The 227,071-nt window shown below is 66.7% G+C and carries 198 protein-coding genes, 6 tRNA genes and 4 pseudogenes (1 of these 208 running past the window's edge); 135 read left to right on the forward strand and 73 right to left on the reverse strand.

The window, feature by feature from the left end:
* The first annotated feature begins 77 nt into the window (after positions 1-77).
* Positions 78-662: a flavin reductase family protein gene (locus BCEP18194_RS12635; RefSeq protein ID WP_011351674.1), complete on the forward strand. Its 585-nt coding sequence runs from the start codon at positions 78-80 to the stop codon at positions 660-662.
* A gap of 42 nt (positions 663-704) precedes the next feature.
* Here the strand turns inward: BCEP18194_RS12635 and BCEP18194_RS12640 are convergent, their stop codons facing one another.
* Positions 705-1,601, reverse strand: a complete 897-nt coding sequence (locus BCEP18194_RS12640) for a LysR family transcriptional regulator (protein ID WP_011351675.1) — start codon at positions 1,599-1,601, stop codon at positions 705-707.
* A gap of 97 nt (positions 1,602-1,698) precedes the next feature.
* Here BCEP18194_RS12640 and BCEP18194_RS12645 point away from each other — a divergent pair, with 97 nt between their 5' ends.
* From BCEP18194_RS12645 to BCEP18194_RS12655, 3 genes are read left to right on the forward strand one after another with little or no spacing between them, the layout of a single operon-like run.
* Positions 1,699-2,997, forward strand: coding sequence for a CitMHS family transporter (locus tag BCEP18194_RS12645; protein WP_011351676.1), 1,299 nt, complete (start codon positions 1,699-1,701; stop codon positions 2,995-2,997).
* A 39-nt stretch (positions 2,998-3,036) separates the two neighbouring features.
* Positions 3,037-4,395 (forward strand): acyclic terpene utilization AtuA family protein, encoded by a 1,359-nt coding sequence (locus tag BCEP18194_RS12650; RefSeq protein ID WP_011351677.1) that lies wholly within the window; start codon positions 3,037-3,039, stop codon positions 4,393-4,395.
* The gene (locus BCEP18194_RS12655; RefSeq protein WP_011351678.1) at positions 4,395-4,706 is read left to right on the forward strand and encodes an AtuA-related protein; all 312 of its coding nucleotides are present in this window, start codon (positions 4,395-4,397) and stop codon (positions 4,704-4,706) included. The genes BCEP18194_RS12650 and BCEP18194_RS12655 overlap by 1 nt, the downstream gene beginning before the upstream one ends.
* Positions 4,707-4,736: 30 nt before the next feature.
* Here the strand turns inward: BCEP18194_RS12655 and BCEP18194_RS12660 are convergent, their stop codons facing one another.
* Positions 4,737-5,558 (reverse strand): carbon-nitrogen hydrolase family protein, encoded by an 822-nt coding sequence (locus BCEP18194_RS12660; RefSeq protein ID WP_011351679.1) that lies wholly within the window; start codon positions 5,556-5,558, stop codon positions 4,737-4,739.
* A gap of 186 nt (positions 5,559-5,744) precedes the next feature.
* Positions 5,745-6,536: a response regulator transcription factor gene (locus BCEP18194_RS12665; RefSeq protein WP_011351680.1), complete on the reverse strand. Its 792-nt coding sequence runs from the start codon at positions 6,534-6,536 to the stop codon at positions 5,745-5,747.
* Between the two features lie 105 nt (positions 6,537-6,641).
* Between BCEP18194_RS12665 and BCEP18194_RS12670 the strand changes: the two genes are divergently transcribed.
* Positions 6,642-7,409: a hypothetical protein gene (locus tag BCEP18194_RS12670; RefSeq protein ID WP_244272947.1), complete on the forward strand. Its 768-nt coding sequence runs from the start codon at positions 6,642-6,644 to the stop codon at positions 7,407-7,409.
* A 56-nt stretch (positions 7,410-7,465) separates the two neighbouring features.
* Positions 7,466-8,290, forward strand: coding sequence for a hypothetical protein (locus tag BCEP18194_RS12675; protein ID WP_011351682.1), 825 nt, complete (start codon positions 7,466-7,468; stop codon positions 8,288-8,290).
* Between the two features lie 42 nt (positions 8,291-8,332).
* On the opposite strand, the gene BCEP18194_RS12680 is transcribed toward BCEP18194_RS12675, so the two are convergent.
* The 3 genes from BCEP18194_RS12680 to BCEP18194_RS41160 all read right to left on the reverse strand — a co-directional run bounded on the left by BCEP18194_RS12680 (position 8,333) and on the right by BCEP18194_RS41160 (position 10,265).
* A complete protein-coding gene (locus BCEP18194_RS12680; RefSeq protein ID WP_011351683.1) occupies positions 8,333-9,262 on the reverse strand; it encodes a phosphatidate cytidylyltransferase in 930 nt (309 codons plus the stop codon).
* Between the two features lie 37 nt (positions 9,263-9,299).
* Positions 9,300-9,932, reverse strand: a complete 633-nt coding sequence (locus BCEP18194_RS12685) for a lysophospholipid acyltransferase family protein (RefSeq protein WP_011351684.1) — start codon at positions 9,930-9,932, stop codon at positions 9,300-9,302.
* Between the two features lie 102 nt (positions 9,933-10,034).
* On the reverse strand, positions 10,035-10,265 hold the full coding sequence (locus BCEP18194_RS41160; RefSeq protein ID WP_157687166.1) for a hypothetical protein: 231 nt from the start codon (positions 10,263-10,265) through the stop codon (positions 10,035-10,037).
* A gap of 123 nt (positions 10,266-10,388) precedes the next feature.
* Here BCEP18194_RS41160 and BCEP18194_RS12690 point away from each other — a divergent pair, with 123 nt between their 5' ends.
* The 4 genes from BCEP18194_RS12690 to BCEP18194_RS12705 all read left to right on the forward strand — a co-directional run bounded on the left by BCEP18194_RS12690 (position 10,389) and on the right by BCEP18194_RS12705 (position 14,699).
* The gene (locus BCEP18194_RS12690) at positions 10,389-10,994 is read left to right on the forward strand and encodes a CDP-alcohol phosphatidyltransferase family protein (RefSeq protein WP_041492804.1); all 606 of its coding nucleotides are present in this window, start codon (positions 10,389-10,391) and stop codon (positions 10,992-10,994) included.
* A gap of 80 nt (positions 10,995-11,074) precedes the next feature.
* The gene (locus tag BCEP18194_RS12695) at positions 11,075-12,844 is read left to right on the forward strand and encodes a bifunctional alpha/beta hydrolase/class I SAM-dependent methyltransferase (RefSeq protein WP_011351686.1); all 1,770 of its coding nucleotides are present in this window, start codon (positions 11,075-11,077) and stop codon (positions 12,842-12,844) included.
* Complete coding sequence (locus BCEP18194_RS12700; protein WP_011351687.1) at positions 12,841-14,247, forward strand: phosphatase PAP2 family protein; 1,407 nt, start codon at positions 12,841-12,843, stop codon at positions 14,245-14,247. The genes BCEP18194_RS12695 and BCEP18194_RS12700 overlap by 4 nt, the downstream gene beginning before the upstream one ends.
* The gene (locus BCEP18194_RS12705) at positions 14,247-14,699 is read left to right on the forward strand and encodes a hypothetical protein (RefSeq protein ID WP_011351688.1); all 453 of its coding nucleotides are present in this window, start codon (positions 14,247-14,249) and stop codon (positions 14,697-14,699) included. The genes BCEP18194_RS12700 and BCEP18194_RS12705 overlap by 1 nt, the downstream gene beginning before the upstream one ends.
* Before the next feature lie 81 nt (positions 14,700-14,780).
* Here BCEP18194_RS12705 and BCEP18194_RS12710 read toward each other — a convergent pair whose 3' ends face one another.
* The gene (locus tag BCEP18194_RS12710) at positions 14,781-15,803 is read right to left on the reverse strand and encodes a sensor domain-containing diguanylate cyclase (protein WP_244272949.1); all 1,023 of its coding nucleotides are present in this window, start codon (positions 15,801-15,803) and stop codon (positions 14,781-14,783) included.
* 478 nt (positions 15,804-16,281) lie between these two features.
* Between BCEP18194_RS12710 and bcsB the strand changes: the two genes are divergently transcribed.
* Genes bcsB through BCEP18194_RS12755 form a run of 9 tightly spaced genes read left to right on the forward strand, consistent with a single transcriptional unit; the run spans position 16,282 to position 30,964 of the window.
* The gene (bcsB, locus tag BCEP18194_RS12715) at positions 16,282-18,597 is read left to right on the forward strand and encodes a cellulose biosynthesis cyclic di-GMP-binding regulatory protein BcsB (protein ID WP_011351691.1); all 2,316 of its coding nucleotides are present in this window, start codon (positions 16,282-16,284) and stop codon (positions 18,595-18,597) included.
* A 3-nt stretch (positions 18,598-18,600) separates the two neighbouring features.
* Entirely contained in the window at positions 18,601-19,830 is a 1,230-nt protein-coding gene (gene bcsZ / locus BCEP18194_RS12720; protein ID WP_011351692.1) for a cellulose synthase complex periplasmic endoglucanase BcsZ, read from the forward strand.
* Positions 19,815-23,696: a cellulose synthase subunit BcsC-related outer membrane protein gene (locus BCEP18194_RS12725; RefSeq protein WP_041492805.1), complete on the forward strand. Its 3,882-nt coding sequence runs from the start codon at positions 19,815-19,817 to the stop codon at positions 23,694-23,696. Before bcsZ ends, BCEP18194_RS12725 begins: the two co-directional genes overlap by 16 nt.
* A gap of 9 nt (positions 23,697-23,705) precedes the next feature.
* Complete coding sequence (bcsE, locus tag BCEP18194_RS12730; RefSeq protein ID WP_011351694.1) at positions 23,706-25,676, forward strand: cellulose biosynthesis protein BcsE; 1,971 nt, start codon at positions 23,706-23,708, stop codon at positions 25,674-25,676.
* Positions 25,673-25,891 carry a hypothetical protein gene (locus BCEP18194_RS12735; RefSeq protein ID WP_041492806.1) on the forward strand — a complete coding sequence of 73 codons (219 nt, stop codon included), beginning with the start codon at positions 25,673-25,675 and terminating at the stop codon, positions 25,889-25,891. The genes bcsE and BCEP18194_RS12735 overlap by 4 nt, the downstream gene beginning before the upstream one ends.
* Positions 25,888-26,667: a cellulose biosynthesis protein BcsQ gene (gene bcsQ, locus BCEP18194_RS12740; RefSeq protein WP_011351695.1), complete on the forward strand. Its 780-nt coding sequence runs from the start codon at positions 25,888-25,890 to the stop codon at positions 26,665-26,667. The genes BCEP18194_RS12735 and bcsQ overlap by 4 nt, the downstream gene beginning before the upstream one ends.
* The gene (gene bcsA, locus BCEP18194_RS12745) at positions 26,664-29,201 is read left to right on the forward strand and encodes a UDP-forming cellulose synthase catalytic subunit (protein ID WP_011351696.1); all 2,538 of its coding nucleotides are present in this window, start codon (positions 26,664-26,666) and stop codon (positions 29,199-29,201) included. Before bcsQ ends, bcsA begins: the two co-directional genes overlap by 4 nt.
* A gap of 27 nt (positions 29,202-29,228) precedes the next feature.
* Positions 29,229-30,785, forward strand: coding sequence for a cellulose biosynthesis protein BcsG (bcsG, locus tag BCEP18194_RS12750; protein WP_011351697.1), 1,557 nt, complete (start codon positions 29,229-29,231; stop codon positions 30,783-30,785).
* The gene (locus tag BCEP18194_RS12755) at positions 30,767-30,964 is read left to right on the forward strand and encodes a hypothetical protein (protein ID WP_041492807.1); all 198 of its coding nucleotides are present in this window, start codon (positions 30,767-30,769) and stop codon (positions 30,962-30,964) included. Before bcsG ends, BCEP18194_RS12755 begins: the two co-directional genes overlap by 19 nt.
* A gap of 68 nt (positions 30,965-31,032) precedes the next feature.
* On the opposite strand, the gene BCEP18194_RS12760 is transcribed toward BCEP18194_RS12755, so the two are convergent.
* Genes BCEP18194_RS12760 through BCEP18194_RS12775 form a run of 4 tightly spaced genes read right to left on the reverse strand, consistent with a single transcriptional unit; the run spans position 31,033 to position 34,251 of the window.
* The gene (locus BCEP18194_RS12760) at positions 31,033-31,917 is read right to left on the reverse strand and encodes a pirin family protein (protein ID WP_011351698.1); all 885 of its coding nucleotides are present in this window, start codon (positions 31,915-31,917) and stop codon (positions 31,033-31,035) included.
* A 31-nt stretch (positions 31,918-31,948) separates the two neighbouring features.
* Positions 31,949-32,341: an OsmC family protein gene (locus tag BCEP18194_RS12765; protein ID WP_011351699.1), complete on the reverse strand. Its 393-nt coding sequence runs from the start codon at positions 32,339-32,341 to the stop codon at positions 31,949-31,951.
* Positions 32,342-32,384: 43 nt separating this feature from the next.
* Entirely contained in the window at positions 32,385-33,965 is a 1,581-nt protein-coding gene (locus BCEP18194_RS12770; RefSeq protein ID WP_011351700.1) for a cation:proton antiporter, read from the reverse strand.
* A 25-nt stretch (positions 33,966-33,990) separates the two neighbouring features.
* The gene (locus BCEP18194_RS12775) at positions 33,991-34,251 is read right to left on the reverse strand and encodes a XapX domain-containing protein (RefSeq protein WP_041493055.1); all 261 of its coding nucleotides are present in this window, start codon (positions 34,249-34,251) and stop codon (positions 33,991-33,993) included.
* A 276-nt stretch (positions 34,252-34,527) separates the two neighbouring features.
* On the opposite strand from BCEP18194_RS12775, the gene BCEP18194_RS12780 reads away from it, so the two are divergent.
* Positions 34,528-35,214, forward strand: a complete 687-nt coding sequence (locus tag BCEP18194_RS12780) for a hydrolase (RefSeq protein WP_011351702.1) — start codon at positions 34,528-34,530, stop codon at positions 35,212-35,214.
* Between the two features lie 66 nt (positions 35,215-35,280).
* On the opposite strand, the gene BCEP18194_RS12785 is transcribed toward BCEP18194_RS12780, so the two are convergent.
* The gene (locus BCEP18194_RS12785) at positions 35,281-36,204 is read right to left on the reverse strand and encodes a LysR family transcriptional regulator (protein ID WP_011351703.1); all 924 of its coding nucleotides are present in this window, start codon (positions 36,202-36,204) and stop codon (positions 35,281-35,283) included.
* A gap of 98 nt (positions 36,205-36,302) precedes the next feature.
* Here BCEP18194_RS12785 and BCEP18194_RS12790 point away from each other — a divergent pair, with 98 nt between their 5' ends.
* The 8 genes and pseudogenes from BCEP18194_RS12790 to BCEP18194_RS42055 all read left to right on the forward strand — a co-directional run bounded on the left by BCEP18194_RS12790 (position 36,303) and on the right by BCEP18194_RS42055 (position 42,512).
* Positions 36,303-36,470 (forward strand): DUF1427 family protein, encoded by a 168-nt coding sequence (locus BCEP18194_RS12790; protein ID WP_011351704.1) that lies wholly within the window; start codon positions 36,303-36,305, stop codon positions 36,468-36,470.
* An 18-nt stretch (positions 36,471-36,488) separates the two neighbouring features.
* Complete coding sequence (locus BCEP18194_RS12795; protein WP_011351705.1) at positions 36,489-38,378, forward strand: amidohydrolase; 1,890 nt, start codon at positions 36,489-36,491, stop codon at positions 38,376-38,378.
* Position 38,379: 1 nt separating this feature from the next.
* Complete coding sequence (locus tag BCEP18194_RS12800) at positions 38,380-38,835, forward strand: DoxX family protein (protein ID WP_011351706.1); 456 nt, start codon at positions 38,380-38,382, stop codon at positions 38,833-38,835.
* A 40-nt stretch (positions 38,836-38,875) separates the two neighbouring features.
* Positions 38,876-39,790 (forward strand): VOC family protein, encoded by a 915-nt coding sequence (locus BCEP18194_RS12805; protein ID WP_011351707.1) that lies wholly within the window; start codon positions 38,876-38,878, stop codon positions 39,788-39,790.
* The gene (locus BCEP18194_RS12810; RefSeq protein ID WP_011351708.1) at positions 39,787-40,482 is read left to right on the forward strand and encodes a YoaK family protein; all 696 of its coding nucleotides are present in this window, start codon (positions 39,787-39,789) and stop codon (positions 40,480-40,482) included. The genes BCEP18194_RS12805 and BCEP18194_RS12810 overlap by 4 nt, the downstream gene beginning before the upstream one ends.
* On the forward strand, positions 40,479-41,957 hold the full coding sequence (locus tag BCEP18194_RS12815; RefSeq protein WP_011351709.1) for an alginate export family protein: 1,479 nt from the start codon (positions 40,479-40,481) through the stop codon (positions 41,955-41,957). Before BCEP18194_RS12810 ends, BCEP18194_RS12815 begins: the two co-directional genes overlap by 4 nt.
* A gap of 93 nt (positions 41,958-42,050) precedes the next feature.
* A pseudogene (locus BCEP18194_RS42050) lies at positions 42,051-42,170 on the forward strand (DUF3331 domain-containing protein); the annotation flags it as partial.
* A gap of 45 nt (positions 42,171-42,215) precedes the next feature.
* A complete protein-coding gene (locus BCEP18194_RS42055) occupies positions 42,216-42,512 on the forward strand; it encodes a DUF3331 domain-containing protein (RefSeq protein ID WP_425266336.1) in 297 nt (98 codons plus the stop codon).
* A gap of 118 nt (positions 42,513-42,630) precedes the next feature.
* Here BCEP18194_RS42055 and BCEP18194_RS12825 read toward each other — a convergent pair whose 3' ends face one another.
* Complete coding sequence (locus tag BCEP18194_RS12825; protein ID WP_011351711.1) at positions 42,631-44,217, reverse strand: acid phosphatase; 1,587 nt, start codon at positions 44,215-44,217, stop codon at positions 42,631-42,633.
* A 225-nt stretch (positions 44,218-44,442) separates the two neighbouring features.
* Between BCEP18194_RS12825 and BCEP18194_RS12830 the strand changes: the two genes are divergently transcribed.
* From BCEP18194_RS12830 to BCEP18194_RS12840, 3 genes are all read left to right on the forward strand, one after another.
* Positions 44,443-45,828 (forward strand): cytochrome-c peroxidase, encoded by a 1,386-nt coding sequence (locus tag BCEP18194_RS12830; RefSeq protein WP_011351712.1) that lies wholly within the window; start codon positions 44,443-44,445, stop codon positions 45,826-45,828.
* A 126-nt stretch (positions 45,829-45,954) separates the two neighbouring features.
* A complete protein-coding gene (locus BCEP18194_RS12835) occupies positions 45,955-46,341 on the forward strand; it encodes a hypothetical protein (RefSeq protein WP_011351713.1) in 387 nt (128 codons plus the stop codon).
* Positions 46,342-46,352: 11 nt separating this feature from the next.
* Positions 46,353-46,823 (forward strand): NUDIX hydrolase, encoded by a 471-nt coding sequence (locus BCEP18194_RS12840; protein ID WP_011351714.1) that lies wholly within the window; start codon positions 46,353-46,355, stop codon positions 46,821-46,823.
* A gap of 138 nt (positions 46,824-46,961) precedes the next feature.
* Here BCEP18194_RS12840 and BCEP18194_RS12845 read toward each other — a convergent pair whose 3' ends face one another.
* Positions 46,962-48,671 (reverse strand): glutamine--tRNA ligase/YqeY domain fusion protein, encoded by a 1,710-nt coding sequence (locus BCEP18194_RS12845; protein ID WP_011351715.1) that lies wholly within the window; start codon positions 48,669-48,671, stop codon positions 46,962-46,964.
* A 248-nt stretch (positions 48,672-48,919) separates the two neighbouring features.
* Between BCEP18194_RS12845 and BCEP18194_RS12850 the strand changes: the two genes are divergently transcribed.
* Positions 48,920-49,129, forward strand: coding sequence for an ornithine acetyltransferase (locus BCEP18194_RS12850; protein WP_011351716.1), 210 nt, complete (start codon positions 48,920-48,922; stop codon positions 49,127-49,129).
* Between the two features lie 178 nt (positions 49,130-49,307).
* A complete protein-coding gene (locus BCEP18194_RS12855) occupies positions 49,308-49,862 on the forward strand; it encodes an RBBP9/YdeN family alpha/beta hydrolase (RefSeq protein ID WP_011351717.1) in 555 nt (184 codons plus the stop codon).
* A 72-nt stretch (positions 49,863-49,934) separates the two neighbouring features.
* Here BCEP18194_RS12855 and BCEP18194_RS12860 read toward each other — a convergent pair whose 3' ends face one another.
* Positions 49,935-51,155: a CaiB/BaiF CoA transferase family protein gene (locus tag BCEP18194_RS12860; RefSeq protein ID WP_011351718.1), complete on the reverse strand. Its 1,221-nt coding sequence runs from the start codon at positions 51,153-51,155 to the stop codon at positions 49,935-49,937.
* Positions 51,156-51,404: 249 nt separating this feature from the next.
* On the opposite strand from BCEP18194_RS12860, the gene alaS reads away from it, so the two are divergent.
* Complete coding sequence (gene alaS, locus BCEP18194_RS12865) at positions 51,405-54,029, forward strand: alanine--tRNA ligase (protein WP_041492808.1); 2,625 nt, start codon at positions 51,405-51,407, stop codon at positions 54,027-54,029.
* A gap of 126 nt (positions 54,030-54,155) precedes the next feature.
* Here alaS and BCEP18194_RS12870 read toward each other — a convergent pair whose 3' ends face one another.
* Positions 54,156-55,073, reverse strand: coding sequence for a LysR family transcriptional regulator (locus BCEP18194_RS12870; RefSeq protein WP_011351720.1), 918 nt, complete (start codon positions 55,071-55,073; stop codon positions 54,156-54,158).
* 123 nt (positions 55,074-55,196) lie between these two features.
* Between BCEP18194_RS12870 and BCEP18194_RS12875 the strand changes: the two genes are divergently transcribed.
* The 8 genes from BCEP18194_RS12875 (at position 55,197) to BCEP18194_RS12910 (ending at position 62,214) form a co-directional block, all read left to right on the forward strand.
* On the forward strand, positions 55,197-56,450 hold the full coding sequence (locus BCEP18194_RS12875) for a YbfB/YjiJ family MFS transporter (protein WP_011351721.1): 1,254 nt from the start codon (positions 55,197-55,199) through the stop codon (positions 56,448-56,450).
* Positions 56,451-56,571: 121 nt separating this feature from the next.
* On the forward strand, positions 56,572-57,108 hold the full coding sequence (locus BCEP18194_RS12880) for an NUDIX domain-containing protein (RefSeq protein WP_011351722.1): 537 nt from the start codon (positions 56,572-56,574) through the stop codon (positions 57,106-57,108).
* Positions 57,109-57,247: 139 nt separating this feature from the next.
* Positions 57,248-57,685, forward strand: coding sequence for an acyl-CoA thioesterase (locus tag BCEP18194_RS12885; RefSeq protein ID WP_011351723.1), 438 nt, complete (start codon positions 57,248-57,250; stop codon positions 57,683-57,685).
* A 7-nt stretch (positions 57,686-57,692) separates the two neighbouring features.
* Complete coding sequence (locus tag BCEP18194_RS12890) at positions 57,693-58,628, forward strand: branched-chain amino acid ABC transporter permease (protein ID WP_011351724.1); 936 nt, start codon at positions 57,693-57,695, stop codon at positions 58,626-58,628.
* Positions 58,621-59,850 (forward strand): branched-chain amino acid ABC transporter permease, encoded by a 1,230-nt coding sequence (locus tag BCEP18194_RS12895; protein ID WP_011351725.1) that lies wholly within the window; start codon positions 58,621-58,623, stop codon positions 59,848-59,850. The genes BCEP18194_RS12890 and BCEP18194_RS12895 overlap by 8 nt, the downstream gene beginning before the upstream one ends.
* Complete coding sequence (locus BCEP18194_RS12900) at positions 59,847-60,599, forward strand: ABC transporter ATP-binding protein (RefSeq protein WP_011351726.1); 753 nt, start codon at positions 59,847-59,849, stop codon at positions 60,597-60,599. Before BCEP18194_RS12895 ends, BCEP18194_RS12900 begins: the two co-directional genes overlap by 4 nt.
* Positions 60,596-61,300 carry an ABC transporter ATP-binding protein gene (locus BCEP18194_RS12905; protein ID WP_011351727.1) on the forward strand — a complete coding sequence of 235 codons (705 nt, stop codon included), beginning with the start codon at positions 60,596-60,598 and terminating at the stop codon, positions 61,298-61,300. The genes BCEP18194_RS12900 and BCEP18194_RS12905 overlap by 4 nt, the downstream gene beginning before the upstream one ends.
* 167 nt (positions 61,301-61,467) lie before the next feature.
* Positions 61,468-62,214 carry an SDR family NAD(P)-dependent oxidoreductase gene (locus BCEP18194_RS12910; protein ID WP_011351728.1) on the forward strand — a complete coding sequence of 249 codons (747 nt, stop codon included), beginning with the start codon at positions 61,468-61,470 and terminating at the stop codon, positions 62,212-62,214.
* Between the two features lie 53 nt (positions 62,215-62,267).
* On the opposite strand, the gene BCEP18194_RS12915 is transcribed toward BCEP18194_RS12910, so the two are convergent.
* The 5 genes from BCEP18194_RS12915 to BCEP18194_RS12935 all read right to left on the reverse strand — a co-directional run bounded on the left by BCEP18194_RS12915 (position 62,268) and on the right by BCEP18194_RS12935 (position 68,595).
* Positions 62,268-62,762: a heme-degrading domain-containing protein gene (locus tag BCEP18194_RS12915; RefSeq protein WP_011351729.1), complete on the reverse strand. Its 495-nt coding sequence runs from the start codon at positions 62,760-62,762 to the stop codon at positions 62,268-62,270.
* 82 nt (positions 62,763-62,844) lie between these two features.
* A complete protein-coding gene (gene iolB, locus BCEP18194_RS12920; protein ID WP_011351730.1) occupies positions 62,845-63,660 on the reverse strand; it encodes a 5-deoxy-glucuronate isomerase in 816 nt (271 codons plus the stop codon).
* Positions 63,661-63,720: 60 nt separating this feature from the next.
* On the reverse strand, positions 63,721-64,650 hold the full coding sequence (gene iolE / locus BCEP18194_RS12925) for a myo-inosose-2 dehydratase (RefSeq protein ID WP_011351731.1): 930 nt from the start codon (positions 64,648-64,650) through the stop codon (positions 63,721-63,723).
* A gap of 62 nt (positions 64,651-64,712) precedes the next feature.
* Positions 64,713-66,596 (reverse strand): 3D-(3,5/4)-trihydroxycyclohexane-1,2-dione acylhydrolase (decyclizing), encoded by a 1,884-nt coding sequence (iolD, locus tag BCEP18194_RS12930; RefSeq protein WP_041492809.1) that lies wholly within the window; start codon positions 66,594-66,596, stop codon positions 64,713-64,715.
* Positions 66,597-66,636: 40 nt separating this feature from the next.
* Positions 66,637-68,595, reverse strand: coding sequence for a bifunctional 5-dehydro-2-deoxygluconokinase/5-dehydro-2-deoxyphosphogluconate aldolase (locus BCEP18194_RS12935; RefSeq protein WP_011351733.1), 1,959 nt, complete (start codon positions 68,593-68,595; stop codon positions 66,637-66,639).
* A gap of 317 nt (positions 68,596-68,912) precedes the next feature.
* On the opposite strand from BCEP18194_RS12935, the gene BCEP18194_RS12940 reads away from it, so the two are divergent.
* From BCEP18194_RS12940 to BCEP18194_RS12975, 8 genes are all read left to right on the forward strand, one after another.
* Positions 68,913-69,839 (forward strand): sugar ABC transporter substrate-binding protein, encoded by a 927-nt coding sequence (locus BCEP18194_RS12940; protein WP_011351734.1) that lies wholly within the window; start codon positions 68,913-68,915, stop codon positions 69,837-69,839.
* A gap of 68 nt (positions 69,840-69,907) precedes the next feature.
* Positions 69,908-71,491: a sugar ABC transporter ATP-binding protein gene (locus tag BCEP18194_RS12945; RefSeq protein ID WP_011351735.1), complete on the forward strand. Its 1,584-nt coding sequence runs from the start codon at positions 69,908-69,910 to the stop codon at positions 71,489-71,491.
* A 26-nt stretch (positions 71,492-71,517) separates the two neighbouring features.
* Positions 71,518-72,543 carry an ABC transporter permease gene (locus tag BCEP18194_RS12950; RefSeq protein WP_011351736.1) on the forward strand — a complete coding sequence of 342 codons (1,026 nt, stop codon included), beginning with the start codon at positions 71,518-71,520 and terminating at the stop codon, positions 72,541-72,543.
* 76 nt (positions 72,544-72,619) lie between these two features.
* A complete protein-coding gene (locus tag BCEP18194_RS12955; protein ID WP_011351737.1) occupies positions 72,620-73,531 on the forward strand; it encodes a sugar phosphate isomerase/epimerase family protein in 912 nt (303 codons plus the stop codon).
* 59 nt (positions 73,532-73,590) lie between these two features.
* The gene (locus BCEP18194_RS12960) at positions 73,591-74,604 is read left to right on the forward strand and encodes a Gfo/Idh/MocA family protein (protein WP_011351738.1); all 1,014 of its coding nucleotides are present in this window, start codon (positions 73,591-73,593) and stop codon (positions 74,602-74,604) included.
* A 32-nt stretch (positions 74,605-74,636) separates the two neighbouring features.
* Positions 74,637-75,563: a TIM barrel protein gene (locus BCEP18194_RS12965; RefSeq protein ID WP_011351739.1), complete on the forward strand. Its 927-nt coding sequence runs from the start codon at positions 74,637-74,639 to the stop codon at positions 75,561-75,563.
* Positions 75,564-75,616: 53 nt separating this feature from the next.
* On the forward strand, positions 75,617-76,789 hold the full coding sequence (locus BCEP18194_RS12970; protein ID WP_011351740.1) for a Gfo/Idh/MocA family protein: 1,173 nt from the start codon (positions 75,617-75,619) through the stop codon (positions 76,787-76,789).
* Positions 76,790-77,086: 297 nt separating this feature from the next.
* Positions 77,087-77,971, forward strand: a complete 885-nt coding sequence (locus tag BCEP18194_RS12975; RefSeq protein ID WP_041493057.1) for a MurR/RpiR family transcriptional regulator — start codon at positions 77,087-77,089, stop codon at positions 77,969-77,971.
* A gap of 59 nt (positions 77,972-78,030) precedes the next feature.
* Here BCEP18194_RS12975 and BCEP18194_RS12980 read toward each other — a convergent pair whose 3' ends face one another.
* On the reverse strand, positions 78,031-79,551 hold the full coding sequence (locus BCEP18194_RS12980) for a CoA-acylating methylmalonate-semialdehyde dehydrogenase (RefSeq protein WP_011351742.1): 1,521 nt from the start codon (positions 79,549-79,551) through the stop codon (positions 78,031-78,033).
* 114 nt (positions 79,552-79,665) lie between these two features.
* Between BCEP18194_RS12980 and BCEP18194_RS12985 the strand changes: the two genes are divergently transcribed.
* From BCEP18194_RS12985 to BCEP18194_RS13015, 7 genes are all read left to right on the forward strand, one after another.
* Complete coding sequence (locus BCEP18194_RS12985) at positions 79,666-80,601, forward strand: LysR family transcriptional regulator (RefSeq protein ID WP_011351743.1); 936 nt, start codon at positions 79,666-79,668, stop codon at positions 80,599-80,601.
* A gap of 116 nt (positions 80,602-80,717) precedes the next feature.
* Positions 80,718-80,945: a sulfurtransferase TusA family protein gene (locus BCEP18194_RS12990; protein ID WP_006402122.1), complete on the forward strand. Its 228-nt coding sequence runs from the start codon at positions 80,718-80,720 to the stop codon at positions 80,943-80,945.
* A gap of 195 nt (positions 80,946-81,140) precedes the next feature.
* The gene (locus BCEP18194_RS12995) at positions 81,141-81,563 is read left to right on the forward strand and encodes a hypothetical protein (RefSeq protein ID WP_011351744.1); all 423 of its coding nucleotides are present in this window, start codon (positions 81,141-81,143) and stop codon (positions 81,561-81,563) included.
* Positions 81,564-81,831: 268 nt separating this feature from the next.
* A complete protein-coding gene (locus tag BCEP18194_RS13000; protein WP_006490421.1) occupies positions 81,832-82,536 on the forward strand; it encodes a response regulator transcription factor in 705 nt (234 codons plus the stop codon).
* Positions 82,533-83,894, forward strand: coding sequence for a FecR family protein (locus BCEP18194_RS13005; RefSeq protein ID WP_011351745.1), 1,362 nt, complete (start codon positions 82,533-82,535; stop codon positions 83,892-83,894). Before BCEP18194_RS13000 ends, BCEP18194_RS13005 begins: the two co-directional genes overlap by 4 nt.
* A gap of 10 nt (positions 83,895-83,904) precedes the next feature.
* Entirely contained in the window at positions 83,905-86,292 is a 2,388-nt protein-coding gene (locus tag BCEP18194_RS13010; protein WP_011351746.1) for a CHASE2 domain-containing protein, read from the forward strand.
* Between the two features lie 37 nt (positions 86,293-86,329).
* Positions 86,330-86,944: a DUF4136 domain-containing protein gene (locus BCEP18194_RS13015; protein WP_011351747.1), complete on the forward strand. Its 615-nt coding sequence runs from the start codon at positions 86,330-86,332 to the stop codon at positions 86,942-86,944.
* Positions 86,945-87,004: 60 nt separating this feature from the next.
* Here BCEP18194_RS13015 and galU read toward each other — a convergent pair whose 3' ends face one another.
* Together galU and BCEP18194_RS13025 are read right to left on the reverse strand one after the other, a co-directional pair.
* The gene (galU, locus tag BCEP18194_RS13020) at positions 87,005-87,889 is read right to left on the reverse strand and encodes a UTP--glucose-1-phosphate uridylyltransferase GalU (RefSeq protein ID WP_011351748.1); all 885 of its coding nucleotides are present in this window, start codon (positions 87,887-87,889) and stop codon (positions 87,005-87,007) included.
* Positions 87,890-87,976: 87 nt separating this feature from the next.
* Positions 87,977-90,844 carry a valine--tRNA ligase gene (locus BCEP18194_RS13025; protein ID WP_011351749.1) on the reverse strand — a complete coding sequence of 956 codons (2,868 nt, stop codon included), beginning with the start codon at positions 90,842-90,844 and terminating at the stop codon, positions 87,977-87,979.
* 213 nt (positions 90,845-91,057) lie between these two features.
* Between BCEP18194_RS13025 and BCEP18194_RS13030 the strand changes: the two genes are divergently transcribed.
* The gene (locus tag BCEP18194_RS13030; protein WP_011351750.1) at positions 91,058-93,421 is read left to right on the forward strand and encodes a UvrD-helicase domain-containing protein; all 2,364 of its coding nucleotides are present in this window, start codon (positions 91,058-91,060) and stop codon (positions 93,419-93,421) included.
* Positions 93,418-94,215 carry a 5'-methylthioadenosine/adenosylhomocysteine nucleosidase gene (locus BCEP18194_RS13035; protein WP_041492810.1) on the forward strand — a complete coding sequence of 266 codons (798 nt, stop codon included), beginning with the start codon at positions 93,418-93,420 and terminating at the stop codon, positions 94,213-94,215. The genes BCEP18194_RS13030 and BCEP18194_RS13035 overlap by 4 nt, the downstream gene beginning before the upstream one ends.
* A 74-nt stretch (positions 94,216-94,289) precedes the next feature.
* Here the strand turns inward: BCEP18194_RS13035 and BCEP18194_RS13040 are convergent, their stop codons facing one another.
* Positions 94,290-95,528, reverse strand: coding sequence for an MFS transporter (locus tag BCEP18194_RS13040; protein WP_011351752.1), 1,239 nt, complete (start codon positions 95,526-95,528; stop codon positions 94,290-94,292).
* 407 nt (positions 95,529-95,935) lie between these two features.
* Here BCEP18194_RS13040 and BCEP18194_RS13045 point away from each other — a divergent pair, with 407 nt between their 5' ends.
* Positions 95,936-97,609 carry a methyl-accepting chemotaxis protein gene (locus tag BCEP18194_RS13045; RefSeq protein ID WP_011351753.1) on the forward strand — a complete coding sequence of 558 codons (1,674 nt, stop codon included), beginning with the start codon at positions 95,936-95,938 and terminating at the stop codon, positions 97,607-97,609.
* Between the two features lie 225 nt (positions 97,610-97,834).
* On the forward strand, positions 97,835-98,827 hold the full coding sequence (locus tag BCEP18194_RS13050; protein WP_157687167.1) for an EpsG family protein: 993 nt from the start codon (positions 97,835-97,837) through the stop codon (positions 98,825-98,827).
* Positions 98,828-98,864: 37 nt separating this feature from the next.
* Here the strand turns inward: BCEP18194_RS13050 and BCEP18194_RS13055 are convergent, their stop codons facing one another.
* The 4 genes from BCEP18194_RS13055 to BCEP18194_RS13070 are packed head-to-tail and all read right to left on the reverse strand — an operon-like array spanning position 98,865 to position 103,762.
* The gene (locus tag BCEP18194_RS13055) at positions 98,865-99,740 is read right to left on the reverse strand and encodes an efflux RND transporter periplasmic adaptor subunit (protein ID WP_011351755.1); all 876 of its coding nucleotides are present in this window, start codon (positions 99,738-99,740) and stop codon (positions 98,865-98,867) included.
* A gap of 12 nt (positions 99,741-99,752) precedes the next feature.
* Positions 99,753-99,956, reverse strand: coding sequence for a DUF1656 domain-containing protein (locus tag BCEP18194_RS13060; protein ID WP_011351756.1), 204 nt, complete (start codon positions 99,954-99,956; stop codon positions 99,753-99,755).
* Positions 99,953-102,157, reverse strand: a complete 2,205-nt coding sequence (locus BCEP18194_RS13065; protein ID WP_011351757.1) for an FUSC family protein — start codon at positions 102,155-102,157, stop codon at positions 99,953-99,955. The genes BCEP18194_RS13060 and BCEP18194_RS13065 overlap by 4 nt, the downstream gene beginning before the upstream one ends.
* Before the next feature lie 15 nt (positions 102,158-102,172).
* Entirely contained in the window at positions 102,173-103,762 is a 1,590-nt protein-coding gene (locus BCEP18194_RS13070; RefSeq protein ID WP_011351758.1) for an efflux transporter outer membrane subunit, read from the reverse strand.
* Positions 103,763-103,919: 157 nt separating this feature from the next.
* Between BCEP18194_RS13070 and BCEP18194_RS13075 the strand changes: the two genes are divergently transcribed.
* A complete protein-coding gene (locus BCEP18194_RS13075) occupies positions 103,920-104,861 on the forward strand; it encodes a LysR family transcriptional regulator (protein ID WP_011351759.1) in 942 nt (313 codons plus the stop codon).
* Between the two features lie 117 nt (positions 104,862-104,978).
* Positions 104,979-105,131, forward strand: a complete 153-nt coding sequence (locus BCEP18194_RS41650) for a hypothetical protein (RefSeq protein WP_167316017.1) — start codon at positions 104,979-104,981, stop codon at positions 105,129-105,131.
* A gap of 59 nt (positions 105,132-105,190) precedes the next feature.
* On the opposite strand, the gene BCEP18194_RS13080 is transcribed toward BCEP18194_RS41650, so the two are convergent.
* From BCEP18194_RS13080 to wrbA, 4 genes are read right to left on the reverse strand one after another with little or no spacing between them, the layout of a single operon-like run.
* Positions 105,191-106,021, reverse strand: coding sequence for a metallophosphoesterase (locus BCEP18194_RS13080; RefSeq protein ID WP_011351761.1), 831 nt, complete (start codon positions 106,019-106,021; stop codon positions 105,191-105,193).
* A gap of 25 nt (positions 106,022-106,046) precedes the next feature.
* Positions 106,047-107,468: an FAD-binding oxidoreductase gene (locus BCEP18194_RS13085; protein ID WP_011351762.1), complete on the reverse strand. Its 1,422-nt coding sequence runs from the start codon at positions 107,466-107,468 to the stop codon at positions 106,047-106,049.
* Between the two features lie 18 nt (positions 107,469-107,486).
* Positions 107,487-107,879, reverse strand: a complete 393-nt coding sequence (locus tag BCEP18194_RS13090; RefSeq protein ID WP_011351763.1) for a DUF2069 domain-containing protein — start codon at positions 107,877-107,879, stop codon at positions 107,487-107,489.
* Complete coding sequence (wrbA, locus tag BCEP18194_RS13095) at positions 107,876-108,496, reverse strand: NAD(P)H:quinone oxidoreductase (protein WP_011351764.1); 621 nt, start codon at positions 108,494-108,496, stop codon at positions 107,876-107,878. Before wrbA ends, BCEP18194_RS13090 begins: the two co-directional genes overlap by 4 nt.
* A gap of 145 nt (positions 108,497-108,641) precedes the next feature.
* Between wrbA and BCEP18194_RS13100 the strand changes: the two genes are divergently transcribed.
* Entirely contained in the window at positions 108,642-109,973 is a 1,332-nt protein-coding gene (locus BCEP18194_RS13100) for a YihY family inner membrane protein (protein WP_011351765.1), read from the forward strand.
* A gap of 16 nt (positions 109,974-109,989) precedes the next feature.
* Here BCEP18194_RS13100 and BCEP18194_RS13105 read toward each other — a convergent pair whose 3' ends face one another.
* A complete protein-coding gene (locus tag BCEP18194_RS13105; protein WP_011351766.1) occupies positions 109,990-110,307 on the reverse strand; it encodes an Mpo1-like protein in 318 nt (105 codons plus the stop codon).
* Between the two features lie 158 nt (positions 110,308-110,465).
* Here BCEP18194_RS13105 and BCEP18194_RS13110 point away from each other — a divergent pair, with 158 nt between their 5' ends.
* The 3 genes from BCEP18194_RS13110 to aroC all read left to right on the forward strand — a co-directional run bounded on the left by BCEP18194_RS13110 (position 110,466) and on the right by aroC (position 114,360).
* Positions 110,466-110,921 (forward strand): CBS domain-containing protein, encoded by a 456-nt coding sequence (locus BCEP18194_RS13110; RefSeq protein ID WP_006488504.1) that lies wholly within the window; start codon positions 110,466-110,468, stop codon positions 110,919-110,921.
* Between the two features lie 139 nt (positions 110,922-111,060).
* Positions 111,061-112,995 carry an MFS transporter gene (locus BCEP18194_RS13115; RefSeq protein WP_011351767.1) on the forward strand — a complete coding sequence of 645 codons (1,935 nt, stop codon included), beginning with the start codon at positions 111,061-111,063 and terminating at the stop codon, positions 112,993-112,995.
* A gap of 264 nt (positions 112,996-113,259) precedes the next feature.
* Positions 113,260-114,360 (forward strand): chorismate synthase, encoded by a 1,101-nt coding sequence (aroC, locus tag BCEP18194_RS13120; protein ID WP_011351768.1) that lies wholly within the window; start codon positions 113,260-113,262, stop codon positions 114,358-114,360.
* Between the two features lie 136 nt (positions 114,361-114,496).
* On the opposite strand, the gene BCEP18194_RS13125 is transcribed toward aroC, so the two are convergent.
* Complete coding sequence (locus tag BCEP18194_RS13125; protein WP_011351769.1) at positions 114,497-116,170, reverse strand: electron transfer flavoprotein-ubiquinone oxidoreductase; 1,674 nt, start codon at positions 116,168-116,170, stop codon at positions 114,497-114,499.
* A gap of 178 nt (positions 116,171-116,348) precedes the next feature.
* On the opposite strand from BCEP18194_RS13125, the gene BCEP18194_RS13130 reads away from it, so the two are divergent.
* Both BCEP18194_RS13130 and BCEP18194_RS13135 read left to right on the forward strand, forming a co-directional pair.
* A complete protein-coding gene (locus tag BCEP18194_RS13130) occupies positions 116,349-117,131 on the forward strand; it encodes an SDR family oxidoreductase (RefSeq protein ID WP_011351770.1) in 783 nt (260 codons plus the stop codon).
* A 32-nt stretch (positions 117,132-117,163) separates the two neighbouring features.
* A complete protein-coding gene (locus tag BCEP18194_RS13135) occupies positions 117,164-117,595 on the forward strand; it encodes an acyl-CoA thioesterase (RefSeq protein WP_011351771.1) in 432 nt (143 codons plus the stop codon).
* 110 nt (positions 117,596-117,705) lie between these two features.
* Here the strand turns inward: BCEP18194_RS13135 and BCEP18194_RS13140 are convergent, their stop codons facing one another.
* Complete coding sequence (locus BCEP18194_RS13140) at positions 117,706-118,251, reverse strand: LuxR C-terminal-related transcriptional regulator (protein WP_011351772.1); 546 nt, start codon at positions 118,249-118,251, stop codon at positions 117,706-117,708.
* A gap of 223 nt (positions 118,252-118,474) precedes the next feature.
* On the opposite strand from BCEP18194_RS13140, the gene BCEP18194_RS13145 reads away from it, so the two are divergent.
* The 14 genes from BCEP18194_RS13145 to BCEP18194_RS13210 all read left to right on the forward strand — a co-directional run bounded on the left by BCEP18194_RS13145 (position 118,475) and on the right by BCEP18194_RS13210 (position 131,937).
* The gene (locus BCEP18194_RS13145; RefSeq protein WP_011351773.1) at positions 118,475-119,179 is read left to right on the forward strand and encodes a CoA transferase subunit A; all 705 of its coding nucleotides are present in this window, start codon (positions 118,475-118,477) and stop codon (positions 119,177-119,179) included.
* A gap of 1 nt (position 119,180) precedes the next feature.
* Positions 119,181-119,822: a CoA transferase subunit B gene (locus BCEP18194_RS13150; RefSeq protein ID WP_011351774.1), complete on the forward strand. Its 642-nt coding sequence runs from the start codon at positions 119,181-119,183 to the stop codon at positions 119,820-119,822.
* A gap of 196 nt (positions 119,823-120,018) precedes the next feature.
* The gene (locus BCEP18194_RS13155; RefSeq protein ID WP_011351775.1) at positions 120,019-120,915 is read left to right on the forward strand and encodes an alpha/beta fold hydrolase; all 897 of its coding nucleotides are present in this window, start codon (positions 120,019-120,021) and stop codon (positions 120,913-120,915) included.
* An 80-nt stretch (positions 120,916-120,995) separates the two neighbouring features.
* Positions 120,996-121,349, forward strand: coding sequence for a RidA family protein (locus BCEP18194_RS13160; RefSeq protein ID WP_011351776.1), 354 nt, complete (start codon positions 120,996-120,998; stop codon positions 121,347-121,349).
* 39 nt (positions 121,350-121,388) lie between these two features.
* Positions 121,389-123,623, forward strand: a complete 2,235-nt coding sequence (locus tag BCEP18194_RS13165; RefSeq protein ID WP_011351777.1) for a RelA/SpoT family protein — start codon at positions 121,389-121,391, stop codon at positions 123,621-123,623.
* Between the two features lie 87 nt (positions 123,624-123,710).
* A tRNA-Val gene (locus BCEP18194_RS13170) sits at positions 123,711-123,787 on the forward strand.
* Positions 123,788-124,058: 271 nt separating this feature from the next.
* Positions 124,059-125,966 (forward strand): threonine--tRNA ligase, encoded by a 1,908-nt coding sequence (gene thrS, locus BCEP18194_RS13175; protein WP_011351778.1) that lies wholly within the window; start codon positions 124,059-124,061, stop codon positions 125,964-125,966.
* A gap of 49 nt (positions 125,967-126,015) precedes the next feature.
* Complete coding sequence (gene infC, locus BCEP18194_RS13180) at positions 126,016-126,540, forward strand: translation initiation factor IF-3 (RefSeq protein ID WP_071734130.1); 525 nt, start codon at positions 126,016-126,018, stop codon at positions 126,538-126,540.
* Between the two features lie 188 nt (positions 126,541-126,728).
* A complete protein-coding gene (gene rpmI / locus BCEP18194_RS13185; protein WP_004191477.1) occupies positions 126,729-126,926 on the forward strand; it encodes a 50S ribosomal protein L35 in 198 nt (65 codons plus the stop codon).
* 29 nt (positions 126,927-126,955) lie between these two features.
* Positions 126,956-127,315 carry a 50S ribosomal protein L20 gene (gene rplT / locus BCEP18194_RS13190; protein ID WP_004192938.1) on the forward strand — a complete coding sequence of 120 codons (360 nt, stop codon included), beginning with the start codon at positions 126,956-126,958 and terminating at the stop codon, positions 127,313-127,315.
* Between the two features lie 148 nt (positions 127,316-127,463).
* Positions 127,464-128,477 carry a phenylalanine--tRNA ligase subunit alpha gene (pheS, locus tag BCEP18194_RS13195; protein WP_041492813.1) on the forward strand — a complete coding sequence of 338 codons (1,014 nt, stop codon included), beginning with the start codon at positions 127,464-127,466 and terminating at the stop codon, positions 128,475-128,477.
* A 96-nt stretch (positions 128,478-128,573) separates the two neighbouring features.
* Positions 128,574-131,003, forward strand: coding sequence for a phenylalanine--tRNA ligase subunit beta (pheT, locus tag BCEP18194_RS13200; RefSeq protein WP_011351780.1), 2,430 nt, complete (start codon positions 128,574-128,576; stop codon positions 131,001-131,003).
* 72 nt (positions 131,004-131,075) lie between these two features.
* Positions 131,076-131,462 (forward strand): integration host factor subunit alpha, encoded by a 387-nt coding sequence (locus BCEP18194_RS13205; protein WP_006486093.1) that lies wholly within the window; start codon positions 131,076-131,078, stop codon positions 131,460-131,462.
* A gap of 61 nt (positions 131,463-131,523) precedes the next feature.
* Positions 131,524-131,937 (forward strand): MerR family transcriptional regulator, encoded by a 414-nt coding sequence (locus BCEP18194_RS13210; RefSeq protein WP_011351781.1) that lies wholly within the window; start codon positions 131,524-131,526, stop codon positions 131,935-131,937.
* Positions 131,938-132,016: 79 nt separating this feature from the next.
* Here BCEP18194_RS13210 and BCEP18194_RS13215 read toward each other — a convergent pair whose 3' ends face one another.
* Both BCEP18194_RS13215 and BCEP18194_RS13220 read right to left on the reverse strand, forming a co-directional pair.
* Entirely contained in the window at positions 132,017-134,227 is a 2,211-nt protein-coding gene (locus BCEP18194_RS13215; protein ID WP_011351782.1) for a hypothetical protein, read from the reverse strand.
* A gap of 345 nt (positions 134,228-134,572) precedes the next feature.
* Complete coding sequence (locus BCEP18194_RS13220) at positions 134,573-135,256, reverse strand: tyrosine-protein phosphatase (RefSeq protein WP_244272951.1); 684 nt, start codon at positions 135,254-135,256, stop codon at positions 134,573-134,575.
* Between the two features lie 530 nt (positions 135,257-135,786).
* Here BCEP18194_RS13220 and BCEP18194_RS13225 point away from each other — a divergent pair.
* The 5 genes from BCEP18194_RS13225 to BCEP18194_RS13240 all read left to right on the forward strand — a co-directional run bounded on the left by BCEP18194_RS13225 (position 135,787) and on the right by BCEP18194_RS13240 (position 138,907).
* On the forward strand, positions 135,787-136,500 hold the full coding sequence (locus BCEP18194_RS13225; protein WP_011351784.1) for a class I SAM-dependent methyltransferase: 714 nt from the start codon (positions 135,787-135,789) through the stop codon (positions 136,498-136,500).
* Between the two features lie 158 nt (positions 136,501-136,658).
* Positions 136,659-136,735, forward strand: a tRNA-Pro gene (locus BCEP18194_RS13230).
* 140 nt (positions 136,736-136,875) lie between these two features.
* Entirely contained in the window at positions 136,876-138,087 is a 1,212-nt protein-coding gene (gene bamC / locus BCEP18194_RS13235; RefSeq protein WP_011351785.1) for an outer membrane protein assembly factor BamC, read from the forward strand.
* Positions 138,088-138,431: 344 nt separating this feature from the next.
* Positions 138,432-138,644 (forward strand): hypothetical protein, encoded by a 213-nt coding sequence (locus BCEP18194_RS41655; protein ID WP_167316012.1) that lies wholly within the window; start codon positions 138,432-138,434, stop codon positions 138,642-138,644.
* On the forward strand, positions 138,617-138,907 hold the full coding sequence (locus tag BCEP18194_RS13240; RefSeq protein ID WP_011351787.1) for a putative quinol monooxygenase: 291 nt from the start codon (positions 138,617-138,619) through the stop codon (positions 138,905-138,907). Before BCEP18194_RS41655 ends, BCEP18194_RS13240 begins: the two co-directional genes overlap by 28 nt.
* 40 nt (positions 138,908-138,947) lie before the next feature.
* Here BCEP18194_RS13240 and BCEP18194_RS13245 read toward each other — a convergent pair whose 3' ends face one another.
* The 3 genes from BCEP18194_RS13245 to BCEP18194_RS13255 all read right to left on the reverse strand — a co-directional run bounded on the left by BCEP18194_RS13245 (position 138,948) and on the right by BCEP18194_RS13255 (position 140,558).
* Entirely contained in the window at positions 138,948-139,205 is a 258-nt protein-coding gene (locus BCEP18194_RS13245; RefSeq protein ID WP_011351788.1) for a hypothetical protein, read from the reverse strand.
* A 136-nt stretch (positions 139,206-139,341) separates the two neighbouring features.
* Complete coding sequence (locus BCEP18194_RS13250; RefSeq protein WP_011351789.1) at positions 139,342-139,620, reverse strand: hypothetical protein; 279 nt, start codon at positions 139,618-139,620, stop codon at positions 139,342-139,344.
* 221 nt (positions 139,621-139,841) lie between these two features.
* Positions 139,842-140,558, reverse strand: coding sequence for a YdcF family protein (locus BCEP18194_RS13255; RefSeq protein WP_041492814.1), 717 nt, complete (start codon positions 140,556-140,558; stop codon positions 139,842-139,844).
* A gap of 157 nt (positions 140,559-140,715) precedes the next feature.
* Between BCEP18194_RS13255 and BCEP18194_RS13260 the strand changes: the two genes are divergently transcribed.
* Positions 140,716-141,033 (forward strand): hypothetical protein, encoded by a 318-nt coding sequence (locus BCEP18194_RS13260; protein ID WP_011351791.1) that lies wholly within the window; start codon positions 140,716-140,718, stop codon positions 141,031-141,033.
* 194 nt (positions 141,034-141,227) lie between these two features.
* On the opposite strand, the gene BCEP18194_RS13265 is transcribed toward BCEP18194_RS13260, so the two are convergent.
* Together BCEP18194_RS13265 and BCEP18194_RS13270 are read right to left on the reverse strand one after the other, a co-directional pair.
* Entirely contained in the window at positions 141,228-141,479 is a 252-nt protein-coding gene (locus tag BCEP18194_RS13265) for a hypothetical protein (RefSeq protein ID WP_011351792.1), read from the reverse strand.
* Positions 141,480-141,680: 201 nt separating this feature from the next.
* A pseudogene (locus BCEP18194_RS13270) lies at positions 141,681-142,076 on the reverse strand (transposase); the annotation flags it as partial.
* 431 nt (positions 142,077-142,507) lie between these two features.
* On the opposite strand from BCEP18194_RS13270, the gene BCEP18194_RS13275 reads away from it, so the two are divergent.
* The 9 genes and pseudogenes from BCEP18194_RS13275 to truB all read left to right on the forward strand — a co-directional run bounded on the left by BCEP18194_RS13275 (position 142,508) and on the right by truB (position 154,692).
* Positions 142,508-143,410 (forward strand): LysR family transcriptional regulator, encoded by a 903-nt coding sequence (locus BCEP18194_RS13275; RefSeq protein WP_011351793.1) that lies wholly within the window; start codon positions 142,508-142,510, stop codon positions 143,408-143,410.
* Between the two features lie 75 nt (positions 143,411-143,485).
* Positions 143,486-144,705 (forward strand): annotated as a pseudogene (locus tag BCEP18194_RS13280) (pyridoxal phosphate-dependent aminotransferase).
* Between the two features lie 272 nt (positions 144,706-144,977).
* Complete coding sequence (gene scpB / locus BCEP18194_RS13285) at positions 144,978-146,009, forward strand: SMC-Scp complex subunit ScpB (RefSeq protein WP_011351794.1); 1,032 nt, start codon at positions 144,978-144,980, stop codon at positions 146,007-146,009.
* A 60-nt stretch (positions 146,010-146,069) separates the two neighbouring features.
* On the forward strand, positions 146,070-147,836 hold the full coding sequence (rluB, locus tag BCEP18194_RS13290) for a 23S rRNA pseudouridine(2605) synthase RluB (RefSeq protein WP_011351795.1): 1,767 nt from the start codon (positions 146,070-146,072) through the stop codon (positions 147,834-147,836).
* A 453-nt stretch (positions 147,837-148,289) separates the two neighbouring features.
* Complete coding sequence (gene rimP / locus BCEP18194_RS13295) at positions 148,290-148,748, forward strand: ribosome maturation factor RimP (protein WP_011351796.1); 459 nt, start codon at positions 148,290-148,292, stop codon at positions 148,746-148,748.
* Positions 148,748-150,223 (forward strand): transcription termination factor NusA, encoded by a 1,476-nt coding sequence (nusA, locus tag BCEP18194_RS13300; protein WP_011351797.1) that lies wholly within the window; start codon positions 148,748-148,750, stop codon positions 150,221-150,223. The genes rimP and nusA overlap by 1 nt, the downstream gene beginning before the upstream one ends.
* A gap of 91 nt (positions 150,224-150,314) precedes the next feature.
* Complete coding sequence (infB, locus tag BCEP18194_RS13305) at positions 150,315-153,233, forward strand: translation initiation factor IF-2 (RefSeq protein WP_011351798.1); 2,919 nt, start codon at positions 150,315-150,317, stop codon at positions 153,231-153,233.
* Between the two features lie 114 nt (positions 153,234-153,347).
* Entirely contained in the window at positions 153,348-153,746 is a 399-nt protein-coding gene (gene rbfA, locus BCEP18194_RS13310; protein ID WP_011351799.1) for a 30S ribosome-binding factor RbfA, read from the forward strand.
* Between the two features lie 13 nt (positions 153,747-153,759).
* A complete protein-coding gene (truB, locus tag BCEP18194_RS13315; RefSeq protein WP_041492815.1) occupies positions 153,760-154,692 on the forward strand; it encodes a tRNA pseudouridine(55) synthase TruB in 933 nt (310 codons plus the stop codon).
* Positions 154,693-154,779: 87 nt separating this feature from the next.
* Here truB and BCEP18194_RS13320 read toward each other — a convergent pair whose 3' ends face one another.
* The 4 genes from BCEP18194_RS13320 to BCEP18194_RS13335 all read right to left on the reverse strand — a co-directional run bounded on the left by BCEP18194_RS13320 (position 154,780) and on the right by BCEP18194_RS13335 (position 159,710).
* Positions 154,780-156,339: a DHA2 family efflux MFS transporter permease subunit gene (locus BCEP18194_RS13320; RefSeq protein ID WP_011351801.1), complete on the reverse strand. Its 1,560-nt coding sequence runs from the start codon at positions 156,337-156,339 to the stop codon at positions 154,780-154,782.
* Between the two features lie 28 nt (positions 156,340-156,367).
* A complete protein-coding gene (locus BCEP18194_RS13325; protein WP_011351802.1) occupies positions 156,368-157,582 on the reverse strand; it encodes an efflux RND transporter periplasmic adaptor subunit in 1,215 nt (404 codons plus the stop codon).
* A 52-nt stretch (positions 157,583-157,634) separates the two neighbouring features.
* Complete coding sequence (locus tag BCEP18194_RS13330) at positions 157,635-159,131, reverse strand: efflux transporter outer membrane subunit (RefSeq protein ID WP_011351803.1); 1,497 nt, start codon at positions 159,129-159,131, stop codon at positions 157,635-157,637.
* Between the two features lie 87 nt (positions 159,132-159,218).
* A complete protein-coding gene (locus tag BCEP18194_RS13335) occupies positions 159,219-159,710 on the reverse strand; it encodes a MarR family winged helix-turn-helix transcriptional regulator (protein ID WP_011351804.1) in 492 nt (163 codons plus the stop codon).
* Positions 159,711-160,038: 328 nt separating this feature from the next.
* Here BCEP18194_RS13335 and typA point away from each other — a divergent pair, with 328 nt between their 5' ends.
* The 6 genes from typA to BCEP18194_RS13365 all read left to right on the forward strand — a co-directional run bounded on the left by typA (position 160,039) and on the right by BCEP18194_RS13365 (position 169,722).
* On the forward strand, positions 160,039-161,865 hold the full coding sequence (typA, locus tag BCEP18194_RS13340) for a translational GTPase TypA (RefSeq protein WP_011351805.1): 1,827 nt from the start codon (positions 160,039-160,041) through the stop codon (positions 161,863-161,865).
* Positions 161,866-162,182: 317 nt separating this feature from the next.
* Positions 162,183-165,047, forward strand: a complete 2,865-nt coding sequence (locus BCEP18194_RS13345) for a 2-oxoglutarate dehydrogenase E1 component (RefSeq protein ID WP_011351806.1) — start codon at positions 162,183-162,185, stop codon at positions 165,045-165,047.
* Positions 165,048-165,182: 135 nt separating this feature from the next.
* The gene (odhB, locus tag BCEP18194_RS13350; RefSeq protein WP_011351807.1) at positions 165,183-166,457 is read left to right on the forward strand and encodes a 2-oxoglutarate dehydrogenase complex dihydrolipoyllysine-residue succinyltransferase; all 1,275 of its coding nucleotides are present in this window, start codon (positions 165,183-165,185) and stop codon (positions 166,455-166,457) included.
* 83 nt (positions 166,458-166,540) lie between these two features.
* Positions 166,541-167,971, forward strand: coding sequence for a dihydrolipoyl dehydrogenase (gene lpdA / locus BCEP18194_RS13355; protein WP_011351808.1), 1,431 nt, complete (start codon positions 166,541-166,543; stop codon positions 167,969-167,971).
* Positions 167,972-168,069: 98 nt separating this feature from the next.
* Positions 168,070-169,167 carry a cell division protein ZapE gene (zapE, locus tag BCEP18194_RS13360; RefSeq protein WP_041492816.1) on the forward strand — a complete coding sequence of 366 codons (1,098 nt, stop codon included), beginning with the start codon at positions 168,070-168,072 and terminating at the stop codon, positions 169,165-169,167.
* Between the two features lie 144 nt (positions 169,168-169,311).
* Positions 169,312-169,722 (forward strand): transposase, encoded by a 411-nt coding sequence (locus tag BCEP18194_RS13365; protein ID WP_011351810.1) that lies wholly within the window; start codon positions 169,312-169,314, stop codon positions 169,720-169,722.
* A gap of 103 nt (positions 169,723-169,825) precedes the next feature.
* Here the strand turns inward: BCEP18194_RS13365 and BCEP18194_RS13370 are convergent, their stop codons facing one another.
* From BCEP18194_RS13370 to BCEP18194_RS13385, 4 genes are all read right to left on the reverse strand, one after another.
* A complete protein-coding gene (locus BCEP18194_RS13370) occupies positions 169,826-170,287 on the reverse strand; it encodes a DUF2147 domain-containing protein (RefSeq protein ID WP_011351811.1) in 462 nt (153 codons plus the stop codon).
* A gap of 166 nt (positions 170,288-170,453) precedes the next feature.
* Positions 170,454-172,139, reverse strand: a complete 1,686-nt coding sequence (locus BCEP18194_RS13375; protein ID WP_011351812.1) for a ShlB/FhaC/HecB family hemolysin secretion/activation protein — start codon at positions 172,137-172,139, stop codon at positions 170,454-170,456.
* 144 nt (positions 172,140-172,283) lie between these two features.
* On the reverse strand, positions 172,284-173,705 hold the full coding sequence (locus BCEP18194_RS13380) for a collagen-like triple helix repeat-containing protein (RefSeq protein ID WP_011351813.1): 1,422 nt from the start codon (positions 173,703-173,705) through the stop codon (positions 172,284-172,286).
* Positions 173,706-173,745: 40 nt separating this feature from the next.
* Entirely contained in the window at positions 173,746-175,422 is a 1,677-nt protein-coding gene (locus BCEP18194_RS13385) for a collagen-like triple helix repeat-containing protein (RefSeq protein ID WP_011351814.1), read from the reverse strand.
* 676 nt (positions 175,423-176,098) lie between these two features.
* Here BCEP18194_RS13385 and BCEP18194_RS13390 point away from each other — a divergent pair.
* The 14 genes and pseudogenes from BCEP18194_RS13390 to BCEP18194_RS13455 all read left to right on the forward strand — a co-directional run bounded on the left by BCEP18194_RS13390 (position 176,099) and on the right by BCEP18194_RS13455 (position 189,459).
* Entirely contained in the window at positions 176,099-176,269 is a 171-nt protein-coding gene (locus BCEP18194_RS13390) for a Flp family type IVb pilin (RefSeq protein WP_041492817.1), read from the forward strand.
* A gap of 89 nt (positions 176,270-176,358) precedes the next feature.
* Positions 176,359-176,853 carry an A24 family peptidase gene (locus tag BCEP18194_RS13395; protein WP_011351815.1) on the forward strand — a complete coding sequence of 165 codons (495 nt, stop codon included), beginning with the start codon at positions 176,359-176,361 and terminating at the stop codon, positions 176,851-176,853.
* A complete protein-coding gene (locus BCEP18194_RS13400; RefSeq protein WP_011351816.1) occupies positions 176,850-177,344 on the forward strand; it encodes a TadE/TadG family type IV pilus assembly protein in 495 nt (164 codons plus the stop codon). Before BCEP18194_RS13395 ends, BCEP18194_RS13400 begins: the two co-directional genes overlap by 4 nt.
* A gap of 95 nt (positions 177,345-177,439) precedes the next feature.
* Positions 177,440-178,342, forward strand: a complete 903-nt coding sequence (gene cpaB / locus BCEP18194_RS13405; RefSeq protein ID WP_011351817.1) for a Flp pilus assembly protein CpaB — start codon at positions 177,440-177,442, stop codon at positions 178,340-178,342.
* A 55-nt stretch (positions 178,343-178,397) separates the two neighbouring features.
* A complete protein-coding gene (locus tag BCEP18194_RS13410; protein WP_011351818.1) occupies positions 178,398-179,729 on the forward strand; it encodes a type II and III secretion system protein family protein in 1,332 nt (443 codons plus the stop codon).
* A gap of 75 nt (positions 179,730-179,804) precedes the next feature.
* Entirely contained in the window at positions 179,805-181,043 is a 1,239-nt protein-coding gene (locus BCEP18194_RS13415) for a fimbrial protein (protein ID WP_011351819.1), read from the forward strand.
* A gap of 3 nt (positions 181,044-181,046) precedes the next feature.
* Positions 181,047-182,390, forward strand: a complete 1,344-nt coding sequence (locus BCEP18194_RS13420; protein WP_011351820.1) for a CpaF family protein — start codon at positions 181,047-181,049, stop codon at positions 182,388-182,390.
* The gene (locus BCEP18194_RS13425; protein WP_011351821.1) at positions 182,383-183,363 is read left to right on the forward strand and encodes a type II secretion system F family protein; all 981 of its coding nucleotides are present in this window, start codon (positions 182,383-182,385) and stop codon (positions 183,361-183,363) included. The genes BCEP18194_RS13420 and BCEP18194_RS13425 overlap by 8 nt, the downstream gene beginning before the upstream one ends.
* 4 nt (positions 183,364-183,367) lie before the next feature.
* A complete protein-coding gene (locus BCEP18194_RS13430) occupies positions 183,368-184,366 on the forward strand; it encodes a type II secretion system F family protein (protein WP_011351822.1) in 999 nt (332 codons plus the stop codon).
* A gap of 29 nt (positions 184,367-184,395) precedes the next feature.
* Complete coding sequence (locus tag BCEP18194_RS13435; protein WP_011351823.1) at positions 184,396-185,223, forward strand: pilus assembly protein; 828 nt, start codon at positions 184,396-184,398, stop codon at positions 185,221-185,223.
* Positions 185,224-185,246: 23 nt separating this feature from the next.
* Positions 185,247-185,579 carry a DUF3613 domain-containing protein gene (locus tag BCEP18194_RS13440; protein ID WP_011351824.1) on the forward strand — a complete coding sequence of 111 codons (333 nt, stop codon included), beginning with the start codon at positions 185,247-185,249 and terminating at the stop codon, positions 185,577-185,579.
* Between the two features lie 12 nt (positions 185,580-185,591).
* A complete protein-coding gene (locus tag BCEP18194_RS13445; protein ID WP_011351825.1) occupies positions 185,592-187,403 on the forward strand; it encodes a TadG family pilus assembly protein in 1,812 nt (603 codons plus the stop codon).
* A 5-nt stretch (positions 187,404-187,408) separates the two neighbouring features.
* A pseudogene (locus tag BCEP18194_RS13450) lies at positions 187,409-188,703 on the forward strand (sigma 54-interacting transcriptional regulator).
* 54 nt (positions 188,704-188,757) lie between these two features.
* Positions 188,758-189,459 (forward strand): DUF2968 domain-containing protein, encoded by a 702-nt coding sequence (locus BCEP18194_RS13455; RefSeq protein ID WP_011351827.1) that lies wholly within the window; start codon positions 188,758-188,760, stop codon positions 189,457-189,459.
* A 77-nt stretch (positions 189,460-189,536) separates the two neighbouring features.
* On the opposite strand, the gene hfq is transcribed toward BCEP18194_RS13455, so the two are convergent.
* Entirely contained in the window at positions 189,537-190,115 is a 579-nt protein-coding gene (hfq, locus tag BCEP18194_RS13460) for an RNA chaperone Hfq (protein WP_011351828.1), read from the reverse strand.
* 295 nt (positions 190,116-190,410) lie between these two features.
* Here hfq and BCEP18194_RS13465 point away from each other — a divergent pair, with 295 nt between their 5' ends.
* A complete protein-coding gene (locus BCEP18194_RS13465) occupies positions 190,411-190,695 on the forward strand; it encodes a PXPV repeat protein (RefSeq protein WP_011351829.1) in 285 nt (94 codons plus the stop codon).
* A gap of 27 nt (positions 190,696-190,722) precedes the next feature.
* Here the strand turns inward: BCEP18194_RS13465 and BCEP18194_RS13470 are convergent, their stop codons facing one another.
* From BCEP18194_RS13470 to BCEP18194_RS13485, 4 genes are all read right to left on the reverse strand, one after another.
* Positions 190,723-191,640 (reverse strand): DUF1571 domain-containing protein, encoded by a 918-nt coding sequence (locus BCEP18194_RS13470; protein ID WP_011351830.1) that lies wholly within the window; start codon positions 191,638-191,640, stop codon positions 190,723-190,725.
* 29 nt (positions 191,641-191,669) lie between these two features.
* Entirely contained in the window at positions 191,670-193,424 is a 1,755-nt protein-coding gene (locus BCEP18194_RS13475; RefSeq protein ID WP_011351831.1) for an AMP-binding protein, read from the reverse strand.
* 156 nt (positions 193,425-193,580) lie between these two features.
* The gene (locus tag BCEP18194_RS13480; protein ID WP_011351832.1) at positions 193,581-194,402 is read right to left on the reverse strand and encodes a TetR/AcrR family transcriptional regulator; all 822 of its coding nucleotides are present in this window, start codon (positions 194,400-194,402) and stop codon (positions 193,581-193,583) included.
* 215 nt (positions 194,403-194,617) lie between these two features.
* Positions 194,618-195,838 carry an MFS transporter gene (locus tag BCEP18194_RS13485; RefSeq protein WP_041493058.1) on the reverse strand — a complete coding sequence of 407 codons (1,221 nt, stop codon included), beginning with the start codon at positions 195,836-195,838 and terminating at the stop codon, positions 194,618-194,620.
* Positions 195,839-196,118: 280 nt separating this feature from the next.
* Here BCEP18194_RS13485 and BCEP18194_RS13490 point away from each other — a divergent pair, with 280 nt between their 5' ends.
* From BCEP18194_RS13490 to BCEP18194_RS13500, 3 genes are all read left to right on the forward strand, one after another.
* On the forward strand, positions 196,119-196,661 hold the full coding sequence (locus tag BCEP18194_RS13490; protein ID WP_011351834.1) for a GNAT family N-acetyltransferase: 543 nt from the start codon (positions 196,119-196,121) through the stop codon (positions 196,659-196,661).
* Between the two features lie 128 nt (positions 196,662-196,789).
* Positions 196,790-197,416, forward strand: coding sequence for a ParB-like protein (locus tag BCEP18194_RS13495; RefSeq protein ID WP_011351835.1), 627 nt, complete (start codon positions 196,790-196,792; stop codon positions 197,414-197,416).
* Positions 197,417-197,423: 7 nt separating this feature from the next.
* Positions 197,424-199,154: a SulP family inorganic anion transporter gene (locus BCEP18194_RS13500; protein ID WP_011351836.1), complete on the forward strand. Its 1,731-nt coding sequence runs from the start codon at positions 197,424-197,426 to the stop codon at positions 199,152-199,154.
* A 22-nt stretch (positions 199,155-199,176) separates the two neighbouring features.
* Here BCEP18194_RS13500 and BCEP18194_RS13505 read toward each other — a convergent pair whose 3' ends face one another.
* The 8 genes from BCEP18194_RS13505 to BCEP18194_RS13540 form a co-directional block, all read right to left on the reverse strand.
* Positions 199,177-200,112, reverse strand: coding sequence for a carbohydrate kinase family protein (locus tag BCEP18194_RS13505; protein ID WP_011351837.1), 936 nt, complete (start codon positions 200,110-200,112; stop codon positions 199,177-199,179).
* Positions 200,113-200,242: 130 nt separating this feature from the next.
* Positions 200,243-201,187 carry an ABC transporter substrate-binding protein gene (locus BCEP18194_RS13510; protein WP_011351838.1) on the reverse strand — a complete coding sequence of 315 codons (945 nt, stop codon included), beginning with the start codon at positions 201,185-201,187 and terminating at the stop codon, positions 200,243-200,245.
* Positions 201,188-201,269: 82 nt separating this feature from the next.
* A complete protein-coding gene (locus BCEP18194_RS13515; protein WP_011351839.1) occupies positions 201,270-202,307 on the reverse strand; it encodes an ABC transporter permease subunit in 1,038 nt (345 codons plus the stop codon).
* 42 nt (positions 202,308-202,349) lie between these two features.
* Positions 202,350-203,903 carry a sugar ABC transporter ATP-binding protein gene (locus BCEP18194_RS13520; RefSeq protein WP_011351840.1) on the reverse strand — a complete coding sequence of 518 codons (1,554 nt, stop codon included), beginning with the start codon at positions 203,901-203,903 and terminating at the stop codon, positions 202,350-202,352.
* A complete protein-coding gene (locus BCEP18194_RS13525) occupies positions 203,890-205,137 on the reverse strand; it encodes an ROK family protein (RefSeq protein WP_011351841.1) in 1,248 nt (415 codons plus the stop codon). Before BCEP18194_RS13525 ends, BCEP18194_RS13520 begins: the two co-directional genes overlap by 14 nt.
* A 366-nt stretch (positions 205,138-205,503) precedes the next feature.
* Positions 205,504-205,590 (reverse strand) — tRNA-Leu (locus BCEP18194_RS13530).
* A 411-nt stretch (positions 205,591-206,001) separates the two neighbouring features.
* Positions 206,002-206,088 (reverse strand) — tRNA-Leu (locus tag BCEP18194_RS13535).
* Between the two features lie 112 nt (positions 206,089-206,200).
* Complete coding sequence (locus tag BCEP18194_RS13540; protein WP_011351842.1) at positions 206,201-207,190, reverse strand: aliphatic sulfonate ABC transporter substrate-binding protein; 990 nt, start codon at positions 207,188-207,190, stop codon at positions 206,201-206,203.
* Between the two features lie 361 nt (positions 207,191-207,551).
* Here BCEP18194_RS13540 and BCEP18194_RS13545 point away from each other — a divergent pair, with 361 nt between their 5' ends.
* A complete protein-coding gene (locus tag BCEP18194_RS13545) occupies positions 207,552-209,114 on the forward strand; it encodes a DHA2 family efflux MFS transporter permease subunit (protein ID WP_011351843.1) in 1,563 nt (520 codons plus the stop codon).
* A gap of 97 nt (positions 209,115-209,211) precedes the next feature.
* Positions 209,212-209,649, forward strand: coding sequence for a MarR family winged helix-turn-helix transcriptional regulator (locus tag BCEP18194_RS13550; RefSeq protein WP_041492818.1), 438 nt, complete (start codon positions 209,212-209,214; stop codon positions 209,647-209,649).
* 69 nt (positions 209,650-209,718) lie between these two features.
* Here the strand turns inward: BCEP18194_RS13550 and BCEP18194_RS13555 are convergent.
* Positions 209,719-209,805 (reverse strand) — tRNA-Leu (locus BCEP18194_RS13555).
* A 249-nt stretch (positions 209,806-210,054) separates the two neighbouring features.
* Between BCEP18194_RS13555 and rnr the strand changes: the two genes are divergently transcribed.
* The 6 genes from rnr to BCEP18194_RS13585 all read left to right on the forward strand — a co-directional run bounded on the left by rnr (position 210,055) and on the right by BCEP18194_RS13585 (position 217,275).
* Positions 210,055-212,541: a ribonuclease R gene (gene rnr / locus BCEP18194_RS13560; protein WP_011351845.1), complete on the forward strand. Its 2,487-nt coding sequence runs from the start codon at positions 210,055-210,057 to the stop codon at positions 212,539-212,541.
* Between the two features lie 148 nt (positions 212,542-212,689).
* Positions 212,690-213,433 (forward strand): 23S rRNA (guanosine(2251)-2'-O)-methyltransferase RlmB, encoded by a 744-nt coding sequence (gene rlmB / locus BCEP18194_RS13565; protein WP_011351846.1) that lies wholly within the window; start codon positions 212,690-212,692, stop codon positions 213,431-213,433.
* A 97-nt stretch (positions 213,434-213,530) separates the two neighbouring features.
* Positions 213,531-214,403: an N-acetylmuramoyl-L-alanine amidase gene (locus BCEP18194_RS13570; protein ID WP_011351847.1), complete on the forward strand. Its 873-nt coding sequence runs from the start codon at positions 213,531-213,533 to the stop codon at positions 214,401-214,403.
* Between the two features lie 92 nt (positions 214,404-214,495).
* Positions 214,496-215,191: a ribose-5-phosphate isomerase RpiA gene (rpiA, locus tag BCEP18194_RS13575; protein WP_011351848.1), complete on the forward strand. Its 696-nt coding sequence runs from the start codon at positions 214,496-214,498 to the stop codon at positions 215,189-215,191.
* Positions 215,192-215,470: 279 nt separating this feature from the next.
* Entirely contained in the window at positions 215,471-216,187 is a 717-nt protein-coding gene (locus BCEP18194_RS13580) for a FadR/GntR family transcriptional regulator (protein ID WP_011351849.1), read from the forward strand.
* 101 nt (positions 216,188-216,288) lie between these two features.
* On the forward strand, positions 216,289-217,275 hold the full coding sequence (locus tag BCEP18194_RS13585) for a Gfo/Idh/MocA family protein (RefSeq protein WP_011351850.1): 987 nt from the start codon (positions 216,289-216,291) through the stop codon (positions 217,273-217,275).
* Between the two features lie 52 nt (positions 217,276-217,327).
* On the opposite strand, the gene BCEP18194_RS13590 is transcribed toward BCEP18194_RS13585, so the two are convergent.
* The 7 genes from BCEP18194_RS13590 to BCEP18194_RS13620 all read right to left on the reverse strand — a co-directional run bounded on the left by BCEP18194_RS13590 (position 217,328) and on the right by BCEP18194_RS13620 (position 222,606).
* The gene (locus tag BCEP18194_RS13590; RefSeq protein ID WP_006484207.1) at positions 217,328-218,020 is read right to left on the reverse strand and encodes an amino acid ABC transporter permease; all 693 of its coding nucleotides are present in this window, start codon (positions 218,018-218,020) and stop codon (positions 217,328-217,330) included.
* A 122-nt stretch (positions 218,021-218,142) separates the two neighbouring features.
* On the reverse strand, positions 218,143-218,937 hold the full coding sequence (locus BCEP18194_RS13595) for a cystine ABC transporter substrate-binding protein (protein WP_011351851.1): 795 nt from the start codon (positions 218,935-218,937) through the stop codon (positions 218,143-218,145).
* 100 nt (positions 218,938-219,037) lie between these two features.
* Complete coding sequence (locus tag BCEP18194_RS13600; protein ID WP_041492819.1) at positions 219,038-220,075, reverse strand: quinone-dependent dihydroorotate dehydrogenase; 1,038 nt, start codon at positions 220,073-220,075, stop codon at positions 219,038-219,040.
* A 98-nt stretch (positions 220,076-220,173) separates the two neighbouring features.
* Positions 220,174-221,004: an arginyltransferase gene (locus BCEP18194_RS13605; RefSeq protein WP_011351853.1), complete on the reverse strand. Its 831-nt coding sequence runs from the start codon at positions 221,002-221,004 to the stop codon at positions 220,174-220,176.
* A gap of 33 nt (positions 221,005-221,037) precedes the next feature.
* Positions 221,038-221,802, reverse strand: a complete 765-nt coding sequence (gene aat, locus BCEP18194_RS13610) for a leucyl/phenylalanyl-tRNA--protein transferase (RefSeq protein ID WP_011351854.1) — start codon at positions 221,800-221,802, stop codon at positions 221,038-221,040.
* Between the two features lie 11 nt (positions 221,803-221,813).
* Positions 221,814-222,359: an NUDIX hydrolase gene (locus BCEP18194_RS13615; RefSeq protein ID WP_011351855.1), complete on the reverse strand. Its 546-nt coding sequence runs from the start codon at positions 222,357-222,359 to the stop codon at positions 221,814-221,816.
* Between the two features lie 170 nt (positions 222,360-222,529).
* A tRNA-Met gene (locus BCEP18194_RS13620) sits at positions 222,530-222,606 on the reverse strand.
* Positions 222,607-222,803: 197 nt separating this feature from the next.
* Here BCEP18194_RS13620 and BCEP18194_RS13625 point away from each other — a divergent pair.
* From BCEP18194_RS13625 to BCEP18194_RS13635, 3 genes are read left to right on the forward strand one after another with little or no spacing between them, the layout of a single operon-like run.
* Positions 222,804-223,301, forward strand: coding sequence for a heme-degrading domain-containing protein (locus BCEP18194_RS13625; protein WP_011351856.1), 498 nt, complete (start codon positions 222,804-222,806; stop codon positions 223,299-223,301).
* 9 nt (positions 223,302-223,310) lie between these two features.
* Positions 223,311-223,643 carry a DMT family transporter gene (locus tag BCEP18194_RS13630; RefSeq protein WP_374101787.1) on the forward strand — a complete coding sequence of 111 codons (333 nt, stop codon included), beginning with the start codon at positions 223,311-223,313 and terminating at the stop codon, positions 223,641-223,643.
* Positions 223,644-223,674: 31 nt separating this feature from the next.
* Entirely contained in the window at positions 223,675-224,829 is a 1,155-nt protein-coding gene (locus tag BCEP18194_RS13635; protein ID WP_041492820.1) for an enoyl-CoA hydratase/isomerase family protein, read from the forward strand.
* 119 nt (positions 224,830-224,948) lie between these two features.
* Here BCEP18194_RS13635 and BCEP18194_RS13640 read toward each other — a convergent pair whose 3' ends face one another.
* A complete protein-coding gene (locus BCEP18194_RS13640; RefSeq protein ID WP_006484223.1) occupies positions 224,949-225,377 on the reverse strand; it encodes a hypothetical protein in 429 nt (142 codons plus the stop codon).
* Between the two features lie 341 nt (positions 225,378-225,718).
* On the opposite strand from BCEP18194_RS13640, the gene ssuD reads away from it, so the two are divergent.
* Together ssuD and ssuC are read left to right on the forward strand one after the other, a co-directional pair.
* The gene (ssuD, locus tag BCEP18194_RS13645) at positions 225,719-226,876 is read left to right on the forward strand and encodes an FMNH2-dependent alkanesulfonate monooxygenase (protein WP_011351859.1); all 1,158 of its coding nucleotides are present in this window, start codon (positions 225,719-225,721) and stop codon (positions 226,874-226,876) included.
* A gap of 17 nt (positions 226,877-226,893) precedes the next feature.
* Positions 226,894-227,071, forward strand: partial view of an aliphatic sulfonate ABC transporter permease SsuC gene (ssuC, locus tag BCEP18194_RS13650; protein ID WP_011351860.1) — the 5' end (the start) only. The gene runs 635 nt beyond the window's last position; the window shows 178 of its 813 coding nt (coding positions 1-178); the start codon lies at positions 226,894-226,896; its stop codon lies off the right edge, out of view.

Raw genomic sequence — 227,071 nt, forward strand, 5'->3', positions numbered from 1 at the left:
CGGCTGCGCGCAGGCGCACCGGCCGGCGCCGCGTCGCACGGCATCCGTCCGTGCGTGCCGTTCTCCAAGGAACCCGTATGGACAGTCACATCGCTCCGGTGGAGCTGAAGAAAGCCTACCGTCTCCTCAACCACGGCCCGACGGTGCTCGTGTCGGCCCGCCACGGCGGCGTCGACAACGTGATGGCCGCCGCATGGGCGTGCGCGCTGGACTTCCTGCCGCCGAAGCTGACGGTCGTGCTCGACAAGACCGCGAAGACGCGCGAGCTCGTCGAGCGCAGCGGCACGTTCGTGATCCAGGTGCCGACGGCCGCGCAACTTCGGCTCACGCATGCGGTCGGCAACCACAGTCTCGCGGAGCGGCCCGACAAGCTGCGCGAAGCGGGCGTCACGCTGTTCGACGTCGAAGGCCACGACCTGCCGTTCGTCGCCGGTTGTTCGGGCTGGCTCGCGTGCAAGCTGATTCCGGAACCGCACAACCAGCAGACCTACGACCTGTTCATCGGCGAGGTGGTCGCGGCGTGGTCCGATACGCGCGTGTTCCGTGACGGCCACTGGTATTTCGAATCGGCCGATCCGGCACTGCGCAGCCTCCACTACATCGCAGGCGGAAATTTCTATGCGATCGGCGAATCGCTGCACGTCGATCCGGACGCGAAGTAAGCGTCGGGCGGGCTGACGGTTCCGCCGATCCGGGCGCGCGGCTCACGCGCGCCTGTTCAATTCCATCAGCATGGTTTCGGCGAACGCCTGCGCGACGCGCGGCAGCGTGCGGCCGCGCTTCGTGACGAGCGCGATCGGCCGCACGAACGCGGGGTCGTCGATCGGCATTGCGACCAGCTCGGGCTCGGCGCGCACCTCGCGCGCGGTCGCCGGCAGGATCGTCACGCCGAGGCCGCCGCGCACCATCGCGACCGCCGTCATCATGTAGGTCGGCTCGCACGCGATGTCGGGCGTGCAGCCGGCCGCGTCCAGCGCGGCATCGACGACGCTGCGCACGCTCGTGCCTCGCGCGGTGAGCACGAGCGGCACGGCCGCGACGTCGGCCGTGGTCACGCGGCGCTTGCGCGCGAGCGGATGATCCTTCGGGCACACGGCGACGAGCCGGTCGGCGCCCGCATACAGCACCTCCAGCGACGCATCGAACGTGTCGCCGCCGGTCAAGCCGAGATCGGCTTCCTCGTTGCGCACGAGCGCGGTGACGAGGCTCGCGACGCCGTCGCGGATCTCGAAGCCCGCGCGCGGCACGTCGCGCCGGAACGACTGGATCAGCTCGGGCAGCACGCTGGACGCGAAGGTCGGCAGGCACGCGAGCCGCACCGTGCCGCTCGTGCCTTCGCCGAGCGCGCGCGCGTCACGCAGCACACGCTCCATGTCGTCGAGCGAGCGTTGCAGCAGCGGCAGCAGCTCGCGCCCGGTCTGCGTGAGCGCGACGCTGCGGCTGTTGCGGTCGAACAGGCGCGCGCCGACGATTTCCTCGAGCCGGCGGATCTGCACGGTCAGCGCCGGCTGCGACAGGTGCAGGCGCGCGGCCGCACGCGTGAAGTTGCCGGCCTGCGCGACGGTGACGAACGCGCGAATGTCGCGAAGATTCAGATCCATAACGGTTCGTGATTGCTGCGATCAAATCATTTCAATTGTGCTATCGCTGCGCCGACCTTACGCTCGTCTCCAACAAAAGACAAGGTAGGAGACACGGATGCTGCCGTTACTCGGGCTTGGCACGATCGTCGTGCTGCTGGCCGCGATTCTGTCGAAGCGGATGTCGCCGCTCGTCGCGCTGATCATCGTGCCGATCGCCGCGTCGCTGATCGGCGGCTTCGGGCTGCACACGAGCAAGTTCGTCATCGACGGGCTGAAGGGGCTCGCGCCCGTCGTCGGGATGTTCGTGTTCGCGATCCTGTACTTCGGGACGATCACCGACGCCGGCACGCTCGACCCGATCATCGACCGCATCCTGCGCGCGGTCGGCACGCGGCCGACGCGCATCGTGATGGGCACGACGCTGCTCGCGCTGCTGATCCACCTCGACGGCTCGGGCGCCGTCTGCTTCCTCGTGACGATTCCGGCCGTGCTGCCGCTGTACGACCGGCTGAAGATGGACCGGCGCGTGCTGGCTGCCGCCGTGTCGATGGCCGCGGGCATCAACTTCCTGCCGTGGACGGGGCCGATGATCCGCGCGTCCGCGTCGCTGCACCTGCCGGTGTCGGCGCTGTTCAATCCGCTGATCCCGGTGCAGGCGATCGGGCTCGTGTTCGTGTTCGGCGTGGCGTACTGGCTCGGGCGGCGCGAGGAGAAGCGGCTCGGCCTGTCGCGCGACGAGGCGCCGATCCCGCTGCCGACGCGCGAGCTGACACCCGACGAGCAGGCGCTGCGCCGGCCGCACCTGTTCTGGTTCAACCTGGTGCTGACGCTCGTCGTGCTCGGCACGATGGTCGTGATGGGCGAGAAGATCCCGCCCGCGATCATGTTCATGGTCGGGCTGTGCATCGCGCTGATGGTGAACTACCCGGACGTCGACATGCAGAGGAAGCGCATCGACGCCCATGCGCGCGCGGCGCTGATGATGGCCGGCATCCTGCTCGCGGCCGGCGTGTTCACGGGGATCATGCAGGGCAGCGGCATGCTGAAGGCGATGGCGCAGGCGGCGGTCGGCTTCGTGCCGCCGTCGATGGCCGGCCACATTCCGGTGGTGCTCGGCTTTGCGTCGATGCCGCTCAGCATGCTGTTCGATCCCGATTCGTTCTACTTCGGCGTCCTGCCCGTGATCGCGGAAGTGGCCGGCCAGCTCGGCGTGCCGGCCGTGCAGGTCGGGCAGGCCGCGTTGCTCGGCCAGATGACGACCGGGTTCCCGGTCAGCCCGCTGACGCCCGCGACCTTCCTCGTCGTCGGCCTGTGCGGCATCGAGCTGGCCGAGCACCAGAAATTCACATTCCCGCTGCTGTTCGGCGCCTCGATCGTGATGACGATCGCGTGCGTCGTGCTGGGCATCTTTTGATCTTTCCCGGCGGTGCACCCGCCGGACGACGGTACGGACATGACAGCAAAGCAACCTGAACGGCGCGTGCGCATCGGCGCGGGCGCCGGCTACTCGGGCGACCGGATCGAGCCGGCGGTCGAACTGGCCGAACACGGGCAGCTCGACTATCTGGTGTTCGAATGCCTGGCCGAGCGCACGATCGCGATCGCGCAGCAGGCGCGGCGCAAGGACCCGGCACTCGGCTACGACCCGCTGCTCGACGCGCGGATGCACGCGGTGCTGCCGGTCGCCGCGCCGAAGGGCGTGCGCATCGTGTCGAACATGGGCGCGGCGAATCCGCGCGCGGCCGCACGGCGCACCGCGCAGATCGCGCAATCGCTCGGTTTCGCACAGCTGAAGGTCGCGGCGGTCGAAGGCGACGACGTGCTCGACGTGGTGCTGCGCGGCGCGTTCCGCTTCGAGGAATCGGGCGACGACGTCGCCGCGTATCGCGAGCGCATCGTGTCCGCGAATGCGTACCTCGGCGCCGCGCCGATCGTCGATGCGCTCGCGGCCGGCGCCGATGTCGTGCTGACCGGGCGCGTCGCCGATCCGTCGCTGTTCGCCGCGCCGCTGATCCACGCGTTCGGCTGGCGGATGGATGACTGGGACACGCTTGGCGCCGCGACGGTCGTCGGCCACCTGCTCGAATGCGCGGGGCAGGTGACGGGCGGCTATTTCGCGGATCCCGGCTACAAGGACGTGCCGAACCTCGCGCGGCTCGGGTTTCCGATCGGCGAAGTCGCGTCCGACGGTTCGGTCGTGATCACGAAGGTGCCGCACGCGGGCGGCCGCGTGAGCGCGGCGACCTGCAAGGAACAGCTGCTCTACGAGATTCACGACCCGGCGCGGTACTTGCAGCCCGACGTCGTCGCGGATTTCACCCGCGTGGCGGTCGTGGAGGAGGCGACCGATCGCGTGCGTGTGACGGGCGGGCGTGGCACGGCGCGGCCCGACACGCTGAAGGTGTCGGTGGCTTACGTCGACGGCTGGATCGGCGAAGGCCAGATCTCGTACGGCGGCCCGGGTGCGCTCGAACGCGCGCGCTTCGCGCTCGAGATTGTCCGCGAACGGCTGGCACTGACAGGCGTTGCCGCGACCGAGTTGCGCTTCGACCTGATCGGCGTCGATGCGCTGTACGGCGACGCAACGCCGGCCGTGCACGGCGAGCCGGCCGAGGTGCGCGTGCGGGTGGCAGGCCGTGCGGCGAGCGCCGCCGAAGCGGCGCGCATCGGCAACGAAGTCGAGACGCTCTATACGAACGGGCCGGCCGGCGGCGGCGGCGCGTTCAAGTCGACGCGCGAGGTGATCGCCGTGCAGTCGGTGCTGCTGCCGCGCGCGGCCGTGACGCCGTCGTTTTCATTCGTGGAGGCATGATGCAACTGCGTGAACTGGCGCATGCGCGCACCGGCGACAAGGGCAATACGCTGAACGTATCGGTGATCTGCCACGATCCGCGCCATTACGATCATCTGCGTACGCATCTCGATGCTGATGCAGTGAAGGCGTGGCTCGCGGGCATCGTGCACGGCGACGTCGTGCGTTACGAACTGCCGGCGCTCGGCGCATTCAATTTCGTGCTGCGCGATGCGCTCGGCGGCGGCGTCACGCGCTCGCTCGCGCTCGACGCGCACGGCAAGTCGGTCAGTTCGGCGCTGCTGGCGATCGAGGTGCCGGACCCGGCATAACGGATGTCACTGCCGGGGGAGCGCAAGCGCTTACGGAATCAGCAGTTCGCGCAGGCCGTTGGCATGCTCGATGCGTTCGCCGGCGATGTGCAGGCGCTGATCCCGGCGATAGTCGTAGACCGCACGCGACGCGGCGAGCTGGTCGAAATCGAGTTCGACCGCATGACGCGATTCGGTATTGCCGGCTTCGAAGATCAGGTTGCCGAACGGATCGGCGGCAAGGCTGCCGCCTGCGAACACGACGTCGTGTGTGCTACCGCCGACGCGGTTGGCGACCACCGCGAACACCTGGTTCTCCATCGCCCGCGCTGTGGCCGACGTGCGGTGGACAGGGCGGTACGGCTCCATGTTGCCGTCGGTGATGAGGATCAGCTCGGCGCCGAGCGCGGCGAGCGCGCGGCCGGTTTCGGGGAATTCGTTGTCGTAGCAGATCAGCAGGCCGATCCGCACGCCGCGCCATTCGATCGTCGCGTAACGGTCGCCGGGCAGCACGACCCCGTGCTCGCTCACCCACAGATGTGTCTTGCGATAGCGCAGCGCGATGCCGTCCGGCGTGACGAACACGGTGGTGTTGTAGAAGCGGCCGCCGTCGTTCTCGATCAGCCCGACCACGACCGCCACATCGCGTGCCCGCGCGGCCGTAATGACCGCGCCGACGCTCGGGCCGTCGAGCGGCTCGGCGCATTCGGCCAGATTCGACGGATCGAGGAAGCCGGTGAGCTGCGCCTCCGGAAACATCACGATGTCGGTGCCCGGTGCGCAGGTTGCGATCGCTTCGAGCGTGCGTTGCAGGTTGTAGTGCGTGTCGCCGTCGCGACCGGCGAGCTGGACGATATCGAGCTTCAGTTTCATGGCGATTTCGGTAGCGGGGGCCCGTCGCGCGGTGGCGCCGGAAGGGTGGGTAAGGAGGCCCCAGTATGCGCCGAAGCGGCGGATTTCCCATCCCGCCGGCGCGTTAACCCTTCGGGGGTATTGATCTGTGACGCCGCCGGTGATGGCGCGCGCCGACACGCGTGCCCCGCGCTGCATTTCAGGTGTTCAGGTGCCGGTCTGCGCGTTCAGGAACAGCGAGAACAGCTCCGACTGCGAGTTGATGGCGAGCTTTCCGTAGATGTTGCGGCGATGCACCTTGACCGTTTCGGCGGATATCGCCAGCTTGTTCGCGACTTCCTTGTTCGAGCGCCCGCTCAGGATCAACCGGATCACGTCGAGTTCGCGCGCGGTGAGCGGCGTGCCGAGCCGCGCCATCGCCTGCTCGAAGCCGTCGTGTGCGCCGGGCCGGCGCGGCGGCGCATGGTCCGCGGAGGCCGGCTCGAATGCGAGCCGCTGCCGCATCAGCCCGGCCACCCACGGCCGGATCAGGTCGAGCAGCGCCACCTGCTCGGGGCTGAAGCGCCGCTTGCTGCCGAGCGACAGGCACAGCGTGCGCGCATCGTCGAGCACGACGTTGAACTGCACCTCGTCCTCGACGACGTTGTGCGTGAAATACAGCGTGTAGTACTCGGTATCGCGGAAGCATTCGGGCGCAACGTCGGACAGCCGGAACAGGCCGCTCTTCGGTGCGTCGCGGTTCGCGATGTAGAACGGGTCGAGCTGGTACAGGCCCTGCACGTAGTCGCGGAACAGCGGGTCGGGGCCGCCGCCTTCGTACGGGCATTCGGCGAACACCTGCGGGCGGCCGTCGCCGAACGTCAGCGCGACCCAGCTGTCGACCGCGACGTATTCCTCGATCAGCCGGATCAGCGCCAGCCAGAAGCCCGGCTGATCGAGCGACTCGATGAGCCGCCCGACCGACCGGTGCCATGCGACATCCTGCAAGGTGAGGTTCATGCGTAGGTCCATGTCGGCAGGTGCGATGCGCGCTTGCGGTGCCGCGCCGTGCGTGTACGCTACGGGCTCGCGGGCCGGTTCCCGCGCGCATCGAACGGAGCCTGGGTGAAGAACGAGATCGTAACGCCGGCCGGCGCGAATGGCGAGGCCGTACGCCGCCGCCGGTTCGCCGCGGCTGTCGCCGTGCGTGCTGCAATGGCATGCCTGGGCGCGACGGCCGGACAGGCGGCTGCCGCCGCGCCGCCGGCGTCGTGCAACGATCAACTGACGCAGTTGATCGTGCCGGCACTGCGGCAGACCGCGATGAACCGGCGCGACATCCATGCGGACGTGGACGAGCGTGACGGCGATGTCTACCGCATCCGGCTGTTCACGATACCGGACCACTCGGGCACGCCGAATCGCGACGCGACGATCGGCTGGGTAACGCTCGACACGCAGGCGATGCGTGCGCTCGACGTCACGCGCGATCCCGACCGTCCGGACGTACTGAAGATCGACCGGCGCGCGTTGTCGCGTTTCGTGTCGACCTGCGTTGCACCGGCGGCACCGGCCGCGCCCGTGCGCAGCGCCGTCGATTGCGATGCGCTGAACCGCCGCGCGCAGGCGCAGGGCGATTACGTGACGGGCAGCGACGCCGGGCGTGTCGTCACCGGCAAGGGGCGCCTGCCGTTCCATTCCGCGCCGGACGACGCGTGCCGGATCGACGGGTTGTTCATCGTCGAGCACGATCACGTCGATGCGCGCACCGACTATGGTCGTTTCACGTCGGTCATCTATCTGAATCCGCGCACGCGCGGTATTGCCGAAGGGTGGGTGCAAACTGCGCGGCTGAAGCCGGACGGCACCGGCATCGCGCCACGGCAGCCGTGATCGTGCGGGCCCGCCACCATTCGCTACACACCTTTTCGACCTGAACGATCCTCGTCATGACAGTCCCGCACCGGAACAAACGTCTGAAGCCGCTTGCGGCTTCGCTCGCCGCACTTGGCGCACTCGCGGTGCTGACCGCACTTTCCGCGATGTCACCTGTCTATGCGGCCGAGCCGGTCCAGCCTGACCATCAACTGAAAACCTTCATCCACGACACTTATGGCAAGTGGCGTGCGGACCGCAAGGGCTGGCAGGCGGACGGGGACGATCTGATCTATGCGCCATGCGGTTCGGTGCGCGTCGCGACCGCGGATGGCCCGCGCACGCTACTCGCGATGTGCGGCGAGACCGAGGCGGCGGTGCAGAACGGGATGCCGGGGATGGATTCGGACGCGACGACCGGCACGATCGACCTGTACGTGCTGAAACCAACGGCGGACGGCAGGACGCTCGAACCGGTGGTGAAGAAGACGGAGATCGCGTCGGGCAAGCGAGGCGAACCGGGCACCGTGCGCATCGAGCGGTACGGCCCGCACCTGTTCGGCTTCACGATCGGCGACGGCGTCACGCTGCAGGGCTACACGATGGCGATGCGGTCGATCTGGCTGCCGATTGGCAATGCGATCGTCGAGGCGGCGCCGCGCATCAACGAATCGCTCGACAACACGGGCTCGCTCGATTGCGGGAACGCGAAATCGCATTGCGAGAGCCGGACGTTCACGATCGTGCCCGACACGACCGGCACCGGCGACGTCTATCCGCTGACCGTCACGGAAACGGGCACGCGCGGCGACAAGGACATCCGCGCGCGCTATACGGTGAAGTTCGACGCGGCGCGTGGCCGCTACGTCGTGCCGAAGGCATTGCGCGAAGGGTACTGATCCTTCGCGCACCGGAACGGGCGGCGTTGCGCCGCCCGCGCATCACACGTACAGATACCGCACGAGGTGGAAGAACACCGGCGCGGCGAAGCAGATCGAGTCGACGCGATCGAGCATCCCGCCGTGGCCTGCGATCATCGAGCCCCAGTCCTTGGTGCCGAGCGAGCGCTTGACGGCCGACAGCACGAGGCCGCCGACGAAGCCCGCGATCACGATCGCGAGCGAGATGCCGAATGCCGATCCGAAGCTGAACGGCGTCACGCGATACAGCGATGCGCCGCACAGCGTGGCCAGCAAGCCGCCGCCGACGAACCCTTCGATCGTCTTCGACGGCGACAGCTGCGGCGCAATCTTGCGCTTGCCGAACAGCTTGCCGACCACGTACTGCAGCACGTCGCTGATCTGCACGACGAACAGGAAGAAGAACAGCAGCAGCGCGTTCTGCCCCGCGTAGTGCGGAATGTCGAGGATCAGTACGGCCGGCGCGTGGCTCAACCCGTACACGCACACCATCAGCGCCCAGTTGATCTTCGCGTTGCGGCTCAGGAATTCGCGCGTGTCCTGCGTGAGTGCCGATACGAGCGACATCGCGAAGAACAGGTGCACGGGCACGAAGATCGAATACATCCCGTACCAGTTGATCCCGAGCAACAGGTATTGCACGGGGATCGCGACGAAGAACGCGATGAACAGCGTCGTATGGTCGCTTGCGGTGGTTGGCGTGAGCGTGATGAATTCGCGCAGCGTCAGGTAGGACAGCACCGCGAACACCAGGTACGTGATGTTGTTGCCGAGGCCGATCGCGATGGCCATGATCGCGATCATCGCCCACCACGCGCGGATGCGCTGGTTCAGGTTGACGATGGTCGCGCTCGTGCCGCCGCTGCGCGCGCCGAGGATCGCGCCGATCACGGTCGCGACGACGAGCACGCCCGTGACGCCCGCGACCAGTTCCCAGAAAATTGTTCGCATTGTTGATATCCGGAAAGGGGAGAAGAGGGCGCCGCGTTCAGCCGGCCGGCCGCTGCGGCGGCGCGAGCGCGACGACTGCGTCGCGCATGCGGGCGAGGAATGTCGGCTTGTCTTCCTGGGCACCGAGCGCGTCGTTCGCGCCGAAGTGCACCTTGCAGATCAGCGGCACCGGCCAGATCGCGCCCTTCGGCATGATCCGTTGCAGGTTCTCGAGATAGACGGGCGCGAGCGCGACGTCCGGAAACTCGGTCGCGAGGTGGAACAGGCCGCTCTTGAACGGCTGCGGCAGGATCTCGGCGCCGCGCGTGCCTTCCGGGAAGATGATGATCGAATGGCCCTGCTTGAGCGCATCGCGCACGGGGTCGAGCGGGTCGCCGCCGGATTCGCGGTGGCGGTCGATCAGCACGACGTTCAGCAGCTTCTGCGCGATGTGGCGCTTCATGTCGCTGCTGTCCCAGTAGTCGCGCGCGGCGACCGGCCGCACGACCGCACGCACGTTGCGCGGCAGCGCGGCGAGGATCGCGAGCGTGTCGATATGGCTCGTGTGGTTCGAGAAGTAGATCTTCTGCGTCGGGGACGGCGGCGCCTGATGCCAGACCGGATACGCGCCGGCGACGAGCCGCACGATGGACAGCAGGAAATCGCGCTGCCAGACGTTGAGAATGTTCATCGGCGCTGCGCCTCCTGCCTGCCTGCATGGCCCGCTGCGCGTGAGCGGCGGGCGGGACCCCGGAATGCCGGCGCGGCAGGATGCGCGCCGGACGGCCCTTGTTTAAATTTTTTCAAATTCGTGGCTGCCTGTCGCAGGTCCGCGATAATCGGACGGTTCGCCGTCACACGCTGTTGCGTCGCGGCGAATGCGCCGTTCGGCGGCGTGATAATCGGCTGTTGCACGAGTGCCCGTTTGCAGTTCGAATGGATCTCGCAGCGATCGGGCCAGCGGATTATCGCGAGTTTCCGTCAAAAACGCCAGATTGGCGCCGCGCGTGCGGGCCGGGCGCATGCTTGACGCATCCGGGCCGCTCGGCGACGATTAGGGCCGTCCATGGAAGGCCGTCCAAGGCCGTTTCGCCGCCCGGGGCATGGCGGTGGGAAACGTATCCGACTGTGCCGCGCAAATAAAACGATGAGCCTCTACGCACTCAAACCCAAATTCCAGAACCGTCTGCGCCCGTTCGCGAACGCGCTTGCCGAGCGCGGCGTCACGGCCAACCAGGTCACGCTGTTCGCGGCCGGTGGCTCGATCGTCGTCGGCGCGCTCGCCGGGCTCGGCGTGTTTGCCCGCGCGCTGTTCCTGCTGATCCCGCTGTGGCTGTTCGCGCGGATGGCGCTCAACGCAATCGACGGGATGCTCGCGCGCGAGCACAACCAGAAGAGCACGCTCGGCGCGTACCTGAACGAACTCGGCGACGTCGTGTCCGATATCGCACTGGTGTTGCCGTTTCTCGCGATTCCCGTATTCGCTCCGGCAGACGTCTGGCTGTTCGCGCTGACAGCGGTGATCGTCGAATGCGCGGGGCTGATCGGCCCGCTGGTCGGCGTGAGCCGCCGCTACGACGGCCCGTTCGGCAAGAGCGACCGCGCGCTCGCCCTCGGCGCGTTCGCGCTGTGGATCGGGCTCGGGTTTCCGGTCGGCGGCGTCGCAGCATGGTTGTGGCGGCTGCTGATCGTGCTGTCGATCGTGACCGTGGTGCGGCGTGTGCAGGCCGGCATCGCGGAAAAGGGCGGTTAAAGGGTAGTCAGAGCAGTTGCAGTACCGGGCGCCGGAGGGCGGCGCACCAAGATTCGAATAACGAAACGAGAGAGAAACGCATGAGCGCACGCATGGCCCGCGAGGCCGACTTCATCACGCACGACGGCGAAACGCTGTTCTATCGTCACTGGCCCGCCACGGGCGCGCGCTGCCGCGGCGCAATCGTGTTGCTGCATCGCGGCCACGAACACTCGGCGCGCGTCGCGCACCTCGTCGACGAGCTCGACCTGCCCGATTTCGCATTCTTCGCGTGGGATGCGCGCGGCCACGGCCGCTCGCCCGGCGCGCGCGGCTACAGCCCGAGCGCGGCCGCGTCGGTGCGCGACCTGCAGACCTTCGTTGAACATATCCGCGACACGCACGGCATCGCGATCGAGGACATGGCCGTGGTCGGCCAGAGCGTCGGCGCGGTGCTCGCGGCCACCTGGGCGCACGATTATGCGCCGCCGATCCGCGCGCTCGTCGTCGCGTCGCCGGCGTTCCACATCAAGCTCTACGTACCGTTCGCGCGGCCGGGCCTGCGGCTGATGCACAAGCTGCGCGGGCTGTTCTACGTGAACAGCTACGTGAAGCCGAAATTCCTCACGCACGATCCCGAGCGGATCGCGAGCTATGCGTCCGACCCGCTGATCACGCGGCCGATCGCGGTCAACATGCTGCTCGACCTGCACGATACCGCGCAGCGGATCGTCGCCGACGCGGCCGCGATCACCGTGCCGACGCAGCTGCTGATCTCGGGCGCCGACTGGGTCGTGCATCGCGGCCCGCAGGACCGCTTCTTCGAGCGCCTCGGCGCCGCGCGCAAGGAGCGCATCGTGCTGCCGGGCTTCTATCACGACACGCTCGGCGAACGCGACCGCGCGCAGGCGCTCGCACCGCTGCGTGCATTCGTGCTGCGGGAATTCGATGCGCCGAGCCCGCGCGTGTCGCTCGCCGACGCCGACCGGCGCGGCGCGTTCCACGACGAATACGCGGCGCTCGGCCGCCCGCCCGCGAATGCGTTCGCGCGGGCGTACTGGGCGCTCACGCGCGCCGGCCTGAAGGCCGGCGGCGCGCTGTCGGACGGCATCGCGCTCGGGCTGCGGCTCGGCTTCGATTCGGGCTCGACGCTCGACTACGTGTACCGCAACCGCGCGCAGGGGCGTCTCGGCGTCGGCGCGCTGATCGATCGCACCTATCTCGATTCGCCAGGCTGGGTCGGCATCCGCCAGCGCAAGGTGCATCTGCAGGAACTGATCGGCGCGGCGATCGGCCGCCTGCGCGGCCACGGCGCGCCGGTGCGGATCGTCGACATCGCGGCCGGGCACGGGCGCTACGTGCTCGACGCGATCGCGTCGGCCGCCGAGCGCGACGGCGCGGCGCCCGACGACATCACGCTGCGCGACTACAGCCCGCCGAACGTCGAGGCCGGGCGCGTGCTGATTGCGCAGCGCGGCCTCGATCCGATTGCGCGCTTCGAGCGCGGCGACGCGTTCGACGAGGCGTCGCTCGCGACGCTCGAGCCGCGTCCGACGCTCGCGATCGTGTCGGGCCTCTACGAGCTGTTCGGCGAGAACGCGCTGATCGAGCGCTCGCTGCGCGGGCTCGCGCAGGCCGTGCCGCCGGGCGGCTATCTCGTCTATACGGGGCAGCCGTGGCATCCGCAGCTCGAATTCATCGCGCGCGCGCTGAACAATCACCGCGGCGAAGCGACCTGGGTGATGCGCCGGCGCTCGCAGGCCGAGATGGACGAACTCGTCGCGCGCGCGGGCTTCCGCAAGCTCGACCAGCGGATCGACGAAATGGGCATCTTCACGGTCAGCCTCGCGCAGCGGGTCGACGCGTCATGAGCGCGCTCGACGGCGGCGCGAGCGGCCTCGCCGAGCCGGCCTCGGCGGCCGGCGCGCGCGACGCGTCGTTCGCGCTGCGCTTCGGCTGGCTCGCGGTGATGGGCGCCGTGTTCTTCTCGACCTACGGTTTCGCGAACTGGCTCGCCGCGCGTCGCGCGGCGGTGCCGACTTTCGCGTTTGGCTGGGAACACGCGATCCCGTTCGTGCCGTGGACGATCGTGCCGTACTGGTCGATCGACCTGCTGTATGCGCTGTCGTTCTTCTTCTGGACGCGCCGCGCCGACCTGCTCGATCACGTGAAGCGGCTGTTGACCGTGCAGCTGATCTCGGTCGCATGCTTCATCGCGTGGCCGCTGCGTTTCGGGTTCGAGCGGCCCGACGCGGGTGGCGTGGCCGGTGCGCTGTTCACGCTGCTGATGGGCTTCGACAAGCCGTTCAACCAGGCGCCGTCGCTGCACATCGGGCTGCTCGTCGTGCTGTGGGCCGTCTATGCGAAGCACCTGCGCGGCACGCTCGCGCGGGTCGTGCTGCACCTGTGGTTCGCGGCGATCGGCGTGTCGGTGCTGACCACCTACCAGCATCACGCGATCGACGTGCCGACCGGCGCGGCCGTCGGCTGTCTCGCGCTGTTCCTGTTTCCGCTGCGCGATGCCGCGGGCCGGCTGCCGGGCGCCGATGCGTCGCCGGGCGCGGCCGGCCGTGCGCTCGCGCGCCGCTATGCGCTTGGCGCGGCGGCGGTTGCGCTGGTGGCGCTCTGGTGCGTGCCGCGCACGCCCGGCTGGGCGCTGGCGGCAGGGTGGGTCGCGCTGGCGCTCGCCTGTGTCGCGTGGATCTACCGGCGCGGTGCGCCCGGCGCATTCCAGAAGGACGCGCACGGGCGTTTTCCGGTCGTCATTCGCTGGCTGCTCGCGCCGACGATCGCGGGCGCGTTCGTCAATTCGCGGCTGTGGACGTTCCGGCAGCCGGCGCCGGTGCGGATCGACGAACGCGTATCTATCGGACGCACGCCGACCGCCCGCGACGTGCGCCGCCACGGCTTCACCGCGCTGGTCGACCTGACCGCAGAAATGCCACGCTGGACCTCGGTGGATGCATCGCTCGCGTATGCGACCGTGCCGCAGCTCGATCTCGTGGCGCCGACGGCCGAACAACTCGCGCAGGCCGTCGCGGCGCTCGAACGCCTGCATGGGGAAGGGCGCAATGTGCTGGTCTGCTGCGCGCTCGGCTATGGCCGCAGCGTGCTGTGCGCGGCCGCATGGCTGGCGGCACGACGCGGGCTCGGCGATGCGCGCGACGCGCTGGCCGCGGTGCGTACGGTGAGGCCGCATGCGGTGTGGTCGGACGACGGCGTGGCCGTGCTGCAGCACTGGATCGATCGCCGGCGCGGCGCGGGAGGCGTGTGATGCGCGATCCATCCGCGCCATTCAGGATTGCCGCCGCGCGCGGCGCGCTCGATGCGGGTGCGTGGGCGATCGCGGCCGCGCTGGCTGCGGCCGGTGCCGGCTGGTGGATCGCGTCGGGCTGGGCGCCGGCGACGATCGCCCGCGTGCTGCTGGCCGTTATCAGCACCGGGTCGGGGATCGCGGCACTGTGGTACGCGGTGCGGATCGAGATCGACCGCCGGCTGTTCGCCGCGCTCGCGCGTGCGGCGGCGGGCGACGAATCGGTCGACGGCGGGCTCGCGGCGCTCGACCGCGCGCTCGCCGATCTCGGCTGGATCGATGCGTCGAAGGCCGGACGCGCACTCGACGCACGCGTGCGCGGCGCGGTCGGACTGTGCCGGGCCGGTGTGATCGTCGCGATCGTCCAGTGGCTCGCGGTCGGGCTCGCGATCGCCGTTCCGCAGATCGGCTAGCGCCCGGTCGAGCCGGCTGCGGGCGGTCGAGGGTGTCGTTCCACCCGCAGGCTCGTCAAGGAAGCAGCCTGAGAGTACGCGTTACGCCTGAGCGACCCGCTGCGACCGCGTGCGCTTCACTTCATACATCGCCTGGTCCGCATGCTCGATCAGCGCGTTCATGTCGGTGCCGTCGTCGGGCAGCAGCGCGATCCCGACGCTGACGCCGAGCCGCATCGGGCGCCCCTCGAATTCGAACGGTTCGCCGACCTGGTGTGCGAGCCGCGTGCTTTGCGCATGCGCATCGTCGCGGTTGCCGATGTTCGGCAGGATCACCGCGAATTCGTCGCCGCCGATGCGCGCGACCGTGTCCGAGCGCCGCACCGCTCCCTGCATCCGCGAGGCGATCTCGCGCAGCGCCGCGTCGCCCGCACGGTGGCCGAGGCCATCGTTGATCGGCTTCAGCCCGTCCATGTCGATGTTGAGAATGCCGAGGCGGCCGTTCGCGCGCAGCGTCGTGTGCATCGACTGCCGCAGGCGGTCGTAGAACAGCGCGCGGTTCGGCAGGCCGGTGAGCGCGTCGTGCGTCGCGCGCAGGTACAGCTCGTTCGCTTCGTTGCGCGCCGCGTGGAACATCGCGGCGGCGATCAGGTCGGCCGTCAGCCGCAGCGTGCCGGCGTCGGCTTGCGAAAAGCCGTCGACTTCCGGCGACATCACCTTCAGCACGCCGACGGTCGTGTCGGCATGGGTGAGCAGCATCACGAGCATCGAGCGCAGGCCGACCCGCCGGCAGGCGTCGCGATCGACGCGCGGGTCGATTTCCGAATCGATGCAGTGCAGCAACTCGCCTTGCTGCACGCACAGGCCCGACAGGCTGCCCGAGCGCCGCAGCCGCAGGCCGAGCATCCCGGCCGCGGTGCCCGACGCCGCGCGGTACACCATGTCGTCGCCCTCGGCGAATTCGACCGCGGCGGCGCTCGCGCCGGTGAGCTGCGGCACCTGCTCGGCCACATAGGCCATCACGCTGCCGAGATCGAGGCCGAGCTTCGCGATCTCGGTCTGCGCGGCGATGATGCGCAGCAGCGTATCGGGGGACGGGGTGGCAGTGTCGACGATTTGATTCAAGTCAGTTTTCCGTGAAAGAAAGCACGTCCGGCGGCTCGGGATTGCGGTAGCATACGCGCCGCCTCGCGGCCGCGCGTTCAGGCGGGGCGGTCTGCAACGGACCGCCGCCGGCCAGCCGCACCGCGCCGGCAGTATGCCGTCCGGCCTGCCGGGCGACAACGGCGCAATTCTTACCATTCATCTCGCTCGCGCAGCATTTCCGACCGGATTGAGGTTTTTTTCGCTTCAACATCGCGAATCGGGGTAAGTTTTGTCCTGTTTTTGAGATAGTGTGACGAATGGGCGTGTGCCAGTGCCAGGTGCGCGTAGCACGATGACAGGCGATTAAAGAAATCGCCGCATTGTTTCGATAAATGAATCAGGCCAGTTAGATATGAGGGGAAGCAGTGGGGATGTTCACTCACGGGCATAGCTGCTTTGCGTGCATCGATTTCGATGCGACGGATGACCGGATGATCCTGACGAAACGGAGCGGCGCATGAAGCCGGCCGTGTCGCTGCTCGTCCTCTCGGCCGCGATGGTCGGCGCTTTTCACGCCGCCGCGCTGTCGGCCGCACCGATGCCGGCCGTGCCGGCTGCCGCTGCCGCCGCGTCCGGCGCTGCGCCGGCGCCGGTGCTCGCGGCTGCGCCCGCGGCGGCCAGCACGGCCGCAGCCGGCCTGCCGGCGACGACGGTGCGCCTGCCGTTCGCGTCGCTCGGCGCGTTCGATCCGCTGCGCCTGCGCGGCGCCGACGACGCACGCACGATCAACGCGGGCGTGCGGCTCGACCGCGTGGTCACCGGCGCGCGGCTGCGCCTGACTTACGCGTATTCGCCGTCGCTGGTGTTCCCGATGTCGCACCTGAAGGTGTCGGTGAACGGCGAGGTCATCGCGACCGTCCCGTTCGACGCCGCACAGGCGGGCCGCACGGTCACGCAAGAGATACCGATCGATCCGCGCTACTTCTCGGATTTCAACCAGATCGGCCTGCGCCTGATCGCGCACTACACGCTCGACCATTGCGAGGATCCGGCCAACTCGGCGCTGTGGGCCGACGTGAGCCCGAAGAGCGAGCTGATCCTCGATGAATCGCCCGTCCGCCTGCCGAACGATCTCGCGCTGCTGCCCGCGCCGTTCTTCGACCGGCGCGACAACGGTCGCGTGCGGCTGCCGTTCGTGCTGCCGGCGTCGCCCGATTCGGCGACGCTGCGCAGCGCGGGCGTGCTCGCGTCGTGGTTCGGCGCGCTGGCCGACTACCGGCATGCGCGCTTCCCGGTGTCGTCCGGGCTGCCCGCCGACGACCAGGCAGTCGTGATCGGCACGGCCGCCACGCTGCCGGCCGGCCTCGCGCTGCCGTCGATCAACGGGCCGCTGCTCGCGGTGGCCGACAACCCGGCCGCGCCGGGGCGCAAGCTGCTCGTCGTCACGGGCCGCACGGCGGCCGAGGTCGACGATGCGGTCGCGACGCTCGTGCTGGGCCGCGTGGCGCTGTCGGGGCCGTCGGCGACGGTCGCGCACGTCGATCTCGGCGCACCGCGCAAGCCGTACGACGCGCCGCGCTGGCTGCCGGTGAACCGGCCGATCGCGTTCCGCGAGCTGGTATCCGACACGCGCGAACTCGAAGTGCGCGGCACGTCGCCCGACGCGATCCGCCTGAACCTGCGCGTGCCGTCCGATCTGCATTCGTGGAACGGCGCGGGTGTGCCGATTACGCTGCGCTACCGCTACACGGCGCCGACGGTGCAGGACAACTCGACGCTCGCCGTCGAGATCAACGACCAGCTCGTGAAGTCGTACCGGCTCGGGCCGGCCCATGCCGAGGATGCGCACGGCCGCATGCAGCTGCCGCTGCTGTCGGTGCCGGAAGGGCGCGTGACGAGCGACGTCGACATCCCGGCGTTCCGGGTCGGCAGCGGCAACCAGCTGCAGTTCCGCTTCACGCTCGATTCGCAGAAGACGGGCCTGTGCTCGAGCACGGCGACCGAGCCGCAGCGCGCGGCGATCGATCCCGATTCGACGATCGACTTCTCGCACTTCGTCCATTACGCGCAGTTGCCGAACCTCGCGTTCTTCGCGAACAGCGGCTTCCCGTTCACGCGCTTCGCCGACCTGTCGCAGACGGCCGTCGTGATGCCTGACCGGCCGTCGCCGCAGGAGCTCGAGGCCTACCTGACGATGCTCGGCCACATGGGCGAATGGACCGGCTTCCCGGCGCTGCGCGTGCAGGTTGCGCGGCCAGGCGATGTCGCCGCGCTGTCGGGCAGCAAGGATCTCCTCGTGATCGACGGCTCGCCCACATCGCCGCTGCTCGCGCACTGGCGCTCGGCCTTGCCGCTCGTGATCGGCGAGCAGGGCAGCGCGGGCGGCGAAGGCGCCGCGCGCGTCGCGTTCTCGGTGAAGGAGCGCTGGCGCAACGGCGTCGGCCTGACCGAAGGCGGCGCACATATCGAGCAGACGGGCTCGCTCGCGGCGCTCGCCGGGTTCGAGCTGCCGGGCAGCCGGGGGCGCAGCGTCGTCGCGCTGACGGCGACCGACCAGCCGCGCCTCGGCGATCTGCTCAACGTGTTCGAGAACGCCGGGCTCGTGTCGCAGCTGCAAGGCGACCTTGCGCTGGTGCGGCCGGGGCAGGTCGACAGCCTGCGCGTCGGCGAGCCTTACGTGGTCGGCTTCGTGCCGTGGTATGCGCGCGTGTGGACGCATGCGGCGCGGCATCCGGTCGTGCTGGGCGCGGTCGGCGTCGTGGCGGGGCTGCTGCTCGCGCTCGGCGTGTTCAGCGTGCTGCAGAGAATCGCCGCGCGTCGACGGGGGATGTAACGGATGGCGCGGGCAATGGCGAAGCGACGGGCAATGCGGCCGGCGCGGCGCGTCGGCGCGGCACTCGCGCTGGCGGTTGCGGTGACGTGCGCGGCGGCCGGCATGGCCACGCGCGCACAGGCCGCGGGGGCCGGTGCAGCCGACGCGGCCAACGCAGGGTGCGGTGCGGCGTGGCCGCGCTGGGACGCGTTCAAGCGCGATTTCATCTCGGCCGACGGCCGCGTGATCGACGTCGGCTCGGCCGATTCACGCACCGTATCGGAGGGGCAGGCGTATGGACTTTTCTTCGCGCTGGTCGCGAACGACCGGCGCATGTTCGACACGATCCTCGCATGGACCGAGAACAATCTCGCGCAGGGCGACCTGAGCGCGCATCTGCCGGCGTGGCTGTGGGGCCGCGCGCCCGACGGTGCGTGGCGCGTGCTCGACGCGAACGCGGCGTCGGACGCCGACCTGTGGATCGCGTATGCGCTCGTCGAGGCCGGGCGGCTGTGGCACGAACGCAGCTACACGGCACGCGGCGCGCTGCTCGCGAAGCGCGTGCTCGACGACGAGACGGCGACCGTGCCGGGCCTTGGCCTCACGCTGCTGCCGGGGCCGACGGGGTTCAAGCTCGCCGACGGCCAGTGGCGCGTGAACCCGAGCTATTCGCCGCCGCAGGTGATCCGCGCGCTCGGCGCGCGCCTGCCCGACGACAAGCGCTGGGCCGCGCTCGTCTCCAGCACCGGACGCGTGCTGCTCGACACCGCACCGAAAGGCTTTTCGCCGGACTGGGCGCTGTATCGCGCGGGCACGGGTTTCGGGCCCGATCGCGACACGCATGCGGAGAGCGCGTACAACGCGATCCGCGTGTATCTGTGGGCCGGCATGCTCGACCGTGCCGATCCGCTCGCCGCGCCGATGCTCGCCCGTTTTACGCCGTTCGCCGACTACATCGCCGCGCATGGCGCGCCGCCGGAGAAGGTCGACACGACGACGGGCGTTGCGGGGCCGAACGACGGCAACGGCGGGTTTTCCGCGGCGGCCGTGCCGTTCCTCGACGCACGCGGCCAGCGTGCGCTCGCGGATGCCCAGGCGGCGCGTGTCGATACGCTCGCGCGCCAGTCGGCGCCCGGCTACTACACGAGCGTGCTGACGCTGTTCGGGCTCGGCTGGCGCGACGGACGCTACCGGTTCGGTGCGGACGGCACGCTCGACGCCCGCTGGGGAGGCCGCTCGTGCGCCGCCCGCTGAAGCGCGTCGCGCCGCACGTCGCGGGATTCGCGTGGCTCGCGTCGTCGGTGTGCGCGGCGGCGCCGGGCACCACCGCGGACGCGACGATGGCGAACCCCGCGACGCCGGCGACGGCCGCGTCCGCCGATGCGCAGCGTCAGCTCGACACCGCGCGGATGTGGGGCGTCAAGCATCGCGACGACCTCGCGCGCGACGCGCTGCGCAAGGGGCTGCTGATCGCGCCGGGCGATCCCGAGTTGCTGGCCGAACAGGTGCGCGTGCTGCTGCGGCTCGGCGATGCGAAAGGCGCCCAGGCGTCGCTTGCGCGCCTGCAGGCGCAGTCGCCGAATGCGCCCGCCACGCGGCGGGTGGCTGACGAATACCGCGTCGCGACGAGCGGGCGTGGCGAGATGGCGCAGATCCGCCTGCTCGCGCGCAGCGGCCGCGCCGACGAGGCAGCCCGGCGGATCGTCGCGCTGTTTCCGAACGGCGCACCGTCGGGGGCGCTCGGCGCCGAGTATTACCAGATCGTGTCGAATGCGCCGGGCGGGCGCGAGCCGGCGATCGCCGCGCTGCGCCGCGCGGTCGCGGCCGATCCGCAGGACACGAGCGCGACGATGGCGCTCGCGCGGCTCTTGAACCAGCGCGCCGATACGCGGCCGGAGGCGAACCGGATCGCGTGGGCGCTCGCGAAGCGCACCGACGCCGACCATACGGAGGCGATGGCGCTGTGGCGGCGTGTGCTGCAGTCGGCCGGCAGCGATCCCGCGTATCTCGAAGCGCTGCATGCGTATCTCGCGCTCGTGCCGGACGATACCGAATTCGTCGATCGCGTCGCGGCACTGGATCGCCAGCGCGACGCGCAGCGCCAGCTCGAACGCAATCCCGACTACATTGCGCAGCAGCGCGGTCTGCAGGCGCTCGCGCGCGGCGACCTGGCCGGTGCCGATCCACTGCTCACGCGCGCCGCGCGAGCCCGTGCGGACGATGCCGACGCGGTCGGCGGGCTCGGCCTGCTGCGCCTGCGCGAAGGGCGGCACGACGAAGCGCGCACGCTGTTCACGCGCGCCGCGACGCTGTCGACCGACCAGCGCGGCAAATGGCAGAGCCTCGCGCGCACCGCGCAGTTCTGGGGGCTGCTCGCGCAAGGCCGCGCGGCGGCCGCAGCAGGCCGTCCGCAGGATGCGGAGCGCGCCGCGCGTGCGGCACTCGCGATGCAGCCGGGCAGCCCGGACGCGAAGCTGCAGCTTGCCGATGCGTTGCTCGCGCAGCGCGACTGGGCGCGCGCGGAGCCGTTGCTGCGCGAACTGCTGGCCGCGCGTTCGCCGGACCTCGCGGCCGTGCGCGGCACGGCCACGCTGTATGAGAACACCGGCCGCGCGGACAAGATCGGCCCGCTGCTCGACGCGCTGCAAGGCCGCGTGACGGGCCACGACGATCGGCGCGCGCTCGACGGCCTGCGTGCCGACCTGCTCGCGAACCAGGCGCGCGCGCTCGCGGACAAGGGTGAACGCGGGCCTGCCGCGCAGCGCTACGAGGCGGCCGTGCGCGCCGCGCCCGACGCCGCGTGGACGCGCTTCGCACTGGCGCGTCTCTATCGCGACATGGGATTGCCGCAGCTCGGCCGCACGGTGATGGACGACGGGCTCGCGCAAAGCGCGACGCCCGAGATGCGCTACGCGACCGCGCTGTACCGCAATTCGCTCGACGACGTGGCGGGTGCACAGGCCGCGCTCGCGCCGGTCGACGATGCGCATCGCTCGGACGGGATGCGCGCGCTCGCGCGCAAGCTCGACGCCGAAAGCGCGCTGGCCGACGCACGCGGCGCGCTCGCGCGTGGCGACCGCACGGCGTTCGCCGCGTCGCTCGGGCAGGCGCAGGCGAGTGCGCCGGACGATCCCGACATGCTCGCCGCCGTCGGCGCACAGTGGATCGACGCGGGCGAACCTGACCGCGGCCTCGCGCCGTTGCACGACTGGATCGCCGCGCACCCGCGCGAAGCCGATGCGGACGTGCGGCTGCGCTACGGCGACCTGCTCGGCAGCGCGGGGCGCGACGACGCGCTCGCCGCGTGGCTCGACACGCTGCGCCGCGAACCGTCGCTGACACCCGCACAGTCAGCGAGGATCGAGGATCAGTCGCTGCGGCTCGTGTTGCGGCAGACGGACGACGCGATCGCGCAGCAGGATTACGCGCAGGCGCGCAAGTTGCTCGAACGCGCGAGCCCGGCCGGCCGCGCGGACAAGCGCTACGCGCTCGAACTGGCCGATCTCGAACGCGCGCAAGGCCATTACGATGCGGCGCGCGCGGCGCTCGCGCCGGTCGTCGCCCGCACGCCGGACGATGCCGATACGCAGCTCGCGCTGGCCCGCATCGACGAGGACAGCGGCAATCGGGCCGCGGCGCTTGCACGCGTGCAGGCGGTGCTGGCCCGCACGCCGGACGACGACGTCGACACGCAGCTGTCGGCCGTGCGCCGCCTGAACGCGCTGCGCCGCCCGGACGAAGCCGTGCAGGTGACCGACCGGCTGCATGCCGCGTATCCGTCACGCCCGGACGTGACGGTCGCGGCCGGGCGCGTGGCCGAGGCGCAAGGGCGCTATGACGATGCAGCGTCGCTGTACCGGATGTCGCAGTCGCAGGAACGCACCACGGGCGTGAGCCCGGGGCGTGACGGCCTGACGCCTGCGCAGGCCGCGTTCGCGGATCTCGAGCAGCGGCGCAATCCCGAGATCGAGACCGGCTGGACGCCCGCCTACAAGTCGGGCGACGAAGGCATTTCGTCGTATCGCGCGCAGCAGGTGCCGATCTACATGCAGATGCCGATCCGCTACGACGGGCACGTGTTCGCGCAGATCGACACCGTGCATCTCGACCCGGGCACGCTCGACACGAGCAACCCGAACGCGTATTCGCTCAATACGTTCGGCAGCTACGCGGAACTCAGGGCAAGGAACGAGTTGACGCCCGCCGCGATCGCGAATCCGCCGGGCTCGCTGCACCAGACGGCCACGGGCGTCGCACTCGGCGCCGGCTATCTGACGGACGCATGGCGCTTCGACCTCGGCACGTCGCCGCTCGGTTTCCCCGTGCATTACCTGGTCGGCGGCGTGCGCTATCGCTTCGACGCGGGCCCGGCCAGTTTCTCGGTGAATGCGTCGCGGCGGCCGGAAACGAGCAGCGTGCTGTCGTACTCGGGGATGCGCGACCCGTGGACGGGCGCAGTCTGGGGCGGCGTGCGCCGCGACGGCGTGACCCTGCGCGCGTCGGTCGACGTCGGCCGCACGAACCTGTTCGCGGAACTCGGCGCGGGCGTGCTGTCCGGCCGCAACGTCGAACGCAACGCGGAAGTCACGCTGCGCACGGGTTTTACGATGCCCGTGTACGAGCGCGCGACGATGAAGGTCAGCACCGGGCTGGTCGGCAACGCGTGGCACTACGCGCAGAACCTGCGCTACTACACGTACGGGCAGGGCGGTTACTACAGCCCGCAACGCTACCTGTCGCTCGGCGTGCCGATCGAATGGGCGGGGCGGCACGATGCGCTGTCGTGGGACCTGACCTTCACGGGCGGGATCTCGAACAGCTACGAGAAGGATTCGCTGTATTACCCGATGTCCGCGGACCAGCGGGCCGCGCAGGTGGCGGCCGGGTTCGTGTACGCGGGCAGCTCGACGGCCGGCGTGTCGTTCTCGTACGGCATCAACGGGATCGTCGAGTACCGCGTGAACCCGCACCTGAGTGTCGGCGCGCAACTGAAAGTCGACCGGTCGCACGACTACGCGCCGAGTTCGGCGCTGGTGTACCTGCGTTATGCGTTCGACGCGCGCGCGCAACGCAGCTGGCTCGTCACGCCGACGCCGGTGCGGCTTTATTCGGATTACTAGGGGAACGCCGTGAATACGGAACTCGATGCCACCCGTCCCGCGCTCGGCACCGCCGGCCTGCTGGGTCGCCTGCGTACGCTGCTGGGCGCGCCGGCCGGCGGCCGTGTCGGCACGGTGAGCCGGCTCGCGATCGACGGCTTGCCCGATGCGTGGACGCAACTGGAAGCCGGCGGCCTGTATGCGATCTACGCGGCCGGCGGCACGTCGGCTTGCGATGCGCTCGTGTGGGAGAGTGCGCGACAGGCACGCACGCGCGACGTGACGGTCGTGCTTGCGCGCGAGGCGGCGCAGGTCGCCGAACAGATGCAGGCGCGCGGTTTCGCGGGCGGCGCACTGCCGGCCAGCTGGCCGCGCAACCTGAACGTGCTGGCGATGCCGCCTGCGGCCGAGCCGGCCAACGGTGACGGCACCAGCACCGGCGCCGGCGCAACGGCGGACGCACCGCGCCGCGCGGCGCCGGGCCCGTTCGCACGGCTGACCGGCGGCCTGCGCGCGATGAAGCGCTACGGCTTTCGCGCGCGCTCGCTGTATTTCGTCGAAGGCGCGCAGCGCTGGTTCAGCTGGGACGACCCGATCGCGCTCGCCGACGAGGCGCATGCTCTCGCCGACTGGTGCCGCACGCGCCGGATCGCGCTCGTGCTGCTGCTCGATCCCGAAGCGACCCGTGCGGGCGACGAAGCGCGCACCGACGATGCGCCGCTCGTACGCGATGCGGATCGTACGCCGCGCAGCGGTTTCCACGGTATCTGCTCGGGCGTCGCGCAGTTGCAGCGCACGCACGGCGAGCTGCTGTGGGTCGTCGATTTCTGGCGTGCGGGCGACACGCTTGCGGCCGGCGAAGTCCGGCCGCTGCGCTTTGCGCCGGGCGGCCGGCTGTCGGCGAGCGTCGACGGCGGCGCGACCGAGCCGGCGCACCGGATGAAGCTCGCGAGCGACGAAGATCGTGTCGTCGTCAGCCGCGCAGTGCTCGAAGGCACGAACCGCGCGCCGGACGGCTGGGAGATCGTCGAAGACAACGCGGCCGTCGTCGCGGCGTGCGCGCATGCGCAAGCGGCGACCGCGGTGCTCGTGTTCCGCTCGCATGCGCAACTCGAAGCGCTCTGCGCCGACGTGCACGCGCTGCGCCGGCAGTGCGGCGGTGCGCTGAAGATCGCGGTCGTCGAGCGCGGCGAAGTGCTGCGCCAGCAGTTCGAGATGCTCGTGCTGAGCGTCGGCGCGAGCCGCGTCGTCGCGCGCGACCTGCCGGTATCGCGGATGCAGGCCGCCGTGCACGCGCTGCGCGGCCAGCTCTATGCGCGGCCCGTCGCGGCCGACTACCGTGCGGCGCTCGCGGCCGCGCTCGGCGATTCGGTGCTCGGCTACCTGCCGGTCGGCGCGTTCTGCCTGCGGATTCGCGCGGTGCTCGATCGCGGCGCCGTGCTGGCGCTGCCGCACACGCTCGCGAAGATCTCGCTGCTGCCGGGCGTGTCGCACGTCGACGCGCTGCGGTTTTGCCGGCCGCGCCGCGCGGGCGACGTCGTGACGGCCGATGCCGCGCACCTGTACGTGTTCCTGTTCGCGTGCGAGCCGGCCGATGCGGAGGACGCGCTCGCGCGCATCTTCGACGTGCCGGTCGACGCGCTGTCCGACCGTGTCGTGTGCCTCGGACACGGCAGCATCGACACCGAGCTCAATGCGCTGAAGGCCGAGAACCGCCGCGCGCCGATCGCCGACTACAGTGATCTGTTCGCGGCCACGCAGCCGGCGGGTGCGACCCGCAAATCGTCCGTGCGCGCCGATCCCGGCGCCGCGTTGCCCGACGCGAGCGAAGTGAGCGGCGCGATCGACGCAATCGATGCGATCGTCGCGCTCGAGGCGATCGGTGCGACGCCGACAGCCGCGGCTATCGATGCATCGGCGCCGGAACCCGTCATTGCCGCCGCGCGCAAGCGCAGCGCCGTCCGCAGCGCGATGCCGCTGCGCAAGGAGGGGGTCGCATGATCGCCGTCATCGTCATCGGTTTCATCGTCGGCATCGTGATCGCGGTGCCGGTGTGGATCATCGCGCAGCACCTCGGCATCGGCCGCGGCTTTCATGCGCCGCGCGGCATCGACCGGCGCGACGCCGTGCCCTGCGAACTCGTGCCGGTCGCGCTGCGCGGGCGGCTGCTGCCCGATGCGGAACGCGGCGAGCGTGGTAGCGAGGCGGCCCGATGAAGACGATCGCCATTACGTCGACGACGGGCGGCGCGGGCCGCACGACGCTCACGGCTGCCCTCGCGGTGCTGCTTGCGCGCCGCGGCCGGCCGGTCGTCGCCGTCGAATTCGATGCACAGAACCTGATGGGCGCGACGCTCGGCCTCGACACGCTGGCCGAGCACGGCCTCGCGCAGAGCGTGCTCGGCGGTGCCGAGCCGTGGCATGCGCATACGTGGCGTAGTGCCGACGGCGTGCTGTTCGTCCCGTATGGGCAGGTCGACGCGGCCGGCGCCGCCGCGTGCGATGCGCGGCTCGCGGCCGATCCCGCGTGGCTGTCGCGCGCGCTCGACGAAATTGCGCTGCCGGCCGACGGCGTCGTGCTGATCGACACCGCACGCTATCCGTCGACGCAGGCCGAGCAGGCGATTCGCCGCGCGGACCTGACGCTCGTCGTCGTGCCGCCCGAGCCGACCGCCTGCGCGACCACGGCCGCGCGGCTCGGTGCGCTGCGCGCCGGCGGCGGCGAACTGCAGATCGTCGTGAACCGGCTGAACCCGGCGCGCGACATGCAGCGCGACGCGCTCGGGATGCTACGCGCGGTCGCGGGGCCCGGATCGATGCTCGAGCAGCGCATCCACGTCGATGCGGCGGTGCCCGAGGCGCTCGCGCGCGGCAGCTGGATCTTCGACGACGCGCCGTATTCACAGGCATCGCACGACCTGAACGGCGTCGCGAACTGGGTCGATACGTGGCTGGCGGCCGGCGCCGCCGGTCGCCGCGGAGCGGCGCGATGAACGCCGGCTTCGCGCTGCGCCTGCGTGCATTCTGCCGTCGCGCGGCCGACTGGTTCGCACGCGGCGTCGGGTTGCCGGCGCAACGCACGCTGGTCGACTGGATCGTACGGCTGTTCTTCCACGCGCCGCCGCCGGGTCGGCCCGATCACGTGCGCCGCTGGGTGCGCGTCGGGTCCCTGCGGCTGGCGCAACAATGGGGCGTGCTGCAGCCGCTCAGCCCGCGCGAATGGTTGTGGCGCTCGATCGTGCGCGCGCCGCGCTCGGCCGACGGCCGGCCTGCGCGCGATCCGCTCGCGTGGTTCGACAAGTATGTCGTGCCGGTCTACGTGGCCGGGCGCGCGGTCAGCCGGCGCATCAACGCGATGCTCGAACGCTTGCCGTGGGTGCGCTGGGGCGGCTGGCTCGATGCGCGCGCGAACGGTGTCGGCCGGCGCCGCTGGCTCGCGCCGCTGCTGCTCGTGGCCGGTGCGCTGCTGTGGGCCGCGGCCGGGATGTCGCCGCTGATGCCCGGCGCGCAGTTCGCGTTCTTCGCGATCGTCGCGGTGCTGGCGCTCGCGCTGCGCCGACTGCCGGGCCATCTGCCGACGCTCGCGCTCGCGTCGCTCGCGCTGCTCGCGACGGTGCGCTACGTGTGGTGGCGCACCACGCAGACGCTCGATTTCCGCGGCCCGGTCGAGGCCGTTGCCGGCTACCTGCTGTACGGCGCGGAAGCCTATACGTGGATGATCCTGCTGCTCGGCTTCGTGCAGACCGCGTGGCCGCTCGACCGGCCGATCGTGCCGCTGCCCGACGATCCCGACACCTGGCCGACCGTCGACATCTACATCCCGACCTACAACGAGCCGCTGTCGGTCGTGAAGCCGACCGTCTTCGCTGCGCAGAGCATCGACTGGCCGAGCGCGAAGCTGCGCGTGTACCTGCTCGACGACGGCAAGCGCCCCGAATTCGAGGCGTTCGCGCGCGAAGCCGGCATCGACTACGTGACGCGCGACGACAATCGCCACGCGAAGGCCGGCAACATCAACCGCGCGCTGCCGAAGACGCACGGCGAATACATTGCGATCTTCGACTGCGATCACGTGCCGACGCGCTCGTTCCTGCAGACGACGATGGGCGTGTTCCTGCGCGACCCGAAGTGCGCGCTCGTGCAGACGCCGCACCATTTCTTCTCGCCCGATCCGTTCGAGCGCAACCTCGGCACGTTCCGCGAGATCCCGAACGAAGGCAACCTGTTCTACGGCCTCGTGCAGTCGGGCAACGACCTGTGGAACGCGACGTTCTTCTGCGGCTCGTGCGCGGTGCTCAAGCGCAGCGCGCTGGAAGAGGTGGGCGGCGTCGCGGTCGAGACCGTGACCGAGGATGCCCACACGGCGCTCAAGCTGCACCGGCGCGGCTACACGTCGGCGTACCTGCCGACCGTGCAGGCGGCCGGCCTCGCGACCGAGAGCCTCGCGGGCCACGTGAAGCAGCGCACGCGCTGGGCGCGCGGGATGGCGCAGATCTTCCGCATCGACAACCCGTTCCTCGGGCGCGGGCTCGGCTTCATCCAGCGGATCTGCTACGGCAACGCGATGCTGCACTTCTTCTACGGGATTCCGCGGCTGGTGTTCCTGACGATCCCGCTCGCGTACCTGTTCTTCCACCTGTACTTCATCAACGCGTCGGCGCTCGCGCTCGCGAGCTACGTGATTCCGTATCTCGTGCTCGCGAACGTCGCGAACTCGCGGATGCAGGGGCGCTACCGCCACTCGTTCTGGGCCGAGGTCTACGAGTCGGTGCTCGCGTGGTACATCGCACTACCGACCACCGTCGCGTTCTTCAGCCCGAAGCACGGCAAGTTCAACGTGACGGACAAGGGCGGCAAGATCGACGAAGGCTACGTCGACTGGTCGACGTCGAAGCCGTATCTGGTGCTGTTCGGGCTGAACGTGCTCGCGATCCTCGCCGGCCTGTGGCGGCTCGTGGCCGACCAGGGCGACGAAGCATCGACGATCCTGATCACGCTCGGCTGGACCGTGTACAACCTCGCGATGCTCGGTGCGGCGCTGGCCGTGGCGCGCGAGACCAAGCAGGTGCGCGTCACGCACCGGATCGCGATGCGCGTGCCGGCCATGCTGCTGCTCGCCGACGGCTCGACGGCCGCGTGCTTCACGAGCGACTACTCGACCGGCGGCCTCGGCCTCGAAGCCGTGCCGGGGCTCCCGCTTGCCGTCGGCGACACGCTGACGGTGTGCGTGACGCGCGGGGACCGATCGTTCCCGTTCCCGGTGCGCGTGACCCGCGTGACGCCGACTCATGTCGGCGTGAGCTTCGATGAACTGACGCTCGAACAGGAGCGCCAGCTCGTGCAATGCACGTTCGGCCGCGCGGATGCGTGGCTCGACTGGCACGAAGGCGAGCGCCTCGACACGCCGCTCGGCGGGCTGAAGGAAGTGCTGCGTATCGGCCTGGACGGCTATGTACGGATGTGGAAGGGTGCGGCGCGCGGCTTGCAGACCATGCTGGCGCCGAAACTCGATCGGGCGCGCGACTGACGCGGCGCTCATCATGGAGTGGGTTAGATGACGTTCTGGAATCTGTATTTCATCCTGAAGTTCGCGCTGTTCGCGACCGGGCACCTGCAGCCGTTCTGGCTCGCGAACCTCGCGTTCGCGGCGGCCCTCGCGGTGAGCGCGCCGATCCGGCGGCGTGCGTGGCGCATCGTCCGGCAGGTCGTGGCGATCGCGATCGCGGTGCCGCTGCTCGCGCGCGAGATGCATGCGCCGCCGCTAGCGCGGCTCGTCGAGGCCGCACGCGAAGTGAGCACGTTCCGCTTCGAATACTGGATGGAGCTGCTGCCGCGCCTGCTGCCGCCGATGCTGTTGCTGACGGTGGCCGGCGCGCTGATCGTCTACTTCATCGTCAACCGCTGGCTGCGCGTCGCGACGTTCGTGCTGGCCGTGCTGATCGTGATGCCGCTGTGGCAGGCCGGCAGTGGGCTGATGGCGCGCGTCGTCGCACCGCTGCCGCAGCAGGCCAACGCAACAGGGACGACAATCGCGGGCCAGCCCGAGGATCACAACGCCGCGCTCGCGACGTTCCGCACGCAGGAATCGCAGCGGCAGGTCGCGTTCGGCCATCTCGGCAACGATCCGGCTGCGCAGTTCGACGTGATCGTGCTGCACATCTGCTCGCTGTCGTGGGACGATCTCGATGCCGCGAAGGTGCGCAACCATCCGATGCTGAGCCACTTCGACTACCTGTTCAACAACTTCAGCACGGCCGCGAGCTACAGCGGCCCGGCGGCGATCCGCGTACTGCGCGCGAGCTGCGGGCAGGAAGCGCACGCCGACCTGTACAAGCCCGCGCCGCAGCAGTGCTACCTGTTCTCGCAGTTGGCGAGCGCGGGCTACAAGGTGCAGTCGCTGCTGAACCACGACGGCCACTTCGACAACTTCCTGCAGGTGATCCACGACAACATCGGCGTGCCCGACGCACCACCGGTGTCGAACGCGGCCGCGCCCGTCGCGATGCACGCGTTCGATGGCTCGGAGATCAAGAGCGACTACGCGACGCTGGCGAACTGGTATGCGCAGCGCGCGTCGGTGCCGGGGCCGGTCGCGCTGTACTACAACACGATCAGCCTGCACGACGGCAACCGCGTCGTCGGCAGCGCGCTGACGAGCATCGACTCGTATCCGCAGCGCGTGACGAAGCTGATGGACGACTTCGATCACCTGGCCGACCTGATCGCGCAATCGGGCCGCCGTGCGGTGATCGTGTTCGTGCCCGAGCACGGCGCCGCGCTGCGCGGCGACAAGTACCAGGTCGCGGGCCTGCGCGAGATCCCGACGCCGCGCATCGTGCACGGGCCGGTCGGCGTGCGGCTCGTCGGCTTTACCGGCAACCACGGCGCGACGACCGTGATCGACCAGCCGACCAGCTTCCTCGCGCTCGCGCAGCTGCTGTCGAACCTCGTGTCGAACAGCCCGTTCAAGCCCGGCACGACGCTTGCACAGTACGCGGCCGACCTGCCGCGCACGCGGATGGTGGGCGAGAACGAGGGTACGGTGACGATGCAGACGGCCGGGGGCTACTCGGTGAAAACTCCGGATGGCGTATGGATCGACGAACAGTAATTCTTCCCGGCGACGCCGATGACGATCGCCTGTCGCAACCGAACGACGTGCTCGGCCTCGCGCGGCATCTGCCCGCGCTCGATCCCGAGCGTTACGTCGACGAACAGGCACGCCGCGCATTCATCGACTCGCTCGACCGCTGGCCGACGCTCGCGAAGCTGATGGGATTGAAGCCGTAAACGCACAACGGCCGGCAGGTGTGCCGGCCGTTGCTTGCCTGCTTGCTGGCGATCCTGCTTATCGCACCTTATTGCGCCTTGCGTTCCGGCTGGCGCGTCCACTCGTCTTCCTCGCCCGGCACCTTGCCGAAGGTCTGGTCGACCCACGCCGCGCGGGCCGCGTCGATCTTCGCGCGCGCGCTCGACACGAAATTCCATTCGATGAACCGCTCGCCCGGCAGGTGCGCACCGCCGAGCAGCATCACGCGGGCGCCGTTCGCGCTGGCGAGCGCCACGGTCGCGCCGGGTTCTAGCACGGCCATCGTCGCGGGGACGAGCGGCGTGCCGTCAATGCTCAGGTCGCCGTCGACCAGGTACACGCCGCGTTCCTCATGTTCGGCATCGAGCGCCAGCGTGCCGCCTGCCGCGAATTCCGCATACGCATAGAGTGTGGGCGAGAACACGGCGACCGGCGACGTGAGCCCGAACGCGGTGCCGGCGATCACGCGCACGCTCGCACCGTCGCGCGTGAACGAAGGCAGCGTGTCGGCCGCATGATGGACGAACGCGGGTGCGGTGTCTTCATGCTCGACCGGCAGCGCGACCCAGGTCTGGATCCCGTGGACCGGCTGATCGTGCGGCCGGTCTTCGTCGGGCGAGCGCTCCGAATGCACGATGCCGCGGCCGGCCGTCATCCAGTTCACGTCGCCCGGCACGATCTTCTGACGGAAGCCGAGGCTGTCGTGATGCATCAGCGAGCCGTCGAACAGGTAGGTGACGGTCGCGAGGCCGATGTGCGGATGCGGCAGCACGTCGATGCCGCGGCCGGCCGGCAACACAGCCGGCCCCATCTCGTCGAAGAAGATGAACGGGCCGACGAGGCGGGCGGCACGCGCGGGCAGCACGCGGCGCACGACGAGATTGCCGATGTCGCTTTCGCGCGGCGTGAGCAGGGTCTTGATCGAGGCTGACATGGTGGAGGATCTCGTGGTGAGGCGGGGCGCGTCAGGCGATCGCCGTGTCGATGGTGATCGGATGCGTGAGGATCTTGTGCACCGGGCACGCGTTCGCGATCTGCAACAGGCGCTCGCGCTGTTCGCCGGACAGGTCGCCTTCGAGCGTGATGCGGCGCACGATCGTGCTGCCCGCGCTGCCCGATTCGTGCGCGAGCTTCACGTGCACTTCGGTGAGCGGCCAGCCCTTGCGCTGCGCATACATTTTCAGCGTGATCGCGGTGCACGCGCCGAGGCTCGACAGCAGCAGCGTGACGGGTGCGGGCGCCGCATCGCCGCCGCCGAGCGACGCCGGTTCGTCGGCGCGCCACTGGTGGACGCCATCGCTGAAGTGGACGAGGTAATCGACGGAGCCGATGCTCGCTTCGACGGACAGTTCGCTCATTGCAGTTCCATGTAAAGAAGGGGGGCGGCGGCGTGGCCGGGCGTTACGGTTCGAGCAGCCGCTGCAGCCGCAGTTCCTCGAAATCGAGCTCCGATTCGATCCGGTGCAGCACGGCGTCGTCGACCTTGCCGTCGCGATGCAGGTCGAGCAGCGCGCGGCGCGACACGCCGACGAGCTCGAGTTCGACGCGCAGCATGCGCGAGCGCACCTTGGCCGGTTCGGCGCCCTGGCGATGCGCGCGGTCGTTGAAGGTGACGCGGTTCCGGTATTCGGCGAGCAGCCGGTCGAGCGACGGCCGCTCGAGGGTCGAGCCGCGCTGTTCGAGCGCGTCGAGTTCGGCGAGCGCCGCGCCGAACGCATGCGCGCGCACCGCATGCTCGGACATCGTGTGCCGCGCGGCCGGGTGCAGCTTCAGCACGCGGATCAGCGGCGCGAGCGTGCCGCCCTGCACGACGAGCGTGGCGATGATCAGCAGGAACGTGCTGAACAGGATCAGGTCGCGGCCGGGGAAGTTGGCGGGCAGCGCGATCGCCGCCGCGAGGCTCACGACGCCGCGCATGCCCGACCAGCCGAGCACGACGGCTTCGCGCCACGACCACGGTGCGTGGCCGGCGCGCGGCGCGCGCAGGCGGCCCGGCAGCCACATCGCGACGAACACCCAGACGATGCGCGCGGCGATCGCGGCGGCGGTGGCGGGCAGCGCGACGCGCAGGCCGGCCATCAGCACCGCGCCTTCGTGGTTCACGCGTGCGAGGATCGCGTGCAGCGCGAGGCCGATCAGGATGAACACGAGCGCGTCGAGCACGAACACGATCGCTTCCCACGTCGCCTTCGCCTTGATCCGCATGTCGGCGTCGAACACGCGATGCTGGCGCACGCCGAGCACGAGGCCACAGGTGACGACCGACAGCACGCCCGAGCCGTCGACGGCTTCCGCGATCCCGTAGCTGCCCCACGCCATCGCGAAGGTCACGACGATGCCGAGCATCGGGTCGCGCAGGCGCGGCAGCACCCAGCTCATCGCATGGCCGCACGCGAGGCCGACCGCGATGCCGATCAGCGTGAGCGAGAAGAACAGCCCGGTGGCGCTCGCGGCCGTGATCGACACGGCGAGCGCGGCCGACACGGCCATCTGGTACAGCAGCAGGCCCGACGCATCGTTGACGAGGCTTTCGCCTTCGAGCACCGCGACGAGCCGTGAGGGCAGCGGGTGGCGCTGCAGGATCGCTTTCGCGGCGACTGCGTCCGGCGGCGACACGATCGCGCCGAGCGTGAAGCAGGCGGCCCACGGCAGCGTTGGGTTCACCGCATGCACGACGAGCGCGACCGCGACCGTGGTGAACACCACCGCGCCGAGCGCGAGCGACGCGATCGATGCAAGTTCCTGCCGGAATTCCTTCCACGCGGTGTAGAACCCGCTCGACATCAGCAGCGGCGGCAGCACGGCCGCGAGCAGCAGCGCCGGGTCCATGTCGGGCACGCGCTTGCCGGCAACCGCGACCACGCAGCCGCCGAGCAGCAGCACGACGGCCGGTGGAATCGAAATCCGCTCGGCGAGCCACGTGAGCGCGCCCGCACCGCAGATCAACAGCAGCAGGTAATGAAACAGTTCGACGTTGGTCATGCGTGGCCGGCGGCGAACGGTTGCGTCACGACGGCTTGCGGTCGTTCGGCGTGCCGCCGGGCAGCGCGCCGAACATGTGCTGGCTGCATTGTGCATCGCGCCATGCGGTGTTCAGCCGGTGTCCGGAAAGCATCCGGCGCGCGACGGGCAGGATCTGTTCGCCGGCCAGCATGCCGAGCAGGCCGGTGAGCGCGATGATCGGCGGGGCCGGCGAATTCACGCCGAGCGCGCCGTAGATGACACCGGCGAGGATGCCGGCAAGCAGCGACAGGAAATACGGTTTCATGGCGGGCGTCCCGTGATGGCAGACGAGCGGCGCGGTGCGCGCCGTCAAGATTTCGAAAGCGTATCGGGTTTGCGTGAAGAAAAAAAGGGCGGGCAGCCCCGAACAGGCATCGATTCAGGAATCGGATCGATTCCGTTTCTTGGGTGTTCGCGCCGCGCGTTTGCGGCTTAAATATTCGGGCCCGGATGACGATCCGGCGCCGACGTACCTCCGGCTCCTCCCGTTTTCACGGTCGAGGCAGGCCCCCCTTTTTTCGTTCACAGGACACCTTGCGCCATGAGCAATCCGAAACTTGAAGTACTGACTCCGCAGAACAGCCAGCTGATCTTCATCGACCAGCAGCCGCAAATGGCGTTCGGCGTGCAGTCGATCGATCGCCAGACGCTGAAGAACAACGTCGTCGGGCTCGCGAAGGCGGCGAAGGCGTTCAACGTGCCGACCACGATCACGACGGTCGAGACCGAGGCCTTCTCCGGCCATACGTTCCCCGAGCTGCTCGACGTGTTCCCGAACCAGAAGACGCTCGAACGCACGTCGATGAACTCGTGGGACGACCAGAAGGTGCGCGATGCGCTGGCCGCGAACGGCCGCAAGAAGGTGATCGTGTCGGGCCTGTGGACCGAGGTCTGCAATACGACGTTCGCGCTGTGCGCGATGCTCGAAGGCGAATATGAAATCTACATGGTGGCCGATGCATCGGGCGGCACGTCGAAGGACGCGCACGACTTCGCGATGCAGCGCATGGTGCAGGCCGGCGCGGTGCCCGTCACGTGGCAGCAGGTCGTGCTCGAGTGGCAGCGCGACTGGGCGCGCCGCGATACGTACGAAGCGGTGATGGCCGTCGTGCGTGAGCACTCGGGCGCATACGGGATGGGTGTCGACTACGCGTACACGATGGTTCACAAGGCGCCGCAACGCACCGCGACGCCGCACGAGTCGATTGCGGCGGTGCCGGCGAAGTAACGGACCCCGGCCGCGATCGTGGCAACGGCCGGCCGTGGCGATCTGCTGTCGCCGGCCGTTGCGGGTTCAGGTTGCGGGCAGCGCCCACGGCGCGTGCGAGAAGTGCTCCGCGAGGAAGTCGAGCAGCACCGTCACGCGCGCGGCGCGCAGCATGCCGGGCGGCGTGACGAGGTTGACGTTGATGTCGGCGATCTTCCAGTCGGACATCACTTCCTCGAGCTCGCCGTTCTGCATCGCTTCCCACACCAGGAACTCGGGCTGCAGCGCGAGGCCATGACCGGCGATGAGCGCGGGGACGATCACGTCCGCGTTGTTGGTGCGGATGCGGCCGTGCACGGATACGCCGACTTCATCGCCCGATGCCGGCTGGCGGAAGCGCCAGTGTTCGGGCGTCGGCAGGTTCGTGTAGGTGAGGCACACGTGCTGTTCGATGTCGCGCGGATGCGTGGGGCGGCCGCGCCGGTCGAGGTACGCGGGCGACGCGACGAGCGGCCGGCGCACGGCGCAGAGCCGGCGCGAGCGCAGCGATGAATCGCTCAGCTCGGCGATGCGGATCGCGACGTCGAAGCCGCCGGACACGATGTCGACGATGTGATCGGTGAGCACGAGGTCGATGTCGACGCGCGGATAGCGTTCGAGAAACGCGGGCAGCACCGGCGACAGATGGCGCAGCCCGAACGACATCGGCGCATTCACGCGTACGAGGCCGTGCGGTTCGAGTGCCTGCGCGGACGCTTCGCTCTCGATCAGTTCCGCATCGGCGAGCAGGCGGATCGCGCGGTCGCGCAGCAGTTCGCCGGTCGGCGTGAGCGACAGCTTGCGCGACGTGCGGTACAGCAGCATCGCGCCGAGGCGCTTTTCGAGGCGCGCGATGGCCTTCGACACGGTTGGCTGCGATACGCCGAGCAGATCGGCGGCTTTCGCGAACGAACCGGTCTCCGCGACGCGCGCAAAGATGGCCCAGGCTTCGAGATCAGGAAGGTGTTGCATGGTCGGGATGAATGGCAGGGAAGCGGAACGGATGCAGCGCACCGCGAAAGCGGGCGTGCGATGCAGGTGATTCTAATCCGGCCGGGAGAAAAATCGTTATGGAATCTTATCTACTTTCGTTGGGTGCCGGCGTGTTGATCGGCATCGTCTACAGCGTGATCAAGGTGCGTTCGCCGGCACCGCCGCTGATCGCACTGGTCGGCCTGGCCGGCATGCTGATCGGCGCCCAGGCCATCGCGCCGATCCGTCACTGGCTCGGCTTCTGACCGCATCGAGGACACTTCATGAGCGCAACCGCAACTCAACCCGATCTCATCCTGCACAACGGGCGCATCACGACGCTCGATCATGCGAACCCCGTCGCTACCGCGGTGGCAATCAAGGACGGCCGCTTCGTCGCGGTCGGCGCCGACGCCGATATCGTGCCGCTCGCGGGCCGCGCGACGAAGGTCGTCGATCTCGATTGCCGCAGCGTGCTGCCGGGCCTGATCGACAACCACACGCACGTGATTCGCGGCGGCCTGAACTACAACCTCGAGCTGCGCTGGGATGGCGTGCGTTCGCTCGCGGTCGCGATGGAGATGCTGAAGCACCAGGTCGCGATCACGCCTGCGCCGCAATGGGTGCGCGTGGTTGGCGGCTTCACCGAACACCAGTTCGCGGAGAAGCGCCTGCCGACGATCGACGAACTCAATGCCGTCGCACCCGATACGCCGGTGTTCATCCTGCACCTGTACGACCGTGCGCTGCTGAATGCGGCCGCGCTGCGGGTGGTCGGCTACACGAAGGACACGCCCGAGCCGCCGGGCGGCACGATCCTGCGCGATGAAGCAGGCAACCCGACCGGCCTGCTGCTCGCGAACCCGAACGCGACGATCCTCTACGCAACGCTCGCGAAAGGGCCGAAGCTGCCGTTCGACTACCAGTACAACTCGACGCGCCACTTCATGCGCGAACTGAACCGGCTTGGCGTGACGGGCGTGATCGACGCAGGCGGCGGTTCGCAGAATTATCCCGACGATTACGAAGTGATCCGCAAGCTGCACGACGCGGGCGAGATGACCGTGCGGATCGCGTACAACCTGTTCACGCAGAAGCCGAACGCGGAAAAGGAAGACTTCGTGAACTGGACCAAGAGCGTCAAGTACCACGACGGCACCGACTACTTCCGCCACAACGGCGCGGGCGAGATGCTGGTGTTCTCGGCGGCCGACTTCGAGGATTTCCGCGTCGCGCGCCCGGATCTGCCGGCGCAGATGGAGGACGATCTCGAAGGCGTCGTGCGCGTGCTCGCACAGAACCGCTGGCCGTGGCGCATGCATGCGACCTACGACGAGACGATCAGCCGCGCGCTCGACGTGTTCGAGAAGGTGAACCGCGATATTCCGCTCGACGGGCTGAACTGGTTCTTCGATCATGCGGAAACGGTCTCCGATAAATCGATGGACCGGATTGCCGCGCTCGGCGGCGGCATTGCAGTGCAGCACCGGATGGCGTACCAGGGCGAATACTTCGTCGAGCGCTACGGCGCGCAGGCGGCCGAGGCGACGCCGCCGGTCGCGAAGATGCTCGACAAGGGGATCAAGGTGTCGGCCGGCACCGACGCGACACGCGTGGCGTCGTACAACCCGTGGGTGTCGCTCGCGTGGCTCGTGACGGGCAAGACGGTCGGCGGCCTGCGGATGTATCCGCAGCGCAACCTGCTCGATCGCGAGACGGCGCTGCGCATGTGGACCGAGTACGTGACGTGGTTTTCGAACGAAGAGGGGAAGAAAGGGCGCATCGCGGTCGGCCAGCTCGCCGACCTGATGGTCCCGGATCGCGATTTCTTCACGTGTGCGGAGGACGATATCGTCGATACGACTGCATTGCTGACGGTGGTCGGCGGCCGGATCGTGTGGGGGGCGGGGCCGTTCGCGTCGCACGATGCGCCGATTCCGCCCGCGATGCCTGACTGGTCGCCGGTGCGCGAGTACGGCGGCTACGGCGGCTGGGGCGCGACGCAGCGCAACGGCGCGCCGCTGCAACGCGCGGCGGCCGCCGCGATGTGCGGCTGCTCGAGCGCCTGCAACGTCCACGGTCATGCGCATGCCGGCGCATGGGGCCGCGCGTTGCCGACGTCGGATGCGAAGGGCTTCTGGGGCGCGTTCGGCTGTTCGTGCTGGGCGGTCTGACATGGCGACTCCGACCACTCGCGGCGGCGCCGGCAACCCGGCCTGGGTCCGCGCGCTGCTGGCGCAGCCGTGGGTGCTGCCGCTTGCGCGCCTGGCGCTGGTGTCCGCGTACCTGATCGGCGGTGTCGCGAAGGCGCTGGACTTCAACGGCGCGGTCGCGGAGCAGGCGCATTTCGGGCTGCAGCCGGCCGCGCTATGGGCCGCGCTGGCGATCGCAGTCGAGATCGCCGGCTCGCTGTGCATCGTGCTGGGCCGCTTCACGTGGCTCGGCGCGGGCAGCCTCGCCATGCTGACGCTGGTCGCGATGGCGGTGGCCAACGATTTCTGGAACCGCACGGGCGCCGAGCATTTCATGGCGCTCAACAGCTTTTTCGAGCATCTCGGGCTGATCGCCGCACTCGTGCTCGCGACCCGGCTCGCCGATGCGAAGCGCACGGACGGCGACGGCCGCGCGTGACCGGTTGCACCCTTCGATAACACAATAAGGAAACCTGATCATGAAATCCATTCGTTCCGCACTGTGCGTGCTGACGGTCGCGGTTGGCTGCGTCGCGGCGCCGGCATCGTTCGCGAAACCGCCGGTTCCGACGCCGCCGGTACCGGTGCTGGCCGTCGGGCCGCAGTACGACACGACGCACGTGTGCGTGGCGCCGGAAGACTTCGACCGCTTCACCGACAGCTTCGTCGCGACGTTCGGCGGCAAGAAGTCGAAGCAGGGCGTGTTCCAGGTCACGCCGACGCCGAGCCAGACGATGTCGCAGCTCGTGCTCACGCCGGCCGGCACGATCTCGGTGTTCGGCTTCAAGACGCCGATTCCGTATCCGTTCTGCTCGGAGCGCACCGGTTATCTCGTGACCGACCTCGACGTCGCGATGAAGACGGCGCGCGCGCACGGTGCGGACGTGATCGTCGACACGTTCCCCGACCCGATCGGCCGCGACGCGATCATCCGCTGGACCGGCGGGCTGAACATGCAACTCTATTGGCATACCGAAGCGCCGCACTACGATGCGCTGGAGACGGTGCCGGAGAACCGCGTGTACGTGTCGCCGGAAAGCGTGCGCAAGCTGGTGCACGATTTCGTCAAGTTCTCGAACGGCAAGGTGGTGTCCGACACCCTCAAGGCGCCGGGCATCGAGATCGGCCGGCCGAACGACACGTATCGCCGCATTCGCATCGAGTCGGGCTTCGGCAAGATGACCGTGCTCGTGACCGACGGCCACCTGCCTTACCCGTTCGGCCGCGAGATGACCGGCTACGAAGTGCCCGATCTCGCCGCGACGCTGAAGAAGGCGCAGGCCGCGGGCGTGACCGTGCTCGTGCCGCCGTTCACGTCGGACGGCCGCGATGCGGCACTCGTGCAGTTCCCGGGCGGCTACGTCGCCGAGATCCACGCGAGCGCGGCGCGATGAAGCACGAGGACACGATCCTTGCCGCGGTGGCCGGCTTCGTCGACACGTTGAGCTTCGTCGCGCTGTTCGGGCTGTTCACCGCGCACGTGACGGGCAACTTCGTGCTGATCGGCGCGGGCATCGCGGGCTTCGGCCAGGGTGTCGTGCTGAAGCTCAGCGTGTTTCCCGCGTTCGTGTGCGGCGTGATCGCGAGCAGCCTGATCGCGCGGTCGATGTCGGGGCGGCCCGCATGGCAGGGTACGCGCGCGCTGCATGCGGTGCAGGCCGTGCTGCTGCTCGGCTTTTGCGCGGCCGGCGTGTGGGCGACGCCCGTCACGCATCCCGACAGCCTGCCGGCGCTCGTGGCCGGCATCGTCGGCACGTTCGCGATGGGCGTGCAGAACGCGCATTCGCGCGTGATCCCGCGCGCGGGCGTGCCGAACACGGTGATGACCGGCAACGTCACGCAGGCGATCCTCGACGTCGTCGACATGCTTTCCGCCGGCACGGCCGACAGCGTGCGCACGGCGGCCCGCGCGCGTTTCGCGAAGATGCTGCCGGCAATCGTCGCGTTCGCGCTCGGTGCGGCGTGCGGCGCGCTCGGGTTTCGCACTATCGGCTTTCTGGCGCTGCTCGCGCCGGTCTGCGCGCTTGCGGTGCTCGCGCTGTGCGCGGCGCAATCCGCCGGTGCGGTTGCGAAGGAGCGCGCATGAGCTTGCAGGGGGAGCGGCCGCATCGCGGCCGCCGCTTCGATCGTGCCGCACGCGTGTCCGTCGTCGCGGGGCTGCTGCTCGCCGGGCGCGGCGTGGCGTTCGCGCAAACGTCGCCGGCATCGGCTTCGGCACCGGCCACGGACGGCACCGCATCGACGTGCACGGCCAAGCGGCCGACCGTGCTGTTCAACCGCTGGCAGGAAGACTGGTCGGTGCTCGCGAATCCGTGCGTGCCGCGCGCACCGCTCGACGGCTTGAAATACATTCCGCTGGGAAACGATCCGGCCTCCTATCTGTCGCTCGGCGTGAACCTGCGCGAGCGTCTCGAGACCAACGACGCGCCACTGTTCGGCATCGGATCCGCGCAATCGGATACGTACCTGATCCAGCGCGTCGAAGTGCATGCCGATGCGCATCTCGGCCAGCACTGGCAGTTCTTCGTGCAGTTGCAGGACGACCGCGCGTTCGGCAAGAACACGATCTCGCCGGTCGACAAGAATCCGCTCGATCTCGAACAGGCATTCGCGACCTACACGGGCGCGCTCGGCGGCGGCACGTTCAAGTTCCGCGTCGGCCGGCAGGAGATGGCGTTCGACTTGCAGCGCTTCATCGCCGCGCGCGACGGTCCGAACGTGCGGCAGGCGTTCGATGCGCTATGGGCCGACTACGAATACCAGAAGTGGCGTTTCATCGCGTATGCGACCCAGCCGGTGCAGAACCGCAGCGTGTCCACGTTCGATGATGTGTCGAACCGCGACCTCACGTTCAGCGGCGTGCGCTTCGAGCGGCAGTCGGTGGGGCCCGGCGACCTGTCGGGCTACTGGTCGCGCTACAACCGCAGCAACGCGCGCTTTCTGGATGCGAGCGGTGCCGAGCGTCGCGACGTGTGGGACCTGCGTTACACCGGGACGCAAGGCCGCTTCGACTGGGATCTCGAAACGATGCTGCAGACGGGTACGGTCGGCAGCAGCACGATCCGCGCGTGGGCGGTCGGCTCGATCGCCGGCTACCGGCTCGACGCGCCGTGGTCGCCACGCATCGCGCTGCAGGTCGACGCGGCGTCGGGCGACCGGCATCCGCATGACGGCCGTGTCGAAACCTTCAACCCGCTGTTTCCGAACGGCTATTACTTCACGCTGGCCGGCTTCACCGGGTATTCGAACCTGATCCACGTGAAGCCGTCGGTGACGTTGAAGCCGTCGCCGAACCTGTCGCTGCTCGGCGCGCTCGGGTTCCAGTGGCGCGAGACGACCGGCGATGCGGTCTACCAGCAGGGCAACGCGGTGGTGCCGGGCACGGCGGGCAAGGGCGGGCTGTGGACCGGGATGTACGTGCAGCTGCGGGCGGACTGGACGATCGCCGCGAACCTGATCGGTGCGATCGAGGCCGTGCATTTCCAGGTCGGCGATGCGATCCGCCAGGCGGGCGGGCACAACGCCGACTACGTCGGGGTCGAGCTGAAGTATGGGTGGTAGCCCGCGTGTCGCGGCGCGTCCGTCGGCGAATCGCTGCCTGATGCGTGGTGTCGAATGAAGGCGCGTGTGCAGGTGCTCGCTTTTTCGGACGAGATGCTGATCGTGCGCTGGCTTGGGCCGGGCGGTGCGGAGCAGCGCTGGACGCCCGGGCGTGCGCTTCGCTCGGGCCACTGCGCGCTGTCGGGCGAGAAGATCGTCTGCGGCGACGCTGTGTTCAGTCCGCGCGGGCGGGCGCCGTTCGAGCCGAATGCAATGATCCTGGCGGCGGCGCTCGATCGTCCGCGCGTGTCGACGGTTCGCCCGCACGTCCAGGTGCTCGAGCGCTCGGCACAGCTGCTGGTCGTACGCTGGGTCGAGCCGGGGCGTGCGCATTTCGGCGAGCAGCACTGGAAACCGGGGCGCGCACGGCAGGCCGGTGTCTGCGTGCTGTCGGGCGCGCGGATCGCGTGCGGGGACGACGTGTTCCGCCCGAGCGGACGACCGACGCCACCGAATGCACGCGCGATGATTCTGGCCATCGCACTCGATGGCGCCGGGCTGAAGCACGGCGGGTGACGCGGCACACACGTGCTTGCGTTTGCGGTTGCGCAATGACAAAGGGCGGCCGAAGCCGCCCTTTGTCATGTCGTGGCCGGCATCGCGCCGGCCGGTGCATCGCAGTGCCGCTCAGCCGTTACAGGTTCGGCGACAGTTGCAGCGCGTTCGTCAGGTCGCCCATCGGCTGCCCGCCGTTGGCCTTCAGCGCGTCGTCGCGTTGCTGCAGGCCCGTGAGGCGCGGCAGCGAGAAGCGGCGCGTGATGAAGCGCAGGATCGACGCGGTGTCGTACTGCGTGTGGTCGACGAAACCCTTCTTCGAGAACGGCGACACGATGAGTGCCGGAATCCGCGTGCCCGGGCCCCAGCGGTCGCCCTTCGGCGGCGACACGTGATCCCAGAAGCCGCCGTTTTCGTCGTACGTGACGACCACGACCATGTTCTTCCACTGCGGGCTGGCCTGCAGGTGGGCGATCAGGTTCGCGATGTGCTGGTCGCCGCTCGAGACGTCCGTGTAGCCCGCGTGTTCGTTCAGGTTGCCCTGCGGCTTGTAGAACGAGACCTGCGGCAGCGTGCCCGCGTCGATCGCCTTGATGAACTCGCTGCCGTCGGTGCCGCCGTCGAGCAAGTGCTGCGCGCGGCTTGCGCTGCCCGGTGCCTGGTTCGCGTAGTAGTTGAACGGCTGGTGGTGCGGCTGGAAGTTCGGCGCCGTCATGTTCGGGCCGTAGATCACGTTCGCCGTGCCGCTTTGCGCGGCCTGCAGCGCCTGGTTCCACGCACCGCCGTACCATGCCCACGACACGCCCGCGTTGGTCAGCAGGTCGCCGATGTTCTGTTGCGATTGCGGCGGCAGCGTCGATGCGGCCGACGGGTCGGCGAGGTTCGGGTCGCCGCCCGATGCCGCCTTGTTGCCGCTCGGCTGGTACGGCGGCTGCATCGTGTTGATCGCGTAGAAGTCCGGCGTCAGGTTGCCCGAGTTCACGAACTTCGGAATGCCGTCGAGCGCGGAAGCCGGCGAGTTGGTCGCGAGCTGCAGCGACTTGCCGTCTGCGGCGACAGCCGAGATCGAACCGGCGGCCGGGCTCTTGTCCGCGTTCGCGTAGAACGGCGCGCACGCGCAGATCAGGTACTGGTGGTTCAGGAACGAGCCGCCGAACGCGCCCATGAAGAAGTTGTCGGCCAGCGTGAACTGCTGCGCGATCTTCCACAGCGGCAGCTTCGTCGCGTCGGGCGTGTAGTGGCCCATCACGAGGCCGCCCGAGTCGGCCCAGGCGGCGAACATGTCGTTCTTGCCGCCGTTGATCTGCATCTGGTTCTCGTAGAAGCGGTGATACAGGTCGCGCGTCGTCACGCTCATCGACGTGTTGAAGCCGTTCGGGTCGTCGATCGCGAACGGTGCGTTCGGCAGGTTGGCCGTCATCGCTTCGGTCACGGCCGGCGTGACGCCCTTCGCGGTCAGGCCGCCCCAGACCTTCGGCAGCGTCGCGAGCGGCTGGCCGTTGCGGTCCTTCTGCTGCGCGCTTGCTGCAGTCACGTTCTGCAGGCCGTTCGCGCCCGGGAAGTTGCCGTACAGGTTGTCGAAGCTGCGGTTTTCCGCGTAGATCACGACGACGTTCTTCACCGTCGACAGGCCTTGCTGCTGCACGTCGTCGCCGCCGCAGGCAGTGAGGGCCGCGGCCGCGGCAACGGCGATCGGTGTAAAGCGAATCCAGGCGTGGTTTTTCATCCGTTGTACTCTCTATCTCTCTCTTGTCGCGTGGGGAACCGGAGCATTCGTGTACCGCCGGTTCGCGAGGGTAACCGTGGTATGTCCGGCTGTAAGCATTTTGAGGGTGCGATTTGACAGCCGGGTGTAGGCGTCCTTTCGATTAGCTGTCGATTGGTCGTCATGTAACGGTCATGCGGCTGACATAAACTCCGGCCGCTCCTGAACCCACTTTCCGACGAATCGATGAAGCCTCGCCAACCGACAGCCGGCGCGTTCGCGCGTTCGTGGCTGCACCTGACCGGCGCATTCGCGCTGGCCACCACGCTTGCAACCCTTGCCGGCTGTGACGGACAGCCGGGGGCAGGCGCGCCGCCCGTGCAGGCCGCGAGCGCGGCAAGCGCGCCGGGCGCCGCCAATGTGGTTGCGTCCGCAACGGTTGCCGCCAGTGGCGCGGTGGTCGAAACGAACCAGCCGCAGACGCGGGCACAAGTTTACGAAGGCGTGCGCCGGATGACGGCGCTCGGCAAGCAACTTTTCTTTGACCCTACGCTGTCAGGTTCCGGCAAGCTCGCATGCGCGTCGTGCCACAGCCCCGATCACGCGTTCGGGCCGCCCAATGCGCTGGCCGTGCAGTTCGGCGGCGACGACATGAAGCGCCCGGGCTTTCGCGCGGTGCCGTCGCTCAAGTACCTGCAGGGCGTGCCGCAGTTCACCGAGCACTTCCACGATTCCGACGACGAAGGCGACGAGAGCGTCGATGCGGGCCCGACGGGCGGCCTCACGTGGGACGGCCGCGTCGACACGGGCGCCGAGCAGGCGCGCATTCCGCTCACGTCGCCGTTCGAGATGAACAGCTCGCCCGCGAAGGTCGCGCAGGCCGTGAAGGCGGCGTCGTATGCGGACGAGTTCCGCGCGGTGTTCGGCGTGAAGGTGCTCGACGACGACGCGGCCACGTTCAAGGCCGTGCTGCGTGCGCTCGAGACGTTCGAGCAGACGCCCGAACTGTTCTCGCCGTACACGAGCAAGTACGACGCGTATCTCGCCGGCCATGCGCAGCTCACGCCGACTGAACTGCGCGGCCTGCAGCTGTTCAACGACGAGAAGAAGGGCAATTGCGCGAGCTGCCACATCAGCCAGCGCGCGCTCGACGGCACGCCGCCGCAGTTCAGCGATTTCGGGCTGATCGCGATTGCGGTGCCGCGCAACCGCGCGCTGCCCGTCAATCGCGTCCCGCGTTTTTACGATCTCGGTGCGTGTGGCCCCGAGCGTACCGACCTGAAGGGCCGCGACGAATTCTGCGGGTTGTTCCGCACGCCGTCGCTGCGCAACGTCGCGCTGCGCAAGACGTTCTTCCACAACGGCGTGTATCACACGCTGGAGGACGTGATGCGCTTCTACGTCGAGCGAGACATCCATCCGGAGAAGTTCTATCCGGTCGTGCACGGCAAGGTGCAGATTTATGACGACCTGCCCAAGCGCTACTGGCCGAACATCAACCGCGAGGCGCCGTTCGATCGCAAGCGCGGCGAGCAGCCCGCGCTGAACGCGGCGGAGATCAAGGACGTGATCGCGTTCCTCGGTACGCTGACTGACGGATATCAGCAAACGGCCGCGCCGGCCGGCCACTAGAAGGCGGCGCAGACGGCACGCATGCTATCCTCGCTCGCTGACAGGCGCAGTGTGCGTGCCGGATGGCCGGCCCCCGGTTCGCCGGCATGCACCGCGCCGTTCGATCGAACATCCAAGGAGAACAACATGTCGATGCGTGCATCCCTTTCCGTCGTCACGCGCGTGCTGGCCGGCGCCGCGTGCGCAGCCGCGATGCTGCCCGCCCATGCGCAGAACAACCTGAACTTCCTGAACGACACGCCGCTCAGCTACTTCAGCAAGACCGACCGCGCGTCGCTTTCGAAGGCCGTGGTGCAGGTGCGCGACGAAGGCAAGGACGGCGAGACCACGACGTGGCAAAGCAGCGGCCGCGGCACGCAGATCGATGCGAAGCTCACGCCGACCACGACCGAGACGGACGGCAAGACCTGCCGTGAAATCGCCACCGAAATCACCGCAAAGGGCCAGACGATGACGCTCAAGCCCGTCTATTGCAAGACCGACGCGGGCAAGTGGCAGCTGCAGAAGCGCTGAGCACGCGGGTGATGAAGCGGGGCGGCGCGCCGCGCACGGTGTCGTGCGGCGTCGTGATCCTCGATGGGGCCGGCCGCGTGTTCCTCGCGCATGCGACGGATACCACGCACTGGGATATCCCGAAGGGGCAGGGCGAGCCGGGCGAGTCGCCGGCCGACGCGGCGCTGCGTGAACTGCTTGAGGAAACCGGTCTCGTGTTCGGCGCCGATCGGCTGCTCGATCTTGGCCGCTTCGCGTACCGGCACGACAAGGATCTTCACCTGTTCGCGGTGTGCGTGGCCGACGATGAAGTCGATCTCGCGCACTGCACGTGCACGTCGCTGTTCCCGAGTCGTCGCGACGGCTCGATGATTCCCGAGATGGATGCGTATCGCTGGACCGTGCCCGGCGACATCGATGCGTTTGCAAGCCGCAGCCTCGCGCGGCTGTTTCGCACGAAGCTGTCGCTGGTGGAGTTGCATCGGCGGCTGATGGGCGGGTAACGAGCGACGGCTTCCGTTGCCATGTGCCCTGGCTTCGCTTCATGGCACGCAACAAAAAACCGGCCCTGGGGCCGGTTTTTTCATGGTCACGCGACGGTGGCTTTCGAAGCCGCACACCGCCGCGCGTGAAGCACGCCGTTACGCCGGCTTGCCCCAGCTGTCGCGCAGCCCGACGATCCGGTTGAACACCGGCTTGCCCGGCTTCGAATCGACGCGATCCGCCACGAAGTAGCCGTGACGCTCGAACTGCAGGCGCGTTTCCGGCGCGATGTCGTCGTTGCCCGGTTCGATATATGCCTGCACGATCTTCTTCGAATCGGGATTCAGCGCTTCGAGGAAGTTCGCGCCGCCCGCGTCCGGATGCGGCTCCTTGAACAGGCGGTCGTAGATCCGCACTTCGGCCGGTTGCGCATGCTTCGCGCTGACCCAGTGGATGTTGCCCTTGACCTTGTACGTGTTCGCGCCTTCGGTACCCGACTTGCTGTCCGGGAAGTAGTTGCAGTGCACGGCCGTCACGTTGCCGTCGGCGTCCTTGTCGAAGCCCGTGCACTCGATCACGTAGCCGTAGCGCAGGCGCACCTTGTTGCCCGGGAACAGGCGGAAATAGCCCTTCGGCGGGTTCTCGACGAAGTCCTCGCGCTCGATCCACAGCTCGCGCGAGATCGGGAACGTGCGCACGCCGCGGTCCGGGTGGTGCGGGTGCACGGGCGCCGTGCACGCTTCTTCGAGGTCTTCCGGGTAGTTGTCGATCACGAGCTTCAGCGGATCGAGCACGGCGACCGTGCGTGCGGCCTTGTCGTCGAGGTCGTCGCGCAGCGCGCCTTCGAAGATGCTCATGTCGATCCACGAGTCGATCTTCGTCACGCCGATCCGCTCGCAGAACAGGTGGATGCTCTCCGGCGTGAAGCCGCGGCGGCGCACGCCGACGATCGTCGGCATCCGCGGGTCGTCCCAGCCGTCGACGTGGCCTTCGGTCACGAGCTGCAGCAGCTTGCGCTTGCTGGTGATCGCGTACGTGAGGTTCAGTCGCGAGAATTCGATCTGTTGCGGCAGCGGGCGCGTGAACATGCCGGCTTCCGCGAGTTCGTTCAGCACCCAGTCGTACAGCGGTCGGTGATCCTCGAATTCGAGCGTGCACAGCGAATGCGTGATGCCTTCGAGCGCATCCGAGATGCAGTGCGTGTAGTCGTACATCGGGTACACGCACCATGCGTCGCCGGTGCGGTAGTGGTGCGCGTAGCGGATCCGGTAGATCACCGGGTCGCGCATGTTCATGTTCGGCGAAGCCATGTCGATCTTCGCGCGCAGCACGTGCTCGCCTTCCTTGAACTCGCCGGCCTTCATGCGGCGGAACAGGTCGAGGTTTTCTTCCGGCGTGCGCTCGCGGAACGGCGACGGCTTGCCGCCTTCCGTCAGCGAGCCGCGGTTCGCGCGCATTTCATCGGCGCTCTGGCTGTCGACATACGCCTTGCCGCGCTGGATCAGAAGTTCGGCGAACTCGTACAGCTTGTCGTAGTAGTCGCTCGCGAAGTACTGGTGATCGACCGCATCCTTGCGCCAGTCGAAGCCGAGCCAGCGCACCGCGTCGACGATCGAATCGACGTATTCGACGCTTTCCTTTTCCGGGTTCGTATCGTCGAAGCGCAGGTGGCACACGCCACCGTAGTCGCGCGCGACGCTGAAGTTCAGGCAGATGCTCTTGGCGTGCCCGATGTGCAGATAGCCGTTCGGCTCGGGCGGAAAGCGCGTCTCGACGCGGCCGCTCCATTTGCCGGTGCGGTTGTCGTCGTCGATGATGTTGCGGATGAAATTGGAAGCCGCGGGGGCGTCGTTGCGTTCGGTGCTCATGCGGATGGCGTCAGGTTGTGTCGGCGCGCGCGTCGCGCCGGTTTAATCCCGTGATTCTACCTGACCGGGGTCCGTCCCGCGCGGCTTGCAGCATGGCGGGGGCGGGTTTCGACCGATTATCTCGATATTGTGTCGGCTGTAACACGACGTAAATCGGATTGCCCGGGCCGTTTGGCGTTGCCTATGATGGCTTCACCGATTCAATGCCGCCGTTCGGGTTGCCGCGCGGCGGGAGGAAACTAAAAATCATGATGAAGAAGACCACGTTTATCGTTCGTACCGCCGTGATCGTCGCGGCCCTGTCGCAACTCGGCGCATGCGCCATGACGCATACGCAGCGCAATGCCGGTATCGGCGCGGCCGCGGGCGGCGCGCTCGGCTACCTGGTGACGGGCGGCCCGCTCGGCACGGTCGCCGGCGCAGCGGCAGGCGGTATCGTCGGCGCGAACGTGCGCTGACCGATGACATGACGCGAGCCGCCTGCACGGCGGCTTGTCGTCCGGTCGCGACGCGGTGCTCAACGCGTCCCGACCCCACGCACATCCTTCCGGTATCAGACAGGCAGCATCAGGGAGGAACGGGTGTGCGACACTGCGCCGACGCACCATAACGATTTCACTCGTCGACGCACTTTCCATGAGCCGATTCCCCGTTCTCGTCCTGCCGGGCTACGCCAATTCGGGCCCGCTTCACTGGCAGAGCCGCTGGGAGCGTGCCGATGCACGTTTCTCGCGCGTCGCGATGCCCGACTGGGATAGTGCATTCCGCAACGGCTGGTGTCTCGCACTCGATCGCGCGGTCGAAGCCGCGTGCGGGCCGGTGCTGCTTGCCGGTCACAGCCTCGGCACGCTGACCACCGCGTGGTGGGCGACGCGCTATGCGCGCCCGGCCGCGCTCGCGAAAGTGCGCGGCGCGCTGCTCGTCGCGTTGCCTGATCCCGACGGTCCCGCGTTTCCGGCCGATGCGCACGGCTTCGGGCCCGTGCCATACGAACGGCTGCCGTTTCCGACCTGCGTCGTCGCCAGCAGCGACGATCCGTATGGCTCGCTCGCGTTCGCGCGCACCTGCGCGAACGCGTGGGGCAGCGTATTCCACGATATCGGCCCGCGTGGCCACATCAACGCGGACAGCGGGCTCGGCGACTGGCCCGAGGCGCGCGGCTGGCTCGACGCGCTCGCTCGTGGCGATTGACAGCGCAGGGCGGGGCGGTGGTTGCGGCCGCTGCCACGGCCAGCCCGCCCGCACCCGCGCCAACTCCCGCGTTCAGATCGCCTGTTTCGCCCGCAGCGCGGCGATCTTCGCGTCGTCGTAGCCGAGCATGTCGCGCAGCACGTCGTCGGTCTGCGCGCCGAGCAGCGGCGGGGCCGTGCGTGCGTCCGGCGGCGTCGCGCTCATCCGGATCGGGTTGCGCACGAGTTTCGCGTCCGCGCCGCACGGGTGCGGCAGCGATACCTGCATCCCGCGCGCGACCACCTGCTCGTTGTCGAACACCTCGTCGAGATCGTTGATCGGCCCGCACGGCACGCCGGCCGCTTCGAGCGCACCGATCCAGTCGGCCTTGTCGCGCGCCTTCACCATTTCCGCGAGGATCGGCACCAGCGTGTCGCGGTGGCGCACGCGCGACGGATTCGTCGCGAAACGCTCGTCGTCCGCCAGCCCGGGCTGGCCGCCGGCCTCGACGAAGTTGCGGAACTGGCCGTCGTTGCCGACCGCGACGATGATCCAGCCGTCGCGCGTCTGGAACGTCTGGTACGGCACGATGTTCGGATGCGCATTGCCCCAGCGCACCGGCGGCTTGCCGCTCGCGAGGAAGTTGGTGTTCATGTTCGCGAGCAGCGCGACCTGCACGTCGAGCAGCGCCATGTCGATGTACTGGCCTTCGCCGGTCCGGTCGCGGTGCGCGAGCGCGGCGAGTACCGCGATCGTCGAGTAGAGGCCGGTCGCGAGGTCGGCGATCGCGACACCGGCCTTCTGCGGGCCGCCGCCCGGCTCGCCGTCGCGCTCGCCGGTGATGCTCATGAAGCCGCCGATCCCCTGGATGATGAAGTCGTAGCCCGCGCGGTGCGCATACGGGCCCGTCTGGCCGAAGCCGGTGACCGAGCAGTAGACGAGATCGGGCTTCACCGCGCGCAGCGAGTCGTAATCGAGCCCGTATTTCTTCAACTGGCCGACCTTGTAGTTCTCGAGCACGACGTCGCTCTGCGCGGCAAGCTCGCGCACAATCTGCTGGCCTTCGGGCGTCGCGATGTCGACCGTCACCGAGCGCTTGTTGCGGTTCGCCGCGAGGTAGTACGCAGCCTCGGCGGTATCCGCGCCGTCCGCATCCTTCAGGTACGGCGGCCCCCAGTGGCGCGTGTCGTCGCCGGCGCCCGGGCGCTCGACCTTGATCACGTCCGCGCCGAAATCGGCAAGCGTCTGCGCGCACCACGGGCCCGCGAGCACGCGGGTGAGGTCCAGCACGCGGATATGGCTCAGGGCACCCATCGTCGAATCGTCTCCTTTCATGGCTGGCCTTGTCGGGCAAGGCCGGTTGGCATGCCGAGCATCTTAAGGCGAATCGGCCCCGCGGGTGGCCCACCCGGGCCGGCCGGATGGCCGAGCCGCTTTCCGGCGCTTTGCCCGGAAGCCGGCCCCGATCCCGTATAATCGATCGTTTCCGAATCCATGCCGCCGCGCGCCCCGACAAGGGCGCCGGCGTTTGAAGCCGTCTTTGCCAGACTGTCCCCGCACGCCATGAAAGCTGCCGAAATCCGCGAGAAATTCCTCAAATTCTTCGAATCGAAGGGCCACACGATCGTCCGCTCGTCGAGCCTCGTGCCCGGTAACGACCCCACGCTGATGTTCACGAACTCGGGCATGGTCCAGTTCAAGGACGTGTTCCTCGGCACGGATCCGCGTCCGTACTCGCGCGCCACGACGGCGCAGCGCAGCGTGCGCGCGGGCGGCAAGCACAACGACCTCGAGAACGTCGGCTACACGGCGCGTCACCACACGTTCTTCGAGATGCTCGGCAACTTCTCGTTCGGCGACTACTTCAAGCACGACGCGATCAAGTTCGCGTGGGAGCTGCTGACCACGGTCTACCAGCTGCCGAAGGACAAGCTGTGGGTCACCGTGTACCAGGAAGACGACGAGGCCTACGACATCTGGGCGAAGGAAGTCGGCGTGCCGACCGAGCGCATCATCCGCATCGGCGACAACAAGGGCGCGCGCTACGCATCGGACAACTTCTGGACGATGGGCGACACCGGCCCGTGCGGCCCGTGTACCGAAATCTTCTACGACCACGGCCCGGACGTGTGGGGCGGCCCGCCGGGGTCGCCTGAAGAAGACGGCGATCGCTACATCGAGATCTGGAACCTCGTGTTCATGCAGTTCAACCGCGACGCGCAGGGCAACATGACGCGCCTGCCGAAGCAGTCGGTCGACACCGGCATGGGCCTCGAGCGTCTCGCCGCGGTGCTGCAGCACGTGCACAGCAACTACGAGATCGACCTGTTCCAGAACCTGATCAAGGCCGCCGCGCGCGTGACCGAAATCAGCGACCTCACGAACAACTCGCTGAAGGTGATCGCCGATCACATCCGCGCATGCTCGTTCCTGATCGTCGACGGCGTGATCCCCGGCAACGAAGGCCGCGGCTACGTGCTGCGCCGGATCGTGCGCCGCGCGATCCGCCACGGCTACAAGCTCGGCCGCAAGGGCTCGTTCTTCCACAAGCTGGTGGCCGACCTCGTCGCCGAGATGGGCGTCGCGTATCCGGAGCTGAAGGAAGCCGAACAGCGCGTGACCGACGTGCTGCGCCAGGAAGAAGAGCGCTTCTTCGAGACGATCGAGCACGGCATGTCGATCCTCGAAGGCGCGCTGGCCGACGTCGAAGCGAAGGGCGGCAAGGTGCTCGACGGCGAGCTCGCGTTCAAGCTGCACGACACCTACGGCTTCCCGCTCGACCTCACGGCCGACGTGTGCCGCGAGCGCGGGATGACGGTCGACGAGCCGGCATTCGACGACGCGATGGCGCGCCAGCGGGAACAGGCGCGTGCGGCCGGCAAGTTCAAGGCCGCGCAGGGCCTCGAATACACGGGCGCGAAGACCACGTTCCACGGCTATGAAGAAATCGCGTTCGACGACGCGAAGATCGTCGCGCTGTACGTCGACGGTTCGTCGGTCAACGAAGTGAAGACCGGCCAGGACGCGGTCGTCGTGCTCGACCACACGCCGTTCTACGCGGAATCGGGCGGCCAGGTCGGCGACCAGGGCGTGCTCGCGAACGCCGCGACGCGCTTCGCGGTGGCCGATACGCTGAAGGTGCAGGCTGACGTGATCGGTCACCACGGCACGCTGGAGCAGGGCACGCTGAAGGTCGGCGACGTGCTGCGCGCGGAAATCGACGCGCATCGCCGCGCCCGCACGCAGCGCAACCACTCGGCCACCCACCTGATGCACAAGGCGCTGCGCGAAGTGCTCGGCGCGCACGTGCAGCAGAAGGGTTCGCTGGTCGACGCGGAAAAGACCCGTTTCGACTTCGCGCACAACGCGCCGATGACCGACGACGAAATCCGTCGCGTCGAGCAGATCGTCAACAACGAAATCCTCGCGAACGCGCCGGGCATCGTGCGCGTGATGCCGTACGACGAAGCGGTGAAGGGCGGCGCGATGGCGCTGTTCGGCGAGAAGTACGGCGATGAAGTGCGCGTGCTCGACCTCGGCTTCTCGCGCGAACTGTGCGGCGGCACGCACGTGAGCCGCAGCGGCGACATCGGCTTCTTCAAGATCGTCGTCGAAGGCGGCGTCGCGGCCGGCATCCGCCGTGTCGAGGCGATCACCGGCGACAACGCGGTGCGCTACGTGCAGGAACTCGACGCGCGCGTGAACGAAGCCGCGGCCGCGCTGAAGGCGCAGCCGTCGGAACTCACGCAGCGTATCGCGCAGGTGCAGGACCAGGTGAAGTCGCTCGAGAAGGAACTGGGCGCGCTGAAGTCGAAGCTCGCATCGAGCCAGGGCGACGAGCTCGCGCAGCAGGCCGTCGAAATCGGCGGCGTGTTCGTGCTGGCCGCGACGCTCGACGGCGCCGACGCGAAGACGCTGCGCGAAACGGTCGACAAGCTGAAGGACAAGCTGAAGAGCGCGGCGATCGTGCTGGCAGCCGTCGAAAGCGGCAAGGTCAGCCTGATCGCGGGTGTCACGCCCGACGCGAGCAAGAAGGTCAAGGCCGGCGAGCTCGTGAACTTCGTCGCGCAGCAGGTCGGCGGCAAGGGCGGCGGCCGTCCGGACATGGCGCAGGCAGGCGGCACCGAGCCGGCGAACCTGCCGGGCGCGCTGGCTGGCGTGAAGGGCTGGGTCGAAGAGCGGCTCTGATCGTTCCGACCGATGCGATGCCGTCTCGTTACGGCATCGCGTGAAATGAAAAAGACCCGATCGGCACATGCCGGTCGGGTCTTTTTGCTGGTACGCCGGAACAATGAATGCCGGCGGCCCGACGATTCAGGCCGGCACGGTGGCCGGCGGCTGCGCCGCACCGTCCGGCTGCCGTGCGGCCGCGTCGCTCAACGCATCGCGTAACGCGGCCAGCGCCGCCGATGCATAGCCCTGCCGCCACGCGAGCAGCGTATCGATGCCTTCCAGTTCGGGGATCACGTGCGCGGTGATGTTGCCGGTCTCGGGCTGCAGGTCGAGCACCGAACGCGGCGCGACCGCGATGCCGGCACCCGCCGCGACGCACGCGACGATCGCGTGATACGACCCGAGTTCGAGCACGCGCGCCGGCTTGACGCCATGCGCCGCGTACCACTGCTCGACGTACTTGCGATACGTGCAGCCGCGCTCGAATGCGATCAGCGTCGGCAGGATCACGTCGCGCGGCGTGCGCACCGGCGGGTGGCCGCGTGGGGTGAGCAGCACCAGGTTTTCGCGGAAGACCGGTACCGTCTCGAACGTGTCGGGCAGCGTGTCCGGCGCGGGCGGGCGCGCGAACAGCGCGGCGTCGATCTCGAAGTCGCGCACGCGGTCGATCAGCCAGCCCGTCGTGCCCGTCAGCAGTTCGAGCGACACGTCGGGCCACGCGTCGTGATAGCGCGCGAGCACGGTCGGCAGGCGGCTCGCAGCCGTGCTCTCCATCGTGCCGAGCCGCAGCCGACCGCGCGGCGTGTCCTCGCGTACCGCGTCGCGTGCCTCGTCGGCGAGCGCGAGCAGGCGCTCCGCATACGGCAGCAGCGTGTGCCCGGCCGGCGTCAGCACGAGCCGGCGGCCGTCGCGCACGAACAGCGCCGCACCGAGCTCTTCCTCGAGCTGCTTGATGCGCGTCGTGACGTTCGACTGCACGCGATTGAGCTTGGCCGCCGCGCGCGTCACGCCGTTCTCGCGCACCACGGCCCGGAAAATCGCCAGTGCCGCCAGGTCCATGATTCTCTCCGAGCGATGGGTGGATTCTTAATTATTCATTTCTCAAGAACGTTTGGTCAAGCTAGGATGGAAGCATTCCGGTTTCCGATCCGGCCGGCGCGTTAAACGCCTGCCCATGCCGCCATGTCCCGCTCGAACGCCCCGATCGCCCCGACTGCCGCCGCCGGCGCGTCTCCCGTCGATGATGCCGACCGCCGCGCCCGCACGGCCGCACTGGCCTGCATGGTCGGCCTCGCGGTCGTGCTCGGTGTCGGCCGCTTTGCGTTCACGCCCTTGTTGCCGCTGATGCTCGCGGACGGTTCGATCGGCCTGAAGGCCGGCGGCTGGCTCGCGTCGGCGAACTACGCGGGCTACTTCGTCGGCGCGGTCAGTTGCGCCGCGCTGCGGGTGGCGCCCGCGCGCATGGTGCGCATCGGGCTCGTGGCCACCGTGCTGCTCACCGCCGCGATGGGTGTCGGCCATCTGCTGCCCGTGTGGCTCGCGGTGCGCTTCGTGGCCGGCGTCGTCAGCGCGTGGACGTTCGTGTTCGTGTCGCAATGGGGGCTGCGGCGCCTGGCCGAACTGCATGCGCCGGAGTGGAGCGGGGTGATCTACGCGGGGCCCGGCGTCGGCATCGTGGTGACGGGGCTGATCGGCAGCGCGCTGGCCGGCCAGCGCGCTGCGTCGGGCTGGCTGGGGTTCGCGGCGCTGTCGGCCGTGCTGTCTGTCGTGATCTGGCGCACGTTTGCAGTTGCCCCGGCGCAAGCCGTGCCGGCGGGCGGTGCCGCGTCGCACGCGGCCGCCGCAACCGCGACGATGCCGGCCGAGACGCGCCGCCATCACGCGGACGCCGCGTGGCTCGTCGTGCTGTACGGCATGCCGGGCTTCGGCTACATCATCACCGCGACGTTCCTGCCGGTGATCGCGCGCGCCGCGCTGCCGGCCGGTTCGCCGTGGCCCGACCTGTTCTGGCCGATGTTCGGCGCGGCGCTGATCGTCGGCGCGATTACCGCCGCGCGACTGCCCGGCCACTGGGACAACCGGCTGCTGCTGGCCGCCGGCTGCGCGACGCAGGCGCTCGGCATCGCCGCCGGGATCGTGTGGCCGAACGCGGCCGGCTTCTCGATCGGCAGCGCGCTGCTCGGCCTGCCGTTCACCGCGATCACGCTGTTCGCGATGCGCGAGGCGCGGCGTTTGCACGGCGAGCGGGCCGCCGGGCTGATGGGCTATGCGACCGCGTCGTACGGGGTCGGGCAGATTCTCGGCCCGCTCGTCGCGGCGCCGCTGGCCGCGCGCTTCGGGTCGTTTTCCCCCGCGCTGTGGGTTGCGGTAGCCGCGCTGCTGCTGGGCGCCGCCGGCTTCGCGGCGACCGCCGCACGAAGGCGCCTGCAACCCTGATTTCGGCGGGGCCGGATCGTCTGCGGCACGGGCAAACTCGCTAGAATGAAGCCTTTCCCGCGCCGAGCGGGTGCGCGGGCAGCCGGCTGGCGGCCGTCCGGCGCCTGCCAGATCTCCATCGATGACCACCGCCGATTACCGCTTTTGCCCGCGCTGCGCGAGCCCGCTCACCGAGCGCGCCGATCCCGACCATGAAGGCGGCCGCATTCGCCAGGCGTGCCCCGACGACAGCTGCGGCTATGTCCACTGGAACAACCCGCTGCCCGTCGTCGCCGCGATCGTCGAGCTCGACGGCAAGATCCTGCTCGCGCGCAACGCGGCCTGGCCCGAAGGCATGTTCGCGCTGATCACCGGCTTCCTCGAGAACGGCGAGACGCCCGAGGACGGCATCGCGCGCGAGGTGTTCGAGGAAACGGCGCTGAAGGCCGAGCAGGTGTCGCTCGTCGGCGTCTACGAATTCATCCGCAAGAACGAGCTGATCATCGCGTACCACGTGCGTGCATCGGGCACGGTCGCGCTCTCGCCGGAACTGCTCGAATACAAGCTCGTCGATCCGCCGCTGCTGCGCCCGTGGCGCGCCGGCACGGGCATCGCGCTCGCCGACTGGATGCGTGCGCGCGGCCTCGATTTCGAATTCGTCGACCGGCCGGGGCAGTGACGGACCGGCCCGTCAGCAGGGCTGCATCCGCCGTGCCGCGAGCGATCGCGGCGCGGCGTTCCGCTTCTTGCCGGTGCGCCGTGTCCCGCGGCCGCCGCGCGTCGTCCTCATCGCTTCCATCGTCCTGACCGCCATCGCCATGTCCGACAAGCCGCAACCGCGTCCGCGCGACGCCTATCGCCACTTCCTGCCGATCACGACCCGCTGGATGGACAACGACGTCTACGGGCACGTGAACAACGTCGTGTACTACAGCTACTTTGACACGGTCGTGAACGAATACCTGATCCGCGCGGGCGCGCTCGACGTCGAGCACGGGCAGACGATCGGCCTCGTGGTCGAGACGCAGTGCAACTACTTCGCGCCGCTCGTGTTCCCGCAGTCGGTCGATGCCGGGCTGCGGGTCGTGAAGCTCGGCACGTCGAGCGTGCGCTACGAGGTCGGGCTGTTCGCACAGGGCGACGCGTCGCCCGCCGCGCAGGGGCATTTCGTGCACGTGTACGTCGATCGCGCCACGCGCCGGCCGGTGCCGCTGCCCGACGCGCTGCGCGCCGCGCTCGAGCCGCTCGCGGCCTGACTTCGCAGTGCACGCGTTCGCGCTCCAGGCCTTCAACGGCCTCAGCTACGGCTTGCTGCTGTTCATGCTGTCGGCCGGACTCACGCTGATCTTCAGCGTGCAGGGCGTGCTCAATTTCGCGCATGCGAGCTTCTACATGCTCGGCGCCTATGTCGGCTACAGCATCGCGGCCGGCGCGGGCTTCTGGCCCGCGCTGGTGCTCGCGCCGCTCGCGGTCGGGCTGCTCGGCGCCGGTTGCGAACGCATGTTGCTGCGCCGCGTGCAGGCGCGCAGCCATACGAGCGAACTGCTGCTGACCTTCGGCCTCGCGTACCTGATCGGCGAGGGCGCGAAACTCGTGTGGGGCCTCGCGCCGCTGCCGGCACCCGTGCCGGCGTTGTTCGACGGCGCGCCCGTGACCGTATTCGGCCTCGCGCTGCCGCGCTACCGGCTGTTCATGATGGGGATGTCCACGGCGATGCTGGTCGCGCTTGGCGCGCTGCTGCGCGCGTCGCGCATCGGGCTCGTCGTGCGCGCGGCGCTCACGCACCGTGCGGCCGTCGAGGCGCTCGGCTACGACGTGCCGCGCGTGATGACGGCGCTGTTCGGCGCGGGCACCGCGCTCGCGGCGCTGGCCGGCGTGATCGGCGCGCCGCTCGCGGTGATCGAACCCGCGCTGGCCGAAACCGTCGGGTCGGTCGTGTTCGCGGTCGTCGTGATCGGCGGGCTCGGCTCGCTCGGCGGCGCATTCGCGGCGTCGCTCGCGGTCGGCTTCGCGCAGACCTTCGCGGCCGCGAGCGACACGTCGCTGCGCGACCTCACGGAATGGGCCGGCATCGCGCTGCCCGACAGCGTGGCCGCGGTGTCGATCGCGCAGCTTGCGCCGCTGGTGCCGTACCTGCTGCTCGTCGTGGTGCTGGTCGCGCGACCGCGCGGGCTGTTCGGCGAGCGTGCCGATGCGTAACCGTACGCTCGCCGGCGTCGCGCGCTGGTCCCTGTTCGCCGCATGCGTCGCGCTGCCCGCGTGGCTGTGGCCGCATGGCGCGGTGCTCGGCTATCTCGCGCAGACGGCCGCGCTCGTCGTGCTCGCACTGTCGTACAACCTGCAGCTCGGCACGACCGGGCTGCTGTCGTTCGGGCACGCGGCGTTCGCGGGCCTCGGTGCGTTCGCGGCCGCACACTGGTTCAACCACTTTGGCGGCCCGCTGCCGCTGTTGCCGCTCGTCGGCGGCGTGGCCGGCGCCGGTTTCGGCTTCGCCGCCGGGCTGCTCGCGACGCGCCGCGCGGGCACCGCGTTCGCGATGATCACGCTCGGGCTCGGCGAATGCGTCGCCGCCGCCGCGTGGAGCGTGCCCGCCTGGTTCGGCGGGATCGGCGGTGTGCCGATCGACCGCGCGAGCGGCACACCGTGGGGCGGCTGGCATTTCGGCGCACCCGTCCAGGCGTATGCGGTGATCGCTGCGTGGTGCCTCGCATCGGCATGGGCGATGCACGCGCTGACGCGCACGCCGCTCGCGCGGCTCGCGAATGCCGTGCGCGACAACCCCGTGCGCGTCGCCGCGCTCGGCACCGATCCGCGCCGCGTGCGGCTCGCGATGGTCACCTGCGCGTCGTTCTTCGCCGGCGTCGCCGGCACACTGACGCTGATCGACGTCGAAATCGCGACGCCCGACAGCGTATCGATGGCGCGTTCGGCGACCGTGCTGATCGCCGCGGTGATCGGCGGCACCGGCGCGTTCTTCGGGCCGGCGGCCGGCGCGGCCGTGCTGACCGCGCTGAGCATCGTCGTCGCGGGCGTGTCGCGCGCGTGGGCGCTGTATCTCGGCGTGCTGTTCGTCGTGATCGTCGTGGCCGCGCCGCGCGGCATCGCCGGGATCGCGCAAGCGCTCGCGCAGGCATGGCGGCGCGGCGCGCCGGCGGCCGAACGGTGGCGCATGCTGTGCGCGGTCGGTGCGTGCGTGTTCTGGGGCGTCGCGCTGGTCTGCGCGGCCGAGCTCGGCTATGCGTGGCGCTTCGCGCAGGACGACGGCGCGGGCTTCGCGTTCGGCGCCTGGAGCATCGACGCCGATACGCCGGCCGGCTGGGCCGTCGCGTGCTCCGCATTCGGCATCGGCACGCTGCTGTGGGGCTGGCGCGCGCGGCTCGTGCCGGGCGGGCAGGCCGGCAAGCGGGAGGACGGGCGATGAACGGCAACGCGATCGCGCTTCACGGTGTGGTGCAGCGCTTCGGCGCGCAGACGGTGCTCGACGGCGTCGAGCTGAGCATTGCGGCCGGCGAGCGTCATGCGCTGATCGGGCCGAACGGCGCGGGCAAGTCGACGCTGTTCGGCGTGATCGCCGGTGCGGTGCGGCCCACGCGCGGGCGCGTCGTGCTGCACGGCGTCGAGCTGCGCGGGCGCGGGCCGGTCGTCGCGAGCCGGCTCGGCATCGGCCGCAGTTTCCAGCAGACGAGTGCGTTCGCGCGGCTGACGGTGTTCGACAACCTGCGCTGCGCGGCGCTGCATGCGCCGGCCGAACGGCGGCGCTGGTGGAACCGGCTGCGCGAATCGGCGTCGGTCGATCTCGCGGCCGAGCGCGTGCTGCACGACATCGGCCTCGATGCACACCGCGACACGCCGGCCGCCGAGCTGAGCTACGCGGAACAGCGCGCGCTCGATCTCGGGATCGCACTCGCGAGCGGCGCGCGCACGCTGCTGCTCGACGAGCCGACGGCCGGCATGAGCCGTGCGCAGGCGGCGCGGATGATCGCGCTGATTCGTGCGACGACGCAGGGCCGCACGGTATTGCTGATCGAGCACGACATGGATGCGGTGTTCGGCTTCGCCGAACGCATCACGGTGCTCGTGCGCGGCACGGTGGTCGCGACCGGCGCGCCCGATGCGATCCGCACCGATCCGGCCGTGCGTGCCGCCTATCTCGGCGAGGGCGGCCCATGAGCGCGTTGCTCGACATTCGCGACCTGCGCGCATGGTACGGGCTGCAACCCGTGCTCGACGGCGTCGATCTCGCGCTGGCGCCCGGCGAGACGCTCGCGCTGCTCGGCCGCAACGGTTCGGGGCGCTCGACGCTCGCGAAGGCCGTGATGGGGCTCGTGCGCACGGCAGGCTCGGTGCGCATCGGCGGCGCCGAATGCGTGGGCGCACGCACGTTCGAGATCGCGCGGCGCGGCGTGGCTTACGTTGCCGAAAGCCGCGACGTATTCCCGCTGCTGACGGTGCGTGACAACCTGCGGCTCGGGCTGCGCGGCGCCAGCGGCGCGGCCGAGCACACGGCGCTCGAACGGCTGTTCGACCGCTTTCCGTTGCTGGCCGCGCGCGCGGACGTGAAGGCGGGGCGGCTGTCGGGCGGCGAGCAGCAGGTGCTTGCGCTGGTGCGGGCGCTGGCCGGCCGCCCGCGCGTGCTGATCGTCGATGAACCGGCCGAAGGGCTCGCGCCGCTAGCCGTCGACGAAGTCGGCGCATGCCTCGCCGCGCTGCAGGCCGACGGTGTCGCGATCGTGCTGATCGAGCAGCGGCTGCAGTTCGCGCCAAGGCTCGCGCGGCGCGTCGCGGTCATGGGGCGCGGACGGATCGTCTACGACGGTGCACTCGACGGCCTGGGCGGCGGTGTCGCGAACGCATGGCTGAGCGCCGGCTGACGGCACGCGTGCGATTGTTCGGAAAACTCCGCCAGTCAATTCGTGTCGAGCCGCTTTATCGCCGCCGCAGCGCACAGTAAATTTCCAGCCATACCGGTTGCGCATCGACGCAACAACCCGGCAACCGGCACCATCCATCGAGAGTCTTCTGACTGAGGAATGAGATCATGAGCAAGCTGGCAAACAAGGTAGCGATCGTCACGGGCGGATCGAAGGGCATCGGCGCGGCGATCGCGAAGGCGCTGGCCGCGGAAGGCGCGTCGGTCGTGGTCAACTACGCGAGCAGCAAGGCGGGCGCCGACGCGGTCGTCAGCGCGATCGTCGAAGCCGGTGGCCGTGCGGTTGCGGTTGGCGGCGACGTGTCGAAGGCGGCCGATGCACAGCGCATCGTCGATACCGCGATCGACACGTACGGGCGTCTCGACGTGCTCGTCAACAATTCCGGCGTGTACGAATTCGGCGCGATCGAGGCGATCACGGAAGAACATTACCGCCGCCAGTTCGACACGAACGTGTTCGGCGTGCTGCTGATGACCCAGGCAGCCGTCAAGCATCTCGGCGAAGGCGCGAGCATCGTCAACATCAGCTCGGTGGTGACCAGCATCACGCCGCCCGCGAGCGCCGTGTACAGCGGCACCAAGGGCGCTGTCGATGCGATCACCGGCGTGCTCGCGCTCGAACTCGGCCCGCGCAAGATTCGCGTGAACGCGATCAACCCGGGGATGATCGTGACCGAAGGCACGCACAGCGCGGGCATCATCGGTTCCGATCTCGACAAGCAGGTGCGCAGCGAGACGCCGCTCGGCCGTCTCGGCGAACCGGACGACATCGCGTCGGTGGCCGTGTTCCTCGCATCGGACGATGCACGCTGGATGACCGGCGAGCATCTCGTCGTGAGCGGCGGGTTGAACTGATCCGGCAAGGGCGGTGCGGCGGCGCGCCCGCGCCGGTCGTGCCGCCCGTTTCGTTACGCGTGCATCGCGAGTGCGTAACGGCCGACGTGCCACTGCAGGCTCTCGACGACGAGCGCGTGATTGTGCGCCGAGTCGAGCCCCGCGATCGTCATCGCGCCGACGATGCCGGTGCCGGCGATCCGCAACGGCACACCGCCGCCGTCGAGCGCATAGTCGTCATCCGACAGCCCCTGCGACTGCAGCGACCAGCCGGCGCGTCGAAAGCGCTCGCCGACCGCGAGCGAACTCAGGCCGAAGCGCAATACCGTGTTCTGCCGCCGGCGGATCGCGTCGCTGTCGCCAGCGTGGCTGCCGTCGAGCGCGCAGTAGAACAGCGGCGCCTGCTCGCCGACGATGCTCACCGCGATCGGCAGCCCGCGGCGCGAGGCAAGGTTGACAGCGATTTCACCCATCCGGCGAGCGATGGCCGCATCGAAGCGCGGCAGCGCCGGGTTCGACGCGTCGTCGTCGAAGGAGTGGGGTTCGAGGCGAAAGAGGGTCGTCACCATGGCGGCTCCGTGGCGTCGCCGGCTCTGGGTGCGCGTGCCGGGCGTCGCATCGTCACGGGCCGCGCGCGGGCCCGTCGTTCCATCAGCGCTTCGGTGCGTCGAGCATCCACTCGTGCGCGGGGTCGTTTTTGAACGCCCACGCGCGGCTCGGCCCGGCCATCACGTTCAGGTAGTACAGGTTGTAGCCGTGCGGTGCGACGACCGGGTGATAGCCGCGCGGCACCATCACGACGTCGTGGTCCTCGACCGCGCACGCTTCGTCGAGGCTGCGGTCGTCCGTGTACACGCGCTGGAACGCGAAACCCTGCGGCGGATCGATCCGGTGGTAGTAGGTTTCCTCGAGCGACGTTTCTTCCGGCGCCGCGTCGCGATCGTGCTTGTGCGGCGGATAGCTGCTTGAATGGCTGGCCGGCGTGACGACCTCGACGACGAGCAGCCGGTCGGCCGCCGGGTTGTCGCCCATCAGGATGTCGCACACGTAGCGCGTGTTGGTGCCTTGCCCGCGTACCGAACGGCGCATCCGTTCGCCGTCGAGGCGTTGCACGGGCTTGTCGCCGCTCGCGTACGGCGCGGTGCACAGCGCGATTTCCGCATCGCGCGTCGCGACCAGCGTGACCGTCTTGCCGCCCGGGATGTACAGCGCGTCCGGCGACACGTCCTCGAAGACGCTGTCGCGCTTGCCGAGCGCATCGTAGGTGTTGCCGTCGACCTCCGCGCGCACCGTGCCGGTGAGCACGACGACGCACAGCTCGCGCGCGCCGGTGTCGAGCGTTTCGGTGTCGCCGGCCTTCAGGCGCAGTGCCCGAAAACCGACGTGCTTCCAGCCGGCCGACTCGGGCGTGACGTTGCAGATCTCGCGGTCGGCCGAGGCCTTGACCAGCAGGGGAGAAATCGTCATGGGGTGGGGCTCCGCAATAGAGTAGGGCTCATGCGTTCATGCGTTCATGCGTTCACGCGCTCACGCGCTCAACCGGTCGACGATCGCGCGCAGCGATTCGTAGCCCTTCTTCGCATACGCATAGCTCGGCGCGACGGCCGGATCCTGCTCGGCCTCGACGACGAGCCAGCCTTCGTAGCCGGCGTCCTTCAGCGTGCGCAGCGTCGCGTCGTAATCGAGCGCACCGTCGCCCGGCACCGTGAAGGTGCCGTTGATCACGCCGTTCAGGAAGCTCCAGCCGTCATTGCGCGCCTGCGTGACGACCTGCGCCCGCACGTCCTTGCAATGCACGTGGACGACCCGCGATACATGCTTCTTCAACAGCGTGACCGGGTCGGCCGCGCCGCCGAAATACGCGTGGCCGGTATCGAACAGCAGGAACACCTTCGCCGGGTCGGTGAGCGCCATCAGCCGGTCGACGTCGTCGGGCGACTCGACGTACGCGCCCATGTGGTGATGGTAGGCGAGCTTGATGCCGTACGTGTCGAGCAGGTGCGCGCCGAATGCGTCGAGGCGCGCCGCGTAGCGCCGCCAGGCTGCGTCGTCGACGAAGCGCGGCCGCTTCGCGACCGGCGTGTCGATGTTGCCCTGGATCGTCCCCGCGCATTCGCCGTAGACCACCACCTTCACGTCGTTGTACTGCAGCTTCGTCATGTGCGCGCGGCAGCGCTCGATCTCCGCGGCGAGCGCATCGGCGTCGCTCATGCCCGGCGCGACTTCGGCGAGGAAGCCCGAATACCAGCCGGACACACACACGAGGCCGAACTCGGCGAGCTTCGCCTTCAGCTCGGGGCCCGTCTTCGGAAACTTGTTGCCGAGCTCGAAGCCCGCGTAGCCGATTTCGGCGCCTTCCTTCAGCGCTGTTTCGAGCGGCGTCTCGCCGCCGAGCGACGGCAGGTCGTCGTTCATCCACGACAGGGGATTGATACCGATGCGGACGTTCCAGCTCATGACGGGGTTCCTTGGTTCGACTATGTTTTTTGCGGGGAGGGTTCGTGGGCAAGTGCGCGCGATCAACGCCGCTGCCGGGTCTTCGCATCGAGATACGCGCGGTGTGCTGCGTCGACGCCGGCGCGTTCGGATACTTGCGGCACCGCGACCTCCCACCACGCGCCGCCGTCGTCGGTCGTGCGCTGGTGCGTGGTGTCGATCACGAGCACCTGGCTCGTCTTTGCCGCGCGGGCGCGCTTCATCTCGCTGCGCAGCTCGCCGATGTCGCGCACGTGCACGGCTTCGGCGCCCATCGCACGCGCATGCATCGCGAAATCGATCGTCGAGCGCTCGCCGCCCTCCGGCACGCAGTCGTCGAGCATGTTGTTGAAGCTCGCGCCACCGCAATTCAGTTGCAGCCGCTCGATGCAGCCGTAGCCGCGGTTGTCGAGGATCACGACGATGATCTTGCGGCCGAGCATCACCGACGTCGCGAGTTCCGCGTTGAGCATCATGTACGAGCCGTCGCCGACGATCACGATCACTTCGCGCTCGGGCCGCGCAAGCTTCGCGCCGAGGCCGCCCGCGACTTCGTAGCCCATGCACGAGTACGCATAGTCCATGTGGTAGTTGCCCGGCACGCCGCTGCGCCACAGCTTGTGCAGCTCGGCCGGCAGCGTACCGGCCGCGCATACGACGAGGTCGTCGCGCGCGCTGTCGAGTCCCGCGTCGGTTGCGGAATCGCGCACCGCGCCGATCACTTCCGCGTCGTACGGCAGCGTGTCTTTCGGCACGCGCGTCGTGAGTTCGGTCACGCGCGCATTCCATGCGGCGGCCTGGTCGCGGTTGCTTGCGGTCCATGCCGGGTCGGCCTGCCAGCCGGCCAGTGCGGCCGACAGCTGGCCGAGGCCCGTGCGCGCATCGGCCACCAGTTGACGGCCGCGTTTCTTGCCCGCGTCGAACGGCTGCACGTTCAGGCTCAACAGCGTCGCGTTGCCGTAGAGCGCATGCGAGCCGGTCGTGAAATCCTGCAGCCGCGTGCCGACTGCGAACACCACGTCGGCCTGCGCGGCCGCACGGTTCGCGGCAGGCGAGCCCGTCACGCCGATCGACCCGAGATTCAGCGGATGGTCCCACGCGAGGCTGCCCTTGCCGGCCTGCGATTCGGCGACCGGCACGCCATGCGTATCGGCGAACGCACGCAGCGCGTCCCATGCCTGGCTGTACAGCACGCCGCCGCCCGCGACGATCAGCGGTTTCTTCGCGGCCTTCAGCATGTCGAGCGCATCGGCGAGTTCGAGCGCGTCGGCCGGCGGCCGGCGCATCCGGATCACCGGCGGCGCGAAGAAATCCTCGGGCCAGTCGAACGCGAAGGTCTGCACGTCCTGCGGCAGCGCGAGGCACACGGGGCCGCATTGCGCGGGGTCGGTCATCACCTGGATCGCACGCGGCAGCGCGACGAGCAACTGCTCGGGCGACGTGATCCGGTCGAAGTAGCGTGTCACCGGCCGGAAGCAGTCGTTCGCGCTGACGTCGCCCTGTTCGAAATCCTCGACCTGCTGCAGCACGGGGTCGGGCAGCCGCGACACGAACACGTCGCCGGGCAGCAGCAACAACGGCAGCCGGCCGACGTGCGCGATCGCGGCCGACGTCAGCATGTTGGTCGCGCCGGGGCCGATGCTCGACGTCGCGGCCATCATCCGCTGGCGGAAATTCGCTTTCGCGAACGCGACGGCCGCATTGGCCATCCCTTGCTCGTTGTGCGCGCGGAAGGTCGGCAGGCGGTCTTTTTCCGCGTGCAGCGCCTCGCCGAGCCCGGCCACGTTGCCGTGGCCGAAGATCGCGAACACGCCGCCGCAGTACGGCAGGATCTCGGTGCGGCCGTCGGGCTGGACGACTTCGGCGCGCAGGGCGGCCAGGTAGCGCACGAGCGCCTGGCTGACGGTCAGTCTCACGGTAGAGGTCATGTCGGTCGGTGAAGAGGAATGGGTCATCGCAGGCGTCGCGTCAGGCCGCGGCGGCGCGGGCGGCCGCGGCACGGCGGCCGAGCCACGCGTCGACCAGTTGCGCGAAGTTGCCGGCGACTTCGTCGATCAGCGCCTGGTCGTCGATCCGGCCGGCGAACCAGTTCAGCGACGCATCGGCCCACAGCGTGCGCCCGACCATGAAGCCCTTGACGATCGGGTTGGTCGCCGAGCGGAAGCTGTCGACGAGGTATTGCAGCGGCTGGTTCAGCCCGAGGATCACGGCGCCGCGGCAGTGCGGATCGCGCTCGGCGATCAGCGCGGCAAGTCGCGTCCAGCCGTCGGCGCTCAGCGGCGTGAGCTTCCACCATTCGGGCATCACGCCGAGGTTGTAGAAGCGCGCGATCGTGCGCAGCACCGCGTCGTCTTCGGTGCCGGCCGGCGTAACCGCGCGCGGCGGAATCATTTCCAGCAGCAACTCATTGCCGCTGGCGCGCGTGGCTTCCCACAGTTCCAGCACGCGCTGCTCCTGTTCGACGCGCAGGTCGACCTGGTCGTCCGGGTGATAGTGCACGAGGCACTTCACGACCTGTTCGGTCGGCCAGTGCGTGAGCGACGAGCCGACCGAGCGCGTTTCGTCGAAACGCAGCGGCCGCGAGCCCGGCAGCTCGACCGGGCGGCCGACCCACCAGCCGCGTCCGGTCGCCGACGCAAGCGCGTCGCTGCCGTAGCCGCCGCCGTCGATCAGCACGCCGACGTGGCCTTCGATATGACGATCGCGCTCGACCTGTTCGACCGCGCGCACGAGCAGGCGCTTCAGCGTCTTGATCCGCGCTTCGTCCGCGCCGGCCTGCACCGCAAGTTCGTAGAACTGGCTGCGATGGTCGAACGCCATCACGCACAGGTCGTCCCATTCGCGGCGCGGCACCGTCACGCGATGCAGGTGCGCGAGCGTGTGGTCGGCGTCGACCACCGGATTGCGGCTGCCGTCGAACCAGTGCGCGAGTTCGGCCGGCGTCGGCATCGCGGCCGAACACGCGTGGCGCGACACGACGATCGCGCCGCACGCGTTCGCGATGCGCGTCGACTCGGCCCAGTCGCGGCCGCGCAGCAGCCCCGACAGCAGGCCTGACAGGAACGCGTCGCCCGCGCCGAGCACGTTGAGCACCTCGACGCGTTCGCCGAGGAAGGTCGGCGCATCGTCGATGCGGGCGGGAATGTCGCCCTCGATCACGCAGCAGCCGAGCGCGCCGCGCTTGACGACCAGCGTCGCGTTCGTGATCTTGCGTACCGCCTGCAACGAGCCGATCACGTCGTGCGGCACGCCGCCCGCGATCAGGAATTCTTCCTCGGTGCCGACCAGCAGGTCGAATTCGCCGAGCACCTGCTGCAGCTGCCGCGTTACCTGCGCGTCCGGCACGTAGCGGTTTTCGCCCGCGCCACGTGAGGTCAGCCCCCACAGCACGGGCCGGTAGTCGATGTCGAGAATCCGCACGACGCCGTGGCGGCGCGCATAACCGAGTGCGGTCAGCGACGCTTCGCGCGTACCCGGCGTCGACAGGTGCGTGCCGGTGATCGCGAGCGCGCGGCAGCCGGCGATGAAGTCCTCGCTGATCTCGTCGGCACGCACGGCCATGTCCGCGCAGTTCTCGCGCACGAACAGCAGCGGGAACGTGTCGCGATCCTTCAGCCCGAGCAGCACCAGCGCGGTGAGGCGCTCGCGGTCGGTCTGCAGCTGGCTCGTGTCGCAGCCTTCGCGCTCGAGCGTCTCGCGCAGGAAGCGGCCCATCTGCTCGTCGCCGACGCGCGAGATCATCGCGGTCTTCAGCCCCAGCCGGGCCACGCCGAACGCGACGTTGCCGGACGAGCCGCCGAGATACATCTGGAAGCTGCGCGCGTCCTCCAGGCGGCTGCCGTACTGCTGCGCATAGAGATCCACGGCCACGCGGCCGAGGCAGGCGAGATCGATGGGGCGGTCACTCGGAAAGTTCAGCAGGCTCATATCACGTGTCACGCTCGCGGCCGGCGTTCGGCGATGCCGGCGGATTAGGGGACCGAACCTCTGGAGACGATCCGCACCGTGTACTGCACGACGTGGGACTGCCTGCCGCAAGGAATCGGGCTACGGAACGGAGTCTAGACTTTTTGGAAATCCAGTTCCCTAGGTGAAATCACGTAGAAATAAATTTCCAAAATTTCGAGGAAGTGATCTACAGTTTCATCCGGATGCTTCAGTCCCGATCGGACCAGATCGGACTCGGCCCGGCGGCGCGCAACGCGCCGTCTTCCGCCCCCCGGAGATGAGGAGACAGATTGATCATGAAGACCAAGCTGATGGCCGTCGCGGCCGCCGCGATCCTGGCTGCGCCGCTCGCGCATGCCGAGAAGATCGGCGTGACGATGGCGTCGTTCGACGACACGTTCCTGACCATCCTGCGTAACAGCATTACCGACGCAGCGAAGAAGGACGGCGCGACGGTGCAGATCGAGGACGGCGGCAACGACGTCGGCAAGCAGTTGAGCCAGGTCCAGAACATGATCGCGCAGAAGGTCGACGCGATCATCGTGAACGCGGTCGATACCGACGCGACGCCGAAGATCACCAAGATGGTGACCGCCGCGAAGATCCCGCTCGTGTACGTGAACCGCAAGCCGGTCGATTTCGACAAGCTGCCGGCCGGCGTCGCGGTCGTCGCGTCCGACGAGAAGCAGTCGGGCACGCTGCAGGCGCGCCAGGTGTGCAAGCTGCTCGGCGGCAAGGGCGACATCCTCGTGCTGATGGGCGAGCTGGCCAACGAATCGGCGCGTGCCCGCACGAAAGACATCGAGGACGTGATCGCGACGAAGGATTGCTCGGGCATGAAGATCGTCGACAAGCGCGAAGGCAAGTGGAGCCGCACGCAGGGCCAGGACATCACGATGAACTGGCTGAGCTCCGGCACGAAGTTCGACGCGATCATCTCCAACAACGACGAGATGGCGATCGGCGCGATCAACGCGCTGAAGGCCGCGCGCAAGCTGACGCCGAAGACGATCGTCGCCGGCATCGACGCGACGCCGGACGGCCTTGCGTCGATGAAGAGCGGCGAGCTGAAGGTGTCGGTGTACCAGAATGCAGCGGGGCAGGGCCAGCAGGCCGTCGCGGCCGCGCTCAAGCTCGCGAAGAAGCAGCCCGTCGACCGCTATGTGAACGTGCCGTTCGAGCTGGTGACGCCCGAGAACATGGCCCAGTACGCGAAGCACTGACCGGTGATCCGTTGACCTGCGCGGGCCCGGCATGGCCGGGTTCGCGCGCGACTTGTCGAGGAACGTCCATGTTTACAGCCAGAGTCGCGCGCCCGATGGCCGGCGACGATGCGCCGGCCGCTTCGTCCGGCTCGACCGGCTCGTCGGCCCCGCCGGCTTCTTCCGCGGCCGACTGCGTGCTCGAGGTACGCGGCGTCGGCAAGTCCTTTCCCGGCGTCGTTGCGCTCGACGGCGTGCAGTTCCGCGTGCGCCGCGGCACCGTCCATGCGCTGATGGGCGAGAACGGCGCGGGCAAGTCGACGCTGATGAAGATCATCGCCGGCGTCTACACGCCCGATCAGGGCGAGATCCTGATCAACGGCGAACCCGTCGTGCTGAACGGCCCGCTCGATGCGCTCGACCGCGGCATCGCGATGATTCACCAGGAACTCAACCTGATGCCGTACATGACGGTCGCGGAGAACATCTGGATCCGCCGCGAACCGAAGAACCGTTTCGGCCTGATCGATCACGCCGCGCTGCGGCGCCAGACGGCCGAGCTGTTCGAACGGCTGTCGATCGACATCGATCCGGAAACCGACGTGCGCACGCTGACGGTCGCGAGCCGCCAGATGGTCGAGATCGCGAAGGCCGTGTCGTTCGACTCCGACGTGCTGATCATGGACGAGCCGACTTCCGCGCTGACCGACAAGGAAGTCACGCACCTGTTCCGGATCATTCGCCAGCTGCGCGAGCAGGGCAAGGGCATCGTCTACATCACGCACAAGATGAACGAGCTGTTCGAGATCGCCGACGAGTTCTCGGTGTTCCGCGACGGCAAGTACATCGGTACGCACGCATCGAGCGACGTCACGCGCGACGACATCATCCGCATGATGGTCGGGCGCGAGATCACGCAGATGTTCCCGAAGGAAGAAGTGCCGATCGGCGACGTCGTGCTGTCGGTGAAGAACCTTGGCGTCGACGGCGTGTTCCGCGACGTGAGTTTCGAACTGCGCGCGGGCGAGATCCTCGGCGTGGCCGGCCTCGTCGGCTCGGGGCGTTCGAATGTCGCGGAGGCGCTGTTCGGCGTCGTGCCGGCCACGTCGGGCGAGATCCGGATCGACGGCAAGCCGGTGCGCATCACGACGCCCGGGCAGGCGATGAAGCACGGGATGGCCTTCCTCACCGAAGACCGCAAGGACACCGGCTGCTTCCTGAATCTCGACCTGCTCGCGAACATGGAAGCGGCGGTGCTCAGCAACCGCTACGTGAAGTTTAATTTCGTGCGGCAGGCGCAACTGAAACGCGACTGCGAGGAAATGAGCCGGATGCTGCGCGTGAAGTCGCCCGGGCTGCACGAGGAGATCCAGAACCTGTCGGGCGGCAACCAGCAGAAGGTGCTGATCGGCCGGTGGCTGCTTACGCAGCCGCGCATCCTGATCCTCGACGAACCGACGCGCGGCATCGACGTCGGCGCGAAGGCCGAAATCCACCGGCTCGTCAGCGCGCTCGCCGGCAAGGGCGTCGCGGTGCTGATGATCTCGTCGGAGATGCCGGAAGTGCTGGGAATGAGCGATCGCGTGATGGTGATGCACGAAGGGCGCATGACCGGCATCGTCGATCGCAAGGACGCCGACCAGGTCCGCATCATGGATCTCGCGTCGCGCTGAGCCGAACCAAGATTGGAGACAAGGAAATGGGCAACATGAACCCGGTCGCGGATGCGCAGACCATGACCATCAAGACGCGGCACACGAAGTGGCCGCCCGAGCTGAGCATCTTCCTGGTGCTCGTCGGCATCAGCCTGTTCTTCGAGATCGTCGGCTGGATCGTCGTCGGCCAGAGCTTCCTGTTCAACACCGAGCGGCTCGAGATCATCGTGCTGCAGATGGCCGTGATCGGCATCATCGCGGTCGGCGTGAACCTCGTGATCATCACCAGCGGGATCGACCTGTCGTCGGGCTCGGTCGTGGCCGCCGCGGCAGTCGTGTCGGCGAGTCTCGCGCAGGTGTCCGACTTCCCGCGCGCGGTGTTTCCGCATCTCACCGACCTGCCGATCATCTGGCCCGTGCTGGCCGGCGTGTGCGTCGGGCTGCTGGTCGGCCTGCTGAACGGCTCGCTGATCGCGATGACGGGCATCCCGCCGTTCATCGCGACGCTCGGCACGATGGTCGCCGCGCGCGGCTTTGCGAAGTGGTTCACCAACGGGATGCCGGTGTCGATGTTGACCGACCAGTTCGCGGCCATCGGCGCGGGCGCCAACCCGGTGATCATCTTCCTCGTGATCGCCGCGATCTTCCACGTCGTGCTGCGCTACACGCGCTTCGGCAAGTACACGTATGCGATCGGTGCGAATCGTCACGCAGCTGTCGTGTCGGGCATCAACGTCACGCGCCACCTGATCTTCGTCTACGCGATCGCGGGCCTCCTGAGCGGGATCGCCGGCACCGTGACGGCCGCGCGTGCGATCTCGGGCCAGTCGGGCATGGGCGTGATGTACGAGCTCGATGCGATCGCGGCCGTCGTGATCGGCGGCACGTCGCTGTCGGGCGGCCTCGGCCGCGTGACGGGCACCGTGATCGGCGTGCTGATCCTCGGCGTGATGACGTCGGGCTTCACGTTCATCCGCATCGACGCGTATTACCAGGAGATGGTCAAGGGCGCGATCATCGTCGCGGCCGTGATCGCCGACCAGTACCGCAACAAGAAGAAGCGCCGCTGACCCGTCAAGCATCGTCGGGCGAGGGCGGCACGTGCCGCCGCCTTGGTCCGGCACCCGCCACCGTCGAGGACATTCGATGAAGATCGCGCTGGACCCCTACATGATTCGCCACCTGCCGCTCGACCGCCTGCCGCACGCGGTGGCCGAGCTCGGCTACGACCAGATCGAGCTGTCGCCGCGCAGCGACTTTCTCGACTGGTGGGTGATGCCGCGCGCGACGCGTGAGCGGATGGCCGCGTTCCGGCAGGCGATGCGCGCGAGCGGCGTCGGCCTCGCTTCGCTGCAGCCGATGTACCGCTGGGCGAGCCCGTTCGAGGACGAGCGGCAATGGGCGGTGCGCTGCTGGAAGAAGGCGATCGAGGTGGCGGTCGAGATGGAGTGCGCGCTGATGGTGTCGGAGTTCGGGCGCGGCGCGTCGCCCGAGCGCTCGGTCGGCGAACGGCCGGGCGCGAACCCGAAGGAACTGTGCGAAGCCGCGTGGTTCCGGTCGATGGACGAGCTGCTGCCGATCCTCGAGCGCGAACGCATCGTGCTGTCGGTCGAGCCGCATCCGGAGGACTGGATCGAGCAGCTGCAGCCCGCGATGGACATCGTCACGAATATCGGCTCGCCGTCGCTGAAGCTGTCGTACATCGCGCCGCACACGTTCTACTACGGCGACGACATGGCCGCGATGATCGCGCAGGCCGCGCCGATCCTCGCACACGTGCGCGTGGCCGACACCTTCGACCACCGCAAGAGCAGCCAGCTGCGCTACATCGTGAACCCACCGGGTTCGAACCAGATCCGCGTGCACCAGCATCTCGACATCGGGCAGGGCGAGATCGACTGGGACGTGTTCTTTCGCGCGCTCGGCGCGGCAGGCTTCGACGGCGTGATGTCGTCGTGCGTGTTCGCGTGGGAGGACCGCGCGGAAGCGTCGTCGCGCTACATGCGCGACGCGATCCAGCGCTACGTCGATCGTCATTTCGATCGCACGGCGCGCTGACGAATGACTGACCGGTGCGGCGCGTGCCGCACCGCCAATGAACGACTGGAGACTTTTAGATGACCTTGCAAATCGGCGTGATCGGCTGCGGTGCGATCGGCCAGGACCATATTCGCCGACTGACCCGCACGCTGTCCGGCGCGCGTGTCGTGGCCGTCAACGACATCGATCCGCAGCAGGCGCGCGACGCGGTGACGAAGTACGGGCTCGACGCCGAGATCTACGGCGACGGCCACGAGGTGGTCGCGGCCGCCGACGTGCAGGCCGTGCTCGTCACGTCGTGGGGGCCGACGCATGAAGCGTTCGTGCTCGATGCGATCGCGCACGGCAAGCCCGTGTTCTGCGAGAAGCCGCTCGCCGTCACGGCCGAAGGCTGCATGCGGATCGTCGAAGCCGAAGTCGCGCACGGCAAGCGGCTCGTGCAGGTCGGCTTCATGCGGCCGTACGACGAAGGCTATCGCGCGCTGAAGCGCGTGATCGACAGCGGCGAGATCGGCGCGCCGCTGATGCTGCATTGCGCGCACCGCAACCAGTCGGTCGGCGAGCGCTACACGACCGACATGGCGATCACCGATACGCTGATCCACGAACTCGACGTGCTGCGCTGGCTGCTCGGCGAGGACTACGTGAGCACGCAGGTCGTCTATCCGAAGAAGACGCGTCATGCATCCTCGCATCTCGCCGATCCGCAGATCGTGCTGCTGGAAACCGCGAGTGGCGTACGCATCGACGTCGAGATCTTCGTGAACTGCCAGTACGGCTATGACATCCAGTGCGAGGTGGTGGGTGAGCAGGGCATCGCGAAGCTGCCCGATCCGCCGGCTGTCGGGCTCAAGCATGGGGCGCGGCAATCGGTCGAGATCATGACCGACTGGAAGGAACGCTTCATCGCGTCGTACGACGTCGAGCTGCAGGCGTTCATCGACGGCGTGCGTGCGCACGCGCTCACCGGGCCGTCGGCCTGGGACGGCTACGCGGCGGCGGTCGCGGCCGACGCCTGCGTGCGTGCGCAGAAGAGCGGGGCGGTCGAGCCGATCGCGATGGCCGAACGCCCTGCGTTCTACCGCGGCTGAACCGCAGCCGCCTATCTGCCGGACTGACCGACATGACGATGAAGATGGGTTGCGCACCGTGCTGCTGGGGTGTCGACGACGTGAAGAACCCGCACTTGCCGCCGTGGCGGCAGGTGCTTGCCGAAGCTGCCTCGGCCGGCTACTCGGGCATCGAGCTCGGGCCGTACGGCTACATCCCGCTCGAACTCGACGTGGTGAGTGCCGAGCTGGAGCGACAGCGCCTGAGCATCACGGCCGGCACGATTTTCGACGATCTGGTGTCGCCCGAGAATCTGCCGAACCTGCTGCGCCAGACGCGCGACATCTGCGCGCTGATCACGCGGCTGCCGAAACTGCCGACGCAGGACGGCCAGCGCTACGCGGCGCCGTACCTGGTCGTGATGGACTGGGGCCACGAGGAACGCGACTACGCGGCCGGTCATGGCGATCGTGCGCCGCGGCTGTCGGACGAAAGCTGGGCGGCGATGGTCGGGCACATCCGGCAGATCGCGACGATCGCACGCGACGAATTCGGCGTGCGCACGGTGATTCATCCGCATGCGGGCGGCTACATCGAGTTCGCTGACGAGATCGACCGGATCGTCGCCGACGTGCCGGCCGACACGGCCGGCCTCTGTCTCGACACGGGCCACCTGTACTACTCGGGCATGGACCCGGAGGCCTGGCTGCGCCGCCACGCGGCGCGTCTCGACTACGTGCATTTCAAGGACATCGACGCGGCCGTGTACGACGCGGTGATGGGCGAGCACATCGCGTTCTTCGCTGCCTGCGCGCGCGGCGTGATGTGCCCGATCGGCACCGGCGTGCTCGACTACCGGTCGATCCGGCAGGCGCTCGACGACATCGCCTACGCGGGCTACATCACGATCGAGCAGGAACGCGACCCGCGCAATGCCGGCACGAGCTTGCGCGACGTCGCCGCGAGCCGCGCGTTTCTCGCGTCGGCCGGCTTCGCATGATGCGGCGCACCCTGCACCCCCTGAACTGAACACGGACCTGGAACACTACCATCATGATTGACGGACAGATTCTGCTTGGACATTCGATTCGCTGGGGCATGGTCGGCGGCGGGCTCGGCAGCCAGATCGGCTACAGCCACCGGTCGGCCGCGTTGCGCGACGGCAGCTTCCAGCTGGTCGCCGGCGCGTTCGACATCGACCCCGAACGCGGCCGCCAGTTCGGCGTGAAGCTCGGCGTCGCGGCCGAGCGCTGCTATTCCGACTACGCGACGATGTTCGACGCCGAGGCGCGCCGCCCGGACGGCATCCGCGCGGTGTCGATCGCGACGCCGAACAACACGCACTTCGAGATCTGCCGCGCGGCGCTGAACGCGGGGCTGCACGTGGTGTGCGAGAAGCCGCTGTGCTTCACGACCGAGGAAGCCGAAGCGCTGGAGCGGCTGTCGGTCGAGAAGAATCTGATTGTCGGCGTCGCGTACGGTTATTCCGGACACCAGATGATCGAACAGGCGCGCGAGATGATCGCGCGCGGCGATCTCGGCGAGATCCGCATCGTGCAGATGCAGTTCGCGCACGGGTTCCACAGCGAGGGTGTCGAGGCCGCGAGCGCGGCTGCGCGCTGGCGCGTCGACCCGAAGTTCGCGGGCCCGAGCTATGTGCTCGGCGACATCGGCACGCATCCGCTGTACATCTCCGAAGTGATGGCGCCCGAACTGAAGATCCGCCGCCTGATGTGTTCGCGGCAGAGCTTCGTGAAGAGCCGCGCGCCGCTGGAAGACAACGCGTTCACGATCATGGAATACGACACGGGCGCGGTCGGCTACGTGTGGTCGAGCGCGGTGAACGCGGGCTCGATGCACAGCCAGAAGGTGCGCGTGATCGGCTCGAAGGCGAGCGTCGAGTGGTGGGACGAGCATCCGAACCAGTTGCGCTACGAAGTGCAGGGGCAGCCCGCGCAGGTGCTCGATCGCGGGATGGGTTATCTGCATCCGCACGCATTGCGCGAGGATCGCATCGGCGCCGGGCATCCGGAAGGGCTGTTCGAGGCCTGGTCGAATCTCTATGCGCGCTTCGCGCTCGCGATGGATGCGGCCGATCGTGGCGACACCGCGGCGTTGAAGAACATCCGCTATCCGGACGTCCACGCGGGTGTGGAAGGCGTGCGCTGGGTCGAGAACTGCGTGCGCTCCGCCGATGCCGGCGGCGTGTGGATCGACTATCGTTGAACCGGCGGCACGGGCCGGCTGAGGCGCGCTGCGCGCCCGTCGCGCAAGGCTTCGCACCGACGGCCGGCCTTGGTAGACACCCTAATCTTTACGACGCCGCGAGAGCGTTGGACAATCGCTTCCAGTATTGCCGTGGAGCGTAGGCAAGTGATGATCGAGCGCGTGGGAGCGAGCACGCGGCGCGGGCCGCGCCGCAAACGTGTTTAAATTCGCCCTTCATGCATGTATCCAGGTGAGCCCCGGGCCGCGTTCGTCAACCTCGCGCGCACGTCGGGGCCGTCAACTTCGCGCTATCCGATGAGTTCATCCGAGAAACCTCCCGCCACCGTCGAGCAGTTCCTGCAGCACCTGACGCAGGAGTACGACGGCCTCAGCAATCGCCTGAAGGTGATTGCGCGCCACGTGGAAACGCATCGGGACCAGCTTGGCCTGGAAGGCATCCAGTCGCTCGCGGAAGCGTGCGGCGTCCAGCCGTCGGCCGTCGTGCGTTTCGCGAAGCACTTCGGCTTTTCCGGCTTCTCCGAGATGCAGCGGCTGTTCCGCGAAGGGATCGCCCAGCAGATCGCGCCGGGACGCGCGTACAACCTGCGGCTGCGCGACGTGATCGAAGCGGGCTCGTCGAGCCTGCAGCCCGAGCAGATCGCCGACGAGTTCATCAAGGGCAGCATCGCCGGGATGCAGCAGCTGCGGCAAACGCTCGATTCGCAGGCGCTCGCGCAGGCCGTCGACCTGCTCGCCGAGACGCAGGCGATCTGGATCGCGGGTTCGCGGCGCGCGTTTCCGATTGCCGTGTACCTCGACTATGCGCTGCAGCACACCGACAAGCGCATCGGCCTGTTCAGCGCGCTCGGCAGCATGCATCTCGGGCAGATCCGCTCGGTGCGCGAGGGCGACGTGATGATCGTCATCTCGTTCATGCCGTATGCGGAGGAAACGGTGCAGGTCGCGCAGCAGGCCGTGCAGCGCGGCGCGCGGCTGATCGCGATCACCGACAGCCGGATGAGCCCGCTGGCGCGGGAGGCCGAGGTGACGCTGATGGTGCAGGACAGCGCGACATTCGGCTTCCGCGCACTGACCGCCACGATGGGGCTTGCGCAGAGCCTGTTCGTCGCGCTCGCGTACCGGCTCGAACTGTCGTACCTGCCGACCGCCGACGGCGCGCACGGCACGAAGGCCGGCTGACGCATCCTGCCGGCGCACCGCCCGCGTGACAGCGCAGCGGGCGGCGTGCCGTCAGGCGGTTACTTCGCGGTCGGCATCGCGAATTCGGCACCCTTGCCGATGCTCGACGACCAGCGCTGCATCACCGACTTCTGGCGCGTGTAGAAGCGCACGCCTTCCTCGCCGTACGCGTGCATGTCGCCGAACAGGCTCTTCTTCCAGCCGCCGAAGCCGTGCCACGCCATCGGCACCGGAATCGGCACGTTGATGCCGACCATCCCGACCTGAATGCGCCGCGAGAACTCGCGCGCGATGCCGCCGTCGCTCGTGAAGCACGACACGCCGTTGCCGAATTCGTGCGCGTTGATCAGGTCGACCGCCTCGCCGAAATCCTTCACGCGCACGCAGCCGAGCACGGGCCCGAAGATTTCTTCCTTGTAGATGCGCATGTCGGGTGTCACATGATCGAACAGCGTGCCGCCGGTGAAGAAGCCTGCCTCGCGGCCCGGCACGCGCAGCCCGCGGCCGTCGACCACCAGTTGCGCGCCTTCGTTCACGCCTTGCTCGATGTAGCCTTCGATGCGCTTCAACGCCTCGCCGGTGACGATCGGGCCCATCTCGACTTCCGGCGACATGCCGTCGCCGATCACCAGCTTGCGCGCGCGTTCGGCCACCAGCGGCACGATCTTGTCCGCAATGTCGCCCACCAGCACCGCGACGCTGATCGCCATGCAGCGTTCGCCGGCCGAGCCGTACGCGGCGCCGATCAGCGCGTCGACCGCCTGCTCGAGGTTCGCGTCGGGCATCACGACGAGATGGTTCTTCGCGCCGCCGAGCGCCTGCACGCGCTTGCCCGACTGCACCGCGCGCTGCTGTACGTAGGCCGCGATCGGCGTCGAACCGACGAAGCTGACGGCCTGCACGTCGGGGTGGTCGAGCAGCGCGTCGACCGCGCCCTTGTCGCCCTGCACGACGTTGAACACGCCGGCCGGCAGCCCGGCCTGCGTGAGCAGGTCGGCGATGAACAGCGCAGCCGACGGATCGCGCTCGCTCGGCTTCAGCACGAACGTGTTGCCCGTCGCGATCGCGACCGGGAACATCCAGCACGGCACCATGCACGGGAAGTTGAACGGCGTGATGCCCGCGACGACGCCGAGCGGCTGGCGCATCGTCCAGTTGTCGATGCCGGTGCTGACCTGGTCGGTGAAGTCGCCCTTCAGGAGCTGCGGCACGCCGCAGGCGAATTCGATGATGTCGATGCCGCGGGCGACTTCGCCCTGCGCGTCGGAGAACACCTTGCCGTGCTCGGCCGTGATGATCGCCGCGAGGGCGTCGCGGTGCTCGTTCATCAGTTGCAGGAAGCGATGCATGACGCGCGCGCGGCGGATCGGCGGCGTCGCGGCCCAGGCCGGGAACGCGGCGTTGGCCGACGCGACGGCCTGCTGCACTTCGTTGTCATCGGCGAGCGCCACGCGGCGCACCGCACGGCCGAGCGCGGGGTTGAGGACGTCCTGGAAGCGGCCGCTGCGGCCGGCGACGGGCGCGCCGTCGACATAGTGGCCGACGTCGGCGTCGGAGGTGTACGCGGGAACCGGATTCATCGTGTCTCCTGGGGGATCGGGTGAGGGTGGACAGCGCCCAGTCTAGGCAAACGCGCAGGGCGGGAGAAGGCCGCGCAGCTTGATTCACTGTTCAGAATTCTGAATAATCACCGGATGAATCAGCAAAATGTCCAGGCGCTCTGGCCGCATATCCATTCGCTGACGGTGCTGGCCGCGGCCGGCAGTTTCACCGCCGCCGCGCAGCGGCTCGGCATCAGCAAGGCCGCGATGAGCCAGCGCATCGCCGATCTCGAAAAGGCCGCCGGCGTGCCGCTCGTGCGTCGCACGACACGCAGCGTGCGGCTCACCGACGCGGGCCAGACGCTCGTCGACAGCACGCGCGACGCGTTCGAGTCGATCGGGCAGCACTTTGCGCGCGTGAAGGATCTCGCCGGAGAACCGCGCGGCCTGCTGCGCCTGACGGTGCCGGTCGCGCTCGGGCGCCAGCAGGTCGTGCCGCACCTGCCCGATTTCCTGCGGCAGCATCCGGGCGTGCAGATCGAGCTCGACCTGTCGGACCGGCTGCATTCGCTGACGCAGGAGGGTTTCGACCTCGCGATCCGCCATACAACCACTGCGCCGCAAACCCACGTCGCGTGGAAGCTGTGCGATACGCGTTCGCTGCTCGTCGCGAGCCGCGACTACCTCGACGCGCGCGGCGCGCCGCGCCACCCGAGCGAGCTCGTCGATCACAGCTGCCTGTGCTACCTGCGCGACAACGAGCCGGCCGCCTGGAGTTTCGAGCCGCACGGCCGGCGGCGCGAGCGTGTGAGCGTGCCGGTGCGCGGCAGCTTCGCGGCGAACAACAGCGAGGCGATGCGCGAGGCCGCGCTCGGCGGGCTCGGCATCGCGCTGCTACCGGATTTCAGCGCGCAGCGCGACCTTGACGCCGGCCGGCTGGTCGCGTTGCTCGACGGCTGGCGGCCGTCGGGCGCGTTCGGCGACCACATCTTCGCGATCCGCCCGTACAGCCCGGTCGTGCCGAGCGCGGTGCGCGCGCTCGTTCGGCACCTGCGCGAACGGCTTGCGGGCGGCTTTTCGGGCACCTGAGCCCGGCGGCGCGGGCGCCGGGCTGCTGCCGGCCCGGGCAGGCAAGGCGGCGCTGCGGTAAAATCCCGGCTTCTCTCCGCGCCTTGAATGGCGCGTCATTCGAAGGTCGACAGCCGATGCAGATTCACAAGGAAGTGGACGCGCGCGGGCTCAATTGCCCGTTGCCGATCCTGCGTGCCAAGAAAGCGCTCGCCGATATGGAAAGCGGGCAAATCCTCAAGGTGCTCGCGACCGATCCTGGCTCGCAGCGCGATTTCGCCGCGTTCGCGAAGCAGACGGGCAACGAGATCGTCGAATCGACGACGCAGGACAAGACCTTCGTGTTCCTGATGCGCCGCCGTTGACGGCCCGCATCACGGTGCAGGCAGCGCCTGGCGCCGGCCACACTTTTCTGACAATTCTTAAACCTCGCTTCGTGATCGGCTGCGTATACTGACCCGGCCGGTCGTCCGCTCCCAGCGGATGCGCCGGCCACGGTACGTCGTACGGCGGGCACGGGGGCCATGCCTGACGCTACCGTCGTACAACGGGGAGAGGACATGTCCTTCAGACCAGGGACCATTCGAAGTCCGTCCGGAGCGGAACGCAGCGTATCGGGACTGAGCCGTATCGAGCTCGACCCGCAACAGGATCGCCACGCGCGTGCCGCGCTGGAGGCCTACGCGGATTCGGCCGCGGCCGAGATGCCGTGGCTGGCCGAGTGGCTCGACGAACGGCTGCGCGATGCCGCGCAGGACGACGGCTCGGGCCTGACCTACTGCGGTGCGACGATCGAGCGTGTGTTCGATCTGGCGCAGGCGTGGGCGGCGAGCCAGCCGGACTACGCGGCCACCGCGTGGGAGCGCGTGCGCGGCCAGCTGCAGCGGATGCTTGTACAACCGGCGCGTCCGGAGCCGCTGTCGCATCGCGTACAGGCCGACGACGTTGCCGAGCCGGTGGCGGGCTTCACCGGCGCCGATTAGGCGCTCGATTGCGCGGCAGGAAGGATTATTCGAAGAAAAGACGATAGTCCGCGCAATTTATTGGCGAATTTCATACTACTATGATGAAATCGCCGGTTCGTCCGTGCCCCGTTTTTGAGATATTTAGCCGGGGTCGCCGGTTTGCGCAGGTGGCGCGAGCGGCGAACGACGGCTCGCCGGCCGGTATCCGGAAGCCGCGCACGTGCTGCGCGGCCGGGTGGGGGCGGGGAGCTGAACTGGACGGATCGATTTCGATTTGCGGGGTGCTATGAGAATTGCTGTACTGGATGACGATCCGGCCCAGACGGATTTCGTCAGTCAAACGCTGACGGCCGTTGGCCATACGTGCTATGCGTTCAAGGAAGGCAAGGCCCTGAAGAAGCGTCTGCAGCGCGAGACGTTCGATCTGCTGGTGCTTGACTGGAACGTACCTGACATGTCCGGCGAGGAAGTGTTGAAGTGGGTGCGTGCCAATCAGACCGAGCACAGCCTGCCGATCATCTTCATGACGAGCCGTGACGACGAGGCGGGGATCACGCAGATCCTCAACGCCGGCGCCGACGATTACGTGGTCAAGCCCGTGTCGGGCCCGATCCTGCGCGCGCGTATCGGCTCGCTGCTGCGTCGCGCGTATCCGGTCAACGCCGAGGCCACCGTTCGCGAATTCGATCAATTCCGTTTCGACGTGAACCTGAAGCAGGCCTACGTCGGCGACAAGGCCGTGAGCCTCACGCAGAAGGAATTCGAACTCGCGCTGCTGCTGTTCCAGCACCTCGACCGGCCGCTGTCGCGCGCGCACATTCTCGATCTCGTGTGGAAGCAGGCGACCGACATCCCGTCGCGCACGATGGACACGCACATCTCGATGCTGCGCACCAAGCTCGGCCTGCGGCCCGAAAACGGCTATCGCCTTGCGCCGATCTACGGGTACGGCTACCGGCTCGAGCGGGTCGGCCAGGGAGAACCGGAGTGACGACGGGAATCACGCAGCGCACGGCGAACCTGCGCACGGTAGCGCTGCGCGCAGCCTGCGCGGTCGCGTTTGCGTTCGCCGCACAGCATGCGGCTGCCCAGCCGCCTGCGGCGGCGGGCAAGATGGTCGTCTACCGTACGCAGGCGGGCGACACGCTGTACGACGTCGCCGCGCGCTACCTGCAGGGCGCGGACGACTGGCAACTGCTTCAGAAGATCAACGGCGTGCCCGCGCCGAAGCACCTGCAGCCCGGCATCGCGCTGAAGCTGCCGGTGGCGCGCCTGCGCAAGGAAAAGCTGACCGCCCGCGTCATCGCGGTGCAGGGCACGGCCGAACGCGCGTCCGGCGACGCTTACGCGCCGCTCGCGAACGACGCGACGCTCGCCGAGGGCGATCGCGTGCGCACGGGCCCGAACGGCTTCGTGACACTCGAGCTCGCCGACGGCACGCACATGAGCCTGCCGCCCGACAGCCAGCTCGACCTGAAGGCGCTGCGCCGCACGGTGCTGACCGGCACGCTCGATCGTGAGTTCGAACTCAGGCGCGGCTCGGTCGACAGCGAAGTCACCCATCTGAAGAAACGCGATGACCGCTTCCAGATCCGGTCGCCGTCGGTCGTGGCCGGTGTGCGCGGCACGCACTTCCGCGTGAATTACGATGCGGCTGGCAACGCGTCGACGCGCGTCGAAGTGCTCGACGGCACCGTCGGTGTCGCGGGCGACCGCCAGCCGGCCGGCCCGACGCTCGTGCATGCGAATTTCGGCAGCGTCGCGACATCGTCCGGCGCGGTCGGCGCGCCCGTCGAGCTGCTGCCCGCACCGGCGCTCGCGCATCCCGACAAGGTGCAGGACGAGCCCGACGTCGCATTCGACGTTGCACCGCTCGCCCAGGCGCAGGCATACCGCGTCCAGCTCGCGCACGACGCCGGGCTGCTCGACCTGTTCCGCGAAACGCGCACCGGTTCGCCGCGCGCGGTCTTCCGCGACGTGCCGAACGGGAACTACTTCGTGCGGGTCGCCGCGATCGATGCGAACGGCCTCGAGGGCCGGCCGCGTACGTACGCGTTCGAACGCCGCATGATGGGGCTCGACGCGAGCGCGTCGCCCGGTGCCGGCGGCTACGAGTTCCGCTGGTCGCCGAACGGTTCGGGCAAGGATGCGCGCTACCGGTTCGTGCTGTCGCGCTCGAAGGACCTGAGTGCGCCGGTCGTCGACCAGGTCGGCCTGCATACGCGCCAGATCACCGTCGCGCACCTGCCGCCGGGCGACTATTTCTGGGCCGTGACCGTCGAGGAGTTCGAAGGCGGCAAGTTCTACGAGAAGACCAGTCCGGTCAGCGCGTTCACGCTGTCGCGCTGATTCGCGGCGCATGAAACCCGACTCCGTTTCTCCACGGCGGCGCCTCGGCCGCCGATTCCTGATCGAATGGATCGCGATCGGCTGCCTCGGGGTCGCCGTGATCCTCGCGTGCGCGGTCGGCCGCATGTCGGCGAGCGTCGACGGCCTGATCTACGACCGGCTGCTGATGCTGCGCAGTCTGCCGTTGTCACCCGACGTGGTCGTCGTCGACATCGACAACCAGAGCGTGTCCGCGCTCGGCCGCTGGCCGTGGCCGCGCGACGTGCATGCGCGGCTGCTCGACACGCTGGCGCGCGCGCAACCGGCCGCCGTCGTCTACGACGTGCTGTTTACCGAACCGTCGCCGGAAGATCGCGCGTTCGCGGACGCAATGACCCACGTGCCGACCTTCCTGCCCGTGCTGTTGAGTCCCGAGCAGGCCGACGGCACGCGCGCGGTCGATCCGCCGGTGGCCGCGCTCGCGGCGCGCGCGGTCGGGCTCGGCCACATCAACCTCGAAGTCGATCGCGACGGCATCGTCCGCAGCGTGGCGCTGTACGAAAGCGACGGCCGCGTGCGCTGGCCGCAGCTGATGGTGCCCGTGTATCGCGCGATCCAGGGCGGCCAGCTGCATCCGGTCGGCGGTGCGCCCGGCGCGCATGCGCACGACCTGTCGCGCGACGCGACCGGCGAGGGCCGCTACCTGATCCCGTTCAGCCGCAACACACCCGCGTATCCGACCTTGTCGTTCGACGACGTGCTCGAAGGGCGCGTGAAGCCCGACGCGCTGCGCGGCAAGATCGTCGTCGTCGGTGTGACGGCGTCGGGGCTGTACGACCGCTTCGCGACGCCCGTGTCCGGCGAATTCGGGCCGCTCGCCGGCGTGTATATCCACGCCAACGTGCTCGACATGCTGGCGACCGGCAGCGCGATCTCGCCCGCGTCGCGCGCCGGGCTGTTCGTCGCGTCGCTGCTGCCGCTCGCCGCGCTGCTGGGCGGGTTCCTGATGCTGTCGCCGTGGCGTGCGCTGCTGCTGACGCTGAGCCTTGCCGCGCTGTCGGTCGTCGCGAGCATGGCGCTGCTGTTCGAGGCGCGCATCTGGCTGTCGCCGGCGCCTGCGATCTTCGGGCTGGTCGCCGTCTACCCGATCTGGAACTGGCGGCGTCTGGAAATGACGATGTCGTACCTGCGTCGCGAACTGCAGCGGCTCGCCGACGAGCCGCACCTGCTGCCCGAGGCGCCGCGTACGCGTAGCGTCGGCGGCGACGTGCTCGAGCGGCAGATGGCCCTGATGGCACAGGCCGCGCAGCGCGTGCAGGACATGAAGCGCTTCGTGTGGGACAGCCTCGACAGCATGCCCGAGCCGATCTTCGTGACCGACCTGGCCGGCACGGTGCTGATCGCGAACCACGCGGCCAAGCGTTACGGGTCGCGCCTGTCGCTGCCGCTGCCGGAAGGGCGGCCGCTGCGCACGGCGCTCGGCGAGCTGACCTTCATGAAGACCGTCGACGGCAACGCCGAACACGACGTGGCGATCCGCGAACACTGGCCGGCCGTACTCGACCCGACGCTCGAAGCCGAGCACGATGCGATGGCGCGCGGCATCGAGGTGCGCGATCGCGACGGGCTCGACCATCTGCTACGCTACGCGGCGTGCACGAACGCGCAGGGCCGCGTGACGGGCTGGATCGCCGGCCTTGTCGACGTGACCGAACTGCACGCGGCCGAGCGGCAGCGCGAGGAAGCGCTGCACCTGCTGTCGCACGACATGCGCTCGCCGCAATCGTCGATTCTCGCGCTCGTCGAGATCGAGCGCGACCGCGCCGAGACCGACGCGATGCGCGGGCTGCTCGCGCGGATCGAGCGCTATGCGCACCGCGCGCTGTCGCTGGCCGACGAGTTCGTGCAGCTGGCGCGTGCGGAGTCGCAGGTGTACCAGCTCGAGGCGACGAGCCTCGTCGACGTGCTGATCGATGCGAGCGACGAAGTGTGGCCGCAGGCGCAGGCGAAGCACATTCGCGTCGACACCGACGTCGGCACCGAGATGTGCTGGGTGCGCGCCGACCGCTCGCTGATTACGCGCGCGTTCGTGAACCTGCTGAACAATGCAGTCAAATACAGTCCGTCCGCTACCGTGATCACGTGTACGCTGGCGGTCGAGCACGCGTCGAAACGGATGTTCTGTACGATTCGCGATCAGGGTTACGGCATTGCGCCGGAAGATCAGCGGCATCTGTTCGAGCGTTTCAAGCGATTCCATGCCGGCGAGCGGCCCGAAATCTCGGGTTCCGGGCTCGGCATGGCATTCGTGAAGACGGTCGTCACGCGCCATGGGGGCAGCGTGTCGGTCGACAGCGAGGTGGGTGTCGGCACCGCGGTGACGGTGTCGCTGCCCGCGATCGACGAGCCGTCCGCCTGACAGGGCCGGGCGCGACGGCAGGCATTTGGGGAAAGCCATGAGAAAGGAATGGGCAGCGACCGCGCTGGCGGCGTCGCTGTTGACGGGTTGCGCCGGCGTGACGAGCGGCGTGAGTGCGGTCGGGCAGCCGAACGCGTTTGCATCCGATGCGCACGGCTACGATTTCGTGCGGACGGCCGCGCAGGCCAATGATGCCGAATACCGGCAGATCGAGACGCTCGTGCGCGACGAACTCGCACACCGCGGCTTCGATGCGAAGCCGCTCGCGGCCGCGCGCTACCGATTGTCGATCGCGTATGCGACGCAGCCGGCCACGGTCGCGGCGATCGCGGACGGCTGCGGCGCCGCGAGCAGCGCATGCGTGACGGTCGATGGGCCGGCGCCGTTCGCGCTGCCGTTCATGGGCCGCGTGTATCGCCATGTGCTGACGCTGCGCTTCGTCGACGCGAAATCGGGCGCCGACGTCTACCGCGTATCGGCCTCGCTGCGCGATCGCGATCCCGGCACGCAGCAGGCCGCGCCGGCGCTCGTGAAGAGCGCGCTCGCGAAGGTGCCGTTCGGCGACGGCGGCGGCTGGCTCGTCAAGACGAAAAAAGACGACGCGGGCGGAATGCCGGGCGTCGTCTCGGTGAAGCCGGCCGAAGCGCGCTGAGCGTCGGTCGGTGAGGTGAGGGCGGGCTCGCCGGAGCGAGCCCTGGCGCCCTTGCCGCGTTCAGTCGGCCGGGCGTCCGCCGTTGCGCGTGCGCAGGTACGTGTCGAACTCCGCGCCGACTTCCGCGTGGCGCAGTGCGAATTCGACCGTCGCCTTCAGGTAGCCGAGCTTGCTGCCGCAGTCGTAGCGCGTGCCCTGGTACTTGTAAGCCAGCACTTGCTCATCGGCGAGCAGCGCCTGGATCGCGTCGGTGAGCTGCAGCTCGCCACCCGCGCCGGGCTTCAGCGCGCGCAGGTGCTCGAAGATCCGCGGCTTCAGGATGTAGCGGCCGACCACGCCGAGGTTCGACGGCGCGACTTCCGGCGCCGGCTTCTCGACGATCGCCGACATCTTGACGATCGACTCCTCCCACTCCTTGCCATCGACGATCCCGTACGACTTCGTCTCCGACGGCGGGATCTCTTCGACGCCGATCACCGAGCTGTGATAGTGGTCGAACACGTCGACCATCTGCTTCATCACGGGCGGGTTGCCGTCGAGCAGGTCGTCGGCGAGGATCACCGCGAACGGGTTGTCGGCGACGAGCTTTTCCGCGCACAGCACCGCATGGCCGAGGCCGAGCGCTTCCGGCTGGCGCACGTAGAAGCAGTCGACATGGCTCGGCTTGATGCTGCGCACGAGCTCGAGCAGCTTTTCCTTGCCGCGCGCCTCGAGTTCGGCCTCGACTTCATACGACTTGTCGAAGTGATCCTCGATCGCGCGCTTGCTGCGCCCGGTGACGAAGATCATCTCGGTGATGCCGGCGGCGATCGCTTCCTCGACTGCGTACTGGATCAGCGGCTTGTCGACGACCGGCAGCATTTCCTTCGGGCTCGCTTTCGTTGCCGGGAGGAACCGCGTGCCGAGACCGGCAACAGGGAACACTGCCTTGGTAACTTTCAACATGATCGAACCTTTATTCCTGTAATCGACTTGTCAGACGGTCTATGTTCACGTCCCCATTATAGTGAACGCAAACGACCTTACCCTTTGTTACGCAGGCAACCGATCGAGCTGCGCGCGCAGTTTCTCGAGTGTGCTCTGGAATTCCGCGACGCGTTTCTGCTCCTGTTCGACCACGGCCGGCGGCGCTTTCGCGACGAATGCCTCGTTGCCGAGCTTCGCGTTGCACTTCGTGATCTCGTTCGTCAGGCGCGTGATCTCCTTCGACAGGCGCTCGCGTTCGGCCGCGACGTCGATCTCGACCTTCAGCACCAGCTTGTTCGGCCCGACGATCGCGATCGGCGCACCGTGCGCTTCCTTGTCGAGCGCCGCTTCGTCCGCGAGGATCTGCACTTCCGACAGGCGCGCGAGGGCCTGAACGTACGGCGCGAACGAGCGCAGGCGCTCGGCATCGCCGGCTGCAAGCAGCGGCACCTTGGTGGCCGGCGACAGGTTCATCTCGCCGCGCAGGTTGCGGCATGCGTCGACGATCGCCTTCAGGTCGGCCGCCCACTGTTCGGATGCCTCGTCGATCTTCTGCAGGTTCGCGACCGGGTACGCCTGCGTCATCAGCGACGCTTCGCCCTCGGCCTTGCCTTGCGGATAGCGGCCCGCGAGCGGCGCGACCTTCTGCCAGAGCGCTTCGGTGATGAACGGGATGATCGGGTGCGCGAGGCGCAGCACCGTCTCGAGCACGCGCAGCAGCGTGCGGCGCGTCGCGCGCTGCTGTTCCGGCGTGCCGTTCTGGATCTGCACCTTCGCGAGTTCGAGATACCAGTCGCAGTATTCGTCCCACACGAACTTGTAGATGCTGCTGGCGATGTTGTCGAAGCGGTAATCGGCGAAGCCCTTCGCGATGTCGGCCTCCGTGCGCTGCAGCAGCGACACGATCCAGCGGTCGGCCGCCGAGAAGTCGAGGTAGCCGCCCGGGCCGCAATCGCCCGCGCCGCAGACTTCCGGCTTGTCGCTGCCGCAGTCGTGACCTTCGCAGTTCATCAGCACGAAGCGCGTGGCGTTCCACAGCTTGTTGCAGAAGTTGCGATAGCCTTCGCAGCGCGCGAGGTCGAAATTCACGTTGCGGCCGAGCGTCGCCATCGACGCCATCGTGAAGCGCAGCGCGTCGGTGCCGAACGCGGCGATGCCGTCCGGGAATTCCTTGCGCGTCTTCTTCTCGATCGTCGCGGCCTGCTTCGGGTTCATCAGGCCCGTCGTGCGCTTCGCGACCAGCGTGTCGAGGTCGATGCCGTCGACGATGTCGATCGGGTCGAGCGTGTTGCCCTTGCTCTTCGACATCTTCTGGCCTTCCGCGTCGCGCACGAGGCCGTGCACGTAGACGGTGTGGAACGGCACCTTGCCCGTGAAGTGCGTGGTCATCATCACCATCCGGGCGACCCAGAAGAAGATGATGTCGAAGCCCGTGACGAGCACCGACGACGGCAGGAAGTGCTTCAGTTCAGGCGTTTCGTTCGGCCAGCCGAGCGACGAGAACGGCACGAGCGCCGACGAGAACCACGTGTCGAGCACGTCTTCGTCGCGCTTCAGCGCACCCGTGTAACCCTTCGCGGCAGCCTGCGTGCGCGCTTCTTCCTCGTTGCGCGCGACGAACACCTCGCCGTTCTCGCCGTACCACGCGGGAATCTGGTGGCCCCACCACAGCTGGCGCGAGATGCACCAGTCCTGGATGTTCTCGAGCCACTGGTAATAGGTGGTCGTCCAGTTTTCCGGGACGAACTTGACCTGGCCGCTGCGCACGACGTCGAGGGACGTTTCCGTGATCGACTTGCCCGGATTGAACGTGCCTTCCGGCGCCGGCTTCGTCATCGCGACGAACCACTGGTCGGTCAGCATCGGCTCGATCACGACGCCCGTACGGTCGCCGCGCGGCACCATCAGCTTGTGCGGCTTCACCGAGTCGAGGAAGCCCGCTGCGTCGAGGTCGGCGACGATCGCCTTGCGCGCGTCGAAGCGGTCGAGGCCGCGATACTGCTCGGGGCCGTTGTCATTGATCTTCGCGTCGAGCGTCAGGATCTCGATCGGCGCGATCTTGTGGCGCTGGCCGACCTGGTAGTCGTTGAAGTCGTGCGCGGGCGTGACCTTCACGACGCCCGTGCCGAACTCGCGATCGACGTAGTCGTCGGCGATCACCGGGATCTCGCGGCCCGTCAGCGGCAGCGTGACGAGCTTGCCGATCAGGTGCGCGTAGCGCTCGTCTTCCGGGTGGACCATCAGCGCGACGTCGCCGAGCATCGTTTCCGGGCGCGTCGTGGCAACGGTCAGCGAGCCCGAGCCGTCGACGAGCGGGTAGCGGATGTGCCACAGGTGGCCGTTTTCCTCTTCGCTCACGACTTCGAGGTCCGACACGGCGGTCAGCAGCACCGGATCCCAGTTGACGAGGCGCTTGCCGCGGTAGATCAGGCCCTGTTCATAGAGCGTGACGAACACGTCGCGCACGGCGGCCGACATCTTGTCGTCCATCGTGAAGTATTCGCGCGACCAGTCGGGCGATGCGCCGAGGCGGCGCACCTGGCCGGTGATCGTCGAACCCGATTTTTCCTTCCATTCCCACACGCGCTCGACGAACTTCTCGCGGCCGAGGTCGTGGCGCGACACGCCCTGCGCGTCGAGCTGGCGCTCGACGACGATCTGGGTCGCGATCCCCGCGTGGTCGGTGCCGGGCACCCACAGCGTGTTCTCGCCGAGCATCCGGTGGTAGCGGGTGAGGCCGTCCATGATCGTCTGGTTGAACGCGTGGCCCATGTGCAGCGTGCCCGTGACGTTCGGCGGCGGCAACTGGATCGAGAAATCGGGGCGGGCCGGATCGAAGGCCGGGGCCGCATAGCCGCGCTTTTCCCACTCCGGCCCCCATTGGGACTCGATGGTGTGGGGCTCGAAACTCTTCGCAAGCGTGTTGTCGCTCATGTTGGAAATCTGCCGAAAAATGCGTGAATTGGATGCCGAATCTGACAATTATAAATGGATGCACATCGAGCAGCCATCGCCTTGCCGGCGCGGGTCTCTCGGGACGCGGCCGCCGCGCGCTTGCGACGTGCTGTCGAACGGATCGGGAACAGCATCGCGCGGCCGACTTATAATGTCGGGTCCGCATTTTTCTCGCCCGTTCGCTGCCGCTCCATGCCCGACCTGCTCGCCAATCTGAACCCCGAACAACTCGCCGCCGTCACGTTGCCGAACGAACCGGCGCTGATCCTTGCAGGGGCGGGCAGCGGCAAGACCCGCGTGCTGATCACCCGCATCGCGTGGCTGATCAAGCAGGGCTACGCATCGCCGCCCACCGTGCTCGCCGTGACCTTCACGAACAAGGCCGCGCGCGAGATGATGGCGCGCCTGTCGGCGATGATGCCGATCGACACGCGCGGGATGTGGATCGGCACGTTCCACGGCCTGTGCAACCGGATGCTGCGCACGCACTGGCGTGACGCCGGCCTGCCGCAGACCTTCCAGATCCTCGATACGGCCGACCAGCTGTCCGCGATCAAGCGGCTGATGAAGGCGGCGAACGTCGATGATGAAAAGTACCCGCCGAAGAACGTGCAGTACTTCATCAACAATGCGAAGGAGCAAGGGCTGCGTCCCGACAAGGTCGACGCATCCGACAACTTCAACCGCAAGTTCGTCGAGCTGTACCAGGCATACGACCAGCAGTGCCAGCGCGAGGGCGTCGTCGATTTCCCCGAACTGCTGCTGCGCTGCTACGAACTGCTCGCGTACAACGCGCCGCTGCGCGCGCACTACCAGGCGCGCTTCCGGCACATCCTCGTCGACGAGTTCCAGGACACCAACAAGCTGCAGTATGCGTGGCTCAAGATGCTCGCGGGCGGCGAGAACGCGATCTTTGCGGTCGGCGACGACGACCAGTCGATCTACGCGTTCCGCGGCGCGAACGTCGGCAACATGCGCGACTTCGAAGACGAATTCCGCGTGCGCAACCTGATCAAGCTCGAGCAGAACTACCGGTCGCACGGCAACATTCTCGACGCGGCGAACCAGCTGATCTCGAACAACGCGCACCGTCTCGGCAAGAACCTGCGTACCGACGCCGGCCACGGCGAGCCCGTGCGCGTGTACGAGGCGAGCACCGATTCGCAGGAAGCCGGCTGGATCGTCGAGGAGATCCGCTCGCTGATCAACACCGGGATGGCGCGTAGCGAAGTGGCCGTCCTGTACCGCAGCAACGCGCAGTCGCGCTCGATCGAGCACACGCTGATGTCGTCCGGCATCCCGTACCGCGTGTACGGCGGCCTGCGCTTCTTCGAGCGCCAGGAAGTGAAGCACGCGCTCGCGTACCTGCGCCTGATCGACAACCCGAACGACGACACCGCGTTCGTGCGCGTCGTGAACTTCCCGACCCGCGGCATCGGCGCGCGCTCGATCGAGCAGCTGGCCGACGCCGCGCGCCTGTACGGCTGCTCGATGGCCGCCGCGATTCCGTACGTGACGGGCAAGGCCGGCACGAGCCTCGGCGGGTTCGCGAACCTGGTCGCGAAGATGCGCGCCGATACGCAGCACATGAACTTGCCCGACACCGTCGAGCACATCGTGCGCGCCAGCGGTCTCGCCGATTTCTACCAGGGCGAGCGCGAAGGCCAGGACCGTCTCGAGAACTTGCAGGAACTGGTCAACGCGGCCACCGCGTTCATCGCCGAGGAAGGCTACGGGCTCGACACGCCGGCCCGTTCGATCCCGCTGCGCGCAGGCGCAATTGCGGCGCCCGAGCTCGGCACCGCGACGGACGATCCGGCGGTCGACGTGCTCGATCCGGTGTCGCCTGCCGACCCGGCACAGAACCCCGACACGATGACGCCGCTCGCCGGCTTCCTGTCGCATGCGTCGCTGGAGGCCGGCGACAACCAGGCGCAGGCCGGGCAGGACGCCGTGCAACTGATGACGGTGCACGCGGCGAAGGGGCTCGAATTCTCGGCCGTGTTCATCACGGGCCTCGAGGAAGGGCTGTTCCCGCATGAGAACAGCGTGCTCGAATCGGACGGCCTCGAGGAAGAGCGCCGGCTGATGTACGTCGCGATCACGCGCGCGAAGGAGCGGCTCTACCTGTCGTTCGCGCAGAGCCGGATGCTGCACGGCCAGACGCGCTACAACGTGCGCTCGCGTTTCTTCGACGAACTGCCCGAACACGTGCTCAAGTGGCTGACGCCGAAGGTCGAGGCCGGTTCGCGCTGGGGCGGTCGGTCGGACAACGCCGGGTACGGGCGCGACTGGTTCGCGCGGCCGGGTGGCGGCAGTCGCGAGCAGATCGTCGATCCGGCCGTATCCGCGCCGTTGCCCGCGTTCGCGAACAAGCAGCGCGCGGCCGATGCCGGTTTCCGGGTCGGCCAGCAGGTGTTCCACACCAAGTTCGGCGAAGGCACGGTCACCGCGCTCGAGGGCAACGGCACCGATGCGAAGGCGCAGGTGAAATTCAAGCGGCACGGCGAGAAGTGGCTCGCGCTGGCGGTCGCGAAACTGCAGGCGGTGGAATGATGAGCATCGACATGATGGGTACGGTTTCGACGCGTCCGCTCGGCATTCTGGCTGCGCTGCCCGAGGAACTCGGCGACCTGATCGCCACGATGCGCGCCGACGGCGCGATGAAGACGATCACGTTTGGCCGCCGCGATTATCACGTCGGCACCGTGCACGGTGCAGCCTGTGTCGTGACGCTCGCCCGGGTCGGCAAGGTCGCGGCCGCCGCGACGGTCAGCGCGCTGATCCACGTGTTCGGCGTGGCGGGCGTCGTGTTCACCGGCGTCGCGGGCGGCGTGTCGCGCTCGGTGCACGTCGGCGATGTCGTCGTGGCCGATACGCTGCTGCAGCACGACCTCGATGCGTCGCCGCTCTTTCCGCGCTACGAGGTGCCGCTGCTCGGCATCACGCGCTTCGCGACCGACGCGGCGCTGACGGCCCGCTTGCGGGCCGCGTGTACGGAATTCGTCGCGGAAGAGGGTGCGCAGTTCGCCGAGCGCTTCGGCCTGGCCGGCGCAACGCTGCATGCGGGGCTCATCATCAGCGGCGACCGCTTCGTGTCGAGCGAACGCGAGGTCGTCGCGCTGCGTGATGCGCTGCCGGATGCGCTCGCGGTCGAGATGGAAGGGGCCGCGATCGCGCAGGTGTGCGCCGAGCACGACGTGCCGTTCGCGCTCGTGCGCACGATTTCCGATACGGCCGACGATCACGCGACGCAGTCGTTCTCGCACTTCCTGTCGGCGATCGCGAGCAGCTATTCGTCCGGCATCCTCAAGCGTTTCCTGGCGCTGCATGCAACGACGGCGGCCTGAAGCCGCCGCCGTTTTCTTCATTCCTTCATTCAAGCCATTCGACCGGCCGCGGCGCGCACGCCGCGGCCGGCTCGTCACGCCTTCTTGCGCCGGCTGCTTTCGAGGTTCGGCAGGAACACCGTCAGCACGCCGATCAGCGGCAGGAACGAGCACACCTTGTAGACGAACGTGATGCTCGTCGCGTCGGCGAGCTGGCCGAGCACGGCCGCGCCGACTCCGCCGAGGCCGAACGCGAAGCCGAAGAACAGGCCCGCGACCATCCCGACCTTGCCGGGCATCAGTTCCGTCGCGTAGACCAGGATCGCGGCGAATGCCGACGCGAGCACGATGCCGATGATCACCGTCAGCACGCTGGTCCAGAACAGGTTAGCGTACGGCAGCAGCAGCGTGAACGGTGCGACGCCGAGGATCGATACCCAGATCACGTACTTGCGGCCGATCCGGTCGCCCACCGGGCCGCCGATCAGCGTGCCGGCCGCCACGGCCGCGAGGAACACGAACAGGTGGATCTGCGCGGCCTGCACCGACAGGTGGAACTTGTCGATCAGGTAGAACGTGAAATAGCTGTTGATGCTCGCGAGGTAGAAGTACTTCGAGAACACGAGCAGCACCAGCACGCCGATCGCGCCCATCACGCGGCCGCGCGACAGCGTCGGGTGGCCGGCCGCCGCGGCCTTCTTCTTCATCGACGGATGCTTCTTGTACCAGTGGCCGATCTGCGTGAGCACGATCATCGCGACGAGCGCGGCCGCCGAGAACCACGCGATGCTGTGCTGGCCGTGCGGAATGATCACGAGTGCGGCAAGCAGCGGCCCGAGTGCTGAACCCGCATTGCCGCCAACCTGGAACACCGACTGCGCGAGCCCGTGCTGGCCGCCCGACGCCATCCGCGCGACGCGCGACGATTCGGGATGGAACACCGACGAGCCGCAGCCGACGAGCGCGGCGGCCACCAGCAGCATCGGGAAACTCGTCGCGACCGACATCAGCAGCAGCCCCGCGAGCGTGAAGCCCATGCCGACCGGCAGCGAATACGGTTTCGGACGCTTGTCGGTATAGAGGCCGATGAGCGGCTGCAGCAGCGATGCGGTGATCTGGTAGGTGAGCGTGATCAGGCCGATCTGCGCGAACGACAGCGCGAACTGGCTCTTGAGCATCGGATAGATCGCGAGGATCAACGACTGGATCATGTCGTTGAGCATGTGCGAGAAGCTGATCGCGCCGAGCACCGGGTACACGGTGCGGGCGACGGGGGGCGCGGACGGCTGGGTGGCGGCTGCGCCGGCGGAGCCGGTGTCGAGGCTGGTTTCCATGTGAGAGCTGAACGAGTTGAGGTGGCGGGCGCGCGCTGCTGGGGAGTGGCGCGTCTTGAATCGTTGCTGCGTCAAAGAAGTGTAATGTGGCGTATCGAGAATGTCCGGACAAGTTTTATCGTGAATCGGACATTCATCTGACGGATCGTCCGGTGCCCGTTTTTTTGACCGGGTATAACGCTGGCGGCGCGCCTGCCCGTCCGCGGGCGCGCGACCGGGGCCGGTGCGTGGTTTCCCGGACTCAAGAAACGGCGGTGGCGGCCGTAGAACGACCCAATGACAACAGGCGCGCCGCGCCCGGCATCGGCTATCCGCCGGTGCGGGCGCAGGACGCGCGGCATGGCCAGCCATCGCGGGACCGCCGGGACCGACCTTTCCGGCCACGTGATCAATACGGGGATAGTTCGATGAAAGCAGCATCTTTGCATCCACAGCCAGGCGCGGCACCCGCCGCACCCGATGTTGCCGCCGGTCGCGCCGCCCGGCGCCTGCGGGCGGCGCGTCGCGAGCGCCGGCCGTGGACCGTCAAGGCGACGTTGCGCGCCGCATTCGCGATCCTGCTTGCCGGTACGCTGGCGATCGGCATGTTTTCGCTCTGGCAGATCAGCCGGCTGAATGCGTCGATCGCGTCGGTCTACGAGCAGGGCCACGTCGCGAGCCGCGCGGCCGAGGAGGTTCGGGCCGAAGTGCTGCGCGCGAGCCGTGCCCAGAAGATGCTGCTGACTGCGACTACCGCGAAGGAGCGCGACGAACTGGGTGCCGAGGTGGGCGCGGGGCTCGCGTCGATCGGCCAGGCGCTCGGCACGCTGCAGCGCTACGCGGATCCGGCCGATGCCGACGATTCGGCGCGGCTGCGCGCATTCTCGACGGCGGTCGGCACATGGAGCGCGCATCTGCGCGATTTCGTCGAACTCGTGCGCGCGCAGCCGCTCGACCTGTCGCAGATGAACTGGCAGGTCGGCACGCAGGACGTATCGTTGCTGGTCGAAACCGGCAAGCTCGAGAAACTCGTCGCCGAACTCGTGAAGACGCGCGGTGCGAAGTCGAAGGCCACGCTCGATGCGTCCGCCACCATTTTCTCGTCGTCGTTCGCGATGATCGCGGCGATGACGGTTGCGCTGATCGTGCTCGCGATCGTGATCGCCGAGCGCGTCGTGCGCCGTCTCGCGTCGCAGCTCGGCGGCGAGCCCGCGCACGCGAAGGCGATCGCCGCGGACATCGCGCGCGGCGACCTGACGCGACCGATCAAGCTGGGCCGGCACGACCGCGACAGCATGGTGCGTGCACTGGCCGAGATGCAGACGGGGCTTGCGGCGACCGTCGGCGAGATCGCCGTCAGCGCCGAGGCGATCGCGGCCGCATCGGGCGAGATCTCCACCGGCAATCTCGATCTGTCGAAGCGCACCGAGCAGCAGGCCGTCGCGCTCGAACGCACCGCGGCGAGCATGGAGCAGCTCACGTCGACCGTACGGCAGAACGCCGAGAATGCGCGGCAGGCGAGCGCGCTCGCGGCCAATGCGTCGGCTGTTGCGGAGACGGGGGGGGACGTCGTCGGGCGTGTGGTGGCGACGATGAGCGAGATCGACGACAGCGCGAAGAACATCCGCGACATCATCGGCACGATCGAGGGGATCGCGTTCCAGACCAACATTCTCGCGTTGAACGCAGCGGTCGAGGCCGCACGCGCCGGCGAACAGGGGCGCGGCTTCTCGGTGGTCGCGGGCGAGGTTCGCCTGCTCGCGCAGCGCGCGGCGACCGCAGCGAAGGAGATCCGCGCACTGATCGGTGCATCGGTCGAGCGTGTCGCGAACGGCGCGGCGCTCGCGCACGATGCGGGCCGCACGATGGGTGACGTCGTGCGCGCGGTCAAGCGCGTGACCGACATCATCGGTGAAATTTCTGCTGCATCGGACGAGCAGAGCGCCGGGATCGACGAGATCGGCCGCGCGGTCACGCAGATGGACGCCGGCACCCAGCAGAACGCGGCACTCGTCGAGCAGGCGGCTGCCGCGGCGAACGCGCTCGACGAGCAGGCGCAGGCGTTGAAGTCGCTGGTCGGGCGCTTTCGCATCGCGGCCTGAGCGACACGCGGTCGCGGGCCGGCCACCCGCGACGCGCGCATTCCGCCGCACACCTGTTGTTCGGTGACAAAACCGGCAGTCACGCGGCGCGCAATCCCCTACAATGCGCTTCCACACAGTTGGGGGCAGAACCCGCGACGCGCGCATCGACACCGGTGCGACCTCGCGCCGAGCGGGTCATTCATAACAATGACAACGACGATTTACCTGAGCGGATACCTGTGCATGCTCGTTTCCGCCGCGATTGGCTTGCGGTCACGCATGCCTGCGTGGCGCTGGCTCGCGGCGGGTATCGCACCGGCCGCCACGTTCGCCGTGCTGCGCGGCAGGACGGGCACCGACACGGCGATTTACCAGGACATCATCGCCGGCATCTGGAGCGGCAACCTGAAGGTCGTGCCGCGCACGCTCGAGCCCGGCTTCGTGTGGCTCGTGCGCGCGCTCGAATGGGTCGGGCACGACCCGCGCATCGTGACGGCGATCCTGTCGCTGCTGATCGTCATCGCATGTGTCGTCGCGTTCGGGCGGACGGCCGAGGACGCGTGCGTGTTTGCCACGCTGATCTTTCCGCTGTTTTTCTACGACATGGCGATGAGCGGGCTGCGCTATGGTCTCGCGTTCTGCGCGGCCAAGATCGCGTCGGACGCGTGGGCGCGCAGGCGGCCAGGTGTGTCGATCGCGTTGACGGCCGCGGCGGCCAGCGTGCACGTGTCGGCAGTGCTGCTCGTCGTGCTGCTGCAGGTGCGGCGGCTGCGCCTGCTGCGCTATGCGGGGCTGGCGGTCGCGATCGGCGGTGTGCTGTTCGCGATGCATCACGAGGCGTTGCTGGCGAAATTCGGCCTCTATGCGGCATTCACACCGCCGGCGCAGATGTCGGGCAGCGCGCCGCTCGCGCTCGCGCTGCTGACCCTCGCGGCCGGCTGGGCGCTGCTTGCCCGCATGCCGCGCACGCTCGTGTTCCTGTTCGCCTGCGAGATCGCGAGTTTCGCGCTCGCACGCGTCAGCTATGCGGGGCTGCGCTTCCAGTGGCTCGTGCTGTTCGCGATGAGCTGCCAGTTCGTGCCGCTGCAACGCGTGCCGAACGTGCGGCGCCGGCTTGCGATCGCCGCACTCGTCGTGATCGGCGCCTTCGGCTTCGCGATGCGGTTGCGCAACATGCTGGGCGAATCGGGGCTCGGCCCGTCGCCGTTCCTGCCTTACCGGTTCTTCTGGGAATGATGCAGCCGGGCGGGGGGCCGCCCGGCGCGTCCCGCGCTTACGACTTCTTCTGCTTGTCCGGATCGATGATGACCGTGCAGGTCGTGCCCGCCGACAGCACCACGTCGGCCGGCACGTCGTCGATCTTGATGCGCACCGGCACGCGCTGCGCGAGGCGCACCCAGTTGAACGTCGGGTTCACGTCCGCGACGAGGTCGCGGCTCTGCGGGTTGTCGCGATCGTAGATGCCGCGCGAGATGCTTTCGACGTGGCCCTTCATCACGCCACCGCTCATCAGCCGCATCTCGGCCGGCGCGCCGATCTTCACGCGCGGCAGCTTGGTTTCCTCGAAGTAGCCGTAGACCCAGAACGAATGGCTGTCGACGATCGCGAGCTTCGCCTGGCCGGCCACCGCATAGTTGCCCTTGAACGTCTGCAGGTTCGTGATGTAGCCGTCGACCGGCGCGACGACGCGCGTGCGCTCGAGGTTGAGCTTCGCGGCATCGAGCGCGGCGATCGCCTGCTGGTACTGTGCATCGGCGCTCGACGCGCTATGCGCGGCGTTCTCGCGGTTTTCCTTTGACACGACGAGCGCATCGAGATCCGCGCGGCGGGCCGCGTCGTCGCGGCGCATCTGCAGTTCCGCGCGGCGGGCGGCGACGGCCGCCTGCGCCTGCTCGACTGCGATCTGGTAATGCGACGGGTCGATCTGCATGATCAGGTCGCCTTTCTTGACGAGCTGGTTGTCATGCACGGGCAGCTCGACGATCGCGCCCGACACGTCCGGCGCGACGTTGACGATCTCGGCGCGCACGCGCCCGTCGCGCGTCCACGGATCATCCATGTAGTGCACCCACAGCGAGCGCCCGATCAGGATCGCGACGAGAAGAATGACGGCGGTCGCGACGAAGCCGAAGAGTTTTCTGAGAATCATGATGGTTCGGAATCAACGGTAAACGGCAAGACTCAGTCCGCCGCAAATGCAGACGAGAAGGCAGGCCCGGAACAACGACGGGTGCCAGACGAGACGGTAGAGGCCCGTGTAGGCGAGCAGGCGGTCGACGGCCCAGGTCGCAAGCGCGCCCAGGACGAACATCAGCACCACCGTGGGCATGTAGGCATCGAGAATGGCGATTTCACGCGGCATCATGACGAGGCTCCTGGTTGGGGACGCACGGGGCGGTTGCGGTTGAGCGCGGCGAGCGGCGATTCGGGGTCGAGCAGCGCCGTACGTACGAAATGCAGGTGGCTCAGGATGCGCTGCAGCCGGTGGCGTTCCTCGCGCGTCGGCGTGAACGCGTCGAGCGTCTGCCGGGTCGCGTCGATCGCGTCGTTGACCGCGGCGAGCGTGGCATCGAAGCGTTCGGTGTCCGGCCGCGTGAACAGCGACGACAGCGCGGCGCGCATCGTCTCGATCGCGCGTCGCCACGGCGTCGTCGGCGCATAGCGCGGGTCGGACGGCAGCGTTGCCAGCTCGTGACGCAGGTCGATGGCCGCGTTGCCGGTTTCGAGCACCGCGAACATCCAGCGCAGCGCGTCGCGCTGCACGTCGGGCTGGTCGGCCGACAGCGTGTGCGCCTGGTACATCAGGTCGCGCGCGCCGCTCTCGAAGCGCGTGCGCAAGCCGGCGAGCCGTGCATGGCCGGCCGCGACAGCCTGGTGGCGCAGGTCGGCGAACAATCGCTTCTTGAGCCACGGCGCGGTCGGCGGGAACAGTACCGCGAACGCGATCGCCGATACCAGCATCGACAGCACGAGCGCGAGCGCGTCGTTCATGAAGCTCATCGGATCGTAGTGCGTGATGCTGTCGGGGCCGGCAAGGAAGCAGAAGAAGATCAGGTAGCCCATTCCGTAGCCCGCGAGCTTCGGCTTCAGCGTCATGTAGATGCCGATCGCGAGCAGCGGCGCGAGCGCGACGCACAGCAGCGGGAAACCATCGATGTGCGGATAGATGCCGAACGTCAGCACGAAGCCCGTGCAGACGGCGAGCGCCGTCCCCATGCCCATCTGTGCGGACATCGCGGTCGGGCGTGGCGTCGACGACGCGAGCGCGCAGGTGGCCGCCGCCGTCAGTGTGAGCGTCACGCCGCTCGGCCAGGCGGTCTCGATCCAGAACCAGCCGAGCAGCAGGATCACGCTCGCGGTGCGGATCGCCGCGATCACCATCGCCGTCACGTTGGTGCGCGGCTCGTAGCGTTCGATCCAGCGTTCGCGCTCGTGCGTCGCGGTCGACAGCGACGCGTAGGTCGCTGCGTACTCGTGCAGGTCGGTGATGAAGCGGTACAGCAGCTCGGCCGCCGTATCGAAGTCGAGCAGCGGAAAGTCCGGCTGCGTTTCGAGCGCCGCGCGCGTCGCGCGGATGCGGCGCGGCAGCGCGTCGCGCCACGCGAGCAGTTGCTCGGCCGTCTGGCCCGCGTCGGTCGACGTGCGCACCGGTTCGCCGGTGGATGTCAGCAGCAGCGGCGCGATCTCGCGGAAGTACGGCTCGATCGCGTCGATCGCAGCCTGCGCGCCGGCACCATGCAGCCGGTTCATCAGCTGATGCAGCGCGTGGAAACGACTCGACGCGCTCATGAACTCGCTGTTCAGCCGCGCGAGGCGGCCGCTGCGCATCCGTGTGTCCGGATCCTCGAACACGGCCATGCTGCGCGCGGCCTCGAATCCGACCACGTCGGCGACGAAGCGCGTATGGATGGTTTCGATATGCGCGCGGTCGAGCTGGCCCGACAGCGCCGATGCGACGTAGTCGACGAAACTGCCGAAGCGCTTGCGCACCGTCGTGCGCATCTGCTCGCCTGTGTACTGCGGAAACACGAGTGCGCTGACCACGCCGGCCGATACGATCCCGATGATGACTTCGGAAACGCGTGTCATCGCGCTCATGAACGCGCCGTCCGGGTGCTGCGACGCCGGTAGCCCGATCAGCGCGGTCGTGTAGCCGGCCAGCAGGAAGCCGTAGCTGCGGAAGTTGCGGTTGCGTGCCGCGCCGGCGGTGCACAGCGCGATCCACAGTGCGACCGCCAGCAGGAACAATTGCGGCTGCTGCGGGAACAGCCCGACGAACGTGAGCGTCGCGATCAGTCCGAAGACCGTGCCGGCGACGCGGTAGAAGCTCTTCGCGAGCACCGCGCCGCTTTGCGGCTGCATCACGATGAACACGGTCGTCATCGCTGTTTTCGGTGCGGGTAGGTCGAGCCGCATCGACACGCCGGTCGCGATGAACGCGGCGAGCAGCGCCTTGAACAGGTAGAGCCACGCGGCGCCGTCGGTACGGGCCCAGTCGCCGAACGCGGCGGTCCAGGCCGCGAGCGGACCGCTGGCGTGCGTGGAAGCGGGGGAGGAGGCTGACATGGCGGGCGCTCCGCGTTACCGTGCGACCGGCGCGGCGGATGCCGACACGGGTTGCTTGCCGGTTGCGGCGGGTGCAGGCGCACCCGACGCGTTCGACGCGACGGCGAGCGATGCCGCGGCGGCCGGAGCGGCTGCAGCCGGTGCTTCGTCCTTCGGCACGTCCTTGCCCGTCTCGACACCACCGCCGAGCGCAGCCATCAACTGCGCGTGCACGGCGAGGCGTTCCGCATCGATGCGGGCGGCCGTTTCCTGAGCGCGCAACAACTGCTGCTGCGCGACCAGCACGTTCACGTAGTCGGTCAGCCCGCGGCGGAAGCCTTCGCGCGACAGCTGGTAGCTGCGGTCGTTGGCGGCCACCGAGCGTGCGGCGTCCTTCTTCTGCGTATCGAGCGAACGGATCCGCACGACCTGGTCGGCGATGTCCTTGAGCGCGCCGACGATCGTCTGGTTGTAGCGCTCGACCGCCTGGTCGTAGCCGGCATTCGCCGCGCCGAGCTGCGCGCGCAGCCGGCCGCCTTCGAAGATCGGCAGCGACAGTGCGGGGCCGGCGGTCCAGCCGCCGTTCATCGCGCGCAGGAAGTCGGTAAACGGCGCGGTCACGCCGAAGCCGCCGACCGTCGCGAGCAGGTCGATGTTCGGGTAGAACGACGCCTTTGCGACATCGATGCCGCGCGCCTGCGCGTCGACCGTCCAGCGCGCCGCGACGACGTCGGGGCGGCGGCCGAGCAGGTCGGCCGGCATCGCCGACGGCAGGCCGGCCGGTGCATCGAGCGACAGCTGCGGCCGCTTGATCGCATCGCCCGCACCCGGGCCCTTGCCGGCCAGCGCGGCGAGCTGGTGCCGTGCGAGCTGGATCGCTTCCTCATAGCTGTCGATCTGGCGCTCATAGTCGGGCAGCGTCGATTCCGCCTGGCTCACTTCGAGCTGCGTGCCGAGGCCGGCCTGCAGCCGCTTGTGCGCGAGATCGGCGAGCGAGTGCTGGCGTTCGAAGGTTTCGTGCGCGAGGTCGAGCAACGCATAGTTCATCGACATCTGCACGTATGCGCGCACGACGTTGACTTCGAGCTCGAGCTTGGCCGCACGCGCGTCGGCGGCGGTCGCATGCGCGGTATCGAGCGCGCGCTCGGTCGCGTTCTTGTCCTTGCCCCACAGGTCGAGGTGGTACGACAGGCCGAGCGTGCCGGTGTTGTTCCAGGTATCGGCGTTCGCGAGCGGGCCAGGGCCGTAATACACGTTGTCCGGCCAGTGCTCGCGCATCAGCGACAGGTTGCCGTTGATTTGCGGCAGCTCGGCCGAGCGGGCCACGCGCGCCATTGCCTGCGCTTCGCGCACCCGGGCCTCGGCGGCCGCGAGCGTCGGGTTGCCGGCCTGGGCGTTGGCGATCCAGGCGTCGAGTTGCGGATCGCGGTAGGCGCGCCACCAGTCGGCTGCGGGCCAGCCCGCGTCACGGTCGGCCGCACGGATTGCGGCGCCGGCATCGAGCGCATTCGTTTCGATGCGAGCCGACTGCGGCTTGTTGTCGCCCATGCTCGCGCATCCGGCCATTATTAATGAGACTGCAAGAACCGCCAGTGCGAGCGTCCCTTTTTTTGCCGGAGACTGCACGATTTTCTCCCTTTCGGATATAGATGAGTCGGATGCGATTATATTTTTCAGCGATTCCTGAATAAATGGACAAGGGTGCAAGTCATTTTTACGAATCCTGAGACAATACTTGTTCGCCTCTGTGCAACAATCCGTCCGGATTCAAACGGGTAATGGGATGGATACGTTACAAAACATGCGGGTATTCGTCCGCGTGGTTGACGCGGGAAGCTTTACCGCGGCGGCCCAGCAGATGAATTCGACTACCGCCTACGCGTCGCGCGCGGTCTCGGATCTCGAGGCGCACCTGCGCACGCGCCTCCTGAACCGCACGACGCGCCGGATCGCGCTGACCGAAGCCGGCGAGCGCTACCTGCAGCGCTGCGAGCAGATCCTCGCGTATGTCGACCAGGCCGAAGCCGAGGCGGGCGACGCGCATGCGCGCCCGTCGGGCAAGCTGAAGGTGCATTGCTTCACGAGCCTCGGCCAGCACTACCTGGTGCCGGCCATCGCGCGCTATCGCGAGCGCTACCCGGACGTGCACGTCGAGCTGACGCTCGCGCAGCGGATGCCCGACCTGCTCGACGAGGGGTATGACGTCGCGATCGTCGTCGGCCGCGACCTGCCCGATTCGGGGCTCGTGTCGCAGCGGCTCGGCGAGAGCTACAGCGTGGTGTGCGCGTCGCGCAACTATGTCGAGGCGCACGGCGTGCCGCAGCGGCCGGCCGATCTCGCGCAGCACGTCTGCCTCGGGATGGTCGCGCCGGGCTTCCAGTTCGACGAATGGGCGCTGGCGGGTCCGAACGGCGACGAAGTCGTCCCGATCACGGCGCCACCGTTTCGCGTGAACGTCGCCGAGGCGCTTGCTGTCGCGGTGCGGGAAGGGATGGGGATCGGCGGTCTGCCGCTTTATTCGGCGATCGGCTGGTTGCGCAGCGGGCACATCGTGCGCGTGATGCCCGAATACCGGTCGCACGTGATGAACATCTACGCGCTGTATCCGTCGCGCCAGTACCTCGACGCGAAAATTCGCACCTGGGTCGATTTCCTGCGCGACGAACTGCCGGCCACGCTCGCCGCCGACGAAGCCGCGCTCGAGCAGTACACGCGTGCGACATGACAGCGCGGTTGACCGCAATCTGACGAGATTTGTCCTTCACGCAACATTTTTTTACGAACGCGTGTCAGACAGTTTGATACTGTGGGAATTAACGAGATACGCAACCCCGGAGTAGCAATGGATACGCACCTGATGATCGGCCTTGGAGTCCTGCTGGGCGCGGCCGCGGCCGCCGCGGCGACCCGCGACCTGCTGCGCGCGATGAAGGCGAAGGCGCAGATGAAGCCGGTGCCGGTGCGGGTGCGCGAGCAACGCCACCCCGGCCGCTGATCCCGCGGTCGCGCTCCGGGTCGAAAAAGGCCGCGCAACGCGGCCGCGCGGGCCGGCGATCAGCCGAGCTCGACGACCTTGTCCCACGCGAACGCGGTATTTTCCAGTTCGCCGGTGCGCCGGTGGATGTAGCCGCGCGGGTTGCACACCACGCGTGTGCCGCCGTCTGCCACATAGTCGAATGACGTGTGCGTGTGGCCGTGGAGCCACAGATTGACCGGCGGCTGCACGAGTTCCGCCATGTCCGTCACGAATCCCGCCGACGCAAGATCTTCCGCATAGCGCTCCGCCAGCGAACGCCGGTGCGGCGCATGGTGGGTAACGACGATCGTTTGGCCCGCGAACGGCGTCGCGAGCTGCGCTTCGAGCCACGCGCGGCTGCGTCGATGCAGCGCGATCGCGTCGGCCGGCGAGAAATCCCGTTCCGGCGTGCCCGGCGCCGAATGCAGCGCCGCGTCATGCGGCCAGGTCACCTGGATCAATCCCTTGAAATCGAGCATCACGCGCAGCCCGGCCTCGATCGAGCTGGCGAGGCTGGCTTCGTCGCCGCCGAACAGCGAAAAATCGGCCCAGAGCGTCGTGCCTAGCACGCGAAAGCGCTGCGCGGGATCGACATAGACATCGTTGTTCAGGTAATGCACGTTGTCGAGCGCCTGCGCCGCATCGCGCATCGCCGTCTCCAGCGCGCCGAATTCCCCGTCGTAGTACTCGTGGTTGCCCGGCACGTAGATCACCGGCACCGCGGAATCGAACGTCTCGGCGGCCCAGCGCAGGCCTTCCGCGTGATTGTGGATGTCGCCGGCCAGCACGACGAGATCCGCGTCCGCATGCGGGATCGCGTCGGGCAGGTTGCTTTCGAGATGCAGGTCGGACAGGACACGGACTTTCACGGGCGTGGCTCCGGAATGGGTGGCTTCAGCGCAGGACCTTGCCGGGATTCATCAGGCCGCGCGGGTCGAGCGCGGTCTTCAGCGTGCGCATCAGCGTCGTTTCGACCGGCGACTTGTAACGCTGCGCGTCGTCGATCTTCAACTGGCCGATGCCGTGCTCCGCGCTGATCGTGCCGTGGTGGCGGTGCACGTTGTCGTAGACGATCCGGTTGATCGGCGCCTGGAACGCGGCCAGGAACGCCTTCGGATCGCCGCCTTTGGGCATCTGCACGTTGTAGTGGAGATTGCCGTCGCCGAGGTGGCCGAACGTGACCATCCGCGCGCCCGGCGCAGCCTGCTGGATCGCCGCGTCGGTCTCGTCGATGAAGCGCGCGATCGACGAAATCGGCACCGCGATGTCGTGCTTGATGTTGAGCCCCTCGTCGGCCTGCGCGAGCGGGATGTGTTCACGCAGGTCCCAGAACGCGCGCGACTGCGCGAGATTCTCCGCGACCACCGCGTCGACCACGAGCCCGGCCTCGAACGCTTCTTCCATCAGTTTCTCGAACAGCGCGCGCGCATGCGCTTCGCTTTCGTTGTCGGACAGTTCGAGCAGCACCGTCTGCGCATGCGTCTGCGCGAACGGGTAGCGCAGTTGCGGGTAGTGCTTGCCGACGAGCTGCATGCAGAAGTCCGACATCAGCTCGAAGCCGGTCAGCAGCGGCCCGGCCGCGCGCTGCGCGAGCGCGAGGAAATCGAGCGCCGCGTGCGGGGATTCGAGCGCGGCGAGGGCAGTGACCTGCGCGGCCGGCAGCGGATGCAGCTTCATCACGGCCGCCGTGATGATCCCGAGCGTGCCTTCCGCGCCGATGAACAGGTCGCGCAGGTCGTAGCCCGTGTTGTCCTTGCGCAGTCCGCGCAGGCCGTCCCAGATTTCACCCTGCGGCGTCACGACTTCAAGCCCGAGACACAGCTCGCGCGCGTTGCCGTAGCGCAGCACCGCGGTGCCGCCCGCATTGGTCGACAGGTTGCCGCCGATAGTGCAGCTGCCTTCCGCCGCGAGGCTCAGCGCGAACAGCCGGCCGCCTTCGCGGGCGCGCGCCTGCACGTCGGCGAGGATCACGCCGGCTTCGACGGTGATCGTGTTGTTGTGCGGATCGAGCGCGCGCACGCGGTTCAGGCGCGCGACGCTCAGCACGGCCTGGCTGCCGCTCGCGTCGGGCGTGGCGCCGCCGGCCAGGCCCGTGTTGCCGCCTTGCGGCACGAGCGCGATGCCGTGTGCGTTGGCCAGCTTGACGAGCGCGGCGACTTCGGCCGTGTTTGCGGGCTTCAGCACCGCGCACGCGGCACCCTTGTAGCGGCGTCGCCAGTCGGTCAGGAACGGCTCGGTATCGTGCGGGTCGGTCAGCACATGGTCGGCGCCGATCGCGTCGCGGCACGCGGAAACGAAAGCTTCGGAGGACATCATCACCTTGTCGCGTAAGGGTCAGGACGCGGCGCGCGACTTTTTCGCCGCGCGCTTGAACGGCGCGACGTACGCCAGCGCCGCCACGAAGAAGACGACGGCAAGCGCGGTCTCGCACCAGCCGAGCGTCGCGGACAGCCCGCGATCGGACATGCCGCGCACGACGCCTTCGGCGAAATAGGCGAGTATCAGCATGCTCGCCCACTGCATCGTATAGATGTTACGCCGCCAGACGCCGGGCAGCGCGAGCGCGAGCGGGATGGCCTTGAGCATCAGCGCGGAGCCGCCCGGGCGCAGCGGTGCGAGCCACAGCTCCCACGCGAGCGACAGCGCGATCAGCGCGACGAGGCACGCGATGGCGGCCAGCGCGTAGCGCGGTCGGGCCGCGACGACGGGGCGGGCAGGGGCGTTCATGCTGCCTCGGCGGCCTGGGCGCTGGAGAGGGCGGCCGCCGCGCGTGCGAGCCGCACGCCGAGCGCGGCCGCCAGCGCCTTTTCGTCCGCCGACAGCCCGGCGGCTGCCGAGCGATCGTGCTGCGCGACGTGCGACGCGCCGTACGGCGTGCCGCCGGTACGCGTCGTGGTGAGCGCGGATTCCGTGTACGGGATCCCGACGATCATCATCCCGTGATGGAGCAGCGGCAGCATCATCGACAGCAACGTCGATTCCTGGCCGCCGTGCAGGCTGCCCGTCGACGTGAACACGCTGGCCGGCTTGCCGGTCAGCGCGCCCGACAGCCATTGCGGTGTCGTGCCGTCGAGGAAATACTTGAGCGAGGCGGCCATGTTGCCGAAGCGGGTCGGCGAGCCGAGCGCGAGGCCCGCGCATTCCTCGAGATCGCGCAGTTCCGCGTACGGCGGGCCGTCGGCGGGAATGTCGGGGGCGGTGGCTTCGCAGACGGCCGATACGGGCGGCACGGTGCGGATGCGGGCCTGCATGCCCGGCACGCTGTCGATGCCGTTCGCGATCGCGAGCGCGAGATCGCGCGTGGCGCCGTGACGGCTGTAATAGAGGACGAGAATGTCTTTCATGGGCTACGGAGCCGCGTGCGGCCGCGCGCGTGCCCGGTGCAGTCGGCCCCTGCTGGAATCGAGCGGCTATTATAGGGGCTGAAGCCGTCGCGCAGCGCGACGGCGGCGCGCCGTCGGGCGCGCGGCATCAAGAAGGAGAAGCCGTTTGCCGAAGTTGAGCGTCGATCTCGACACCATCAAGCGCCTCGCGCAGTTCGCGGCCCGGCGCAGCGCCGAGGATCGCATCCCGCAAGTGGCGGGCAGTCTGACGTTCACGACGATGCTGGCGCTCGTGCCGCTCGTGACGGTCGCGTTCGCGCTGTTCACCGCGTTCCCGATGTTCGCGTCGTTCCAGATCTCGCTGCAGGGGTTCCTCGCGGATCACCTGATGCCTGCGCAGTTCAACATCCAGATCTTCAAGTACCTGAACCAGTTCGCGTCGAAGGCGAAGGGGCTGACGACCGCCGGCCTGATCGTGCTCGTCGTCACGTCGGTGATGACGATGATGACGATCGAGTCGGCGTTCAACCTGATCTGGCGCGTGCGCAAGCCGCGGCCATTCGCGCAGCGCGTGCTCGCGTACTGGGCGCTGATCACGCTCGGCCCGCTGCTGTTCGGCGTGAGCCTGTCGATCTCGTCGTACCTGTTCACGCAGTCGCTGGCGTTTACGGGCGCCGCGCCGTCGACATCGATCGTCGAGTGGCTGCTCGCGCTCGTATCGTTGCCGCTGACGGTGCTCGCGTTCACGCTGCTGTACGTGTACCTGCCGAACTGCACGGTCGCATGGCGCGACGCCGTGATCGGCGGGCTGTTCGCGGCTGTGGCATTCGAGCTCGCGAAGCGTGGCTTCGGCTACTACGTGCGGCGCATTCCGACCTATACGGCCGTCTATGGCGCGTTCGCGGCGCTGCCCGTGTTCCTGTTATGGGTGTACCTGAGCTGGTTCATCGCGCTGCTCGGCGCGATGGTGGCCTCCGCGCTGCCGGCGATCCGCGTCGGCCAGTTCCACCGTATCCACTATCCGGGCAGCGACCTGCTCGACGCGCTGGAAATGCTCGCGCGGCTGGCCGAAGCGCGCACGGTCGGCAAGCGCGGCTACACGGCGATGCGGCTCGCGACCATGCTGCGCTGCGACATGGAAACCGCCCAGCGCTTGCTGACGACGATGGAGGAGCGGGAATGGATTGCGCGGCTTGACGGCGGCGGCGAGACCACGCCGCGCTACATCCTGCTCGCGAACCCGGAGCAGCTGACGCTCGCGCAGCTGTTCGACGTGCTGGTGATCGACCGCACGGAGCTGACCTACCAGTTGCAGAGGCGCCGCAGCCACGTCGATGGCGCTGCGCTGCTTGCGGTGCTGTCGAGTGACCGCTTTGACGTGTCGCTCGCGTCGCTGATCGCCGCGCACCGGCTTGCGGGTGCGCAGCCGGCGGCGATCCCGGGGCAGGCGCCGGGTACCGTGTCCGACCCGCATGCACGCCCGCCGCGGCCCGCGTGAGCAGGGCGCCCGGCCGCTACAACGGGATCTTGCCCGTGCAGATGTCCTTGAACATCACCCAGTCGCCCATCAGGCTGTAGATCGGGTGCCGGAACGTGGCCGGGCGGTTCTTCTCGAAGAAGAAGTGTCCGACCCACGCGAACCCGTAGCCGCAGACGATGGCCGCCGGCAGCCACAGCCAGTTGCCGGTCGCGATCGCCATCGCGACGCAGCCGATCACGCCGAGCGAGCCGATGAAGTGCAGCCGCCGCGACGTCAGGTTCTGGTGTTCGTTCAGGTAATACGGGTAGAAATCCGCGAAGCTGGCGAATTGCTCGGAATGCGTATGCGCCATGGACGTCTCCTCGGGCCGCCATCGATGCGGTCATTGTGCGGCGGGCGGCCCGTGTCCGCAAGCGGGGGGCGGGCCGCCGCGCGGGCCCGCGCTTTCCTTTTGACAGGCTTTCCGATAGGATCGAAAGAGATTTTGCATTCAAGCATGAGGGGACTACGATGCGCGTCAGCGATATTCTGAAAGTGAAGGGCAACACGCTGTTTACGGTGACGCCCGATAAGCCGCTGCGCGAAGCGGTCGACACGATGGCCGAACACGATATCGGTTCGCTCGTCGTGATGGAGTACGGCGATCTCGTCGGGATGCTGACGTTCCGCGAGATCATCCTGCGCCTGCACGTGAACGGCGGCGCGATCGGCGACGTCCAGGTGCGCAAGGTGATGGACGAGCCGCTCACGTGCACGCCGGAAACGGACGTCAACGAAGTGCGCCGGATGATGCTCGAGCGCCACGCACGCTACATGCCGGTGCTCGACAAGAAGGTGCTGATGGGCGTCATTTCGTTCTACGACGTCGCAAAGACGGTCGTCGAGGCGCAGAGCTTCGAGAACCGGATGCTGAAGGCGTACATCCGCGACTGGCCGGAATCGGAAGCCGAAGCGCACAAGCCGTGAACCACGCCGCGCCCGGCACCTTGATGCATGGGCGCCGCCATCCGGCATGCGGCGGCGCAGGCTTGTCCTGCGCCGCCGTTTTTTCAACGACAACACGAGGCCCGCGCAGCTTCGCCAAGACGACGCGCGCGTATTCCGCATGAGCGATCACACGCAAGCCACTTCGGAGCGGCGCGACGAACGGCGTGCCCACGCGTCGCAGTTCGACCTGCTGCGCGAACGCCGTTTCGCCCCGTTCTTCACGACCCAGTTCCTCGGGGCGCTGAACGACAACGTCTTCAAGATCGGCTTCACGTCGCTCGTCACCTATCACACCGCGCGGTTCTCCGGCGTCGATGCGAAGACGGCCGCGTTCCTGATCTCCGCGATCTTCATCCTGCCGTTCGTGCTGTTCTCGGCGACGTCCGGCCAGATCGCCGACAAGTACGACAAGGCGACCCTCACGCGCTTCGTGAAGACCTTCGAGATCCTGCTGATGCTCGTCGGCGCGGCCGGCTTCGTCACGCACAGCGCGACGCTGCTGTATCTGTGCACGTTCATGATGGGGATGCACTCGACGCTGTTCGGGCCCGTCAAGTATTCGTACCTGCCGCAGCATCTCGGCGAACATGAGCTGGTCGGCGGCAACGGCCTCGTCGAGATGGGGACGTTCATCGCGATCCTGATCGGCACGATCATCGGCGGCGCGGCCGCGGGCATCGAAGGCAGCGGCGAGCGCGTGCTCGCGGTGAGCGTCGTCGTCATCGCGCTCGCGGGGCGGTTCGTCGCGCAGCGCGTGCCGTCGACGCCGGCGCCGCAGCCCGATCTCGTGATCAACTGGAATCCGGTCAGCGAGACCTGGCGCAACCTCGGGCTCGCACGCCAGAACCGCACCGTGTTCCTGAGCCTGCTCGGCATCTCGTGGCTGTGGTTCGTCGGCGCGACGTTCCTCACGTCGTTCTTCAATTTTGCGAAGGACGTGCTGTCCGCGAGCCCCGACGTCGTCACGATCCTGCTCGCAACCTTCTCGGTCGGCATCGGCCTCGGCTCGCTGCTGTGCGAACGGCTGTCGCAGCGACGCGTCGAGATCGGCCTCGTGCCGCTCGGCTCGATCGGCATCAGCGTATTTGCGATCGAGCTGTATTTCGCGAGCCACGCGCTGCCTTCGCCCGGCCATCTACTGTCGGTCGGCGAATTCCTGGCCGGTGCACGCCACTGGCGCATCCTGGTCGACCTGTTCCTGCTCGCGATGTTCGGCGGCTTCTACAGCGTGCCGCTGTACGCGCTGATCCAGAGCCGCAGCGCACCGACGCACCGCGCGCGGATCATCGCCGCGAACAACATCCTGAACGCGTTGTTCATGATCCTGTCGGCCGTGATGGCGATGGGGCTGACCAAGGCCGGAGTCGACATCCCCGGCCTGTTCCTCGTCACGGCGCTCCTGAACGTGATCGTCGCCACGTATATCTATCTGCTCGTGCCCGAGTTCCTGCTGCGCTTCGTCGCATGGGTGCTCGTACACACCTTCTACCGAATTCGCCTCGTGCACGCGGAGCGGATCCCGGCAGAAGGGGCGGCCGTGCTCGTGTGCAACCACGTCAGCTACGTCGATGCGCTCGTGCTGGCCGCGGCAAGCCCGCGCCCGATCCGTTTCGTGATGGATCACCGGATCTTCAAGACGCGCTTTGCGAGCTGGGTGTTCCGGCATGCGAAGGCGATCCCGATTGCGCCGCGTCACGAGGATCCCGCGATGCTCGCGCGTGCGTACGACGCATGCGAGGCCGCGCTGAAGGAAGGCGAACTCGTGTGCATCTTCCCGGAAGGCAAGCTGACGAAGACGGGCGACATCAACACGTTCCACCACGGCATCACGGAGATCCTGGGTCGCACGCCGGCGCCGGTGATTCCGATGGCGCTGCGCGGGCTGTGGGGCAGCTATTTTTCGCGGCATTCCGATGCGCGGATGCCGCGCCCCATCAAGCGCGGCGTGATGAGCCGGCTGACGCTGGCGGTCGGCGAGCCGATCCCGGCGTCGGTTGCGACGCCCGAGGCACTGCAGGCCGCGGTGACCGAACTGCGCGGCGCGCGGAAGTAAGCGGGGCGGGCCCGGCGGCATTGCCCCGGGCCGTCATGACCGCCGCGAACCGGCCCGTTCGACCAGAGCGGCGCGGGTCTGCGATCGTCGCTCCGGGCCGGGCCCGTGGCCGGCCGGTGTGGTCCGAACGGTTCACGCGGCCCGCGTACCCGGGACGGCTGGCATAATAGCGGCTTACCTCTTTTTCTCGACCGGCAAACGATCGACCTGCCTGCGGCCCGGGCAGCGCGTCGGTTTGTCCATTTCTCTTTGGGCGGTTCCATCATGTCCGGCAATACCCTCGGCACGCTTTTCACTGTCACGACCTTCGGCGAATCGCACGGTCCCGCGATCGGCTGCGTGATCGACGGCTGCCCGCCGGGAATGGGGCTGACCGAAGCCGACATCCAGATCGAGCTCGATCGCCGCAAGCCCGGCACGTCGCGTCACGTGACGCAACGGCAGGAGGCCGACGAGGTCGAGATCCTGTCGGGCGTGTTCGAAGGCGTGACGACCGGTACGCCGATCGCGCTGTTGATCCGCAACACCGACCAGCGCAGCAAGGACTACGGCAACATCGTCGAGACGTTCCGTCCCGGCCACGCCGACTACACCTACTGGCAGAAGTACGGCATCCGCGACTACCGCGGGGGCGGCCGTTCGTCCGCGCGCCTGACGGCGCCGATCGTCGGCGCGGGTGCGGTCGCGAAGAAGTGGCTGCGCGAGCGCTTCGGCGTCGAGGTGCGCGGCTACATGAGCGGCCTCGGCGAGATCGACGTGCCGTTCGTCGACTGGTCGCACGTGCACGAGAATCCGTTCTTCTCGCCGAATGCGGCGGTTGTGCCGGAACTCGAGGCGTACATGGATGCGCTGCGCAAGGACGGCGATTCGATCGGTGCGCGCATCGATGTCGTTGCATCGGGCGTGCCGGTCGGTTGGGGCGAGCCGGTGTTCGACCGTCTCGATGCGGACATCGCAAAGGCGATGATGAGCATCAACGCGGTGAAGGGCGTCGAGATCGGCGCGGGCTTCGAAAGCGTCGCGCAGCGTGGCTCGGTGCATGGCGACGAGCTGACGCCGGGCGGTTTCGTCGGCAACCATGCGGGCGGCGTGCTCGGCGGGATTTCGACCGGGCAGGACATCACCGTGTCGATCGCGATCAAGCCGACGTCGAGCATCCGCACGCCGCGCCGTTCGATCACGAAGGCCGGCGACGAAGCGACGGTGGAAACGTTCGGCCGTCACGATCCGTGCGTCGGCATTCGTGCGACGCCGATCGCCGAGTCGATGCTCGCGCTGGTGCTGATCGATCATGCGCTGCGCCATCGCGCGCAGTGCGGGGACGTCGAGACGCCGACGCCGAAGATCGCGGGCAGCGCGACCTGACGCAAGCGGGCGGGGCGCTGCGCGTCTCGCCCGGCCGTTGCGCGGAGAATGCAAAACGGGGCGCTGCTTCAAGCAGCGCCCCGTTTCGTTTGCGGCAGCCCAAAAACACGCCGCTCGTGGCGGCGCGTTCCGGCAATTACATGTTCGGGTAGTTCGGCCCGCCGCCACCTTCCGGCGTGACCCACACGATGTTCTGCGTCGGGTCCTTGATGTCGCAGGTCTTGCAGTGCACGCAGTTCTGCGCGTTGATCACCAGGCGATCGCTGCCGTCGTCGTTCTTCACGAATTCATACACGGCCGCCGGGCAGAAGCGCCCCTCCGGCCCCGCGTACGTGCGCAGGTTCACGTTCACCGGCACGTTCGCATCCTTCAGCGTCAGGTGCGCCGGCTGGTTCTCCTCGTGGTTCGTGTTCGAGATGAACACCGACGACAGACGGTCGAACGTCAGCTTGCCGTCCGGCTTCGGATACTCGATCGGCTCGCATTGCGATGCCGGCTTCAGCATCTCGTGGTCCGCGTGCTTGTGATGCAGCGTCCACGGCACGTTGCCGCCCATCACCTTCTGTTCGAGCCCGACCATCAGCGTGCCGAGGTACAGCCCCTTGGCCATCCACTGCTTGAAGTTGCGCGCACGGTACAGCTCCGTGTACAGCCACGACTGCTTGAAGGCATCCGGGTACGCGTTGAGCTCGTCGCTCTGGCGGCCGGCCTGCACCGCGTCGAACGCGGCGTCGGCGGCCAGCATGCCGGTCTTGATCGCCGCGTGGCTGCCCTTGATTCGCGATGCGTTCAGGAAGCCCGCGTCGTCGCCGATCAGCGCGCCGCCCGGGAACACCGTCTTCGGCAGCGACAGCAGCCCGCCCGCGGTGATTGCGCGCGCGCCGTACGACACGCGCTTGCCGCCTTCCAGGAACGCGCGGATCGACGGGTGCGTCTTGTAGCGCTGGAATTCCTCGAACGGCGACAGGTACGGGTTCGTGTAGCCCAGGCCGACCACGAAGCCGACCACGACCTGGTTGTTGTCCATGTGATACAGGAACGAGCCGCCGTACGTATCCGACTTCAGCGGCCAGCCGGCCGTGTGGATCACGAGGCCCGGCTTGTGCTTGGCCGGATCGATCTCCCACAGCTCCTTGATGCCGATCCCGTACGCCTGCGGTTCCGCGTTCGCGTCGAGCTTGAACTTCGAGATCAGCTGGCGGCCGAGGTGGCCGCGGCAGCCTTCGGCGAACAGCGTGTACTTCGCGTGCAGCTCCATGCCGAGCTGGAAGTTCTCGGTCGGCTCGCCGTCCTTGCCCACGCCCATGTTGCCGGTCGCGACGCCTTTGACCGAGCCGTCGTCGTTGTACAGGATCTCGGCGGCGGGGAAGCCGGGGAAGATCTCGACGCCCAGCGCTTCGGCCTGCGCGCCAAGCCAGCGCGTGACGTTGCCCAGCGAAATCACGTAGTTGCCGTGGTTCTGGAAGTTGGCGGGCAGCGCCCAGTTCGGCGTGGTGACCGCGCCCTTCTCGGACAGGAACAGGAAGCGGTCTTCCGTCACCTCGACGTCGAGCGGTGCGCCGCGTTCCTTCCAGTCGGGGAACAGTTCGTTGATCGCGCGCGGGTCCATCACCGCGCCCGACAGGATGTGCGCGCCGATCTCGGAACCCTTCTCGAGCACGCACACGCCGATCTCGGTGCCTTTCTCGGCGGCCAGCTGCTTGAGCCGGATCGCCGCCGACAGCCCGGCGGGGCCGCCGCCGACGATCACGACGTCGTATTCCATCGATTCGCGCGGGCCGTATTGCTCGATGAGGCTTGCGGGGGTCATTGGCGTTCCTCTAACCGTTAGAATGCTTTTATTCGGGAGCGTATTGTCTGCGAAACGAAACGCTTGCCGCAACAGCATGCGGCTAGATTAGCACGATCGTTCTATTTTCGTGCTAGGGTAATGCCGTTCGGGCCGTATTGTCCGTGGCGGCGAAACGACATCGAAAGGGGAAGTGCAAATGGGTCGGTCGATCAATCTGGAAGGCAAGGTTGCGCTGGTCACGGGCGCGTCGAGCGGCCTCGGGCAGCGGTTTGCGCAGGTGCTGTCGCAGGCCGGTGCGAAGGTCGTGCTTGCGAGCCGTCGGGTCGAGCGCCTGAAGGAGCTGCGTGCCGAGATCGAGGCGGCGGGCGGTGCCGCGCACGTCGTGTCGCTCGACGTAACCGACGTCCAGAGCATCAAGGCGGCGGTCGCGCACGCGGAGACGGAAGCCGGTACGATCGACATCCTCGTGAACAACTCGGGCGTCTCGACGATGCAGAAGCTCGTCGACGTGACGCCGGCCGATTTCGAGTTCGTATTCGACACCAACACGCGCGGCGCATTCTTCGTCGCGCAGGAAGTCGCGAAGCGGATGATCATGCGCGCGAACGGAAGCGGCAACGGCAAGCCGCCGTGCCGGATCATCAACATCGCGTCGGTGGCCGGGCTGCGCGTGTTTCCGCAGATCGGCCTGTACGCGATGAGCAAGGCGGCGGTCGTGCAGATGACGCGCGCGATGGCGCTCGAGTGGGGGCGCCACGGGATCAACGTCAACGCGATCTGTCCTGGTTATATCGATACCGAAATCAATCATTACCTGTGGGAAACCGAGCAGGGCCAGAAGCTGCAGTCGATGCTGCCGCGCCGGCGCGTCGGCAAGCCGCAGGATCTCGACGGGCTGTTGTTGCTGCTCGCGGCCGACGAGTCGCAGTTCATCAATGGCTCGATTATCTCCGCCGACGACGGCTTCGGCCTCGCCTGAGCGGATGACATTCAGCAACAAAGAAGACTGCAATGAGTGATTATTCCCCCGTTTTTGAGATGTCGATGCCGATCCGCTGGGGCGACATGGACGCGTTCGGCCATGTGAACAACACGGTCTATTTCCGCTACATGGAGCAGGCGCGGATCTCGTGGTTCGAGGAGCTCGGCATCGCCGGCGGCAATGGCGAGGGGCAGGGGCCCGTCATCGTCACGGCGTCGATGGAGTTTCTCAAGCAGCTGCACTATCCGGGCGACGTGATCGCGAGGATGTCGGCTGCGAAACCCGGCCGTAGCAGCTTCGACACGGGTTTCGAGCTCACGCGCGCCGACGATCCGCAGCATGTCTACGCGCGCGGCAATGCGCGATGTGTGTGGGTCGACTACGCGCTCGGCAAGTCGGTACCGTTGCCCCAGTTGCTGCGCGACACGATCGAGCGCGCGCTCGCGGCGAAGGTCGGCTGAGCGTCGATTCCGCGAGGCCGGGCCGGCACCAGGTCGCCGGCGGCGCGCCATGCCCGTTGTTTCCCGAATCGGCCGCCCTGTGCGGCCGATTGTCATCCGGGCGCCGTCATTCACTGCCCGAGCAGGCGCTGCAGCAGCTCGGGCGTATTGTTGGTCCCGTACTTGCGCATCAGCCGTGCGCGGTAGATGTCGACCGTGCGTGAGCTGATGTCGAGCACGCGCCCGATCTGCTTGCTGGTCTTGCCGGTCGCGAGCTGCGCGGCGATCTCGCGCTCGCGCGGGGTCAGTTCGACGGCGACGCGACGCGTCGCGCTCAAATCCTCGAAGGTCCACACGCCCGCCGCAAGCGGCGCGGTGCGGTCGATCGCGCGGCCGGTGACGTGGCACCAGAACAGCTCGCCGTCCGCCCGTTTCATGATTCTGTCATCCGAGTAGATGCCGTTCGCCGCCATGACGCGCGCGATACGTTCGCCGATTCGCTGGAATTCGTCCGTCGACGGGTAGAGCACCTCGTACGATTTTCCGATCAGGTCGGCCCGCGCGCAGCGAAAGATCGACGCGAGCGCGTCGTTGCAGTCCTCGATCACGCGGTCGCGCGACAGGACGAGGCCGAGCGGCGCGAGGAGGAAGGCAGTCTGGTAATCGAGAGCAGGCATGGCGCAGGCAAGCGGAGGCAAACGCTTATGTATTTTTGCGTATTGTGCCGCATCCGCGCCGCATCGTACCCTTTCAGGCATCTCGTGGCGGTTTGCCGCGGTATAAAAACAGCGCGCCTCGACGCAGGCATTGCCGTGCATGCATAGAATGATGCGGCGGGCTTGCGGGCCACGTGGGCGCGTGAACCGGTTTCGCTGGTTTCCATAGAGGAAGGGACAACTGATGAACAAAGTCTATCCAAGCGCGGCTGCCGCGCTGGAAGGGATCGTCCGCGATGGGCAAACCTTCGCGGTGGGCGGCTTCGGCCTGTGCGGGATTCCGGAGGCGCTGATCGCGGCGTTGCGCGATACGGCCGTCAAGGGCATCACCTGCATCAGCAACAACGCAGGCGTCGACGGTTTCGGCCTCGGGCTGCTGCTGGAAACGCGCCAGATCAAGAAGATGATCTCGTCGTACGTCGGCGAGAACAAGGAGTTCGAGCGCCAGTACCTGGCCGGCGAACTCGAGCTCGAATTCACGCCGCAAGGCACGCTCGCCGAAAAGCTGCGTGCAGGCGGTGCGGGCATCCCGGCGTTCTTCACGAACACGGGCTACGGCACCGTGATCGCGGAAGGCAAGGAAACGCGCCAGTTCGGCGATCGCCACTACGTGCTCGAGCCGTCGCTGACGGCCGATGTCGCGCTCGTGAAGGCCTGGAAGGCCGACAAGTCCGGCAACCTGATCTTTCGCCGCACCGCGCGCAACTTCAACCCGATGTGTGCGATGGCCGGCAAGATCACCGTCGCCGAGGTCGAGGAGATCGTCGAGAACGGCGCGCTCGATCCGGACCACATCCACACGCCGGGGATTTTCGTGCAGCGCATCGTGCTGAACGCGACGCCCGAAAAACGCATCGAACAACGCGTCGTACGCGCGAAAGGAGACTGACATGGCCTGGAATCGTGACCAGATGGCCGCGCGCGCGGCGAAGGAACTGCAGGACGGCTTCTACGTGAACCTCGGCATCGGCCTGCCGACGCTCGTTGCGAACCACGTGCCGGAAGGCGTCGAGGTGTGGCTGCAGTCGGAGAACGGCCTGCTCGGCATCGGCCCGTCGCCGACCGAAGACGAAGTCGACGCCGATCTCATCAACGCCGGCAAGCAGACCGTCACGACGCTGCCGGGCTCGTCGATCTTCTCGTCGGCCGATTCGTTCGCGATGATCCGCGGTGGCCACATCAACCTGGCGATCCTCGGCGCGATGCAGGTCAGCAAGCAGGGTGACCTCGCGAACTGGATGATCCCCGGCAAGATGATCAAGGGGATGGGCGGTGCGATGGATCTCGTCGCCGGCGTGAAGCGCGTCGTCGTGCTGATGGAGCATGTCGCGAAGGGCGACCAGCACAAGATCCTCGAGGAATGTAACCTGCCGTTGACGGGTGTCGGCGTGGTCGACCTGATCATCACCGATCTCGGCGTGATCGAAGTGACGCCGTCCGGCCTGAAGGTGCTTGAGCTCGCCGACGGCGTGAGCGCCGACGAGATCCAGGCGAAGACGGGCGCGCCGCTCGACATCAGCGCGGTCGCATAAGGTTCCGCGCGTACGCGCGGCTTCAGCGCCCCGCAAGCCGGACGACGGCATGCGGGGCGTTTGTCATTGTCAACGTCAGGTCGATTGTCGGGTGCCCGATGAGCGGACCCGTACGGCTGAAGCGGTTTACAATCGTTTGCATCGGGCGTCGCAAGCGTTGCCCCGCGCGTCGCCCCCGTTCGACAGGATGCCAACGATGCCAACGACCCCAGCGAATTCCCAGGTTCCTCGCCAGCGGCGCGTGCAGTGTGCGAGCGCTGCCGGCCTTCACCACGTCGCCTATACCGAGTGGGGCGATCCCGCCAACCGGCGCGTACTGGTCTGCGTGCATGGCCTGACCCGTTCCGGACGCGATTTCGACCGGCTCGCGGCTGCGCTGTCCGATACGTATCGCGTCGTCTGCCCCGATGTCGTCGGGCGCGGCCAGTCGGACTGGCTGGCCGATCCGCGGCTCTATGCGATCCCGCAATACGTGGCCGATATGGTGACGCTGATTGCGCGACTCGACGTGGAGTCGGTCGACTGGTTCGGCACGTCGATGGGCGGGTTGATCGGCATGGCGTTCGCGGGGTTGCCCGGTTCGCCGCTGCGCCGGATGATCGTCAACGATGTCGGCCCGCGCATCGAACCTGATTCGCTGACGCGCATCGGCGAATATCTCGGCGTGCAGCCGCGCTTTGCGACCCAGCAGGAGGGCATCGACTATCTGACGTCGCTGTCGCTGCCGTTCGGTGCGCTGACCACCGACGAGTGGCGCGAGATCAACGGGCCGCTGCTGCGCGAACTGCCCGAAGGTGGCTGGACGATCCGCTACGATCCGCGCATCGCCGAGCCGTTCAAGGCGACGACGCCCGAATTGGCGGCGCTCGGCGAGGCCGCGCTGTGGCACGCGATCGAGACGACGAACGCATCGCTGCTCGTCGTGCGTGGCGAGACGTCGGATCTGCTGTCGCGTGAGACGGTGGCCGACATGGTGCGTCGCGGCCGGCATGTGACGCATGCCGAGATTCCAGGGGCGGGCCACGCGCCGGCGTTCATCGACGCAAGCCAGATTGCCCTCGCGCGGCGGTTTTTCGTCGAAGGCGGCGCATAAACGCGTCATAATATGCGGTTCGGCGGCACGCGGGCCGTGCCGCCGCCCGATTTCTCACCCATTCACGACCGGAACATTCCATGGCAGTCATTCGTCACCACGTCGGGGCCCGTCTCTCCGAAACCGCGATCCACAACGGTACCGTGTATCTGGCCGGCCAGATCGCCGAAGACACCACGCAGGACATCAAGGGCCAGACGCGCGAAGTGCTCGGCCACATCGATCGCCTGCTCGCCGAAGCGAACAGCGACAAGGCGCATCTGCTGTCGGTGCAGATCTACATCTCGGATCTGGCAAACTTCGAAGGCATGAATGCGGAGTGGGATGCATGGGTCGCGCACGGCAACACGCCGCCGCGTGCCACCGTCGAGGCGAAGCTTGCGGATCCGGCGCTGCTCGTCGAGATCGTGGTCGTTGCTGCCCAGCGGAGCTGAACGTAACCCGACGATGATCGCATTCCGCCAGGCCGAGCAATGACCGAGTCCGTTTCCGCCTCCCCCGTCGCGGCACCGTCGTTCGACGACGTGCTCGCGTTCGTGCGCGAGCGGGCCGGCGACGTGCGCCTGTCGTCGGGCGAGCTGCTCGCCGATCACTCGGCGGGCACGGCGTCGATCATGCGCACGCTGAACGTTGACCCGTCCGCGATGCAGGCGGCTGCGCTGTTCGTACTGACACCGCACCTGAGCGACCCCGAGCGCGAACTCACCGAGCGTTTCGGCGACGAAGTGGCGCGGCTCGTGTCCGACGTGCGCAAGCTGTTGCGACTCGGTACCGTCAGCCTGCGTGCCGCGCAGAATGCGGTGCCCGATGCGGGGCGCGATGCGGCGGAAGAGCGGCGTACGCAGATCGAGGCGCTGCGCAAGATGCTGCTTTCGTTCGCGCAAGACATCCGCGTGGTGCTGATCCGGCTCGCATCCCGCTTGCAGTCGCTGCGCTACTACGCGGCGGCGAAGATCGACCCGCCGCCCGACGTCGCGCGTGAGACGCTCGAAATTTATGCGCCGCTCGCGAACCGTCTGGGTATCTGGCAACTGAAATGGGAGCTCGAGGATCTCGCGTTCCGCTTCGAGGATCCGGTCACCTACAAGCGGATCGCGAAGCTGCTCGACGAGAAGCGCATCGAGCGCGAAGCGTACGTCACGCAGGCGATCGACCGGTTGCAGCAAGAGCTGGCGGACGCGAACATCCAGGCCGACGTGAGCGGCCGGCCGAAGCATATCTACAGCATCTGGCGCAAGATGCGCGGCAAGGAGCTCGACTTCTCCGAGCTGTATGACGTGCGCGCGTTTCGCGTGATCGTGCCGGACATCAAGGATTGCTACGCGGTGCTCGGCATCGTGCATCACCTGTGGCAGCCGGTGCCGAAGGAATTCGACGACTACATCTCGCGGCCGAAGCCGAACGGCTACAAGTCGCTGCACACGGTCGTGATCGGCGACGACGGTCGCGCGTTCGAAGTGCAGATCCGTACGCAGGAGATGCACCGTTTCGCCGAGTATGGCGTCGCTGCGCACTGGCGCTACAAGGAAGCCGGCGCGCGCGGCTACGGTGGCCAGTTCTCGGCAAGCGACAAGTACGACGAGAAGATCGCATGGCTGCGCCAGTTGCTTGCGTGGAAGGATGACGTCGAGGACGGCGCGGAAAAGTCGGGCGACAAGGCGTGGGCGCAATTGCGCGAGACGTCGCTCGACGACGATCACATCTACGTGCTGACGCCGCAGGCGCGTGTGATCGCATTGCCGCAGGGCGCGACACCGGTCGATTTCGCGTACCACCTGCACAGCGAACTTGGCCATCGCTGCCGTGGTGCGCGCGTCGACGGCGCGATGGTGCCGCTCAATACGCCGCTCGCAAACGGCCAGACGGTCGAGATCGTCGCGGTGAAGGAGGGCGGGCCGTCGCGCGACTGGCTGAACCTGCAGCTCGGCTATATGAAGAGCCCGCGTGCGCGTCAGAAGGTGCGTGCGTGGTTCAACTCGATCGAGCAGGAAGAAAACGTCTCGCATGGCCGCGCGCTCGTCGAAAAGACGCTGCAACGCGAGGGCAAGACGTCGGTCAACCTGGACAATCTCGCCGCGAAGCTCGGCTTCAAGTCGCCCGAGGAACTGTTCTCGGTCGTCGGCAAGGAAGAGTTCAGCCTGCGCAATGTCGAGCACGCGCTGTCCGATGCGCCGCCGCCCGAGCCGGCGCCCGAGGCGCCTGCCGATTTCGAGAAGCGCAGCAGCGGCGCGAGCGTGGCGCACGGTGCGTCGACCGGCGTGCTGGTCGTAGGCGTCGATGCGCTGCTGACCCAGCTCGCGCGCTGCTGTCGTCCGGCGCCGCCCGATCCGATCAGCGGTTTCGTCACGCGCGGCAAGGGGATGTCGATCCACCGGACCGATTGCCCGACGTTCCGCCGGATGGTCGAGCGCGCGCCGGAGCGCGTGCTGCAGACGACCTGGTCGGCCGATGTGCTCGGCGGGCGCGGGGTGTCCGTCTATCCGGTCGACCTGATGATCGAGGCGAGCGACCGGCAAGGGTTGCTGCGCGACATCTCCGAAGTATTCGCGCGCGAGAAGATGAACGTGGTGGGCGTGAAGACGCAGAGCCGCCGCAATGCGGCATTCATGCAGTTTACGGTCGAGGTATCGAACTCGGCGCAGGTGCAGCGTGCGTGCACGCTGCTCGGCGAGGTACAGGGCGTCGTGCGGGCGGGGCGGAAGGCGTGATGTGGGGTTCGAACACCGTTATTTTGCTGCGACCGCATAAAAATACTTGCCAAGCAGGTAACAGCTCCATATAATCTTAGCTTCACTAGGCTCGTAGCTCAGCTGGTTAGAGCACCACCTTGACATGGTGGGGGTCGTTGGTTCGAGTCCAATCGAGCCTACCAACGAATTGAGAATGCCCGGCTTCCGGGTGTTCGATGCAGCAAATAACTCAACGCGAACAAGGCGAATACGGTTATGACACCGCGAACGTTGACCGAAACCTTTTCGGAGCGACGCTAGTCGAGGAACCCTTTCGCCCTTTCAGTTTGAGTGAAGTATCGAATGCGGCCCCTCGAAAGCGGGGCCGCATTTTTTTTGTCGCGAAATTTTCCCGCGTGATTTTTATATCGCGTACCTGGTCTGCCGCCCACTGTCGGCATCACGGAGATTGCTATGGTTTCGATACGCTTGCCTGACGGCTCAGTTCGACAATACGAGCATCCGGTGACAGTTGCCGAGGTTGCAGCCTCGATCGGTCCCGGCCTTGCGAAGGCTGCGCTTGGTGGCAAGCTCGATGGCGAGCTCGTCGATACGTCGGCCGTGATCGACCGCGACGCGTCGCTCGCGATCGTGACGGACAAGGACGCCGACGGCCTCGACATCATCCGTCACTCGACGGCGCACTTGCTCGCGTACGCGGTGAAGGAACTGTACCCGGACGCGCAGGTGACGATCGGCCCGGTGATCGACAACGGCTTCTATTACGACTTCTCGTACAACCGCCCGTTTACGCCCGAAGATCTGGAGAAGATCGAAAAGCGCATGCAGGAGCTCGTGAAGAAGGACGAGCCCGTGACGCGCCGTGTCGTGTCGCGTGACGAAGCGGCGGGCTACTTCCGCAGCATCGGCGAGAAGTACAAGGCCGAGATCATCGAGTCGATTCCGCAAAGCGACGAAATCAAGCTGTATTCGCACGGCGGCTTTACCGATCTGTGCCGTGGTCCGCACGTGCCGTCCACCGGCAAGCTGAAGGTCTTCAAGCTGATGAAGGTCGCGGGCGCGTACTGGCGCGGCGATTCGAAGAACGAGCAGCTGCAGCGCATCTACGGTACGGCCTGGACCAGGAAGGAAGATCAGGATCAGTACCTGCACATGCTCGAGGAAGCGGAAAAGCGCGATCACCGCAAGCTCGGCAAGCAGCTCGACCTGTTCCACATGCAGGAAGAGTCGCCGGGCATGGTGTTCTGGCATCCGAAGGGCTGGGCGCTGTGGCAGCAGGTCGAGCAGTACATGCGCCGCCGCGTGAACGAAGCCGGCTACCTCGAGATCAAGACGCCGATGATCATGGACCGTTCGCTGTGGGAAGCGTCGGGCCACTGGCAGAACTATCGCGAGAACATGTTCACGACGGAGTCGGAGAAGCGCGACTACGCAATCAAGCCGATGAACTGCCCGGGCCACGTCCAGGTGTTCAAGCACGGCCTGCGTTCGTACCGCGACCTGCCGCTGCGTTACGCGGAATTCGGTTCGTGCCACCGCAATGAGGCATCGGGCGCGCTGCATGGCCTGATGCGCGTGCGCGGCTTCGTGCAGGACGATGCGCACATCTTCTGTACGGAAGACCAGTTCATCTCGGAATCGATCGCGTTCAACACGCTGGCAATGAGTGTGTACAAGGACTTCGGTTTCGATCACATCGACATCAAGCTGTCGCTGCGCCCGGAGCAACGTGCGGGCACGGACGAAACGTGGGATCGCGCCGAGCAGGGCTTGCGCGACGCGCTGACGGCCTGCGGCCTCACGTGGGAAGAGCTGCCGGGTGAAGGCGCGTTCTACGGTCCGAAGATCGAGTACCACATCAAGGATGCGCTCGGCCGTTCGTGGCAGTGCGGCACGCTGCAGCTCGACATGGTGCTGCCGGAGCGCCTCGGCGCCGAGTATGTCGCGGATGACAGCAGCCGTCGCCGTCCGGTGATGTTGCACCGTGCAATCGTCGGTTCGATGGAGCGTTTCCTCGGGATTTTGATCGAGCACCACGCTGGTGCGATGCCGGCCTGGCTTGCGCCGTTCCAGGCAGTTGTGCTCAATATCGCCGAAAGTCAGGCCGAATATGCGCAATCTCTGGCCCAATCGTTGCAAAAACAAGGGGTTAGAGTGACGGCCGATTTGCGCAATGAGAAGATTAGCTATAAAATACGCGAGCACACGCTGGAAAAGGTGCCTTATCTCCTCGTCGTGGGCGATAAGGAGCGTGATGCGCAAACGGTAGCCGTGCGTGCCCGTGGCGGCGTCGATCTTGGCGTGATGCCGGTCGAAGCCTTCGTTGAGCGTCTGCAGGAAGACCTGCGCTCGTTCAAGTAACCGCCCTGGCAGCGCGGCTCGTTTTTTTAATTTTTAGAGGAAACGTAACATCGCTACTGATAAGTCGTCGCATCGCATCAACGGTGAAATCACTGCGCCGGAAGTGCGTCTGGTCGGGATCGAGAACGAACCGCTCGGTATCGTAAAACTCGCTGATGCTTTCCGTAAATCGGAAGAACTGGATGTTGACCTGGTGGAAATCGCGCCGCAAGCGGTTCCCCCGGTTTGCCGTCTGATGGATTACGGCAAGTTCAAGTACCAGGAATCGAAGAAGCAGCACGAAGCGAAGCTGAAGCAGAAGGTCATCCAGGTCAAGGAAGTCAAGTTCCGCCCGGGTACCGATGACGGGGACTACAACGTCAAGCTCCGCAATCTCGTGCGCTTCCTCGAAGAGGGCGACAAGACGAAGATCACGTTGCGTTTCCGCGGCCGTGAAATGGCTCACCAGGAAATCGGTATGCGGATGCTTGAGCGTCTGCGCACGGATCTCGAGGAAGTCGGCCAGGTTGAGCAGATGCCGAAGATGGAAGGGCGCCAGATGATCATGGTGCTCTCGCCGAAGAAAAAGAAGTAACGGGCCCGCGCGCTTCGCGCGCAGGTTCGCAGCGGTTCGGCGCGTTGCCCGGTCAGGGCGGCGTGCCAACAATGACGGCGGCTGCGCAAGCGGTTGCCGTACACAAGTGGACTGGGTTTCGAAGGGCGGGTCAAGGGCGCAAGCCAACCGCACACCCATCGCCATCTAATAAACTGGAGTTGTTCGTCATGCCTAAGATGAAGACCAAGAAGAGTGCTGCAAAGCGCTTCGTGGTGCGTCCGGGCGGTACCGTCAAGCGCGGTCAAGCCTTCAAGCGTCACATCCTGACCAAGAAAACCACGAAGAACAAGCGTCACCTGCGCGGCGCAACGGCAGTTCATGATTCCGATCTGAACTCCGTCCGCGCGATGCTGCCGTTCGCGTAACCCCTAACTGATACTCTAAGGAGAGAAACATGCCTCGAGTCAAACGTGGGGTAACCGCACGGGCCCGCCACAAGAAGATCATCAACCTGGCCAAGGGTTATCGCGGCCGCCGCAATAACGTCTACCGCATCGCCAAGCAGGCGGTGATGCGCGCTGGTCAGTACGCGTACCGCGATCGCCGCAACAAGAAGCGTGTGTTCCGCGCACTGTGGATCACGCGTATCAACGCGGCAGTTCGCCAGCACGACATGACCTACAGCGTGTTCATCAACGGCCTGAAGAAGGCGTCGATCGAACTCGACCGTAAGGTTCTGGCCGACATGGCGGTGTTCGACAAGGCTGCTTTTGCTGCGATCGTCAAGCAGGTGAAAGCCGCCGTTGCAGCCTAATTGCGAAATTAGCACTGCGTGGTTAGTTGCAGCGAGGTTCCGGTAGTCTCGGCCGCTGCAGCGAAAACGGGGCTCTTCCGAGCCCCTTTTTTGTTTGGTGGGCGATTTCGCTCGCCAAGACCGAATGACGTTGGAAATGATGGGATCTATGGATCTGGACCAGATTGTCGCCGACGCGCAGCAGTCCTTCGAACAGGCTGCCGACATCACCACGCTCGAAAACGAGAAAGCACGATTTCTCGGCAAGTCGGGTGCGCTGACCGAGTTGCTGAAGGGCCTCGGCAAGCTCGATCCCGAAGCACGCAAGACCGAAGGTGCACGCATCAATGTCGTGAAGCAGCAGGTTGAAGCCGCGCTGACCGCCCGTCGCCAGGCACTGGCCGACGCGCTGCTGAATCAGCGCCTCACTGCCGAAGCGATCGACGTGACGTTGCCGGGTCGCGGCGCCGGTGCAGGCAGCCTGCACCCCGTGATGCGCACGTGGGAGCGTGTCGAACAGATTTTCGGCTCGATCGGTTTCGATGTGGCCGACGGCCCCGAAATCGAGACCGACTGGTACAACTTCACGTCGCTGAACAGCCCGGAGAACCATCCGGCGCGTTCGATGCAGGACACCTTCTACGTCGAAGGCAAGGATGCCGACGGCCGCCAGCTGCTGCTGCGCACGCACACGAGCCCGATGCAGGTGCGTTACGCGCGCATGAACCGTCCGCCGATCAAGGTGATCGCGCCGGGCCGCACGTATCGCGTCGACAGCGATGCGACCCACTCGCCGATGTTCAATCAGGTCGAGGGGCTGTGGATCGACGAAAACATCAGCTTCGCCGACCTCAAGGGCGTCTATACCGACTTCCTGAAAAAATTCTTCGAGCGCGACGACATCCTCGTGCGCTTCCGTCCGTCGTATTTCCCGTTCACGGAACCGTCGGCCGAGATCGACATGATGTTCGAGCAAGGCAAGAACGCCGGCAAGTGGCTCGAGATCTCCGGTTCGGGGCAGGTGCATCCGACCGTGATTCGCAACATGGGCCTCGATCCCGAGCGCTACATCGGCTTTGCGTTTGGCAGCGGCCTCGAGCGCCTGACGATGCTGCGCTACGGCGTCCAGGATCTCCGGCTGTTCTTCGAGAACGACCTGCGTTTCCTGCGCCAGTTCGCGTAACGCCGCGCGCCGCGCCGACCTGTGCCCGTGCACGCCCCGACGGACGATCCGATGGGGCCCGGGCGTCGATCTAACCTGTTTCGAACGTAGACATCCATGCAATTCCCTGAATCCTGGTTGAGAACCTTTGTCGACCCGCAGCTGACGACCGACGAACTGTCGCACGCGCTGACGATGGCGGGGCTCGAAGTCGAATCGCTGAGCAAGGCTGCGCCGCCGACGTCGAAGATCGTCGTCGGCCGCGTGCTCGAAGTCGTCAAGCATCCGGATGCGGACAAGCTCAATGTCTGCCAGGTCGACGCCGGCACCGGCGCGACGCTGAATATCGTCTGCGGCGCACCGAACGTCGCGCCCGGCATCAAGGTACCGGTCGCGCTGGTCGGTGCGGAACTGCCGCCGGCAGAAGAGGGCGGCAAGCCGTTCGCGATCAAGCTGTCGAAGCTGCGCGGCGTGGAGAGCCAGGGGATGCTGTGCTCGGCACGCGAGCTGAAGCTGTCCGAGGATCACAGCGGGCTGCTGGTGTTGCCGGAAGACACGCCGGTCGGCCAGGACATCCGCGAGACGCTCAATCTCGACGACACGATCTTCGAAATCAAGCTGACGCCGAACAAGGCCGACTGCCTGTCCGTGTTCGGCATTGCACGCGAGACGGCCGCGATCACCGGCGCGCCGCTGACGCCGGTCGACATCCGCCCGGTGCGCGTCGAGCTCGACGAGACGCTGCCGGTGCGCATTGCCGCGCCCGATCTGTGCGGTCGCTTCTCGGGTCGCGTGATCCGTGGCGTGAACGCGCATGCGAAGACGCCGCAGTGGATGGTCGAGCGCCTCGCGCGTTCCGGCCAGCGCAGCGTGTCGGCGCTCGTCGACATCTCGAACTACGTGATGTTCGAGCTCGGCCGCCCGTCGCACGTGTTCGATCTCGACAAGATCCACGGCGGTATCGAGGTGCGCTGGGGCAAGCGCGGCGAATCGCTGAAGCTGCTCAACGGCAACACGGTCGAACTCGACGAAACGGTCGGCGTGATTTCGGACGGCCGTCAGGTCGAAAGCCTGGCCGGCATCATGGGCGGTGACAGCACGGCCGTCACGCTCGATACGACCAACATCTACCTGGAAGCCGCATTCTGGTGGCCGGACAGCATCCGCGGCCGTGCGCGCAAGTACAACTTCTCGACCGATGCGGCTCATCGCTTCGAGCGCGGCGTCGACTACGCGACGACCGTCGAACACGTCGAGCGCATTACGCAACTGATTCTCGAAATCTGCGGCGGCAAGGCCGGCCCGGTCGACGATCAGTCGGTGAACCTGCCGCAGCGCGCGCCGGTGAAGATGCGCGTATCGCGCGCGAACCGCATCATCGGCGTGCAGATTGGCGCCGACGAGATCGCCAGCATCTTCACGCGCCTCGGCCTGCCGTTCGAGCGTGAAGACGATGCGTTCCTCGTCACGCCGCCGTCGCATCGCTTCGACATCGAGATCGAGGAAGACCTGATCGAGGAAGTGGCGCGCATCTACGGCTTCGAAAAGATCCCGGCGCGTCCGCCGGTCGCGACGAGCGAAATGCGCGCGACCAACGAGACGCGGCGCTCGATTCACGACATCCGTCACGCGCTCGCCGCGCGCGACTACGCGGAAACCGTCAACTTCAGCTTCGTCGATGCGGAGTGGGAGCAGGATTTCGCGGGCAACGACCATCCGATCCGTCTGCTGAACCCGATCGCGAGCCAGTTGTCGGTGATGCGCACGACGCTGTTCGGCAGCCTGATTTCCGTGCTGCGCCACAACCTGAACCGCCGCGCGGATCGTGTGCGCCTGTTCGAGGCCGGTCGCGTGTTCCTTACCGATGCGGCGTCGAAGGCCGGTGAGCTGACGGTCGAGGGCTACGTGCAGCCGAAGCGCGTCGGTGCGCTTGCCTATGGTCCGGCGCTCGACGAGCAGTGGGGCGCGGAAACCCGCCCGGTCGATTTCTTCGACGTGAAGGGCGATCTCGAGGCGCTGCTCGCGCCCGCGGCCGCACGCTTCGTGAAGGCCGAGCATCCGGCCCTCCATCCGGGCCGCAGCGCGCGCATCGAAGTCGATGGCCGTGCGGTCGGCTGGATCGGCGAACTGCACCCGCGCCTGATGCAGAAGTACGAGCTGCCGCACGCGCCGGTGATGTTCGAGGTCGACGCGGACGCGCTGATTGCGCGTGCATTGCCCGCGCCGACCGACGTGTCGAAATTCCCGCCGGTTCGTCGCGATATTGCCGTGGTCGTCGATCAGGCGGTCGAGGTTCAGGCACTTTTCGACGAAATGAAGAAGGCGCTTGCCGAAGAGGCCTGCCGATTCGTTCAGAAGGTTGTACTCTTCGACGAATTTCGTGCAAAATCAAATACTTCCGGTGGTCTTGCCGCGCACGAGAAGAGCCTTGCCTTCCGTGTGACGCTGCAGGACGCGGCTGGCACGCTACAGGACGAGGTCGTCGATCAGGCGATCCAGACGCTGGTCGAGCGGATGGCTCGTGCTGGTGCGCGTCTGCGCGGCTAAGGAGGAGGTCCGCCCGCTCGCGGGCGGCCTTTTCCGATCGTAAGTTTTGATTTAACGCGCTGTATGGCAGATATGAACGACATGACCTCGAGTGAATTCGAAGCCCTCCTGACGGCGCAACGCAGCGCCATGAACCGCGACGCTTCGGCGCCGGCGTCCACCGAGACGCCCACGCTGACGAAGGCGGAACTGGCGGAGCTGCTGTTCGACAGCGTCGGGCTGAACAAGCGTGAAGCGAAGGACATGGTCGAGGCGTTTTTCGAGGTGATTCGCGACGCGCTCGAAAACGGCGAAAGCGTCAAGCTGTCGGGGTTCGGCAATTTCCAGCTGCGCGACAAGCCGCAGCGTCCGGGCCGCAATCCAAAAACGGGCGAGGCGATTCCGATCGCGGCCCGCCGGGTGGTAACCTTCCACGCGAGCCAGAAGCTGAAGGCGCTGGTCGAAAACGGCGCGGAGTAAGCCCCGCGCGCTGACGTCTCCGCGCGGCCGCCGCGCACCCTTTACCGACGGTTAACCGACGATGACCACTACGGTTGAGAAAGTCGTCTTGCCTCCGATTCCCGCGAAGCGCTACTTCACGATCGGTGAAGTCAGCGAACTGTGCGGGGTCAAGCCGCATGTGCTGCGTTATTGGGAACAGGAATTCACTCAACTGCGGCCGGTGAAGCGGCGTGGCAATCGTCGGTATTACCAGCACCACGAAGTGCTGCTGATCCGGCGGATTCGCGAGTTGCTGTACGAGCAGGGATTCACGATCAACGGCGCGCGCAACCGGCTCGATTCGCCGGTCGGCGAGCGGGCCACGGCGGCACCCGTCGAGCCGGAGGCGCCGGCCACCGATGCACGCGCACCGGGCAAGCCGGGCGCAACCGTCGACGTCATTGCATTGCGGCAGGCGCTGCTCGACGTGATCGACGGACTGAAGCACGACTGAGCGCGAAGCGCGAAGGATGAAATGAAAAGCCCGGTTGGCGACGTGCCACCGGGCTTTTTTCATGCGTGTCGCGTGCGCGTCAGCGTGACGCGAGCGGGTTCTTCTGCCCCATGTCGACGACCAGCGTGCCGTCCGGCAGCATCCGCACCGAGCCTTGCGCGACCTGGCTGCGGTAGCCGTACAGGTCGAAACGCATCGGGCCGGCCTCGGCCGAATTCCGGATCAGCGCGCGCACGTTCAGTTCAAGCACGTTGAACATCTTCATGTCGCCGCCTTCCATCCACATGTAGCTCGGTGCATCGATCTGCGGCCGTTGCGGTGCGGGCGCACCTGCCATGCGCCTGAACGTGAGACGCAGCCCGTCGCGCTCGACCGTTGCCTGTCCGAGCTTGCCGTTCAGCACGGGTGGCGGGAACACGGTGTACTGGTCGAGCACGAGCGTGTCGCCACGCAGTTCCGCGCCGCGACGCTGCAACGGCGTCAGCGAGGCGAGCTCGATGCCGAGCGAACGCAGCAGCTTCGCCTGCGGGATGCCGAGCACCGACACCTGGGATGGCTTGAACGCGAGATGCCGGTCGTCGAGCACCGACAGCGTGCCCTTCATGTCGGTTGGCAGCCAGACACCCGGCACGTGATTCCACAGCTTGATGCCGCCCTGGACGCGCAGGTTCGTGCCGTCCGCGCTCAGTTGCAGGTCGTTGAGCGAGCGCGGCGCGTAGTCGAGCAGATAGTTGTTGAAGAGCGCGGACATCGCCTTCCATGACTCGACGACCGTGCCGCCGAGAATGCGAATGTCGTACTGGTTCGGATCGTCGAGATCGACGGGTTCGCCGGGCCGCTTCGAGACGAGTTCCACGTCGAGATCCTCGACGTGAAAACCGATATCCCCGGACAGGTTGAAGTCGACGTTGCGCAGATGGATCGTCGGGTTGCGGTTCGACACGTGCCGTTCGTTGAACGGCGTGGTCGACGTGCGTCGCATCGCGACCTTCTGCATGCCGGGGTGAGCGGTGTTCGCCGCGAGTGCGTAGGCTTCCCAGTGCTGGCGTATGTCGCGCAGCGCATTCTGCTGCGCGGCGAGGAAGCTGTCGTTCAGGCGCGCGGCTGCGTTGCCGAGCAGCGCGCCGCTGGCCGTGCCTGCGTACGAGGGCATCCGGATCGCCATCGCGCCGCTTTCGTCGAAATTGAAGTAGCCGGCCGACACCTGGTCGCGATAGTGGTACAGGTCGAACACGAACGTCTGGTCGCGCTTCGTGGGATCGACCGGGCCGATCAGGATGTCCGCGTTCATCGGCATCGAGCGCATGAACTTCACGTCGCCGCCGCGAATGTACATCGCTTGCTGCGGTGCGCTCGCGGGCATCGCGAAGCCGGCATGCGTGCCGTCGTCGAGCTTCAGGTCGAGGCCGGCCGGCGTCACGCGCAGCGCGGTGATCGTGAGCTTCAGGCGCGGCGGCGGCATCAGCTTGTCGACCGACATCACGAGATCGTCGCCGGCGAGCTGCGCAATCGGCGTCTGGACTTTCAGCAGGTCGGCCATCTTCACGTTGGCCGCGCGCATCACCGGCTGCGCGTTGATGCCCGATACGCGCACACCCGTCGGATGGAACACGAGCTGGTTGCCGTCACGGATCGTGAGCGTACCGGTCAGCGAGAACGGCACCCAGCCGTCGCGCTGCATCTCGCCTTCCAGGTGGATCACGCCGTCGCCGGCCGACACGGCGAGCTTGCGCAGCGGCGCGTTACGGTAGCCGAAGATGTAGGTGTTGAAGAGGGCGGTCAGCTTCGCGTTGTCGAGCGTGACCGTGCCTTCATGCACGTCGATTTCGAAGCTCGTCGGATCGTCGAACACGATCGGCGCGCCGGCTTGCGTTGGCACGAGCGTGGCCGACAACTGATGGATGAAGAAGCCGAGGTTGTTGACGATGCGGAAATCGACGTCGCGCAGGAACGTCATCGCACCGTTCTGGCCTGAGTCGCGCAGCGTGAACGGGCGCGGTTGCGTGAGGCTGATCGATGCGAGCGACGGCACGGTGCGTGCGACCTGCTGCTCGCGGGCGAGGCGTTCGGCCTTGGTGCGTTCGATCTTTGTCGACGCGATCGACGTGTTGCCGTCACGCTGCGCGGACGATTCCGCGCAACCGGCACACAGCAGCGCAATCGCCAGCACGCCGCAGCCGAACACGCGGGACGTTGTGGGTGAGGTGGGGCGGGCCGCGCGTGGCGGGCCTGAAATCCAGTCGAAAATTGCCAAAGGCGAGCGATGGCCGCGCCGGACCGCATTCCGCATCGTCTGTCTCCATGTCTTGTCGTGATCGACGGCGGCGCGCGCCACTGCACGGCGCGAACGTCGATGGCGAGGAGTGTGGCATAGCGCGCTAGAGCGGCGTTACCAAACAACGGGCGCCCGGGCGGGGCGGGCCGGCGGGCTGCGGGACAACGGATTCGGGGTGGTTGGACGGTCGGATCAAACGGTCGTTTGGTTTGCACGATCCGTCATTGGCCGATGTTGCTGCGTCCGGGCAAACCCGCTCCCGCCTTGGCCGGTTCGGGTTTCGCCGGATACGAATTGCGCCGGCCGCGGCGGTCGAAGCGCGGATGCGATCCGGCCTCCTTCGCAGCGGCCGCGGGTCGATCAGACCAGCATATGCTGCCGGATTGCGTTCAGCGTCGCCTGGTCGAGTTGCAGGCCGTTTGCGATATACGACGTCATCGAGCCGTACGACGCGGTGACCTGATCGAATGCCGCCTGCAGATAGTCGGTGTGTGCGCCTTGCAGTGCGGTCATCATGTCTGCTGCATTTTGCCCGCCGGCTTTTTGTGCCTGGGCGACGGACGCGGCGATTTCCGATGCGCTATAGGTGTTGGTCAGCAGATAGTCGGCGAGTATCGTCTGCTCCGACGCCCCGAGGATCGTGTGCAGGATCGCGGTTGCCCAGCCCGTGCGATCCTTGCCGGCCGTGCAGTGGAACACCAGGTTTTCGCCGGAGGCGGCGAAGCCGGTGAAGAGTGCGTGATAGCTGGCATGCGCGGTGTCCGACGTGACGAACGCGCGGTACATGCTCAACATGAATGCCGTTGCGGTGGCACCGGTGGTCGGAATCGGATCGATGCTGGCGGCTCCGAGCACGTTGAGATTTTGCCAGGTGGCGCCGGCCAGCGGCACATCCGGTTGCGTCTTGATCTCGGCGGGCGTGCGCAGGTCGCAGACCTGCCTGATGCCGAGCGTGCCGACGGTGGCGATATCCGCGGCCGACAACGCGAGCGCGGATGACCGATAGATCACGCCTTTCTTCATCTTCGCGCCGCTCGTCGTCACGTAGCCGGTTCCGTCCGGCCCGGCCGTGTCGCGAAAATTCGATGCGGAACTCAGCCGCGGTGTCGTGACCGGCGCGACCGAAATCGAGTCGCCCCCGCATGCGGACAGAAGCGATGCGCTTCCCAGCGCCACGCCTATCGTGCCGGCGCCCAGCCGGAGAAAATGTCGACGGGAAATTTCGTTTTTCTGATGCATTCAATGCCCTGTGTCGGAGACGGTTACAAGAGGTCGCGACTGCGGCGGTGACCGAAGCCGCCTCCTGTATCGCGCGCGACGCGGCATAGCCGGGGCGGGCCGGATCGATCGGCATGCAGTCGGACGGTTCGCCCGTGCGCCTCGATCTCGCGCCGGGTAACCGCACGGTAGCGATTTGCGGCGAAGCGGCCATCGTCCTTTTCGATTAGGTCGGCATGCGGGTTGCCGGTGTCGGTTACGCGTTGTCGACAGGTAGGATCGGCGGCAGCCGCGAGGTAAGATCGGCATCAGTGGCTGTATCGACCAAAGCACAGTAGCCATCACGGGGAAGCGTCATGGATCTCAAGGAAGTTGACGTATTGGGTGCAGGCGTGGACGATCACTGGTACTACGCGTCGAAGGCGAGTGCGATCCGTCGGTTCCTGGGGGTGCCAGGCGCGAACCGGATACTCGATGTTGGTGCAGGCTCCGGCTTCTTCTCGAAGCACTTGCTGGAGCGTACGGAGGCGACGGAGGCGTGGTGTGTCGATACGAGCTACGCCGACGATACCGACGGCGAGGCGTCCGGCAAGCCCATCCACTTTCGACGATCCGTTGATCGATTCGATGCCGATCTCGTGTTGCTGATGGACGTGCTCGAGCATGTCGACGACGATGTCGGTCTGCTCACGCAGTACGTAAAGGGCGCGCCTTCGGGCAGCCGGTTCCTGATCACGGTTCCCGCGTTCCAGTTCCTCTGGAGCGGTCATGACGATTTTCTCGAGCACAAGCGCCGATATACGCTCGGCAGTCTCGAGGACGTGGTGCGTCGCGCGGGGCTCGACGTCGAGCACGGTGCCTATTATTTCGGTCTCACGTTTCCGCTCGCGGCAGCGTTGCGGCTCGGCGAGCGGGTGCGTCGGCAGCCGAGCGAGCCGGCGTCGCAATTGCGTCGTCACCATCCGTTCGTCAACGGCCTGCTCAAGACGATCTGCCGCATCGAGTTGCCGATGTTCCGCTTCAACCGCGTCGCCGGGCTGACGGTCATCTGTGTCGCACGCAAGCGGTGAAGGCGATGCGAGGCCGTGCGGCCGGTGCGCAGGGTGTGATGCCATGCGCGTCGTTGCGTGCACCGGATCCGTCACGCCAAAAAATTTCACAAGAATATTCACAAAACGCATGCGACCCGTTCTAAATCGGAAAACTGTCTGTTATAATTTTTTTCTTTCGGGGCGTAGCGCAGCCTGGTAGCGTACCTGCATGGGGTGCAGGTGGTCGGAGGTTCAAATCCTCTCGCCCCGACCAGATAAGAACCCGCGTCAGCTCAAGCTGACGCGGGTTTTTTCTTGCCGGTCGCTTTTTTGCACATCGCGACGCGGCCCCGGTAAAATGCAAGGTTGATCCACGGAAAGCGCCGTGATTTAGCGGAAGAGGATTCCCCGAACATGACTGATCTTCGTCTTACCATGCGGTTCGCTGCAGTGCTCGCCACCGGCGCGCTCGTTGCCGGTTGCGGTACGTCGTCGCCCACGAAAGTGGACTACAAGAGCGATTCGAAATCGAAAGAAGCGTCGCTCGCAGTGCCGCCCAACATGCTCGACGAGACGGCCGATCAGCGTTCGCTGCCGCCCCAGGGCGGCGCGACTTCCCTGTCCGCGCTTCAGCAGGTCCAGCAGGCCGCGCCTGCGCTGGACACTGTCGCGCCGGCCGTGGCCGGCATGCATATCCAGCGCGACGGCACCGAGAGCTGGCTCGTGATCGACGGCAAGCAGCCGGCCGACGTCTGGCCGCAGGTTCGCCGCTTCTGGCAGGAGCAGGGCTTCCTGCTGGTCGTCGACCAGCGCGACAAGGGCGTGATGGAAACCGACTGGAACGAAACCCATCCGCAGATCAACGACGGCCTGATCCGTAGCGTGATCTCGAAGGCGATGGGCAACTCGTACGTGACGGCCGAGCGCAACAAGTACCGTACGCGTCTCGATTCGGCGCCGAATGGCGGCACCTACGTGTTCATCAGCCAGAAGGGGATGCGCGAAGCGATCACGGGTTCGAACAACGATTCGAGCAAGTGGGAGCCGAAGCCGAATGATCCGGCGCTCGAGACCGAGTACCTGAAGCGATTGATGGCGGTGCTCGCACAGAACGAGCAGCGCGCGAAGAACGGCGAGCCGCCCATCGCGAACATCAAGGACAACACGGTACCGAAGGACAAGGACAAGAAGGCCGACGACGCATCGTCGAAGGCTGCTGCAGCCATTGCCGCGCAAAACGTCTCCCGCACGTCGGCGCAAGCCAACGATGCGGCCGATGCTGCCGTCCCGTCGGAAGTCACGCTTGGCGAGCCGTATGACCGGTCGTGGCTGCACGTCGGTCTCGCGCTTGATCGTGCGAACTTCACGGTCGACGATCGTGATCGCTCGAAGGGCCTGTATTTCGTGCGCTATGTCGATCCGAAGGATCTGACTTCGGCCGAGCAGGGCTTCTGGAGCCAGCTGTTCCACGGCAAGAAGGAAAAGCAGGCGAAGCAATACCGTGTCAACGTGAAGGCACTCACGGCCGACCAGACGCGCGTCGCGGTCATCGACGATTCGGGCGCGATCGACACGTCGTCGCCGGCTCGTCAGATCATGGGGCTGCTCGTGAATCAGCTCCGCTGATTCCGGCGTTTCTCCGCACCAATGAAAAGCCCGCCATTTGGCGGGCTTTTTTCATGGCCGCTCGCCGGCGCGCACATGTGCTGGAGGTTCGGTCCCTCCCCGTGACGTTACGTAACATCCGCGCGTTACGGCGGCCAAACACATGCCGCATCGTCGGTGTCTAAAAAATTTTCCTTATAAATCAAAGGAGTGGTCGGTGCATGGCAGCTGGCACGCAACCTGCTTTATATGTTGGAATTGTTGAAACAGGGAGGATGACGTCAGATGCCGGGGGTGCGCCGCGAGCGCCCGATCAACGGTATCGACGTCTTCGAATGTCGGCGCGACAAGCGTCGGCGCAACTGATGACGATCCGCGCCAGCGTGCGGATCTCGATGGCCCCGTCGCCTATCCTCGTAGGGCGACGGTTTCGCCCGCGCTTCTCTGAAGCGCGGGCTATTTTTTTGGGGCCGTCGCGTGATGCCGTGCTGGCGCAGCCGATGCGCGATTCGCGTATTCTCGGACTTTTCCAGATGAAGGGGGGGCGGGAATGGCGGAAATTGCAGTCGTGGCGCTGATCGTGGCGAAGCCGGGCGCCGAGGAGAAGTTGCGTGCCCAGCTCGAAGGGATCGTCGGGCCGACCCGCAACGAAGCGGGGGCATTGCAGTACGACCTGCACCGGGACCTGAAGGAGCCTGCGCGGTTCGTATTCGTCGAGCGCTGGGAAAGCGAGGAGGCGCTTGCTGCTCATGCGCGTTCCGCGCACATTCTCGCTTATCGCGAAGCGGCCGCGAACTGGATCGAGCGTTCCGAAATCCGCGTGCTGTCGAAGCTCGTCTGAGCCGGGTGGGGCGACCGGACGTGTCCGGTCGCGCGGTGCGTCAGTGCGACGTGCTGGGTACGTCGAGGATCAGGATGATCGTCCAGTCGGCGTCGCCGTCGTGATGGTACTGGCGCTCTGCGACGATGAACGGTTGCTGCTTGCCTTGCGGGCCGAGGAACAGCACGTCGCCCTCCATCGGCAGGCACTCGATCGGCGGCAACGCGAGGAACGCGTCGGCCGAGCCGCGGGGCATCAGTTGCTTGATCTGGCGAGTGGCGGCTTCGGTCCACTCGATGTCGAGTTGAATGTTGCTCATGCTGTCCTCCGCACCGGGGTGCGCACGGGTGGAAAATTTCGGTGCGCGACTTTAGCACAGCGCGCGGGCACCGCAACCAAAAAAGCCGAACCCGGTTGCCCGGATTCGGCTTTTTGCTTGTGCGGTGCCGCCGAACTTACTGGCTGGCAGCGTCTGCGGCCTTGGCGGCCTTCTTGCCGGCCTTCTTCGCAGCAGCCTTGTGGTGAGCAGCCTTCTTGCCGTGGTGATGCTCTTCCTGCATCGCCGGCTGAGCGGCCTCAGCCGCTTGCTGCTGCTGCAGCGCCTGTGCGCGCTGCTCGATCTCGGAGATCTTGGCCGGATCGGTAATCGTCTTGATTTCCGTGCTCTCTTGCGCATACGCTGCGCCAGTCAGCGCCGACATCGCTACCAGGATAGCCAGGGACGTCTTCTTCATTGCTTTACCTCCGCTAAGTGGTGATGAACCCGAGTGTTGCCGTTTTGTCTGGCGACTGCAATCGAGTGCGTGTCGAGTGTAACAAAAGTGACGGATCAATGTGCACCGGATCGTGGCGTGACGCGAGGCCCCGTTGAAGTGGCGCAACACTTCGCGTACTTCGTCACGCGCCTGCCATGGTCGTCGCCGCAGTGATTTCCGCCCCGGTTTCCCCGCAGCGGTCAAAACCATCCCAGCCATCGATAGACGTGGAACTGCGCGATGCCGACCAGTTCGTGAAGCGCCTGCTCGGCGTTGGTCAAATTACGCCAGCGCGGCAGCCAGCCTGTTTGTGCGCGCCGGCGATTCGCATAGACGGGCTGCGGATCGATCCCGAAACGGCGGAAATCGAGCAATGCGCGGCGCATCTGGTATGACGAAGTGACGAGAATGCGTGCGTCGTCATACTGTGAGCGTAGTATAGACGCAGTGAATTTCGCGTTTTCGTAGGTTGTGCGGCTATCCGGTTCCAGAACGAGGTCCGTGGGAGCAATGCCTTCGGCGACGAGTTGGCGCCCGTATACGGCAGCCTCGGTTTCGCCATGATGCTGCGGGTCGCCGCCCGACATCACCACGGTACAGCGCTCGGCCAGTTGCCTGCAGGTGCGGTAGAGCGCTGCGACCTTGTGGATGCGGGCAGTTCCGTCAGGTGGCGGCTGCAGCCCGAAGTCGGTGCGCTTCGTGCCGGCGCCGATGAGAATCAGCGTGGTCCGTCCGTGCATCTCCGGGTGCTCGACGGGTGCGACGCCCGACTCGGTCCAGGCGATCAGCGGTGCGGCGAGCCAACCCGTCGCGAGCAGCCAGAACAGCGCAATGGCGGCGATCGAGATGATTCGTCGCCGCTTGCGGCAGAGCATGAAACAGATGAAGAGAAGTACAAATGAATCGAACAGAATCAATTTGATTGGGGTATGGTGTCTTTTTATGGACGGCTGACGATCCGGCCCTGACGCGACGCCGAACGTCGGCCTCCAGAATCGGTGGCGGTATCGGTGGGCGGAGACGCCGCCCGGCGCGCCGCTTCGCATTGTCGCTGCACTTTAAGAAAGAATCGAGATGGCCACGTATTCCAACGAAGCGGTGCTCGACGCATTGAGACGAGTGCAGTACCGCCAGGTACCGTGGGCACGCCGCCCGGGTGTGTTCGAGTATCTCCGTTCGCTCGGGCTGATGGACACGGTCAGGCAGAAAACCGTTGCCCCCGCGCCGGGCTTCCATGCACCGGTCGACATTGCCGTCCTGACCGAAAGCGGTCGAGCCGAATTCTCGCGCCTCGAGCGCGACGAGAAATTACTTTCCTGGACCGATCGCCGCATGGCCGACTACGCATTGAGCGAAGCGAGTGCCGTGGCGATTCTCGAAAGCCGCCTGTAGCGGCCGATCATCCCGTCGCCCGCATCGTCGTACGGCTGGCGATGCCAAAAAAAAGCCCGTATCGCGAGGATACGGGCGTACCGGATACTTTTGCTGTTGCCACGCTGTGCTCATGGCAACGTTGTGACTCGTCGCGTGCGGCGCAGTTCCCGACCGCGGCCATTTTCTTTGGCTAAATCCCGAAATTGGCAGGACTACGGATGACGCGGCACGTCGGACGGCTGCGAGCCGATGCGCGCTCGCGCGTTGCTGGCGATGTCGCCACGCAGGTCGCCGCGCGGCACAGTCTGCCGGTTGGGCGGGTTGGCGGACGGTGGCTGGCGGAGGGTATTCCGGTGGTCCTGCTGGCGATGAGGCGGCTTCACGCGATCGTCGGCGTGAGCTGGAGCGGACAACGCCAGGGAAATGACAATGCCGCATGCGACGAGCAGTGACATTGGTTTCATGGCGGGGCTCCCTTCAAGCCGTCGACGCGGCCTGTTGATATGTCGCTAAGGTAAGCGTGGGAGTGCAGGCTTGCTGTAAATATTGGTAAATAGATGTATCGCGGCACGACAACGGTAATCGACGGCAACGCAAGCGTCGCGAACAGGTCGCGTCGCAGAAAGAAACCGGGCGGCCGAAGCCGCCCGATCGAGCATTCATTACGCCATCTTGACGGGCGCGCGCCAGGATTCCGGATTGGTCCAGAAGGCGCCGCGCAGCCGGTCGCGGCTCGGCGGTGCGGGCGGCTTCGCAGCGCTTGCGCCGATGCGCCCGCGCAGGGAGATCTGCCGGCCGCTCGTGCCGAGTCGCTTCACGATTTCGGCGAGCGTGCCGTCTGCCTGCCATTCGTCGAAGCGACGGCGGCAGGTCGGCGGCGACGGATAGCGGCCCGGCAGCTTCGACCAGCCTTCACCCGTCGACAGCACCCACAGCACGGCGTTCACCACCGAGCGGGCTTCCACGCGGGGGCGGCCGCGCCGCTCACTCCGTGCGGGTTCAGAGCAAAACAGACCCTCGACCAGCGCCCACTCGTTATCTCTCAAATCGTCGAACAGCATCATGTCCTCACCTCAGCGAAGCTAACTCCGGTGCGCTGCCCTGCGCCGCGCACTCTTCAAGCACTCGATCGTCGAGTGCCGGGTGGGGGCGTCCGGTTGGCCGGCAGCGGCGTTTCTGCTCTTCCGTCCGACGAAACCTGCGCCCTGTGCGCCAGGTAATGCACGAAGCGTGCCATGTCGGAGGTAAATCCTTCGAGAGCCGCTTGGCAGCGAGCTAACGGCTAAGTCAGCTAGGGGCGTATAAGACGCCAAAATAACCCGGCAGCAAATCGGGACAATCACCAATCTTGTGCAGTTCGCCCGCACCACGTGCGTTCGCGGATGTATTGCACCGCAGCGAAACATGTGGGGCAGGTGCCTGATTCGTACATCGAAGCCGGATTCGCGCATTAAAATCGCGCATCGATATCGACGATTGATGAGGTCAGGAAATGAACGTCACGCTGCGCCAGCTTCGCGTCTTCATCGAGGTAGCGCGGCTCAAGAGCTTCAGTCGCGCGGGCGACGAGATCGGGCTCACGCAGTCCGCGGTCAGTCGCTGCGTGCGCGAGCTCGAGGCCGAGCTCGGGTTGAAGCTGATCGATCGCACGACGCGCGACGTGCAGCTGACCGATGTTGGGGCGAACCTGATCGCGAGCGTGTCCCGTCTGCTCGACGATCTCGACGACACGCTGCGCGAGATTCGCGAGATCGGTGAGCAGCGCCGCGGGCGGGTGATCGTCGCGGCCAGCCCGACGATCGCGTGCCGGCTGATGCCGCGCGTGGTTGCGTCGTGCGAGCGCCAGTTTCCGTTCGTGACGTTGGGTTTACGCGACGACGTGCAGAGCGACGTGTTGCGCAAGGTGAAGTCGAGCGAGGTCGACTTCGGCGTCGTGATCGGTCCGCTCGCGGTGGCCGATCTCGTCTGCGAATCGTTGATGACCGATTCGTTCTGCCTTGTTGCGCGCGCCGACCATCCGCTCGCGGCGCGTGCCGAGGTGCCCTGGACGGCGCTGGACGGCGAGCGCCTCGTGCTCCTCGATCATGCGTCGGGAAGCCGGCCGCTGATCGATGCCGCGCTGGCCGCCCATCGTGTCAACGCGACGGTCATGCAGGAGCTCGGGCATTCGGCGACCGTGTTCGGCCTCGTCGAGGCCGGCGTCGGTGTAAGCGTGCAGCCGTGGCTGTCGCTGCCGCTACCTGCCGGCTCGACGCTCGTTGCACGGCCGCTCACGCCGCGCACCGAGCGCACGGTCGAACTCGTGCGCCGCCGCGACCGGTCGTTGTCGCCCGCTGCGCAAGCGATCTGGGAACTCGTGCGGCAGATGCCGGCGAGGGCGGAGGACCTCGACTGACGCCCGCCGACGTGCGCCTCTCCGGCTTGCGGGCCGGTACACTACGCGGATCGTGTTCCTCGAAGGTGGTGCTCGATGGCGTATTCCGCAGATTCTTTTCCGGTAGCCGGCGCGCCGGCGGCCCGTGACGCAGTGCGCGCGTTGCGTCCGTCGCTGATCCGGGAAGTGGCAAACGCCGGCTTCGGTGTGCCGGACATGCTGCCTTTCTGGTTCGGCGAATCCGATCGCGTGACGCCGGACTTCATCCGCGACGCCGCCGCGACGGCGCTACGCGATGGCGCGACCTTCTACACGCACAACCTCGGCACTGCGCCGCTGCGCGATGCGATTGCGGCCTACGTCAGCGCCCGTCACGGTGCGACGGCGGCCGACACCGTGGCTGTGACGAGCTCGGGCGTGAGCGCACTGATGCTGGCTGCGCAGATGCTGGTCGGTCCAGGCGAGCGCGTCGTCGCGGTCACACCGCTGTGGCCGAATCTAGTCGAGATTCCGAAGATACTTGGGGCGCAGGTCGAATGCGTGCCGCTCGGCTATGGCGATGCGGGCTGGCGACTCGATGTCGGGCGGCTGCTTGCGGCGCTGACGCCCGATACGCGGATGCTGCTGATCAACTCGCCGAACAATCCGACCGGCTGGACGATGTCGCCCGGCGACCAGCAAGCGGTGCTCGCCCATTGTCGCCGCCATGGCACTGGCTCGTTGCCGACGAGGTGTACGAGCGGCTCGCGTTCGACGCGAACGGCGCGGACGGCGCGGACGGCGCGCCATCGTTCCTCGACATCGCGTCGCGCGACGAGCGGGTCGTCGTCGTGAATTCGTTTTCGAAAGCGTGGGCGATGACGGGCTGGCGCCTGGGGTGGCTCATCGCGCCGGCAGCGGTGATGGCTGACCTGTCGAAGCTCGTCGAATACAACACGTCGTGTGCGCCGGGCTTCGTGCAGGCCGCGGGTGAAGTCGCATTGCGCGATGGCGAGCCGTTCGTGCGGTCGTTCGTCGCGGCGCTGCGCGATGCGCGCGATCACCTGGTTGCCGCGCTACGTACCCTGCCGGGTGTCGAGGTACCACCTCCGTCGGGTGCGATGTACCTGTTTCTGCGCCTGCCGGGCGCGTCAGACAGTCTCGCCTTCTGCAAGACGCTGGTGCGCGAGGCGGGACTCGGACTGGCGCCCGGGCGGGCGTTCGGCCCCGAGGGGGAGGGGTTCGTGCGCTGGTGCTACGCATGCGATCCGGCACGGCTCGATGCGGGTGTCGAGCGGTTGCGCCGGTTCCTCGCACGCGGCGTGGCCGTCCGCTGAAGCGGGGCCGGAGCGGAGGCGGCGCGCTGGTGGCAGCTCGTTCGGCTCATCTTTACGCACCGGGCAATTTTGCGTAATATGGCGCTCAGTCACGCGGTTCCGTCGTTGAGCCGTGCTGTTCCGTCCGGTTTGGGCCTGGCCTGAAGTTGGTTCGCCGCCCCCGGTTCGTGCTCCCATCAATATGACCGATCAGAATCGGGCGAGCGCGTCTTCCGTTCCTTTCGTCTGTTTGTTGATCCGGTTCGTTTGACCACAGGGTCTGGCCTAGCTGCATGAATACCCAAGAGGCGAAGATCGTCCTCGAGACTGCTTTGATCTGTGCGCAGGAACCGCTGAAACTCGGCGATTTGCGCAAGCTCTTTGCCGACGGCGTGTCGGCTGACACGGTCCGCACGTTGCTCGAAGATCTGAAACAGGATTGGTCCGGCCGCGGCGTCGAACTGGTGGCGCTGGCAACCGGATGGCGCTTCCAGAGCAAGCCGGCGATGCGTCACTATCTGGATCGCCTGCATCCCGAGAAGCCGCCGAAATATTCGCGTGCGGTGCTCGAAACGCTCGCGATCATTGCGTACCGGCAACCTGTCACGCGCGGCGACATCGAAGAGATTCGCGGCGTGACGGTCAATACGCAGGTGGTCAAGCAACTCGAGGATCGCGGCTGGATCGAAGTGATCGGTCATCGCGACGTGCCGGGACGCCCGGCGCTGTATGCGACGACCAAGCAGTTCCTCGACGACCTCGGCCTGAAGGCGCTCGATGATCTGCCTGCGCTCGAAGAGCCGGCCGCGAACATCGAGGCCGCGCTGCTTGCGCAGCAGGCGATGGATTTCGACGAGGGCATGCCGGTTGCCGACGACGCAACGGGCGACGCGCCGCAAACGGATGAGGCATCCGCCGGTCAATCGGCGGGATTGCCGGATGATCCCGCGGCGGACGTCGCGTCGACGCATGAAATCGCGAGCCGCGATACGCTCGATGCTGTTCGCGGGCAAACGGAACAAATGGAACAGGCTGGCGCCGAAGCAGTGCCAGCCGGTGTGCAGCCCGAGCCGCTGCGCGCGGATTGGAGCGAGGAAGATCGCAAGCCGGCTGCCGAAGCGGTTGCCGGAGACGGAGCGGAAGCGGCCGGCGACATGCCCGGCGAGGCTGGCCAGGCCGACGCCCCCCGTTCCCGTCCTGCGGACGACGAGATGCTGGACGACACGTCCGACAGTCTCGCCGATGCCGTACGAAGCGCCAGTGCACCCATCGGTGCCGATGCGCTGCCGGACGACGAAGCAGAACCTGAACAGCGTCGCGCCTGATCGCGGCCAACTTCTTGCCGCGCCCGCGCCGGGCGCGAGACCTGACATTTTGAGGTTGTTTTGACAGATATCCACGATATTGAATCGTCCGCGCCTGCCGTGCAGGCAGCGCGTGCCGACGATGCACCGGAGCAGGGCGCTTCGGCCGAGGGTGGCGACGAGCGTCCCCGCCGCGGTCTGCGGCGAGGCCCGCGCAGCCTGATCGCGCGGCGTCGCGCGGCGGCCAAGTCGAAGGGCGCCGAAGGCGAGCCGCAGGGCGGCGAAGGCGCTGACGCGCAGCCGGCCGAAGCCGCCGAAGCGCAGCAGCCGACGCGTGCGCCGCGCAAGGAAGGTGCGGCCAAGGGTGCTCGCAAGCCGGCCGCCAAGCGCGAAGGCGCGGCCAAGGCCCCGGGCGGCCAAGGCGGCCAGAGTCGTCGCAGCAGCGCACCGAAGGCTGAAGGTGGTGCGGCAAAGGTGGAGGGCGATGCGTCCCAGGACGAACTGTTCGCCTACGTGACGTCGCCGGCATTCGACGCGGACAACTCCGCGGGCGGTAGCGGCGTGCGTGCGCCGATGCTGCGCCGCGGTCGCAGCCAGCCGGCGAACAAGCGCGTGCTGTCGCCGGACGACGACGCGCCGAAGCTTCACAAGGTGCTGGCGGAAGCGGGCATGGGCTCGCGCCGCGAAATGGAAGAGCTGATCGTCGCCGGCCGCGTGTCGGTGAACGGTGAGCCCGCGCACATCGGCCAGCGCATCATGCCGACCGACCAGGTGCGGATCAACGGCAAGCCGGTCAAGCGCAAGCTGCCGAACAAGCCGCCGCGCGTGCTGCTGTACCACAAGCCGACGGGCGAGATCGTCAGCCATGCGGATCCGGAAGGTCGTCCGTCGGTGTTCGACCGCCTGCCGCCGATGAAGACGGCGAAATGGCTCGCGGTGGGGCGCCTCGATTTCAATACCGAAGGTCTGCTGATGCTGACGACTTCGGGCGACCTCGCAAACCGCTTCATGCATCCGCGCTACAGCGTCGAGCGCGAGTACGCGGTGCGCGTCGTCGGCGAACTGGCCGAAGGCATGCGGCAGAAGCTGCTGCACGGCGTCGAGCTCGATGACGGCCCGGCGAACTTCCTGCGCATCCGCGACGGCGGCGGCGAAGGCACGAACCACTGGTATCACGTTGCGCTGGCCGAAGGCCGCAACCGCGAAGTGCGCCGGATGTTCGAGGCGGTCGGCCTGATGGTGAGCCGCCTGATCCGTACGCGTCACGGCCCGATTCCGCTGCCGCGCGGCCTGAAGCGCGGTCGCTGGGAGGAGCTCGACGACACGCAGGTGCGCAAGCTGATGGCGACCGTCGGCCTGAAGGCGCCGTCCGAGGAGAAGGGCAAGCGCGGCGGTACCGGCCAGGCCGAGCGTCGCCAGCCCGATCCGATGCAGACGTCGATGGGCTTCATCGGCCGTGAGCCGGTGCTGACGGCGCACGGGCAGCTGGATCAGCCGCGTCGTGGCAGTGGTCGTCGCGGCGGGCCGGGTCTGCCGGGTCTGAGCGGCTACGGCAGCCTGCCGGTCGCGCCGTCGGGCTTTGGCAATCGCGCTGGCGGCGGCCGGGATGGCAACCGTGCGGGCGGAGGCGGGCGCGACGGCAATCGCGCCGGCGGTGGCCGTGGCGATGTCGACGGCAACCGCGCGTCGTACGGCGCAGGCCCCAAGCGTGATGGCGCGGGCCCCAAGCGCGGCGGCAGCAAGGGCGGTAATCGCAACCCGAACGGCAATCGTGCCGAGGGCGCCGGTAACAGCGGCGGCCCGCGCGGTGGTCAGCGTCCGCAGCGCAGTCGCACGCGCAGCCGCTGAGCATTCAGGCGAGCGGCGCAAGGCCTCCGGCGTGCCGGCCGAATCGGCATCCGGCTGGCCTTGTCGGCGCCGGGCATTGCATTTATTGCTTTCGACTGTATATATGTCACGTGCCGCTAAAAGGCCGCTGGCATAACCGATCTCCGGCGCGTCACGATGGCGCCCGTTGATCGAGCAGCCCGATTTCGCATTTTTGGGCCCGTAAAGGCAGACGACACGCTGCTTTTACCGGCTGGCTTGGCGTTTGCGCCAAAAATCGCTATAATCGCGGAGTCGCTGGGCGTACGGATTCAATGTGCGGCTCAGGTGCGACCACCAGTAAGAAGATGGGCGTTCCGCCCATTTTTTTTTGCTGAAACGGTTAGGCATCTCGGGTAGCGCTTCCTGCGCCGGCTAAGGCGCGCGCCCGCGGGTGAATCGCGAGCGGCGGGCGCGAACACCTGAGAGGACACAGTGCAACTGACGGAACTGATAGAAACCACGGTCACCGGGCTCGGCTACGAGCTGGTGGATCTCGAGCGCACCGGGCGCGGCATGCTTTGCATCTATATCGATCAGCCTGCCGGCATCTCGCTCGAAGATTGCGAAAAGGTCACGCGTCAGCTCCAGCACGTCTTGACGGTCGAAAACATCGATTACGAACGGCTCGAAGTCTCGTCCCCGGGGCTCGACCGCCCGTTGAAGAAGCTGGCCGACTTCGAGCGCTTCGCTGGCAGCGAAGTTTCCGTGACCTTGAAAAAGCCGCTGGACGGGCGCAAGACGTACCGGGGCATTCTGCACGCGCCGAATGGCGAAACGATCGGTTTGGAATTTGAGGGGAAGAAGGGCGAGGCAGCCATGCTGGATTTCACGCTGGCCGATATCGATAAAGCCCGCCTGATTCCGCAAGTTGACTTTAGGAGCCGCAAATAATGAGTCGCGAAGTGTTGATGCTGGTGGATGCGCTGGCGCGCGAGAAAAACGTCGACAAGGATGTGGTGCTGGGCGCCCTCGAGGCTGCGCTCGCGTCTGCTTCCAAGAAGCTGTTCGACGAAGGCGCCGAAATCCGCGTCCATATCGATCGCGAAAGCGGCGAGCACGAAACCTTCCGTCGCTGGCTCGTCGTGCCCGACGAGGCAGGCTTGCAGGAGCCGGATCGCGAGATCCTGCTGTTCGAAGCACGTGACCAGAATCCCGACGTCGAAGTCGGCGAGTATGTCGAGGAACCCGTTCCGTCGATCGAGTTCGGCCGCATCGGCGCGCAGGCCGCGAAGCAGGTGATCCTGCAGAAGGTGCGCGACGCAGAGCGCGAGCAGATCCTGAACGATTACCTCGAGCGTGGCGAAAAGATCATGACGGGTACGGTGAAGCGCCTCGACAAGGGCAACTTCATCGTCGAATCCGGCCGTGTCGAGGCGCTGCTGCGCCGCGATCAGCTGATCCCGAAGGAAAACCTGCGCGTGGGCGACCGCGTGCGCGCGTATATCGCGAAGGTCGACCGCACCGCGCGCGGCCCGCAGATCGAGCTGTCGCGTACGGCGCCCGAATTCCTGATGAAGCTGTTCGAGATGGAAGTGCCGGAAATCGAGCAGGGCCTGCTCGAGATCAAGGCGGCTGCCCGCGACCCGGGCGTGCGCGCGAAGATCGGCGTCATCGCGTACGACAAGCGGATCGATCCGATCGGCACCTGCGTCGGCATCCGCGGTTCCCGTGTGCAGGCCGTGCGCAACGAGCTCGGTGGCGAAAATATCGACATCGTGCTATGGTCGGAGGATCCCGCCCAGTTCGTGATCGGCGCGCTCGCGCCGGCAGCTGTCCAGTCGATTGTCGTCGATGAAGAAAAGCACTCGATGGACGTCGTCGTCGACGAGAACGAGCTGGCTGTCGCGATTGGCCGCAGTGGTCAGAACGTTCGCCTTGCAGGTGAGCTGACCGGCTGGCAGATCAACATCATGACGCCGGATGAATCCGCCCTGAAGCAGGGTGAAGAGCGCGACCGTCTGCGTGCGCTGTTCATGGCGCGTCTCGACGTCGACGAAGAAGTTGCCGACATCCTGATCGACGAAGGCTTCACGAGCCTGGAAGAAATCGCGTACGTGCCGCTCAACGAAATGCTCGAAATCGAGGCATTCGACGAGGACACCGTACACGAACTGCGCAACCGCGCACGCGACGCGCTGTTGACGATGGCTATCGCGAACGAAGAAAAGGTCGAGAACGCAGCGCTGGATCTCAAGAGCCTCGACGGCATCACGCCGGAGTTGCTCGCGAAGCTGGCCGAACACGGCGTGCAGACGCGCGACGATCTCGCCGAGCTGGCTGTAGATGAACTGGTCGACTTGACCGGGATGGAAGAGGATGCCGCTAAGGCGTTGATCATGAAAGCACGTGAACACTGGTTCCAGTGAGAAATGACCATGGCGCACTGATTTGATGGCGGCCGTATGGCCTGACCCGATGCTAACCGCAAGGAATCGGTCCTTGCACTAAGAGGAATGAATGGCGAGTAACAACGTAGCCCAATTTGCCGCGGAACTGAAAATGCCTGCTGGTGTGCTGCTCGAACAGCTGCAGGCAGCGGGCGTCCAGAAAGCGAGTGAAGACGATGCGCTGTCCGAAACGGACAAGGCGCGTCTGCTCGATCATTTGCGCAAGTCGCACGGCGCAACCGACGGCGACAAGCGCAAGATCACGCTGACCCGCAAGCATACGTCGGAGATCAAGCAATCTGACGCGACGGGCAAGGCTCGCACCATTCAGGTCGAGGTCCGCAAGAAGCGTACGTTCGTCAAGCGCGACGACGTGAGCGAGGGTGCGGAACAGGGTCAGGCGCAGGTCGCCGAAGCGGACGACGATGCAGAACTGAAGCGTCGCGAAGAAGAGGCGCGCCGCGAGGCCGATCTGCTCGAGAAGCAGGCGCAGGAACTGCGCGAGCGTCAGGAACGCCTCGAGCGCGAGGAAGCAGAGCGCCGCGCCCGCGAGGAAGCGGCTGAAGCCGAGCGTCGTCGCGCCGAAGAAGAAGCGGCGGCGAAGCGTGTCGCGGCTGAAGCTGCGGCGGCACAGCAGCAGGCAGCCGCACAGCAAGCCGCTGCAGCCGAGCAGCAGGAAGCGGCGAGCACGCAGTCCGCGCAGGACGAAGCACGCGCAGCTGCCGAACGTGCGGCTCAGCGCGAAGCGGCGAAGAAGGCTGAAGACGCTGCCCGCGAGGCGGCGGACAAGGCGCGCGCCGAGCAGGAAGAGATCAGCAAGCGTCGTGCGGCGGCAGAAGCCGAAGCGCGTGCGATTCGCGAAATGATGAACACGCCGCGCAAGGCCGTGGTCAAGGCAGTCGAGCCGCCGAAGCCGGTCGAGCCGCCGAAGCCGGCCGAAGCGAAGGGCACGCTGCACAAGCCGGCAAAGCCGGAAGGTGCGCAGGCGCGTCCGGCCGTGAAGAAGCCGGCCGGTGCTGCAGCGCCGGCTACGACTGCGCCGGCAGGCGCGGGCGACCGCAACAAGAAGCCGGGCGCAGGCAAGGGCGGCTGGCAGGACGACGCGTCGAAGCGTCGCGGTATCAAGACGCGCGGCGATTCGAGCGGCGGCGTCGACCGCGGCTGGCGCGGCGGCCCGAAGGGTCGCGGCCGTCACCAGGACAGCTCGACGTTCCAGGCGCCGACCGAACCGATCGTCCGCGAAGTGCACGTGCCGGAAACCGTGTCGGTTGCCGACCTCGCGCACAAGATGTCGGTCAAGGCCTCTGAAGTCATCAAGGTGATGATGAAGATGGGCCAGATGGTCACGATCAACCAGGTGCTGGACCAGGAAACGGCGATGATCATCGTCGAGGAACTGGGCCACCGCGCGGTTGCCGCGAAGCTGGACGATCCGGAAGCGCTGCTCGTCGAAGGCGAAACGGGTACCGATGCGGAGCAACTGCCGCGTCCGCCGGTCGTCACGGTCATGGGTCACGTCGACCACGGCAAGACCTCGCTGCTCGACCACATCCGCCGCGCGAAGGTTGCCGCTGGCGAAGCGGGCGGCATTACGCAGCACATCGGCGCTTATCACGTCGACACGCCGCGTGGCGTCATCACGTTCCTCGATACGCCGGGTCACGAAGCGTTCACGGCAATGCGTGCACGCGGCGCGAAGGCGACCGACATCGTCGTGCTGGTGGTGGCGGCCGACGACGGCGTGATGCCGCAGACGAAGGAAGCAATTGCCCACGCGAAGGCGGGTGGCGTGCCGATCGTCGTCGCGATCAACAAGATCGACAAGCCGGACGCGAATCTCGATCGCGTCAAGCAGGAACTGGTCGCGGAAGGCGTCGTGCCGGAAGAGTACGGCGGCGATTCGCCGTTCGTGCCGGTTTCGGCGAAGACGGGCGCGGGTATCGACGATCTGCTCGAGAACGTGCTGCTGCAAGCCGAAGTGCTGGAACTGAAGGCACCGGTCGAGGCGCCGGCCAAGGGCATCGTGATCGAAGCGAAGCTCGACAAGGGCAAGGGCCCGGTCGCAACGATCCTGGTGCAGGCCGGTACGCTGAACCGAGGCGACATCGTGCTGGCAGGTACGGCCTACGGCCGCGTGCGTGCGATGCTCGACGAAAACGGCAAGCCGACGAAGGAAGCCGGCCCGTCGATCCCGGTCGAAATCCAGGGTCTGTCGGAAGTGCCGGGTGCGGGCGAAGAAGTGATCGTGCTGCCGGACGAGCGCAAGGCGCGTGAAATCGCACTGTTCCGTCAGGGCAAGTTCCGCGACGTCAAGCTTGCGAAGCAGCAGGCTGCGAAGCTGGAGAGCATGCTCGAGCAGATGGGCGAAGGCGAAGTGCAGAACCTGCCGCTCATCATCAAGGCCGACGTGCAGGGCTCGCAGGAAGCACTCGTGCAGTCGCTGCTCAAGCTGTCGACCGACGAAGTGCGCGTACAGATCGTGCACAGCGCGGTGGGTGGCATCAGCGAAAACGACGTCAACCTCGCAACGGCATCGAAGGCGGTCATCATCGGCTTCAACACGCGTGCAGATGCACAGGCGCGCAAGCTGGCCGAGTCGAACGGCATCGACATCCGTTACTACAACATCATCTATGACGCAGTGGATGAGGTGAAGGCGGCGATGTCGGGCATGCTGGCACCGGAGAAGCGCGAAGTCATCACCGGCATGGTCGAGGTGCGCCAGGTCTTCAAGGTACCGAAGATCGGTGCAGTCGCCGGCTGTATGGTGACGGACGGTATCGTCAAGCGCTCGTCGTCGGTGCGCGTGCTGCGCAACAACGTCGTGATCTTCACGGGCGAACTCGAATCGCTGAAGCGCTTCAAGGACGACGTGAAGGAAGTGAAGCAGGGCTTCGAGTGCGGTATGTCGGTGAAGAACTTCAACGACATCGTCGAAGGCGACCAGTTCGAAGTCTTCGAAGTGACCGAAGTCGCGCGTACGCTGTAACCCTCGCGCATCGGCTCATGGGCGGGGCAGGCTTGGGCCTGTCCCGCCCATTTTCATGGTGGCGTGCCAACACTGGCCGCCGCTTTATCCTGATAAACGGATCACGGATCGATCATGTCCAGGAAACGTACTTCCCCCAATCGCAACGTACAGATTGCTGACCAGATTCAGCGCGATCTGTCCGAACTCATCATGCGCGAGGTCAAGGACCCGCGCATCGGCATCGTGACCATTCAGAGCGTGGAACTCACGCCGGATTACGCACATGCGAAGGTCTACTTCACCGCGTTGACCGGCGATCCGGCCAAGACGCAGGAAGCGCTGAACCACGCGTCGGGTCACTTGCACAACCTGTTGTTCAAGCGCCTGCACATTCATACGGTGCCGACGCTGCATTTCCACTACGACCAGACGATCGAGAAGGCCGTGGAAATGTCGCGCCTGATCAAGGAAGCGAACTCGACGCGCGCGAAGGACGACGACGAGGCCGATGCGGCCGCCAAGGACGACTGAGCTCGACCGGCCTATGACGACTGCAGCATCCCAACGTCCGCGCGTGCCCCGGCGCCTGCTGGACGGTGTCCTCCTGCTCGACAAGCCGGTCGGCCTGTCGAGCAACGACGCGCTGATTCGCGCGAAGCGTCTGCTGCTCGCGAAGAAAGCCGGTCACACCGGCACGCTCGATCCGCTGGCTTCGGGCCTGCTGCCGCTGTGCTTCGGCGAGGCGACGAAGTTCTCGCAGGATCTGCTCGAAGCGGACAAGACCTACGAAGCGACGATGCGTCTCGGCCAGCGTACGGCCACCGGCGACGCGGAAGGCGAGGTGATCGACACGCGGCCGGTCGAATGCGACCGCGCAGCGGTGGAAGCCGCGCTCGTGCGCTTCACCGGCGAGATCGTGCAGGTGCCACCGATGTATTCGGCGCTCAAGCGCGATGGCAAGCCGCTGTACGAATATGCGCGCGCGGGGCAAACCGTCGAGCGCGAGGGCCGCAACGTGACGATCCTCGCTCTCGCGTTGCTCGCATGCGACTTGCCTGACGTGACGTTTCGCGTGACCTGCAGCAAGGGCACGTATGTGCGCACGCTGGCGGAGGATATCGGCGAGGCACTCGGTTGCGGTGCGCACCTGACGATGCTGCGTCGCACGGGTGTTGGTGCGCTGACGCTCGAGCATGCGGTGACGCTCGATGCGCTGTCCGATGCCGACGACGCGTCGCGCGATGCGTGGCTCCAGCCGGTCGACGCGCTGCTGTCGACATTTCCGCTGGTTCGTCTCGATGAAACCAGCGCGAAGCGGTTCCTGCACGGCCAGCGTCTGCCGCTGTCGGCGCTCGACCCGATCGATGCGGCCGAAGGCGAGCGTGTGCGTGTATATGACGCGACTCGGCTGCTCGGCGTGGCTCGCAAGGCGAACGGCGTACTGGCGCCGGAACGGCTCGTCGTTACGGCGGCCTGACACAGCCGCGCGAACGCGCTTCCGTCGAAATGAAAAAAGCCCGGTCGATGTCGACCGGGCTTTTTTGTTTGCGTTCAGGTTGCGTGTTCAGTGCGCAGCCGATGCCGCGGCACCTGCATCGCCACCACCGGAGCGCTCGGGCTTTGTGATCCAGATCAGCCCGATCAGCAGCACGAAGATCGCCGCCGAGATGTAGAACAGATCGTTCACGCCGAGCTGCGCGGCCTGCTGCGTGGCCATGTTGTTGATCAGCCCGTGCGCCTGGTCCTGCGTCAGCCCGAGGTTGCCCATCTGCGTGACGGCCTGGTTGAACGTCGGGTTGTAGACGTTCGTCTGCTCGACCAGTTGCGCGTGATGGAAGTTGTTGCGATGGTCCCAGGCCGTCTGGAAGATCGACGTACCGATACCGCCGCACATGATCCGCACGAAGTTCGACAGGCCCGATGCCGCGGGGATGCGGTGGCCGGGCAGGCCGGACAGCGTGATCGACACCAGCGGGATGAAGAAGCCGGCCATCGCGATGCCCTGCACGAGCGTCGGCAGCGTCAGCGACCATTCGTCGACGCCCGTCGTGTAGCGCGAGCGCATCCAGAAGCACAGCGCAAACGTCAGGAACGACGCCGTCGAGATAAAGCGCGGATCGGTGCGCGGCAGATACTTCCCGGTGAGCGGCGACAGCAGGATGGCGAACAGCCCGACCGGCGCCATCACGAGACCGGCGTCGGTCGCGGTGTAGCCGATCTGCGTCTGCAGCCACAGCGGCAACAGCACGAGGTTGCCGAAGTACAGGCCATACCCGATCGACAGCGCAACCGTGCCGCCGGTGAAGTTCCGCATGCGGAACAGCGACAGGTCGACAACCGGATGCTCGGCGGTCAATTCCCAGATGACAAAGAACGCGAACGCAATGACGGCGGTCAGCGCGAGCACGATGATGGTCGTCGACGCGAACCAGTCGAGATCCTTGCCCTTGTCGAGCATGATCTGCAGCGAGCCGACCCAGATGACCAGCAGCGCGAGGCCTACGCCGTCGATCGGCGCGCGGCGCACGGCCGACTCCCGGTTGCGGTAGATCGCCCACGTCGCGGCGGCGGCGGCGATGCCGACCGGGATGTTGACGTAGAAGATCCACGGCCACGAGTAGTTGTCCGAGATCCAGCCGCCGAGAATCGGGCCGGCAACGGGGGCAATCAGTGTCGTCATTGCCCATAGCGCGAGCGCCATGGGCGCTTTGGCGCGCGGATAGCTCGACAGCAGGAGCGCTTGCGACAGCGGAATCATCGGGCCCGCCACCGCGCCTTGCAGCACGCGTGACCCAAGCAGGAACGGCAGGTTGGGCGAGAGCCCGCACATCCACGACGAAATCACGAAGAGGATGATCGACGCGAGGAACAGGCGCACCTGCCCGAAGCGGTCAGTCAGCCAGCCGGTCAGCGGCACCGAGATTGCGTTCGCGACAGCGAACGACGTGATGACCCACGTGCCCTGGTCGGACGACACGCCGAGGTCGCCCGAGATGGTCGGGATCGCGACGTTCGCGATGGACGTGTCGAGCACGTTCATGAACACCGCGAGCGATACCGCGATCGTCCCGATCACGAGTTGCCCGCCCTGCAAGGGCGGGTGAGAGACAGGAGCCTGTGCCATGTCGGTTGTTTTTCCGGAGTCGGAACGGTTACATCATCTTCGCGACGGCATTCGACTTCGACGCGGCCGGCGCCGATGCGTTGCTGCCTGCGTTCTCGGCAATGACGCGGGCGATTTCGGCATCGGCTTCGTCGCCGTACTTCGCGAACACGTTGGTCTCGTAGACGGTGTTCGGCGCGTTCACGAGCTGGTCGCCGCGTTCGTCCTTGATGTCCACGTCGACCTGCATCGACAGGCCAATGCGCAACGGGTGCTTGTCGAGATCCTTCGGATCGAGTTCGATCCGCACCGGCAGGCGCTGCACGACCTTGATCCAGTTACCCGTCGCGTTCTGCGCGGGCAGCAGCGAGAATGCCGAGCCCGTACCGGCCGAGAAGCCGACCACCTTGCCGTGGTAGACCGCCGACGAGCCATAGATGTCGGCCGTCAGTTCGACCGGCTGGCCGATGCGCATGTGCTTGAGCTGCACTTCCTTGAAGTTCGCATCGACCCACACTGCGTTCAGCGGCACCACCGACATCAGCGGCGTGCCTGGCGACACGCGCTGGCCGACCTGCACCGAGCGCTTCGCGACATAGCCGGTGACCGGCGCGGGCAGCACGTTACGCGCGTTTGCCAGGTACGCGTCGCGAACCTTCGCGGCCGCAGCCATCACGTTCGGATGCGAGGCGATCGTCGTGTTGGCGGTCAGCGCGCGGTTCGATGCGAGTTGCTGCTGTGAGGCGTCAAGCGATGCCTGGGCGGCGCGAACGGCGTCGCGAGCGTGCGAGATTTCTTCCTGCGACACGGCGCCCGTCTGTGCGACGGCCACGCGGCGGCGGAGGTCGTCCTCGGCCTTCGACAGGTCGGACTGGCGCAGCGCGACCTGAGCGCGGTACTGATCATCGTTGACGAACAGGCCGCGCACCTGGCGCACCGTTTGTGCGAGATTGGCTTCGGCCTGCTGCAGCGCGACCTGCGAGTCGGCCGGGTCGAGCACGACGAGCGGATCGCCGGCCTTGACCGTTTGCGTATCGTCGGCCTTCACCGCGATCACGGTGCCGGTGACTTGCGGCGTGATCTGCACGACGTTGCCGTTCACGTACGCGTCGTCGGTCCCTTCATGGAAGCGGGCGACGAGGAAGTAGTACAGGCCATACGCGATGGCCGCGATCACGATGACCGCGATGAGCAGCGTCATCATCCGTTTGCGCTTGCCGTTGTTCTGCGGCTGCGCGCCGGCGGCGTTTTGTTGGTCGCTCATGGCGATTTTCTCCGTCCGTTATTTCGAGTGTCTGCGTAGTGGTGGCGCCGGATCAGTTGGCGGCCTGTTTTGTCGGCTTGTCGGCATCGGGTGCGGCGAGCGGCGTGCCGGTCGCGTCGAACCCGCCACCCAGCGCCTTGATCAGCGCGAGCTGCATGTCGCGGCGGCGCATCTTCAGGTTGGTCACCGTCTGCTCCGATGCGAGGCGGTTGCTGTCCGCGGTCAGCACCTGCAGCTGCGGCGACAGGCCGGCCTTGTAGCGGATGACCGCGAGGTCATAGGCGCGCGTCGATGCGTCGAGTGCGCGTTGCGCATCGCCCATCTGGCGATCGACCGCGCGGATCGACGCGACCTGCGTCGCGACGTCGTTCAGCGCACTGATCAGCGTCTGGTTGTAGTTCGCCACCGACAGGTCGAAGTCCGCATAGCGGCCCTTGAGCTGCGCGCGCAGCGCGCCGGCGTCGAAAATCGGCAGGTGGATCGCCGGGCCGAACTGCGCCTGACGGCTCGCGAAGTTCAGGAATTTGCCCCAGCCGAACGCATCGAAGCCGAAGCCGGCCGCGAGGTTCACGTCGGGATAGAACTCGGCCTTCGCTTCCTTCACGTCGTGCATCGCGGCTTCGACTTGCCAGCGCGCGGCGACGATGTCGGGGCGGCGCGCGACGAGATCGGCCGGCAGGTTGCCGGGCAGCGCGACTTCGCCGCTCGGGTTCAGCACGGGCGCCGCGATCTGCAGCCCGCGATCCGGACCCTTGCCGAGCAGCGCGGCGAGCTGGTAGCGCACCGTCGTGATCTGGCCATCGAGATCCGACAGCGAAGCCTGGGTCGTCGCGATATTGCCGCGCGCCGTCTGGCGTTCGACGTTGGTGTCGAGACCGGCCGACACGCGGCCGTCGGTGATCTTGCCGACCGTCTCGCGGTTGGTGATCTCGCGCTGCGCGATATCGCGCAGCGCATAGAGTTGCGCGAGCGAGTTGTAGGTGCGTGCGACCGACGACGCGAGCGTGATGCGTGCCTGCTGCATGTCGGCTTCGGCTGCCTTTTCCTGCGACACGGCGGTGTGCAGGCGTTCGCGGTTCTTGCCCCACAGGTCGAGTTCCCACGACGCGCTCGCCAGTGCGTTGTTCTCGCTGTACCACTGGCCGCCGTACGGGGGCGGGAACAGGGCGTTCCCCGAATACAGCTCGCGCGTCCACGAATAGCTGGCTTCCGCCTTCGGCATCAGGCTCGATCGCGACGATTCGATGTACGACGACGCCTTTGCGATGCGCGCCTGCGCCTGCGCGATCGACGGATTGCCCTGCAGGGCCTCGTCGATCAGCTTCGGCAGCTGCGGATCGCCGAACTGGCTGGCCCAGTCGAGCGCCGGCCACTGGCCGCCCTGGGCCGGCAGGCTCTGGGCGGATTCGAATTGCGACGCGGGAGCGATCTGCTTGTCGCTCTTGATGCCGATGTAGTTCGCGCAGCCCGCCAGCGCCAGTGCGGCGACCGCGGCGGCGACGGCGGCGCGGCACGACCCGGCGCGCACGGACAACGGGGAGGATTTCATCGCGCTGATCCCTGACTCGGAATGAATGATGGACACTGCAAGGATTTCCTTACATTAATCTGTCAAAAGTAATTGTTATGGCAACTATTACGTGATGCTGCCGCCGGCGGTCTCGCAGTAGTTGCTGAGAATGCGGCGCAGCATGCTCTTCAGGAACCCGACTTCTTCCGGCGTAAACCCGTCCAGTACCTGGTCGAGCACACTGCGGAAAATCGGCGGCAGCCGTTCGGCGAGCGCACGGCCTTCGTCGGTCAGCTCGAGGCGCACGACGCGCCGGTCCTCGATGCTGCGGACGCGGGACAGCAGGCCGCGTTTCTCGACCCGGTCGAGCAGGCGCGTGACCGCGCTTGCGTCGATCCCGTACTCGCGCGCGAGCTCGGCGGCCGTCGAGCACTTGCCGACCGCGATCATGAACAGCATGCTGGCCTGCGTACCCGTGATGCCGAGCTCTTCCTGCGTGCGTTGCGTGACGAGGTTGGTCATCACCGACTTCACGCGCGACATCAGATAACCGACGCTGTCGTTCATCTGATACGAAGACAGCGGCGAGACGGGTGGTTGGGTAGAAGAATCCGACATAAAACCCTGAAGCTGCAATAGTTGACTAGGCAGCAGTATAGGCACAGTTGCTTGCCGCGGCAAATGTTAATCGAACGGCAAAGGGCGCGCTTTGTGTCCCACAAATCCCTTTTTCCAATAAGGTTTTTGGGCTTGCCGATGACGCAGGCTTCGGCCGACTGGCGGGTTCGAGGGGAGGGCAAGCGAGCCGTCTTGTGTTGGGTCGCGACGTGCCCGTCAGCTCTCGACATCCGCACGTGCTATAATTTGTGGCTTTCCAAGCTGCAATGCGCGCGCCCGTGAAAAACGAGCGGGCGCTTTTGCGCGTTCAAACGATTTCCAGGTTTCTATGACCCGCGCCCTTCGCAATATCGCCATCATCGCCCACGTCGACCACGGCAAGACTACGCTCGTCGACCAACTGCTTCGCCAGTCCGGCACCTTCCGCGAGAACCAGCAGATTGCGGAACGGGTGATGGACTCGAACGACATCGAAAAAGAGCGCGGGATCACGATTCTCGCGAAGAACTGTGCGGTCGAGTACGAAGGCACGCACATCAACATCGTCGACACGCCGGGGCACGCGGACTTCGGTGGCGAGGTCGAGCGCGTGCTGTCGATGGTCGACTCGGTGCTGCTGCTCGTCGACGCGGTCGAGGGCCCGATGCCGCAGACGCGCTTCGTCACGAAGAAGGCGCTCGCGCTCGGCCTGAAGCCGATCGTCATCGTCAACAAGATCGACCGTCCGGGTGCGCGGATCGACTGGGTCATCAACCAGACCTTCGACCTGTTCGACAAGCTCGGCGCAACCGAAGAGCAGCTCGACTTCCCGATCGTCTACGCATCGGGCCTGAACGGCTACGCGTCGCTCGACCCGGCTGCGCGCGAAGGCGACATGCGCCCGCTGTTCGAGGCAGTCCTCGAACACGTGCCGGTCCGTCCGGCGGATCCGGAGGCGCCGCTGCAACTGCAGATCACGTCGCTCGACTATTCGACGTACGTCGGCCGGATCGGCGTCGGCCGCATCACGCGCGGTCGCATCAAGCCGGGCCAGCCGGTCGCGATGCGCTTCGGCCCGGAAGGCGACGTGCTGAACCGCAAGATCAACCAGGTGCTGTCGTTCACGGGCCTCGAGCGCGTGCAGGTCGAATCGGCCGAAGCGGGCGACATCGTGCTGATCAACGGTATTGAAGACGTCGGCATCGGCGCAACGATCTGCGCGGTGGATACGCCGGAAGCGCTGCCGATGATCACCGTCGACGAGCCGACGCTGACGATGAACTTCCTCGTCAACTCGTCGCCGCTCGCCGGCCGCGAAGGCAAGTTCGTCACGAGCCGCCAGATCCGCGACCGCCTGATGAAGGAACTGAACCACAACGTTGCGCTGCGCGTGAAGGACACGGGTGACGAAACGGTGTTCGAAGTGTCGGGCCGCGGCGAGCTGCACCTGACGATTCTCGTCGAGAACATGCGTCGTGAAGGCTACGAGCTGGCCGTGTCGCGTCCGCGCGTCGTGATGCAGGAAATCGACGGCGTTCGTCACGAGCCGTACGAACTGCTGACCGTCGACGTTGAAGACGAGCATCAGGGCGGCGTGATGGAAGAGTTGGGTCGCCGCAAGGGCGAAATGCTCGACATGGCGTCGGACGGCCGCGGCCGCACGCGTCTGGAGTACAAGATCTCGGCACGTGGCCTGATCGGCTTCCAGAGCGAATTCCTGACGCTGACGCGCGGCACGGGCCTGATGAGCCACATCTTCGACTCGTATGCACCGGTCAAGGACGGTTCGGTCTTCGAGCGCCGCAACGGTGTGCTGATCTCGCAGGACGACGGCGCTGCCGTGGCCTACGCACTGTGGAAGCTGCAGGATCGCGGCCGCATGTTCGTGAAGCCGGGTGACGCGCTCTATGAGGGCATGATCATTGGTATCCACAGCCGTGACAACGACCTCGTCGTGAACCCGATCAAGGGCAAGCAGCTGACCAACGTGCGTGCGTCGGGTACCGACGAAGCCGTGCGCCTCGTGCCGCCGGTCCAGATGTCGCTCGAATACGCGGTCGAATTCATCGACGACGACGAGCTCGTCGAAGTGACGCCGCAATCGATCCGTCTGCGCAAGCGCTTCCTGAAGGAGCACGAGCGTCGCCGCGCGAGCCGCGAAGGCGCGGTCGACTAAGCGTTTCGGCCGTTCACTGCATCACGGAAAAGGCTGCCTGCGGGCAGCCTTTTTTGCATCTGCGCAGTGTGCAATCCGATTGTCTGCAAAACACTGTTCCTGCGGGTCGTGGCAATCCGGCAAAACCCCGTCGCGTGGTGCTTTCAGGCACATTTCGCCGTGAACTTCGGTATCGGTTCTGTGATATGCTGCGCGCACGCAAGTTTAGGTCCTTCCAAGCAAGACTTGATTCGCAATCCGCTAAACGGTCAGGCCGTGTCGCGGAAGGTTGAGTAACCCGCTATTTCTCGAGAAACTCGAAGAAAGGTGAGCGTAAAATGTCAGATGTAATGAAGCAGTTTCAGCTGAACTCCTATCTGTTCGGCGGCAATGCTTCGTACGTTGAAGAACTGTACGATGCATACCTCAACAATCCGGCATCGGTGCCGGAGAACTGGCGAGAGTATTTCGACGCGTTGCAGAATGTTCCTGCAACGGACGGTACGAATGCTAATGACGTCGCCCATTTTCCGATCGTCGAATCGTTCGCCGAGCGCGCGAAGGCCAATGCCTTCATCCCGCGCGAAAGCACCACCAATCTGGCTGCGGCACGCAAGCAGGTGCACGTCCAGTCCCTCATCAGCGCCTATCGCTTCCTCGGCTCGCAATGGGCCAATCTGGATCCGCTGAAGCGTCGCGAACGTCCCGCCATTCCCGAGCTCGAACCCGCGTTCTACGATTTCTCCGAAGGCGACCTCGACCAGACGTACAGCGCAAGCAACCTGTACTTCGGTTTCGACCAGGCTTCGCTGCGTGACATCGTCAAGGGTCTGCGCGACACGTATTGCGGCACGATCGGCGCCGAATACATGTACATCAGCGATCCGGAGCAGAAGCGCTGGTGGCAGGAGCGCCTGGAGTCGACGCGCGCGACGCCGAACTTCTCGGCAGACGAGAAGAAGCACATCCTGAATCGCCTGACGGCCGCTGAAGGCCTCGAGCGCTACCTGCATACCAAGTACGTCGGCCAGAAGCGCTTCTCGCTCGAAGGCGGCGAAAGCTTCATCGCGGCGATGGACGAAGTCGTCCAGCACTCGGGCAAGCGCGGCGTGCAGGAAATCATCATCGGCATGGCCCACCGCGGCCGTCTGAACGTGCTGGTCAACACGCTGGGCAAGATGCCGGCCGACCTGTTCGCCGAATTCGAAGGCAAGCACGTCGACGACCTGCCGGCCGGTGACGTGAAGTACCACAAGGGCTTCTCGTCGGACGTGTCGACGGAAGGTGGCCCGGTTCACCTGTCGCTCGCGTTCAACCCGTCGCACCTCGAAATCGTGAACCCGGTGGTCGAAGGTTCCGCGAAGGCGCGGATGGACCGTCGCGGCGACGAAGACGGCCTGCAAGTGCTGCCGGTGCAGATCCACGGTGACGCGGCCTTCGCTGGCCAGGGCGTCGTGATGGAAACGCTGAACCTCGCGCAGACGCGCGGCTACGGCACGCACGGCACGCTGCACATCGTCATCAACAACCAGATCGGCTTCACGACGTCCGATCCGCGCGATGCGCGCTCGACGCTGTACTGTACCGACGTCGTCAAGATGATCGAAGCGCCGGTGCTGCACGTGAACGGCGACGATCCGGAAGCTGTCGTGCTCGCGATCCAGATCGCGATCGACTACCGGATGCAGTTCCACAAGGATGTCGTGATCGACATCGTCTGCTTCCGCAAGCTGGGCCACAACGAGCAGGACACGCCGGCGGTCACGCAGCCGCTGATGTACAAGAAGATCGCGCAGCACCCGGGCACCCGTGCGCTGTACGCCGAGAAGCTCGTGCAGCAGGGCGTGATCAGCGCGGAAGACGCCGACAACTTCGTGAAGGCGTACCGCAAGGCGATGGACGACGGTCACCACACGGTCGATCCGGTCCTGTCGAACTACAAGAGCAAGTACGCGGTTGACTGGGTTCCGTTCCTGAACCGCAAGTGGACGGATGCAGCCGACACGGCCGTGCCGCTCGCAGAACTGAAGCGCCTCGGCGAACGCATCACGACGGTCCCGGAAAACTTCAAGGTCCACCCGCTCGTCGAGCGCGTGATCAACGACCGCCGCAACATGGCGCGTGGCGACCAGCCGCTCGACTGGGGCATGGGCGAACACCTCGCGTTCGCGTCGCTCGTCGCATCGGGCTACTCGGTGCGCCTGACCGGCCAGGACTCGGGCCGCGGCACGTTCACGCACCGTCACGCGGTGCTGCACGACCAGAACCGCGAGCGCTGGAACGACGGCACGTACGTGCCGCTGCAGAACATCGCAGAAGGCCAGGCGAAGTTCACGGTGATCGACTCGGTGCTGTCGGAAGAAGCGGTGCTGGGCTTCGAATACGGTTACTCGACCGCCGAGCCGAACACGCTCGTGCTGTGGGAAGCGCAGTTCGGCGACTTCGTCAACGGCGCGCAGGTCGTGATCGACCAGTTCATCTCGTCGGGCGAAGTGAAGTGGGGCCGCGTGTCGGGTCTGACGATGCTGCTGCCGCACGGCTATGAAGGCCAGGGTCCGGAACACTCGTCGACGCGTATCGAGCGTTTCCTGCAACTGTGCGCCGATCACAACATGCAGGTCGTTCAACCGACGACGCCGGCACAGATTTTCCACCTGCTGCGTCGCCAGATGATCCGCCTGTTCCGCAAGCCGCTGATCGTCGCGACGCCGAAGTCGCTGCTGCGTCACAAGGAAGCGGTGTCGGACCTGTCGGAACTCGCGAAGGGTTCGTTCCAGCCGGTGCTGGGCGAAACCGACGGCGGCATCGACGCGAAGAAGGTCAAGCGCGTGCTGGCATGCTCGGGCCGTGTGTATTACGACCTCGTCGCACATCGCCGCGAAGCGAAGGCGAACGACGTCGCGATCATCCGTATCGAGCAGCTGTATCCGTTCGCGCACAAGCAGTTCGAAGCCGAAATGAAGAAGTACGAGAACGCGACTGAAGTGGTCTGGGTGCAGGACGAGCCGCAGAACCAGGGCCCCTGGTTCTACGTCGAGCACCATCTGAAGGAAGGCATGAAGGAAGGGCAGAAGCTGGCATACAGCGGCCGTCCGGCTTCGGCCTCGCCGGCGGTTGGCTACTACGCGAAGCACTACGAGCAGCAGAAGGCCCTCATCGAAGGTGCTTTCGGCCGCCTGAAGAGCGCATCGATCGCGAAATAACCGACGGAAGCGAAACGGGAAGGCGCCATGCGCTTTCCCGTCTCTTTTGGCCCGCCGGGCGCATTGCGCGCCGCACCGGCCGAAGGAATCGCACGAACCTCGTCATTACCCAGATTAAGCATCCAGGAAAATCACATGGCTATCGTAGAAGTCAAAGTCCCCCAGCTTTCGGAGTCGGTTTCGGAAGCCACCATGCTGCAGTGGAAGAAGAAGCCGGGCGAAGCAGTTGCTCAAGACGAAATCCTGATCGAACTCGAGACCGACAAGGTCGTGCTCGAAGTGCCGGCACCGGCAGCGGGCGTGCTCGCGCAAGTGCTGCAGAACGACGGTGACACCGTCGTTGCCGATCAGATCATCGCGACGATCGACACCGAAGCGAAGGCGGGTGCAGCCGAAGCCGCCGCAGGCGCCGCCGAAGTCAAGCCGGCAGCAGCGCCTGCCGCAGCCGCACCGGCAGCACAGCCGGTCGCCGCAGCCGCATCGTCGACGACCGCATCGCCGGCCGCATCGAAGCTGCTGGCCGAGAAGGGCCTGTCGGCGGGCGACGTCGCAGGTTCGGGCCGTGACGGCCGCGTCACGAAGGGCGACGCGCTGGCAGCAGGCAGCGCACCGAAGGCCGCTCCGGCTGCCGCACCGGCCAAGACGGCCGCTGCGAAGCCGGCGCTGCCGGAAGTGAAGGTGCCGGCATCGGCCGCGACCTGGCTGAACGACCGTCCGGAACAGCGCGTGCCGATGTCGCGCCTGCGTGCGCGTATCGCCGAGCGTCTGCTCGAGTCGCAGCAGACCAACGCGATCCTGACGACGTTCAACGAAGTGAACATGGCTCCGGTCATGGAACTGCGTAACAAGTACAAGGACAAGTTCGAGAAGGAACATGGCGTGAAGCTCGGCTTCATGTCGTTCTTCGTGAAGGCAGCTGTCCACGCGCTGAAGAAGTTCCCGCTCGTGAACGCGTCGATCGACGGTAACGACATCGTCTACCACGGCTACTTCGACATCGGTATCGCTGTCGGCTCGCCGCGCGGCCTCGTCGTGCCGATCCTGCGCAACGCGGATCAACTGAGCCTCGCCGAGATCGAAAAGAAGATCGCCGAGTTCGGCCAGAAGGCGAAGGACGGCAAGCTGTCGATCGAGGAAATGACGGGCGGTACGTTCTCGATCTCGAACGGCGGTGTGTTCGGCTCGATGCTGTCGACCCCGATCATCAACCCGCCGCAGTCGGCCATCCTCGGCGTGCACGCGACGAAGGAGCGTCCGGTCGTCGAAAACGGCCAGATCGTGATCCGTCCGATCAACTACCTCGCGCTGTCGTACGACCACCGCATCATCGACGGCCGCGAAGCCGTGCTGTCGCTCGTCGCGATGAAGGATGCGCTGGAAGATCCGGCACGTCTGCTGCTCGACCTGTAAGCCGAGTTTCACTGCATTGACCCGCACCGCACGGGCGCGCCACGCGCGTGGCCCGTGCGGCTGCACAAGAAGAAAGGATTGTCATGTCCAAGGAATTTGACGTCGTCGTGATCGGCGCCGGCCCCGGCGGCTACATCGCCGCGATCCGCGCCGCGCAGCTCGGCAAGACCGTTGCCTGTATCGAGAAGTGGAAGAACCCGGCCGGCGCGCTGAAGCTTGGCGGTACGTGCCTGAACGTCGGCTGCATTCCGTCGAAGGCGCTGCTCGCGTCGTCGGAAGAGTTCGAGAACACGTCGCACCACCTGGCCGACCACGGCATCACGGTCGACGGCGTGAAGATCGACGTCGCGAAGATGCTCGGCCGCAAGGACGCGATCGTCGAGAAGATGACGAGCGGGATCGAGTTCCTGTTCAAGAAGAACAAGATCACCTGGCTGAAGGGCCATGGCAAGTTCACCGGCAAGACCGACGCCGGCGTGCAGATCGAAGTGAGCGGCGAAGGTGAAACCGAAGTCGTCACCGCGAAGAACGTGATCATTGCGACGGGCTCGAAGGCGCGTCACCTGCCGGGCATCCCGGTCGACAACAAGATCGTGTCGGACAACGAAGGTGCACTGACGTTCGACGCGGTGCCGAAGAAGCTTGCCGTGATCGGCGCAGGCGTGATCGGCCTCGAGCTCGGCTCGGTGTGGCGTCGCCTGGGTGCCGAAGTGACGGTGCTCGAAGCGCTGCCGGCCTTCCTCGGCGCAGCTGACGAAGCGCTCGCGAAGGAAGCGGCCAAGCTGTTCAAGAAGCAGGGCCTCGACATCAACCTCGGCGTGCAGATCGGCGAAGTGAAGGCGACCGCGAACGGCGTGTCGATCGCCTACACGGACAAGGACGGCAACGCGCAGACGCTCGACGCCGACCGCCTGATCGTGTCGGTCGGCCGCGTGCCGAACACCGACAACCTCGGCCTCGAGGCTATCGGCCTGAAGGCGAACGAACGCGGCTTCATCGACGTGGACGACCACTGCCGCACGGCGGTGCCGAACGTGTACGCGATCGGCGACGTGGTGCGTGGCCCGATGCTCGCGCACAAGGCGGAAGACGAAGGCGTGCTGGTCGCGGAAGTGATCGATGGCCAGAAGCCGCACATCGACTACAACTGCATTCCGTGGGTGATCTACACGTACCCGGAAATCGCATGGGTCGGCAAGACGGAGCAGCAGCTGAAGGCGGAAGGCCGCGAGATCAAGTCGGGCAAGTTCCCGTTCTCGATCAACGGCCGCGCGCTCGGCATGAACGCGCCGGACGGCTTCGTGAAGATGATCGCGGACGCGAAGACCGACGAACTGCTCGGCGTGCACGTGATCGCGGCGAACGCGTCGGACCTGATCGCGGAAGCCGTGGTGGCGATGGAATTCAAGGCGGCGTCGGAAGACATCGCCCGCATCTGCCATCCGCACCCGTCGATGTCGGAAGTGATGCGCGAAGCGGCGCTCGCCGTCGACAAGCGCTCGCTGAACAGCTGAGCGCGGTGTAGCGCCGGCCGGCAATCGGCCAGCGCAGCCGTCTCATGACGAGGGCGGGCGGGATTTCCCGTCCGCCTTCGTTTTTTCCGGTTTGCCCGATGAACGTCACCGAATACTACACGCGCGAATTGACCACGCGCGGCTATCAGTCCGATCCCGCGCAGCGCGCGGCCGTCGATCGCCTGCAGCAATGCTTCGACGAGTGGGTCGAGTACAAGGCGCGTCGCTCGAACGCGTTCAAGAAGCTCATCAATCATCCCGACCTCCCGCGCGGCGTCTACATGTGGGGCGGTGTCGGTCGCGGCAAGAGCTTCCTGATGGACAGCTTCTACGCGGTCGTGCCCGTGCAGCGCAAGACGCGCCTGCATTTCCACGAATTCATGCGCGAAGTGCACCGCGAGCTCGAGGAACTGAAAGGGCAGGCCGATCCGCTCGACGAACTCGCACGGCGCATCGCGAAGCGCTACCGGCTGATCTGCTTCGACGAGTTCCACGTGTCGGACATTGCCGATGCGATGATCCTGTACCGTCTGCTCGACCGCCTGTTCAACAACGGCGTGCAGTTCGTGATGACGTCCAACTACGATCCCGACGACCTGTATCCGGACGGCCTGCATCGCGACCGTATGCTGCCGGCAATCGCGTTGATCAAGTCCAGGCTCGATGTGCTCAACGTCGACGCGGGCGTCGATTATCGCCAGCGCACGCTCGCTCAGGTGAAGATGTATCACACGCCGCTCGGCGCGGATGCCGATCGCGAATTGCGGCATGCGTTCCAGAAGCTCGCTGCCGTTCCCGATGAAAGCCCGCTCCTGCATATCGAGAAGCGCGAGCTGAAGGCGCTGCGCAAGGCGGACGGCGTCGTATGGTTCGACTTCGCGACGCTGTGCGGCGGCCCGCGCTCGCAGAACGACTATCTCGAGCTCGCGAGCCGCTTCCACGCGATCGTGCTGTCCGAGGTGCCGCAGATGTCGCCGCGGATGGCGTCCGAGGCGCGCCGCTTCACGTGGCTCATCGACGTGCTGTACGACCACAAGGTCAAGCTGCTGATGTCCGCGGCGGTGCCGGCGGAGCAGTTGTACGTCGAAGGCCCGATGGCCAACGAGTTTGCGCGTACGGTCTCGCGAATCGTCGAGATGCAGTCGAAGGAATACATCGAAACGCCGCGCCGCATCGTCGATACGTCGTTGACCTGAGTGCGATTTCCGGCAATTGACGGGATTCAAACGTCAATTCCGGTCAAATTAAGGCAATCTCGGGGTATTTTCGGATTTGTCTTATATTCATTGTTGAGGTGAGCCGATATCGTTGTGTCATGGTTACTAAGGCTGGAGATGTCCATGACACCGTATCGCGATCTGACCGACCAAGAGTGGCGCTGCGTAGCGTCGCTTCTGCCCGAAATGCAGCCGCGCACCGAGTTGCGCGGCCGTCCGTTGGCCAATACGCGTGCCGTCCTGAACGGCGTGCTCTGGGTGATCTACAGCGGCGCAACGTGGTCGGCCATGCCGCGTCGTTACCCTTCCTACCAAACTTGCCATCGTCGCTTCAAGGTCTGGCACGAGACGGGCACGTTGATGAGTGTCATGCGTGAACTCTATGGCGACGCGGGTGTGAATCTGTGCAACGAGTTGTCGACGCGGATGCGCAAGCACACGCAATCGAAGGCGGCGGAAGCACGCAGCAATGTGGCGCCCGCGTATCGCGCACCTGGTAGCTATGTGTCGGACACGCTGAAGCATGCAGCGTGATGTTCTTCAGTTCCCGCTACGCACGCACCAAAAGAAAATCGGCCTGACGACTTCGTCGCAGGCCGATTTTTTCATTGAGCCGCGCGTTTAAGCGCGAGCCGCATTATTGCTGGCGAACCCAGGTCTGCGAACGACCGAGCAGCGACACGCCGATGTAACCGCGCACGACGAGCTTCTGGCCGCCGTCTTCAAGCGTCATCTTGCACTTGTAGACCTTGCCGTTCTCCGGGTCGAGAATGTTGCCGCCGTCCCAGTGGTCGCCTTCCTTCTTCATGGCCTTGATGATCGTCATGCCCTTGATGAGCTGATCCTTGCGCTCGTCCGTGCAAGCGGTGCAGCGGCGATCGGGCGTATCGTTCGCGCCGAGGCCCTTGACGACCTTGCCGGTCAGCGCACCGTCACCGTCCTCGGCGATCTGCACGAGTGCCTTCGGCTGATGCGTGTTGTCGTCGATCGTCTGCCACATGCCGATGGGGTTGTCTGCTTGTGCAAACGTGGGGGCAGCGCAAGCGAGCAGTACGCCGGCGATGGCGATTGCACGAAACGGGCGGGTCAGTTGAATCATTGTCGTCCTCCTTGTTTTGCATGTCGTGTTCGATTTGCCCGCACGACCGTCTGCATGGGGCGGGCATGTTGCGAGCTTCGTCAGAATACGTGAAACAACGCGCCACGTTTGATAGAGGGGACTCTAATCGAAACAGCCCGCGTGGCGCGGGCTGTTTGGTGACCGATCAGTTGAGCTGATACGAGAATGCGGCGTTGATGCGTGGGCTGCGTGATGCGCTTTCGACTGGCGCGTCACCCACCGGCTTCGCGACGTTCAGGTCGAGGCTATAGAAGCGGCTGTCCGTGAAACGCACGCCGATGCCGACCGACGACATGCGGTTTGGCGACGGTGTACCCGAGTGCAGGTACACACGTGCCATGTCGTAGGCGATGTACGGCGTAACGGATTTCATGTACGTCCAGCCCGGCGTGAAGCCGCGGTTGACCTCCAGCGACATCCCCCATCCCGAGTCACCCGACGCTTCGCCCGGCTGATAGCCGAGCGCGTAGCGCGTCGAGCCGAACGAGATCTGCTCGGACGTCGGCAGCGAGTCCGGGCTGTATTGCCCGGTCAGCGAGACCGACGTGCCGATCCGGAACGGCCATTCGTTGGTTTGCGTGAAGGTCGCGCCGGTGCGGACGAAGGTCAGTGATGTCGGGTCGGCGTACGTATACGTCGTGCCGTTAACCAGGCCGGTCTGCGATTTCGATGCGCCGAGGATGTCGAATGCCTTTGCGACGTTGACGCTCAGTTTTCGCACCTGCTTCGGTTGTACGCTCGTGTAGTCGAGCTGCAATTGCAGCACGCGGACCTGCGACCTGTTGTCGAGGGTATTGCCGTTGATTTTGTTCTGATAGTTGTCTTCGTTATGCGCTGCATAGCCCGACACCGTGCCGAGCAGGCTGCGCTGGTTGTTCAGAAGTATTGGGTAGGATGCCGAAAGACCGAGCTTCTCGCTTTTTACGGTTCGCTGGACGGTCGACGGCAGCCCCGGATTGTCAGTCGGCTTGCCGCGATACGTGCTCGCGTCGAGGCGCGTGATCAGGCCGCTGCTGCCCACGGGTACCGCGCCGCTGAATGCGACGTAGGTCTGCTTGTCGCGCCCCGGCGGCGCCAGTGCGGAAATGCTCAGTTGCTCGCCGAACGATGTGAGGCCGTTTTCGGTCGCGGTGATGAGACCCTGGACGCCCGGGTGGTTGAAGTCGATACCGGTGCTGACGTTGAACGGCTTGCGGTCTACCGCGAGTTCGAGCGTCGTGGCACCGTCGGTGGTTTGCGGCGGTGGTACGTTCGCCTTTACCGTGAGGCCGGGCAACAGGCCGAACGTGTTCACGTAGCGTTCGAACGTCGCGCGGCGCAGCGGGCGATCGGCAGTGATATGGGCGGCGATTGCACGAATCTTCGATTCCATCGCACCGGGCTTGCCGGTGACCTTGACGTCCGACACATAGCCTTCGACAACCGTGATGCGCACGACGCCGTTCTCGAACGTCTGCGCAGGAACGAACGCGAACGACAGCGCGAAGCCGCGATCCTGGTACAGCTTCGTCACGCCGTTGGCCGTTTCGATCAGATCGCCGATCGTGATGTCCTTGCCGACGAGAGGGGTGAAGCGACGCGAGATTTCGTCGAACGGCACGGACTTCACGCCTTCGACCTGGAATGTGGTCGGCGTCAGGTGACGCGACAGCAGCTCCTGCAACTGCGGCGCCTGCGGTGCGACCTGCACGGTCACGTTCGGGCCGGTTTTCGGCGCGTTGATCTGGGGCAGGGAGTCGAGCGGGTTACCTCCGACGCGCGTTTGTGCATGTGCCGTGCCTGCTGCCGCGATGGCGAGCAGCATCATCCATCGGTCGAGTCTGGATTTCATTGTTCTTCCTCGTTGGCCTTGCTTTTCGTCTTCTTTGTAATGCCGGCGCGCGACACCAAGGTGCCGCGCGCCGCGTGCCGCAATGCCGGTTGTGTTTGTACGGTCGCGCCATCCGCTCCGGCTGCGAAGGTGCGACCGTCCTCCTTACTTGCCAACGCTACCCAGCGTACCCAGCAATCCCGTTACCGGTGCCAGCAGGCCCGTCGACCCGCCGCCCGACGATGCCGAACCCGTGACACCGCCGACCAGCGACGTGACCGGTGCGAGCGGGCTCGCTCCCCCCGATCCTGCTGCGCCGCCAACTGCTCCGGTGACAGTATTCAGCAAACCGGTGACAGGCGCGAGAGGGTTTGCACTGCCTGCACCACCCGTTGCGCCACCGAGCGTGCCCGTGACCGTCGACACGAGATTCGTGACGGGGGCGAGCGGGCCGCCGCTGCCGCCCGCTGCACCGCTCAGTGCACCGGTGACGGTGGAGACGAGGCCCGTGACGGGCGCGAGCGGGCTGCTGCCCGAACCGCCGGTCGCGCCGCCGAGTGCGCCCGTGAGCGAGCCGAGCGGCGTCGAGCCGAGACCCGACAGCAGGCCGCCGAGCGGATTCGTCGAGCCGGAACCCGACGACGTGCCGTTCTGTACGGTCGCCGTCGAGCCGCCGACGAGGCTCGTGATCAGGCCGGGGATCGGTGCCGCGCCGTTCGGGCCGTTCGGGTTGACGAGGCCGCCCGCGTTGGTCACGGTGTTGCCGACCGCAGTGACGAGCTGGCCGACATCGCCGACGAGCGGCTGGCTCGACGTACCGCCGACCTGCTTGCCGGCCGAGCTGATCGCGCCGCCGACCTGGCCGAGCAGGCCCGAGACGGGTTGGCCGAGGCCGGTCGTCGTGCCGACCTGTTGCGTGACCTGGCCGGCGGTGATCACGAGCGGCGTGATCGCCGAGCTGAGCGGCTGCGTCACCTGCTGCACGGCGCCCGACGACAGCGTCGAGCCGATCGTCGTGCCGGCGGCCGTCAAGCCGTTGGCCACCGTATCAAGCACGGTGCCGACCGGGGTCGTGACGGGCGCGAGCGGCGCGAGCTGACCGGTGCCGAGCGCCTTGACCGTCGAGCTCAGGCCGGACACTGTGTTGCTCGTCGCGCCGACCACGTTGCCGAGGCCTGCGACGGTCGTGCCGACCGGATCCTTGGTCGTGCCGATCTGTCCCAGCCCGTTGCTCACGGCATCGGCGGCTGCGCCGACGATCGTGCCGGTGCTGGAGAGCGTGCTGCCGACCCCCTTCGTCACGCCGTCGCCGAGCCCCGGCACGCTGATGTTGCCGACCGTGCTGCCGAGGTCGGTGGCCGTCTGGCCAACCGTGCTGACGACGCCCTTGGTACCGGTCGACGTGCCGCTGGTGCCGCTCGTGCTCGGCGTACCGCTCGTGCTCGGGTTGTTGCTGTTGCTGCTGGTCGGCGGCGAGCTGACGCCGCCGCCGCCGCAGGCGGCCAGCAAGCAGGCGGCGGCGAAGGCCGTGAGGGGCACGCGCCATTGGCGCACGGCGGCGGTCGTGAGAGAACGTTGCTGGGACATGATTGACTCCTCGCTGTCTTGTCGATTGATGGATGTTGGTTTACTTGCCGTGCGTGCCGCCGAGCAGGCCGCCGATCAGCGACGTGACAGGTGCGAGCGGATTCGACGACGAGCCACCGTTCGTGACGGCACCCGTGCCGCCGGTCAATGCCGGCGCGCCGACCGCGTTGGTCACCGTGGACACGACGTTCGTCACCGGGGCGAGCGGGCTGCTGCCGCCTGCGCCGCCCGTCACGCCGCCGAGTGCGCCCGTGACCGCGCCGAGGAGACCCGTGACCGGCGCGAGCGGGCCGCTGCTCGTGCCGCCCGTTGCGCCGCCGAGCGCGCCCGTGACCGTCGAGACGAGGCCGGTGACCGGGGCAAGCGGGCCGCCGCTGCCGCCTGCTGCACCGCCGAGTGCGCCCGTGACCGTCGAGACAAGGCCGGTGACCGGGGCGAGCGGGCCGCCGCTGCCGCCTGCTGCACCGCCGAGTGCGCCCGTGACCGTCGAGACGAGGCCGGTGACCGGCGCGAGCGGGCCGCTGCCGCCACCCGCTGCACCGCCAAGCGCACCGGTGACCGTCGAGACGAGGCCGGTAACCGGAGCGAGCGGGCTGCTGGCGCCACCCGTTGCGCCGCCGAGCGTACCCGTGACCGTCGTGAGGAGACCCGTGAGCGGGGCGAGCGGGTTGGTCACGCCGCCGCTGCCGCCCGTGAGCAGGCCACCGACGGCCTTCACGGTGTTGCCCGTGGACGAGACCGTGTTGCCAAGGCCGGTCGTGACGGGGTTGCCGCCCGTTGACGCGAGCAGGGCGCCGGCCTGGTTCAGGCCGTTGCCGACCGTGCCGAGCAGCGTGTTGACGGGCGCGCCGAGGCCGGTCGCCGTGCCGATCGTCTGGGTCGTCTGGCCGACCATCGTCGTGATCGGCGTGATGGCCGAGCTGACCGTCTGCGTGACTTGCTGGATCGGGCCGGTCGACAGTGCGTTGGTGAGGGTGTTGCCGCCGTTCGAGACGGCACCGCCAAGGGTCGACACGAGGCCGCCGACGGCGCCCGTGACCGGTGCGAGCGGCGACAGCGGGCCGCTGCCGAGGCTCGTGACCAGGGTGCCGGTCTGCGTGACCGCGCCGCCGAGTTGATTGACCACGTTACCCGTGCTGGCGAGCGTGGTGCCGAGCGGATCCTTCGTCGCGCCGAGCTGGCCGAGACCGTTGCCGAGGCCGTTGCCAAGTGCCGTCACCGCGCCGCCGACGCTTTGCACGACGCCGCCTGCGGCTTTCGTGGTGGCCGGGTTGACGCCCGGCAGCGACTGGCTGCCGATGACGGAGCCCAGACCCGAGACGGTGCTGCCGACACCCGTGATGATGTTGCTGCTGTTTGCGAGGACATTTCCCACCGGGTTCGACGACACACCCGAGGTGCCGGAAGTACCGCTCGTGCCCGACGTACCGCTGGTGCCGCTCGTACCCGAGGTTCCGCTGGTGCCGGACGTACCGCTGGTACCCGAAGTGCCGCTGGTGCCCGACGTGCCGCTCGTGCCGGAGGTACCGCTGGTGCCCGAGGTACCGCTCGTGCCCGACGTGGAGATCGTGTCGCCGCCGCCCGAACTCGAGCCGCCGCCGAGACCCTGGCTGATGGAACCGGAACCACCGCACGCGGAGAGGGAAAGCATGGCTGCAACGGTGGCCGCGATCAGAGTCGTCCGGAACACGCCATGAGGGATAACCTTAATGTCCATTTTGTCCTCGCATTAAAAATGTGTTGTGAACTGCGTTGTGTTGAGTGGTGCGAGGACTACTCTGCAACTGTCGTGCCATTTCGATGCTCGACGGTTCGACAACTGGTTTTAAACGAGGCAATTCCTTGTCAGAAAAGGAAGTTATGGAAATTGAAAGATTGTTGAATCTGTTTAAGCGCAGACAAATGAGAACGGTTTCGAGCGTTGCGTAACGTAACGTCACAACATTGGCGTTACGCGTGCGGCGTAACGTGGGGGCCGCGCAGGCTTGGTGGACGAGGCAATGGTTTTACTGGTGGATTAGGCGTGCACATCTAACCTATCGTAAATCCTATGTGTAAGTCGTACCGAAACGCCGTACAAATACGTTGTGCTCCTGGCCATTTTTTTCCGTCCAAGTCGTTAAAAGAGGTTGGAAGTTAAATGGGATCGGATATAGAATCCGGAGCAGATGTAAGCAAATGTACGGTTCGGTACACAACGTTCGAGGAGGGTCACTATCGCGAATGTTAACTTGCATCAAATGGTGAACAATGCCCCTCGGGGCGACCTATAAAGAAAGCGCACCCGACTGTCGTTACAGCAGATGTGGCGAACAAAACGGGGCAACCGGCCGGATATGCGGGGATATACGTATAAAAGGCCAAAAAACGTAAATACAGGCACGAGGAATAAAATGAAAGCAATCATCAAGCGTTTCCTTAAGGAAGAAGACGGGGTTACCGCAGTCGAGTACGGGCTCATCGCCGGACTGGTAGCCGTTGCTCTCGTCACTGCCGTTGGCACGTTGACGACGGGTATCTCGGGGGCGTTCAGCTACATCGCGAGCCAGCTGCCGAAGGCATAACGACCGAGCTTTTAGCTCATTTCCCTGTTGTTAGGGACGCGGATTGCTTCGGCAATCCGCGTAGGTAAGTTTTGCCGCTCGGGGCGTAAATGATCCTGCTAACTGGCGTCGGGGTTTTCCTCGCGTGGGCGGTGCTTGTCGCGCTCGAGGATATCCGTCATAGGCGTATACCCAATTCACTGGTGATCGGTGGATTTGTATCCGCATTTCTGGTCTCCGGACATAATCCATTCGGCATATCGGTGAATCAGGCGCTCATTGGCGCACTGATCGGCCTTGCCAGTCTTTTCCCGTTTTTTGTACTGCGCGTCATGGGCGCCGCGGATGTCAAGGTGTTCGCGGTGCTCGGCGCGTGGTGCGGTCCTCAAGCCTTGTTGTGGCTCTGGATCATGGCGAGCCTGCTCGCGCTCGCCCATGTCGGCACACTGGTTTTCGCAACCCGTACGCCGGTATTGGCGTTATGGCAGCGGCGCTCGCCGACGATGGAGATCGCCGGATTCCGGGCGTCGCCGTATGCCGCCTTTCTCGTGATTCCGGCGGTGCTGTGGTGCGTGTACAGGATCGCGACCGGGGGGATGCAATGACGTCGCGTCGTGTCGCAGCTGGCATGAGGCGTCGCGAGCGCGGCACGACGGCTATCGAATTTGCGCTGATGCTGCCGATGTTCTTTCTGATCCTGTACGCGATCATCACGTACGGGATGATCTTTGCCGCGCAGCAAAACCTGACGCTTGCCGCGACAGAGGGCGCACGCGCCGCGTTGAACTATCAGCAGGTCGGATCGGCTGCGTCGGTGCAGGCTGCGCAGCAAGCCGCGCTTGCGTTACGGGCCCAGGCTGCCTGCACGGCTGCAACGAACCTGACCACGTGGCTGAAGGGGGCGACGTGCGCGCAGACGCAGCAAGGCACCTGTTCGTACGATGCGACGATGTTGTGCGTGCAGATCACGCTGACCTATCCGTATTCGCAAAGCCCGCTGATCCCGGCGTTCCCGCTGCTCGGTTCGCTGTTGCCGGTGCCGTCGACGCTCACCGGAACGGCGATGGTGCAGATCAGCCCGGTCAACATCATTTAGAAGACAGCGATGGCGCCGTGCGTGATCGAGGGTGGCCGGTCGGTAATGCCGCGCGGAGAATTCAATCGTAAGTAGCGGGGAAACATAACAACACCATGGCCAACAATCTGACGAAGATCATTGCGGGCTTGCTGATCGCGATCGCGGTCCTTCTTGGCGTCTATGCGTGGATGCTCGGTCGCAAGCCGGCGGATGTCGCGCCGGTCGCCGCGACGGTTGCTACCCAAAGCGTGCCGGTCGTCGTCACGACGCGGGCATTGCCGGCCGGGCAACCGATTCCGGCCGATGCACTGAAGGTCCAGCAGTCGACCGCCGCGCCGCAGGGCGCGTTCGCCGATCCGTTGCAACTCGTCGGCCGCGTCCCGGCCGCGGACATTCCGGCGCAGGCAGCTATCGTCGCCAGCGCACTGTCGTCCGGCCTGGCCGAGCAGATCGCGCCGGGAGAACGTGCCGTCGCGATCAAGGTTGACGAGACCAACGCGGTCGGCAACCGCGTGCGGCCCGGCAACTATGTCGACGTGTTCTTGAACCTGAAGCGTGACGGGACTGGCGTGGCGATCGGCGGCACGTCGACGGCCGAGATCGTGAATACCCAGGCACGCCTGCTGATGTCGAAGGTCCGGGTGCTCTCGTTTGGCGATGCAACGACCGAGCGTGACAGCTCGAATGGTTCCGTGGTCGGCATGCGGACCGCGGTGCTTGCCGTACCCACCGCGCAGGTTGACGCGCTGACGCTCGCCGAGCAGAGCGGTCGGCTCGTGCTCGCGCTTCGCAACCCGCGTGACGACGATGTCGCCGCGCAGACCGTCGCGGTTCGAGTGGGCGACGACAAGAGCCCGTCGGCGCTTGCTGCCACCGGTGTCGTGCTGGGCGAGTTGTCGAAGAGTGCGACTGCGCCGGCCCCGCGTGCTGCGGCGGCGCGGGTGGTCACGCGGCATTCGAGCGGCGGCGGTATCGAAGTGATTCGCGGCGGGCGGGCCGAGATGGTCGCCTATTGAGAGCGGGACAAAGACGACAACCAGAGAAGGGGGGCGGTTCGATGCCTCCGAAACAATGAAAAAGAAACTGATTGGATTAGCTATTGCATTGAGCGCGCTGGCCATGCCGCCGCTGTCGGGCGCGGCCGACACGAGCGGGACGATCAGCCTGGCGGTCGGCGCACAACGGCAGCTCGCGACGGGGCGTGCGCTGCAGCGGGTTGCGGTCGGCGATCCGTCGGTCGCCGACGTGATGGTCGTGAAGGGCGGGCGTGGCGGTGTCCTGCTGATAGCGAAGAGCGCCGGCGCGACGAACGTGATGATCTGGGAGCGCGGTCACGACGAACCGACCGTCTACAACGTGAGCGTCACGAGCGGCGCGGCGCGTGCGTTGCTTGACGGTGGGACGTCGAGCGTGAATACGTACGGCGGCACGACGGTGATCGGCGGTGCGTCCGGGTCGCTCGACGGGCATCAGCGGGCGGTTCATGCGGCGAAGACGGTCAGCGGCAAGGACGGGACGACGATCGATGCGTCGACGATCTCCGGCAAGAACGTCGTGCAGGTCGATGTGCGCGTCGTCGAATTCAGCCGTTCGGTGCTGAAGCAGGCAGGGCTGAACTTCTTCAAGCAAAGCAACGGTTTTTCGTTCGGTGCCTTCGCGCCGACCGGGCTCACGTCGATTACCGGTTCGCCGGGCGGTGCGCTTACGTACAACACGAACGTGCCCATTTCGTCAGCGTTCAATCTGGTCGTCAATTCGGTGTCGCACGGGTTGTTCGCCGATCTGTCGATCCTCGAAGCCAACAATCTCGCCCGCGTGCTGGCACAGCCGACGCTCGTCGCGTTGTCCGGCCAGAGCGCGAATTTCCTGGCGGGTGGTGAAATTCCGGTGCCGGTGCCGCAATCGCTGGGCACGATCTCGATCGAATGGAAGCCTTACGGCGTGGGGCTGACCGTCACGCCGACCGTGTTGAACCCGCGCCGGATCGCGCTGAAGGTCGCGCCCGAGTCGAGCCAGCTCGACTTCGTGCACTCGATCACGATCAACGGTGTTCAGGTGCCCGCGCTGACGACCCGGCGCGCGGATACGACGGTCGAGCTCGGCGATGGCGAAAGCTTCGTGATCGGCGGTTTGATCGATCGCGAGACGACCTCGAACGTCAACAAGGTGCCGTTCCTGGGCGATCTGCCCATCATCGGCGCGTTTTTCAAGAATTTGAGCTATCAGCAGAGCGACAAGGAACTCGTGATCATCGTAACGCCGCATCTCGTTGCGCCGATCGCGCAGGGCGCGTCGCTGCCGGCGACTCCGGGAGAACTGTCCGAGCAGCGCGACGGCCCCGTGTGGCGTTCCTATCTGGGCGGCATGGCGTCGCCGGATGCAGGGCCGGGGTTCTCGAAATGAGCGCGCCGAATCATGACGGGACAGCGCAGGCGGTCGCGCACGACGCGACGCCTTGCTTCATTGTGAGTATCCAAAATGAATGCGAGAACCTATTCTTTGGCTGAGCCCGCCGTCACCGACCTCTTCGTATGCGCATCGTCGCTTGCGGAGCACGTGCAATGGCTGTCCCAGTCGCTGGTCTCGGCTGGCGCGGTCGAGGGGGCACCGCTGGAAGGTGCGGCGCTGTCGCAGCGCATCGGTGTACTGAATCCGGCGCTGGTATTCATCGATTTTTCGGGTGATTGCGCCGCGGCGAGCACGGTAGTCGCCGCCGTGCGCCTGTCTCATCCGGGCGTGCCGGTCGTTGCGCTGGGCTCGCTCGCGCAACCGGAGGGGGCGCTCGCCGCGCTGCGCGCGGGTGTCCGCGATTTCGTCGATTTTTCCGCACCGGCCGATGAGGCGCTGCGCATCACGCGCGTGCTGCTCGACAACGTCGGCGAGCCGGCGAACCGCCACGGGAAGGTCACCGCGTTGCTCGGCGCGCGCGCCGGGATGGGCGTGAGTACGTTGGCCGCGAACTTGTCGGTGCTGATGCAGAGGCGGCCCGCCGATCCTGCTCACGCGGCTGCGCTCCTCGATCTCGGGTTGCCGGCCGGCGACGGCGCGCTGTTCCTGAACACGCGCTGCGAATTTCATTTCGTCGAGGCCGTGCGCAACCTGCGCCGGATCGATCGCACGTTCGTGACAACTGCGCTCGCTCGCCATGCAAGCGGCGTCGCGCTGACCACGCTGCCGCCGAACCTCGCCGATCTGCGCGAAGTGGCAACGGCGTCGTGCGCGGCGTTGTTGAACCGGCTGCGTGCATTTTTCGATCACCAGATCGTCGATCTCGGCGGTTTCCCGAATCGGGAATTCATTGCGCAGGTCGTGAATCTTGCCGACGAAGCATGGCTCGTTTGCGACCAGGGCGTGGCGTCGGTCGTATCGGCGATCGAGATGCTGGACGGCTTGCGCGATGCGGGCGCCACGACCGAACGGATCAGGCTCGTGGTCAACCAGTTCGACGCCGAGCTCGGGCTGATGCCCGCGCAGATTGCCGAACGGCTTGATCTGTCGTTGCTTGCGACGCTGCCGTCACGGCGCGTGTCGATCGGGCATGCGGCGAACCAGGGCAAGCTGATTGCCGAGGTCGCGGAACGCGATCCGTACGTGCGTGCGCTCGGGCCGCTGGTCGAGCGCCTCGCGGGCGCACCGGCGCCCGGGGCGGCACAGCGTGCTGCGGGCGGCCTGTCGGCACTCAAGCGAATCATTCAATCCTCTACGAAGCGGTCGTAAGCGATGGCACACGACATTCAATTTGCCGACGGCGCAGCGCCGTTCTCGCAGACGCAACAGTTCCACGACATCAAGAATGCCGCGCACGAGCATTTGCTCACGCGGATCGAGGAGCTGGGTGCGGAATTCGGCCGTTGGTCGCGGCAGGCGATCAACCAGTTCGTCGATCTCGAGATTGACAGCTTCGTGCGGTTGCGTCGGATCCCGCTCAACGAGAGCGAGGTGCGCGCGGTTGCCGAGGCGCTGACGAAGGAACTCGCCGGCTTCGGGCCGATCGAGGACCTGCTGGCGGACCCGCACGTCGAGGACATCCTGATCAACGGATACAACGACATCTATGTGTCGCGGCACGGGATTCTGTCGAGGCTGCCGATCCGCTTCACCGATAACGCCCATCTGCTGCGGATCGTGCGACGGATTCTCGCGCCGGTCGGCCGGCGGCTCGACGAATCGAATCCGATGGTCGATGCGCGGCTGCCCGACGGCGGGCGTGTCAACGTCGTCATCGAGCCGCTGTCGATCGACGGCCCGGTCGTATCGATCCGGAAGTTCCGCAAGGACCCGCTGAAACCCGAGGATCTGCTGGGCAACGGCACCTTCAACGAGGAAATCGGGCGGCTGCTCGAGGCTGCGGTCGAGGCGCGCTGCAACATCCTCGTGTCGGGCGGTACCAGTTCGGGCAAGACGTCGCTGCTGAATGCGCTGGCGTTCCACATCCCCATGGTGGAGCGCGTCGTGACGATCGAGGATACGGCTGAGCTGTCGCTGAATCACCCGCACGTCGTACGGCTCGAGAGTCGCCCCGGCGGCTTCGACGGCAGCGGTGTCGTGACGATTCGCGACCTGCTGCGCAACACGTTGCGGATGCGGCCGGACCGGATCATCGTCGGCGAAGTGCGCGGCGGTGAAGTGCTCGAAATGCTGCAGGCGATGAATACGGGCCACGACGGATCGATGGGCACCGTGCACGCGAGTTCGCCGCGCGAGTGTCTGTACCGGCTCGAGATGCTTGCCGGCTTCGCCGGCTTTCAAGGCACCGAGGCAAGTCTGCGTCGGCAGATCGCCAACGCGATCGATTTCATCGTGCAGATCGGCCGGCTGTCAAACGGCCGCCGGCGCATCCTGTCGATCACCGAAGTCACCGGCATGTCGGACAACATCGTATCGACGCAGGAGCTGTATCGCTACGAGGCACGCGTCACGCCAGAGGGCGACGAGATCGATCATTGGGAGTCGCTCGGCATTCATCCGCATTCGCCGAAGCTTGCACGCTTCCGCAACACGCTTGTGTCGAGCGGCGGCGGGTTTGGCGGCAACTTCGGGCGAGGCGGGGGCTTCAATGTCTAGCGCCACCCTGCTGGCGCTGATGTTCGCGCTGATCTGCGCGGCGGCCGGGTTGCTGCTGTGGCGCGGAAGCCAGGTCCGCGAAGGGCGCGCCCATACGCAGCGGTTTTTCGACAGCCGGGTGGGACAGGGCGCGCACGCCGCAGCGCCGGCTGGCGACGCGCGCGCCGCGCGAGCTGCGGCGCCCGGTGCGGCGAATTCGCAGGCGCCGGAGCAAGGGTTCGCGCGCTGGCGTGCGTCGGTGTTCGATGCGTGGACCGTGCTGTCCGACCGTGCGGGCCTTGACGAGATTCGCGCCGGCCTCGTGCTGGCGCTTGTGGGCATCGCGCTGCTCGCGCTGTGGGCCGGCCTGGCCGGCGGCGTGCTTGCCGCGGCTGCCGCGCTCGTGGCGGGCGGGGTGCTCGTCGTGCTGTGGATCACGTCGCGAATCAGCCGGCGGCGCCTGAAGATCGTCCGGCAACTGCCTTCGTTTCTCGACGGGATCGTGCGGCTGGTGACGCTCGGAAACAGCGTGCCGGCGGCGTTCCAGTCGACGCTTCAGACGGCCGAGATGCCGCTGCGCCGCTGCCTCGACGACGTGTCGCGGATGCTGCGATCCGGCGTCGAGATCGATCGCGCCATGCTGCATGTCGCGCACACGTACCGTATCCGCGAATTCGAACTGGTCGGCGCGGTGCTGCGTCTGTCGGTCCGCTACGGCGGGCGGGCGGACGTGATGCTCGACCGGATGTCGACGTTCATGCGCGACCTCGAGCACGCGGAGCGCGAACTGTCCGCGATGTCGGCTGAGACCCGGATGTCTGCCTGGGTGCTGGCGCTGATGCCGATCGCGGTCGGCAGCTTCGTCATTGCCACGAGCCCGCACTATTTCACGGCGATGTGGAACGACGATAGCGGGCGTCAGCTGGTCTATCTGGCGTTTGCGCTACAGACGATGGGCGGTTTTTGGTTGTACCGGCTCGCGCGGTTGAGGTGAATCGATGGATGCAAACCGTTTAGGCGCACTTGCGCTGGTGCTCGGATCGATCGGCGTGCTGCTGCTTGCCGTACTGGCGATCGTTCGCGTCGTGCTCGTGCAGCGCGCCGAACGTGCGCTGGTGAATGCGCTTGACCGCCGGACTGCGGCGGTCGAAGCGGCGGCCGCGCGAGCCGGTTCCGCTGACCCCGCGAGGGATGCCGCTGGACACGCCGCGCCGCGCGCACGTCTCGCGGGGTTGCGCGAACGCTTCGAAGACGTCGGGATGCGGTGGCTCGAAACCGGCTTCAGCCGTTATCTGATCGCGGACGAAGATCGTCAACTGCTGGAGCAATGCGGTTTCGTCGACGTTCGGGCGAGAGCACTGTTCGTCAGCGCACGCATTGCGTGCGCGGTCCTGCTGCCTGCGCTCGCCGTGTTGGTGCTGATCAGCCGCGGCCACGGGGGGCGCTGGGCGCTCTGGATCTCGGTCGCGCTCGTCACCGGATACATGCTGCCGAAAATCTATGTGCGCCGGCGAGCCACTGCACGCCGGCGGAGCATTTCGGCCGAATTGCCGCTGCTGGTCGACATGCTGCGGCTGCTGCAGGGTGTCGGCCTGTCGCTCGATCAGAGCATCCAGGTCGTCGTGCACGATTTTCAGACCATGCTGCCCGTGCTGTCGTGGGAGCTTGCCGTTGCCCAGCGGCAGTTCGCGGCGGGACGCACGCGCGAACAATCGCTGCAACGCCTCACGAACAGTTTCGACAATGAGGATCTGCGCGCGATCGTGCGATTGCTGATTCAGGTGGACAAGCACGGCGGTGCAGTTCAGGAGCCGCTGAAGCAGTTCGGCGATCGTCTGCGCGAAGGGCGTCGCGCGACGTTGCGCGAGCAGATCGGTCGACTGACGGTGAAGATGACCGGCGTGATGATCGTCACGCTGTTGCCGGCACTGTTGATCGTTACCGCGGGGCCCGGGGTCATGACCGTGCTGGCCGCGCTTGCCGAGTTTCAACGCTGACGCGGCATGAAGGGAAGGAGCGACACAAGATGAATGGATTTGGCTGGATCCGCACGATCGCAGGCGCGACGGCGTTCGCGTTGCTCGCCAGCGGATGCTCGTTGTTCAAGGAATCCGGGTACGGGATCGGTGCGCAGGCAGAACGCGGTGCGCTGATGCAGGCAGCTGCCGACAAGAGCGCACCGCCCGATACGCCGGGCATGTATCTTGGCCTGATCGAACGGATGCAGGGGCAGGGCCTGTATTTTGCGTCGCTGGCGCACATCGACCAGTACGAGAAGCAGTATGGCGCATCGCCAGACACGATCCTGTTGCGCGCCGATGCCTTGCGCGCGACTGGCCAGTACGACGCTGGTGTGGCCGCCTATACGAAGTTGCTGACGACACCGCTCGCCGCGCGCGGCTATCGCGGGCTGGGCCTGACGGCCGGCGCTCGCGGCGATTTTGCGCTGGCCGCGCAGCAACTCCAACAGGCGACGGTGCTTGCGCCGACCGATGCGGCGACGCTGTCCGACCTCGCGTATTCGCAGATGCGTGATGGCGATCTGGCAGGGGCGCGCGTACCGCTGTTGAAGGCGGCGGAGCTCGAGCAGAAAAATCCGAAAATCCTCAGCAATTTCGTGCTTTATCTGCTCGTGAGCGGTCACGGGAAGGACGCGCGGCGGCTGATGGATCAGCAGAAGCTTTCGCCCGCGGTGCGCGGCGAGATTCGCGATGACGAGACGAAAATCGCGGCCGCGATGCGCGCGAAGCAACGGGCAGTCGTACACGCGTCCGGCAATGCGACCGTGCCATCGGTGGCGAGCAGCGACAACTTCGATCTTGCCGTGCCGCTGCTGCAGCGTTTCGCGCGATAACGACGACATTCACGGAGGCCATCATGTTTCACCTTTCCCCAGTCCGCGTGCGAGCCGCGTGCATCGCGTTCGTGTGCACGCTTTGCGCGGGCGTCGCTCATGCGCAAGGCAACCCGCCGGCGTCCGAAATCGGTCATGCAACGAACGCGTTGCTCGACTTGCAGCGCTCGAATCGCGCGGCCGCCGCGCCGCAGCCGATCGACGGCGCGGCCGGTACGTACGCCTATCAGCGGTATATCGATTCGTTCAAGGCGCCGATCCCGCAGTGGTTCGGCACGATGTCGACTTCGGGCGGCGGTAGCGGCGGCAGTGGTGGTGGCGGTGGCGGCCAGTCCGGTGGCGACCTCGCGCACTGACGGAGCAAAACGGTGAAGACCCGACACAGCCGCGGCGGATTCCGCTTCTCGTCACGACAACGCGGTGCGTTTTCGGTGATGGCGATCGTCGCGTTGCTGATCGCCGTCACGACGCTTGGCGTGATTGGCGTCGGTAACCTTTTCTACCAGCGTCGGGACGTGCAGCGGATTGCCGACATGGCTGCGCTCGCGGCCGTGCAGCGCATGGACGACACATGCACGCAGCCGACTGCCACTGCGACCAGTAATGCGCAGTCGAACGGGCTCAATGCATCGAACGGCGATTCGATCAGCATCGAATGCGGTCGCTGGGACACGGCGGTCAACCCGAAACCCAGCTACTATGCGGCCGCGACTCCCGGCACCACGCAATTGAACGCGGCCAAGGTGACGGTCACGCGTCAGGTGCCGTTCTTTTTCGTCGGGCCGCCGCAGCCGGTGTCCGCGGTATCGACTGCGCGCTCGACGAACATCGATACGTTCTCGGTCGGCGCGACGCTTGCCGCGCTTGGCGGCGTCGGTTGCGCCGGCGGTTCCGCACCGACGTCCGGCAATCCAGGGCTCGTCAACGGACTGATCGGCGGGTTGCTCGGCGCAAGCCTGAACCTGAACATCGGGTCGTATCAAGCGCTCGCATGCACGAACGTGACCGTCGGCGACCTCGTCGTGGCGGCGGGCGTCGGCACGGTCGATCAGTTGCTCGCGCTGAAGCTCACGTTGCCGCAACTGATTCAATTGATGGTGAATGCGGCCACGCAGACGGCCGTCGCGAACGCGAACCTGCAGGCAGGCCTCGCCACGCTGAAGACGATTCTGAACGCCAACGTTCCCGGGACGACGATCGGCCTCGGCGGGACGAACGGATTGCTGAACGTCGCGCTCGCGGATACGCAGGCGGCGGTCAATGCGCAAGTGGACCTGCTCGACCTGCTGCTCGTCGGCGCGGAAATCGCCGCAACGGGCAAGCCGGCGGTCACGGTCAATGTCCCATCGCTGAATCTCGGCGGGCTGACGGGGACGCAGTTGCAGGTGCAGATCATCAGTCCGCCGTCGATCGGCATCGGCGAAGGCGGGATCGATCCGTCGACCGGGGCCCCGCGGACGAAAGCTTCGACGGCCGCGGTGGGGGTGTATCTCAATGTCGACGTTGGCACGGCGCAGTTGCCGCTGCTCGGCGCGCTGCTGAGTCTGCTGAACGTGAATGTCGACGTCAATCTGCCGATTTATCTGCAGGTCGGCACCGGCACCGCGACGTTGAGCTCGACACAATGCGCGTCGACACAGGCGGCAAGCACGGTCGTCATTGCCGCGCAACCGGGGGTGGCGAATCTGTGCATCGGCAAGCCGCCGCTCAATGCGTCCGGCCAGATCAGCCTGTCGTCGACTTACAGTTGTACGTCGCCCGCACAGATCATCAATGCAAATGTTCTCGGGATCGCACAGTTGACGGTTTCCATGTCCAACGTATCGGTTCAGGTGCAAGGCGCCTCCCAGTCGCACACCTTCAACGGGGTGCCGGGAATCGATGCGGACTACTGGACGGTGAACTCGAATGCGCTTGGCTCGGCACTCAGTTCGGCATTGACGCAACTCGCGGGCGCGACCATTTCCGCCAACGTCGGCTTGTTCGGCGCCAGCGTGCTGACGGTTCCGGGGAACTTCGTCTCCACGTTGCTCACCTTTCTGACCGGTCTGCTCGGTCCGCTCCTGTCGAGCCTCGACGCAGTTCTCGTTCCGTTGCTGAATCTCCTCGGAGTCCAGGTCGGCGCGGCGACGGTCCATCAGATCTCGCTCAGTTGCGGGGTTGCCCAAACGGTTTACTGAAGAAGATGAGAAACACACCCGCAATCGAAGAGCTCGACCTGTACGTCTGGGAAGGCAAGGCGGACATCGTCGACCGCGTCGCCCGGTGCATGGCGAGCTTCGACGTCGAAGTGATCCGCGCCGACAACGCGGAGGTCTCGGCCGAGCGCGCCGCATTGCGACCATCGCTGGCGATCACGACGCGTCGCAGTATCCGCCCGAGTATTCGCATATCCTGCCGCTCGACTTCACGTGCGCCGAACTGCGCGGCATGATCGGCAAGCTCGTCACGCAGCTGCGGGCGCATACGGCCGAAACGTCGCATCCGACCGAACTCGTCGCGCACTCGGAATCGATGCAGGCCCTGCTGCACGAAGTCGATACGTTCGCCGACTGCGACACCAACGTGCTGCTGCACGGCGAAACCGGCGTCGGCAAGGAGCGCATCGCGCAACTGCTGCACGAAAAACATTCGCGCTACCGGCACGGCGAATTCGTGCCGGTGAACTGCGGCGCGATTCCCGACGGCCTGTTCGAATCGCTGTTCTTCGGTCATGCGAAGGGATCGTTCACGGGCGCGGTTGTTGCGCATAAAGGCTATTTCGAACAGGCGGGCGGCGGCACGCTGTTCCTCGACGAAGTCGGCGATCTGCCGCTGTATCAGCAGGTCAAGCTGCTGCGCGTGCTCGAGGATGGCGCGGTGCTGCGCGTCGGTGCGTCGGCGCCGGTCAAGGTCGATTTCCGCCTGGTGGCGGCAAGCAACAAGAAGCTGCCGCAGCTCGTGAAGGATGGCCTGTTCCGCGCCGATCTCTATTACCGGCTCGCGGTGATCGAGCTGAGCATTCCGTCGCTGGAAGAGCGCGGCGCCGTCGACAAGATCGCGTTGTTCAAGTCGTTCGTCGCGCAGGTCGTCGGCGAGGAGCGGCTCGCTCAGTTGTCCGATCTGCCGTACTGGCTGACGGATTCGGTCGCGGACAGCTATTTCCCCGGCAACGTGCGCGAACTGCGCAACCTTGCCGAGCGTGTCGGCGTGACGGTGCGGCAGACGGGCGGGTGGGATGCCGCGCGATTGCAGCGGCTGATCGCGCATGCGCGCAATTCGGCGCAGCCGGTGCCGGCGGAGAGCGCGGCCGAGGTGTTCGTCGACCGCAGCAAGTGGGACATGAACGAGCGCAACCGCGTCATTGCGGCGCTCGACGCAAACGGCTGGCGGCGTCAGGATACGGCGCAGCAGCTCGGCATCAGCCGCAAGGTACTGTGGGAAAAAATGCGCAAATACCAGATCTTCGACGAGGAGCCCGAGACCCGCGAAAGTGAGTAATTAATGAGATAAAATCGCGCTGAATTACAACGACTCGGGCGGGAATAGAACTTCATGAGCCATATGACGGGGTTGGGAAGGGCGTGCGTATTGTTCGCCCTGGCGGGAGGCATTCAGGGCGCATACGCGCAAAGTCTGGCAGACAGCGGTTCGCCGGCCGTACAGCAGGCGTCGGCGCCGGTGGCCGCGATTCCGGTGATCGATTCGCAGGCGTCGATGCAGCCGCAGGCGGGCGAGTCGACGGGGCCGAGCACGGTCGACGACTTGCAGCGCCAGATCCAGTCACACACGCTGACGGAAATGCGCACGAGCTACAACGGCAGCTACGGTGCGAGCTTGCTGTTCAACGTGAAGGACGGTGCGTACTTCGTCGCGCTGTTCCAGCAGAAGGCGTTCTGGCGCGTCATCAAGACTTACGACGAAACGCGTGCGGAAGCGATCTATCGCGATTTCTCGCGCCAGGCGGAGCGGCTGGCCGTGAACGAACTGCGGGCGGCGAAGCTGGAATCGCAGAAGTCGCAAATGGACAAGCAGATCGAAGTCACGCAGGATCGCGCGCGGCGTCTGCAGGCCGATATCTCGATCGCACGCCAGCAGCAGGCGGCGGTCGCGGATCGCCAGAAGAGCGTACGCAACGAGACGGCCGCATTGCAGGCGCAGCAGGCCGAGCTTCAGTCGCAACTGCGTGCGTTGCAGCAGCAGGTGCGTTCGTTGCAGCGTGAGGCCGATGCGGGCCTGCCGACGACGGCACGCTGAACCCGGCGGCGGTGCGGCGACATGCCGCGCCGGCCGCACAAGTAAAAAGGGCAAGCCGGTTGGCTTGCCCTTTTGTTTTACTGGCCGTCCGGCACGATTCGCCGGCGGCGCGTCACGATGACCGGCCCGCTGCCGCCGCGGGAATCCGACGACGATGCGTTGCCGGATGCGTCGCCGGTGTCGCGCGGCGCGCCGTAGCTTTCGCGCGGTTCACGGGGTTCGCGCGGGGCACCGTAGCCTTCGCGCGGCTCACGCGAGCCGTAACTCTCGCGCGGTTCGCGCGAGCCATAGCCTTCACGCGGTTCGCGGGAGCCGTAGCCGCCGTCGCCGCGCGATTCGCGCGGGCCACCGTGCGAGCCGTACGGGCTGTGACCGCCGCCTTCACGGCCGCCGGGGCGCCCGCCGGTGCGCGGCCCGCGGGGGCCGCTGCCGCCCGGGCGCGAGCCGCCCGTGTCGAGCTGGATCGTGGAAATCGCGCGCTTGTAGATGCCTTGCAGACCCACGGGGGTGCGCAGCATCACCAGGTACTGGTCGAACGACTCGATACACCCCGTCAGACGAATGCCGTTGACGAGATAGATTTCAACGCGCTTACGTTCCTTGCGCGCCGAATTGATGAAGTCGTTTTGCGGATGGGATTCTGCGGGATTGGCCATTGAGGTGCGGCAGGAGCCTGCGTCAGAGAATATGTTGTGCGTGTGTGTGGCGTGTTCGTCCACAAGGTGTTTGGCGGGATTCTACCCTGTTCAATCGGGGAGCGCGCAGTCGTGATTGTGTCGAACCGTAACCCACTATAGACGTTCCAGCGCATTTTCGCGATTCGGCCAAACGGCTAATCCGATTTCGTTACGCCGCGTTACGACTCTCGCAGTGCCGTATCACCTTGGTTCGCGCGCGACGCATACATTGGCTGCGCGAGCCGGGCGGGCCGGTATATCAGGGATTCAGAACATGAACAAGAGGCGCTGGACAGGGTGGGTCGGGGGCGTAGCGTTGCTGGCTTCCGGCAGTGCGATGGCGGGGCATGTCGACCTGTCGGTCGGCATCGGCGTACCGGTCGCACCGGTCTATGTCGAGCCGGCTCCGGTCTATGTGGCACCGCAGCCGGCTGTGGTCGCCTATCCGGGCTATGGATACGGCTACTACGGCGATGACGACGACGATCGCTATCGCAAGTGGCGCAAGCACTACTACAAGCATTGGCACCGGCACCATGGCGACGACGATGACGATTGAACCAGAGGCCAGCCCTGACGGCACGCATCAGAACGCGTAGTCGGGGTTTTTCGGGTCGAAGGCGGTGTCGTCGAGCGTCGCCGGTGCGATTTTCTCGATGACGATCCGCTCGAAGATCTTGCCGTCGTTGTCATAGGACTCGACGGTCCGGAAATAGGGCGCGTGCAGGTCGAGCCCGAGGACTTCCTTCTTCGCGTAGAACTGCGGTCGCCCGGTCGGCGTTTCGTAGGTGAGCGTAACGACCCGCACACCGTTGATCGTCTTGGCTTCGACATCGGTCGGCCGTTGCACGCCGGCTTCCAGATATTTCTTCCCTTCGGTCAGGTACAGGTTCGTGATGAACTCGGTGCCGAGATCCTTCACTTGGTGATTCGACTGGGCGCGCGCCAGTGCGCCGTCGATTGCCGTCCACAGCGGAATCTTGCCGAGCAGGCCGCCGAGGTGGCCGTACATCTCGTCCTTGCGCTGCGTCGTGTCGTAGATGGTCTCCTGTCCGGCATGCGCGCCGCCCGGCAACCATTTCGCATAGACGCGCAGCGGCTCGCGGGTAGTCTTCACGAGCATGCGGTCGGGTGTATCGGACCATTTTCCGCTGATGCGCTCCTGGCGCACCATCGTGAACTGGTAGGACGGATAGCCGTTCGGACCGTTCCGGATATAGAGCGGCACGGCGAGCGGGTCGAGTGCCTTGAAGAGCGCCGTGAGCGTCGCGTCATCGAGTTGCGCGAGCGTGCCGCGCTGCGCGGCCGTGCGCAGCCAGCGCGCCTGCTGCGCGACCGGCTCGCGTACGACTTTCGCGAGATCCGCCGGCAGTGCGACCTCCGGCGTCGCGCTCACGGCGCTGGCCGTTTCCTGCGCATGCAGGCCAGTCTGGGCGAGCGACAGCATGCACGCGACTGCCAACGCGGCGGCATGCCGCGCGTGGCGCTTCTTTCCTTCGTTCATCGACGGCGTCTCCCGGGGCGATGGATCGTTCAGCCTTGCTTCGCGGCCTTGATTTTGGCGAGCTCCTCGTCGCGCAGCGCGCGGCGCAGGATCTTGCCGACGTTCGTCTGCGGCAGCGCGTCGCGGAACTCGACGAATTTCGGCATCTTGTAGCCGGTCAGGTTCTTGCGGCAGTGCGCGAGGACGTCGTCGACCGTCAGCGACGGGTCGCGGCGCACGACGAACACCTTGATCCGTTCGCCCTGTACCTCGTCAGGAATGCCGATCGCCGCGGCTTCGCTGATGCCCGGATGCATCACCAGCACTTCCTCGATTTCGTTCGGATACACGTTGAAGCCCGACACGAGGATCATGTCCTTCTTGCGGTCGATCAGGCGGATGAAGCCGCGTTCGTCCATCACGCCGATGTCGCCGGTGCCGAGCCAGCCGTCGGCGTCGATCACCTTGGTCGTCTCGTCGGGGCGCTGCCAGTAGCCGCGCATCACCTGCGGACCATGCACGCACAGCTCGCCCGGTTCGCCGATGGGCGCCCAGGTGCCGTCCTCGCGGCGAAAGCGCACGACGGTGGACGGCGCGGGCAGGCCGATCGAACCGCTGAATGCGGCCATGTCGTTCAGGTCCACGGGATTCATCGTGACGATCGGCGAGCATTCGGTCAGGCCGTAGCCTTCGACGACCGGCCGGCCTGTCACCTGCTGGAAGCGCTCCGCGACCGCGCGCTGCATCGCCATCCCGCCGGCCATCGCGAGCTTGAGCTTCGAGAAATCGCGCTTGCGGAATTCCTCGTTGTCGAGGAACGCGTTGTACAGCGTGTTGATGCCGGTGATCCCGGTGAACGTCTCGTTGCGGATGATCTTCATCACCATCGTCATGTCGCGCGGGTTCGCGATCAGGATGTTGCGCCCGCCGAGCCCCATGAAGATGAACGCGTTCACCGTCAGCGAATAGATGTGATACAGCGGCAGCGGCGTGAGCACGGTTTCGACATCGCCCGAGACCTGGTCGGCGATCCACGCCTTCGCCTGCAGCAGGTTCGCGATCAGGTTGCCGTGCGTGAGCATCGCGCCTTTCGCGACGCCGGTCGTGCCGCCCGTGTATTGCAGGAACGCGAGGTCGTCGCGCGTGATCTGCACGGGCTGCGGCTTGCCGCGCGCACCGAGCGCAAGGGCGGAGCGCAACCGGATGGCCTGCGGCAGATGGTAGGCCGGCACGAGCTTCTTCACGTGCTTCAGCACGAAATTGATCAGGCGTCCTTTCGCATTGAAGCCGTCGGCGAGCAGGTCGCCGAGCGCGGTGACGACGATGTTCTTCACCTGCGTTTCCGGCAGCGCGTCCTGCAGCGTGCGCGCGAAGTTCTCGAACACGACGATCGTCTGCGCGCCGCTGTCCTTCAGCTGGTGCGCGAGTTCGCGCACGGTGTAGAGCGGATTGACGTTGACGACGATCGCGCCGGCCTTCAGCGTGCCGAACAGCGCGACCGGGTACTGGAACGTGTTCGGCAGCATGATCGCGACGCGGTCGCCGGGCTTGATGCCGATGCTTTGCAGGTACGACGCGAACGCGTCGACTTTCTGCGCGAGCGTGCGATAGGTCATCGATGCGCCTGCGCTCACGTAGGCGACGCGTTCGGCGAAGCGGCTCGTGCATTCGTCGAAGAACTGCACGAGCGATGCGTATTGCGTGACGTCGATCTCGTGCGGGACGCCGGGCGGGTATGACGCGTACCAGATGCCGTCGGTGTTCGGCGGAACCTGGGCCGCTGCGGTTGCTGCGGAAGATGACATGACGAGTCTCCGGTCTGTGCTCTCGGCGAGGGCGGGCGCTTCTGCGCCGGCCCGTGCCCCGTGCCGCACGGTCGATCGACGGGGCGCCTCGACGCCCCGCACGACCGCGCGTTTCAATCAAATCGTGAACAGGAAGCCGCGCGTGGCCTCGCGCGCTCAGTTCGTGGAATGCAGCGTCGCCGTATCGATGGCGGTCGCAGCCGACTGCGGCAGCCCGAACGCTTCGCTGGCCCCCGCGTCGTCGAGCACGGCCGCGAAGATCGACAGTTGCGCACTGTCGGGCATCGGCGCTTTCAGCGCGGCGACGATCAGCGACGACAGTCGCGCGATCATCTGCACGTCGTTCATCGTGCGGCCTTGCGAGAACTCGTCGATCAGGCTTTCCGTTTCGGCGCCCGCGAGCGCGCCGGACAGCGCGCCGATCGCGAAGTGCAGCCGCCAGCCGAGCTCCGTGCGCGGCAGGTGCGGCAAGGCACGCTGGAACGCGTCGAAGAAGCGGCCCGCGACGCTTGCGTAGTGTGCGGTCAGGAAGTTGCGCACGAACGGTGACGGATCGGTGTACGCACGGCCGATCAGCCGCAGGAATCCGGGCCCGCCGCGTTCGGGGTTGCGCGATGCCTTCAGTGCGGGGATGAACATCGCGCCGAGCACGTGCTCGCAGGTGATGTGCGTGCCGAGCTGCGCATCGAAGCGGTCGAGGATGCCGAGGCGTTCCTGGTTGAGCTGGTCGAGCCGGCGCGACAGCATCGCGTGGATCAGCGCTTCCTTGCTGCCGAAGTGGTAGTTGACCGCGGCGAGGTTGACCGCCGCGCGCGAGGTGATCTGGCGCATCGACATCGCCTCGAAGCCATGCTCGATGAACAGATCCTCGGCTGCATCGAGGATGCGCGCCTTCGTCCCGCCGGTCTGCCGCGTGCCGGATGACCGTGCCCCGGACGGCCGTCCCGCGGATGGCCGCCCCTCCTGACTTACTGCCATGTCCCGCCTCCCATGCCGGTCGCCCGGCCGCGAACTGGTGATTTGTTTGTCTGATTCAAACAGTCGTTTTTATTAAGATAAAAAATCGCGGACGGAGCGGGCAAGCAGGGAATCTGGACAAATTCCTCTAGTTCGATGTGCGAATGCGGAAAGTATCGCGCGTGCCCTCGGCGGGACGGGGCACACGCGATGATGCGGTGCGGCAACGCGCGGGTTCAGGTGACCGTGCTACGCGTATTGACCGATTGCGTCATGTCGATGCCGCGCCGCTCGCGGCTGAACAGGATCAGCACGGCGATCACGACGGCGACGATGCCGGCCACGAGCGCGAGCGCGAAGCTGTAATTGTTGTTGTTCGAAACGGCGAGCGAGGCCTGCATCGTCGCGTTGCCCGACGCGAGCAGGTTGCCGAGCTGGTAGACGACGCCCGGGAAGGTCGCGCGGAGCTCGTCGGGCGAGATCTCGTTCAGGTGAACCGGGATCACGCCCCACGCACCCTGCACCGAGATCTGCATCAGGAACGCGCCCGCGGCGAGGGCGACCGGGCCGCTCGAGAACGCCCACAGCGGCAGCACGGGCAGGGCGATCAACGCCGCGATGAAGATGGCACGACGCCGGCCGATCCGTTCCGAGATCGCGCCGAACGACAGGCCGCCGACGATGGCGCCGATGTTCAGCACGATCGTGATCCACGACACGGTATGCGGATCGAAGTGATGCTGTTCGCGCAGGAACGTCGGGTAGAGATCCTGCGTGCCGTGCGAGAAGAAGTTGAACGCGGTCATCAGGACGATCGCGTAGATCGTGAGCTTCCAGTTCTGCTTCAGCGTGGTGCCCAGGCTCGGGCGCGGGCGCTTCTCCATCTGCTTCCACGCCGGCGATTCGGGCACGTGAGCGCGCACGTACAGCACGAGCAGCGCGGGCAGCACGCCGACCATGAACATCCCGCGCCAGCCGATGTACTGGTAGAACAGGCCGAACACGACGGACGCAAGCAGGTAGCCGCTCGGATAGCCGGCCTGCAGCAGCCCCGATACAAAGCCGCGCGCATGGGTCGGCACGGTTTCCATCGTCAGTGCCGAGCCGACGCCCCATTCGCCGCCCATCGCGACGCCGAACAACGCGCGCAACACGAGCAGTGCGGTCAGGCTCGGCGCGAAACCCGATGCGAGTTCGAGCAGCGAGTAGCACGCGATGTTGACCATCAGCGTCGGACGGCGGCCGAAGCGATCGGCGAGCCGGCCGAAGATCAGTGCGCCGAGCGGGCGCATCGCGAGCGTCAGTGTGAGCGCGAACGCGACGGCGGGAATCGTCGACCCGAATTCGGCGGCGATGTCCTTCAGCACGAAGACCATCAGGAAGAAGTCGAACGCATCGAGTGTCCAGCCCAGGTAGGCGGCGATCGTGACGTTGCGTTGTTCGCGGGTCCAGCTCATGTCCGAGGTCTCCTCGTTGGCTTGCGCGCTCGCGATGTGCATGCGGATGCCGGCCGGCTTGCGCGCGGTGCGGGGGCATTGATCGAGTGTAGGCCGCGACGCCGGACGATGTGGGGCGCGATAACGTCGAATCGGGAATAATCCCTAGGAAATGAACTGTTGCGGAATGGGAAACGCCGCCGCATGAAACAGGCGACAGGCATCTGTATCATTCCGGAAGGCTGTTTGTATCTGTTTTGTAATGTCCCCGATGCGCATCGTCACCGAATCAGGAGTCCCGATGACCGAACGTTCCGCCGCCACGCTGCCCGTGCTCGAAACTGCCCGGCTGTGGTTGCGTCCGCGTGTGATGGCCGACCTCGATGCGTGCCTTGCGATGGATTGCGATCCCGAGGTCACGCGGCACATCGCCGGGCCGTGGCACGATCCCGTCGAGCATCGGCGCTTCGTCACGCACCGGATCACGTGCGACTATCCGCCGGGTCTCGGCTACTGGTCGATCTTCGAGAAGGCCGTGCCCGATGCGTTCATCGGCTGGATCCTGCTGATTCCCGACTATGTGGACGGTGCGCACGACGTCGAGATCGGCTGGCGGCTGGTGCGTGCGACATGGGGGCGTGGCATCGCGAGCGAGGCCGCGGCAGCGGTCGTGCGCCACGCCTTCGACACCGTGCGCCTGCCGCGCGTGATCGCCGATATCGCGGAGGCCAACAGCGGCTCGCTGAATGTCGCACGCAAGCTCGGGATGCGTCGCGTGAGCGTCGTGCACGATGGCATTCCTTACATTCGACATCGTCTCGAACGCAACGATCTGCGCGCGTAGCGCGGCGCCGTGCGCGCTCAGGAGGGTGTCAGAGATGGTCAATCGGATGCGTATCGAGGTCATGACGTATTAACGGCTCGCGCGATCAGGAGTATCGTTGCCGGAATTTCGCAACATGGGGTACGACCATGGCTCTCGGCAACGATGTTCATCTGATTCCCGTCAAGCTGGAAGAACTGCGTCCCACGCAGATGACGGTCGGCTATCGCGAAGTCAAGGCGAAGCGCAAGCACTGGAAGGCGCTCAGCAAGCGCGCGCGCAAGGCCGCGATCGAATCGCACTGGTTCCCGGCGGTGCTCGGCCCGGACGGGCTGCACTACATCACCGATCACCACCACCTCGGCCTCGCGCTGATCGAGGAAGGCGAGGCGCGCGTGAACGCGATGCTGCTGAAGGATCTGTCGTGGCTCGACGAAACGATCTTCTGGCGGATGATGGAACACAACCAGTGGGTGCATCCGTTCGGCGCGGACGGCACGCGCCGCGACTACGGGAATCTGCCGAAGGCGCTGACGGGGCTCGTGGACGATCCGTACCGCAGCCTCGCCGGCGAGCTGCGCACGGCGGGCGGCTATGCGAAGGATGCGACGCCGTTCAGCGAATTCCTGTGGGCCGATTACCTGCGTCAGCACGTGTCGCTCGACCAGATCCGCAAGAACTTCGCGAAGGCGCTCGATATCGCATTGCATCGTGCGCATGAGCAGGATGCACGCTATCTGCCCGGCTGGTCGGGCGTCATCGCCGTCAAGCCCTGACCCCCTCATGACGACCGCCCCGATCCGCCCCGATGCCGGCCCGCAGCATGCCGACCATTTCGCCGCGCTCGACGCGGCCTCGCCGCCGCCCACGCGACGTATCGGCCTCGATGCGCTGGCCGGCTTGTCGATCGCGGGCCTGCTGATCCCCGAGGCGGTCGCGTATGCGGGGCTGGCGAACCTGCCGCCGCAGGCCGGTCTCATCGCGTTGCTGTCGGGGCTCGTCGTCTATGCGCTCACCGGCAGCAGCCGCTTCGCGATCGTGTCGTCGACGTCGTCGTCGGCCGCCGTGCTCGCGGCGACCGTGCTCGCGGAATCGGGGATGGCGCTTGCCGCACAGCTCGCGCTCGCCGCCGCGCTCGTCGCAATGACGGGCGTGCTGTTCATCCTGGCGGGTGCCGCGCGGCTCGGCGGCATGTCGGATTTCGTCGCGCGGCCGGTGCTGCGCGGCTTCACGTTCGGCCTCGCGCTGACGATCGTCATCAAGCAGTTGCCGAAGATTCTCGCGATCTCCGTGCAGCACAGCGATGCGCCGCATGTCGCGCTCGACCTGATCACCGGCGCACCGCATGCGAATCTCGCGAGCGTCGTGCTCGGCGCGATCGCACTGGCGTTGCTGTTCGCGCTCGGGCGGAGCTCGCGCGTGCCCGCGACGCTCGTCGTGATCGTGCTGTCGATCGCGGCCGGCTATGCGATCGACTGGCAGCGATACGGGATCGCGATCGTCGGCCATATCGATTTCAAGCATATCGAGTTCGGCCTGCCGACCCTCGACCGCAACGCGTGGATGCAGACCATCGAGCTTGCATTCGCGCTGATGCTGATCCTGTACGCGGAATCGTACGGATCGATCCGCAACTTCGCGTTGAAGCACGGCGACAGCGTGTCGCCGAACCGCGACCTCGTCGCGCTCGGCTGTGCGAATCTCGTATCGGGCCTGCTGCACGGGATGCCGGTCGGCGCCGGGTATTCGGCGACCTCGGCGAACGAAGCGGCCGGTGCGCAGTCGCGCTTTGCCGGCCTGTGGGCGGCGGGTGTGGTCGCGCTGATCGTCTGGCTGCTGCTGCCGCAGCTCGCGCGCACGCCGGAGCCCGTGCTCGCGGCGATCGTGATCTTCGCGGTCAGCCACTCGCTGCATCCGTCGGTATTCCGGCCGTACTGGGCCTGGCATCGCGACCGGCTCGTCGTGATCGCCGCGCTGCTCGCGGTGCTCGTGCTCGGGGTGCTGCACGGGCTGCTCGCGGCCATCGGCGTGAGCCTGCTGCTGACGCTGCGCAAGCTGTCCGAACCGAACGTCAGCGTGCTCGGCAGGCTGCGCGACAGTCACGATTTCGTCGACGTGGCGAGCCATGCCGATGCGAAGCCGGTGCCGGGCGTGCTGATCGTACGGCCCGAGGCGCAACTGTTCTTCGCGAATGCGGACCGGATGCTGAACCGCGTGCGTGCGCTGATGAAGGCCGCGCCTGACGCGCATACCGTGATGCTGAGCCTCGAGGAAACGCCGGATGTCGACAGCACGACGATCGAATCGTTGCGCACGTTCGCAGCCGAATGCACGGCGCGCGGGTTGCGGCTCGCCATCGTGCGGCTCAAGGTGCACGCACTGCATGCGTTGCGCCGGGCGGCCGACGATACGCTGCACGACAATGCAATGTCCGAACTGAGCGTCGACGAGAGCCTGCAACTGCTGCAGGCCGGGATGCCGCCGGACGGCAGCGACGGCACGACCGCCGCGTGACGAGGCGGCGCGCCGGCCCGTGCTATTGCGAAACTGCGGCGTCGGCGGAGCGATCGATCATGTCGGTCACTTCGGCCGCTGTCGGCGCATAGGCGCCTGCATGCGCACAGGCAACCGCCGCACACGCGGCTGCGTAGCGCAGGTGCTCGGCGTCTGACGCATCGGGACGCGCGAGCTGGCTCGCGAGCCAGCCGCCGATGCTCGCATCGCCGCAGCCGACGGTGTCGGCCACTGCGGTCGGGAACGCGGGCTGGAACAGCACGGTGTCGCGATGCAGGAGCTGCATCCCGGATGCGCCGCGCGTGACGAGCATCGTCGCGTCGGGCGCCCACGTGCGCAGTTGCGCGAGCGCAGCGGCTTCATCGAGTTCGGGAAACAGTCCGCGCAGATCCTCGTCGGATACCTTGATCCAGTCGGCGAGCCCGGCCAGCTTGCGCAGCGTGTCGCGATACGACGGTGCCGCCATCGGCGCGCGGAAGTTCGGGTCGAACGAGATCCGTTTGCCGGCCGCCCGCGCAGCGTGCGCCACTTCGATCAGGCGCGACGCGAGCGGCTCGCGCACGACGCCGAGCGAACCGACATGCACGATCTCGGCCGCGTCGAGTGCGCCGGCGGGCAGGTCCGCCGGATCGAACGCGAGATCGGCGCTGTTCTCGCCGATGAAGAAGTAGTGGGGCGGCTGCTTCGATACGACCATCGCGAGCAGCGGCGCGCGATCGACCTGCCGGATGAAGCGCAGGTCGAGCCCCGCGTCGGCGCTCTTGCGCATCAGCTCGTCGCCAAAGGTGTCGCGGCTGACCGTGCCGGCGAAGGCCGTCGGCACGCCGAGTCGCGCACCGACGCGCGCGACGTTCCAGCATGAGCCGCCGGCGACGCTGTGCCAGTGCTGCGCGTCGTCACGGATGAAATCGGTCAATGCTTCGCCGAATACGATCAGGCGGGGAAACGTCTTCGTCATGTCGAACCTTGTGCCACGGCGTGGTGCGCGGCCATGCAGCGATTGATCTGAAATGACGGGCAGTGCAGGCCGTCGCAGGTTGCGATGCGGTCCGGCACTGCCCGGTTGCGTGGGCGGACGGGCGGCGCGATCAGCGCGGGGTGCTCCAGCCCTTGTAGCTCTTCACGTTGTCGCGCGTGATGAGCGTCGGTTCGATCAGGATCATCGGGTTGGCCGGCTTCTGGCCGTTCATGATGCCGTAGCCGACGTTGACCGCCTGCTGTGCCATCGCCCACGGATCCTGGCTCGACGACGCCTGCACGAGCGTATTCGACTTGAGCGCGACCTCGATATCCGGTGCACCGTCGACCGACGTGATCACGATGCCCGGGCGGTTCAGCTGCTTCGCGGCGAGATCGCTGCCGATCGCCTGCGGGTCGTTGATCGTGAACACCGCATCGAGCTTCGGAAAGCGCGTCAGGTAGCCCTGCATCGCGTTCATCCCGCCTTCGCGCGAGCCTTTGCCGTCCTGGTCGCTCGACAGCACCTTGATGCCGGCGCTCTTCGCGAGCACGGTCTTGCAACCGTTGACGCGATCGATCACGGCCGACACCTGCGGGCCGTTCTCGATGATCACGTTGCCCTTGCCGTTGAGCTTCTTCGCGATGTAGTCGCATGCCAGCTCGCCGGCCTTCACGTTGTTGGTCTGCACGGTCGCGTTCGCGCCAGCCGCCGCGACGTCGACCGCGACGACCGTGATGCCGGCCGCCTGCGCCTTCTTCACCGCCGGCTCGATCGCCTTCGGATCGGTTGCGTTGAGCAGGATCATGTCGACGTGCGCGGAGATGAAATTGTCGATCTGCGTGAACTGCTTGTTCAGGTCGTAGTCGGCCGACACGGCCGTGACTTTCGCGTTCGGGTTGATCTGCCTGGCGCGCGCCTCGGCGCCCTTGACGATCGTGACGAAGTACGGGTTGCCGAGCGACCCGACCGTGACGCCGATCGATTTGAGCGGCTTGTCGGTCGCGTGCGCGGCGGAAGCGCCGAAGGCGAGTGCGCAGGCGACGGCGGTCAGGGCGGCTTTGTGCTTGAACATGTCGTTGTGTCTCCGTGAAGTTGCTTGGCGAGCTGGCGCGGGGATCGGCCCGCGCCGCAAGGTTGGATGGACGGGCAGGCGCTCAGGTACGTGCCGAATCGCGCTGGCGGTAGCGGTCGAGCGCGACCGCGCCGATGATCACGAGCCCCTTGATGATGTATTGCCAGATGTCGGATACGCCGAGCAGTACGAGGCCGTTCGTCAGCACCGCGATGATCAGCGCACCGATCAGCGTGCCGACGATCGAACCGACGCCGCCGACGAAGCTCGTGCCGCCGAGGATCACCGCGGCGATCGCGTCGAGTTCGTACGACTGGCCGAGCTGCAGGCCGTTGGCCGCATAGAGCCGCGCGGCCGACATCACCGCGCCGAGGCCGGCGAGCAGCCCCGACGCCGCGTACACGAACATCTGGATCGCCCGCACGTTGATGCCCGACAGGCGGGCGGCTTCCGGATTGCCGCCAACCGAATAGATGCGCATCCCGAGCACCGTGCGGCGCAGGATGAACCACGAAATCGCGATCACCGCGCACGCGATCACGACGAGCCAAGGCACGCCGAGGATCGTGCCGTTGCCGATGAACGCGAACGGCAATTGCGGATTGAACACGGTCGTGTCGTTGCCGATCAGGCGCGCGACGCCGCGTACGGCCGTCATCGCGCCGAGCGTGACGATGAACGGCGGCAGGCGCAGGAACGAGATCAGGCCGCCGTTGATCGCGCCGAACACGAGGCCGACGATGAGCGCGAACGGCACGCCGAGCCAGCCCCAGCCCGGGATGGTCGACGCGAGCAGCGCCGCGACGGCGGCGGCGGCGAGCACCGAGCCGACCGACAGGTCGATGCCGCCCGTCAGGATCACGAAGGTCATGCCGGCGGCGAGCACGATGTTGATCGACGCCTGCTGCGTGACGATCGACAGGTTCTGCAGCGTGAAGAAACCGTCGGTCAGGAAACCGAAGCCGATGCACAGAACCAGCAGCACCGGCAGCATGCCGGCGGTGCGGATCAGCGATTGCATGCGGGCGCGGTGATCGGCGCCGCGCAATAGCGGCGTACGGGTGGCCACCGGCTGGGCCGTCGCGGAAGCGAGGTTCCGCTGCTTGGTCGGGTTGATCATTTCGTTAACCTGAATGTAAGAAGGAAATGAAAAGGGCGAGGCTCAGTGCGCGTCGGCGAGCTCGGCTTGCGAGCCGGTGGCGAGCGCGATGATGGCTTCCTGCGTGATGGGTGTCTGCGTGTAGCCGCCGAGTTCTCCGGCGATCTCGCCTTCGCGCATCACGAGCACGCGGTCGGCCACACCGATGATCTCCGGCAGTTCGCTCGAGATCACGATCACGCCAACACCGGCCCGTGCCAATTCGTTGATGATCCGGTAGATCTCGGATTTCGCGCCGATGTCGACGCCGCGCGTCGGTTCATCGAGGATCAGCACGCGCGGCTTCGTCTCGAGCAGGCGCGACAGCAGCACTTTCTGCTGGTTGCCGCCCGACAGCGCGCCGACGTTGACGTTCGCATCGGGTACGCGGATCGACAGCGATGCAATGGCGTCGCGCGCGCGTTCGGCGCCGCGCGCGAGGTCGAGCGAACCGAGCCGCGCGTCGCGGTTGCAGACCGAAATGTTGATGTTGTCGCGCACGCTCATGTCGAGGAACAGGCCCTGGCGCTTGCGGTCTTCGGTCAGGTAGACGAGGCCGGCATCGATCGCGTCGCGCGGCGAGTGCGCGCCGAACGTGCGTTCGCCGACCTTCACGTCGCCGCGCACGCGCGGTTCGGCGCCGAAGATCAGCCGCGCGAGCTCGGTGCGGCCCGCGCCGACGAGCCCCGCGATGCCGAGCACTTCGCCGGCGTGCAGGTCGAGGCTGCAGCCGCGCACGCGTGCGTCGTCGGCGATGTCGCGGACCGACAGCAGCAGGTGGCCGGGGTCGTACGGCGCGTGTTCCTTCTTGTAGAAGCCGGAGATGTCGCGGCCGACCATCATCGCGACGAGACGCTCGGCCGACAACGATGCGCGTTCGAGCGTGCCGACGTACGTGCCGTCGCGCAGCACCGACACCCGGTCGGACAATTCGTAGATCTCCGCCATCCGGTGGCTGATGTAGATGATCGCGAGACCTTCCTCGCGCAACTGGCGAATCAGGCGGAACAGGTGTTCGGTTTCGCGCGACGACAGCGGCGTGGTCGGCTCATCCATCACGAGGATGCGCGCACGGGTGTGCACGGCGCGCGCGATCTCGACGAGCTGCTGCTCCGCGATCGACAGCGTGTCGACGAGCGTGTCGGGACCGAACGACGCGCTCAGGCGCGCGAGCACGTCCTCGCAGCCGCGCGCCATCGCCGCGCGGTCGATCGTGCCCCAGCGCCGGTTGCCGCGCCGCAGTTCACGGCCGATGTAGATGTTTTCCGCGACGCTCAGGTTCGGCGACAGGCACAGCTCCTGGTAGATCACCGCGACGCCCGCATCGCGCGCGGCAAGCGGGCCGTCGATGTCGATGCGGGTGCCGTCGATCAGGATCTCGCCGCCGGCGTCGGCGCGGTACGCGCCCGACAGGATTTTCATCAGCGTCGATTTGCCCGCGCCGTTTTCACCCATCAGCGAGTGGATCTCGCCGGGATAGACGGTCAGGCTGACGTTGTCGAGCGCACGCACGGCCGGGAACGTCTTGCTGATTCCGCGCATCTCGAGCAACGGGCGGGGCGACTCAGATCGCGACATGGTTGACCTCCTGCGAGTCGGTGCGGGCGCCCTTGAGGATGCCGGCCCGCGGGGAGAAGTTGAAGAACATCGGCAGCGTGGCCGCACCGATCGCACCGGCATCGGCGCCGAACGTGCCACGGACGAGCACGGGCGTGCCGCGCGCTTCCGGGGCGGTGGCCACGAGCGCCGCGCGCAGGCGCGTCGTGACCGCGTCGAGCAGTCCCGCGTCGGTATCGGCGTCGATCACGACCACCGGCGCGTCGACCACGCACAGCACTGCACGCAATGCCGGCGCCAGTGCGTCGACGCAATCGTCGATCCATTCGTCGACGGCCGGCAGCCCGCGGGCGATGCACGCTTCGAGATCGGCCCGGTTGTCGACCGTCTCGCCGTGATGGCGCAGGTGACGCACCAGCGCGTGCAGCGACGCGCGCGCGAGCAGGATGTCCCACGGGCCGCGCGGCGGCGGCGCGGAAGCCAGCCGGCTCGGCGGCACGGGAATCACGGCGATGTCGCCCGCATTGCCGGTGACGCCGCGCAGGCAGTCGCCATCGATCGCGATGCCGCCGCCGATCGCCGGCCCGATGAACAGGTAGACGAAATCGTCGCACTGCCGGCCGTATCCGTAGAACAGCTCGGCGATCGCGGCCGCGTTGCCGTCGTTTTCGCCGAATACGGGAAGCGACAGCGTGCGACCGAGGTCGGCCGCGAAATCGACGTCTTCCCACGCACGGAATGTGTCGGGTGCAAGCCCGAGTTCGCGCATCCATGCGCCGAGGTTGTATGGCTGTGCGACGCCGATGCCGGTCAGGCGCGCGCGCTCGTGGTCGGGAAGCAGGGCCTGCATTGCGTCGATGTCGTGGCGGACGATCTCGAGCACGTCGGCGGGCGGCGGCAGCAGTGTGTCGTGCGAGCGGCGGCCGAGTACGTCACCCGCGAAGTTGACGAGTGCCGTTTCGATGCGCATCCGGTCGAGATGGACGCCAATGCCGAACGCGCCGCGAGGGTCGAGGCGGATCAGCGAAGCCGGCTGGCCGCGCTGGCCTTCGGTGCGGCCCGCGAATTCGATCAGCTTCGCGTCGGAGAGCGACGCGATGATGCTGCCGACCGCCGTTCCCGTCATGTTCGCCAGGCGGGCGAGGTCTGCCTTCGACGCGCTGCCTGCGCGGCGCAGCGTCTTCAGCAGCAGGCGCTCGTTGTAACGGCGCACGTTGGCCGAATTGCTTCCCTGGCCGAAGTGCGGGCTTCTCATGGCGTCTCCTTCCATGTCGCGCCGTTCGATGGCGCATTAAATAAATCACGTTGATTTATTTAACCGCGTGAGCGACGGCATGTCAGCCTAGGGAAATCCCGGTTTGGGGTGGCGGCAGGGATGGCGGTGTGCGGTGTCCGGAATCGGGGATGGAGTGCGGGGATCGAGACAATCAGGCGCAGGGCGGCTTGCGGGGTGATCCGCACCCCGGACAATGGGCCGTCGTCGGACTCGCCGCATGCCGTCACGGCTCGGTGGCCGCGCTAACCGAAGCGACTGGTTTGCTCTCGGAGATGGAGGGGAGATGCGTTTCCTGGGCTGGAAATGAAAAAAGGCCGGCTAAAAGCCGACCTTTTTAAAAACAGATGGTGCCCAGGAGAGGACTCGAACCTCCACGATGTTGCCACCGCTAGGACCTGAACCTAGTGCGTCTACCAATTCCGCCACCTGGGCACGTTTTGCAGTAGCTGCTTGCTGCAAAGAAGCGAAATTATAGCGCGTATTGCGAGGCTGTCAACAGAATTTGAGGTCGCGAACGAAAATAATTCGCAGACTTGTTCGGGAGGGTATCGGACGAGGTGCGCAAACGCCGCGGTGGCCGATGTACGTCGGCGAATTCGTGATTCCGGTTGCAGGCACGGGCACAACAATTCCGCAGTCGGGAGTGAAAAGAGGTCGACTGGAAGCTGGCCGCTTGGGAAAGCAGATGGGGATCAGGAGGGAGGAGGCTCGGTCACGCATGCGTGCTCCGGCCTCGCTTGCAAGTACAGCCTGCCGGGATCGCGCGAAGCGAGCAGACGCATTGCTTGTTTTGAGCCGGAAATGAAAAAGGCCGGCTAGAAGCCGACCTTTTTAGAAAACAGATGGTGCCCAGGAGAGGACTCGAACCTCCACGATGTTGCCACCGCTAGGACCTGAACCTAGTGCGTCTACCAATTCCGCCACCTGGGCACGTTTCGCTTATTACTGCAGTGCGAAGACCGCTATTCTAGCGTGTCGGCGGAGTCTGTCAACACAATTTCACTCAAGGCGATAAAAATATTGCCCCTTGCACGACGGATTCTCACGCGCCGACCGGATCAGCACGTTTCGCAACGAAATTCCAGCGCTGCGCCTGGCTCGTGTCGACGCGGGCAGGCAGTAGCCCGGCTGCGAGGAACGTGTCGGCGATCTTCTGCTGTTCGCCGAAGTTTTGCGCGACCACAGCACGAACGACATAGCTGCGCCGTGCGTTTGCGCGCGCGATCGTCGCCGCGTCGAGCCCCCAGATCGGCGCGAGCGTATTCGCGGCCTCCTGCGGGTGATCGCGCAGCCATGCGCCGGCCTGCGACAGCTGGTCGAACACGATCTGGACGACGTCGGGCCGCGCGGCGGCGAAACTGCTGGATGCGAGGTAGTAGCGCTGATACGACGCGAGTCCGTTGCCGTCGGCCAGAATTCGCACGTCGGGATTCCGGTCGACCGACGCGACATAGGGGTCCCACGTGATCCAGGCGTCCACGCTGCCACGCTCGAACGCCGCGCGGCCGTCCGCGGGTGTCAGGTAGTGGATCGCCGCATCGGCCGGCCCGAGCTTCGCGCGTGCGAGCGCGGCAAGCAGCAGGTAATGACTGCCGGCCGCCTTCGTGACCGCAATGCGCTTGCCCTTGAGATCGGCGAGCGTGCGCAGCGCGCTGTCCTGCTTGACGACGATCGCCTGTGCCTTCGGCGAAGGCGCCTCCTGCGCGACGTAGACGAAACGCGCGCGTGCGGCTTGCGCGAAGACCGGAACCGTATCGGCCACGTCGGCACTGAAATCGACGGCGCCGACGTTGAGCGCTTCGGTCAGCGGCAATCCGCTCGCGAATTCATGCCACGACACGCGCAGGCCGAGCGGTGCCAGTGCCTGCTCGAGCGCGCCGCGCGTCTTGAGCAGTGTGATGAGCGTCGACGACTTCTGGTAGCCGATGCGCAATACCTCGGGTGCGTTCTCGGCGTGCGTTCGGACGCCGGCGGCAGTCAGGCCGGCGGCCAGCATCACGCGCGCAAATGTGCGGCGGTTCATCGACGTCATGGGCTGTGCTCCTCGTGTCTGGTTCGTTGCATTGAAGCGAGCCGGCTAACGTACCAACGGGGCGAGCGGACGATAACCGATAAATTCTGCTATCGATCCGGCTGACGGGCATAAGGGCGGGGCGCACGGAATCGCGGCACGCCCATGCAGGTACAGGCGGGCGATCGATGCCTCCTGCTTGCATTTGATTGCATAGTCAAATATAGTCATTGCAGAAAATTCAGAGTCAGCGATTGGCGTTGACGCGGGCAACCCCCGCGCGTCGCGCCGATCGCTTTTTTTCCGTCATTTATCTGACTTGTCAGATATTTTTATTCGGCGCCGAAGCTGTTTGCGTGGCGCTCGATCAGAAGGACATCCGATGAAGCCGTCCGAAACCCCGGGTACGCCGGCGCCCCTGACCGGCGCCAGCTTCGCGCTGGGCACGCTCGCCGTGTCGCTCGCCACGTTCATGAACGTTCTCGATTCGTCGATCGCCAACGTCGCGATTCCAACCATTTCCGGCAATCTGGGTGTGTCCACGGACGAGGGCACGTGGGTCATCACGCTCTTCTCGGCGGCCAACGCGGTGTCGATCCCGCTGACCGGCTGGCTGACACAGCGGGTCGGGCAGGTGAAGCTGTTCGTCTGGGCCATCCTGTTGTTCGTGCTGTCGTCGGCCGCGTGCGGACTTGCGCCCAACCTCACCACGCTCCTCGCGGCACGGATCGTCCAGGGTGCGGTGGCCGGGCCGCTCGTGCCACTGTCGCAGGCGTTGCTGCTGGCTTCGTTCCCGAAGGAGAAGAGTTCGAGCGCGCTGGCGCTGTGGGGGATGACCGCGACCGTCGGGCCGATTGCCGGCCCAGCCCTCGGCGGCTGGATCACGGACAACTACAGTTGGTCGTGGATCTTCTACATCAATGTGCCGGTCGGGTTGTTTGCCGCCGGCGTGATATGGGCGCTCTATCGCAACCGCGAGACGCCAACCAGCAAGCTGCCGATCGACAAGGTCGGGTTGATTGCGCTGGTCGTGTGGGTGGCCGCGTTGCAGGTCATGCTCGACAAGGGCAAGGATCTCGACTGGTTCAATTCGTCGACGATCTGGATCCTGACCATCGTGGCGGTGGTCGGCTTCGTGTTCTTCCTGATCTGGGAGTTGACCGAGGCGCGCCCGATCGTCGATCTCAGGCTGTTTGCACAACGAAATTTCCTCGGCGGGACGGTGGCCATTTCGATTGCGTTTGCGGTATTTTTCGCGAATCTCGTGATCCTGCCGCAATGGATCCAGGGTTCACTCGGCTACCCGGTCATCAATGCAGGCCTCGTGACTGCGCCGCTCGGCATCTTCGCGGTGATCCTCGCGCCGGTGGTCGGCAAGGTGATGCCGAAATCGGATATGCGCGTGCTCGTCACGCTCGCCTTTCTCGGGTTTGCCGGTGTGTTTTTCATGCGCTCGCGCTATACGACGGGCGTCGATACATGGACGCTCATCGTGCCCACCTTGCTGCAAGGGATCCCGACGGCGTTCTTCATGACGCCGCTTACGTCGATCATCCTGTCGGGGCTGCCGCCCGAGCGCATCCCGGCGGCCGCGGGACTGTCCAATTTCGCGCGGGTGTTCATGGGGGCGGTCGGCACGTCGCTCGCGAGCACCGCGTGGAATGACCGCACGATCCTGCATCACGCGCGACTGGCCGAGCAGGGCAGCGTGAACAACCCGATCTTCGCGGGCGCGCTCTCCGGCGTGCAGAGTGCGCTGGATGCCGGTGCGCCGAAGGCGCTGACGTTCCTCGAGGCGACGCTGAATGCGCAGGCGACGATGCTGGGGCTGAACGATGTGTTCTGGCTGTCGTCGGTGATCTTCGTGCTGATCATCCCGCTGGTCTGGGTGACAAGGCCGGGCAAGGGCGTGGCAGCCGGGGCCGCGGCCGCCGGCGGGCACTGAGCCGGTGCAGGCGGTGCATGCAGGATTCCGCGTGCCTTGAAAAATCGTGATGTCGCAATTATTGTGTGGGTCAATAAATTGCGACTCAGCGAGCCCGATGGAACACTACACGCCGAAGAATTTCCTGCACACCGAAAGCGTGGGGTTCATGCTCGTGAAGGCGCGCAATCTGATCACGTCCGAGATGGATGCGGCGTTGAAGGATCTCGATATCACGGCGCAGCAAATGGGCGTCCTGCTGTCCCTGCGTACCGGCATTGCGGCGACGCCGTTCGAATTGTCGAAGCTGCTCGGCGTCGACACCGGGCTGATGACGCGCGTGCTCGACAAACTGGAGGGCAAGGGGCTCGTCGAGCGGTCGCGCAGCGTGAGCGATCGGCGGGTGGTGAACCTCGCGCTGACCGAAGCGGGGCAGGCGGTGGCCGCGCAGATTCCGGAGATCGCGCCGAAGGTGCTCAACGCCCGCTTGCGGAAATTCTCGAGGGCCGAGTTTGACGAACTGTCACGGCTGCTGCACAAGTTCATCGGCGAGTAAGCCGGGCGCCGTTTCCTGGCGCCGGAAATGAAAAAAGGCCGGCAAAAGCCGACCTTTTTTGAATACAGATGGTGCCCAGGAGAGGACTCGAACCTCCACGATGTTGCCACCGCTAGGACCTGAACCTAGTGCGTCTACCAATTCCGCCACCTGGGCACGTTTTGCAGTAGCTGCTTGCTGCAAAGAAGCGAAATTATAGCGCCCCAATTATTCGTGTCAACACTTTTTTGCGATGCATCGCAAACCGGGCTCCGCCGCGCCTGCAGGCGGCATTCCGGTCATTTGGCGACACAGGCGGGTGATAGAATGACCCGCCGCCGTCAATATAGAACTGTCTGAAGGACACCTCTATGTTGATGCCGTGCACCATCAATCAACGCAACGAGAACAACCATCGACAAACCCTTGAGCAAATATCCGTACCCCATTCCGAGCCGTGAAGAAATTCTCGGCGTGCTGCGTACGAGCGACGCGCCGCTGGCCGCCAACGACATCGCCGAAGCACTGTCGATCAAGCGTCAGGAGCGCGAGGGGTTCTTCCGGCGTGTCGCCGCGATGGAACGCGACGGCCAGATCCGCCTCGACAAGCGCGGCCATTACCAGTTGACCCATCCGTCGAACTTCGTCGCCGGGCGCGTGCAGGGGCATCGCGACGGCTACGGGTTCGTGATCCGCGACGACGGCCAGGACGACCTGTTTTTGCCGAACGGCGAAATGCAGAAGGTGATGCACAACGATCGCGTGCTCGCACGGATCGTCGGCTACGATCGTCGCGGCCGCCCGGAAGGGCACGTCGTCGAAGTCACCGAGCGCGCGAACAAGCGCGTGATCGGCCGCCTGCTCAACGAGAACGGCGCGCTGATCGTCGCACCGGAAGACAAGCGCATCGGCCATGACATCCTGATCACGCAGAACGTGAAGAAGGCGAAGGTCGGGCAGGTCGTCGTTGTCGAGCTGACCGATTTCCCGAGCCGCCATTCGCAGCCGCTCGGCCGTGTCGTCGAGGTGCTCGGCGACATCGACGATCCGGGCATGGAAATCGAAATCGCGGTGCGCAAGTACGGCGTGCCGCACGAATTCAGCCAGCCGGCGCTCGACGAAGCCGCCGCGCTGCCCGACAAGGTGCGGCCGACCGACCTGCGTTTCCGCGTCGACCTGCGCGACGTGCCGCTCGTGACGATCGACGGCGAGGACGCCCGCGACTTCGACGACGCCGTCTACTGCGAGCCGGTCAAGGTCGGCCGCGGCGACGGCTACCGCCTGATCGTCGCGATCGCCGACGTGTCGCACTACGTACAGCCGGGCAGCGGGCTCGATGCCGACGCGCTCGAGCGCAGCACGTCGGTCTACTTCCCGCGCCGTGTGATTCCGATGCTGCCGGAGAAGCTGTCGAACGGCCTGTGCTCGCTGAATCCGCAGGTCGACCGCTGCGTGCTCGCGTGCGACATGGTGATCACCGCGCGCGGCGAGATCAAGGCGTACCAGTTTTATCCGGCCGTCATCCATTCGGCTGCGCGCCTCACGTACACCGAAGTCGCGGCCGTGCTGTCGAACACGAAGGGGCCGGAGGCGGCGCGCCGCGCGGATATTCTGCCGCACCTGCAGGATCTGTACGGCGTCTACAAGTCGCTGTTCGCCGCGCGGCAGAAGCGCGGCGCGATCGACTTCGACACGACCGAGACCTACATCGTCTGCAACTCGCAGGGCAAGATCGAGCAGATCGTGCCGCGCCAGCGTAACGACGCGCACAAGCTGATCGAGGAATGCATGCTGGCCGCGAACGTCTGCGCGGCCGATTTCCTGAAGCGCAACAAGCATCCGGGCCTGTACCGCGTGCACGCGGGGCCGACGCCGGAGAAGCTCGAGAACCTGCGCGCGTTCCTGCGCGGCATGGGCCTTTCGCTCGGTGGCGGCGACAAGCCGCATGCGAGCGACTACGCGGCGCTGATGGCGCAGATCCGCGACCGGCCCGATGCGCAGATGCTGCAGCCGATGTTGCTGCGCTCGATGCAGCAGGCCGTCTACAGCCCGGACAACATCGGTCACTTCGGCCTGGCCTACGAGGCATACGCGCACTTCACGAGCCCGATCCGCCGTTATCCGGACTTGCTCACGCACCGCGCGATCTACGCGATCCTGTCCGGCAAGAAGTACACGCCGAAGGCGCCGGACGGTTTCGAGCTGAACACCGCGCTGTCGCCGCGCGCCCGCGCGATGCAGCAGGCCGACGACGAATCGCGCGGCCGCTCGCGCTCGAACACGGCGATCTGGGAAGAACTCGGCCTGCACTGCTCGGCGAACGAGCGCCGCGCGGATGAAGCATCGCGCGACGTCGAAGCCTGGCTCAAGTGCTACTTCATGCGCGACAAGCTCGGCGAGGAGTACGGCGGGATGGTGAACGGCGTCACGTCGTTCGGCATCTTCGTGCAGCTCGACACGCTCTTCATCGAAGGGCTCGTGCACGTCACGGAACTCGGCTCGGACTACTTCCAGTACGACGAGATCAAGAACGAGCTGCGTGGCGAACGCACGGGCATCCGTTATCGCCTGTCGGATCGCGTGCGCGTGCAGGTGAGCCGCGTCGATCTCGATGCACGCAAGATCGATTTCCGGCTCGTGCGCGATACGCCGGTGAAGGCGCCGCGTCCGTCGCCCGTGCCGGCTTCCGCGGGTGGCGGTGTCGACCGCGGCAATGGTCCGCGCGTACGCGCACTGCCGCAGGCGGAGGAGCCCGCGCCGCGCCGCAAGAAGGCCGCAAGCGCGCCGAGCGTCGCGGTGAATGAAGCGCGCGCCGCGCGTGCCGCCGCGAAGAAGAAGGGCGGCAGCGGCAGCGGTGGCGGTGCGGCGGCGAAGCCGACCGCGAAGAAGACACGCGCCCGCAAGAAGTATTGAGCGTTCGGGGCGGCGCCAGCGACCGCCCTGCAGTATCGAGAGACGCCGCGTCACCGGCCATCAGCCGGCAACGCGGCGCTTTCCTTTTCCATGGATCGCGGCTGCGCGCGTCGCGCGGTCGCACGTTTGATCGAAGGTTGTTCCAGTCATGTCACGTCTGAAGGTTCTTTACGGTTTTCATGCGGTGACCGCACGTTTGCGGCACGATGCATCGACGGTTGCGGAGGTGCTGTACGACCAGACGCGCCGTGACCGCCGGATGCAGGACTTCCTGCACACCGCGAAGGAAGCGGGCGTGCGGCTGATCGCGGCCGACGAAACGCGCCTGTGGGGCCTCGCGCATACCGAGCGTCACCAGGGCGTCGTCGCGCGTGTCGAGGACATCCCGCTCGCACAGAACCTGTCGGAGCTGCTCGACGGCATCCAGGGCCCGGCGCTGCTGCTGGTGCTCGACGGCGTCACCGATCCGCACAACCTCGGCGCGTGCCTGCGTGTCGCCGATTCGGCCGGCGCGCACGCGGTGATCGCGCCGCGCGACCGTGCGGTCGGCCTCAACGCCACCGCGGCCAAGGTCGCGAGCGGCGCGGCCGATACGGTGCCGTACATCACGGTGACGAACCTCGCCCGCGCGCTGCGCGAGCTGAAGGAGGCCGGCGTGTGGATCATCGGCACGTCGGACGAGGCATCGGCAACGCTCTACGAAACGAAGCTCGACGGCCCCGTCGCGCTCGTGATGGGCGCGGAAGGCGAAGGCATGCGCCGGCTGACGCGCGACACCTGCGACGAAGTGATGAGCATTCCGATGGCCGGCAGCGTGGAAAGCCTGAACGTATCGGTCGCAAGCGGCGTGTGCCTGTACGAAGCCGTGCGCCAGCGGCGCGTGAAGGGCTGACACAGCCCGTCCCGCGCGCCCTGCGCGGGCCTCGAATGACCCGAACGACGCGTGCCGCGATCCGATGTGGCACGCGGCTCTCCGGAGCTCGCGACCGATGACCCTGTTACGCGTTGGTGCATCCTGCGCCGTGCTGTGCCTGCTGGCCGCCTGCACGTCGCCGTCGCTCGTCGAACGCGGCACCTACTACGCCGACACGAGCCTGCACGCGCGCGGCGCCGATTCGCGGGTCCGCTTTCTCGTGATGCATTACACCGAAAGCGACGAGGCGAAATCGCTGCGCACGCTGACGGGCGATTCGGTCAGCGTGCACTACGTCATCCCGCCGCAGGCGCGTATCGAGCGCGGGATGCCGGTCGTCTACCAGCTCGTTCCGGAATCGGAGCGCGCGTGGCACGCGGGCGTCAGCGAGTGGCAGGGCACGACCGAGTTGAACGCGGTGTCGATCGGCATCGAGAACGTGAACCGCGGGCCGCTTGATCCGCAAAACCGCACCTGGCAGCCTTATCCGCCCGAACAGGTCGCGGCGCTGACCCGGCTGTCGAAGGACATCGTCGCGCGCTACGGGATTCCGCCGACGCGCGTGGTCGGACACAGCGACATCGCGCCACAACGCAAGATCGATCCGGGGCCGCTGTTTCCGTGGCATGCGCTCGCCCAGGCCGGCGTCGGCGCGTGGCCGGACGATGCGACCGTGACCGCGCGGCTCGGCGGTCGTGATCCGCATGCGCCGGTCGACGTGCGCGAACTGCAGCTCAAGCTCGCGCGCTACGGTTACGACTTGGCCACCGATGGCGTGCTCGACGCCCGCACGCGACGCGTGTTCGCGGCTTTCCAGATGCATTTCAGGCCGTCCGGCTATGCGGGCAACCCGGACGCCGAAACCGACGCAATCGCGCAGGCGTTGCTCGACAAGTACTTCCCCGGCACGCAACCGGCGGACAACGCGCCCGAGGCGGGCGCGCCCTGAGTCCACAGCGCACGGCACCCCGAAAAACGCGGGGCGGTCATCCGAGTCCGGTAAACTGGCGGTTTTCCGCAATCCCGCAGCATTACCACTCCATGACTCAAGACGAACTCAAACGCCTCGTCGGCCAGGCCGCCGCTGATTACGTGATCCAGAACGTGCCGGAAGGCGCCGTGATCGGCGTCGGCACCGGCTCGACTGCCAACTGCTTCATCGACGCGCTCGCCGTCGTCAAGGCCCGCTATCGCGGCGCCGTATCGAGCTCCGTCGCCACGACCGAACGCCTGAAGTCGCACGGCATCAAGGTGTTCGACCTGAACGAGGTCGACTCGCTGCAGGTGTATGTCGACGGCGCCGACGAGATCGACGCGAGCGGCGCGATGATCAAGGGCGGTGGCGGCGCGCTGACGCGCGAGAAGATCGTCGCGTCGGTGGCCGATACGTTCGTCTGCATCGCGGACGCCAGCAAGCGCGTGCCGGTGCTCGGCGCGTTCCCGCTGCCGATCGAAGTCGTGCCGATGGCGCGCACGGCGATCGGCCGGCGCGTGACCGCCCTCGGCGGCGTGCCGGTGCTGCGCGTGACGAAGGACGGTGCGCCCTACATCACCGACAACGGCAACGAGATCATCGACGTGAAGGGGCTGCAGATCGCCGATCCGCGTGGTTTCGAAGCGCAGGTGAACGCATGGCCGGGCGTCGTGACGGTCGGCCTGTTCGCCGAGCGCGGCGCGAATCTGTGCTTGCTCGGCACGGAAAACGGCGTTGAAACGATCGTTTATTCGGCTAATTGAAAGATACGACAAGCAGTCCGTAATGACGTGTCACATGTCGTAATGGACTGAATGTTTAAATCTTGTGGAAATCGGGGCCCGGTAGGCGCAATGCGCTTCCCGGGCCTTATTTTTAGCCGTATAAATCACCCCGTCAAAAAGAGGGATAACCCTGTCAGGTGTTTACCAGATAGCGAAATATCCTCGAACTCATCAACTTATAGATCATAAGAACAGTCGTAACCAGGGCCGGCGGAACTGCGGAGCAGGTGTTCGCAAATCGACGCACGGGGAGGTGTCATGGAGCAGGGCAAAGACCGGTCACTGGTCGCCAAAGTGATGGATGGGCTTGTCTCGGGTATCGTCGAAGACAAGTACGGCGGCATCTTGCCGCCGCAGGACGTGCTGTCGAAAGAGTTCGATGTGAGTCGCACCGTGATGCGGGAAGCGCTATCGATGTTGCTTGCGCGCGACATGCTCGACGTGCGACCGAAAGTCGGCACGCGCGTGCGGCCGATGCGCGACTGGCGGATGATCGACGAAGACGTGGTGAGCTGGCGATTCCGGGCGAAACCCGATCCGCAGTTCATGCGCGACGTCATCGAATTCCGGATGCTGATCGAGCCGCGCGCAACCGCGCAGGCGGCGGTGCGTGCAACGGCTGCCGACATCGCGGGCATCCGCGAAGCGTTCGATGCGTTCAAGGTGCTGCAGCCGGGCGACCCCGGCTACGACACGGCGGACGAGTTGCTGCACACGCGCATCGTTCAGGCGAGCGGCAACCAGTTTTTCCAGCAGATGGCGGCGATCGTGCGCGGTGCGGTGCGTCTCGTGAATCCGCGTGTCGTGCAGAAGGAAGGTGCGCACGAGATCGTGGTGAAGGCACATGCGCGTGTGGTCGACGCGATCGAGCGTCGCGATCCGCGCGAAGCCGAAGCCGCATCGCTCGCGCTGATCGATTTCAGCGCCGACGAAATCTCGCGCGATTTCTCCGTCGACGTGCCTATGCGCGCCTGACGCTGCGCGTGTCGCTCATCCGTGTGCCGCCGGGCCGTTTATCATGACGACCGGCCGGCAGCGTGCCGGCCACCGTCATACGACCGACACGGAAGATCAGGATGAACGACAACGACCATCGCCCGGTGCGCTTCGGCATCGTCGGCGCAGGCAGCATTGCGCGCCGCTTCGCGCAAAGCCTCGCTCACGTGCCGGGCGCCACGCTCGCCGGTGCCTGGGCCCGCCGCACCGATGCCGCGGCAGCCTTTTGCGGAACGCACGGCGGTACGCCTGCCGAGAGTCTCGAAGCACTCCTGGCGAGCGATATCGACGCGGTTTACATCGCGACGCTCCATGACAGTCACGCGCAGTACACGCTGGCCGCGCTTGCTGCCGGCAAGGCCGTGCTGTGCGAAAAGCCCGCGACGTTGAACGCGGCGCAGCTCGACACCGTGCTGCGTGCGGCACGCGACGCCGGGCGGCTTTTCATGGAAGCGATGAAGCCGCCGTTCTTTCCGTTGTACCGTCAGCTGCGCGCGCATCTGCACGACGATCCGATCGGCGAGATCCGGCTCGTGCGGGCAGGGTGCGCGTCGTCGTCGGTACCGGACGACCACTCCGTCTATCGCCTCGATCGCGCGGGCGGCGCGCTGCTCGATATCGGGATCTACGAGACGTTTCTCGCGGTCGACTGGCTCGGCGCAGCGCGCGACGTGCAGACGCTCGGCCGCGTCGGCGCTACGGGTGTCGACCTGTTCGCCAGCCTGAACAGCGTGCACGCGAACGGCGGGATCGCGCAGCTCTTTTGCGGGCTCGACGTGATGGGGCGCGGCGACGCGCTGATCGCCGCGGCCGGCGGCCACGTGACGATTCACGAGAAGTGGTGGAATCCCGCGCGTGCGACGATTCGCTATGCGGACGGGCGCACCGTCGAACTCGATGCGCCGGTCGACGGTGGCGGGCTGAACTACGAGACCGCGCATTTCTGCGACCTGCTGCGCGCGGGCAAGACCGAAAGTCCGATCATGACGCACGTCCATTCGCGGCAGATGATCGCGATGACCGATGCCGCGCGAGCGGCGCTCGGCGTGCGTTATTCGGGGGAGTAAGCGGGAAGCGGGGTGCCGGGCGCGCGCGAGCGGCCCGGCGGACGGCGTGCGCTCAGTGCCGCGACGGCAGCGACAGGCGCTTTTCGTACCAGCGCTGCACCCATTCGAGGATCTGGCACAGGATCCAGTACACGGCCGCGGCGGCGAGATAGAGCGGCAGCGGCTGATAGGTCGCCGCGATCACTTCCTGCGCGCTGCGCAGCAGTTCGGTCACGGTGATCACGGACACGAGCGAGGTGTCCTTGATCAGGCTGATCAGGCTGTTCGACAGGCTCGGCACCGCGATGCGCAGCGCCTGCGGGCCGATCACGTAGCGCAGCGTCTGCCCCCACGACAGCCCGAGGCTATACGCGGCGAGCCATTGGCCGCGCGCGATCCCGTTGATCGCGCCGCGCATGCTTTCCGACATGTAGGCGGCGACGTTCGCCGACAGCGCGATGACGCCGGCGGGCGTCGGGTCGAGTGAGATGCCGAGGCTCGGCAGCCCGTAATAGATGACGAAGATCTGCACGAGCAGCGGCGTGCCGCGCATCAGGCTCACGTACGCGCGTGCCAGCCACGCGAGCGCGTTGACCCAGATGCGTTCGAAGCCGTCGAGTGCTTCGCTTTGCCGGATGCCCATCATCGCGAGCACGACGGCGCCAAGCAGGCCGAACACCATCGACAGCACGGCGAACTTGACGGTCAGAACGGCGCCCTGGGCGAGCACCGGCAGCGATTGGACGAGCAGGGACGTTGTCGACATGGAATACGAATCGAATGTGTGCGCGAAAGCGCAATCATAAACCGGACGAATAAAACAAAGGGCGGCATCGTTACGGATGCCGCCCTTTCCGGCCCGCCGTCAGGCGGGAAATGCAGGCGTGCTTACTTGATCGGCTTCGTCACGTCGATGCCGAACCACTTGTCCGAAATCTTCGTGAAGGTGCCGTCGGCTTCGAGTTGCGCCATTGCGTCGTCGATTGCCTTCTGGAATTTCGGGTTGCCCTTCTTGAACGGGATGCCCGACGGGTTCGCCGAGCCGACGTTCGCGCCCGGGCGCAGCGGCAGCTGCGAATTCTTCGTCAGGTACGCGAGCATCAGGCGGTCGTTGAGCGCCGCGTCGAGACGGCCGGCCGCGAGGTCGCGCAGGTACTCGGGGGCGCCCGGGTACGTCTTCACGTCGATGCCCGGCACCGACTTCGCCATGTCCATGTAGTTCGTGCCGAGCGCGACGCCGAGCTTCTTGCCTTTCAGGTCTTCAAGCGACTTGAACTGGCGCGTGTCGTCGTTGCGCTGGATCAGCTGCGCGGACGAATACGTGTACGCCGGCGAGAAGTCGAGCGTTTCCTTGCGCTTGTCGGTGATGCCGACCTGGTTGGCGATCACGTCGAACTTGCCTGCCTGCAGGCCCGCGATGATGCCGCTCCATTCGGTCGTCACGAATTCGGCCTTCACGCCGAGCTTGGCGGCCACGGCCTTCGCGATGTCGACGTCGAAGCCGACGAGTTCGCCTTGCGGGTTCTTCGAGTTGAACGGCGGGAACGTGCCTTCGAGCCCGACCCGCAGCGTGCCGCGTTGTTTCACCTGGTCGAGGAGGTCGGCCGCATGCGCGGTGGCGGCAGCGAACGACGTGCCGATCAGGCCGGCAACCAGCAGCTTCTTCAGCAGCGCAATCTTCATCGTGTGTTTCCTTGCCCTGTCCGGGTCATTGATTCTGATAACGGGGTCGATGATAGCAAAAACGCAATCGACCACTAAATACCGTTTGTTTATGCCTATATTACGCGGTGCGTTCGCGAGCGATGGCCTTCACGCATTCCGAGACGAGCGCGGGGCCGCGATAGATGAAGCCCGTATAGAGCTGCACGAGCGCCGCGCCGGCCGCGAGCTTGGCCCGGGCATCCTCACCCGAGAAAATGCCGCCGACCCCGATGATCGGCACTTCGCTGCCGACTTCGGCGTGCAGCTTGCGGATCACCTCGTTCGACGCGTCGAACACGGGGCGGCCGGACAGGCCGCCGGCTTCGTCCGCATGCGGCAGGCCCTGGACGGCCGCGCGCGACAGCGTCGTGTTGGTGGCGATGACCGCCTCGATCTTGTGGCGCAGCAGCGTGTCGCCGATTTCCTTGACCTGTTCGTCGTCGAGATCGGGCGCGATCTTCAGCGCGAGCGGCACGAGCTTGCCGTGCAGGTCCGCGAGGCGCTGCTGCTTGTCCTTCAGCGCCGCGAGCAGCGCGTCGAGCTCGCCCGCGCCCTGCAGCTGGCGCAGGTTCTTCGTATTCGGCGACGAGATGTTGATCGTCACGTAGCTCGCGAACGGGTACACGCGCTCGAGGCAGTACAGGTAGTCCTCGGCAGCGCGCTCGATCGGCGTATCGGCGTTCTTGCCGATGTTCAGGCCGAGGATGCCGCGATAGCGGGCGGCCTGGACGTTCTTCACGAACTGGTCGACGCCGTGGTTGTTGAAGCCCATCCGGTTGATCAGCGCTTCGGCCTGCGGCAGGCGGAACATCCGCGGGCGCGGGTTGCCGGGCTGCGCGCGCGGCGTGACCGTACCGACCTCGATGAAGCCGAAACCGAGCGCCGCAAGGCCGTCGATGGCCGCGCCGTCCTTGTCGAGGCCGGCCGCGAGGCCGACCGGGTTGCGGAACGTGAGCCCCATCACGGTGCGCGGCGCGTCGGGCACGCGGGCCGACAGCGCGCAGGCAAGGCCCGTACGGCCGGCCGCGCCGAGCGCGCGCAGCGTGAGGTGGTGAGCGTCTTCCGCATCCATCTTGAACAGGGATGCGCGGGCCAGCGGATAGAGGGAACTGAACACGGGAATTGGGCGGACAGCCGGAATGAATGACAACCCGCTATTTTACCGGGAGTTGGGCGGCAGGGGCGCGCTTCGCTTCGTCATCCCCGCGGCGCGCGTCAGCCCGAGCCGGAATGCCCGCCCGGCAACGGTGCACGGGCCAGCGCCGCGTCGACGGGCGGCAAGTCGATCCGTTCCGGATCGAGTATCTTCCAGCGGCCGTCGATCAGCCCTTCGAGCGGGTGGAAGTTCGCCTTGTAGGCCATCTTCGGGCTCTCGCGGATCCAGTAGCCGAGGTACACGTAGGGCAGGCCGAGGCTCTTCGCCTGCTCGATCTGCCACAGGATGTTGTAAGTGCCGTAGCTCGTGTGCTGGTCGTCGGGCTCGAAGAACGTGTACACGGACGATAGCCCGTCGCCGAGGATGTCGATCATGCTGACCATGCGCAGCTTGCCGGGTTCGCCGCCCGGGGCGTCGAGGTCGCGGAATTCGACGAGGCGCGAGTTGATCCGGCTCTGCAGCAGGAATTGCTCGTACTGGTCGCGGCTGTCGCGGTCCATGCCGCCGCCCGCGTGGCGCGCCGACTGGTAGCGCATATAGAGCGCGTAGTGCTCTTCGTCGTAGTGCAGCGGCGAAACCGTCGCGACGAGCGTGCGGTGCCGTTTCCACATCCGGCGCTGCGTGCGTGACGGCGCGAATGCGTCGACGGGGACGCGTACCGGCACGCAGGCACGGCAGCCGTCGCAGTACGGACGATACGTGAAGACGCCCGAGCGCCGGAAGCCGGCCTTGACGAGTTCGGTGTAGATGTCTGAATTGATCAGGTGGCTCGGCGTCGCGACTTGCGAGCGCGCGACGCGGCCGTCCAGATAGCTGCACGGATAGGGCGCCGTTGCATAGAATTGCAGCGCCGAAAGCGGTGAAAGCGGCAGCTCAGTCGGGTGAGTCATGGGCAGCTCTCGTTGCAGGGAGGGAGGGCCGCGCTAGCGCTCGATCCCGGAGGGGGCCGCCGCTTCGGCGCGGCCCGTCAGCGCGGCGAGCACGCGCTTGTCGAACTGCCACGGAATCGGCGGTTCGGCTACCGCGCTGCGCACGTGAGCGACAAAGGCCTTGCGTGCGATCTCGCGGCCGCCGAGCGACGCTAGATGCGACGTATTCTGCTGGCAGTCTATCATTTCCAGCCCCTGCTCGCGAAGGTGAGCGACGAGCGTGGCCAGCGCGATTTTCGATGCGTCGGTCGCGTCCGCATACATCGATTCGCCGAAAAACATCCGCCCGAACGACACGCCGTACAGGCCGCCGACGCGCCGCCCGTCGTGCCACGTTTCGATGCTGTGCGCGTTGCCGGAGCGGTAGAGCGACGTGTACGCGTCGATGATTTCAGCCGTGATCCACGTACCGCGCTGCCCGCGGCGCGGCGCCTGCGCGCAGGCGCGCATCACGCCCGGAAAGTCGTGGTCGACGCGCACTTCCCATTCGGGCTCGCGCAGCACGCGCTTCAGTGTCTTGCGCAGCGAAGGCGACACCTTGAATTCGGCCGGCACGAGGATCATGCGCGGATCGGGGCTCCACCACAGCACGGGCTGGCCGTCCGAGTACCACGGGAAGATGCCGCGCAGGTAGGCGTCGATGAGGCGCGACGGCAGCAGGTCGGCGCTCGCGGCGAGCAGCCCGGGCGCGCCGGTCGCGGGACCGAGCGCGCGTTCGATGGGCGGAAACGGATCGTCCGGGCCGAGCCAGGGGACCATGGGGCGGGGGCTCAGCCGTTGCGCAGCGAGCGGAAGATATCGCCGGTGTGCACGCCGTAGTCGCCCGCGGCGCGATCGGCGAAGAAGAATCGCAGGGTCTGGCTGACGGTCGGGAACGCGATCTCGTCCCACGGGATGTCGGCTTCGTCGAACAGCTTCACTTCGAGGCTTTCCTCGCCGGCTTCGAACGCCGGATCGGTGAGCCGCGCGAGGTAGAACAGGTGGACCTGGTGCACGTGCGGCACGTTGAGCAGCGTGAACAGGTTCTGCACCTCGACGCGCGCGCCGGCTTCCTCGAGCGTTTCGCGTGCGGCAGCTTCAGCCGTCGTCTCGCCCATTTCCATGAAGCCCGCAGGCAGCGTCCAGAACCCGTAGCGCGGTTCGATCGCGCGGCGGCACAGCAGGATCTGATCGCCCCAGACCGGGACCGTGCCGACGACGTTGCGCGGATTCTGATAGTGGATCGTGCCGCAGTGATCGCAGACGAAGCGCTCGCGGTTGTCGCCCGGAGGAATGCGCGCGATGACTTCGTGACCGCAGACGGAGCAGAATTTCATGTCGAGTGGAAGGGACGAGGTGATGCGAGTGTATCACCGGGGCGCGGCATTCTTGAACGCCTGCGCGTGCAGGCCGCGTGTCGCGCGAAGCGGGGCGGGGAGTGCGACGGAAAAACAAAAAGCCCGGCACAGGGCCGGGCTTTTTGCGTAATTTGCGTAATTCTGGACGTTGGTTGCGGGGGTAGGATTTGAACCTACGACCTTCGGGTTATGAGCCCGACGAGCTGCCAGACTGCTCCACCCCGCGTCCGTCGAAGAAATGAATTATAAGGAGTAACCCGCATGCGTGCAAGCGTTTTCTGACAATTTCTTGTCGTTGCTTGTGGGGCCGGTACCGCGGGTGCGTGCGCTAGAATCGAGCGGTTTGTTTCGTTTATTCGGCAGCGGGGCCGTGCGCGATCGCTTCGGCGCTGTTGCGACTCTCATTACTGTATCGACGGATTCATGGACATCGCTCACGATCTGCAATCGATCGGCGCGCAGGAACAGGCGCTTGTATTTCCCCATTTCGACCCGGCCCGCGCGTGGGCGCTCGGCAACCGGATGCACGCGCTCGCGACGTCGCGCGGCCATGCGATCGCAATCGACATCGTCACGTTCGGCCAGCCGCTGTTCTACGCGGCGCTCGCAGGAGCCACGCCGGACAATGCCGACTGGGTGCGCCGCAAGCGCAACGTCGTCGCGCATTTCCGCCGCAGCTCGTACGCGATCGGCCTGCGCATGCAGCAGGCGGGCGCGACGCTTGCCGACAAGCACGGGCTGCCGATCGCCGAATATTCGCCGCATGGCGGCTCGTTCCCGCTGACCGTCGCCGGTGCCGGCGTAATCGGCTCGATCACGGCGTCGGGGCTGCCGCAGCGCGCGGACCACGAATTCGTCGTCGAGGCGTTGTGTGCCGAGCTCGGCCACGACTACGCCGTGCTGGCCCTCGCCAGGAGCTGAGCGATGCAACTGCCCGGTTACGCATGGCTCGCGATCGCGATCGTCGCGGAAGTGATCGGTACGTCGGCGCTGCGCGCGGCGGACGGTTTCACGCGCCTCTGGCCGTCGTTGCTGGTCGTCGCCGGCTACGGCATCGCGTTCTACTGCCTGTCGCTCACGTTGCGCACGATGCCCGTCGGCATCATCTATGCAGTCTGGTCGGGCGCGGGCATCGTGCTGATCACACTCGTCGCGATGCTGCTCTATCGCCAGGTGCCGGACCTGCCGGCCGTGATCGGCCTCGGCCTGATCGTCGCCGGCGTCGTGGTGTTGAACCTGTTTTCGAAGATGCAGGCGCACTGAGCGTGCGACTGCCATTTGCCGGATGACCCTCATGACCGATTCCACTTCCGCTGCCGTTTCCGCCGAATCCACTCAGCCCGATGTACGCGCGTATGTCGCGAACCGCATCGGCTTTCTCGAACTGAACCGGCCGAAGGCGCTGAACGCGCTGTCGGTCGGCATGATCCGGCTGATGCAGCAGGCGCTCGACGCGTGGCGCGACGATCCCGAGGTCGTCGCGGTCGTCGTGCACAGCCCGCATCCGCGCGCGTTCTGCGCGGGCGGCGACGTGCGCTTCTTCCACGATGCGTGGCAGCGCGGCGACCGCGATGCGGTCGACACGTTCTTCATCGAGGAATACACGCTCAACCACACGATCTTCGCGTATCCGAAGCCCTATATCGCGCTGATGCACGGCGTCGTGATGGGCGGTGGCATGGGGATTTCGCAGGCGGCGCGGCATACGGGCGGCCTGCGTGTCGTGACCGACTCGACGAAGATGGCGATGCCGGAAACGCGTATCGGCCTGTTCCCGGACGTCGGGATGAGCTGGTTCCTCGCGCGCACGCCGGGTGCGATCGGCCGCTATCTCGCGGTGACCGGCGCGACGCTCGACGCGGCCGGCGCGCTGTACGCGCAGCTCGCCGACGTCTATCTGCCCGATGCCGCACTGCCGGCGCTGCTCGATACGCTGCGCAGCGCGCGTATCGACAGCGGCGAGCAGGCCGTTGCGTGCGTGGCCGAGGCAGCCGCCGCGCACAAGGTCGTGCCGACCCCCGACACGTCGGCGCTGGCCGACGCGCGTACCGGGATCGACCGGCATTTCGCGCAGCCGGACATCGGCGCGATCCTCGCGTCGCTCGACGCCGACCAGGATTGCGCGGCCGTCGACGGATGGATCGAGAAGGCGACCCATGCGATGCGCGAACAGTTGTCGCCGTTGTCGATGGCCGTGTCGCTGGAAGTCGTCGAACGCGCACGCGGCGCAACGATGGCCGACTGCCTGCGGCGCGATCTCGATCTCACGCGCTCGACGTTCGCGCGCGGCGACGTGATCGAAGGCGTGCGCGCGCTGATCGTCGACAAGGACCACCAGCCGGTCTGGCGCTTCAAGTCGTCCGCCGATATCGATCGCGCGGACGTGCTCGCGATGTTCGACAGCCCGTGGGCGCCGGACACGCATCCGCTGCGGAATCTGCAGGACTGACGCCGGTCGGACTGACCGAAGCGCGAGCTGGAAACGAAAAGGCCGCCTGCACATGCAGGCGGCCTTTTTCATGGATGTCGACCGGTTTGGGGGCGACGAGCGTGGCGCTTGCGCCCGCGTTACTCGTCGCCTGCGTCGTCCGACATGAACGCACGCATGAACACGAGCGCGCCGAAGCCCCACACCGCGTTCGCCGCGAAGCCGGCCGCAAGCACGGGCATCATGTTGCCCGACGGCCAGATGCCGCGCAGCGGATCGATCGCGAATACGCGGGCGGCCGTCAGCACGATGCCGCCGAACACCAGCGCGCCGATCCACGAGGCTTCGCGTTCCGGCGAGACGCGCAGCAGCCACGCCATCGGGATCGCGCAGCACGCGCTGATCAGCGCATTCGCGACAAATTCAGGAATGCCGAGCGGCGCGAACGGCTGCGTGGAGAAGCCGGTTGCGGCGATCAGGTCGGCCGTATGAAGGAGTGCGAGCGTAGCTTCGCGGAAGAACAGGGCGGCCAGGAAGCCGGACAGGAATGGCAGGATGACTTTCTGCATCGATGAGTGCACCGCAGGCGCGCACGGCCGGGGCCGTCCGCGCGGAGTTATTCGGATAGGTGCGTCATTATAGGGCCCGCCCGCCGCGATATTCGCTCCAGCGTCGTGCTAATCACGAAAGCGGAAAACCTAAGCTCAAAAAAATCGTTCCAAAGCCCTGCACCGATCCCTAGACTGATTTCCCAGAAACAGCCGTGCAATCGCGTCCTCGCCCGCTGCACGGCCTGACCGGCGAGCCATCCCGATTCGAACGCACACCATGCATGCGCCGCTCATTCGCGACGCGAGCAGGGCGGTGTTTTTTCCAAATTCCGGCAAGGACAGTCAAGCAGGAGCAGCAGATGAATGTGTTCTGGTTTATCCCCACGCACGGCGACAGCCGCTATCTCGGTACGGCCGAAGGTGCGCGCGCCGCGGATTACGATTACTTCAAGCAGGTCGCGGTGGCGGCCGATACGCTCGGCTACGAGGGTGTGCTGCTGCCGACGGGCCGTTCCTGCGAGGATGCGTGGGTCGTTGCATCGAGCCTGATCCCGGCGACGCAGCGCCTGAAGTTCCTGGTCGCGATCCGTCCCGGCATCGCATCGCCGGGGCTGTCGGCGCGGATGGCCGCGACGTTCGACCGCCTGTCGGGTGGCCGCCTGCTGATCAACGTCGTGACGGGCGGCGATGCCGCCGAGCTCGAAGGTGACGGCCTGTTCGCGGATCACGACACGCGCTATGAAATTACCGACGACTTCCTGAACATCTGGCGCGGGCTGCTGTCCGCGTCGCACGACAACGGCGGGTTCGACTACATCGGCAAGCACTTGCAGTCGAAGGGCGGCAAGGCGCTTTATCCGCCCGTGCAGCGTCCGCATCCGCCGCTGTGGTTCGGCGGTTCGTCGCCGGCTGCGCATGAGATCGCGGCCGATCACATCGACACCTACCTGACCTGGGGCGAGCCGCCCGCTGCCGTTGCAAAGAAGATCGCCGATATTCGCGCCCGCGCGGAGGCACGGGGCCGCAAGATCAAGTTCGGTATTCGTCTGCACGTGATCGTGCGCGAGACCGAAGATGAAGCATGGCGCGACGCCGAGCGCCTGATCAGCCGCCTCGACGACGAAACCATCGCACGTGCGCAGAAGGCGTTCGCGAACATGGATTCGGAAGGCCAGCGCCGGATGGCCGCGCTGCACGGCGGCAAGCGCGGCGGCCGCGAGGCGCTCGAGGTGTATCCGAACCTGTGGGCAGGCGTCGGTCTCGTGCGCGGCGGCGCGGGCACCGCGCTCGTCGGCAATCCGGAGCAGGTCGCGGAGCGCATGCGCGAGTATGCGGATCTCGGTATCGAGACCTTCATCTTGTCCGGCTATCCGCACCTGGAAGAGTCGTACCGGTTCGCGGAACTCGTGTTCCCGCTGATCAAGGGCAACGGCGCGGCGAAGGCGACCGGCCCGCTGTCGGGCCCGTTCGGCGAGATCGTCGGCAACAGCTATCTGCCGAAAGCGGCCCAGAGCTGAGCAACAGGAGGCCTGCGATGACAACGAAAACGTCGACGACGGGCGCGGCCGTGGCCGCCCGCGCATGGCGCGGCGTCGCACCGTGGCTCGTGCCGCTTGCGCTGCTGGTGGCATGGGAAGTCGGTGCGCGCATCGGCTGGCTGTCGACCCGCGTGCTGCCCGAACCCGTGGCGGTCGTGCGAGCGGCCTGGTCGC

It is taken from the genome of Burkholderia lata, from assembly GCF_000012945.1.
In the GTDB taxonomy this organism is placed as follows: Bacteria; Pseudomonadota; Gammaproteobacteria; order Burkholderiales; family Burkholderiaceae; genus Burkholderia; species Burkholderia lata.

What these genes read in the sequence shown, in the direction of transcription:
- BCEP18194_RS13010 (WP_011351746.1), top strand. Translation starts at nt 83,905, where the DNA reads ATGAAACCCGACTCCGTTTCTCCACGGCGGCGCCTCGGCCGCCGATTC.
- BCEP18194_RS13525 (WP_011351841.1), bottom strand. Translation starts at nt 205,137, where the DNA reads ATGAGAAGCCCGCACTTCGGCCAGGGAAGCAATTCGGCCAACGTGCGC.
- bamC (WP_011351785.1), top strand. Translation starts at nt 136,876, where the DNA reads ATGACTGATCTTCGTCTTACCATGCGGTTCGCTGCAGTGCTCGCCACC.
- BCEP18194_RS13385 (WP_011351814.1), bottom strand. Translation starts at nt 175,422, where the DNA reads ATGGACATTAAGGTTATCCCTCATGGCGTGTTCCGGACGACTCTGATC.
- BCEP18194_RS12680 (WP_011351683.1), bottom strand. Translation starts at nt 9,262, where the DNA reads ATGCGAACAATTTTCTGGGAACTGGTCGCGGGCGTCACGGGCGTGCTC.
- BCEP18194_RS12895 (WP_011351725.1), top strand. Translation starts at nt 58,621, where the DNA reads ATGCGTAACCGTACGCTCGCCGGCGTCGCGCGCTGGTCCCTGTTCGCC.
- BCEP18194_RS13125 (WP_011351769.1), bottom strand. Translation starts at nt 116,170, where the DNA reads ATGACCCCCGCAAGCCTCATCGAGCAATACGGCCCGCGCGAATCGATG.
- BCEP18194_RS13415 (WP_011351819.1), top strand. Translation starts at nt 179,805, where the DNA reads ATGAATGCGAGAACCTATTCTTTGGCTGAGCCCGCCGTCACCGACCTC.
- rbfA (WP_011351799.1), top strand. Translation starts at nt 153,348, where the DNA reads ATGTCCAGGAAACGTACTTCCCCCAATCGCAACGTACAGATTGCTGAC.
- BCEP18194_RS13485 (WP_041493058.1), bottom strand. Translation starts at nt 195,838, where the DNA reads ATGAGCTGGACCCGCGAACAACGCAACGTCACGATCGCCGCCTACCTG.
- BCEP18194_RS12885 (WP_011351723.1), top strand. Translation starts at nt 57,248, where the DNA reads ATGTCCGACAAGCCGCAACCGCGTCCGCGCGACGCCTATCGCCACTTC.
- hfq (WP_011351828.1), bottom strand. Translation starts at nt 190,115, where the DNA reads ATGGCCAATCCCGCAGAATCCCATCCGCAAAACGACTTCATCAATTCG.
- BCEP18194_RS12785 (WP_011351703.1), bottom strand. Translation starts at nt 36,204, where the DNA reads ATGCAACACCTTCCTGATCTCGAAGCCTGGGCCATCTTTGCGCGCGTC.
- BCEP18194_RS13595 (WP_011351851.1), bottom strand. Translation starts at nt 218,937, where the DNA reads ATGAAGATTGCGCTGCTGAAGAAGCTGCTGGTTGCCGGCCTGATCGGC.
- BCEP18194_RS12950 (WP_011351736.1), top strand. Translation starts at nt 71,518, where the DNA reads ATGGGCAACATGAACCCGGTCGCGGATGCGCAGACCATGACCATCAAG.
- BCEP18194_RS13135 (WP_011351771.1), top strand. Translation starts at nt 117,164, where the DNA reads ATGAGTGATTATTCCCCCGTTTTTGAGATGTCGATGCCGATCCGCTGG.
- BCEP18194_RS12850 (WP_011351716.1), top strand. Translation starts at nt 48,920, where the DNA reads ATGATGAAGAAGACCACGTTTATCGTTCGTACCGCCGTGATCGTCGCG.
- BCEP18194_RS12805 (WP_011351707.1), top strand. Translation starts at nt 38,876, where the DNA reads ATGAAATCCATTCGTTCCGCACTGTGCGTGCTGACGGTCGCGGTTGGC.
- BCEP18194_RS13265 (WP_011351792.1), bottom strand. Translation starts at nt 141,479, where the DNA reads ATGAAACCAATGTCACTGCTCGTCGCATGCGGCATTGTCATTTCCCTG.
- BCEP18194_RS13480 (WP_011351832.1), bottom strand. Translation starts at nt 194,402, where the DNA reads ATGGCAGTAAGTCAGGAGGGGCGGCCATCCGCGGGACGGCCGTCCGGG.
- bcsZ (WP_011351692.1), top strand. Translation starts at nt 18,601, where the DNA reads ATGGCGCGGGCAATGGCGAAGCGACGGGCAATGCGGCCGGCGCGGCGC.
- BCEP18194_RS13510 (WP_011351838.1), bottom strand. Translation starts at nt 201,187, where the DNA reads ATGTTCAAGCACAAAGCCGCCCTGACCGCCGTCGCCTGCGCACTCGCC.
- BCEP18194_RS12825 (WP_011351711.1), bottom strand. Translation starts at nt 44,217, where the DNA reads ATGAAAAACCACGCCTGGATTCGCTTTACACCGATCGCCGTTGCCGCG.
- BCEP18194_RS13475 (WP_011351831.1), bottom strand. Translation starts at nt 193,424, where the DNA reads ATGTCATCTTCCGCAGCAACCGCAGCGGCCCAGGTTCCGCCGAACACC.
- BCEP18194_RS12975 (WP_041493057.1), top strand. Translation starts at nt 77,087, where the DNA reads ATGAGTTCATCCGAGAAACCTCCCGCCACCGTCGAGCAGTTCCTGCAG.
- truB (WP_041492815.1), top strand. Translation starts at nt 153,760, where the DNA reads ATGACGACTGCAGCATCCCAACGTCCGCGCGTGCCCCGGCGCCTGCTG.
- BCEP18194_RS12675 (WP_011351682.1), top strand. Translation starts at nt 7,466, where the DNA reads ATGACAGTCCCGCACCGGAACAAACGTCTGAAGCCGCTTGCGGCTTCG.
- BCEP18194_RS13420 (WP_011351820.1), top strand. Translation starts at nt 181,047, where the DNA reads ATGGCACACGACATTCAATTTGCCGACGGCGCAGCGCCGTTCTCGCAG.
- rpmI (WP_004191477.1), top strand. Translation starts at nt 126,729, where the DNA reads ATGCCTAAGATGAAGACCAAGAAGAGTGCTGCAAAGCGCTTCGTGGTG.
- BCEP18194_RS12775 (WP_041493055.1), bottom strand. Translation starts at nt 34,251, where the DNA reads ATGAAACCGTATTTCCTGTCGCTGCTTGCCGGCATCCTCGCCGGTGTC.
- nusA (WP_011351797.1), top strand. Translation starts at nt 148,748, where the DNA reads ATGAGTCGCGAAGTGTTGATGCTGGTGGATGCGCTGGCGCGCGAGAAA.
- BCEP18194_RS13090 (WP_011351763.1), bottom strand. Translation starts at nt 107,879, where the DNA reads ATGAACGCCCCTGCCCGCCCCGTCGTCGCGGCCCGACCGCGCTACGCG.
- BCEP18194_RS12795 (WP_011351705.1), top strand. Translation starts at nt 36,489, where the DNA reads ATGAGCGCAACCGCAACTCAACCCGATCTCATCCTGCACAACGGGCGC.
- cpaB (WP_011351817.1), top strand. Translation starts at nt 177,440, where the DNA reads ATGGCCAACAATCTGACGAAGATCATTGCGGGCTTGCTGATCGCGATC.
- bcsA (WP_011351696.1), top strand. Translation starts at nt 26,664, where the DNA reads ATGAACGCCGGCTTCGCGCTGCGCCTGCGTGCATTCTGCCGTCGCGCG.
- bcsG (WP_011351697.1), top strand. Translation starts at nt 29,229, where the DNA reads ATGACGTTCTGGAATCTGTATTTCATCCTGAAGTTCGCGCTGTTCGCG.
- BCEP18194_RS13240 (WP_011351787.1), top strand. Translation starts at nt 138,617, where the DNA reads ATGGCGGAAATTGCAGTCGTGGCGCTGATCGTGGCGAAGCCGGGCGCC.
- BCEP18194_RS41655 (WP_167316012.1), top strand. Translation starts at nt 138,432, where the DNA reads ATGACGATCCGCGCCAGCGTGCGGATCTCGATGGCCCCGTCGCCTATC.
- BCEP18194_RS13370 (WP_011351811.1), bottom strand. Translation starts at nt 170,287, where the DNA reads ATGATTCAACTGACCCGCCCGTTTCGTGCAATCGCCATCGCCGGCGTA.
- BCEP18194_RS13585 (WP_011351850.1), top strand. Translation starts at nt 216,289, where the DNA reads ATGAACGACAACGACCATCGCCCGGTGCGCTTCGGCATCGTCGGCGCA.
- BCEP18194_RS13380 (WP_011351813.1), bottom strand. Translation starts at nt 173,705, where the DNA reads ATGTCCCAGCAACGTTCTCTCACGACCGCCGCCGTGCGCCAATGGCGC.
- BCEP18194_RS12900 (WP_011351726.1), top strand. Translation starts at nt 59,847, where the DNA reads ATGAACGGCAACGCGATCGCGCTTCACGGTGTGGTGCAGCGCTTCGGC.
- BCEP18194_RS12860 (WP_011351718.1), bottom strand. Translation starts at nt 51,155, where the DNA reads ATGGGTGCCCTGAGCCATATCCGCGTGCTGGACCTCACCCGCGTGCTC.
- BCEP18194_RS12685 (WP_011351684.1), bottom strand. Translation starts at nt 9,932, where the DNA reads ATGAACATTCTCAACGTCTGGCAGCGCGATTTCCTGCTGTCCATCGTG.
- BCEP18194_RS12910 (WP_011351728.1), top strand. Translation starts at nt 61,468, where the DNA reads ATGAGCAAGCTGGCAAACAAGGTAGCGATCGTCACGGGCGGATCGAAG.
- BCEP18194_RS13615 (WP_011351855.1), bottom strand. Translation starts at nt 222,359, where the DNA reads ATGAAATTCTGCTCCGTCTGCGGTCACGAAGTCATCGCGCGCATTCCT.
- BCEP18194_RS13085 (WP_011351762.1), bottom strand. Translation starts at nt 107,468, where the DNA reads ATGATGTCCTCCGAAGCTTTCGTTTCCGCGTGCCGCGACGCGATCGGC.
- BCEP18194_RS13105 (WP_011351766.1), bottom strand. Translation starts at nt 110,307, where the DNA reads ATGGCGCATACGCATTCCGAGCAATTCGCCAGCTTCGCGGATTTCTAC.
- wrbA (WP_011351764.1), bottom strand. Translation starts at nt 108,496, where the DNA reads ATGAAAGACATTCTCGTCCTCTATTACAGCCGTCACGGCGCCACGCGC.
- ssuD (WP_011351859.1), top strand. Translation starts at nt 225,719, where the DNA reads ATGAATGTGTTCTGGTTTATCCCCACGCACGGCGACAGCCGCTATCTC.
- iolD (WP_041492809.1), bottom strand. Translation starts at nt 66,596, where the DNA reads ATGACCTCTACCGTGAGACTGACCGTCAGCCAGGCGCTCGTGCGCTAC.
- BCEP18194_RS13330 (WP_011351803.1), bottom strand. Translation starts at nt 159,131, where the DNA reads ATGAAATCCTCCCCGTTGTCCGTGCGCGCCGGGTCGTGCCGCGCCGCC.
- BCEP18194_RS13500 (WP_011351836.1), top strand. Translation starts at nt 197,424, where the DNA reads ATGACGACCGCCCCGATCCGCCCCGATGCCGGCCCGCAGCATGCCGAC.
- BCEP18194_RS13250 (WP_011351789.1), bottom strand. Translation starts at nt 139,620, where the DNA reads ATGAAGAAGACGTCCCTGGCTATCCTGGTAGCGATGTCGGCGCTGACT.
- BCEP18194_RS12645 (WP_011351676.1), top strand. Translation starts at nt 1,699, where the DNA reads ATGCTGCCGTTACTCGGGCTTGGCACGATCGTCGTGCTGCTGGCCGCG.
- BCEP18194_RS13465 (WP_011351829.1), top strand. Translation starts at nt 190,411, where the DNA reads ATGAACAAGAGGCGCTGGACAGGGTGGGTCGGGGGCGTAGCGTTGCTG.
- BCEP18194_RS13440 (WP_011351824.1), top strand. Translation starts at nt 185,247, where the DNA reads ATGTTTCACCTTTCCCCAGTCCGCGTGCGAGCCGCGTGCATCGCGTTC.
- BCEP18194_RS12765 (WP_011351699.1), bottom strand. Translation starts at nt 32,341, where the DNA reads ATGAGCGAACTGTCCGTCGAAGCGAGCATCGGCTCCGTCGATTACCTC.
- iolB (WP_011351730.1), bottom strand. Translation starts at nt 63,660, where the DNA reads ATGACGATTTCTCCCCTGCTGGTCAAGGCCTCGGCCGACCGCGAGATC.
- BCEP18194_RS13495 (WP_011351835.1), top strand. Translation starts at nt 196,790, where the DNA reads ATGGCTCTCGGCAACGATGTTCATCTGATTCCCGTCAAGCTGGAAGAA.
- BCEP18194_RS12940 (WP_011351734.1), top strand. Translation starts at nt 68,913, where the DNA reads ATGAAGACCAAGCTGATGGCCGTCGCGGCCGCCGCGATCCTGGCTGCG.
- BCEP18194_RS12700 (WP_011351687.1), top strand. Translation starts at nt 12,841, where the DNA reads ATGAGCGCGCTCGACGGCGGCGCGAGCGGCCTCGCCGAGCCGGCCTCG.
- BCEP18194_RS13025 (WP_011351749.1), bottom strand. Translation starts at nt 90,844, where the DNA reads ATGAGCGACAACACGCTTGCGAAGAGTTTCGAGCCCCACACCATCGAG.
- BCEP18194_RS13205 (WP_006486093.1), top strand. Translation starts at nt 131,076, where the DNA reads ATGAACGACATGACCTCGAGTGAATTCGAAGCCCTCCTGACGGCGCAA.
- BCEP18194_RS13275 (WP_011351793.1), top strand. Translation starts at nt 142,508, where the DNA reads ATGAACGTCACGCTGCGCCAGCTTCGCGTCTTCATCGAGGTAGCGCGG.
- thrS (WP_011351778.1), top strand. Translation starts at nt 124,059, where the DNA reads ATGGTTTCGATACGCTTGCCTGACGGCTCAGTTCGACAATACGAGCAT.
- rlmB (WP_011351846.1), top strand. Translation starts at nt 212,690, where the DNA reads ATGTCACGTCTGAAGGTTCTTTACGGTTTTCATGCGGTGACCGCACGT.
- BCEP18194_RS12870 (WP_011351720.1), bottom strand. Translation starts at nt 55,073, where the DNA reads ATGGACCTGGCGGCACTGGCGATTTTCCGGGCCGTGGTGCGCGAGAAC.
- BCEP18194_RS12790 (WP_011351704.1), top strand. Translation starts at nt 36,303, where the DNA reads ATGGAATCTTATCTACTTTCGTTGGGTGCCGGCGTGTTGATCGGCATC.
- infB (WP_011351798.1), top strand. Translation starts at nt 150,315, where the DNA reads ATGGCGAGTAACAACGTAGCCCAATTTGCCGCGGAACTGAAAATGCCT.
- BCEP18194_RS13345 (WP_011351806.1), top strand. Translation starts at nt 162,183, where the DNA reads ATGTCAGATGTAATGAAGCAGTTTCAGCTGAACTCCTATCTGTTCGGC.
- BCEP18194_RS13045 (WP_011351753.1), top strand. Translation starts at nt 95,936, where the DNA reads ATGAAAGCAGCATCTTTGCATCCACAGCCAGGCGCGGCACCCGCCGCA.
- BCEP18194_RS12945 (WP_011351735.1), top strand. Translation starts at nt 69,908, where the DNA reads ATGTTTACAGCCAGAGTCGCGCGCCCGATGGCCGGCGACGATGCGCCG.
- BCEP18194_RS13075 (WP_011351759.1), top strand. Translation starts at nt 103,920, where the DNA reads ATGGATACGTTACAAAACATGCGGGTATTCGTCCGCGTGGTTGACGCG.
- aat (WP_011351854.1), bottom strand. Translation starts at nt 221,802, where the DNA reads ATGGTCCCCTGGCTCGGCCCGGACGATCCGTTTCCGCCCATCGAACGC.
- rpiA (WP_011351848.1), top strand. Translation starts at nt 214,496, where the DNA reads ATGACTCAAGACGAACTCAAACGCCTCGTCGGCCAGGCCGCCGCTGAT.
- BCEP18194_RS12980 (WP_011351742.1), bottom strand. Translation starts at nt 79,551, where the DNA reads ATGAATCCGGTTCCCGCGTACACCTCCGACGCCGACGTCGGCCACTAT.
- BCEP18194_RS13425 (WP_011351821.1), top strand. Translation starts at nt 182,383, where the DNA reads ATGTCTAGCGCCACCCTGCTGGCGCTGATGTTCGCGCTGATCTGCGCG.
- BCEP18194_RS13490 (WP_011351834.1), top strand. Translation starts at nt 196,119, where the DNA reads ATGACCGAACGTTCCGCCGCCACGCTGCCCGTGCTCGAAACTGCCCGG.
- BCEP18194_RS13215 (WP_011351782.1), bottom strand. Translation starts at nt 134,227, where the DNA reads ATGCGGAATGCGGTCCGGCGCGGCCATCGCTCGCCTTTGGCAATTTTC.
- BCEP18194_RS13410 (WP_011351818.1), top strand. Translation starts at nt 178,398, where the DNA reads ATGAAAAAGAAACTGATTGGATTAGCTATTGCATTGAGCGCGCTGGCC.
- odhB (WP_011351807.1), top strand. Translation starts at nt 165,183, where the DNA reads ATGGCTATCGTAGAAGTCAAAGTCCCCCAGCTTTCGGAGTCGGTTTCG.
- scpB (WP_011351794.1), top strand. Translation starts at nt 144,978, where the DNA reads ATGAATACCCAAGAGGCGAAGATCGTCCTCGAGACTGCTTTGATCTGT.
- BCEP18194_RS12800 (WP_011351706.1), top strand. Translation starts at nt 38,380, where the DNA reads ATGGCGACTCCGACCACTCGCGGCGGCGCCGGCAACCCGGCCTGGGTC.
- iolE (WP_011351731.1), bottom strand. Translation starts at nt 64,650, where the DNA reads ATGAGCTGGAACGTCCGCATCGGTATCAATCCCCTGTCGTGGATGAAC.
- BCEP18194_RS13365 (WP_011351810.1), top strand. Translation starts at nt 169,312, where the DNA reads ATGACACCGTATCGCGATCTGACCGACCAAGAGTGGCGCTGCGTAGCG.
- BCEP18194_RS12955 (WP_011351737.1), top strand. Translation starts at nt 72,620, where the DNA reads ATGAAGATCGCGCTGGACCCCTACATGATTCGCCACCTGCCGCTCGAC.
- BCEP18194_RS12985 (WP_011351743.1), top strand. Translation starts at nt 79,666, where the DNA reads ATGAATCAGCAAAATGTCCAGGCGCTCTGGCCGCATATCCATTCGCTG.
- lpdA (WP_011351808.1), top strand. Translation starts at nt 166,541, where the DNA reads ATGTCCAAGGAATTTGACGTCGTCGTGATCGGCGCCGGCCCCGGCGGC.
- alaS (WP_041492808.1), top strand. Translation starts at nt 51,405, where the DNA reads ATGAAAGCTGCCGAAATCCGCGAGAAATTCCTCAAATTCTTCGAATCG.
- BCEP18194_RS13430 (WP_011351822.1), top strand. Translation starts at nt 183,368, where the DNA reads ATGGATGCAAACCGTTTAGGCGCACTTGCGCTGGTGCTCGGATCGATC.
- BCEP18194_RS12990 (WP_006402122.1), top strand. Translation starts at nt 80,718, where the DNA reads ATGCAGATTCACAAGGAAGTGGACGCGCGCGGGCTCAATTGCCCGTTG.
- BCEP18194_RS12830 (WP_011351712.1), top strand. Translation starts at nt 44,443, where the DNA reads ATGAAGCCTCGCCAACCGACAGCCGGCGCGTTCGCGCGTTCGTGGCTG.
- BCEP18194_RS13055 (WP_011351755.1), bottom strand. Translation starts at nt 99,740, where the DNA reads ATGATTCTCAGAAAACTCTTCGGCTTCGTCGCGACCGCCGTCATTCTT.
- rplT (WP_004192938.1), top strand. Translation starts at nt 126,956, where the DNA reads ATGCCTCGAGTCAAACGTGGGGTAACCGCACGGGCCCGCCACAAGAAG.
- BCEP18194_RS12835 (WP_011351713.1), top strand. Translation starts at nt 45,955, where the DNA reads ATGTCGATGCGTGCATCCCTTTCCGTCGTCACGCGCGTGCTGGCCGGC.
- BCEP18194_RS13040 (WP_011351752.1), bottom strand. Translation starts at nt 95,528, where the DNA reads ATGGAAACCAGCCTCGACACCGGCTCCGCCGGCGCAGCCGCCACCCAG.
- BCEP18194_RS13110 (WP_006488504.1), top strand. Translation starts at nt 110,466, where the DNA reads ATGCGCGTCAGCGATATTCTGAAAGTGAAGGGCAACACGCTGTTTACG.
- BCEP18194_RS12935 (WP_011351733.1), bottom strand. Translation starts at nt 68,595, where the DNA reads ATGAGCCTGCTGAACTTTCCGAGTGACCGCCCCATCGATCTCGCCTGC.
- BCEP18194_RS12810 (WP_011351708.1), top strand. Translation starts at nt 39,787, where the DNA reads ATGAAGCACGAGGACACGATCCTTGCCGCGGTGGCCGGCTTCGTCGAC.
- BCEP18194_RS12960 (WP_011351738.1), top strand. Translation starts at nt 73,591, where the DNA reads ATGACCTTGCAAATCGGCGTGATCGGCTGCGGTGCGATCGGCCAGGAC.
- BCEP18194_RS12635 (WP_011351674.1), top strand. Translation starts at nt 78, where the DNA reads ATGGACAGTCACATCGCTCCGGTGGAGCTGAAGAAAGCCTACCGTCTC.
- BCEP18194_RS13455 (WP_011351827.1), top strand. Translation starts at nt 188,758, where the DNA reads ATGAGCCATATGACGGGGTTGGGAAGGGCGTGCGTATTGTTCGCCCTG.
- BCEP18194_RS13640 (WP_006484223.1), bottom strand. Translation starts at nt 225,377, where the DNA reads ATGCAGAAAGTCATCCTGCCATTCCTGTCCGGCTTCCTGGCCGCCCTG.
- BCEP18194_RS13155 (WP_011351775.1), top strand. Translation starts at nt 120,019, where the DNA reads ATGCCAACGACCCCAGCGAATTCCCAGGTTCCTCGCCAGCGGCGCGTG.
- BCEP18194_RS13060 (WP_011351756.1), bottom strand. Translation starts at nt 99,956, where the DNA reads ATGATGCCGCGTGAAATCGCCATTCTCGATGCCTACATGCCCACGGTG.
- BCEP18194_RS13545 (WP_011351843.1), top strand. Translation starts at nt 207,552, where the DNA reads ATGAAGCCGTCCGAAACCCCGGGTACGCCGGCGCCCCTGACCGGCGCC.
- BCEP18194_RS12970 (WP_011351740.1), top strand. Translation starts at nt 75,617, where the DNA reads ATGATTGACGGACAGATTCTGCTTGGACATTCGATTCGCTGGGGCATG.
- BCEP18194_RS12905 (WP_011351727.1), top strand. Translation starts at nt 60,596, where the DNA reads ATGAGCGCGTTGCTCGACATTCGCGACCTGCGCGCATGGTACGGGCTG.
- BCEP18194_RS12880 (WP_011351722.1), top strand. Translation starts at nt 56,572, where the DNA reads ATGACCACCGCCGATTACCGCTTTTGCCCGCGCTGCGCGAGCCCGCTC.
- bcsB (WP_011351691.1), top strand. Translation starts at nt 16,282, where the DNA reads ATGAAGCCGGCCGTGTCGCTGCTCGTCCTCTCGGCCGCGATGGTCGGC.
- BCEP18194_RS13400 (WP_011351816.1), top strand. Translation starts at nt 176,850, where the DNA reads ATGACGTCGCGTCGTGTCGCAGCTGGCATGAGGCGTCGCGAGCGCGGC.
- BCEP18194_RS12855 (WP_011351717.1), top strand. Translation starts at nt 49,308, where the DNA reads ATGAGCCGATTCCCCGTTCTCGTCCTGCCGGGCTACGCCAATTCGGGC.
- BCEP18194_RS12770 (WP_011351700.1), bottom strand. Translation starts at nt 33,965, where the DNA reads ATGACCAACGTCGAACTGTTTCATTACCTGCTGCTGTTGATCTGCGGT.
- BCEP18194_RS13470 (WP_011351830.1), bottom strand. Translation starts at nt 191,640, where the DNA reads ATGAACGAAGGAAAGAAGCGCCACGCGCGGCATGCCGCCGCGTTGGCA.
- BCEP18194_RS13395 (WP_011351815.1), top strand. Translation starts at nt 176,359, where the DNA reads ATGATCCTGCTAACTGGCGTCGGGGTTTTCCTCGCGTGGGCGGTGCTT.
- BCEP18194_RS12655 (WP_011351678.1), top strand. Translation starts at nt 4,395, where the DNA reads ATGCAACTGCGTGAACTGGCGCATGCGCGCACCGGCGACAAGGGCAAT.
- BCEP18194_RS13605 (WP_011351853.1), bottom strand. Translation starts at nt 221,004, where the DNA reads ATGACTCACCCGACTGAGCTGCCGCTTTCACCGCTTTCGGCGCTGCAA.
- BCEP18194_RS12965 (WP_011351739.1), top strand. Translation starts at nt 74,637, where the DNA reads ATGACGATGAAGATGGGTTGCGCACCGTGCTGCTGGGGTGTCGACGAC.
- BCEP18194_RS13165 (WP_011351777.1), top strand. Translation starts at nt 121,389, where the DNA reads ATGACCGAGTCCGTTTCCGCCTCCCCCGTCGCGGCACCGTCGTTCGAC.
- BCEP18194_RS13000 (WP_006490421.1), top strand. Translation starts at nt 81,832, where the DNA reads ATGAGAATTGCTGTACTGGATGACGATCCGGCCCAGACGGATTTCGTC.
- BCEP18194_RS13030 (WP_011351750.1), top strand. Translation starts at nt 91,058, where the DNA reads ATGCCCGACCTGCTCGCCAATCTGAACCCCGAACAACTCGCCGCCGTC.
- BCEP18194_RS13335 (WP_011351804.1), bottom strand. Translation starts at nt 159,710, where the DNA reads ATGTCGGATTCTTCTACCCAACCACCCGTCTCGCCGCTGTCTTCGTAT.
- bcsQ (WP_011351695.1), top strand. Translation starts at nt 25,888, where the DNA reads ATGAAGACGATCGCCATTACGTCGACGACGGGCGGCGCGGGCCGCACG.
- typA (WP_011351805.1), top strand. Translation starts at nt 160,039, where the DNA reads ATGACCCGCGCCCTTCGCAATATCGCCATCATCGCCCACGTCGACCAC.
- BCEP18194_RS13225 (WP_011351784.1), top strand. Translation starts at nt 135,787, where the DNA reads ATGGATCTCAAGGAAGTTGACGTATTGGGTGCAGGCGTGGACGATCAC.
- BCEP18194_RS13150 (WP_011351774.1), top strand. Translation starts at nt 119,181, where the DNA reads ATGGCCTGGAATCGTGACCAGATGGCCGCGCGCGCGGCGAAGGAACTG.
- BCEP18194_RS13320 (WP_011351801.1), bottom strand. Translation starts at nt 156,339, where the DNA reads ATGGCACAGGCTCCTGTCTCTCACCCGCCCTTGCAGGGCGGGCAACTC.
- BCEP18194_RS13540 (WP_011351842.1), bottom strand. Translation starts at nt 207,190, where the DNA reads ATGACGTCGATGAACCGCCGCACATTTGCGCGCGTGATGCTGGCCGCC.
- BCEP18194_RS12995 (WP_011351744.1), top strand. Translation starts at nt 81,141, where the DNA reads ATGTCCTTCAGACCAGGGACCATTCGAAGTCCGTCCGGAGCGGAACGC.
- BCEP18194_RS12875 (WP_011351721.1), top strand. Translation starts at nt 55,197, where the DNA reads ATGTCCCGCTCGAACGCCCCGATCGCCCCGACTGCCGCCGCCGGCGCG.
- BCEP18194_RS12845 (WP_011351715.1), bottom strand. Translation starts at nt 48,671, where the DNA reads ATGAGCACCGAACGCAACGACGCCCCCGCGGCTTCCAATTTCATCCGC.
- BCEP18194_RS13145 (WP_011351773.1), top strand. Translation starts at nt 118,475, where the DNA reads ATGAACAAAGTCTATCCAAGCGCGGCTGCCGCGCTGGAAGGGATCGTC.
- BCEP18194_RS13050 (WP_157687167.1), top strand. Translation starts at nt 97,835, where the DNA reads ATGCTCGTTTCCGCCGCGATTGGCTTGCGGTCACGCATGCCTGCGTGG.
- BCEP18194_RS13325 (WP_011351802.1), bottom strand. Translation starts at nt 157,582, where the DNA reads ATGAGCGACCAACAAAACGCCGCCGGCGCGCAGCCGCAGAACAACGGC.
- BCEP18194_RS12690 (WP_041492804.1), top strand. Translation starts at nt 10,389, where the DNA reads ATGAGCCTCTACGCACTCAAACCCAAATTCCAGAACCGTCTGCGCCCG.
- BCEP18194_RS12735 (WP_041492806.1), top strand. Translation starts at nt 25,673, where the DNA reads ATGATCGCCGTCATCGTCATCGGTTTCATCGTCGGCATCGTGATCGCG.
- BCEP18194_RS13435 (WP_011351823.1), top strand. Translation starts at nt 184,396, where the DNA reads ATGAATGGATTTGGCTGGATCCGCACGATCGCAGGCGCGACGGCGTTC.
- galU (WP_011351748.1), bottom strand. Translation starts at nt 87,889, where the DNA reads ATGTTGAAAGTTACCAAGGCAGTGTTCCCTGTTGCCGGTCTCGGCACG.
- BCEP18194_RS13520 (WP_011351840.1), bottom strand. Translation starts at nt 203,903, where the DNA reads ATGTCGCGATCTGAGTCGCCCCGCCCGTTGCTCGAGATGCGCGGAATC.
- BCEP18194_RS13115 (WP_011351767.1), top strand. Translation starts at nt 111,061, where the DNA reads ATGAGCGATCACACGCAAGCCACTTCGGAGCGGCGCGACGAACGGCGT.
- BCEP18194_RS41650 (WP_167316017.1), top strand. Translation starts at nt 104,979, where the DNA reads ATGGATACGCACCTGATGATCGGCCTTGGAGTCCTGCTGGGCGCGGCC.
- BCEP18194_RS12780 (WP_011351702.1), top strand. Translation starts at nt 34,528, where the DNA reads ATGAGCAATCCGAAACTTGAAGTACTGACTCCGCAGAACAGCCAGCTG.
- BCEP18194_RS12695 (WP_011351686.1), top strand. Translation starts at nt 11,075, where the DNA reads ATGAGCGCACGCATGGCCCGCGAGGCCGACTTCATCACGCACGACGGC.
- BCEP18194_RS13390 (WP_041492817.1), top strand. Translation starts at nt 176,099, where the DNA reads ATGAAAGCAATCATCAAGCGTTTCCTTAAGGAAGAAGACGGGGTTACC.
- BCEP18194_RS13625 (WP_011351856.1), top strand. Translation starts at nt 222,804, where the DNA reads ATGGACATCGCTCACGATCTGCAATCGATCGGCGCGCAGGAACAGGCG.
- BCEP18194_RS13160 (WP_011351776.1), top strand. Translation starts at nt 120,996, where the DNA reads ATGGCAGTCATTCGTCACCACGTCGGGGCCCGTCTCTCCGAAACCGCG.
- aroC (WP_011351768.1), top strand. Translation starts at nt 113,260, where the DNA reads ATGTCCGGCAATACCCTCGGCACGCTTTTCACTGTCACGACCTTCGGC.
- BCEP18194_RS13260 (WP_011351791.1), top strand. Translation starts at nt 140,716, where the DNA reads ATGGCCACGTATTCCAACGAAGCGGTGCTCGACGCATTGAGACGAGTG.
- BCEP18194_RS12665 (WP_011351680.1), bottom strand. Translation starts at nt 6,536, where the DNA reads ATGAACCTCACCTTGCAGGATGTCGCATGGCACCGGTCGGTCGGGCGG.
- BCEP18194_RS13130 (WP_011351770.1), top strand. Translation starts at nt 116,349, where the DNA reads ATGGGTCGGTCGATCAATCTGGAAGGCAAGGTTGCGCTGGTCACGGGC.
- BCEP18194_RS13015 (WP_011351747.1), top strand. Translation starts at nt 86,330, where the DNA reads ATGAGAAAGGAATGGGCAGCGACCGCGCTGGCGGCGTCGCTGTTGACG.
- BCEP18194_RS13245 (WP_011351788.1), bottom strand. Translation starts at nt 139,205, where the DNA reads ATGAGCAACATTCAACTCGACATCGAGTGGACCGAAGCCGCCACTCGC.
- BCEP18194_RS13635 (WP_041492820.1), top strand. Translation starts at nt 223,675, where the DNA reads ATGACCGATTCCACTTCCGCTGCCGTTTCCGCCGAATCCACTCAGCCC.
- BCEP18194_RS13375 (WP_011351812.1), bottom strand. Translation starts at nt 172,139, where the DNA reads ATGAAATCCAGACTCGACCGATGGATGATGCTGCTCGCCATCGCGGCA.
- BCEP18194_RS13035 (WP_041492810.1), top strand. Translation starts at nt 93,418, where the DNA reads ATGATGAGCATCGACATGATGGGTACGGTTTCGACGCGTCCGCTCGGC.
- BCEP18194_RS12660 (WP_011351679.1), bottom strand. Translation starts at nt 5,558, where the DNA reads ATGAAACTGAAGCTCGATATCGTCCAGCTCGCCGGTCGCGACGGCGAC.
- BCEP18194_RS12915 (WP_011351729.1), bottom strand. Translation starts at nt 62,762, where the DNA reads ATGGTGACGACCCTCTTTCGCCTCGAACCCCACTCCTTCGACGACGAC.
- BCEP18194_RS12755 (WP_041492807.1), top strand. Translation starts at nt 30,767, where the DNA reads ATGGATCGACGAACAGTAATTCTTCCCGGCGACGCCGATGACGATCGC.
- zapE (WP_041492816.1), top strand. Translation starts at nt 168,070, where the DNA reads ATGAACGTCACCGAATACTACACGCGCGAATTGACCACGCGCGGCTAT.
- BCEP18194_RS13550 (WP_041492818.1), top strand. Translation starts at nt 209,212, where the DNA reads ATGGAACACTACACGCCGAAGAATTTCCTGCACACCGAAAGCGTGGGG.
- BCEP18194_RS41160 (WP_157687166.1), bottom strand. Translation starts at nt 10,265, where the DNA reads ATGCGCCCGGCCCGCACGCGCGGCGCCAATCTGGCGTTTTTGACGGAA.
- BCEP18194_RS13580 (WP_011351849.1), top strand. Translation starts at nt 215,471, where the DNA reads ATGGAGCAGGGCAAAGACCGGTCACTGGTCGCCAAAGTGATGGATGGG.
- BCEP18194_RS13505 (WP_011351837.1), bottom strand. Translation starts at nt 200,112, where the DNA reads ATGACGAAGACGTTTCCCCGCCTGATCGTATTCGGCGAAGCATTGACC.
- BCEP18194_RS12705 (WP_011351688.1), top strand. Translation starts at nt 14,247, where the DNA reads ATGCGCGATCCATCCGCGCCATTCAGGATTGCCGCCGCGCGCGGCGCG.
- BCEP18194_RS13515 (WP_011351839.1), bottom strand. Translation starts at nt 202,307, where the DNA reads ATGATCAACCCGACCAAGCAGCGGAACCTCGCTTCCGCGACGGCCCAG.
- BCEP18194_RS12650 (WP_011351677.1), top strand. Translation starts at nt 3,037, where the DNA reads ATGACAGCAAAGCAACCTGAACGGCGCGTGCGCATCGGCGCGGGCGCC.
- pheT (WP_011351780.1), top strand. Translation starts at nt 128,574, where the DNA reads ATGCAATTCCCTGAATCCTGGTTGAGAACCTTTGTCGACCCGCAGCTG.
- BCEP18194_RS13140 (WP_011351772.1), bottom strand. Translation starts at nt 118,251, where the DNA reads ATGCCTGCTCTCGATTACCAGACTGCCTTCCTCCTCGCGCCGCTCGGC.
- BCEP18194_RS12760 (WP_011351698.1), bottom strand. Translation starts at nt 31,917, where the DNA reads ATGTCAGCCTCGATCAAGACCCTGCTCACGCCGCGCGAAAGCGACATC.
- BCEP18194_RS13590 (WP_006484207.1), bottom strand. Translation starts at nt 218,020, where the DNA reads ATGTCGACAACGTCCCTGCTCGTCCAATCGCTGCCGGTGCTCGCCCAG.
- BCEP18194_RS13210 (WP_011351781.1), top strand. Translation starts at nt 131,524, where the DNA reads ATGACCACTACGGTTGAGAAAGTCGTCTTGCCTCCGATTCCCGCGAAG.
- BCEP18194_RS12815 (WP_011351709.1), top strand. Translation starts at nt 40,479, where the DNA reads ATGAGCTTGCAGGGGGAGCGGCCGCATCGCGGCCGCCGCTTCGATCGT.
- BCEP18194_RS12840 (WP_011351714.1), top strand. Translation starts at nt 46,353, where the DNA reads ATGAAGCGGGGCGGCGCGCCGCGCACGGTGTCGTGCGGCGTCGTGATC.
- BCEP18194_RS13570 (WP_011351847.1), top strand. Translation starts at nt 213,531, where the DNA reads ATGACCCTGTTACGCGTTGGTGCATCCTGCGCCGTGCTGTGCCTGCTG.
- BCEP18194_RS13065 (WP_011351757.1), bottom strand. Translation starts at nt 102,157, where the DNA reads ATGTCAGCCTCCTCCCCCGCTTCCACGCACGCCAGCGGTCCGCTCGCG.
- pheS (WP_041492813.1), top strand. Translation starts at nt 127,464, where the DNA reads ATGGATCTGGACCAGATTGTCGCCGACGCGCAGCAGTCCTTCGAACAG.
- BCEP18194_RS12640 (WP_011351675.1), bottom strand. Translation starts at nt 1,601, where the DNA reads ATGGATCTGAATCTTCGCGACATTCGCGCGTTCGTCACCGTCGCGCAG.